The organism is Novosphingobium sp. BF6 (assembly GCF_058273105.1).
On sequence record NZ_CM177775.1, the window covers coordinates 1,671,484 to 1,893,668 of the forward strand.

The 222,185-nt window shown below is 65.0% G+C and carries 222 protein-coding genes and 2 riboswitches (2 of these 224 only partly in view); of the genes, 111 read left to right on the forward strand and 111 right to left on the reverse strand.

Translation table 11 applies throughout. The features are described from left to right. Positions 1-1,406: the 3' portion of an excinuclease ABC subunit UvrC gene (gene uvrC / locus AC4D6D_RS08230; RefSeq protein ID WP_491324899.1), read on the forward strand. 556 nt of this gene lie to the left of the window's left edge; only the last 1,406 of its 1,962 coding nucleotides appear in the window; its start codon lies off the left edge, out of view; the stop codon is at positions 1,404-1,406. Positions 1,407-1,573: 167 nt separating this feature from the next. After that, positions 1,574-4,267 (forward strand): M1 family metallopeptidase, encoded by a 2,694-nt coding sequence (locus AC4D6D_RS08235; RefSeq protein WP_491324900.1) that lies wholly within the window; start codon positions 1,574-1,576, stop codon positions 4,265-4,267. Positions 4,268-4,462: 195 nt separating this feature from the next. Here AC4D6D_RS08235 and AC4D6D_RS08240 read toward each other — a convergent pair whose 3' ends face one another. The 3 genes from AC4D6D_RS08240 to AC4D6D_RS08250 all read right to left on the reverse strand — a co-directional run bounded on the left by AC4D6D_RS08240 (position 4,463) and on the right by AC4D6D_RS08250 (position 8,680). Beyond that, positions 4,463-5,323, reverse strand: a complete 861-nt coding sequence (locus tag AC4D6D_RS08240; protein WP_491324901.1) for a transcriptional regulator — start codon at positions 5,321-5,323, stop codon at positions 4,463-4,465. Further along, complete coding sequence (locus AC4D6D_RS08245; RefSeq protein WP_491324902.1) at positions 5,320-6,468, reverse strand: GNAT family N-acetyltransferase; 1,149 nt, start codon at positions 6,466-6,468, stop codon at positions 5,320-5,322. Before AC4D6D_RS08245 ends, AC4D6D_RS08240 begins: the two co-directional genes overlap by 4 nt. 118 nt (positions 6,469-6,586) lie before the next feature. Further along, positions 6,587-8,680, reverse strand: coding sequence for a sodium-translocating pyrophosphatase (locus AC4D6D_RS08250; protein ID WP_491324903.1), 2,094 nt, complete (start codon positions 8,678-8,680; stop codon positions 6,587-6,589). Positions 8,681-9,107: 427 nt separating this feature from the next. Between AC4D6D_RS08250 and AC4D6D_RS08255 the strand changes: the two genes are divergently transcribed. Beyond that, positions 9,108-9,521 (forward strand): hypothetical protein, encoded by a 414-nt coding sequence (locus AC4D6D_RS08255; protein WP_491324904.1) that lies wholly within the window; start codon positions 9,108-9,110, stop codon positions 9,519-9,521. A gap of 55 nt (positions 9,522-9,576) precedes the next feature. Here the strand turns inward: AC4D6D_RS08255 and thiL are convergent, their stop codons facing one another. From thiL to AC4D6D_RS08280, 5 genes are all read right to left on the reverse strand, one after another. Continuing rightward, on the reverse strand, positions 9,577-10,536 hold the full coding sequence (thiL, locus tag AC4D6D_RS08260) for a thiamine-phosphate kinase (RefSeq protein ID WP_491324905.1): 960 nt from the start codon (positions 10,534-10,536) through the stop codon (positions 9,577-9,579). Positions 10,537-10,632: 96 nt separating this feature from the next. Further along, positions 10,633-11,088: a transcription antitermination factor NusB gene (nusB, locus tag AC4D6D_RS08265; RefSeq protein WP_491324906.1), complete on the reverse strand. Its 456-nt coding sequence runs from the start codon at positions 11,086-11,088 to the stop codon at positions 10,633-10,635. Next, entirely contained in the window at positions 11,085-12,374 is a 1,290-nt protein-coding gene (gene hisD, locus AC4D6D_RS08270; RefSeq protein WP_491324907.1) for a histidinol dehydrogenase, read from the reverse strand. The genes nusB and hisD overlap by 4 nt, the downstream gene beginning before the upstream one ends. After that, entirely contained in the window at positions 12,374-13,030 is a 657-nt protein-coding gene (gene hisG / locus AC4D6D_RS08275; protein WP_147219730.1) for an ATP phosphoribosyltransferase, read from the reverse strand. Before hisG ends, hisD begins: the two co-directional genes overlap by 1 nt. 61 nt (positions 13,031-13,091) lie before the next feature. Next, on the reverse strand, positions 13,092-13,364 hold the full coding sequence (locus AC4D6D_RS08280) for a BolA family protein (protein ID WP_491324908.1): 273 nt from the start codon (positions 13,362-13,364) through the stop codon (positions 13,092-13,094). A gap of 39 nt (positions 13,365-13,403) precedes the next feature. On the opposite strand from AC4D6D_RS08280, the gene AC4D6D_RS08285 reads away from it, so the two are divergent. Both AC4D6D_RS08285 and AC4D6D_RS08290 read left to right on the forward strand, forming a co-directional pair. Beyond that, positions 13,404-13,994, forward strand: a complete 591-nt coding sequence (locus AC4D6D_RS08285) for a DnaJ domain-containing protein (protein WP_147219728.1) — start codon at positions 13,404-13,406, stop codon at positions 13,992-13,994. Between the two features lie 230 nt (positions 13,995-14,224). Continuing rightward, positions 14,225-14,449: a hypothetical protein gene (locus AC4D6D_RS08290; protein ID WP_147219727.1), complete on the forward strand. Its 225-nt coding sequence runs from the start codon at positions 14,225-14,227 to the stop codon at positions 14,447-14,449. 46 nt (positions 14,450-14,495) lie between these two features. Here AC4D6D_RS08290 and AC4D6D_RS08295 read toward each other — a convergent pair whose 3' ends face one another. From AC4D6D_RS08295 to AC4D6D_RS08325, 7 genes are all read right to left on the reverse strand, one after another. Then, complete coding sequence (locus AC4D6D_RS08295) at positions 14,496-14,954, reverse strand: SRPBCC family protein (RefSeq protein WP_147219726.1); 459 nt, start codon at positions 14,952-14,954, stop codon at positions 14,496-14,498. 11 nt (positions 14,955-14,965) lie between these two features. Further along, positions 14,966-15,631, reverse strand: coding sequence for a glutathione S-transferase family protein (locus AC4D6D_RS08300; RefSeq protein WP_491324909.1), 666 nt, complete (start codon positions 15,629-15,631; stop codon positions 14,966-14,968). Continuing rightward, positions 15,628-16,116 (reverse strand): VOC family protein, encoded by a 489-nt coding sequence (locus AC4D6D_RS08305; RefSeq protein WP_491324910.1) that lies wholly within the window; start codon positions 16,114-16,116, stop codon positions 15,628-15,630. Before AC4D6D_RS08305 ends, AC4D6D_RS08300 begins: the two co-directional genes overlap by 4 nt. Then, positions 16,113-16,739: a glutathione S-transferase family protein gene (locus AC4D6D_RS08310; RefSeq protein WP_491324911.1), complete on the reverse strand. Its 627-nt coding sequence runs from the start codon at positions 16,737-16,739 to the stop codon at positions 16,113-16,115. Before AC4D6D_RS08310 ends, AC4D6D_RS08305 begins: the two co-directional genes overlap by 4 nt. Before the next feature lie 86 nt (positions 16,740-16,825). Continuing rightward, a complete protein-coding gene (locus AC4D6D_RS08315; protein WP_491324912.1) occupies positions 16,826-17,626 on the reverse strand; it encodes a VOC family protein in 801 nt (266 codons plus the stop codon). Between the two features lie 2 nt (positions 17,627-17,628). Further along, entirely contained in the window at positions 17,629-18,003 is a 375-nt protein-coding gene (locus AC4D6D_RS08320) for a DUF1428 domain-containing protein (protein ID WP_491324913.1), read from the reverse strand. A 10-nt stretch (positions 18,004-18,013) separates the two neighbouring features. Then, on the reverse strand, positions 18,014-18,679 hold the full coding sequence (locus tag AC4D6D_RS08325; protein WP_491324914.1) for a glutathione S-transferase family protein: 666 nt from the start codon (positions 18,677-18,679) through the stop codon (positions 18,014-18,016). Positions 18,680-18,786: 107 nt separating this feature from the next. On the opposite strand from AC4D6D_RS08325, the gene AC4D6D_RS08330 reads away from it, so the two are divergent. From AC4D6D_RS08330 to cobS, 3 genes are all read left to right on the forward strand, one after another. Continuing rightward, a complete protein-coding gene (locus tag AC4D6D_RS08330; RefSeq protein ID WP_491324915.1) occupies positions 18,787-19,509 on the forward strand; it encodes a winged helix-turn-helix transcriptional regulator in 723 nt (240 codons plus the stop codon). Positions 19,510-19,668: 159 nt separating this feature from the next. Further along, positions 19,669-20,118, forward strand: a complete 450-nt coding sequence (locus AC4D6D_RS08335) for a GNAT family N-acetyltransferase (RefSeq protein WP_491324916.1) — start codon at positions 19,669-19,671, stop codon at positions 20,116-20,118. Between the two features lie 109 nt (positions 20,119-20,227). Beyond that, the gene (gene cobS, locus AC4D6D_RS08340) at positions 20,228-21,220 is read left to right on the forward strand and encodes a cobaltochelatase subunit CobS (RefSeq protein ID WP_465147024.1); all 993 of its coding nucleotides are present in this window, start codon (positions 20,228-20,230) and stop codon (positions 21,218-21,220) included. 231 nt (positions 21,221-21,451) lie between these two features. Here the strand turns inward: cobS and truA are convergent, their stop codons facing one another. Continuing rightward, positions 21,452-22,198, reverse strand: a complete 747-nt coding sequence (gene truA, locus AC4D6D_RS08345) for a tRNA pseudouridine(38-40) synthase TruA (protein WP_491324917.1) — start codon at positions 22,196-22,198, stop codon at positions 21,452-21,454. Further along, positions 22,195-23,103 (reverse strand): methionyl-tRNA formyltransferase, encoded by a 909-nt coding sequence (fmt, locus tag AC4D6D_RS08350; protein ID WP_491324918.1) that lies wholly within the window; start codon positions 23,101-23,103, stop codon positions 22,195-22,197. The genes truA and fmt overlap by 4 nt, the downstream gene beginning before the upstream one ends. A gap of 60 nt (positions 23,104-23,163) precedes the next feature. On the opposite strand from fmt, the gene recR reads away from it, so the two are divergent. The 3 genes from recR (at position 23,164) to AC4D6D_RS08365 (ending at position 26,203) form a co-directional block, all read left to right on the forward strand. Continuing rightward, on the forward strand, positions 23,164-23,760 hold the full coding sequence (gene recR / locus AC4D6D_RS08355) for a recombination mediator RecR (RefSeq protein WP_147219715.1): 597 nt from the start codon (positions 23,164-23,166) through the stop codon (positions 23,758-23,760). Positions 23,761-23,978: 218 nt separating this feature from the next. After that, on the forward strand, positions 23,979-24,548 hold the full coding sequence (gene def / locus AC4D6D_RS08360; RefSeq protein ID WP_491324919.1) for a peptide deformylase: 570 nt from the start codon (positions 23,979-23,981) through the stop codon (positions 24,546-24,548). A 68-nt stretch (positions 24,549-24,616) separates the two neighbouring features. Further along, complete coding sequence (locus AC4D6D_RS08365; RefSeq protein WP_491324920.1) at positions 24,617-26,203, forward strand: DNA recombination protein RmuC; 1,587 nt, start codon at positions 24,617-24,619, stop codon at positions 26,201-26,203. A gap of 3 nt (positions 26,204-26,206) precedes the next feature. On the opposite strand, the gene AC4D6D_RS08370 is transcribed toward AC4D6D_RS08365, so the two are convergent. From AC4D6D_RS08370 to AC4D6D_RS08405, 8 genes are read right to left on the reverse strand one after another with little or no spacing between them, the layout of a single operon-like run. Next, a complete protein-coding gene (locus AC4D6D_RS08370; RefSeq protein WP_147219712.1) occupies positions 26,207-26,638 on the reverse strand; it encodes an META domain-containing protein in 432 nt (143 codons plus the stop codon). Positions 26,639-26,683: 45 nt separating this feature from the next. Next, entirely contained in the window at positions 26,684-27,517 is an 834-nt protein-coding gene (locus AC4D6D_RS08375; RefSeq protein WP_491324921.1) for a TrmH family RNA methyltransferase, read from the reverse strand. Continuing rightward, positions 27,514-27,792: an HPr family phosphocarrier protein gene (locus AC4D6D_RS08380; RefSeq protein WP_086490403.1), complete on the reverse strand. Its 279-nt coding sequence runs from the start codon at positions 27,790-27,792 to the stop codon at positions 27,514-27,516. The genes AC4D6D_RS08375 and AC4D6D_RS08380 overlap by 4 nt, the downstream gene beginning before the upstream one ends. Further along, entirely contained in the window at positions 27,789-28,196 is a 408-nt protein-coding gene (locus AC4D6D_RS08385) for a PTS sugar transporter subunit IIA (RefSeq protein ID WP_147219710.1), read from the reverse strand. Before AC4D6D_RS08385 ends, AC4D6D_RS08380 begins: the two co-directional genes overlap by 4 nt. 55 nt (positions 28,197-28,251) lie before the next feature. Then, positions 28,252-29,211 carry an RNase adapter RapZ gene (gene rapZ, locus AC4D6D_RS08390; protein ID WP_491324922.1) on the reverse strand — a complete coding sequence of 320 codons (960 nt, stop codon included), beginning with the start codon at positions 29,209-29,211 and terminating at the stop codon, positions 28,252-28,254. A gap of 56 nt (positions 29,212-29,267) precedes the next feature. After that, positions 29,268-29,702, reverse strand: coding sequence for an HPr kinase/phosphorylase (locus AC4D6D_RS08395; protein WP_491324923.1), 435 nt, complete (start codon positions 29,700-29,702; stop codon positions 29,268-29,270). After that, complete coding sequence (locus tag AC4D6D_RS08400) at positions 29,699-31,279, reverse strand: stimulus-sensing domain-containing protein (protein WP_147219708.1); 1,581 nt, start codon at positions 31,277-31,279, stop codon at positions 29,699-29,701. The genes AC4D6D_RS08395 and AC4D6D_RS08400 overlap by 4 nt, the downstream gene beginning before the upstream one ends. Next, positions 31,269-32,075, reverse strand: a complete 807-nt coding sequence (locus AC4D6D_RS08405) for a response regulator transcription factor (RefSeq protein WP_147219707.1) — start codon at positions 32,073-32,075, stop codon at positions 31,269-31,271. The genes AC4D6D_RS08400 and AC4D6D_RS08405 overlap by 11 nt, the downstream gene beginning before the upstream one ends. Before the next feature lie 256 nt (positions 32,076-32,331). Between AC4D6D_RS08405 and AC4D6D_RS08410 the strand changes: the two genes are divergently transcribed. After that, positions 32,332-33,939, forward strand: coding sequence for a phosphoenolpyruvate carboxykinase (locus tag AC4D6D_RS08410; protein WP_491324924.1), 1,608 nt, complete (start codon positions 32,332-32,334; stop codon positions 33,937-33,939). 115 nt (positions 33,940-34,054) lie between these two features. Then, on the forward strand, positions 34,055-34,408 hold the full coding sequence (locus tag AC4D6D_RS08415) for a hypothetical protein (protein ID WP_491324925.1): 354 nt from the start codon (positions 34,055-34,057) through the stop codon (positions 34,406-34,408). 51 nt (positions 34,409-34,459) lie between these two features. Here the strand turns inward: AC4D6D_RS08415 and AC4D6D_RS08420 are convergent, their stop codons facing one another. Next, entirely contained in the window at positions 34,460-36,310 is a 1,851-nt protein-coding gene (locus AC4D6D_RS08420; protein ID WP_491324926.1) for a DUF885 domain-containing protein, read from the reverse strand. 79 nt (positions 36,311-36,389) lie between these two features. Between AC4D6D_RS08420 and AC4D6D_RS08425 the strand changes: the two genes are divergently transcribed. Beyond that, positions 36,390-36,602: a hypothetical protein gene (locus tag AC4D6D_RS08425; RefSeq protein ID WP_491324927.1), complete on the forward strand. Its 213-nt coding sequence runs from the start codon at positions 36,390-36,392 to the stop codon at positions 36,600-36,602. Between the two features lie 37 nt (positions 36,603-36,639). Here the strand turns inward: AC4D6D_RS08425 and AC4D6D_RS08430 are convergent, their stop codons facing one another. Next, a complete protein-coding gene (locus tag AC4D6D_RS08430; protein WP_147219702.1) occupies positions 36,640-37,296 on the reverse strand; it encodes an alpha/beta hydrolase in 657 nt (218 codons plus the stop codon). 130 nt (positions 37,297-37,426) lie between these two features. Between AC4D6D_RS08430 and AC4D6D_RS08435 the strand changes: the two genes are divergently transcribed. The 3 genes from AC4D6D_RS08435 to AC4D6D_RS08445 are packed head-to-tail and all read left to right on the forward strand — an operon-like array spanning position 37,427 to position 39,892. Next, complete coding sequence (locus AC4D6D_RS08435; protein WP_491324928.1) at positions 37,427-38,482, forward strand: cysteine desulfurase family protein; 1,056 nt, start codon at positions 37,427-37,429, stop codon at positions 38,480-38,482. Continuing rightward, entirely contained in the window at positions 38,479-39,558 is a 1,080-nt protein-coding gene (locus AC4D6D_RS08440) for a cysteine desulfurase family protein (RefSeq protein WP_491324929.1), read from the forward strand. Before AC4D6D_RS08435 ends, AC4D6D_RS08440 begins: the two co-directional genes overlap by 4 nt. A 1-nt stretch (position 39,559) precedes the next feature. Continuing rightward, complete coding sequence (locus tag AC4D6D_RS08445; protein WP_147219699.1) at positions 39,560-39,892, forward strand: 2Fe-2S iron-sulfur cluster-binding protein; 333 nt, start codon at positions 39,560-39,562, stop codon at positions 39,890-39,892. A 40-nt stretch (positions 39,893-39,932) separates the two neighbouring features. Here AC4D6D_RS08445 and AC4D6D_RS08450 read toward each other — a convergent pair whose 3' ends face one another. Beyond that, positions 39,933-40,820, reverse strand: a complete 888-nt coding sequence (locus AC4D6D_RS08450) for a DUF4349 domain-containing protein (protein WP_491324930.1) — start codon at positions 40,818-40,820, stop codon at positions 39,933-39,935. Between the two features lie 116 nt (positions 40,821-40,936). On the opposite strand from AC4D6D_RS08450, the gene parC reads away from it, so the two are divergent. Next, entirely contained in the window at positions 40,937-43,243 is a 2,307-nt protein-coding gene (gene parC, locus AC4D6D_RS08455; protein ID WP_491324931.1) for a DNA topoisomerase IV subunit A, read from the forward strand. A gap of 43 nt (positions 43,244-43,286) precedes the next feature. Here parC and AC4D6D_RS08460 read toward each other — a convergent pair whose 3' ends face one another. The 7 genes from AC4D6D_RS08460 to AC4D6D_RS08490 all read right to left on the reverse strand — a co-directional run bounded on the left by AC4D6D_RS08460 (position 43,287) and on the right by AC4D6D_RS08490 (position 48,741). After that, on the reverse strand, positions 43,287-43,943 hold the full coding sequence (locus AC4D6D_RS08460; RefSeq protein WP_147219696.1) for a TIGR02281 family clan AA aspartic protease: 657 nt from the start codon (positions 43,941-43,943) through the stop codon (positions 43,287-43,289). A gap of 43 nt (positions 43,944-43,986) precedes the next feature. Beyond that, positions 43,987-44,628, reverse strand: coding sequence for a retropepsin-like aspartic protease family protein (locus AC4D6D_RS08465; RefSeq protein ID WP_491324932.1), 642 nt, complete (start codon positions 44,626-44,628; stop codon positions 43,987-43,989). Next, positions 44,625-45,797: a CCA tRNA nucleotidyltransferase gene (locus AC4D6D_RS08470; protein WP_491324933.1), complete on the reverse strand. Its 1,173-nt coding sequence runs from the start codon at positions 45,795-45,797 to the stop codon at positions 44,625-44,627. Before AC4D6D_RS08470 ends, AC4D6D_RS08465 begins: the two co-directional genes overlap by 4 nt. Next, positions 45,790-46,383, reverse strand: coding sequence for a CoA pyrophosphatase (locus tag AC4D6D_RS08475; protein ID WP_147219693.1), 594 nt, complete (start codon positions 46,381-46,383; stop codon positions 45,790-45,792). Before AC4D6D_RS08475 ends, AC4D6D_RS08470 begins: the two co-directional genes overlap by 8 nt. Further along, positions 46,380-46,928: a DUF1285 domain-containing protein gene (locus AC4D6D_RS08480; RefSeq protein ID WP_491324934.1), complete on the reverse strand. Its 549-nt coding sequence runs from the start codon at positions 46,926-46,928 to the stop codon at positions 46,380-46,382. Before AC4D6D_RS08480 ends, AC4D6D_RS08475 begins: the two co-directional genes overlap by 4 nt. A gap of 48 nt (positions 46,929-46,976) precedes the next feature. Further along, entirely contained in the window at positions 46,977-47,495 is a 519-nt protein-coding gene (locus AC4D6D_RS08485) for a GNAT family N-acetyltransferase (protein WP_491324935.1), read from the reverse strand. A gap of 64 nt (positions 47,496-47,559) precedes the next feature. Continuing rightward, positions 47,560-48,741, reverse strand: coding sequence for a PQQ-dependent sugar dehydrogenase (locus AC4D6D_RS08490; RefSeq protein ID WP_491324936.1), 1,182 nt, complete (start codon positions 48,739-48,741; stop codon positions 47,560-47,562). Between AC4D6D_RS08490 and rnhB the strand changes: the two genes are divergently transcribed. The 4 genes from rnhB (at position 48,740) to folP (ending at position 53,088) form a co-directional block, all read left to right on the forward strand. Further along, positions 48,740-49,372: a ribonuclease HII gene (gene rnhB / locus AC4D6D_RS08495; protein ID WP_491324937.1), complete on the forward strand. Its 633-nt coding sequence runs from the start codon at positions 48,740-48,742 to the stop codon at positions 49,370-49,372. The genes AC4D6D_RS08490 and rnhB overlap by 2 nt on opposite strands. Continuing rightward, a complete protein-coding gene (locus AC4D6D_RS08500) occupies positions 49,369-50,283 on the forward strand; it encodes an oxidoreductase (protein WP_147219688.1) in 915 nt (304 codons plus the stop codon). The genes rnhB and AC4D6D_RS08500 overlap by 4 nt, the downstream gene beginning before the upstream one ends. A gap of 327 nt (positions 50,284-50,610) precedes the next feature. Then, entirely contained in the window at positions 50,611-51,744 is a 1,134-nt protein-coding gene (locus AC4D6D_RS08505) for a site-specific DNA-methyltransferase (RefSeq protein WP_491324938.1), read from the forward strand. 234 nt (positions 51,745-51,978) lie between these two features. Then, the gene (gene folP / locus AC4D6D_RS08510; RefSeq protein ID WP_491324939.1) at positions 51,979-53,088 is read left to right on the forward strand and encodes a dihydropteroate synthase; all 1,110 of its coding nucleotides are present in this window, start codon (positions 51,979-51,981) and stop codon (positions 53,086-53,088) included. Positions 53,089-53,096: 8 nt separating this feature from the next. On the opposite strand, the gene AC4D6D_RS08515 is transcribed toward folP, so the two are convergent. Beyond that, positions 53,097-53,840: an SDR family NAD(P)-dependent oxidoreductase gene (locus AC4D6D_RS08515; RefSeq protein ID WP_491324940.1), complete on the reverse strand. Its 744-nt coding sequence runs from the start codon at positions 53,838-53,840 to the stop codon at positions 53,097-53,099. 115 nt (positions 53,841-53,955) lie between these two features. After that, positions 53,956-55,380: a sigma-54-dependent transcriptional regulator gene (locus tag AC4D6D_RS08520; RefSeq protein ID WP_147219685.1), complete on the reverse strand. Its 1,425-nt coding sequence runs from the start codon at positions 55,378-55,380 to the stop codon at positions 53,956-53,958. 261 nt (positions 55,381-55,641) lie between these two features. Between AC4D6D_RS08520 and AC4D6D_RS08525 the strand changes: the two genes are divergently transcribed. From AC4D6D_RS08525 to AC4D6D_RS08580, 12 genes are all read left to right on the forward strand, one after another. After that, on the forward strand, positions 55,642-55,767 hold the full coding sequence (locus AC4D6D_RS08525; protein WP_147219684.1) for an aa3-type cytochrome c oxidase subunit IV: 126 nt from the start codon (positions 55,642-55,644) through the stop codon (positions 55,765-55,767). A 3-nt stretch (positions 55,768-55,770) separates the two neighbouring features. Next, a complete protein-coding gene (locus tag AC4D6D_RS08530) occupies positions 55,771-56,904 on the forward strand; it encodes an NAD(P) transhydrogenase subunit alpha (protein WP_491324941.1) in 1,134 nt (377 codons plus the stop codon). Positions 56,905-56,930: 26 nt separating this feature from the next. Beyond that, positions 56,931-57,248, forward strand: a complete 318-nt coding sequence (locus AC4D6D_RS08535) for a proton-translocating transhydrogenase family protein (RefSeq protein ID WP_147219683.1) — start codon at positions 56,931-56,933, stop codon at positions 57,246-57,248. After that, positions 57,248-58,660, forward strand: a complete 1,413-nt coding sequence (locus tag AC4D6D_RS08540) for an NAD(P)(+) transhydrogenase (Re/Si-specific) subunit beta (protein WP_491324942.1) — start codon at positions 57,248-57,250, stop codon at positions 58,658-58,660. The genes AC4D6D_RS08535 and AC4D6D_RS08540 overlap by 1 nt, the downstream gene beginning before the upstream one ends. A 25-nt stretch (positions 58,661-58,685) precedes the next feature. Next, positions 58,686-59,003 (forward strand): hypothetical protein, encoded by a 318-nt coding sequence (locus AC4D6D_RS08545; RefSeq protein ID WP_491324943.1) that lies wholly within the window; start codon positions 58,686-58,688, stop codon positions 59,001-59,003. Positions 59,004-59,061: 58 nt separating this feature from the next. After that, positions 59,062-60,234 (forward strand): deoxyguanosinetriphosphate triphosphohydrolase, encoded by a 1,173-nt coding sequence (locus AC4D6D_RS08550; protein ID WP_491324944.1) that lies wholly within the window; start codon positions 59,062-59,064, stop codon positions 60,232-60,234. Beyond that, positions 60,227-60,919 (forward strand): NAD(P)H-binding protein, encoded by a 693-nt coding sequence (locus AC4D6D_RS08555; RefSeq protein WP_491324945.1) that lies wholly within the window; start codon positions 60,227-60,229, stop codon positions 60,917-60,919. The genes AC4D6D_RS08550 and AC4D6D_RS08555 overlap by 8 nt, the downstream gene beginning before the upstream one ends. A gap of 91 nt (positions 60,920-61,010) precedes the next feature. After that, a riboswitch (glycine riboswitch) is annotated at positions 61,011-61,114 on the forward strand. Between the two features lies 1 nt (position 61,115). Continuing rightward, a riboswitch (glycine riboswitch) is annotated at positions 61,116-61,234 on the forward strand. Positions 61,235-61,268: 34 nt separating this feature from the next. Further along, entirely contained in the window at positions 61,269-62,417 is a 1,149-nt protein-coding gene (gene gcvT, locus AC4D6D_RS08560; protein ID WP_491324946.1) for a glycine cleavage system aminomethyltransferase GcvT, read from the forward strand. Positions 62,418-62,429: 12 nt separating this feature from the next. Then, positions 62,430-62,801 carry a glycine cleavage system protein GcvH gene (gcvH, locus tag AC4D6D_RS08565; protein ID WP_491324947.1) on the forward strand — a complete coding sequence of 124 codons (372 nt, stop codon included), beginning with the start codon at positions 62,430-62,432 and terminating at the stop codon, positions 62,799-62,801. A gap of 159 nt (positions 62,802-62,960) precedes the next feature. Further along, on the forward strand, positions 62,961-64,319 hold the full coding sequence (gcvPA, locus tag AC4D6D_RS08570) for an aminomethyl-transferring glycine dehydrogenase subunit GcvPA (RefSeq protein ID WP_491324948.1): 1,359 nt from the start codon (positions 62,961-62,963) through the stop codon (positions 64,317-64,319). Beyond that, a complete protein-coding gene (gene gcvPB, locus AC4D6D_RS08575) occupies positions 64,316-65,917 on the forward strand; it encodes an aminomethyl-transferring glycine dehydrogenase subunit GcvPB (protein WP_491324949.1) in 1,602 nt (533 codons plus the stop codon). Before gcvPA ends, gcvPB begins: the two co-directional genes overlap by 4 nt. 58 nt (positions 65,918-65,975) lie before the next feature. After that, a complete protein-coding gene (locus AC4D6D_RS08580; protein WP_491324950.1) occupies positions 65,976-66,437 on the forward strand; it encodes a CcdC protein domain-containing protein in 462 nt (153 codons plus the stop codon). A gap of 92 nt (positions 66,438-66,529) precedes the next feature. Here AC4D6D_RS08580 and AC4D6D_RS08585 read toward each other — a convergent pair whose 3' ends face one another. From AC4D6D_RS08585 to AC4D6D_RS08595, 3 genes are all read right to left on the reverse strand, one after another. Further along, positions 66,530-66,658, reverse strand: coding sequence for a hypothetical protein (locus tag AC4D6D_RS08585; protein ID WP_491324951.1), 129 nt, complete (start codon positions 66,656-66,658; stop codon positions 66,530-66,532). Positions 66,659-66,804: 146 nt separating this feature from the next. After that, positions 66,805-66,936, reverse strand: coding sequence for an entericidin A/B family lipoprotein (locus AC4D6D_RS08590; protein WP_147219672.1), 132 nt, complete (start codon positions 66,934-66,936; stop codon positions 66,805-66,807). A gap of 65 nt (positions 66,937-67,001) precedes the next feature. After that, on the reverse strand, positions 67,002-67,991 hold the full coding sequence (locus AC4D6D_RS08595) for a DMT family transporter (RefSeq protein WP_491324952.1): 990 nt from the start codon (positions 67,989-67,991) through the stop codon (positions 67,002-67,004). A 44-nt stretch (positions 67,992-68,035) separates the two neighbouring features. Here AC4D6D_RS08595 and AC4D6D_RS08600 point away from each other — a divergent pair, with 44 nt between their 5' ends. Continuing rightward, the gene (locus AC4D6D_RS08600) at positions 68,036-68,242 is read left to right on the forward strand and encodes a hypothetical protein (protein WP_147219671.1); all 207 of its coding nucleotides are present in this window, start codon (positions 68,036-68,038) and stop codon (positions 68,240-68,242) included. Between the two features lie 7 nt (positions 68,243-68,249). On the opposite strand, the gene AC4D6D_RS08605 is transcribed toward AC4D6D_RS08600, so the two are convergent. Beyond that, positions 68,250-69,746: a TadA family conjugal transfer-associated ATPase gene (locus AC4D6D_RS08605; RefSeq protein WP_491324953.1), complete on the reverse strand. Its 1,497-nt coding sequence runs from the start codon at positions 69,744-69,746 to the stop codon at positions 68,250-68,252. A 121-nt stretch (positions 69,747-69,867) separates the two neighbouring features. Between AC4D6D_RS08605 and AC4D6D_RS08610 the strand changes: the two genes are divergently transcribed. Further along, a complete protein-coding gene (locus AC4D6D_RS08610) occupies positions 69,868-70,158 on the forward strand; it encodes an HNH endonuclease (RefSeq protein WP_491324954.1) in 291 nt (96 codons plus the stop codon). A gap of 69 nt (positions 70,159-70,227) precedes the next feature. Here AC4D6D_RS08610 and AC4D6D_RS08615 read toward each other — a convergent pair whose 3' ends face one another. The 5 genes from AC4D6D_RS08615 to AC4D6D_RS08635 form a co-directional block, all read right to left on the reverse strand. Further along, a complete protein-coding gene (locus AC4D6D_RS08615) occupies positions 70,228-70,482 on the reverse strand; it encodes an ATP synthase F1 subunit epsilon (protein ID WP_147219668.1) in 255 nt (84 codons plus the stop codon). A 20-nt stretch (positions 70,483-70,502) separates the two neighbouring features. After that, the gene (gene atpD / locus AC4D6D_RS08620) at positions 70,503-71,960 is read right to left on the reverse strand and encodes a F0F1 ATP synthase subunit beta (protein WP_491324955.1); all 1,458 of its coding nucleotides are present in this window, start codon (positions 71,958-71,960) and stop codon (positions 70,503-70,505) included. A gap of 24 nt (positions 71,961-71,984) precedes the next feature. Beyond that, positions 71,985-72,866, reverse strand: coding sequence for a F0F1 ATP synthase subunit gamma (locus AC4D6D_RS08625; RefSeq protein WP_147219666.1), 882 nt, complete (start codon positions 72,864-72,866; stop codon positions 71,985-71,987). 100 nt (positions 72,867-72,966) lie between these two features. Further along, the gene (gene atpA / locus AC4D6D_RS08630) at positions 72,967-74,496 is read right to left on the reverse strand and encodes a F0F1 ATP synthase subunit alpha (RefSeq protein ID WP_147219665.1); all 1,530 of its coding nucleotides are present in this window, start codon (positions 74,494-74,496) and stop codon (positions 72,967-72,969) included. A gap of 13 nt (positions 74,497-74,509) precedes the next feature. Beyond that, a complete protein-coding gene (locus tag AC4D6D_RS08635) occupies positions 74,510-75,064 on the reverse strand; it encodes a F0F1 ATP synthase subunit delta (protein WP_491324956.1) in 555 nt (184 codons plus the stop codon). A 333-nt stretch (positions 75,065-75,397) separates the two neighbouring features. On the opposite strand from AC4D6D_RS08635, the gene ada reads away from it, so the two are divergent. After that, positions 75,398-76,441, forward strand: a complete 1,044-nt coding sequence (ada, locus tag AC4D6D_RS08640) for a bifunctional DNA-binding transcriptional regulator/O6-methylguanine-DNA methyltransferase Ada (protein ID WP_491327225.1) — start codon at positions 75,398-75,400, stop codon at positions 76,439-76,441. A gap of 1 nt (position 76,442) precedes the next feature. On the opposite strand, the gene AC4D6D_RS08645 is transcribed toward ada, so the two are convergent. Continuing rightward, positions 76,443-78,608, reverse strand: a complete 2,166-nt coding sequence (locus tag AC4D6D_RS08645) for a primosomal protein N' (protein WP_491324957.1) — start codon at positions 78,606-78,608, stop codon at positions 76,443-76,445. Positions 78,609-78,689: 81 nt separating this feature from the next. Between AC4D6D_RS08645 and AC4D6D_RS08650 the strand changes: the two genes are divergently transcribed. From AC4D6D_RS08650 to AC4D6D_RS08670, 5 genes are all read left to right on the forward strand, one after another. Beyond that, entirely contained in the window at positions 78,690-79,385 is a 696-nt protein-coding gene (locus tag AC4D6D_RS08650; RefSeq protein WP_491324958.1) for a DUF4197 domain-containing protein, read from the forward strand. Between the two features lie 101 nt (positions 79,386-79,486). Then, on the forward strand, positions 79,487-80,137 hold the full coding sequence (gene fsa, locus AC4D6D_RS08655) for a fructose-6-phosphate aldolase (protein ID WP_132263009.1): 651 nt from the start codon (positions 79,487-79,489) through the stop codon (positions 80,135-80,137). 93 nt (positions 80,138-80,230) lie between these two features. Then, positions 80,231-82,045: a cobaltochelatase subunit CobT gene (gene cobT, locus AC4D6D_RS08660; RefSeq protein ID WP_491324959.1), complete on the forward strand. Its 1,815-nt coding sequence runs from the start codon at positions 80,231-80,233 to the stop codon at positions 82,043-82,045. An 81-nt stretch (positions 82,046-82,126) separates the two neighbouring features. Beyond that, positions 82,127-83,602 carry a cysteine--tRNA ligase gene (gene cysS / locus AC4D6D_RS08665; RefSeq protein WP_491324960.1) on the forward strand — a complete coding sequence of 492 codons (1,476 nt, stop codon included), beginning with the start codon at positions 82,127-82,129 and terminating at the stop codon, positions 83,600-83,602. Positions 83,603-83,722: 120 nt separating this feature from the next. Beyond that, positions 83,723-84,661 (forward strand): D-2-hydroxyacid dehydrogenase, encoded by a 939-nt coding sequence (locus tag AC4D6D_RS08670; RefSeq protein WP_491324961.1) that lies wholly within the window; start codon positions 83,723-83,725, stop codon positions 84,659-84,661. 42 nt (positions 84,662-84,703) lie between these two features. Here the strand turns inward: AC4D6D_RS08670 and AC4D6D_RS08675 are convergent, their stop codons facing one another. Beyond that, positions 84,704-85,099, reverse strand: coding sequence for a hypothetical protein (locus tag AC4D6D_RS08675; RefSeq protein WP_491324962.1), 396 nt, complete (start codon positions 85,097-85,099; stop codon positions 84,704-84,706). After that, positions 85,089-85,277, reverse strand: coding sequence for a hypothetical protein (locus AC4D6D_RS08680; protein ID WP_147219659.1), 189 nt, complete (start codon positions 85,275-85,277; stop codon positions 85,089-85,091). Before AC4D6D_RS08680 ends, AC4D6D_RS08675 begins: the two co-directional genes overlap by 11 nt. 103 nt (positions 85,278-85,380) lie before the next feature. On the opposite strand from AC4D6D_RS08680, the gene AC4D6D_RS08685 reads away from it, so the two are divergent. Both AC4D6D_RS08685 and AC4D6D_RS08690 read left to right on the forward strand, forming a co-directional pair. Continuing rightward, the gene (locus tag AC4D6D_RS08685) at positions 85,381-86,049 is read left to right on the forward strand and encodes a S24 family peptidase (RefSeq protein WP_491324963.1); all 669 of its coding nucleotides are present in this window, start codon (positions 85,381-85,383) and stop codon (positions 86,047-86,049) included. 52 nt (positions 86,050-86,101) lie between these two features. Beyond that, the gene (locus AC4D6D_RS08690) at positions 86,102-86,785 is read left to right on the forward strand and encodes an MBL fold metallo-hydrolase (RefSeq protein ID WP_147219657.1); all 684 of its coding nucleotides are present in this window, start codon (positions 86,102-86,104) and stop codon (positions 86,783-86,785) included. 61 nt (positions 86,786-86,846) lie between these two features. On the opposite strand, the gene AC4D6D_RS08695 is transcribed toward AC4D6D_RS08690, so the two are convergent. Beyond that, positions 86,847-87,239: an MAPEG family protein gene (locus AC4D6D_RS08695; protein ID WP_491324964.1), complete on the reverse strand. Its 393-nt coding sequence runs from the start codon at positions 87,237-87,239 to the stop codon at positions 86,847-86,849. 161 nt (positions 87,240-87,400) lie between these two features. Here AC4D6D_RS08695 and rpmF point away from each other — a divergent pair, with 161 nt between their 5' ends. From rpmF to AC4D6D_RS08720, 5 genes are all read left to right on the forward strand, one after another. Then, on the forward strand, positions 87,401-87,580 hold the full coding sequence (gene rpmF / locus AC4D6D_RS08700) for a 50S ribosomal protein L32 (RefSeq protein ID WP_013833797.1): 180 nt from the start codon (positions 87,401-87,403) through the stop codon (positions 87,578-87,580). Positions 87,581-87,607: 27 nt separating this feature from the next. After that, on the forward strand, positions 87,608-88,669 hold the full coding sequence (gene plsX / locus AC4D6D_RS08705; protein ID WP_491324965.1) for a phosphate acyltransferase PlsX: 1,062 nt from the start codon (positions 87,608-87,610) through the stop codon (positions 88,667-88,669). Next, positions 88,669-89,637 (forward strand): beta-ketoacyl-ACP synthase III, encoded by a 969-nt coding sequence (locus AC4D6D_RS08710; protein ID WP_491324966.1) that lies wholly within the window; start codon positions 88,669-88,671, stop codon positions 89,635-89,637. The genes plsX and AC4D6D_RS08710 overlap by 1 nt, the downstream gene beginning before the upstream one ends. A 114-nt stretch (positions 89,638-89,751) precedes the next feature. Further along, positions 89,752-90,045 carry an integration host factor subunit alpha gene (locus tag AC4D6D_RS08715; RefSeq protein WP_147219653.1) on the forward strand — a complete coding sequence of 98 codons (294 nt, stop codon included), beginning with the start codon at positions 89,752-89,754 and terminating at the stop codon, positions 90,043-90,045. 41 nt (positions 90,046-90,086) lie between these two features. Next, a complete protein-coding gene (locus AC4D6D_RS08720; protein WP_491324967.1) occupies positions 90,087-90,467 on the forward strand; it encodes a MerR family transcriptional regulator in 381 nt (126 codons plus the stop codon). An 18-nt stretch (positions 90,468-90,485) separates the two neighbouring features. Here the strand turns inward: AC4D6D_RS08720 and AC4D6D_RS08725 are convergent, their stop codons facing one another. Then, positions 90,486-91,031: a SixA phosphatase family protein gene (locus AC4D6D_RS08725; RefSeq protein WP_147219651.1), complete on the reverse strand. Its 546-nt coding sequence runs from the start codon at positions 91,029-91,031 to the stop codon at positions 90,486-90,488. A gap of 125 nt (positions 91,032-91,156) precedes the next feature. Beyond that, positions 91,157-93,898: an ATP-dependent DNA helicase gene (locus tag AC4D6D_RS08730; protein WP_491324968.1), complete on the reverse strand. Its 2,742-nt coding sequence runs from the start codon at positions 93,896-93,898 to the stop codon at positions 91,157-91,159. A gap of 325 nt (positions 93,899-94,223) precedes the next feature. Between AC4D6D_RS08730 and AC4D6D_RS08735 the strand changes: the two genes are divergently transcribed. From AC4D6D_RS08735 to AC4D6D_RS08750, 4 genes are all read left to right on the forward strand, one after another. Continuing rightward, positions 94,224-94,823 (forward strand): PadR family transcriptional regulator, encoded by a 600-nt coding sequence (locus AC4D6D_RS08735; RefSeq protein WP_491324969.1) that lies wholly within the window; start codon positions 94,224-94,226, stop codon positions 94,821-94,823. Continuing rightward, positions 94,820-95,113, forward strand: coding sequence for a DUF2218 domain-containing protein (locus tag AC4D6D_RS08740; RefSeq protein ID WP_491324970.1), 294 nt, complete (start codon positions 94,820-94,822; stop codon positions 95,111-95,113). The genes AC4D6D_RS08735 and AC4D6D_RS08740 overlap by 4 nt, the downstream gene beginning before the upstream one ends. A gap of 242 nt (positions 95,114-95,355) precedes the next feature. Next, entirely contained in the window at positions 95,356-96,960 is a 1,605-nt protein-coding gene (locus AC4D6D_RS08745) for a lysine--tRNA ligase (RefSeq protein WP_491324971.1), read from the forward strand. Between the two features lie 26 nt (positions 96,961-96,986). After that, positions 96,987-97,517: a DUF1003 domain-containing protein gene (locus tag AC4D6D_RS08750; protein WP_491324972.1), complete on the forward strand. Its 531-nt coding sequence runs from the start codon at positions 96,987-96,989 to the stop codon at positions 97,515-97,517. 17 nt (positions 97,518-97,534) lie between these two features. Here the strand turns inward: AC4D6D_RS08750 and AC4D6D_RS08755 are convergent, their stop codons facing one another. The 3 genes from AC4D6D_RS08755 to ettA all read right to left on the reverse strand — a co-directional run bounded on the left by AC4D6D_RS08755 (position 97,535) and on the right by ettA (position 101,296). Beyond that, positions 97,535-98,197, reverse strand: coding sequence for a prolyl hydroxylase family protein (locus AC4D6D_RS08755; protein ID WP_491324973.1), 663 nt, complete (start codon positions 98,195-98,197; stop codon positions 97,535-97,537). Between the two features lie 126 nt (positions 98,198-98,323). Then, on the reverse strand, positions 98,324-99,430 hold the full coding sequence (locus AC4D6D_RS08760; RefSeq protein WP_491324974.1) for an RcnB family protein: 1,107 nt from the start codon (positions 99,428-99,430) through the stop codon (positions 98,324-98,326). A 192-nt stretch (positions 99,431-99,622) separates the two neighbouring features. Continuing rightward, entirely contained in the window at positions 99,623-101,296 is a 1,674-nt protein-coding gene (ettA, locus tag AC4D6D_RS08765) for an energy-dependent translational throttle protein EttA (protein WP_147220493.1), read from the reverse strand. 257 nt (positions 101,297-101,553) lie between these two features. Here ettA and AC4D6D_RS08770 point away from each other — a divergent pair, with 257 nt between their 5' ends. Together AC4D6D_RS08770 and AC4D6D_RS08775 are read left to right on the forward strand one after the other, a co-directional pair. Further along, positions 101,554-102,012, forward strand: a complete 459-nt coding sequence (locus AC4D6D_RS08770; protein WP_491324975.1) for a GNAT family N-acetyltransferase — start codon at positions 101,554-101,556, stop codon at positions 102,010-102,012. Between the two features lie 66 nt (positions 102,013-102,078). Further along, positions 102,079-103,467, forward strand: coding sequence for a M28 family peptidase (locus AC4D6D_RS08775; protein ID WP_491324976.1), 1,389 nt, complete (start codon positions 102,079-102,081; stop codon positions 103,465-103,467). A gap of 188 nt (positions 103,468-103,655) precedes the next feature. Here AC4D6D_RS08775 and AC4D6D_RS08780 read toward each other — a convergent pair whose 3' ends face one another. Beyond that, positions 103,656-104,537, reverse strand: a complete 882-nt coding sequence (locus tag AC4D6D_RS08780) for an HpcH/HpaI aldolase/citrate lyase family protein (RefSeq protein ID WP_491324977.1) — start codon at positions 104,535-104,537, stop codon at positions 103,656-103,658. A gap of 416 nt (positions 104,538-104,953) precedes the next feature. Beyond that, positions 104,954-105,616, reverse strand: coding sequence for a TetR/AcrR family transcriptional regulator (locus AC4D6D_RS08785; RefSeq protein ID WP_491324978.1), 663 nt, complete (start codon positions 105,614-105,616; stop codon positions 104,954-104,956). Positions 105,617-105,749: 133 nt separating this feature from the next. Between AC4D6D_RS08785 and AC4D6D_RS08790 the strand changes: the two genes are divergently transcribed. The 7 genes from AC4D6D_RS08790 (at position 105,750) to AC4D6D_RS08820 (ending at position 113,093) form a co-directional block, all read left to right on the forward strand. After that, entirely contained in the window at positions 105,750-107,099 is a 1,350-nt protein-coding gene (locus tag AC4D6D_RS08790; protein ID WP_491324979.1) for a hypothetical protein, read from the forward strand. 35 nt (positions 107,100-107,134) lie between these two features. Beyond that, complete coding sequence (locus AC4D6D_RS08795) at positions 107,135-108,514, forward strand: acyl-CoA reductase (RefSeq protein WP_491324980.1); 1,380 nt, start codon at positions 107,135-107,137, stop codon at positions 108,512-108,514. A 129-nt stretch (positions 108,515-108,643) separates the two neighbouring features. Next, positions 108,644-108,874, forward strand: coding sequence for a lipoyl domain-containing protein (locus AC4D6D_RS08800; protein WP_147220500.1), 231 nt, complete (start codon positions 108,644-108,646; stop codon positions 108,872-108,874). Positions 108,875-108,951: 77 nt separating this feature from the next. Beyond that, positions 108,952-109,494 carry a peroxiredoxin gene (locus AC4D6D_RS08805; RefSeq protein ID WP_491324981.1) on the forward strand — a complete coding sequence of 181 codons (543 nt, stop codon included), beginning with the start codon at positions 108,952-108,954 and terminating at the stop codon, positions 109,492-109,494. Positions 109,495-109,654: 160 nt separating this feature from the next. Continuing rightward, positions 109,655-110,782, forward strand: coding sequence for a peptide chain release factor 2 (prfB, locus tag AC4D6D_RS08810; RefSeq protein ID WP_491324982.1), 1,128 nt, complete (start codon positions 109,655-109,657; stop codon positions 110,780-110,782). Positions 110,783-110,885: 103 nt separating this feature from the next. After that, positions 110,886-111,611 (forward strand): class I SAM-dependent methyltransferase, encoded by a 726-nt coding sequence (locus AC4D6D_RS08815; RefSeq protein ID WP_491324983.1) that lies wholly within the window; start codon positions 110,886-110,888, stop codon positions 111,609-111,611. 75 nt (positions 111,612-111,686) lie between these two features. Then, the gene (locus AC4D6D_RS08820) at positions 111,687-113,093 is read left to right on the forward strand and encodes an NAD(P)H-dependent flavin oxidoreductase (protein ID WP_491324984.1); all 1,407 of its coding nucleotides are present in this window, start codon (positions 111,687-111,689) and stop codon (positions 113,091-113,093) included. 74 nt (positions 113,094-113,167) lie between these two features. On the opposite strand, the gene AC4D6D_RS08825 is transcribed toward AC4D6D_RS08820, so the two are convergent. The 9 genes from AC4D6D_RS08825 to miaA all read right to left on the reverse strand — a co-directional run bounded on the left by AC4D6D_RS08825 (position 113,168) and on the right by miaA (position 122,659). Next, complete coding sequence (locus AC4D6D_RS08825) at positions 113,168-114,031, reverse strand: GGDEF domain-containing protein (RefSeq protein WP_491324985.1); 864 nt, start codon at positions 114,029-114,031, stop codon at positions 113,168-113,170. A 203-nt stretch (positions 114,032-114,234) separates the two neighbouring features. Next, positions 114,235-115,911 (reverse strand): 2-isopropylmalate synthase, encoded by a 1,677-nt coding sequence (gene leuA / locus AC4D6D_RS08830; RefSeq protein ID WP_491324986.1) that lies wholly within the window; start codon positions 115,909-115,911, stop codon positions 114,235-114,237. A gap of 257 nt (positions 115,912-116,168) precedes the next feature. Then, positions 116,169-116,798 carry a TMEM175 family protein gene (locus tag AC4D6D_RS08835; protein ID WP_491324987.1) on the reverse strand — a complete coding sequence of 210 codons (630 nt, stop codon included), beginning with the start codon at positions 116,796-116,798 and terminating at the stop codon, positions 116,169-116,171. A 75-nt stretch (positions 116,799-116,873) separates the two neighbouring features. Next, complete coding sequence (locus tag AC4D6D_RS08840) at positions 116,874-117,197, reverse strand: I78 family peptidase inhibitor (protein ID WP_491324988.1); 324 nt, start codon at positions 117,195-117,197, stop codon at positions 116,874-116,876. A 74-nt stretch (positions 117,198-117,271) separates the two neighbouring features. Beyond that, positions 117,272-117,919 carry a YceI family protein gene (locus AC4D6D_RS08845; RefSeq protein WP_147220509.1) on the reverse strand — a complete coding sequence of 216 codons (648 nt, stop codon included), beginning with the start codon at positions 117,917-117,919 and terminating at the stop codon, positions 117,272-117,274. A 110-nt stretch (positions 117,920-118,029) separates the two neighbouring features. Further along, the gene (gene ilvC, locus AC4D6D_RS08850) at positions 118,030-119,049 is read right to left on the reverse strand and encodes a ketol-acid reductoisomerase (RefSeq protein ID WP_147220510.1); all 1,020 of its coding nucleotides are present in this window, start codon (positions 119,047-119,049) and stop codon (positions 118,030-118,032) included. A 105-nt stretch (positions 119,050-119,154) separates the two neighbouring features. Next, the gene (gene ilvN, locus AC4D6D_RS08855) at positions 119,155-119,673 is read right to left on the reverse strand and encodes an acetolactate synthase small subunit (RefSeq protein WP_054441698.1); all 519 of its coding nucleotides are present in this window, start codon (positions 119,671-119,673) and stop codon (positions 119,155-119,157) included. A gap of 31 nt (positions 119,674-119,704) precedes the next feature. Next, positions 119,705-121,447, reverse strand: a complete 1,743-nt coding sequence (ilvB, locus tag AC4D6D_RS08860) for a biosynthetic-type acetolactate synthase large subunit (RefSeq protein WP_491324989.1) — start codon at positions 121,445-121,447, stop codon at positions 119,705-119,707. Positions 121,448-121,666: 219 nt separating this feature from the next. Further along, a complete protein-coding gene (miaA, locus tag AC4D6D_RS08865) occupies positions 121,667-122,659 on the reverse strand; it encodes a tRNA (adenosine(37)-N6)-dimethylallyltransferase MiaA (RefSeq protein ID WP_491324990.1) in 993 nt (330 codons plus the stop codon). Here miaA and serB point away from each other — a divergent pair. Together serB and AC4D6D_RS08875 are read left to right on the forward strand one after the other, a co-directional pair. Continuing rightward, entirely contained in the window at positions 122,652-123,536 is an 885-nt protein-coding gene (gene serB, locus AC4D6D_RS08870) for a phosphoserine phosphatase SerB (RefSeq protein WP_491324991.1), read from the forward strand. The genes miaA and serB overlap by 8 nt on opposite strands. A 14-nt stretch (positions 123,537-123,550) precedes the next feature. Continuing rightward, a complete protein-coding gene (locus AC4D6D_RS08875) occupies positions 123,551-124,207 on the forward strand; it encodes a DUF1345 domain-containing protein (RefSeq protein ID WP_491324992.1) in 657 nt (218 codons plus the stop codon). Positions 124,208-124,273: 66 nt separating this feature from the next. On the opposite strand, the gene purL is transcribed toward AC4D6D_RS08875, so the two are convergent. Continuing rightward, complete coding sequence (purL, locus tag AC4D6D_RS08880; protein WP_491324993.1) at positions 124,274-126,445, reverse strand: phosphoribosylformylglycinamidine synthase subunit PurL; 2,172 nt, start codon at positions 126,443-126,445, stop codon at positions 124,274-124,276. A 139-nt stretch (positions 126,446-126,584) separates the two neighbouring features. Here purL and AC4D6D_RS08885 point away from each other — a divergent pair, with 139 nt between their 5' ends. The 9 genes from AC4D6D_RS08885 (at position 126,585) to tgt (ending at position 134,147) form a co-directional block, all read left to right on the forward strand. Beyond that, positions 126,585-126,848, forward strand: a complete 264-nt coding sequence (locus AC4D6D_RS08885; RefSeq protein ID WP_491324994.1) for an exodeoxyribonuclease VII small subunit — start codon at positions 126,585-126,587, stop codon at positions 126,846-126,848. A 3-nt stretch (positions 126,849-126,851) separates the two neighbouring features. Beyond that, positions 126,852-127,760, forward strand: coding sequence for a farnesyl diphosphate synthase (locus tag AC4D6D_RS08890; protein WP_147220517.1), 909 nt, complete (start codon positions 126,852-126,854; stop codon positions 127,758-127,760). Next, positions 127,760-128,278 carry a pantetheine-phosphate adenylyltransferase gene (coaD, locus tag AC4D6D_RS08895; RefSeq protein WP_147220518.1) on the forward strand — a complete coding sequence of 173 codons (519 nt, stop codon included), beginning with the start codon at positions 127,760-127,762 and terminating at the stop codon, positions 128,276-128,278. Before AC4D6D_RS08890 ends, coaD begins: the two co-directional genes overlap by 1 nt. Before the next feature lie 100 nt (positions 128,279-128,378). Further along, on the forward strand, positions 128,379-129,065 hold the full coding sequence (locus tag AC4D6D_RS08900; protein WP_147220519.1) for a peptidylprolyl isomerase: 687 nt from the start codon (positions 128,379-128,381) through the stop codon (positions 129,063-129,065). Between the two features lie 52 nt (positions 129,066-129,117). Beyond that, positions 129,118-130,152 carry a tRNA preQ1(34) S-adenosylmethionine ribosyltransferase-isomerase QueA gene (queA, locus tag AC4D6D_RS08905; protein ID WP_491324995.1) on the forward strand — a complete coding sequence of 345 codons (1,035 nt, stop codon included), beginning with the start codon at positions 129,118-129,120 and terminating at the stop codon, positions 130,150-130,152. A gap of 42 nt (positions 130,153-130,194) precedes the next feature. Continuing rightward, positions 130,195-131,130 carry an ABC transporter ATP-binding protein gene (locus AC4D6D_RS08910; protein WP_147220521.1) on the forward strand — a complete coding sequence of 312 codons (936 nt, stop codon included), beginning with the start codon at positions 130,195-130,197 and terminating at the stop codon, positions 131,128-131,130. Further along, positions 131,127-131,900: an ABC transporter permease gene (locus tag AC4D6D_RS08915; protein WP_147220522.1), complete on the forward strand. Its 774-nt coding sequence runs from the start codon at positions 131,127-131,129 to the stop codon at positions 131,898-131,900. Before AC4D6D_RS08910 ends, AC4D6D_RS08915 begins: the two co-directional genes overlap by 4 nt. Positions 131,901-131,917: 17 nt before the next feature. Further along, positions 131,918-132,991, forward strand: a complete 1,074-nt coding sequence (locus tag AC4D6D_RS08920) for a DUF481 domain-containing protein (RefSeq protein ID WP_491324996.1) — start codon at positions 131,918-131,920, stop codon at positions 132,989-132,991. Between the two features lie 19 nt (positions 132,992-133,010). Further along, positions 133,011-134,147 (forward strand): tRNA guanosine(34) transglycosylase Tgt, encoded by a 1,137-nt coding sequence (tgt, locus tag AC4D6D_RS08925; RefSeq protein WP_491324997.1) that lies wholly within the window; start codon positions 133,011-133,013, stop codon positions 134,145-134,147. A gap of 76 nt (positions 134,148-134,223) precedes the next feature. Here the strand turns inward: tgt and AC4D6D_RS08930 are convergent, their stop codons facing one another. The 7 genes from AC4D6D_RS08930 to rpiB all read right to left on the reverse strand — a co-directional run bounded on the left by AC4D6D_RS08930 (position 134,224) and on the right by rpiB (position 138,643). Next, positions 134,224-134,448, reverse strand: a complete 225-nt coding sequence (locus AC4D6D_RS08930) for a hypothetical protein (RefSeq protein ID WP_491324998.1) — start codon at positions 134,446-134,448, stop codon at positions 134,224-134,226. Positions 134,449-134,567: 119 nt separating this feature from the next. Further along, positions 134,568-135,182 carry a 30S ribosomal protein S4 gene (gene rpsD / locus AC4D6D_RS08935; protein ID WP_086490306.1) on the reverse strand — a complete coding sequence of 205 codons (615 nt, stop codon included), beginning with the start codon at positions 135,180-135,182 and terminating at the stop codon, positions 134,568-134,570. A gap of 210 nt (positions 135,183-135,392) precedes the next feature. Continuing rightward, positions 135,393-136,133 (reverse strand): RNA methyltransferase, encoded by a 741-nt coding sequence (locus AC4D6D_RS08940; RefSeq protein ID WP_491324999.1) that lies wholly within the window; start codon positions 136,131-136,133, stop codon positions 135,393-135,395. Further along, a complete protein-coding gene (gene nrdR / locus AC4D6D_RS08945; RefSeq protein WP_147220525.1) occupies positions 136,126-136,614 on the reverse strand; it encodes a transcriptional regulator NrdR in 489 nt (162 codons plus the stop codon). The genes AC4D6D_RS08940 and nrdR overlap by 8 nt, the downstream gene beginning before the upstream one ends. A gap of 32 nt (positions 136,615-136,646) precedes the next feature. Next, positions 136,647-136,871, reverse strand: coding sequence for a hypothetical protein (locus tag AC4D6D_RS08950; protein WP_491325000.1), 225 nt, complete (start codon positions 136,869-136,871; stop codon positions 136,647-136,649). Positions 136,872-136,889: 18 nt separating this feature from the next. Then, the gene (gene glyA / locus AC4D6D_RS08955; protein WP_147220527.1) at positions 136,890-138,188 is read right to left on the reverse strand and encodes a serine hydroxymethyltransferase; all 1,299 of its coding nucleotides are present in this window, start codon (positions 138,186-138,188) and stop codon (positions 136,890-136,892) included. Positions 138,189-138,205: 17 nt separating this feature from the next. Beyond that, entirely contained in the window at positions 138,206-138,643 is a 438-nt protein-coding gene (gene rpiB / locus AC4D6D_RS08960; RefSeq protein WP_147220528.1) for a ribose 5-phosphate isomerase B, read from the reverse strand. A gap of 265 nt (positions 138,644-138,908) precedes the next feature. Between rpiB and AC4D6D_RS08965 the strand changes: the two genes are divergently transcribed. Both AC4D6D_RS08965 and AC4D6D_RS08970 read left to right on the forward strand, forming a co-directional pair. Further along, positions 138,909-140,621: a M20/M25/M40 family metallo-hydrolase gene (locus tag AC4D6D_RS08965; protein ID WP_147220529.1), complete on the forward strand. Its 1,713-nt coding sequence runs from the start codon at positions 138,909-138,911 to the stop codon at positions 140,619-140,621. Positions 140,622-140,721: 100 nt separating this feature from the next. Beyond that, positions 140,722-140,964, forward strand: a complete 243-nt coding sequence (locus tag AC4D6D_RS08970; RefSeq protein ID WP_491325001.1) for a hypothetical protein — start codon at positions 140,722-140,724, stop codon at positions 140,962-140,964. Between the two features lie 51 nt (positions 140,965-141,015). Here the strand turns inward: AC4D6D_RS08970 and rpoD are convergent, their stop codons facing one another. Genes rpoD through AC4D6D_RS08985 form a run of 3 tightly spaced genes read right to left on the reverse strand, consistent with a single transcriptional unit; the run spans position 141,016 to position 145,441 of the window. Beyond that, the gene (gene rpoD, locus AC4D6D_RS08975) at positions 141,016-143,037 is read right to left on the reverse strand and encodes an RNA polymerase sigma factor RpoD (RefSeq protein WP_491325002.1); all 2,022 of its coding nucleotides are present in this window, start codon (positions 143,035-143,037) and stop codon (positions 141,016-141,018) included. A 40-nt stretch (positions 143,038-143,077) separates the two neighbouring features. After that, positions 143,078-144,961, reverse strand: coding sequence for a DNA primase (dnaG, locus tag AC4D6D_RS08980; protein WP_491325003.1), 1,884 nt, complete (start codon positions 144,959-144,961; stop codon positions 143,078-143,080). 27 nt (positions 144,962-144,988) lie between these two features. After that, positions 144,989-145,441, reverse strand: a complete 453-nt coding sequence (locus tag AC4D6D_RS08985; RefSeq protein ID WP_491325004.1) for a GatB/YqeY domain-containing protein — start codon at positions 145,439-145,441, stop codon at positions 144,989-144,991. 163 nt (positions 145,442-145,604) lie between these two features. Between AC4D6D_RS08985 and carA the strand changes: the two genes are divergently transcribed. The 4 genes from carA to greA all read left to right on the forward strand — a co-directional run bounded on the left by carA (position 145,605) and on the right by greA (position 151,292). Next, the gene (gene carA / locus AC4D6D_RS08990; protein ID WP_491325005.1) at positions 145,605-146,771 is read left to right on the forward strand and encodes a glutamine-hydrolyzing carbamoyl-phosphate synthase small subunit; all 1,167 of its coding nucleotides are present in this window, start codon (positions 145,605-145,607) and stop codon (positions 146,769-146,771) included. Between the two features lie 166 nt (positions 146,772-146,937). Then, positions 146,938-147,315, forward strand: a complete 378-nt coding sequence (locus tag AC4D6D_RS08995; RefSeq protein WP_491325006.1) for a hypothetical protein — start codon at positions 146,938-146,940, stop codon at positions 147,313-147,315. 47 nt (positions 147,316-147,362) lie between these two features. Beyond that, a complete protein-coding gene (carB, locus tag AC4D6D_RS09000) occupies positions 147,363-150,686 on the forward strand; it encodes a carbamoyl-phosphate synthase large subunit (protein ID WP_491325007.1) in 3,324 nt (1,107 codons plus the stop codon). 129 nt (positions 150,687-150,815) lie between these two features. After that, the gene (greA, locus tag AC4D6D_RS09005) at positions 150,816-151,292 is read left to right on the forward strand and encodes a transcription elongation factor GreA (RefSeq protein WP_147220537.1); all 477 of its coding nucleotides are present in this window, start codon (positions 150,816-150,818) and stop codon (positions 151,290-151,292) included. Between the two features lie 85 nt (positions 151,293-151,377). Here the strand turns inward: greA and AC4D6D_RS09010 are convergent, their stop codons facing one another. The 5 genes from AC4D6D_RS09010 to AC4D6D_RS09030 form a co-directional block, all read right to left on the reverse strand. Continuing rightward, complete coding sequence (locus tag AC4D6D_RS09010) at positions 151,378-151,599, reverse strand: DUF4170 domain-containing protein (protein WP_147220538.1); 222 nt, start codon at positions 151,597-151,599, stop codon at positions 151,378-151,380. Positions 151,600-151,728: 129 nt separating this feature from the next. Continuing rightward, entirely contained in the window at positions 151,729-152,322 is a 594-nt protein-coding gene (locus AC4D6D_RS09015; RefSeq protein WP_491325008.1) for a hypothetical protein, read from the reverse strand. Further along, positions 152,309-152,629: a hypothetical protein gene (locus AC4D6D_RS09020; RefSeq protein WP_147220539.1), complete on the reverse strand. Its 321-nt coding sequence runs from the start codon at positions 152,627-152,629 to the stop codon at positions 152,309-152,311. Before AC4D6D_RS09020 ends, AC4D6D_RS09015 begins: the two co-directional genes overlap by 14 nt. Continuing rightward, positions 152,626-152,952, reverse strand: a complete 327-nt coding sequence (locus AC4D6D_RS09025) for a phage holin family protein (protein WP_491325009.1) — start codon at positions 152,950-152,952, stop codon at positions 152,626-152,628. The genes AC4D6D_RS09020 and AC4D6D_RS09025 overlap by 4 nt, the downstream gene beginning before the upstream one ends. An 81-nt stretch (positions 152,953-153,033) precedes the next feature. Beyond that, positions 153,034-153,546 carry a hypothetical protein gene (locus AC4D6D_RS09030; protein WP_147220541.1) on the reverse strand — a complete coding sequence of 171 codons (513 nt, stop codon included), beginning with the start codon at positions 153,544-153,546 and terminating at the stop codon, positions 153,034-153,036. Positions 153,547-153,746: 200 nt separating this feature from the next. Between AC4D6D_RS09030 and eno the strand changes: the two genes are divergently transcribed. Further along, positions 153,747-155,033: a phosphopyruvate hydratase gene (eno, locus tag AC4D6D_RS09035; protein ID WP_491325010.1), complete on the forward strand. Its 1,287-nt coding sequence runs from the start codon at positions 153,747-153,749 to the stop codon at positions 155,031-155,033. Between the two features lie 153 nt (positions 155,034-155,186). Here eno and AC4D6D_RS09040 read toward each other — a convergent pair whose 3' ends face one another. From AC4D6D_RS09040 to AC4D6D_RS09050, 3 genes are all read right to left on the reverse strand, one after another. Next, complete coding sequence (locus AC4D6D_RS09040) at positions 155,187-155,753, reverse strand: MarR family transcriptional regulator (protein WP_491327226.1); 567 nt, start codon at positions 155,751-155,753, stop codon at positions 155,187-155,189. Positions 155,754-155,954: 201 nt separating this feature from the next. Continuing rightward, a complete protein-coding gene (locus AC4D6D_RS09045) occupies positions 155,955-156,101 on the reverse strand; it encodes a hypothetical protein (RefSeq protein ID WP_186830103.1) in 147 nt (48 codons plus the stop codon). A gap of 332 nt (positions 156,102-156,433) precedes the next feature. Beyond that, entirely contained in the window at positions 156,434-156,961 is a 528-nt protein-coding gene (locus AC4D6D_RS09050) for a GNAT family N-acetyltransferase (RefSeq protein ID WP_491325011.1), read from the reverse strand. 310 nt (positions 156,962-157,271) lie between these two features. On the opposite strand from AC4D6D_RS09050, the gene AC4D6D_RS09055 reads away from it, so the two are divergent. From AC4D6D_RS09055 to AC4D6D_RS09090, 8 genes are all read left to right on the forward strand, one after another. Beyond that, positions 157,272-158,750, forward strand: a complete 1,479-nt coding sequence (locus tag AC4D6D_RS09055; RefSeq protein ID WP_491325012.1) for a TolC family protein — start codon at positions 157,272-157,274, stop codon at positions 158,748-158,750. Continuing rightward, a complete protein-coding gene (locus AC4D6D_RS09060; RefSeq protein WP_491325013.1) occupies positions 158,747-159,757 on the forward strand; it encodes an HlyD family secretion protein in 1,011 nt (336 codons plus the stop codon). The genes AC4D6D_RS09055 and AC4D6D_RS09060 overlap by 4 nt, the downstream gene beginning before the upstream one ends. Next, on the forward strand, positions 159,754-160,899 hold the full coding sequence (locus AC4D6D_RS09065) for an ABC transporter permease (protein ID WP_491325014.1): 1,146 nt from the start codon (positions 159,754-159,756) through the stop codon (positions 160,897-160,899). The genes AC4D6D_RS09060 and AC4D6D_RS09065 overlap by 4 nt, the downstream gene beginning before the upstream one ends. Continuing rightward, positions 160,896-162,005 (forward strand): ABC transporter permease, encoded by a 1,110-nt coding sequence (locus tag AC4D6D_RS09070; protein ID WP_491325015.1) that lies wholly within the window; start codon positions 160,896-160,898, stop codon positions 162,003-162,005. The genes AC4D6D_RS09065 and AC4D6D_RS09070 overlap by 4 nt, the downstream gene beginning before the upstream one ends. Positions 162,006-162,096: 91 nt before the next feature. After that, the gene (locus AC4D6D_RS09075) at positions 162,097-164,379 is read left to right on the forward strand and encodes a TonB-dependent receptor (protein WP_491325016.1); all 2,283 of its coding nucleotides are present in this window, start codon (positions 162,097-162,099) and stop codon (positions 164,377-164,379) included. 24 nt (positions 164,380-164,403) lie between these two features. Beyond that, the gene (locus AC4D6D_RS09080; RefSeq protein ID WP_491325017.1) at positions 164,404-166,038 is read left to right on the forward strand and encodes an alkaline phosphatase D family protein; all 1,635 of its coding nucleotides are present in this window, start codon (positions 164,404-164,406) and stop codon (positions 166,036-166,038) included. A gap of 166 nt (positions 166,039-166,204) precedes the next feature. Continuing rightward, a complete protein-coding gene (gene acpA, locus AC4D6D_RS09085; protein WP_491325018.1) occupies positions 166,205-167,884 on the forward strand; it encodes an acid phosphatase in 1,680 nt (559 codons plus the stop codon). A gap of 120 nt (positions 167,885-168,004) precedes the next feature. Then, positions 168,005-169,414, forward strand: a complete 1,410-nt coding sequence (locus AC4D6D_RS09090; protein WP_491325019.1) for a M20/M25/M40 family metallo-hydrolase — start codon at positions 168,005-168,007, stop codon at positions 169,412-169,414. Positions 169,415-169,438: 24 nt separating this feature from the next. Here AC4D6D_RS09090 and AC4D6D_RS09095 read toward each other — a convergent pair whose 3' ends face one another. The 4 genes from AC4D6D_RS09095 to ggt all read right to left on the reverse strand — a co-directional run bounded on the left by AC4D6D_RS09095 (position 169,439) and on the right by ggt (position 175,513). Then, positions 169,439-170,518 (reverse strand): acyltransferase family protein, encoded by a 1,080-nt coding sequence (locus tag AC4D6D_RS09095; protein ID WP_491325020.1) that lies wholly within the window; start codon positions 170,516-170,518, stop codon positions 169,439-169,441. 192 nt (positions 170,519-170,710) lie between these two features. After that, the gene (locus tag AC4D6D_RS09100; RefSeq protein WP_491325021.1) at positions 170,711-172,327 is read right to left on the reverse strand and encodes a phytoene desaturase family protein; all 1,617 of its coding nucleotides are present in this window, start codon (positions 172,325-172,327) and stop codon (positions 170,711-170,713) included. 21 nt (positions 172,328-172,348) lie between these two features. Then, the gene (locus AC4D6D_RS09105) at positions 172,349-173,671 is read right to left on the reverse strand and encodes an amino acid permease (RefSeq protein WP_491325022.1); all 1,323 of its coding nucleotides are present in this window, start codon (positions 173,669-173,671) and stop codon (positions 172,349-172,351) included. Between the two features lie 93 nt (positions 173,672-173,764). Next, positions 173,765-175,513 carry a gamma-glutamyltransferase gene (ggt, locus tag AC4D6D_RS09110; protein WP_491325023.1) on the reverse strand — a complete coding sequence of 583 codons (1,749 nt, stop codon included), beginning with the start codon at positions 175,511-175,513 and terminating at the stop codon, positions 173,765-173,767. 123 nt (positions 175,514-175,636) lie between these two features. Between ggt and AC4D6D_RS09115 the strand changes: the two genes are divergently transcribed. From AC4D6D_RS09115 to AC4D6D_RS09140, 6 genes are all read left to right on the forward strand, one after another. Next, positions 175,637-175,774, forward strand: coding sequence for a hypothetical protein (locus AC4D6D_RS09115; protein ID WP_491325024.1), 138 nt, complete (start codon positions 175,637-175,639; stop codon positions 175,772-175,774). Between the two features lie 184 nt (positions 175,775-175,958). Further along, on the forward strand, positions 175,959-176,411 hold the full coding sequence (locus tag AC4D6D_RS09120) for a MarR family transcriptional regulator (RefSeq protein WP_147220557.1): 453 nt from the start codon (positions 175,959-175,961) through the stop codon (positions 176,409-176,411). Continuing rightward, complete coding sequence (locus AC4D6D_RS09125; protein ID WP_147220558.1) at positions 176,408-178,471, forward strand: FUSC family protein; 2,064 nt, start codon at positions 176,408-176,410, stop codon at positions 178,469-178,471. The genes AC4D6D_RS09120 and AC4D6D_RS09125 overlap by 4 nt, the downstream gene beginning before the upstream one ends. Further along, positions 178,468-178,683, forward strand: a complete 216-nt coding sequence (locus AC4D6D_RS09130; protein ID WP_147220559.1) for a DUF1656 domain-containing protein — start codon at positions 178,468-178,470, stop codon at positions 178,681-178,683. Before AC4D6D_RS09125 ends, AC4D6D_RS09130 begins: the two co-directional genes overlap by 4 nt. Continuing rightward, the gene (locus tag AC4D6D_RS09135; RefSeq protein ID WP_491325025.1) at positions 178,680-179,600 is read left to right on the forward strand and encodes an efflux RND transporter periplasmic adaptor subunit; all 921 of its coding nucleotides are present in this window, start codon (positions 178,680-178,682) and stop codon (positions 179,598-179,600) included. The genes AC4D6D_RS09130 and AC4D6D_RS09135 overlap by 4 nt, the downstream gene beginning before the upstream one ends. Then, complete coding sequence (locus AC4D6D_RS09140; protein ID WP_491327227.1) at positions 179,600-181,015, forward strand: efflux transporter outer membrane subunit; 1,416 nt, start codon at positions 179,600-179,602, stop codon at positions 181,013-181,015. Before AC4D6D_RS09135 ends, AC4D6D_RS09140 begins: the two co-directional genes overlap by 1 nt. Before the next feature lie 14 nt (positions 181,016-181,029). Here AC4D6D_RS09140 and AC4D6D_RS09145 read toward each other — a convergent pair whose 3' ends face one another. From AC4D6D_RS09145 to AC4D6D_RS09160, 4 genes are all read right to left on the reverse strand, one after another. Then, positions 181,030-182,181, reverse strand: a complete 1,152-nt coding sequence (locus AC4D6D_RS09145) for a glycosyltransferase (protein ID WP_491325026.1) — start codon at positions 182,179-182,181, stop codon at positions 181,030-181,032. Then, positions 182,178-183,104, reverse strand: a complete 927-nt coding sequence (locus AC4D6D_RS09150) for a hypothetical protein (RefSeq protein WP_491325027.1) — start codon at positions 183,102-183,104, stop codon at positions 182,178-182,180. Before AC4D6D_RS09150 ends, AC4D6D_RS09145 begins: the two co-directional genes overlap by 4 nt. 26 nt (positions 183,105-183,130) lie before the next feature. After that, on the reverse strand, positions 183,131-184,321 hold the full coding sequence (locus tag AC4D6D_RS09155) for a glycosyltransferase (protein ID WP_491325028.1): 1,191 nt from the start codon (positions 184,319-184,321) through the stop codon (positions 183,131-183,133). A 129-nt stretch (positions 184,322-184,450) separates the two neighbouring features. Then, a complete protein-coding gene (locus tag AC4D6D_RS09160; RefSeq protein WP_491325029.1) occupies positions 184,451-185,209 on the reverse strand; it encodes a DUF2334 domain-containing protein in 759 nt (252 codons plus the stop codon). A gap of 54 nt (positions 185,210-185,263) precedes the next feature. On the opposite strand from AC4D6D_RS09160, the gene AC4D6D_RS09165 reads away from it, so the two are divergent. Both AC4D6D_RS09165 and AC4D6D_RS09170 read left to right on the forward strand, forming a co-directional pair. Further along, positions 185,264-185,503 carry a hypothetical protein gene (locus tag AC4D6D_RS09165; protein WP_491325030.1) on the forward strand — a complete coding sequence of 80 codons (240 nt, stop codon included), beginning with the start codon at positions 185,264-185,266 and terminating at the stop codon, positions 185,501-185,503. Then, on the forward strand, positions 185,500-187,296 hold the full coding sequence (locus AC4D6D_RS09170; RefSeq protein ID WP_491325031.1) for a DEAD/DEAH box helicase: 1,797 nt from the start codon (positions 185,500-185,502) through the stop codon (positions 187,294-187,296). The genes AC4D6D_RS09165 and AC4D6D_RS09170 overlap by 4 nt, the downstream gene beginning before the upstream one ends. A 251-nt stretch (positions 187,297-187,547) precedes the next feature. Here AC4D6D_RS09170 and AC4D6D_RS09175 read toward each other — a convergent pair whose 3' ends face one another. After that, a complete protein-coding gene (locus AC4D6D_RS09175) occupies positions 187,548-188,006 on the reverse strand; it encodes a GreA/GreB family elongation factor (RefSeq protein ID WP_491325032.1) in 459 nt (152 codons plus the stop codon). Then, positions 188,003-189,883, reverse strand: coding sequence for an ATP-binding cassette domain-containing protein (locus AC4D6D_RS09180; protein WP_491325033.1), 1,881 nt, complete (start codon positions 189,881-189,883; stop codon positions 188,003-188,005). Before AC4D6D_RS09180 ends, AC4D6D_RS09175 begins: the two co-directional genes overlap by 4 nt. A 227-nt stretch (positions 189,884-190,110) precedes the next feature. Between AC4D6D_RS09180 and AC4D6D_RS09185 the strand changes: the two genes are divergently transcribed. The 5 genes from AC4D6D_RS09185 to AC4D6D_RS09205 all read left to right on the forward strand — a co-directional run bounded on the left by AC4D6D_RS09185 (position 190,111) and on the right by AC4D6D_RS09205 (position 194,427). Then, the gene (locus tag AC4D6D_RS09185; protein WP_147220567.1) at positions 190,111-190,437 is read left to right on the forward strand and encodes a septum formation initiator; all 327 of its coding nucleotides are present in this window, start codon (positions 190,111-190,113) and stop codon (positions 190,435-190,437) included. 196 nt (positions 190,438-190,633) lie between these two features. Continuing rightward, positions 190,634-191,719 carry a pyruvate dehydrogenase (acetyl-transferring) E1 component subunit alpha gene (pdhA, locus tag AC4D6D_RS09190; protein WP_147220568.1) on the forward strand — a complete coding sequence of 362 codons (1,086 nt, stop codon included), beginning with the start codon at positions 190,634-190,636 and terminating at the stop codon, positions 191,717-191,719. Beyond that, positions 191,719-193,080 carry a pyruvate dehydrogenase complex E1 component subunit beta gene (locus AC4D6D_RS09195; protein WP_491325034.1) on the forward strand — a complete coding sequence of 454 codons (1,362 nt, stop codon included), beginning with the start codon at positions 191,719-191,721 and terminating at the stop codon, positions 193,078-193,080. The genes pdhA and AC4D6D_RS09195 overlap by 1 nt, the downstream gene beginning before the upstream one ends. 117 nt (positions 193,081-193,197) lie before the next feature. Further along, positions 193,198-193,878, forward strand: a complete 681-nt coding sequence (locus tag AC4D6D_RS09200; RefSeq protein ID WP_491325035.1) for a hypothetical protein — start codon at positions 193,198-193,200, stop codon at positions 193,876-193,878. A gap of 81 nt (positions 193,879-193,959) precedes the next feature. After that, positions 193,960-194,427, forward strand: a complete 468-nt coding sequence (locus tag AC4D6D_RS09205; RefSeq protein ID WP_147220571.1) for an EF-hand domain-containing protein — start codon at positions 193,960-193,962, stop codon at positions 194,425-194,427. A 10-nt stretch (positions 194,428-194,437) separates the two neighbouring features. Here the strand turns inward: AC4D6D_RS09205 and trmFO are convergent, their stop codons facing one another. From trmFO to gyrA, 3 genes are read right to left on the reverse strand one after another with little or no spacing between them, the layout of a single operon-like run. After that, positions 194,438-195,787 (reverse strand): methylenetetrahydrofolate--tRNA-(uracil(54)-C(5))-methyltransferase (FADH(2)-oxidizing) TrmFO, encoded by a 1,350-nt coding sequence (gene trmFO, locus AC4D6D_RS09210; protein ID WP_491325036.1) that lies wholly within the window; start codon positions 195,785-195,787, stop codon positions 194,438-194,440. A 51-nt stretch (positions 195,788-195,838) separates the two neighbouring features. Continuing rightward, the gene (locus AC4D6D_RS09215; protein ID WP_491325037.1) at positions 195,839-196,186 is read right to left on the reverse strand and encodes a DUF952 domain-containing protein; all 348 of its coding nucleotides are present in this window, start codon (positions 196,184-196,186) and stop codon (positions 195,839-195,841) included. After that, positions 196,183-198,963 (reverse strand): DNA gyrase subunit A, encoded by a 2,781-nt coding sequence (gene gyrA, locus AC4D6D_RS09220; RefSeq protein WP_491325038.1) that lies wholly within the window; start codon positions 198,961-198,963, stop codon positions 196,183-196,185. The genes AC4D6D_RS09215 and gyrA overlap by 4 nt, the downstream gene beginning before the upstream one ends. Before the next feature lie 329 nt (positions 198,964-199,292). Between gyrA and AC4D6D_RS09225 the strand changes: the two genes are divergently transcribed. Continuing rightward, positions 199,293-200,642: a hypothetical protein gene (locus tag AC4D6D_RS09225; protein ID WP_491325039.1), complete on the forward strand. Its 1,350-nt coding sequence runs from the start codon at positions 199,293-199,295 to the stop codon at positions 200,640-200,642. Positions 200,643-200,719: 77 nt separating this feature from the next. Here AC4D6D_RS09225 and AC4D6D_RS09230 read toward each other — a convergent pair whose 3' ends face one another. Beyond that, entirely contained in the window at positions 200,720-201,388 is a 669-nt protein-coding gene (locus tag AC4D6D_RS09230) for a carbonic anhydrase (RefSeq protein WP_491325040.1), read from the reverse strand. A gap of 84 nt (positions 201,389-201,472) precedes the next feature. Here AC4D6D_RS09230 and lipA point away from each other — a divergent pair, with 84 nt between their 5' ends. Together lipA and AC4D6D_RS09240 are read left to right on the forward strand one after the other, a co-directional pair. Next, positions 201,473-202,417: a lipoyl synthase gene (gene lipA / locus AC4D6D_RS09235; protein ID WP_147220577.1), complete on the forward strand. Its 945-nt coding sequence runs from the start codon at positions 201,473-201,475 to the stop codon at positions 202,415-202,417. Positions 202,418-202,420: 3 nt separating this feature from the next. Then, positions 202,421-202,861 (forward strand): type II toxin-antitoxin system RatA family toxin, encoded by a 441-nt coding sequence (locus tag AC4D6D_RS09240; protein WP_147220578.1) that lies wholly within the window; start codon positions 202,421-202,423, stop codon positions 202,859-202,861. A gap of 45 nt (positions 202,862-202,906) precedes the next feature. Here AC4D6D_RS09240 and AC4D6D_RS09245 read toward each other — a convergent pair whose 3' ends face one another. The 3 genes from AC4D6D_RS09245 to AC4D6D_RS09255 are packed head-to-tail and all read right to left on the reverse strand — an operon-like array spanning position 202,907 to position 205,173. Then, on the reverse strand, positions 202,907-203,431 hold the full coding sequence (locus AC4D6D_RS09245; protein WP_147220579.1) for a CinA family protein: 525 nt from the start codon (positions 203,429-203,431) through the stop codon (positions 202,907-202,909). A gap of 1 nt (position 203,432) precedes the next feature. After that, positions 203,433-203,978 carry a hypothetical protein gene (locus AC4D6D_RS09250; RefSeq protein WP_491325041.1) on the reverse strand — a complete coding sequence of 182 codons (546 nt, stop codon included), beginning with the start codon at positions 203,976-203,978 and terminating at the stop codon, positions 203,433-203,435. 10 nt (positions 203,979-203,988) lie between these two features. After that, positions 203,989-205,173 carry a bifunctional 2-C-methyl-D-erythritol 4-phosphate cytidylyltransferase/2-C-methyl-D-erythritol 2,4-cyclodiphosphate synthase gene (locus AC4D6D_RS09255; protein WP_491325042.1) on the reverse strand — a complete coding sequence of 395 codons (1,185 nt, stop codon included), beginning with the start codon at positions 205,171-205,173 and terminating at the stop codon, positions 203,989-203,991. Between the two features lie 100 nt (positions 205,174-205,273). Between AC4D6D_RS09255 and dusB the strand changes: the two genes are divergently transcribed. The 7 genes from dusB to hflX all read left to right on the forward strand — a co-directional run bounded on the left by dusB (position 205,274) and on the right by hflX (position 214,768). Continuing rightward, the gene (gene dusB / locus AC4D6D_RS09260; RefSeq protein WP_491325043.1) at positions 205,274-206,311 is read left to right on the forward strand and encodes a tRNA dihydrouridine synthase DusB; all 1,038 of its coding nucleotides are present in this window, start codon (positions 205,274-205,276) and stop codon (positions 206,309-206,311) included. Further along, a complete protein-coding gene (locus AC4D6D_RS09265) occupies positions 206,308-207,435 on the forward strand; it encodes a two-component system sensor histidine kinase NtrB (protein WP_491325044.1) in 1,128 nt (375 codons plus the stop codon). The genes dusB and AC4D6D_RS09265 overlap by 4 nt, the downstream gene beginning before the upstream one ends. Then, positions 207,432-208,841, forward strand: a complete 1,410-nt coding sequence (locus AC4D6D_RS09270) for a sigma-54-dependent transcriptional regulator (protein ID WP_491325045.1) — start codon at positions 207,432-207,434, stop codon at positions 208,839-208,841. Before AC4D6D_RS09265 ends, AC4D6D_RS09270 begins: the two co-directional genes overlap by 4 nt. Before the next feature lie 111 nt (positions 208,842-208,952). After that, complete coding sequence (locus tag AC4D6D_RS09275) at positions 208,953-211,127, forward strand: sensor histidine kinase (protein ID WP_491327228.1); 2,175 nt, start codon at positions 208,953-208,955, stop codon at positions 211,125-211,127. 58 nt (positions 211,128-211,185) lie between these two features. After that, positions 211,186-212,583 (forward strand): nitrogen assimilation response regulator NtrX, encoded by a 1,398-nt coding sequence (gene ntrX / locus AC4D6D_RS09280; protein ID WP_491325046.1) that lies wholly within the window; start codon positions 211,186-211,188, stop codon positions 212,581-212,583. Between the two features lie 214 nt (positions 212,584-212,797). Next, the gene (hfq, locus tag AC4D6D_RS09285) at positions 212,798-213,406 is read left to right on the forward strand and encodes an RNA chaperone Hfq (protein WP_147220585.1); all 609 of its coding nucleotides are present in this window, start codon (positions 212,798-212,800) and stop codon (positions 213,404-213,406) included. A 21-nt stretch (positions 213,407-213,427) separates the two neighbouring features. Beyond that, positions 213,428-214,768: a GTPase HflX gene (gene hflX / locus AC4D6D_RS09290; RefSeq protein WP_491325047.1), complete on the forward strand. Its 1,341-nt coding sequence runs from the start codon at positions 213,428-213,430 to the stop codon at positions 214,766-214,768. On the opposite strand, the gene mazG is transcribed toward hflX, so the two are convergent. The 9 genes from mazG to AC4D6D_RS09335 all read right to left on the reverse strand — a co-directional run. Then, positions 214,745-215,533, reverse strand: coding sequence for a nucleoside triphosphate pyrophosphohydrolase (gene mazG, locus AC4D6D_RS09295; protein WP_491325048.1), 789 nt, complete (start codon positions 215,531-215,533; stop codon positions 214,745-214,747). The two genes, hflX and mazG, sit on opposite strands and share 24 nt — an antisense overlap. 51 nt (positions 215,534-215,584) lie before the next feature. Next, positions 215,585-215,770, reverse strand: coding sequence for a hypothetical protein (locus AC4D6D_RS09300; protein WP_147220587.1), 186 nt, complete (start codon positions 215,768-215,770; stop codon positions 215,585-215,587). Then, on the reverse strand, positions 215,767-216,546 hold the full coding sequence (locus AC4D6D_RS09305) for an MBL fold metallo-hydrolase (RefSeq protein ID WP_147220588.1): 780 nt from the start codon (positions 216,544-216,546) through the stop codon (positions 215,767-215,769). The genes AC4D6D_RS09300 and AC4D6D_RS09305 overlap by 4 nt, the downstream gene beginning before the upstream one ends. Next, complete coding sequence (locus tag AC4D6D_RS09310) at positions 216,543-217,319, reverse strand: TatD family hydrolase (protein ID WP_491325049.1); 777 nt, start codon at positions 217,317-217,319, stop codon at positions 216,543-216,545. The genes AC4D6D_RS09305 and AC4D6D_RS09310 overlap by 4 nt, the downstream gene beginning before the upstream one ends. Beyond that, positions 217,319-218,878 (reverse strand): methionine--tRNA ligase, encoded by a 1,560-nt coding sequence (gene metG / locus AC4D6D_RS09315; protein ID WP_491325050.1) that lies wholly within the window; start codon positions 218,876-218,878, stop codon positions 217,319-217,321. The genes AC4D6D_RS09310 and metG overlap by 1 nt, the downstream gene beginning before the upstream one ends. Before the next feature lie 28 nt (positions 218,879-218,906). Continuing rightward, positions 218,907-219,881: a DNA polymerase III delta subunit-related protein gene (locus tag AC4D6D_RS09320; RefSeq protein WP_491325051.1), complete on the reverse strand. Its 975-nt coding sequence runs from the start codon at positions 219,879-219,881 to the stop codon at positions 218,907-218,909. Beyond that, positions 219,878-220,507, reverse strand: coding sequence for a dTMP kinase (gene tmk / locus AC4D6D_RS09325; RefSeq protein ID WP_491325052.1), 630 nt, complete (start codon positions 220,505-220,507; stop codon positions 219,878-219,880). Before tmk ends, AC4D6D_RS09320 begins: the two co-directional genes overlap by 4 nt. Continuing rightward, positions 220,504-221,664 carry a D-alanyl-D-alanine carboxypeptidase family protein gene (locus AC4D6D_RS09330; protein WP_491325053.1) on the reverse strand — a complete coding sequence of 387 codons (1,161 nt, stop codon included), beginning with the start codon at positions 221,662-221,664 and terminating at the stop codon, positions 220,504-220,506. Before AC4D6D_RS09330 ends, tmk begins: the two co-directional genes overlap by 4 nt. A gap of 73 nt (positions 221,665-221,737) precedes the next feature. After that, positions 221,738-222,185, reverse strand: partial view of an SPOR domain-containing protein gene (locus AC4D6D_RS09335; protein WP_491325054.1) — the 3' end only. 506 nt of this gene lie beyond the right edge of the window; 448 of the gene's 954 nt are visible here — the last part of the coding sequence; its start codon lies off the right edge, out of view; it ends in the stop codon at positions 221,738-221,740.

Sequence of the window (222,185 nt, forward strand, 5' to 3'; positions counted from 1 at the left end):
CGTTGCAGAAGCTGTTCCTGCTGCGGTCCTGCACCGACAGTTTCTTTGCACGGCGCGACCGGCCCTGCCTGCTCTACCAGATCAAGCGCTGCTCGGCGCCCTGCGTCGGGCGGATCGACGAGGCGGGCTACGGCGAACTGGTGAAGGAAGCCAAGGACTTCCTCGGCGGCAAGTCCGGCGCGGTGCAGAAGAAGATCGAGAGCCAGATGGCCGAAGCCGCCGAAGCGTTGGACTTCGAGCGCGCGGCGATGCTGCGCGACCGTCTGCGCGCGGCGACTTTCATCCAGGGCAGCCAGGCGATCAACGCCGAGGGCATGGACAGCGCCGACATCTTCGCGATGGCTTGCAAGAACGGCCAGATTGGCGTGCAGGCCTTCTTCATTCGCGGCGGGCAGAACTGGGGCCACCGCGCCTTCTTCCCGACCCATACCGAGGGTCTGTCCGAGGAAGAGGTGTTCCAGAGCTTTCTTGCCCAGTTCTATGAGGAAGTGCCGCCTTCGCGCACGATCCTGGTCGACCGCGAACTGCCCGAGGCCGAACTCATGGCCGAGGCTTTCCGCGAACTGGCAGGCGGCAAAGTCGAGATTTCGGTGCCCCAGCGCGGCAGCCGTCGCCGCCTGATGGATCAGGCCGTGCGCAATGCCGTGGAGGCGCTCGACCGCCGTATGGCCGAGCGCGGATCGCAGGCCAAGATCTGGCGCGAGATGGCGGAATTCCTCGAACTGCCGGACCTGCCGCAGCGCGTGGAAGTCTACGACAACTCGCACATTCAGGGCAGCAAGGCGGTCGGCGCGATGGTGGTGGCGGGGCCGGAGGGTTTCCTCACCAGCCAGTACCGCAAGTTCAACATCCGCGAGGCGCAGAGCAACGACGACTTCGCGATGATGCGCGAAGTCATGACCCGCCGTTTCGGTCGGGTGCAGGAGGAAGACCCGGAACGCGAGGGCGGCACCTGGCCGGACTTGGTGCTGATCGACGGTGGCAAGGGCCAGATGAGCGCGGTGAAGGACGCGTTGGAAGAACTCGGCATCGAGGACGTGAACCTGATCGCCATCGCCAAGGGGCCGAACCACGGCCGCGAGGGGCGCGAGGTGTTCCACTTCCCCGATGGGCGCGAGAAGATGCTGCCGGTCAATTCACCGCTGCTGTTCCATCTCCAGCGGTTGCGCGACGAGGTTCACCGCTTCGTCATCGGCGCGCACCGGGCCAAGCGCAGCCGGGCGATTACCGCCAGCCCGCTCGACGAGATCCCCGGCATCGGCCCGGCCCGCAAGCGCGCGCTGCTGCTGCATTTCGGCACCGCGGGGAAAGTGCGTGCGGCGAGCCTTGCGGACCTCCAGCGCGCGCCCGGCGTGAGTGCGGCGGTGGCGCAGACGATTTACGACTTCTACCATCCGAACGGTTGACCGCTTCCATACGAACAGCCGACTCCCATCGACGAACGACATGGGCGATGCGTGACACTGCGTGACCCTTGGCGCTAGGAATCGCGCATCCGCTTGCGCGCGCGACAATCCTCGCGACCATCACGTGCATCAGCCACAAAGCCGATTTCCCGGAGCTTCTGCCTCTCATGCGATCTTCCCTGCGTAACCTTGCCACGGCCGGTGCCGTGATTGCCTTTGCCGTTTCCGCGGCCTTCTCCTCGCAAGCCTTCGCCGCATCCGTGCCGCCCGCCGCCTCGGGTGCGCCGGTGCCGCTGGCCGAGACCGTGCCGAGCGACCTGCCGCGAAACGCCCGTCCCACGCACTACCGCATCGAAGTCGCCCCCGATGCCGAGAAGCTGACCTTCACCGGCCAGGTCTCGATCGACCTCATGGTGTTCACCGCGAGCGACTCGCTGACCCTGAACGGCAACGGCCTCGCCGTCTCCGCCGCGAAGCTGGTCGCCGAGAACGGCACGCAGATTGTGCTTCAGACCAGTGCCGACGAAAAGGCGCAGACCCTGCGCTTCGCCGCCGGAAAGGCCATCGCACCGGGCAAGTACCGCCTCGACGTGACGTATGCGGGCAAGATCGGCACGCAGCCCTCGGGCCTCTTCGCACTCGACTATCCCGACCGTCGCACCGGCAAGGACGTGCGCGGCATCTTCACCCAGTTCGAGGCGCCCGACGCCCGCCGCTTCGTCCCCAGCTTCGACGAACCCAGCTACAAGGCGACCTTCGACCTCACCGCCGTCGTCCCGGCCGACCGCATGGCGGTGAGCAACATGCCGGTGAAGGGCCAGGAAGTGCTCCCCGGCGGCCTCAAGCGCGTGACGTTCGCGACGACGCCGAAGATGAGTTCCTATCTGCTGTTCTTCGGCATGGGCGACTTCGAGCGCAGCGCCATGAAGGCCGCGGACGGCGTGGAAGTGGGCATCGTCTCGCCCACCGGCAGCGGCGCGAAGGCGGACTATGCCCGCGACGGCCTCGCCCAGATCCTGCCGTGGTTCGATGACTACTTCGGCGTGAAGTTCCCGCTGCCCAAGCTCGACAACATGGCCGCCCCCGGCTCGTCGCAGTTCTTCGGCGCGATGGAGAACTGGGGCGCGATCATGACCTTCGAGCGTATCCTGCTGCTCGATCCCGCCGTGACCAGCCCCTCGGGCAAGCAGAGCATCTACAGCGTCCAGGCCCACGAAACCGCGCATCAGTGGTTCGGCGATCTGGTGACGATGGCCTGGTGGGACGACATCTGGCTGAACGAAGGTTTTGCCAGCTGGATGGCCGACAAGGTCACCGATCACTTCAATCCCGATTGGAACTGGAAGCTGAACGGCATCGACGGCCGCGAAGGCGCCATGGCGCTCGACGCGCTGCCGACCACGCATCCGGTGGTGCAGAAGGTCCGCACCGTTTCCGAGATGGAACAGGCCTTCGATTCGATCACCTACCAGAAGGGGCAGGCGGTCATCTCGATGCTGGAGGACTACGTGAGCGCCGATACCTGGCGCGCGGGCATGCAGACCTACATGCGCAACCACGCCTACTCCAACACCAGCAGCCGCGACCTTTGGGCGGCGATGGAATCGGCGGGCGGCAAGGACGTGGACCTCATCGCCGAGTCCTTCACCCATACACCGGGCGTGCCGCTGCTGCGCGTAAACGTCTCGGCCTGCGCGGGCGGCAAGACCCGCCTCGACCTGACGCAGGACGCCTTCTCGCTCGATCCCTCGGCGCGAGGCGGAGAGAAGCCGACCTGGCCGATGCCGCTGCTGATCCGCGCCGGTAACGGCGAGCCGACGCGCCACCTGATGACCGGCCGGACCGAGAGCCTGACCGTCGACAGCTGCGATGCCGTGCTCGTGAACGCGGGTCAGCTCGGCTATTACCGCACGCTCTACAACGGCAAGGCGCTCGATGCGCTGATCTCCACTTTCGGCTCGCTTGCGTCGATCGACCAGTACGGGTTGCTGCGCGACAATCTCTCGCTGTCGCTGGCCGGTTATCAGGACATGTCGGCGGGCCTGCGCCTGCTGGCCTCGGTCCCCGGTACGACCGACGCGACGCTGGCAGGCAAGGTCGTCGGCCAGTGGGAAGGCGTCTACGGCCTGCTCGACGACGCCAAGGTCAAGGACAAGCTCGCCGCACGCATCTCGAAGACCTGGACGCCGCGCCTCGACAAGCTCGGCTTCGATCCGGTGGCGGGCGAACCGCTGACCGACACCAAGCTGCGCGCGCAGCTGATCGACACCCTCGGTTCCATCGGCGACAAGCGCGTCGTAGCCGAAGCGCGCCGCCGCCTCCAGGGCCTCGCCGCCGATCCCAAGTCGCTCGACGGCCCGCTCAAGGCGACCTGGCTTGGCGTCGCCGCGACCAACGCCACCCGCGCCGACTGGGACCTGCTGCGCCAGCAGGCCGCCAAGGCAGGCAGCTTCGTCGAACGCCAGCTCTACTACACCGACCTCGGCATGGCGCGCGACGAGGCGATCGCCAAGGATGCCCTCGCGCTCGCCATTTCCGGCACGCCGGACGCGACGAGCGCGTCGCAGATCATCGCCACGGTGGGCCGCGCGCACCCGGAAATGACCTTCGATTTCGTCCGCGAACATCAGGCGGCGATCGACGGGCTGATCGAACACTCGGGCCGCGCGCGCTTCTTCGCCCGCATCGTCGCGTCGAGCACGAACCCGGAGATGGTCGGCAAGATCGAGGCCTATGCCGCGACGCTTCCGGCCGACGAGGCGAAGCCGGTCGTGCAGGCTTTGACCGGACTGAAGGAACGTCTGGCCAATCGTCCGCGGCAGCGGGTCGAGGTGGCGGCTTGGGTCAAGAAGGCCAAGTAATGGAAGAGGAAGATTCCGGGGGATGATCCCCCGGACCCTCGGAATGTCGTCGTTGCGCACAACCTATCCGGTGCGCGCTCCTTGCGGCGCAGCCAATAAGTCTCCCGACGCAGCCATGAGCGCACAACGGATTTGGTCCGCGTGACCTGGACGGTAATTGGGGTGCAGGGGGGCTATGCTCCCCTGCTTCTCTTTTTACTTCCTGAACCTGCGAAGCACCCGCCAGGCCAAAGCCTTGCCCCGGTTCCGCGCAGGCCATCGCCCGGTCCGGCGCGGCGTCAGTCCAAGCCCCCGAAGCCACCCGTTGAACGCCCGCGCGTCCGCCTCGGCGAAGCTCCATTCCGAGCGCCAGGTGATCGACAGCGAAACCGAGGGCGCGGTGCCGTTGCGCACGAAGTGCGGCGCCATGACCGGCACGTAGACGGCCTCCTCCGGCGAGAGCGCGAATTCGGTCCCGCCGGGGAGCATGTCGTCGCGCCACTTGAGTTCGCGGCCGCCGCCGGTGTGATAGGTTTCGTGCACCAGGTCCGGCGCGAAGCGGGGATCGCCGGCGGGGAACTGGGTCATGACCTTGGTGCCGCGCAGTTGCAGCAGGATATTGTGCTCGGGGTCGAAGTGGTAGGGCGTGACGCCGCCTGCGGATGTGACGAAGGCGAAGGCCTGAAGCTTCATCATCCGGCCGGTCTTTGCTTCGATGGCGGGGCGCAGTTCGGCGAGGAGTTCTTCGAGCAGGCGGGCGTAGTCCGGGTGCTGTTCGATGTTCTTGACGACGGCCCAGGAGTTGGTCGTCTCGATCTCGCGGATGGTGCGGCCGATGGGAATGCCGGTGGGCGCGGGCTTGCCGTCGACGCCGAGGGGCTGGTTGCCGAAATTGTACTCGACCGAGGCGGCGGGCAGCGATTCCGCGAGGGCGGCCAGCGCTTCCAGCGCCATCAGCGGGTGATCGCCGAGGGCGTGGGTCAGCTTGTGCGGCACTTCGGGGTAGTTTGCGGCGAAGCGGGCGCGGGTTTCCTCGGGGAAGACGACGGTGCTTGCCGTTTTAGAGAACAGGTTCACGGGCGCTCTCCTGCGGGGCTGCGCGCGATCTCGGCGCGGACGAAGTGGCGGAACAGGCGGCGGCGGACAGGGCCGCCGATGGCGATGGAGAGGCGCGCCATGGTGCGGCGTTCGCGCCAGAGGTGGTCGATCATCGGATGATCGGCGGCGGCGCAGCTGTCGGTCCAGTCGATGTCCGACCGTTCGAGAATGCGGAGGTTTTCGCGCTGGAGCAGGACGCCGGGGGAGAAGCGGGAATAGTCCTCGTCGAAGGCGGTCTTGAAGGAATAGGCGCCCGGCGGGGTGAGGAAGCTGGCGAGCATGGCGATCGGGCGGCCGTCCAGCATGAGGGCGAGGCGTTCGAGGCGGCCGCGCTCGGCCGCGCCTTGCAGGCTGTCGCGGAAGAGGCTGTCGGTGGCGGTGTGGTTTGCGAGCGCGGAACCGGCCTTGCCTTTCCAGCCGGAGGCTTCGAGCGCGAGAAAGGCGTCGCACCATGCGGCCAGATCGTCCGCGTCGGTGCGCCGCTCTACTGCGAGCGTTCCGATTTCTGCAAGGCGGCTGACCTGACGGCGCAGTTCCTTGCGCTTCTTGCCGGAAAGCGAGGCTTCTAGATAGGCATCCGGTGCGAGGTCCGAGGCGAGCAGGGCGCGGTCTTCACGCAGGACCACTTCGGCGTGGCGGTGCTCATCCGTCAGCACTTGCGAAAGCGCGGCATGGAGCGGGCCTTCGAGCGGGATGCCGCGCAAGTGCAGGAACAGCGCCCGGCCTGCCGTGTCGTCCGCCCAGTCCAGCACTGCGCGCCAGAACAGGTCCTCCGCGCCGCGCCGGACCAGCGGAGCGCCGCAGAAACAGTTGTTGTGGAGCCAGCTTGCGAGGTTCGGCACCGGCCAGCGATAGTAGCGCGGGCTGCGCAGGATCGGCAGCAGTCCGGCAAGCTGTCCGCCCATTTCGAAGCGCAGGATCATGACGGCTTTGGTCCGCGGCAGGTGGCGCAGCGACGGCAGGAGATACCAGCTCTCGAAGAAGGGATTGGGTTCGCTGGCTTCGAGGGCGAGGCGGTCCCAGGCTGGAACTTCGGTTTCCAGCGTTCGCCATGGCACGCAGCGCAGCGACGGGGCCGCCGAGGCGGTCTCTTCGCGAACCGAATGGGCCTCTGGGTCGAACATGGTCTCGCCTGCTTATCCTCGGGGCGGTCTAGCGCATCGCTCTCAAGGAAGTGCTAACGCGGGCATGGAAAAGCCCCTGCGGATCGCTCCACCGGGGCCTTCTCTCGATTAGTTATGCTCAACCCGCCGCCAGCGCCGCCAGCAGCAGCAGGGCGACGATATTGGTGATCTTGATCATCGGGTTTACCGCAGGCCCGGCGGTGTCCTTGTAGGGATCGCCGACCGTATCGCCGGTCACGGCGGCCTTGTGGGCTTCCGAACCCTTGCCGCCGTGGTGACCGTCCTCGATGTACTTCTTGGCATTGTCCCAGGCGCCGCCACCCGAGGTCATCGAGAGCGCCACGAACAGCCCGCCCACGATCACGCCCAGCAGCAGGGCGCCGAGCGCCGCGAAGCCGTTTTCCGTGCCCGCGACGGCAGAGATGGCGAAGTAGACCACGATCGGCGCCAGCACCGGCAGCAGCGAGGGGATGATCATTTCCTTGATCGCGGCCTTGGTCACGAGGTCCACGGTCCGCGCGTAGTCGGGCTTGGACTCGTAGGTCATGATGCCGGGATTGGCCTTGAACTGCTCGCGCACGTCCTTGACCACGTCGCCCGCCGCGCGGCCCACGGCGGTCATGCCCATGGCCCCGAACAGGTAGGGCAGTAGCGCGCCGAGCAGCAGGCCGACGATGACGTAGGGGTTCTCCAGACTGAAATTGACGTTTAGGTCAGGGAAGAACTCCTTGAGGTCGGTGGTATAGGCGGCAAAGAGGACCAGCGCGGCAAGTCCGGCCGAGCCGATGGCATAGCCCTTGGTCACGGCCTTTGTGGTGTTCCCCACGGCATCGAGCGCGTCGGTCTTTTCGCGCACGGCGTCGTCGAGACCGGCCATTTCGGCGATGCCGCCCGCGTTGTCGGTGACCGGGCCATAGGCGTCGAGTGCGACGACCATGCCCGCCAGCGCCAGCATCGCGGTGGCCGCATAGGCGATGCCGAGCAGTCCGGCGAGCTGGTAGGCCACGATGATGCCCGCCACGATCACCAGCGTCGGCAGCGCCGTGGCCTCGAGGCTGATCGCGAGGCCCTGAATCACATTGGTGCCGTGGCCGGTTTCCGAGGCCTTGGCAATCGAGCGCACCGGGCGATAGCCGGTGCCGGTGTAATACTCGGTAATCCAGATGATGAGGCCGGTGATGACGAGGCCGAGCAGCGCGCAGTAGAACAGCGTACGGCCGGTGAAGCCGGTTTCGCCGATCGCCGCGTTGATGCCGCCGAGGGCATAGTCGATCGCCCACCAGATCGCCGGGATCGACAGCACCGCCGTGACGAGGAAGCCCTTGTACATGGCCCCCATGATGTTCTGCGAACTGCCTAGCCGCACGAAATAGGTGCCGACGATCGAGGTGACGATGCAGACGCCGCCGATCAGCAGCGGCAGCGCCATCAGGCCGGAGAAATTGTCGATGCCCTTCATGAGCAGGGCGGTGAGCACCATCGTTGCGCCGACGGTGACGACATACGTCTCGAACAGGTCGGCGGCCATGCCGGCGCAGTCGCCCACGTTGTCGCCCACGTTGTCGGCGATGACGGCAGGGTTGCGCGGGTCGTCCTCGGGAATGCCCGCCTCGACCTTGCCGACGAGGTCGGCGCCGACGTCGGCCGCCTTGGTGAAGATGCCGCCGCCGAGGCGCGCGAAGATCGAGATCAGCGAGGCGCCGAAGGCGAGGGCGGTAAGGCCCTGAACCACCGTGCGGTCCTCTCCGCCGACGTCATGCCCGCCGGGGCCGGTCAGATACCAGTAGAACACCGCGATGGCGAGCAGCGCCAGCCCCGCCACCAGCATGCCGGTGATGGCGCCCGCGCGGAAAGCCAGTGTCAGGCCCTGTTGCAGGCCGGTCTGCGCGGCGGCGGCGGTGCGCACGTTCGAGCGGACCGAGATGTTCATGCCGATGAACCCGGCGACGCCCGACAGGATCGCGCCGATGACGAAGCCGATGGCCGAGACCGTCCCCAGCGTGACGACGATGATGAGCGCCACGACGATGCCGACTATGGCGATCGTGGAATACTGGCGCTTGAGGTAGGCCTGCGCGCCTTCCTGAATGGCGGCGGCGATTTCCTGCATCTTTTCGTTGCCGGCCGGAGAGCCGAGCACTTGGCGGCTGGTGACGAAGCCATAGAGAATGGCCAGAAGCCCCAGGACAATTGCGATCGTGACTGGATTCACAAAACGCCCCCTTTTTCCCAACGATGTATCGACGGGTTCTCCCGCTCTGAAGGTAAAGGGCTATAGACAAGCGCGATTACTGGCAAGCGACTTCGTTTGCGGGCGATTTTTCGGGATGAGGGAGGGGCGGTCGGTGTCGAGCAGTTCGATCACGCCCTTCCTCGTCATCCTGAACTTGTTTCAGGATCCATGGTGCCGGAAGCCCGGTTACTATGTTCACCAACCGAGGGCGCAGCTTGCTGTACTACGCTCTGGTTTCAGCGGCGCGATGGATCCTGAAACAAGTTCAGGATGACGGTAGGAGATGCAGGGTGCAACCGTTGCTTCGTATCGGTATCGCTTGTGGGCGTACGGGTGATCGGGCATCGACAATGCTATGATACTGGAAGACCGGCTTCATGAAACAATAGTTGCTGTTGGGTCAGTCATGGCCGACGCTCACGAGCCTTGGTGGATTATTTCCGGTGCCGCTGCGGCGATCTACGGTGCACATCCAATCACAGTTTCAGATGTGGATGTTCTGGTGAGCGCCGGTGACGCCCTGCGCATATTTCCTCGGCTCGGCATCGAACGGGCCGCACCTTCGGACCATCCGCGTTTCCGCTCCGAAATATTTGGTCAGTGGACCAAGTCTGCGTTGATTGTGGAGTTCATGGCAAACTTCAAATTATGCGAACCAGACGGTGTTTGGCGTCTCGTGAGGCCAACAACGCGCCGCCAGATGACGGTGGGGGACACGATGGTTTACGTTCCGGAGCTGTTGGAGCTTCGCGATATGTTTCGGAAGTTCGGTCGCGCCAAGGATCGGGTTCGCATCGAACTACTCAATCAGCTTCGGTAAGTATCTCGCATGGGTGTCGGATTTCATGCATGGCAACGCCCAGAACACCGCGCCCTCAGTGCTGATACCCCAGCCTCTCCGGCAGCGGGACCGGCGCGCCGTTCCATTCCAGCGCGATGCCGCTGCCGTCCGTCACCGTGCCGATGGCATGGACGCGGGTGCCGAGCGCCTTGGCGGCGGCGCGTATGTAGGCGCTGTTCACGGGCGGAGCGGTGAACAGCAGGACGTAGTCGTCACCCGCCGTCATGGCCGAGATCCGCTTGTCGAGATTGTCGCCCAGCGTGGCGACGAAAGCGCGGGAGAGCGGGACATCCTCGGCGTCAATGACGACCGCGACGCCGCTGGCCTCGGCCATGCGACGGGCATCAACGAGAAGGCCGTCGGACACGTCCATCATCGCCGTCGTCAGCGGGGCCAATGCAACGCCCAGCGCCGGTTCCGGCATCGGGCGGCGGTAGCGGTCGGTCAGCCAGGCGGCCTGTGGAGTCTGTACCTTGCTGCCCGAAGTGAGCAGTTCGAGGCCGAGGCCGGAATCGCCCAGAGTGCCGCTCACCCAGATGAGATCGCCGCTCTGGGCGCCGCTGCGCGAGGGCACCGGGCAGTCCTCGGGGCCGCGGCCCAGTGCCGTCAGCGAGAAGCTGCGCGCCGAGCCTTGCGGCATGCGCACGGTATCGCCGCCGAGCAGCGGCAGGTGGAAATGACGGCAGGCCAGTTCCGTTCCGGCGAGGAAGGCGCGGTCCCACTCATCGTCGCCGAGCGCGTGCGACTTGAGGCAGCCGAGCGGCTCGGCGCCCTTGGCAGCAAGGTCCGAGGCATTCACGGCGACGAGCTTCCAGGCGACGTCCTCGGCCGGATCGTCAGGCAGGAAGTGGACGCCCTCGACAAGGGTGTCCATCGTCAACACCAGCTTCTCGCCGCCAAGTTCGAGCACGGCGGCATCGTCCGCAAGACCCCGTGCGGCGGGGCTTACGGCAATGGCGCGCAAGGCGTCGATGAAGGCGAATTCGCGGGTCATGACGTGACAATGGGCCCCGCGGGGCCCATTGTCGAGATCACGCGTGCGCGGTCATGCCGCGCACAATAGGTGCAGCAATTCCGGGGGTGCAGCAATTCAGCGGACGTCTTTCGCCACGGCGTCGAGCACGCCATTGACGAACTTCGCCTCGCGCGCGTCGAAGAAGGCGTGGGCGACGTCGAGATATTCGCCGATCGCCGCGCCCGTCGGCACGTCGGCGCGGGCGAGCAGTTCGTAGACACCGGCGCGCAGGATCTGCAGCATGGTCTTGTCGAGACGGGCGAGCGACCAGCCCTCGGCCAGCTTGGCGGAGAGCAGTTCGTCGATCTCGTCGCGACGGGCGATCACGCCCTTCACCACGTCGTCGAAGAAGGCGACTTCGGCCTTGGCGTACTGGTCCTCGTCGATTTCCGCGCCGAGCCGATGGCGGTGGAATTCGTCGAGCAGGATGGCCTGCGCCGTGCCTTCCATCTCGAACTGGTAGAGGGCCTGAACGGCGGCGAGGCGCGCGGCGGAGCGGGCCTGCTTGGAATTGGGCTTGGAATTGCTCATCGGGAAAGTCTCACGGAAATGGAGCGCGCGTGCGCGGGAAGCCCTTCGGCATCGGCAAGGGCAACGGCGGCGGGGCCGATGGCCTCAAGCGCCGCCTGGTCGAGCTGGATGAAGCTGGTGCGCTTCATGAAATCGAGCACGGAAAGCCCCGAGGCGAACCGCGCGCGCCGCCCGGTGGGCAGCACGTGGTTGGGTCCGGCGACGTAATCGCCGACCGCTTCGGGGGTCATGCGGCCGAGGAACACCGATCCGGCGTGGCGGATCTGGCGGAACAGGCTTTCGGGATCGTCGGTGGCGATCTCGACGTGCTCGGCGGCGAGGGCATCGGCCAGCGCCGGGGCCTCGTCGAAGCTGTCGACGACGACGATCACGCCGTAGTCGTTCCACGACTGGCGCGCGGTCGCCTCGGTAGCGAGGGCGGAGAGTTCGATCTCCACCGCCTCGGCCACGGCCTCGGCATAGGCGGCATCGTCGGTGATGAGGATCGACTGCGAAGTGGGGTCATGCTCGGCCTGGCTGAGGAGGTCGGCGGCGATGTGGCGGGGATCGTTCTTCGCGTCGGCGATCACCAGGATTTCGCTGGGCCCTGCCACCATGTCGATGCCGACGACGCCGTAGAGCTGGCGCTTGGCTTCGGCCACCCAGGCATTGCCGGGGCCGGTCACGACATCGACGGCGGCGATCCGCTCGGTGCCATAGGCCAGCGCGCCCACGGCATGGGCGCCGCCCACGCGCCAGACTTCATCGACACCGGCAAGGTGCGCGGCGGCGAGGACGAGCGTATTGACTTCGCCCTTGGGGGTTGGCGTGACGACGACCAGTCGCTCGACGCCTGCGACCTTGGCGGGGATCGCGTTCATCAGCATCGACGAGGGATAGGCCGCGCGGCCGCCCGGCACATAGAGCCCGGCGGCATCGACCGCGCGCCACACCGCGCCGAGGCGCACGCCCGCTGCATCGGTATAGTCGCGGTTCTCGGGAAGCTGGGCGGCGTGATAGGCGCGGATGCGCTCCGCTGCGAGTTCTAGGGCGCTCCGGAGTTCGGGCGTCAGCGCCTCGAAGGCGGCGCGGCAGGTCTCGGCGTCGATGCGCCAGCCGGTCTGGTCGAGATCGTGGCCGTCGAAGCGGGCGGTGTAGTCGGCGAGGGCGGCGTCACCCCGCTCACGCACGGCGGCGAGGATATCGGCCACGTCGCGCGCAACATCCGTCGCGCTCTCGCGGCGGTCGGCGACGACACGCTGGAAGGCCTCGGCAAACCCGGCGTCCTTGCTGGAAAGGCGCTGCATCAGGCGGCGGCTTTCCGTTCGGCCACCAGGGCGCGGAAGGCATCGACCAGCGCGGCGACGCGATCGTCGGTCTTCAGCGCGGCGCGGTTGACGATCAGGCGCGCGGAGATGTCGAGAATGCGGCTCGTTTCGACGAGGCCATTTTCCTTGAGGGTGCGCCCCGTGGAGACGAGATCGACGATGCGGCTCGACAGGCCAAGCGAAGGCGCCAGTTCCATCGCCCCGTTCAGCTTCACCACTTCGGCCTGCACGCCCAGCTTCTCGTAGTGCTTGCGCGTGAGGTTCGGATACTTGCTGGCGACCCGCAAGTGCGAGGGCAGGGCGCCGCCCACTTCGCCTTCGCGCTCGGCGACCGACAGGCGGCAATGGCCGATATCGAGGTCGACCGGGGCGTAGAGGTCGGGATAGGCGAACTCTTCCACCACGTCCGAGCCGACGATGCCCACTTGCGCCGCGCCATGCGCCACGAACGTCGCCACATCGAATGCGCGCACGCGGATCAGGCGCATGTCGCTGTTCTCGCACGCAAAAGAGAGCGCGCGGGACTTCTTGTCGTGGAACTCCGCCTCGGGCACCACGCCTGCACGCGCCATCAGCGGCAGCGCTTCGTCGAGGATTCTGCCCTTGGGCACGGCGAATGTCAGGGTTGTCGGCATGGTGCGCGCATTTAGGCTGGCATTGCTGAAAGGGCAACCGGGATAAGAATCCCGGTCTCGATCACTCTCCGGGGGCGCGGGCCTTGATGGCGATGGCGTGGACGCGCTGGCCGGGAATATCGCCAAGCGCGGCATTGACGAGGCGCTGGCGCTGGAGGCGCGAAACGCCTGCGAAGGCAGCGCTTTCGATTTCGATGGTGAAGTGCGATTCGCCGGTGCCGTCATCGCCCATATGGCCCGCGTGACTGGCGGAATCGTTGATGACATCAAGGCGGGTGGGGGCGAAGGCGGCTTCGAGAAGCCGCTGCATTTCCTGTGCGATCGGTCCGGTCATGGCTTCCATTTAGGCGCTCGATCCCCCATCTGGAAGCCGGTGAGACATTCTAGATTTCATGGCAGGGTCGAATCCGGTGGTCGCGTGTGCAACTGGCCGGGGTGCGAGGAGGCGGGCGAGTTCCGCGCGCCGGGCGCGCGCCTGCCCGGTTTCGACGGCCCGGGCGACTACCGCTGGTTCTGCCTCGATCACATCCGCGAGTTCAATGCGGGATACGATTATTTCGACGGGATGAGCGCGGAGGAAATCTTCCGCGCACAGTCCCCGCTCCACGGCTGGGAGGCGCAGAGCCGCGCGTTCCGCCCCGATGCGGGCGTGGACGGCACTCCGCGCTGGGCCGATTTCGCCGACCCGCTGGAGGCGATCAGCGGCCGCGCGAAAGCGCATATGCGGCAGCGGCAGGCCGACATGAAGCCGGATAACGCTCGCTTCAATCCCGAGGAGCGCCGCGCGCTCGGCGTGCTGGGTCTCGATGACAACATCGACAGCAAGGCGCTGCGGCTGCGCTATACGCGGCTGCTGCGCCAGTATCACCCCGATCACAACGGCGGCGACCACAGCCGGGCCTCACGCCTGCAGGGTGTGGTGGAGGCCTATCAGCTTCTGCGTAAATCGTCTGCGCTAGCCTGAAAAGAAAAAGGAAAGTCGGTTTCGTCGTTAGCGACCTATCGGATGGATAGTTTTAAGATTCTGTTGCAAATTTTATTTTCGACACCATCTTATGCCGATCGGGAAATATTCGCGCTGTAGGCAGATTTCCGACAGAGAGTCATCGTGCTCCCGCTTACGCAGTGGAGCCATGCCATGACACTTGCACGCTTTTCCATCGTATCTTTCCGCATCGAAGGGGGCGCAGGACAATGAGCCGCGCCATCAACTTTACGCTTCCTCAGGACGAAGTGCTCGCCGCTTGCGAGAAATTTTCCGTGACGGTCAGTGCCATAGAAGCGCTGCCTTCCGGGGGGACGCACCTGGTATGCGTTCGGGAGGAAGGTGCGGATGAGATGCGTCTGCGGTTGAAGACGCATATCCTCGCTGGTGTCGTCCGCCGTTTCCCTTTCTACCGCGCGAGAGGCCCCTGGTAAGTCGCTGGAGCGAATTCGCGAGATGTAAGAGACTGGGTGGCCGGGTTCAGACTTTCTCGTTCTCGCAGATTTCCGCGAGTTGGTCGGCGCAGGCGCCCCAGCCGTCTGCGAAGCCCATCTCTTCGTGCATCTTGCGATCTTCCTCGCGCCAGTGGCGGGCGCTGGCGGTGTAGCGGGTGCCATCGCCTTCGGGAGCTATCTCCCAGATGCCGATCATGAAGGGACCCGCAGGCTGGAAGTCGCCGGTGACTGCATCCGTGGTCACGAAGCGGCGGCCTTCGTCGTAGGCCAAGTAAATGCCGTTCTGCGGCGCGACTTCGCCGTCGGGGCCGTACATCGTCATCCGGCAGACGCCGCCGGGGCGGCGGTCCTGTTCGTCGATCTCGACGCGCCAGGGGCGGGGGCACCACCAGTCTTCCTGCCGGTTGACCATGACGTCCCAGACTTGCTCGGCCGGGGCGGCGATGTAGCGGGTGATCGAGAGTTCGTTATCCGTATCGCTCATGCAGTCTCTCCTCAATCGCGGTCAGGTGCGCCGAGCGGGAAGTAGGAACGGAAGGGCCGGGCATCCTCGACGCAGCGCGCGACCGGCGGCAGGGCCAGCAGATGGGCTCGCCACGCGCGCAGGCGCGGGCGGTCCTCGGGGATCGGGTGGACCCAGTCGGCATAGAACAGCGAGGGCGCCGCCGCGCACTCGATCAGCGAGATCTGGTCCATCTGCGGATAGAACCGGAGCCAGCCTTCCAGCCAGGCATAGACCCGGTCGAGCTGAGTCCGTGCCTCCGCGCAGCGGGTCTGGTCGGGATCGGCGGCATCGCGGATATATTCGTTCACCACGATCTGCATCACGTTCATGACGTAGTTGTCGAAGACCCGGTCGAGCATGCGGACGGCCGTCGCCGCGTCTGGATCCTCAGGGATCAGCATGCCCGGCGAGACATGGTGCCGGTCGAGGTACTCGATGATCGAGGTCGCCTCGAACAGCAGGCTCTCGCCGTCGCGCATGACGGGGAACTTGCCGAGCGGCCCGGCCATCTGCACGACTTCGGCGTGGTCCGGATGGTCCTGGTCGAGGATCCGGAACGCGAAAGGCACATCATAGGCGTAGAGCGGGATCAGCGCCTTCCAGGTGTAGGATGAGAAAGGATGGCCGAAGAGTTCGAGGCTTGGCTCCGGGGTCATGCAGGGGTTCCGGCAACTGCGGCCTCGATCGCGGCGATGTCGATCTTGCGCATCGTCATCATCGCTTCCATGCCCCGCTTCGCCGCCGCGCGGTCGGGGTTGGTAAGGGAATCACTGAGCGCCTTGGGAGTGATCTGCCAGGAAAGGCCCCACTTGTCCTTGCACCAACCGCACATGCTTTCCGCGCCGCCGTTGCCGACGATAGCGTTCCAGTAGCGGTCGGTCTCTTCCTGGGTCATGGTCTCGACCTGGAAGGAGAAAGCCTCGGAATGGTGGAATGTCGGTCCGCCGTTGAGGCCGATGCATTCGATGCCCATGACCGTGAACTCCACGGTGATCACATCACCCGCCTTGCCGTCCGGGTAATCGGTGGGCGACTGGACGACGCGGGTGACACGAGTATCGGGAAAGACCGAAGCGTAGAAGTTCGCCGCTTCCTCGGCGGCGCCGTCGTACCAGAGGCAGACGCGGTTTTTCGCGCTCATTTCTTCATCTCCCCGATCAGGGTGTTGTCCACCGCCTTGGCGGCCTTGTAGGCCTCGCGTTCCTGAAGCCGTTCGGCATAGGCGACGAAGGCCGGGCGCGGGGGCATCGTGCCGAACGTCAGGCCCCAATCCACCGCACTGCCGACGTAGACGTCGGCCATCGTGAAGCGATCGCCGCAGACGTACTTCGCCTGCTCGAAATGGCTCTCCAGCGTGTTCATCGTGCGCTCGAAGCTGCCCCAGCCGGCCATCATCTCCTGCTCGGGCAGGGGTTCGCACTTGAAATGGCGCGAGGTGATCGCCTGTTCGACCGGACCGGAAGCGAAAAAGGTCCAGCGGTAATAGTCGGCCATCTCGTTGTCGCCCGGCAGCAGGCCCGCCTCGGGGTGCATTTCGGCAAGATAGAGGCAGATCGCCGCGGCCTCGGTGACGGTGCGGTCGCCACCCTCGGCGTGGTGGACGATCGTGGGCACTTTGCCCATGGGGTTCACGGCGAGGAACGTGGAGGGTTTGTCCTTCCAGTCGATCAGCACCTGCCGGTAGTCGGCCCCGACCTCGTGGAGCGCCCAGCGGGCGATCTGACCGCGCGACATCGGATTGGTGTAGAAGGTGTAGTCGGCCATGATCCCTGCTCCATCGTCCTGTCTTGTTGTAGAACAATCCTAGAACATTGCTCCGCCGTCAATGGCCCCTTTTATCCTGTCGCGTCTCAGTCGCCTTTGGCGCCGACGAGGCCGAAACCGGCGCCTTGGGGGTCGAGCGCGACGACGATCCAGTCGCCGCCGGGAACCTCGTGCGGACCCATCAGCACCTGGCCGCCGTTCGACTCGATGGCCGTCTTCGCCGCGGCGATGGAGGGCACGCCGAAGTAGAACATCCAGACCGAGGGCTGGCTTTCCTCCTGCCGCTGCATGATCGCGCCGAGGGTCTTCCCGTGATGGCCGATAAAGCAGTAGTCGCCCATTTCCCCCATCGACATCTTCTCGTCGAAGGTGAAGCCGAAGTGCTTGCCGTAGAAGGCCATGGATCCGGCCTGATCGGGGCTGGCCAGCTCGTTCCAGCGTACATGCTGGTTCTCGGACACGGAAAAGACGTCGCTGAAGGCATCCGGCTGGTCGGCGGGCGGGATCGGCTTCATCAGGTAGATCGGCACGCCTTGTGGGTCCGCGACCATGGCGATGCGGCCGACGGGGAGGTCCATCGTGGGCATCTGCACTTTGCCGCCCTCGGAGGTGATCGCCTCCACTTCGGCATCGACATCCTCGACGTAGAGATAAGGGAGCCAGATCGGCCGGGCGCCGCCGTCGGCCATCTCTTCTGTAATCTGCATCGCGCCTCCCGCCATGCCGCCATCGTCGCGGACGATCATGCGGTAGTCGAGACCGCCGGCGTCGGGATCGGCATGGGTGGCGATCGTCCAGCCAACGACCTCGCGGTAGAAGGCCGCCGCACCCGCGATGTCGCTGGTGAGAAGTTCGTACCAGATGAAGCTGCCGACAGGGTTACCCATGGTCACGCGCCTCCCAGTTCGACGACGGAATCGAAACCACCGTAGATCATGCGCTTGCCGTCGAAGGGCGGCGGGTTCGTCGCGGGATCGAAGCGCGGGTCGTTCTTCATGAGTTCCATGAGCAGACCCATCTGCCGGTCGCGGGTCTCCTTGTCCGGCCATTCGATCCAGCTGAAGCAGACCGTCTCGTCCTCGTTGGCCTCCACCGAGCGGAAGAAGTCGGTCTGCTTGCCGTGCTGGAGATCGTCGCCCCAGCATTCGACGACGCGGGTGGCGCCGTATTCGAGGAAGTATTCGTCCATCTCGCGCGCGTGGGCGATGAACTTGTCCTTGTTGGCAAGCGGTACGGCAAGCACGAAACCATCGACGTAGGGCATGGCTGTTCTCCTAGTTGGCGGGAGAGGCGTAGCTTTCGAGTTGTTCGGCAAGGGCGTGGCGGAAGGCCGGGCGGCTTTCCCCGCGCGCCTTGTAGGCGGCGAGCTTCGGATAGCTGTCGAGAATCTGCGTGTGATCGAGGATGCGCAGCACCGTGACCATCACGATATCGGCGATGGAGAACTGTCCGGCGAGCCAGTCCTTGTCGCCCAGCGCTGCCTCGGTACTGGCGAGGCGCAATTCCAGTAATCGCAGCGCGCTAGGCCGGGCCTGCGCCGCCCAGGGCTTGCCCGCATGGAAGAAGTCGAGAGCGCCGATCTGGGCGACGAACGGCTCCACACTGTTCAGCGCCGCGAAGAGCCAGGTAATCGCCTGCCAGCGGGCCTTGGGTTCCTGCGGCAGCAGCCGGCCATCCTGCTCGCCGAGATAGAGCAGGATGGCGCCGCTTTCGAACAGGCGCTGCTCGCCGTCGTCGAAGGCGGGGACTTGCCCGAAGGGCTGCCATTCCAGGTAGGCATCAGGGCGCGGGTGATAGACGTCGAGCTCCTCGACCCGGTAGTCGCGCCCCACTTCCTCATGCGCCCAGCGCAGGCGCAGATCGCGGACCTGGCCGCGCACGGGCGGGGGGACATCGGCATAGGCCGTGAAGACCGGTCGCGCTGTTTCGCTGCGGGGCATCGGCACTCTCCGGGGTTCAGGTTCGCTTCGAGGCGATTCGTTATTGCCGGAGGGTGCGCATTCAGGTTACAAAAAGCAACCATGAAGTTTAAAAGAGAAACTGCATCGTGGCGAAGCGGACGCCATCTGCGATGAATGCGCCTGCGGTGAATACCGGACCGGACGGAGCCGCTCATGGCCGCTGGTATCGCGACGCCTGCGGCGCGGCTTTCGCCATGGAACTGGTGGGCGAGCGCTGGACCTTGCCGATCCTGCGCGAGATGATGCTCGGCCCGCGCCGTTTCAACGGCCTTCGCGCCGCCCTGCCGGGCCTTAGCGCCAAAGTGCTGACGGAGCGGCTGGGGAGCCTCGAAGCCAGCGGCATCGTCCGCCGCGTTACCCTGCCGCCGCCCGCTTCGGTGCAGGCCTATGCCTTGACCGAATGGGGGCTGGCGCTGGAGCCGGTCATGCAGGAGCTTGGCCGCTGGGCGGTGCGCTCGCCGGGGCACGATCCGATGCTGCCGCTGACGCCGGTGGCTTTCATGCTCTCGCTGCGGACGATGCTCGTGCCGGAGCGGATCGGCGATCTGGCGCTGCGCGTGCTGTTCGAAGTGGGGCAGGCGCGGTTCGTGGGCGCGCTAGGGGAGGGGGATTTGCGGATCAAGCCTGCCGGGGAAGACGTGCCTCTACCGGATCTGCGCTTTTCGGCGGAGACGGCCACCGATTATCTGCCGGTGTTCTACGGCAAGCGTTCAGTGGAGGAGGCGGGAGGGAGGCTTACCGTTGCAGGAAACGAGGCGCTCGCTGCGAGGTTTATCGATCTGTTCGCCTTGCCGGGGAAGCTTGGTTGAGGAGTGGTGGCAAGCACACGGGGACGTTGACATATCTTTCGTACCGCAGGCTATTGTTCGCTCTTTATTTCGCGTGTTGGCATGGGGTGGATAGCTCTTGCGGGATTGCCGACCTGCAGCTTCGCAGCGAATTAGGAAGGCCGTGACCGGAGTTATCGAATGTCCGATGTTCGCCTCGCTGTGCAGTCCGATCTGAGCGGTCTTTTGAATTTGTTCGAAGCTTCGGAGGTTAGCCAGTTCGCTCAACCTATGGAGCGAGCAAGGCAGGTTTGGGATCGTACGTTAGAGAGCGAGAGCAGCTTTATGTTCGTCGCGGAGGTCGGCGGAACTATTGCAGCTACGTGCATGCTCATCACTGCCCCAAACCTGTTAAGGCAGGGCCGTTCGCACGGCTTTCTCGAGAACGTCATGACGCATCCCAATTATCGGGGGCGGGGCCTTGGAAAAGCTGTCGTATCGAAGGCGATCAATCATGCGTGGGCGGTAGATTGCCATCATGTTCTCATGCAGAGCGGTCGCGCTGATCCCAAGGTACATAGATTCTATGAGCAGATCGGGTTTAAACCGGGTTTGCGGGTTGGGTATGTTGTCACGCGCGCGCCGGAGTAAATGGCCGTCTTGTCGGCGGTGCAGACTGTCAGCTTTCCTCCCGCCACATTCCCGATAAACCGCAAAGCCTGTTGCGGTGCAGCGCCCGCTTGTCTACGCGGGTGCAACGATGACTGAGACCGAGACCATGAAAGCCGAGAATCGTGACGCCACCGTGCTGGCTGCTCCCGACATCGAACTCGACGTGCGCGAGACCTTCGGAATCGATATCGACTGGAAGGTGCCTGCCTTCTCCGTCGCCGACGAGCGCGTTCCCGACCTCGACGAGACTTATGTGTTCGATCCGGACACCACGCTCGCGATCCTGGCGGGCTTTGCCTACAACCGCCGCGTCATGGTGCAGGGCTATCACGGCACCGGCAAGTCGACCCACATCGAACAGGTCGCCGCGCGCCTCAAGTGGCCGTGCATCCGTATCAACCTCGATGCGCACATCAGCCGTATCGACCTGATCGGCCGCGATGCCATCGTCCTGCGCGACGGTCTACAGGTCACCGAATTCCGCGAAGGCCTGCTGCCCTGGGCGCTCCAGCACCCTGTTGCGCTGGTGTTCGACGAATATGACGCAGGCCGTCCGGACGTGATGTTCGTGATCCAGCGCATCCTCGAAACCGAGGGCAAGCTGACCCTGCTCGACCAGAACCGCGTGATCCGCCCGGACCGCAATTTCCGCCTCTTTGCCACCGCCAATACGGTCGGCCTCGGCGACACTTCGGGTCTCTACCACGGCACCCAGCAGATCAACCAGGGCCAGATGGACCGCTGGAACCTGGTGGTCGGCCTCAACTACCTGCCCGAGCCGGTCGAGACCGACATCGTCTCGAAGAAGGTGCCGCAGGTGGACGCCGCGACGATCTCGCAGATGGTCAAGGTGGCGGACTTCACCCGCCAGGGCTTCATGAACGGCGATATCTCGACCGTGATGAGCCCGCGTACCGTCATCACCTGGGCGCAGAACTCCGCGATCTTCAAGGACGTGGGCTTCGCCTTCCGCCTTTCGTTCCTCAACAAGTGCGACGAGACCGAGCGGGTGATGGTCGCCGAATACTACCAACGCGTGTTCGGCAACGACCTGCCGGAAAGCGTCGTCGGCAAGGCCTGAGGTCTGCCGCGATAGAGAACAGGGAAGGGGAGGCCGCGGCCTCCCCTTTTTTGTGCCGAAGCGGGGGCGATTTTCCTACAGACAGGCGGTGCTGTAGGATGGCGCCATGCTCTCCACGGCCTTTCATTTCGCTATTGTCCGCTACAAGGTGACAGGTCCGGCCGGGAGCGACTTTTTCGCTCAGGACCGTGTCAACTGTGTCAACCAAAGTGTCGCCTTGTGCAGGCGCGGTCAGTCTCCGGGATAGGTCGCCTTCACGAAGTAAAGCCCGTCCGGCGGCGAATTGAGGCCCAGCGCCTGACGGTTGCGGGCTTCCAGCGCCTCGGCGACCTGCCGGACCTCCCAGCGTCCCATGCCGACGAGCGCAAGGCAGCCGACCATCGAGCGGACCTGATGGTGCAGGAAACTGCGGGCCTCGGCCTCGATCAGCACCATCTCGCCCTCGCGCCGGACGTCGAGGCGGTCGAGCGTCTTGAGCGGACTTTGCGACTGGCAATGGGCTGAGCGGAACGTGGTGAAGTCGTGCAGGCCCACGAGGATCTGCGCGGCGCGGTGCATGGCCGCCTCGTCGAGCGGCTTGGGCACCTGCCAAGCCTTGCCGCGCTCCAGCGTGAGCGGCGCGCGGCGGTTGGCGATGCGGTAGATGTAGGAGCGGCCGATGCACGAGAAGCGCGCATGCCAGTCGTCCGGCACCACCTCGCAGCCGACCACCGCGATCGGATGGGGGCGCAGGCGGGCGTTCAACCCTTCGGTGAACTGGAACGGTGTGAACGGCTTGGCGATGTCGATGTGCACTTTCATGCCGAGCGCGTGGACGCCCGCATCGGTGCGCCCGGCGGCGTGCATGCCCGTGGTCTCGCCGGTAAGGGCGAAGACGGCTTCCTCGACACTCTGCTGCACCGAAGGGCCGTGCGCCTGGCGCTGGAGACCCATGTAGGGCGCGCCGTCGAACTCGAGAGTGAGTGCGAAGCGGGTCAAGCGAGCCTCGTTCCGGCGGGAACGGCCCGGCCGCGCAGCAGGTCGGCCGTGTCCATGGCAGGCTTGCCCGCGCGCTGGATGCGGGTGACACGCAGCGCGCCTTCGCCGCAGGCCACGGTCAGCGAATCGTCGAGCGTGACGCCGGGTTCGCCGGCGCCCTCCACGACATCGGCGGCGAGGACCTTGTACCGCTCACCGTCCAGTTCGAAGAAGGCACCCGGCGCGGGCATGAAGGCGCGCACCTGCCGTTCGACCTGCTCGGCGGGGAGCGTGAAGTCGAGCCGGGCCTCGGCTTTGTCGATCTTCTTCGCATAAGTAACGCCGTCTTCCGGCTGGCCGACGGCGCGGTGCACGGCAAAGTCGCGCAAGGTGCCGACCATGAGCTGCGCGCCTCTTTCGGCGAGTTCCGAGGTCAGTTCACCGGCGGTCTTGCGCTCGATGGTGGTGCGCAGGGTGGCCAGCATCGGCCCGGTGTCGAGCCCTGCCTCCATCTGCATGATGGTCACGCCGGTGGTCGGATCGCCCGCGAGGATCGCCCGCTGGATCGGCGCGGCTCCGCGCCAGCGCGGCAGGATCGAGGCATGGATGTTGAGGCACCCGAGGCGCGGCGCGTCGAGCACCGCCTGCGGCAGCAGCAGGCCATAAGCCGCAACCACGGCGATATCGGCGCGGAGCGCGGCGAATTTCTCCTGTTCCTCCGCACCCCTGAGCGAAACCGGGTGGCGGACCTCGATCCCGCGCGCCTCGGCTTCCTTGTGGACGGGCGAGGGGGTCAGTTCCTTGCCGCGGCGTCCGCCGGGGCGCGGCGGCTGGCTGTAGACGGCGACGACCTCGTGCCCGGCCTCGACCAGCGCGACGAGGGCGGGCACCGCGAAATCGGGCGTACCCATGAAGACGATGCGCATGGTGTGGGGAATTCTCCGAAGGTCTTTCTCAAAAGCTCCGGAGGCCCTATCTCCGCCGCCATGGCATCGCAAGAGATCGAGACGCTTACCGCCGCGCTGTCGCGCCTTCCCGGCCTCGGCCCCCGTTCCGCGCGCCGGGCGGTGCTTTGGCTCATCAAGCGGCGGGAGACCTCGCTGGTGCAACTGGTCGATGCCCTTGCGGCGGTGCGCGAAACGCTCGTCGAGTGCCGGACCTGCGGCAATATCGATACCGCCGACCCTTGCGGCATCTGCACCGATGCGCGCCGCGACGCGCGATCGCTCTGCGTGGTAGAGGAAGTGGCGGACCTCTGGGCGCTCGACCGCGCGCGGCTGTTCAACGGTCGCTACCATGTTCTCGGCGGGCGTCTTTCCGCGCTCGACGGCGTGCGGCCGGAAGATCTGGCGATCGACAGTCTACTGCGCCGCGTGGAGGAAGGCGGCATCGACGAGGTGGTGCTCGCGATGAACGCCACGCTCGAAGGTCAGACCACGGCACACTATATTGCCGAGCGTCTCGAAGGACTTCCAGTGCGCATCACCCAGCTCGCCCACGGCCTCCCGGTAGGCGGCGAACTCGACTATCTGGACGAGGGAACGCTGGCCCAGGCCATCCGTGCGAGGCGGCCGGTGGCCTAGGAGCCCGTTTGGAAATCCGCCAAGGGCGGATTTTGCGGCACCGGCCCTCGCCCCCACCCGACCTCCCATCAGGATACACTCGTGGGAGGTCGGGTGGGGGCGAGGGCCGGTGCCGCTGACGAAAATGCCCTCCTCGGGCATTTTCCAAACCGACTCTCGATCACTGTCATCGAAGCGTCCATCTTGCGAGAATCGGCCATCGCGCTTATTTGCGAGGCATGGCTATCCGTGAAATCCTCGAAGTTCCCGATCCGCGTCTCAAGCAGGTTTCGGTCCCCGTCGAAAAGTTCGACGACGAGCTGAAGACGCTCGTCGAAGACATGTTCGAAACCATGTACAATGCGCCGGGCATTGGCCTCGCCGCGGTCCAGGTCGGCGTGCCGCTGCGCGTGCTGGTGATCGATCTCCAGCCGGACGACGAGGATGCCGAGCCGGAAGTGTGCACGTCGCACGGCGGGCACCATCACACCCATCAGCCGACGAAGCGGGAACCCCGGATCTTCATCAATCCGGAAATCCTCGATCCTTCCGAAGACCATACGGTCTATCAGGAAGGCTGCCTCTCGGTTCCCGAGATCTACGCCGACGTCGAGCGCCCCTCGCGCATCCGCGCGCGCTGGCAGGACCTCGACGGCACCGTGCATGAAGAGAACATGGAGGGCCTGATGGCCACCTGCCTCCAGCACGAGATGGACCATCTCGAAGGCATTCTCTTCATCGATCACCTTTCGCGCCTGAAGCGCCAGATGGCGCTCAAGAAGCTCGACAAGCTGCGCAAGGCGGCCTGATTTCGCTGAATGGGGAAAAGCCGGCCTGAGGACTGGCGTTCCCTGAATGTTCTGGCTATGCTGCCGGAATGGAAATCGCTGTCGTCGCCATTCTCGCGCTCGTTGTCGGTCTTGGGGCCGGCTGGTTCTTCGGTTCCAGACCGGCCGCCGACTGGCGAAACCGCCACGAAACCCGCGATCGCGAGGCGCGTGAACTCGACGAGAAGTTCCGCGCCGTGATTCGCGATCTCGCCTCGGCCAGCGAACGGGCCAGCCGGGCGGACGAACTTTCCGATGCTCTCGAACGCACTCGCGTGGAGCACAGCCAGGCAATGGATATCGCCCGGCGCAGCCATGGCGAAGCGGTCGAACGCTTGCGCGGCGAATATGACGCGGTGCTCGAACGCACACGCGGTGACCTCACCCAGACGCTTGAAACCACACGCGCCGAACACGCGGTTCTCGTCGATGCCTTGCGCCGCGAGCAGCGCGAACTCGCGTCCGAATTGGCGACTTTGCGCGAGAAATCGGCCAATTTCGACGAGCAGAAGCGTTTGCTGATCGAAGCGCAGGAAGCGCTGCGCAAGGAATTCGAGAATGCCGGGGCCAAGGTTCTGGCAGGCGCGCAGGAAGCCTTCCTGAGCCGCGCCGGTGCGCGTTTCGAAGAGAGCGAGAAGGCCAATGCCGAGCGTATCCGCACGCTTCTCGCTCCCGTCGGGGAGCGCCTCAAGAGCTATGAGGAGCAGGTCGCCACGCTCGAAAAGCAGCGTACCGATGCCTTTGCGACGCTGACCGGCCAGCTCGTCGAACTGAGCGCAGGGCAGGAGCGCGTGCGTACCGAAGCCGCGCGGCTCAGCAATTCGCTGCGCAATGCGCCCAAGGCACGCGGTCGCTGGGGTGAGCAGCAACTCAAGAACGTGCTCGAACAGTGCGGCCTCACCGAACATACAGATTTCGAGACCGAGCACTCGATCGAGACCGAGGACGGGCGCCTGCGCCCCGATGCGATCGTGCGCGTTCCCGGTAACAAGCAGCTGGTGATCGACGCCAAGGTCTCGCTCAACGCCTATCAGGATGCCTTCGAGGCCGATGACGAGACCGTGCGCAACGCCTTCCTCGACCAGCACGCAGCCTCGATGCGCAATCACATCCAGACCCTTGGCAACAAGTCCTACCAGAGCCAGTTCGAAAATGCGCCGGACTACGTGCTGATGTTTGTGCCCGGCGAGCACTTCATCGCCGCCGCGCTCGACCACGATTCCAGCCTGTGGGACTATGCCTTCGAGCGGCGAGTGTTGCTGGCCAGCCCGACCAACCTCGTCGCCATCTGCCGTACTATCGCGCAAGTCTGGCAGCAGGAGGGCCTTGCCAAGGAAGCGCGCGAGATCGGCAAGCTGGGCAGCGATCTCTATGACAGCCTTGCCAAGACGCAGGACGATCTCGGTAAAGTCGGCGTGCACCTCGGCCGCGCGGTCAATAGTTTCAACGACTTCGCTCGCACATACGAGGGTAACGTGATGAGCCGCGCGCGCCGTCTTACCGAAAAGCACATCAAGATCGGCAAGCGCGAGATTTCCGACGAAGTGGCGCAAGTCGAATCGGTGCCGCGCTTTGGCGCCGAGCCAGGTGCTGCCGCTTTGCCGGATGCGGGAGCGCTATCCGAAGTGGCGGAGTAGGCCTCAGCTACCGTCGGCGGTTCGCGTCGGGCGTTCCATCGGGCCGCCTTCGCGGACGAGTTCGGCGGTATGGCCGCTCGATTGCAGGATCATGTGGTTGCCGTCGATGGCGAAGCGCGGCGTAGCGACGAGCAGTGCGTTCACCGCCTTTTCCTGATCCCAGGCGGGAACCGTGCAGGTCATCTCGGTGAGGGCGAGGGGGCCTGCGATCAGGCGTTCGGCATCGATGCGCCAGGGACCATCCATGCGGTTGCAACCGACCTGGACGCCCACCTTACTGCCCTCGAACGTCAGGCGGGCATCGGCAGAGTCCGGCCTTTGACCGTCGATCAGGGCAAATCGCCAGGTCGTGCGGGCTAGCGGTGAATCCTCACCCTGAACGGAGCAGGCGGCGAGGGGCGGGAGAAGGCAAAGGGCAAGCAGAGAAGAACGCATGATCCGGGCACTCTACACGTCGCGGATGATGCCCGGATGAACGCGCTATTCAGTTTCGCCCTCAAGGTGGGCAAGTGCCTCGTAAGCAAGTACCGCACCCGCGACGGCGGCGTTCAGGCTGTCCGCCCGGCCGCGCATCGGGATGGTGACTCGCAAGTCGCAGGCTTCCTCGTAGGCCTGGGGCAGGCCCTGCGATTCGTTGCCGACCATCAGGAAGCACGGCGCCGCATAAGGCGCGCGGCGATAGTCGGTGGGATCGCGCAGCGAGGCGGCCACCAGCTGACCGTCTCCGGCGCGCAGCCAGTCCTGGAACTCGTCCCAGCGGGCGATGGCGATCTTCTGGGTGAAGATCGCCCCCATGCTGGCGCGAACGGCTTCGACTGAGAAGGGATCGGCGCAATCGTCGAGCAGAATCAGTCCGCCCGCACCGACCGCATCGCCGGTCCGCAGCATCGTGCCGAGATTGCCGGGATCGCGCAGCGCCTGCGCCACCAGCCAGATCGGCGCGGCGGAGCGGTCGAGATTGGCGATCCGCGTGTCGAATTCGGCGAAGACGCCCGCGACGGCTTGTGGGTTGTCCTTGCCGGTGACTTTGGCGAGGATTTCCTCGTCCATCTCGACGATCTCGCCGCCTGCGGCGGCGACCGCTTCCTCAAGAGCATCCAGCAGGGGATGCGGATCGCGGCCGATCGCCATGACCAGCATTTCCGGCACGATGCCGCATTCGCGGGCATCGGTCAGCAAACGCAGGCCCTCGGCGAGGAAGCGCTGTTCCCGCTTGCGGTGCTTCTTCTCACGCAAGGAGCGGAGGAACTTGACCAGCGGGTTCGAGAATCCGGTAATGGTGCGGCGATAGGCCGCGCGGTCGGCAAAAGTCATTCTTCGCCGAAACCGTCACGCACGAGCGTTGCCAGGACCGAGAGCGCGTCCTGCGCGCCTTCGCCCTTGCAGGCGATCTCGATGCTGTCGCCCTTGGCGGCGCCGAGCATCATCAGGCCGAGAATGGAATTGCCTGCCGCCTCGGTGCCGTCCTTGCCGACCGTGACGAGCACGGATTCCGGCAGTTCGGCGACATGGTTGACGAACTTGGCGCTGGCGCGGGCGTGGAGACCGCGCTTGTTCACGATGAGGACGGTTTCGCGGAAATCGCTCATGCGGCGTCCTGCCCCAGATATTCGCTGGCGATCGTGATGTAGTTGCGCCCGGCATCGCGCGCGGCGGCGGCGGCTTCGCGCACCGACATGCAGGCGCGTGCCTTGGCGAGGCGAATCAGCATCGGCAGGTTGATCCCTGCGATCACTTCCACGCGGCCTGCTTCCATCAGCGAGATCGCGAGGTTGGAGGGCGTGCCGCCGAACAGGTCGGTGAGAATGATGACGCCTTCGCCGCTGTCGACGGCGGTGATGGCCTCGGCGATCTCGCTGCGGCGACGCTCCATGTCGTCGTTGGGACCGATGCAGACGGTTGCGACCGCCGACTGGTCTCCGACGACGTGCTCCATCGCGTGTACGAATTCCTCGGCGAGATTGCCGTGAGTGACCAGGATCATGCCGATCATGCTGGGGTTTGGCTCCGAATTTCCTGCGAATGCGACCGGGTTATATAATCTTCTTTCACGCTACCGAACCCCTTCGAGAATTTCCCCCCTCGAGAAGATCAGCAGCCCGCGAGCCCAGGTTGCGATGCAACAATGTGGGCGAAAATCCCGCTTCGCGCAAGGCCGCTGCCATCTGCTCGGCGGTAAAAACGGAGCGGTGTCGCCCTCCGGTACAGCCGAAAGCGACATGAACATAGGCCTTGCCTTGCGCGCGATAACGCGGAAGTAGGAGCAGGAGCAGGTCGCGAATCCGCGCAAATGCTTCGTCGAAGGCCGGATCCTTGCGGATATAGTCGCCCACCGGGGCGTCTTGTCCGGTCATCGGGCGCAGCTCGGAATCCCAATGCGGGTTGTCCACGAAGCGCATGTCGAACACGAAATCCGCGAGCGGCGGCATCCCGCGCGAGAAGCCGAAGCTGGAGATCGTGATCGTCAGGTCTTCCGGCTCTTCCGTGGCAAAGCGTTCGCGAATCGCGCGTTGCAGGTCGTTAGACGTGAATTCGGTGGTTTCGACGAGAATGTCGGCCCAGCGGCGCAGCGGCGCCAGCAACTCGCGTTCGGCGCGGATGCCGCTGTCCACCGGCGCATCGGCGGCGAGGACGTGGCGGCGGCGGGTCTCGTTGAAGCGGCGTTCCAGTTCCTTGCTCGAACAGTCGAGGAACAGCGTCGTGACTTCGAGGTCCTCGCGCTCGCCCAGCGCCTTGACCTGGGCGATGACCCGTTCCGGATTGAACCCGCGCGTGCGGCAGTCGAAGCCGATCGCCAACGGCGACGGGTCGTCGGAGGGCTGGCCCTCGATCATGCGTTCCAGCAGGCGGACCGGGAAATTATCGATGATTTCCCAGCCGAGGTCCTCCAGCACTCGCAGCGCCGTGGTCTTGCCGGCGCCGAGCATGCCGGTCACCAGCAGCACTTTCTGTCGCTGGGCCGGGGCGGGCGCGGGTTGCGCGTCTTCGAGGGGGAGGTCGTCCTGCATCCGGGGCTGTTTGCGCCCGGTTGCCGGGAAAGAAAAGAGGCGTTCTTACAGGTTTGTCACCCGGTGAGGCCATAATGCAACAACGCTAACTCCACCTTCAGCGCCAGGGGTTCGGCGCGGGGTGTGAGGCGCAGGGCGGGCAGTGTCACGCCCCCGATCTCCACGCTGTCGGCGGTCTCGATGAAGCGCGGTGCTTCGCTGTCCAGCGTAACGACCAGCGAGACCGGGGCCTCCTCTCGCCACGGGAAGGGCAGGATACCAAGGTTGCGGACTTCGATCAGCCCGCGCGTGTTCGGATGGGGCTGTACCAGAAGCCGCCCTTCGGACGCGCGAAGCAGCACGCCGTCGTCCCCGACAAGCTCGGCGCCGCGATCGATCAGGGCGAGCGCCAGGCTGGATTTGCCCGTGCCCGAGGGTCCCTCGATCAGCACCGCCCGTCCCTTGATGGCAATGCAGGTGGCTTGCCGGGCGAAAGGCGCCACGACCGTCATTCCCCTTGCCACGCCGGGAGCGAGATCAGCAGCCGTGCGCCCGGAGCACCGTCGGTACGGTCGGTCGCGCGCAGCTTGCCGTAGTGGGCCTCGACGATGGTGCGGGCGATCGCGAGGCCGAGACCGGAGTGTTTGCCGAACTCTTCGCTGGCGGGCCGCAGCGAATGGAAGCGCTCGAAGATTCGTTCGCGCGCGGCTTCGGGAATGCCGGGGCCATGATCGGAAACGGAGAGGGTGATCCGCCCTTCGCTGCGCCCGACAGCGACTTCGATGGGCGTGCCTTCCGGTGAGAAGGAGATCGCGTTGTCGAGCAGGTTCTGGAGCACGCGCTCCAGTCGCGGTGCGTCGCCGGGGACGAAGAGGTCGCCGTCGGCCTCGCGGATGACCCGGATCGGGCAGGCGCCGTTGACACTGCGCTGCTCGCGTTCGGTGACGAGTGCGCGCACCAGCCGCAGCATGTCCACCGGCTCGAAGGTCGTGCGGCTGAGTTCGGCATCGATGCGGCTGGCGTCGGCGATCTCGGTCACGAGGAAGTCGATCCGCCGCACATCGTCCTTGGCGATGCCGAGAAGCTGGCGTCGCAAGCCAGGATCGTCGACGCGGTCGAGGTTTTCGAGAGCGCTGCGCAGGCTGGTCAGGGGATTTTTCAGCTCGTGGGCGACATCGGCGGCGAAGCTCTCCACCGCGTCGATGCGCTGGCGCAGGGCGCCGCTCATGTCCGAGATCGCGCGGGCGAGCAGGCCGATCTCGTCGCGCCGGTCGGGCAGGCGCGGCACCACGACACTGCGGTCGCGGCCGAGGCGCACGCGCACGGCAGCGCGGACCAGCTTGCGCAGCGGTTCGACGATGGTGCGGGCGAGGAACAGCGAAAGCAGGATCGAGACGGTCAGCGCGGCGCCGACGATGATGGCGAGCGTCTGGCGCGCCATGCGCACGTTCTCGGTGATGTCGCGGGCATTGCGGGTGACGAGCAAGGCCTCGCCGCGCTTGCCGACCGGGGTTGCGGCGATGATGACCGGCGTGCGGTCCGGCGCGGCCTTGTGGCTGACTTCGGTGCGGCCGCTGGCCAGCGCGGCGGCCACTTCAGGCCAGGCCGCGGCACCGGCGCCCGGAGCGTCGCGATAGTCGGCGACCGGCGGCGAGCCGAGCACCCAGTCCATGGCCTTGTCGAGCGCGCGGGCGGCGTCCTGAAGCCACGGTTCGGTGGCGGGGTCGATGAGCCGGTAGGACGGCTTCGCCAGCGCGAAACTGTCGGCGACGAGCTTGCCGCTGCGGTCGAACAGGCGCAGGCGCAGGGCCTGACCGGAGCCGATCCGGGCGATCAGGTCGCGGCGGTCCTCGCCATTCTCTTCGGCCAGGGTGATGGCGACGACTTCGGCTTCCGAGCGGGCGAGGCGGAAGCGTTCGCCCAGCAGTTCGCGTCGGTAGGAATCGATGTAGAACAGGCTTCCCGCCATCAGGGCCAGCGCGATCACGTTCACCGCGAGGATGCGCGCCGTCAGCGAGACGCGCCAGGACAGGCCGAGCCGGACGAGCAGCGAGGCCTTCCGGCGCTTGCGCGCGTGATTAGGAGCCATCGGTGTAGGAATAGCCGGCACCATAAAGCGTATCGATGGCGGAGAAGTCGGGATCGATCGCGCGGAACTTGCGGCGCAGGCGCTTGATGTGGCTGTCGATCGTGCGGTCGTCGACGTAGACGTCCTCGCTGTAGGCAGCGTCCATCAACTGGTTGCGGCTCTTCACCACGCCGGGGCGCAGGGCGAGTGCCTCAAGGATCAGGAATTCGGTGACCGTCAGCGAGACCGGCGCGCCGTCCCAGGCCACCTGATGACGCGCGGGGTCGAGGCTGAGGCGCCCGCGCACCACCGGGTCCGGCAGGTTTTCCTGCACGCTCTCCTCGCTGCTCGCCTTCGCCAGTTCGCTGCGGCGCAGGATGGCGCGGATGCGGGCAACGAGCAGGCGCTGGCTGAACGGCTTGGTGATGTAGTCGTCCGCGCCCATGGCAAGGCCGAGCGCCTCGTCCGGCTCTTCGTCCTTCGAGGTCAGGAAGATTACCGGCAGGCTCGACTGTTCGCGCAGCGCCTGGAGCAGGTGCAGCCCGTCCATGCGCGGCATCTTGATATCGAAGATGGCGAGGTCCGGCGGGTTCTCCATCAGGGCCTTCAGCGCGGTCTCGCCGTCGGTGTAGAGGCGGGTCGCAAAGCCTTCGGCCTGGAGACCGATGGAGACCGTGGTGAGGATGTTGCGGTCGTCGTCCACCAGCGCGATGGACTGCTGGCGGGCCGGGGCCGAGACAGGTGCGGGTGCGATCTCTTCGGAAGAGGCAGCCAAGGGTGCGGGGGCTGGCGTGGAAGATGCCGTGGGGTCTGCCATGGGACTGCGCTGCGTTCCTTGCGATGCAACCGGGCGACCGTGACTAGCCTTTGCCGTGGCGAGCGTCCACGCCTTTGCGGCTCGTCCTGAAATTGCCTCGGAATGGGCGAAGAGCATTCGTCCTACCTCGCTCGCTCCATTTCTTTTTGCGAAAATTTGACCGACAACGGCAGCGGGCGAACAATCGCCGACCGATTCTCGGGCAAAAATGTCGGGGCGTGCCCGGTTCCCGCCGGACCCGCCTTAAATGGAGGAGATGACATTGGCCGCTACCCTTAACTATCCGCTCGCCAGTCAAGGCATAGAAACCGGGGCGAAGATCCTGGCCAACCTGGGCACCGCGCCCCTGGTCGAGCAGGCCATCCGGAACGGCGAGGGCGTGCTGGCCGCGGACGGCCCGTTCGTCGTGGCCACCGGCAAGCACACCGGGCGTTCCGCCAAGGACAAGTTCATCGTCAAGGACGCCGAGACCGAGGATACGGTCTGGTGGGGCAAGACCAACGTGCCGATGACGCCGGAGCACTTCGCCGCGCTGAAGGAGGATTTCCTCGCCGCGCTCGGCGGAAAGGACCAGCTCTACGTGGCCGACCTGTTCGGCGGCTCGCAGCCGGAACACCGCGTCAACGTGCGCGTTATCAACGAGTTCGCCTGGCACAACCTGTTCATCCGCACCCTGCTGGTGCGTCCGAGCGAGGCCGAGCTGGCCGGGTTCGTGCCGGAATATACCATCATCGACCTGCCGAGCTTCCGTGCCGATCCCGAGCGCCACGGCTCGCGCACGGAGACGGTGATCGCGGTTAACTTCACCGAAAAGCTGATCCTGATCGGCGGCACCGCCTATGCGGGCGAGATGAAGAAGTCGGTCTTCGGCATCCTCAACTACCTGCTGCCGACCAAGGGCGTGATGCCGATGCACTGCTCGGCCAACATCGGTCCCGAGGGCGACACCGCCGTGTTCTTCGGGCTTTCCGGCACCGGCAAGACCACGCTTTCGGCCGATGCCTCGCGCACGCTGATCGGTGACGACGAGCATGGCTGGTCCGACACGGCCGTGTTCAACTTCGAAGGCGGTTGCTACGCCAAGATGATCCGCCTCTCGCCCGAGGCCGAGCCGGAAATCTTCGCCACGACCAAGCGCTTCGGCACCGTGCTCGAAAACGTGGTGATCGATCCCGAGACCCGCCAGATCGACCTCGACGACAACTCGCTGGCGGAAAACAGCCGCGGTTCCTACCCGATCGACTTCATTCCGAACTGCTCGGAGAAGAACCTCGGCCCGGTTCCGCAGAACATCATCTTCCTCACCGCCGACGCTTACGGGGTGCTGCCGCCGATCGCGCGTCTGACGCCCGATCAGGCGATGTATCACTTCCTCTCGGGCTACACCGCGCGCGTCGCGGGCACCGAGATCGGCGTGACCGAACCGGAAGCGACGTTCTCGACCTGCTTCGGCGCGCCGTTCATGCCGCGTCACCCCTCGGTCTACGGCAACCTGCTCAAGGAGCGGATCGCCAAGGGCGGCGTGAAGTGCTGGCTGGTCAACACCGGCTGGTCGGGCGGCATGGCGACGATGGAAGGCATCAAGCGGATGCCGATCAAGGCCACCCGCGCGCTGCTGAATGCCGCGCTCGACGGCAGCCTCAATGACGCCGAGTTCAAGGAAGATCCGAACTTCGGCTTCGAGGTTCCGGTGGCGGTTCCGGGCGTCGACGCCAAGCTGCTCAATCCGCGCGGTGCCTGGGCCGACGGCGCCGAGTACGACAAGACCGCGCAGACTCTGGTGAAGCAGTTCATCGACAACTTCACCCAGTTCGAAGCCCATGTCGACGAAGGCGTCCGCAAGGCGGCTCCTGTCGCGGCATGATCTCTCGCTGAACGGCGCGCAATAGCAACGGGGCCTCGGAACTTGCGTTTCGAGGCCCTTGTTTTGTCATCCAGACCGTGCATCTTCCTGTTTCCCTCTCTCCAGGAGAAAGACCATGGGACTTTTCGACGGTATCCTTGGACAAGTCAGCGAACACGCCGATGTAGCGAACCTCGCCTCGAAGCTCGGCATCGAGCCGGCGCAGGCGGAAAAGGCGATCGCCGCGCTGGGCCTCGCCCATCAGGAAGAGGGTGACACGGCGCTGCTGGCGGCGGAGAAGACCGGTCTCGGCGTCGGCACGATCCAGCAGATCATCTCGGCGATCGGCGGCGAAGGCTCGCTCGGCCAGTTTGCCAGCCTCGTGGGCAGCGATCCCTCGAAGTTCACCGCCTTTCTCGATAAGGACGGCGATGGCAGCGTGATCGACGACCTTACCGATATGGCCAAGGGCTTCTTCGGCAAGAAGTAAGCGGGAAAGCGCCGTCCCGAACGTGATCCGGCACGGCGCTTTTCATTCCGATCAGCCGGCCTTGCCGGTGGCGATGTAGCTGTCGATGTTCTTCGCCAGCACGTCGAGCGGCACGTTGCCGCCGTCGACCACGGCCTGATCGAAATCGCGCAAGTCATAGCGCGCTCCGAGGGCGGCCTGAGCGCGGCTGCGCTGGCGGTTGATCTCGGAGTGACCCATCTTGTAGCCGCAGGCCTGGCCCGGCCACGAGCAGTAGCGGTCCACTTCGTTGACGACTTCCTCGCGCTTGTTGCCGTTCTGCTCCATGAAGAAGCGCACGGCCTGCTCGCGGCTCCAGCCCTTGGAATGGAGGCCGGTATCGACGACCATGCGACAGGCGCGGAAGGCGATCGACTGGAGATAGCCGAGCTGGCCGACCGGATCCTCGGCATAGGCGCCGAGTTCGTCGGCCAGTTGCTCGCCGTAGAGCGCCCAGCCTTCCGAATAGGCGTTGAACGCCAGGATCGAGCGGATCAGCGGCAGGCGGTTGGCATATTCGCCCTGCCAGACGTGGCCGGGGATCGCCTCGTGATGGACCAGCGTGGGCAGGTCGTACTTGCGGTGCAGGTCGGTGGTGCGCAAGTTAATCCACATCTTGCCCGGGACCGAACCGTCGATCGAACCGGCGCCGCCGTAAGCGGTCGGCGCGCCGGGTTCCTCGGCCAGCGGCAGGCGGCGGACTTCGACATTGCCCTTCACCGGATCGCGGAAGGCGCGCGGCATCTGGGCGCGGATCCAGTCGACGCGCTGGCGGATGAAAGCCATGATCTCGGCGCGGCCGGGGTCGCCTTCGGGGAACATGAAGCGCTTGTCGGTGCCGAGCGCGGTCATGCGTTCGCCGACGGTGCCGGTGGTGTAGCCGAGCTTCTTGAGGATCGGATCCATGCGGGCATGGAGCGCCGCCAGTTCCTCAAGGCCGCGCTTGTGGATTTCCTCGGCGGGCACCGGGGTGGTGGTGCTGGCGCGCAAGGCCCAGGCGTAGAATTCGGCGCCGTGAGGACGCTCGCGCATGCCCGGATCGCCCTTGGCGAGGCCGCGCTGGCGCTTGAGTTCGGCGAGCTGGCGTTCCAGCGCGGGCACGACCTTGGCAGAAACGATGCCCTTGGCGCGGCCTTCCCAATCGCCGGGAATCGTCTTGGTGCGGCCGGTCAGCGAGGAGACGAGACCGCCGCCGTTGTTGCGCGCGTCCTCGATCGTGCTGGTCATCTGGGCGATGGCGCGGTCGAGCAGGAAGTCCGGCGGGACGAGTCCCTGGTCGGTGGCCTTGCGGATGCGCTCCAGCTCACCGTCGAGCTGCCCGCCGAACTGCGAGAGACGCGACACATAGGCCTCGGCATCCTCGGCGGTCTTCACCGGATGGTCGGCGTCGAGGAACTTGGGGGTGTCGAGATAGGCGCCGACGTTCTGGATCACCACGTAAGGCGTGTTGCGCCAGCCGCCCACGGCGACGTCGCCGTAAGGCTGGGCGAAGCCGTCGAGCGAGGTCTTGTAGGCGCTGCGCACGACGGCGAGGCTGGTCTGCGTCGCATGGTCGAGGCCGCTGGCCGGGAAAGCCTCGACGCGGGCGAGGTCCTCGCGCAGGGTTCTGGCGACTGCGGCGCGGCCTGCGAAGGAGCGGTCCTCCGACTTGGCACGCAGCGCGGCATGGGCACCGATATCGATGCCGAGGCTGGTCGCGTTCTCGGGGTTGTGGTCCAGCAGGCGCCATGCGATCGAATCGAGCAGGGTGGCGGCGTCCTGCTGGTTCGAAGCCGTAGCGGCGCGCGCCAAGCCGGGCAGGGCGATGCCTGCGGTCCCGGCGGCGAGAAGCTGGAGGGTGGTGCGCCGCGAGAGGGAAGCGGCCGTGATGTCAGGGTTCTTCATGGCGGCGAAATCTGGCGCCGCCGCCTGTCCCTGTCAAACCCGCTCGCGCCGGGCGAGGGCCTGCGTTAGGGGATAAGCCATGGATATTGCCCTCTCGCTCATGACCCTGACCATCGCCGCGCTCGTACTGGGGGCGATCGCGCTCTGGCGACGGGGCGGCAGTCGCAAGCAAGCGGGTCTGATGCTGGTCCTGGCGGCGGTGCTCATCGCCAATGTCGCGATCTGGACGATGCCGAACTCGGAAGGCGAGTCGCTGGTGAGGGCGGCGGATACGAAAAAGGCGCCGGAGTAGTCCTCCCGCGCCTTTTCGGTTCGACAGTGCTACCCGCTTACTTGATCGGGCAATCCGGCGCGAGGCGCATGTCGAGGTAATTGTCCACCGAGCGCATCAGGTCGTCCATCTCGTTCTCGAAGAAATGGTTCGCGCGCGGGATTTCGTCGTGGTGGATGGTGATGTGCTTCTGCGTGCGCAGCTTGTCGACGAGCTTCTGCGTGGCGACCGGGGTAGCGACCGTATCGCCCGCGCCCTGGATCAGGATGCCCGAGGCCGGGCAGGGCGCGAGGAACGAGAAGTCGTACATGTTGGCGGGCGGCGCCACCGAGATGAAGCCGCGGATCTCGGGGCGGCGCATCAGCAGCTGCATGCCGATCAGCGCGCCGAACGAGTAGCCGGCGATCCAGGTGGTCGAGGCCTCGGGGTGGATCGACTGCACCCAGTCGAGCGCGGCTGCCGCGTCGGACAGTTCGCCCACGCCGTTATCGAAGCTGCCCTGGCTGCGGCCGACGCCGCGGAAGTTGAAGCGCAGGGTGGCGAAGCCGCGCGCCACGAAGGTCTTGTAGAGATGCTGGGTGATGCGGTCGTTCATCGTCCCGCCGGCCTGTGGATGCGGGTGAAGGATCATCGCCACGGGCGCGCGCGGGCGCGGAGCGGGCTGGAAGCGGCCTTCGAGGCGGCCTTCGGGGCCGGGGAAGATGACTGCGGGCATGAGTTTCGCGAACCTGACCTGTTGAAACTCCCGCAAGAACGGCAGCGATTTGCTCGCCAGCCATCGCGGGAGTGGAAAAACGGAAGATCGCTATATAGAAACCTTCGCTCCGAAAACAACTTTTCAAGCGATGTCAGCCTCACAGATCTATCTCGACCACGCGGCGACCACGCCGCTCCTGCCTCAGGCGCGCGAGGCTTGGCTGGAAGGGGCTACGCTCTGGGCCAATCCCTCCAGTCCGCACAAGCAGGGCCGCGCCGCCCGCGCGGCGCTGGAAGACGCGCGCGAGCGGGTGAAGAAAGCGCTCGGCTGGCAGGGTGAAGTGATTTTTACCTCCGGGGCCAGCGAGGCTCTGGCGATAGGTCTCGGCCGTGCCAAGGCGGAGCGGCGGCTGGTCTCGGCCGTGGAGCACGATGCCGTGTTCCGCGCGGCACCAGATGCGCAGGAAATGCCGGTGCGGGAAGGAGAGGTCGATCCCGAAGCCTTGGCCGCTGCGCTGGCAGAAGGCGGGCGGGCCGTGGTCGCAGCCCAGTCGATCAATTCGGAAACCGGTACGGTCGTGCTGCCCTATGCGCATAACCCGTTGATCGAGCAGGTTCGCGCGGCGGGCGGGCTGGTCCTGGCGGACTGTTCGCAATCGGCGGATAAGTCGCCGCTTCCCGAGGCGGATATGGTGGTGCTCTCGGCGCACAAGCTGGGCGGCCCGATCGGCATCGGCGCACTGCTGGTGAAGGACTGGGCCATGCTGGAACCGAGCGGCGGGCAGGAACGCGGCTATCGCGCAGGAACCGAAAACCTGCCCGGTGCGCTCGGTTTTGCAGCGGCGCTGGAAGCGGGCGGCATCGAGAGCTGGGCGACGACGGCGGAGCAGCGCTACGACTTCAGGAACGCGCTGTCACGGCATGGCGAGGTGATCCAGCCGGGCGTGCAATGCTCGCATATCTTTGCGGTGGCTGCGCCGCGACTGGCGGCGACGGCGATGCTGATCCGCATGGACGCCGCCGGATTTGCGATTTCGGCGGGGAGCGCCTGTTCCTCCGGTACGCTCAAGCAGAGCCGGGTGCTCAAGGGCTTCGGCATCGACGAGGACCTGGCCCGCCGCACCGTCCGGGTCAGCATCGGTTGGGATACCACGCCGGAGCACTTGGACGCCTTCGCCGAAGCCTGGGCGCAAGTGAACGCATGATCTACCTCGACTATCAGGCGACGACTCCGCTGGCCCCCGAAGCGCGCGAGGCGATGCTGCCCTGGCTGGGTGGACCGGAAGCCATGGGTTTCGCTAACCCGCATAGCCGGCATCGTCCGGGCCGCGCGGCCGCCGCCATCGTCGAAGTCGCGCGCGAGCAGGTCGCCGCGCTTCTGCCGCCCGGCGGGCGGGTGATCTTCACCTCCGGCGCGACCGAAGCGATCAATCTCGCCCTGGCGGGCAGCGGCAGGAAGCGGCTTGCCGTTTCCGCCATCGAACATGCCGCAGTTCTGGATACTGCACGGGCGATCGATCCGGCGCTCTCCCTTCTGCCGGTGGACGACGAAGGGTTGGTCGATCCTGCCAAGCCGATTTCCGATAGAATCGGCCTCGTTGCGGTCATGCAGGTCAACAATGAGATCGGCACGATCCAGCCGGTCGAGTCTCTTGCGGAAAGTGCCCATGCGGCGGGCGCGCTGTTTCTCTGCGATGCCGTGCAGGGCGCAGGCAAGCTGGCGGCGCCTGCCGGAGCCGATCTGATCGCGGTTTCGGCGCACAAGCTCTACGGTCCGAAAGGCATCGGTGCGCTTTGGGTGCGCGACGGGCTGGAACTTACGCCGATGATCCATGGTGGCGGGCAGGAGCAGGGGCTGCGTTCGGGAACGCTCAGCCCTGCGCTTTGCGCCGGGTTCGGCGCTGCCGCTTCGCTTGCGATGTCGCGCATGGAGCAGGATTCCGCCCACGTCGAGGCGCTGTGGCGTGCCGCGCGGGAAGTGCTGTCGCGCTGGACGCTCAACGGTTCGGCCGAGCAGCGCTGGCACGGGAATCTCAATCTGCGGCTGCCGGGCCTCGACGTGGCGCGGCTCATGTCGGATCTCAGGAACATAGCCTTTTCCGCCGGTTCCGCCTGCGCCAGCGGGTCGGGACGACCGAGTCATGTGCTCAAGGCGATCGGACTTGCCGATTCCGATGCCAAAGCCTCTATCCGTCTGGGATTCGGGCGATATAGTGACCTCGGGGAGCTGAAGGATGCCTGCGAACACATAGAAGCCGCAGCGGCGGTGCAGGGAGTCTGAGTTGCTGAACGTGAGGTTTTTGACCGCGGAAGGAAAACTCGTCGTGGCAGAGGCCGAGACGGGAGATGTCCTTCTACGCGTGGCGCAGGGCGCCGGAATGCCGCTGGAAGGCACGTGCGAGGGCCAGATGGCCTGCTCGACCTGCCATGTGATCGTCTCGCCCGACTGGTTCGACCGGCTGGAACCCGCCTCGATGGACGAGGAGGACATGCTCGACCTCGCCGCCGGGGTGGCGCGGACCAGCCGCCTGTCCTGCCAGATCGAGCTGAGCGACGATCTCGATGGACTGGAAGTGCGCATCCCCGGCGTTTCGCGGGACATGCAGATCGGCTGAATCTCGTCCCGGATTGCGGCCGGGACGAGATCTGTGCCGCTCAGGCCTCAGGTCCCTGGGGCGGCTGTTCCTTGCGGCGGCGATAGAGTTTCACCGCCTGATGAATACCCATTCCGACCAGCCCCAGCGGGACGAGGACGGTGGCTACCATGATCAGGAAGCCGATGATGAAGCCCAGCACGCTTCCGACATTGCCCAGTGCGCTGCGGATCGGCCCGATGAAGCCGCCGCTCGACGGCGTTCCGGCTTCGTAGGAGAGGTTGATCCGGCTGTAATCGACGCGGCCCTGCATTTCCGCAAGCCAGCCTTTCGCCTCGTCGATCTCCTGATTGACCTGCGCGACGCCGCGTTCGGCCTCGACCAGTTCGGCGACGGTGCCCTTGCGGCTGGCGAGCACTTCCATCAGCCGGTCGCGCAGCACGGTGCGGGCGCGCAGGCGTGCCTCGGTATCGACGATCTGTTTCGAGAGGTCCTCGCCCGAGATCGAACTGGAGATTTCCTCGCCTTTCGCCGCGCCTGCGATCTGGCCGAGCTGGGTCCCGAAGGCGCGGGCGCGAGGCGCTGCGACGGCCAGCGACAGCGAGCCCGAGGCGTAGTCGCCTTCGCCGCCGCTCTGTTTCATGTCGAGAATCTGGCAGACTTGCGGCCCCTGCTTCTCGCAGAGATCGGCCTGCTTGCGTTGCACATCCGGAATGGCGGCGGCGCTCAGGCGATAGCCGTATTCGTACATATAGGCGATCTTCGGTGCATTGACCGCGCTCACGGCAATCGGATTGCCCTTGCCGTCCTGACCGTCTGCGGGCGCTTCTTCCTTGATATCGACTTCGGTCGTTTTGCCGCTGCCACCTTCGAGCGTGACTTGGGTCGGATTTTCGCTTCCGCAACCAGCCAGCGCCAGAATGGTGATGGCCATGAATGTCTTGCGCATCGTTTCCCCCTTGGATGGCACAGTGATTCGGGCGCTGACGCTATCCGAGCGGCAAGCTATGGAAAACGCTGAAAAGCGGCTTTGGCACAGCGAGGCGCGCTGCTAGGGTCCCGGCCATGGTGACCACGACCGACGAAGACTCAGATCCGTTCGACGCCATCGTCGATGCGCCTTTCGATGCCGCGCTGTCCGAGCGCTATCTCGTCTATGCGCTGTCCACGATCACGGCCCGCTCGCTGCCGGACTTGCGCGACGGGATGAAGCCGGTGCACCGCCGCCTGCTCTGGGCGATGCGGCAGCTCAAGCTGGATCCCGCCAGCGCCTACAAGAAGTCGGCCCGCGTCGTCGGCGACGTCATCGGTAAGTACCACCCGCATGGCGACGCCTCGGTCTACGATGCGATGGTGCGCCTCGCACAGGACTTCTCGCTGCGCTATCCGCTGGTTCAGGGGCAGGGCAACTTCGGCAATATCGACGGCGATAATGCGGCGGCCTATCGCTATACCGAAGCGCGCCTGACGCGCACCGCGATCCACCTCATGGCGGGGCTGGACGAAGGCACCGTCGATTTCGTTCCCACCTACAACGGCGAAGAGAGCGAGCCGGAAATCTTCCCCGGCATCTTCCCGAACCTGCTGGCGAACGGCTCCACCGGTATCGCCGTGGGCATGGCCACCTCGATCCCCAGCCACAACGTCGCCGAGATCATCGACGCGACGATGATGCTGATCGACAATCCCCATGCCGAGCACGACCAGCTCATGCAGGTCTTCCACGGCCCGGACTTTGCGACCGGCGGTCTCGTGGTCGACAGTCCCGAGGCGATCAGCCATGCCTATGCCACCGGCAAGGGCGCCTTCCGCGTGCGCGGGCGCTTCTCTACCGGCCGAATTGAAACGGGGGATGCGGCAGGTCTTTGGGAAGAAACCGGCGTCGAGAAGCTGGGCAGCGGCCAGTGGCAGCTCGTCATTTCCGAGATTCCCTACATGCTGGCCAAGGGCAAGCTGATCGAGCAGGTCGCCGCGCTTATTGCAGACCGCAAGCTGCCTATCCTCGAAGACATCCGCGACGAAAGCGACGAGCAGATCCGCATCGTCTTCGTACCCAAGAGCCGCAACGTCGATCCCGAGATGCTCAAGGAGAGCCTCTACAAGCTCACCGATCTGGAAAGCCGTTTCTCGCTCAACCTCAACGTGCTGGATTCACACCGCACGCCGGGGGTTCTGGGGCTGAAGCTGCTGCTGTCCGAATGGGTCTACAGCCAGATCGACATCCTGCTGCGCCGTACCCGGCACCGGCTGGAGAAGATCGCCTCGCGGCTGGAACTGGTCGCGGGCTACATCATCGCCTACCTCAACCTCGACCGGATCATCGAGATCATCCGCACCGAGGATGAGCCCAAGCCGGTGATGATGGCCGAGTTCGGACTGACCGACCGCCAGGCCGAAGCCATCCTCAACATGCGCCTGCGCAGCTTGCGCAAGCTGGAGGAAATGGAGCTTCGCAAGGAGCACGAGGAACTGCTGAAGGAGCAGGAGGAGCTCAACAAGCTGCTCGAAAGCCCGGCCCGCCAGCGCACCCGCCTCAAGCGCGATCTCACCAATCTGCGCAAGGACTATGCCGAGGACACCGAACTCGGCCGCCGCCGCACCACGATCGCGCAGGCGACGCCGACGGTCGAATTCTCGATGGACGCGATGATCGAGAAGGAGCCGGTGACGGTGATCCTCTCGGCACGCGGCTGGATTCGTGCGGCAAAGGGACATGTCGCTCTCGACGGCGACTTCAAGTTCAAGGAAGGCGACGGCCCGGCCTTCGCGTTCCATGCGCAGACCACCGACAAGATCCTGATCGCAGCGGACAACGGGCGTTTCTACACGCTCGGTGCCGACAAGCTGCCGGGCGCGCGCGGTTTCGGCGAGCCGATCCGCACCATGGTCGATATCGATGCCGAGGCGCATATCGTCGCGGCGCTGCCCTACCGGCCCAAGGCGCAACTGCTGCTCGCCTCGAACGTGGGGCGCGGCTTCGCGGCCGAAGCGGACGAACTGCTGGCGGAAACCCGCAAGGGCCGCGCGGTCATGTCCACCAAGCCGGGTGTGCAGCTTGCTTTCGTGCGCGAGATTCCCGCTGAGCACGATCACGTCGCGGTCGTCGGCGACAACCGCAAGCTGGTGATCTTCAGCCTTGAGGAACTGCCGGTCATGGCCAAGGGGCAGGGCGTCACGCTCCAGCGCTACCGTGACGGCGGGCTGTCGGACATCATCACGCTCAAGCTGGAGGACGGCCTCTCGTGGACCATGGGCGGCGATACCGGTCGCACGCGGACCGAGAAGGACATGGTCATGTGGAAGGTCGCGCGCGGCGCGGCAGGCCGTCTGCCGCCGGTCGGGTTCCCGCGGGATAACAAGTTTCAAGGGTAACGCGAAGCGTTACCCGCCGTCCCGGACTTGATCGTCTAGAGGTTCACGTTGCCGGTTGCGGATGATGCGGAACGAGGATCAGCGTCCGGCCTTCGACCCGCCAGCTCGCCAGCCTCGACAGCAGGTTCATGCCGATGACGTTCTGGTCTTCCAGTCCCGGCGCCACCACCACGTCGAGCTGACGGGCGACGACGCTACCGAAGCGCAATTCGTCCACCGTGCCGAGTTCTGCCGCGACGGTGCCGTTGGCGGTGCGCATGGCGATGTTCTGGCGCAGCGGCTGGGCGCGGACTTCGGCGGCATTGGCAAGGCGGGGCGAGATCGCGGTCAGCGTCGCGCCGGTGTCGACGAGGAAATCGCCCTCGACGCCGTTGATCGTGGCGTGGACCCAGAAATGGCCGTCCGGCTTCATCGGCACGCGGGTCTCGCCGCCGCTGACGCTCTGGCGCGAGAGGCCAAGTTCCGGGAGTTCAAGTCCGGGCAGGGCAAAGTCAGTGCCGCTGGTGAGGCGCGTCGCCTGCGCCACCGTCAGCAGCAGCGCGGCGACGAGGCCGAGATTGCCGAGGCCCCGAATGAAGCCGCCGAACAGCGGCAAGGGGCCACGCAGCAAGCCGCCCAGCACGGTGACGAAGATCGCTGCCAGTGCGAGCGTCAGCAGCGGTTGGCTCGCCAGGAAAGACAGGAGTTCGGGAAAGTCCATCAGCGGCCCATAACAGGAACACCCTGTCGGAATGCTGACCGGATCACGGTTTCGGTGCGGCGCGCGGTACGAGGATCAGGCGGTTGTTCTCGACCCGCCAGCTCGCCAGTTGCGAGAGCAGGTTCATGCCGATGACGTTGGTTTCGACTTCGCTGTCCGGGCCGATCGCTACCGGCAGGCCGCGGGCCTCGATCGAGCCGAAATCGAGCGTGCTCGCCGTGGCCATCCGCGCGACGATAGTGCCGTTCGCGGTATCCAGCATGACGCCCTGATCGTTCGGATCGGGCTGGAGACCGGCGCGGGCCGCGACCGACTTCGACACACCGGTATACGTCGCGCCGGTATCGACGAGGAAGTCTACCGCCTCGCCATTGAGGCTGGCCTGCACCCAATAGTGCCCGTCGGCGCGTAAAGGGATCACTGTCTCGCTGCCCTCGATCGAAGGCGGCCGCGTCTCGTCCAGCCAGAGCGCGGCTTCCGAGCGGGTATTGTGGAGCGCGATCTGCGTCACCGTCAGCAGCAGCGCGGCGACGAGGCCGAGGTTCGACAGGTTCCGCAGGGTCTGGCCAAGGCGTGGACGGCGCTGGGCCAGCATTCCCGCCGCCACGGCGACGAGAATGGCCAGGATGGTCAGCGCGAGCAGCGGCTTTTCGTAGAGAAGGCTGCCCAGTTCGCCGAGGTTCATGAGTTCTGGCCGGCCAGCTCGGCGTCGAGGAGCGCGGAGACGCGGGCTTCATCCGGGAAGCCTTCGGCGACCCAGCGGTCCTCGACCCGGCGCAGCAGGCGGGCGACTTCCGGTCCGGCGCCGACCCCGCGCGCGACGATCTGTCCGCCCTTGAGCGGGAAGGTCGGGGCCTGCCAATCGGAGAGGGGCGAGGCATCGGCTCCGGCGATCAGCACGCGGTCCAGCGCGCTCTCGGTGCCGAGGCGGTAAGCGAGGGCACGGGGTTCTCCGGCCTCGTCGGTGCGGGCCGCGGCGGCAGCCAGGCGCTTCTTCTGCGCGCCCGAAAGACGGAAACGCGAGGCGACCTGTTCGGCCAGCGGTACTTGCGCGGGTAGCAGCGCGGAGAGGCGGCGGATCGCATCTGGTGCGATTCCCTGCGCCTGTTCCGCCGCGACGAGGGCGGCGAGTGCTTCCGGGGCGGCCTCGGGCAGGATCACTGCCAGCACGCCGAGTTCGGCCATGCGGGCGACCGTCGGCGCCGGATCGGGCAGGCCGAGCAGGTTCATCATCTCCATGCCGACCCGCTCGCGCGACAGGCCCTTGAGCGTGGGGGCGAGTTCCGCGCAGGCGCTTTCGGCCTCCGCGTCGGCAGGGACCGTGCCGAAGCGGGCCTGGAAACGGAAGTAGCGCAGGATGCGCAAGTGATCCTCGCGGATGCGCTGCCGGGCGTCGCCGATGAAGCGTACATTCCGGGCGGCGAGGTCGGCGAGGCCGCCGAACCAGTCGAAGATCTCGCCCGTGACCGGATCGGCGTAGAGCGCGTTGATCGTGAAGTCGCGCCGCGCCGCATCCTCGCGCCACTCGGTGGCGAAGGCGACGGTGGCGCGGCGGCCGTCGGTGGAGACGTCATGGCGCAAGGTGGTAATCTCGACCGGCCCGCCGGGCAGTACCGCCGTGACCGTGCCGTGCTCGATGCCGGTGGGAACGTGGCGGATCTGTGCGGCCCAGAGGCGCTGCATGACTTCCTCGGGCAGTAGCGAGGTCGCCATGTCGATGTCCTTGACCGGCTGGCCGAGCAGGGTGTCGCGCACCGCACCGCCGACGTAGCGGGCCTTGTCATGGCCGAGCGCGGCGACCAGCGCGGCAAGGTCGTCGCGGGCCATCCAGTCGGCGGTCAGTTTCTCAGTCATTCCAGTTCAGCCTGCGGGCAAGGTTGTGAAGGATGGCGCCGGTGACGCCCCAGATGCGGTGGTCGTGCCAGTTGATCTCGACGAAGGCATGGCGCGCGCCTTCGGCCTCGATCCATTTCGTCTTCTGGTTGGCCGGGTCGAGCACGAATTCGACCGGGGCCTCGAACCACTGCGCCACTTCGGCGGGGTTCGGGACGATCGGCAGATCGGGCGGGATCACGCCGATCACCGGGGTAATCTCGTAGCCGCTGCCGGTGCGGTAGAGGTCGCCTGTGCCGATTACCTGCACGTCGCGGGGACGGATGCCGAGTTCCTCATGGGCTTCCCGCAAGGCGCCTTCGACGGCGGTCTCGCCAGGGTCGAGGCGGCCGCCGGGGAAGGCGATCTGGCCGGGATGGGCGCGCATCGTCGAGGGGCGGTGCAGCAGGAGCATGCCGGGACGCGGACGCTCGGTCAGGGTGATGAGCACGGCGGCGGGCTTGAAAGTCTCGATCCGGTGGATGCGCGGGTCAATCCAGAGTTCGCCGGGCGCGTCCTGCTGCCCAGCGGCAAAGCGGCGGGAGACATCCTCGAACAGGGTGCTCATACCGGGATCAGCCCGAAGCGCGCGCCCTGGCTGGAGACCGTGAGGTCGTCCCCGCCCGCGAGTGCGATCTCGACGAGCTGGCCGTAAGTGCTGCGGTTGAGGCGGGCCTCGGTGCCGTTACGGACGCCGAGATAGATCGCGGGCGTTTCCGGATCGCCCTCGCTGCGGATCGGGTGGTCCGGCCCGGCGATGACGAATTCGTCGGTGTTGAGCCGGAGCACCAGCGTATCGCCGTCCTGCCGCACGTCGACGGCAATGAACGGAGCGTCCTCGACCGCGATCGAGAGCTTTTCGACCGGGGTGACGAGCCAGTGCTGGCCGTCCTCGTCCCGCAGCAGCAGCGAAGCGAAAGCGCGGACCATCGCAGGGCGGCGAATCTCGCCGCCCTGATGGAACCATCGACCGTCGGCTCGTATCGTCATCTCGCTGTCGCCGACATGCTGCGGCGACCATTTGGAGACGGGCGGCAGCCTGCGGGCCGCGACCAGCTCGGCCACCTGGGCAAGCGAGAGAGCGTTCAGATCGGGCGGCGGTTCATAAGGCATGGTTTCCCGATGCCAGATAGGGCGCTGTGCGCCAAGGGCAACAACCGATCAGCGCAGCCAGGGACCTAGCATGCCTTTGCGCGGGAGCACGGCGGGGTTCTCGCAGCGGACGAGCAGGCGGTGCCGCTCGAACGGGCCGGGGAGGTTCCAGCCCTGCGTCCACTCGTTGCTATAGCCCCAGAAGCGGCCGTAATACTCGGGATCGCCGACCATGACCTGCGGCAACGGCGCGCGCGAGTCGATTCCCGCCATCGTCGCCGACATCAGCGCCTGACCATAGCCCTGGCCTTGATGACCGGGCATCACCGCGACCGGGCCGACCATGATCATCGGATGGGCGCGGCCTTCCGGATCGTTGAGGGCGACCGGCCAGCACTGGATCGTGCCGACCAGCATCTCGTCGGCATCGAGCGCGGCGAAGCTGAGACCGGGCAGCCAGTCCACGCCCTCGCGCACTTTGTAGGCGGTGCGCTTGTGTCGCTCGGGTTCGAACGCGCTGTCGAGCAGAGCCTCGACGAGAACGGGATCGACATTGTCGAGCGGAATGAGGGTGGCAGCTTCGGACATGGCGCGCGCCACTAGGTGTGGCGCGCGCATTTGTCGATTCAATTCGGATTCCGTCAATGACCGATCAGGACTTCGGCGTCAGTTTCAGCAGGTGTCCCGAAGCGTCTGCCGGACCGTCTTCCAGGAGCCAGATCGTGCCGTCGGCGCCTTGCTCGATCTCGCGGATGCGGTTTTCGAGCGGGTAGCGGGCTTCCTCCACCGCCTTCTCGCCGTCGATCCGGACGCGGACCACGCCGGGCACGGTGAAGGAGGCGATCAGCACCTGGCCTTTCCACTGCGGGAACAGGGCGCCCGAGTAGAAGATGAAGTCGCCCGGCGCGATCACCGGATTCCAGCTGATCGCCGGGGCGGCGAGGTCGGGGCGCGTGGAATTCCGGGGGATCGGCTTGCCGTCGTAGTGGTCGCCGTCCGAGACCAGCGGCCAGCCGTAGTTCTGCCCTGGCTTCACGAGGTTCAACTCGTCACCGCCCGCCGGGCCGTGTTCGAGGTCCCAGAGCCGCCCCTGCGCATCGAAGGCAAGACCGAGCACGTTGCGGTGGCCGTAGGACCATATCTGGCTGGTCGGTGCAGGCTTGTCGGCCCAGGGGTTGCCGGGTGCGGGCATGCCGTCGGGCAGGAGGCGCACGATCTTGCCGAGATTGGTGCCGAGGTCCTGCGCGGGCGTGAACTTCTGCCGCTCGCCGGAACTGACGTAGAGGTACTTGCCATCAGGCGAGAAGGCGAGGCGGTGCGAATAGTGGCCCTGTCCGGTGACTTTGGGCACCTGTCGCCAGATCACCGAGAGGCCCTGGATCGCACAGGTCGTCGGCTGCGGGCAGGAGAGGGTGCCCTTGCCGACCGCCGCGCCGCGCGTGTCACCCTGACCCGCTTCGGCCCAGCTCAGGTAGATTACCCGGCCGTCGAGCGTGGCACCGCTCTGGTCCGGCGAGAAGATCACGTCGCCAAGGCCGCCCTGGCCGCCGTAATCGACCTTGGGCGCGCCCGAGACGGTGCCTGGAGTGCCGTCTGCAAGGCGCAGCTTGATCGTGCCCTTCTTCTCGGTGACGATCATCGCGCCGGTCGTCTTGTCGATCGCCATGGCCCAGGGCTCGTCGAAGCTGGCGACCTGTTCCACCTTGAACGGCGTTTCGTCTGAGGATGCGGCGGAGGCCTTGTCCCCGGTGGCTGCGGCGCCGCAGCTTGCCAGCACGAGGGCGACGGGCGATACCGCCGCAAGGAACGATCTGGAGATAATCGGCTTCGTCATGTCGGTCGCACCCCTGAATGAATCTGGCTTCCCTCTCACGAACCGCCTCGTCATCGGTGTCGATGAGGCGGGGCGAGGGCCTCTGGCCGGTCCGGTTGTGGCGGGCGCGGTGGTGCTGTGCAAGCCCCGGCCGTCCGGGCTGGACGATTCCAAGAAGCTTTCGGGCAAGCGCCGTGCCGAACTGGAAGCCGCGATCAAGCGCCGCTGCCGCTGGGCCGTGGGCGTGGTGGATGTGGAGGAGATCGACCGCATCAACATCTTCGGCGCGACGATGCTGGCGATGACCCGCGCCGTCGCCGCACTCTGCGACCAGCTTGGACATGACCCGCACGAGGTCCTGATCGACGGCAACATGACGCCGATGAACCGCACCGCCGAGTGGCGCTGGCAGGCGCGTGCCATCGTCGGCGGCGACGCGATCGAGCCTTGCATCTCCGCCGCCTCGATCATCGCCAAGGAACACCGCGACCGCCTGATGCGCGAACTGGCCGAGGCCCATCCGCACTATGGGTGGGAGCGCAATGCCGGTTACGGCACCGCGCAACATCTGGCGGCGCTGCGCCTGCATGGACCCACCCCGCACCATCGCCGTAGTTTTGCACCGGTCGCGCAGCTGGAGATGGCGCTTTGACGGGCTTCACCGCGGCCTCGGTCGCCGGGCAGGCGGGGAAGTGCTTTCTCGTCACCGGTGCCAATACCGGGATCGGCTACGAGACGACCCGCGTGCTGGCGGCGCGCGGTGCGCGCGTGCTCATGGCCTGCCGTAGCGAGGACAAGGCGCGGCTTGCGATGGAGCACATCCGCATGGAGGTGCCCGGCGCCAATCTCGCCTTCGTGCCCCTCGACCAGGCCGATCTGTTCAGCGTCCGCGAATGTGCCGAGCAAGTCGCGCGGGACGAGCCGCGTCTCGACGTGCTGGTGAACAATGCGGGCGTCATGGTGCCGCCGCTCGAACGCACGGTGCAGGGGCATGAGTTGCAGTTCGGTGTGAACCACCTCGCGCCTTTCGCGTTGACCGGGCTGCTCCTGCCCAAACTGGCCGAGACGCCGGGTGCGCGCGTCGTCATCACCGCCAGCCTTGCGCATATGCGCGGACGGATCGATTGGGACGATCTCGATGCGCGGCGCAGCTACCGGGCGCGCCAACGCTACGGCGACAGCAAGCTGGCCAACCTGCTCCACCTGCTGGAACTGGATCGCCGCCTGCGCGCCGCCGGTTCGCCGGTGCGCGCCTTGGCCTGCCATCCCGGCATCGCCGCGACCGAACTCGGCCGTCATTCGCTGGGGTTCCGGCTGCTCTTCCCCCTGGCCGGCGTGGTGCTCAACAGCGCCGAGGACGGTGCCTGGCCGACGCTCCAGGCGGCTACCAACGCAGGTGCGCAGCCCGGCGAGTACTACGGCCCGCAGCGCTTCTTCGGCATGTCCGGTCCTTCCGGCATTGCCCGACGCAATGCTGCGGCCCGCGATACGGCGGCGGCGCGCAGGCTCTGGGAATTCAGCGTGCAGATGACGGGTATCGATTGCGGCCTTGCAGGGCTCTGAAGCGTGCTGCGAATACCGGTTTGAATCTTTCCGCGGTAACGTTTGGCAGAGAAGATTCAGTCGGTCCAGACTTGGCGTTTCAGGGGCTCCCGACAAGGCTCTGAAATGCCGACCATCGGGAAATTTTTTGCGGTGAGTCCCGGGAGTCACAACCCCCATATCTTGAGTCTCCCGAGTCGATACTGACTCGACATCTTGTGCCGGATTCGTTTTGTTCCGTTTGCTGAACACTTGAATCACTAGGGAATCCCACGAGTCGCGGGTTGACGCTGAGTCCGGAAAGACTCACTAGGGCGTCAATCCACAGTTCAATTTCCCGGAGCAAACATGGGCCAGATACTCGTCAAGCAGAAGATCCGCGCAGCCGCGCCGGCGCCTACGCCGAAGGAACTTCTGCCGCTTGGCCAGATCATTCCGGGCGACTGCATCGAAGCGATGCGCTCGATCCCCGATGCCAGCGTCGACATGGTCTTCGCCGATCCGCCCTACAACCTCCAGCTTGGCGGCGACCTCGCCCGTCCGGACGGCAGCCACGTCGATGCCGTCACCAACGACTGGGACAAGTTTTCCAGCTTCGCCGCCTACGACCAGTTCACCCGCGACTGGCTGACCGAAGCGCGCCGCGTGCTCAAGCCCGAGGGTTCGCTGTGGGTGATCGGTTCTTACCACAATGTCTTCCGTCTCGGCGCGATCATGCAGGACATGGGGTTCTGGATCCTCAACGACATCATCTGGCGCAAGGCCAACCCGATGCCGAACTTCAAGGGGACCCGTTTCACCAATGCGCATGAGACCCTGATCTGGGCCTCGATGGGCGAGAAGTCGAAGTACACCTTCAACTACCGCGCCATGAAGACGCTCAACGACGAACTGCAGATGCGTTCGGACTGGGTCCTGCCGATCTGCAACGGTTCGGAGCGCCTGAAGAAGGGCGGCCGCAAGGTCCACCCGACGCAGAAGCCGGAAGCGCTGCTCTACCGTGTGATGCTGGCCACCACCAATGCGGGCGACGTCGTGCTCGACCCGTTCTTCGGCACCGGCACCACCGGCGCCGTCGCCAAGCGCCTCGGCCGCGAGTGGATCGGCTGCGAGCGTGAGGGCGACTACCGCGAAGCCGCGCTGGAACGCATCGAGATGGCCCTGCCGCTTGACGAGCGCGCGCTCAAGACCATGCAGTCGAAGCGCAGTGCCCCCAAGGTCGCCTTCGGCACCCTGATCGAGACCGGCTGGATCAAGCCCGGTACGAAGCTGACGGACAAGAAGGGCCGCTTCGAGGCCGTCGTCCGCGCCGACGGTTCGCTCGCCTGCGGCAATGCCAACGGTTCGATCCACGGCCTCGGCAAGGAATTGCAGGACGCGCCCTCGTGCAACGGCTGGACCTTCTGGCACCTGGAGCACGAAGGCAAGATCAAGCCGATCGACGCGATCCGCCAGCTCTATATCCTTGCCACGGAGCCGTGAGGTAGGGGCGTAGCCTTCTCGGGCCATCGTGAGCGTAACGAAGAAACCCCGGAGCGGCTTTTGTCGCTCTGGGGTTTCTTCGTTGGTTTCGCCTCTTCGCGGATATCCGAGGGTTGAACACAGGGCTGAGTTTGAGAGGTGTGCCGGTTTGCGAGGCGCGCGTTTAGCCAGAGGTAATCGCGCGCCTCGCAAAACCTGTTCTGCATGGCCAGCGCCCACGCTATGGGGCCTGTCATGACCCGCACCGTTTACATCCGTCCGACCGCCTTTGCCGACAGCCCCCAGAGCGAGGATGGCGAAGCGATCCGCCTGGGCGGTTCGATGGCCTGGGCCAGCCGGTTCGCGCTGATCGTGCGGGAGAACGGCAAGGTTCTCTCCCGCCGCCGGTTCGGGGCCGGAGAGGCCGCGGAGGCCCTGGCGACGCTTCCTGCCGATCTTGGCGCCGAGGCAGAACTCCAGTGGTCCAACTTGCGCAAGGTCCATGCACCGCTCGTCTGCGGCGCGCGCACGATTCGGCTGGAGCAGCCGCAGATCGCCGGCATCCTCAACATCACGCCCGACAGTTTCTCCGACGGCGGCAAGTTCCTCGATGACGCGCAGATCGCCTCGGACCATGCCGCCGCGATGCTGGAGGCGGGTGCGGCGATGATCGACATCGGCGGCGAGTCCACCCGGCCCGGCGCAGCAGCGGTATGGGAAGGCGACGAGCTCGCCCGCGTGGTGCCGATGGTCGAGCGGCTGGCGGCCATGGGCGCGGCGATCAGCGTCGACACGCGCCGTCCGGCGGTGATGGAGGCCACGCTGAAGGCGGGCGCGCACATCATCAACGACGTTTCCGCCTTGCGCCACGATCCGCGCAGTCTGGAATTCGCGGCGGCCTCGGGCGCGCCGGTGGTGCTGATGCATGCGCCGGGTGACGGCGAGGACCTTCATTCGAACGGCGACTACGACGATGTCGTGCTCGACGTGTTCGACTGGCTGCGCGCATGTCGCGACACCGCCGTGGTCGCGGGGATCGCCCCGGAGAACATCCTGCTCGATCCCGGCGTCGGCTTCGGCAAGACGCTGACCGAGAACCTCCAGCTGATGAACGGGCTGGCGCTGTTCCATGCGCTTGGCCAACCGCTTTTCGTGGGTGCGAGCCGCAAGCGCATGATCGGCGCCCTGTCGAACGAGGCACCGGCGCACCAGCGGCTCGGCGGTTCGGTCACGCTGGCGCTCAAGGCGATGGAGGCGGGCTCGCACGTCATCCGTGTCCACGACGTGGTGGAGACGGTTCAGGCCGCCCGCGTCTGGCGGGGGCTGCGCGATGCGGCGCTCACCGACCTCGCGCAGCTTCCCTGAAAGTTCGGTCAGACTGCCAGGTAGCCGCCGTCGACCGGATAGTACGAGCCGGTCACGAAGGACGCGCGCTCGGATAGCAGGAAGGCCGTGACCGAGGCGATTTCCTCGGGGCTGGCCAGCCGGTTCAGCGCGTGCTTGGCGGCAAGTCCGGCCCGCTCCTCGGCCGTCATGGTCTTTTCCAGCGCAGGCGTGGAAACGAAGCCGGGGCCGACGGCATTCACGCGCACACCTGCATCCGCATAGTCGAGCGCGGCCACCTTGGTCATGCCGACCAGGGCATGCTTTGCCGTGACGTAAGCGGCGGAACCGGACCATCCCACGGCGCCGAGGATCGATGCCATGTTGACGATTGCGCCGCCGCCGCGCTCGACCATGGCGGGGATCTGGTATTTCATCGCATAGAACACGCTGTTGAGATCGACATCGAGCACGCGCGACCAGGAATCGAGCGGGATTTCCGCCAGCTTCATCGAAGGCGCGCCGATCCCGGCATTGTTCACGGCGAAGTCCAGCCGGTCGAACATGCCGAGCGTGAAGGCGACCAGCGCCTCGTTCGCAGCCGGATCGGCGACGTCGAGACGGAATACCGCCGTGCGCTCGGCGCCAAGTTCCTGCGACAGGGCACGAGCGGCTTCCTCTTCGAAATCGGCGATCACGACGCGCCCGCCGAGGTTCACCAGTTCGCGTGCTACCGCCGCGCCGATTCCCGAGGCCGCGCCTGTAACAATGCCTGCCTTGTCCTTGAAATCCATGATTTTCATCTCCTGCTGCGGGCTTAACGGCGAGGCTCGCAGGAGGTTCTCGATTGTCGGGTGACTTGTTTGCAAGGTCCGCCGCGCGAAACGGAAGCTTCACTTCGGTGCGCGATCAGGCGGCGTTGTCGATGCCGAGTTCGCTCAGCTTGCGATAGAGCGTCGAGCGGCCGATGCCGAGCCGTCGCGCCACTTCGGTCATGCGGCCGCGATAGAGGCCGATGGCGAGGCGGATGACGTCGGCCTCGATCTCGTCGAGTGGACGGAGGTTTCCGTCCGCCGTATAGAGCATGACGCCCGCGCTTTCCTGCATCGGATTGCCGGTGCTGACCGTCAGGCCGGAGCCGAGAATGTTGAGCAGCTGCGGGAAGTCTTCAGCCGTCAGCGCATCGCCGTCGCAGAATACCGCCGCACGGAACAGCACGGCCTGAAGCTGACGGACGTTGCCCGGCCAGTCGTAGGCGGAGAGCAGCGAGAGGGCGCCGTCGGTGATCCCCAGTTCGCGCAGGCCCGGCTGCTCGCCGATGCGGGCGAGGAAGAAGCGGGCGAGGGCGGGAATGTCGCCGATGCGTTCGCGCAGCGGCGGCAGGCTGACTTTGGTCGGCGACAGCGCTTCCAGCAGTTCGGGCAGGAAATGGCCTTCGCTGACGAGGTCCTGCAAGGGCAGGTTGCTGGCGGCGATCAGGCGGGCATCGATGCGGAACGAATGGCGCGCACCGATCGGCCGGACGTCGCTCTTGCGGATCGATTCCAGCAGGCGCTCCTGCACCGAGAGCGGCAGTCGGTCGATCTCGTCGAGCGCGAGCGTGGCGCCGTCGCAGTGCTGGAGCGCGCCGATCTGCCGGTCGAACGCGCCGGGGAAGGCGCCTTTTTCATGGCCGAACAGCGTGGATTCGATGGAGTTGGCGGGAAGGCCGCCGACATTGACGATCCGCAGCGGCGATTTCGAACGCGGGCTGGCCGCGTGCATCGCCCGGATCAGCATTTCCTTGCCCGAGCCGGTGTCGCCTTCGATCAGCACCGGACCGTGCCCGCGCGCCGCCTTGGCAGCGACGGCCAGCGCCTTGCGGAAGTTCGGTGCGGCCCCGATCATCGATTCGAAATCGGGGTTGGAGGGCATCTTCTCGGTCAGCGGTGCCAGTTCGTCGCGCGGGGCCTCGCGGGTGGTGGCGGAGCGCAGCGCGTGCATCAGCCGGTCCGGCGCGACCGGCTTGACCAGATAGTCGGTTGCGCCCGCGCGCATGGCTTCCACTGCGAGCAGCGGCGAGGTGCTCGCGGTCAACATGAGAATCGGCAGCGCCGGGCGGCGGGATTTCAGCTCCGCGATCAGCGCGCAGGCGTCGTCTCCGGGTACCCACTGGTCGAGGATGATCGCCGAAAGCTGCATGCCCTGCCGGGTGCCGAGGGTGGCGATCGCGGTCTCGGAATCGCGGGCGATGACCGTGCGCCAGCCTTCCCGCGCCGCCAGCGCGGAGATCAGGCGGCTCTGGGCCGGCTCGTCATCGATGAGCATGAGGAGGCGCTGTTCCTGGTCCGCCATAATTCGCCCGCCCGTATCGCCTCCTTGGTGTCGCCTAGCGCATCTAGAAGAAACCGGTAAAGACCAAATTAAGGCTCCGGTCGGTTCACCGCAAACATCGGAACTCTATTTGAAAATTCGCCTTTGGCAAATCCAGCGATGTTTGCGCCGGATTGCATCCGACCTGGATCAAGTGACAGGGCGCTTGGCTCTTGATGCGGAAGCCTTCCTGCGGTTAAGTATCCTCCACAATAGAAATAATGAGCAGGGGATACCGTTTTCATGGCTTCAGGCAACGATATCAAGACCGCTACCGAGACCTACAACGGCTTCGTCAAGGTTACGGCCTGGAGCACCGGGATCATCATTCTCATCGTCGCTTTCGTCGTCAGCCTGATCGCCGCGTAGGCCGTGGCAACAGGTGCGCGGATCGCCGTTCTTCGTGAGCGAGCATCCGGAGAGACGCGGGTTTCGGCCACGCCGGAAACCGTCCGCAAGCTGATCGGCCTCGGCGCGCAACTGGCGGTCGAGAGCGGGGCGGGGCTGAGTGCCAGCATCGCCGATGCGGACTATCTCGCAGCGGGCGCCGAAGTCGGTTCGGCGGAGCAGGTGCTGACCGGGGCCGATATCGTCTTCGGCATTCAGGGACCGGACCCTGCGCTGCTCGAATCGGTTCGGCCGGGGGCCTGGATCGTCGCGGGCCTCGATCCTTTCGGCCAGCGGGCGCGGATCGACGGATACGCGGCGGCGGGGCTGGAAGCCCTGGCGATGGAGTTCATGCCGCGCATCACCCGCGCGCAGTCGATGGACATCCTCTCCTCGCAATCCAATCTGGCCGGTTACAAGGCCGTGCTGGTCGCCGCCAATATCTATGGCCGCGCCTTTCCGATGATGATGACCGCCGCCGGCACCGTCAGCGCGGCCAAGGCTTTCGTCATGGGCGTGGGCGTCGCCGGATTGCAGGCGATCGCGACGGCTCGCCGCCTCGGCGCGCAAGTCTCGGCCACGGACGTGCGCTCGGCGACGAAGGAACAGATTCTTTCGCTCGGGGCCAAGCCGATCTTCGTCGAGAATGTCGCCGGGATCGAGGGCGAAGGCTCGGGCGGCTACGCCACGGAAATGAGCGAGGAATACCGCCGCGCGCAGGCTGAACTGGTCTCCAGCCATCTTGCCAGGCAGGATATCGTCATCACGACGGCGCTGATTCCAGGCCGGGCCGCACCGCGCCTGATCTCCGACGCCCAGATCGCGACGATGAAACCCGGTAGCGTGATCTTCGATCTCGCCGCGCCGCAAGGCGGCAATGTCGAGGGCTGCGTGGCGGACGAAGTGGTGGAGCGCCACGGCGTCAGGATCGTCGGCTACTCCAACACGCCCGCGCTCCTGCCTGCGGACGCTTCGGCGCTGTTCGCGCGCAACCTGTTCAATTTGCTCTCGGCATTCTGGGACAAGGAACAGGGCAGGCCCGTCCTCGACGAGGAAATCGGCAATGCCATCCGCCTGACTCAGGGCGGGAAAGTGGTTCACGAGCGGCTGCTCGCCTGAAGAGCGCATAGAAGGGAAGAGGGCTCATGGACTTCATCTCCATCCTGTCGATCTTCGTACTGGCCTGCTTCGTGGGCTACTACGTCGTCTGGTCGGTGACGCCGGCGCTGCACACGCCGCTGATGGCGGTCACCAATGCGATTTCCTCGGTCATCGTCGTCGGCGCGCTGGTCGCCAGCGCGGCTCAGGGATCGCCGCTGGCCAAGTGGCTGGGACTGGGCGCTGTGGTGCTCGCCAGCGTCAATATCTTCGGCGGCTTCGCCGTCACCGAGCGGATGCTGGCGATGTACAAGAAGAAGGAAAAGCCGGCGCCCAAGGCCGCCGATAACGGAGGCACGCGCTGATGGAGGTTCATGCCGTGAACCCATGGGTCGCCGGAGCCTATCTGGTGGCTGGTGTCTGCTTCATCCTAGCCTTGCGCGGATTGTCATCACCGGCCACGAGCCGACGCGGCAACCGCTACGGCATGATCGGGATGGGCATCGCCGTCGCGACGACGTTGGTGACGCACGAGATCGCCAGCCTGCCCGAAATCCTCTTGGCCATCGCGATCGGCGGCGGTTTCGGCTTCGTGATCGCCCGGCGCATCCAGATGACAGCGATGCCGCAGCTCGTTGCCGCGTTCCACTCGCTCGTGGGCCTGGCGGCAGTGCTGGTCGGGATTGCCGCCTATTACAACCCGGCGGCTTTCGGCATTCTCGACGCGAGCGGGCTGGATATCCTCAAGGGCAGCCGGATCGAGATGGGGCTGGGCGTCGCGATCGGCGCCGTGACGTTCTCCGGCTCGGTGATTGCCTTCGCCAAGCTCAACGGCAACATGAGCGGCGCGCCGATCCTGCTTCCCGCCCGCCATGTCATCAATCTCGGCGCGCTGCTGGCGATCATCGTGCTCGTCAGCCTGTTTCACTGGAACACGCCCGCGCTGTTCTGGGCGATCGTGCTCCTGAGTTTCGCCATCGGTTTCCTGCTGATCATCCCTATCGGCGGCGCGGACATGCCGGTGGTCGTCTCGATGCTTAATTCCTATTCGGGCTGGGCGGCGGCGGCGATGGGCTTCACGCTGCACAATACGGCGATGATCATTACCGGGGCGCTGGTCGGTTCCTCGGGCGCGATCCTGAGCTACATCATGTGCCGGGCGATGAACCGCAGCTTCCTGTCGGTGATCGCGGGCGGTTTCGGGGCTGAAGCGGGAGCGGGCGGCGCCGCTGCTGCAACCGACCGGCCGTGGAAGCGCGGTTCGGCCGAGGACGCGGCGTTCCTGATGAAGGAGGCGGAGAACGTCATCATCATCCCCGGCTACGGCATGGCCGTGGCCCAGGCCCAGCATGTCCTGCGCGAGATGGCGGACCAGCTCAAGGCCCACGGCGTCGGCGTCAAGTATGCGATCCACCCGGTTGCAGGCCGCATGCCGGGGCACATGAACGTGCTGCTGGCCGAAGCGAACGTGCCTTACGATGAAGTCTTCGAACTGGAGGACATCAACGGCGAATTCGCCCAGTGCGACGTCGCCTTCATCATCGGCGCCAACGACGTGGTGAACCCCGCGGCCAAGACCGACAAGAGTTCCCCGATCTACGGCATGCCGGTCTTCGACGTGGAGAAGGCCAAGACGATCTTCTTCATCAAGCGCTCGATGGGCGGGCAGGGCTATGCCGGGGTCGACAACGACGTGTTCTACATGGACCAGACGATGATGCTCCTCGCCGATGCAAAGAAGATGGTCGAGGATATCGTGAAAGCGCTAGCGGACTGACGTGGCGGCCTTATAGGGCCGCCCCATGTTGCGCATATTCAAGCGAATCCTGCTGCTCGTCGGTCTTATCGTCGTGCTCGTGCTGGGCGTCCATCTCTATGCCGGGTGGCGCTTGCGCACGGCGCTGGTGGAGGCGGGTATATCGGACCGGGTCGCCACCTGCATGACGAAGCGCATGGTCAAGCGGCTCAGCCTGCCGCAATTGATGAAGCTCCAGAATCTTGAAGGCGATAAGCCGACGCTCGGTGCCTGGGTGAGGGCGGTGAAGCAGGTCGACGACAGCAAGGTCATTCTCGTCACCACGTCGTCGGCGGCCTTGTGCAGGACGGGGCTTGCTCGCTAGTAGGGCGCCGAGAGCCATCCTTCTTTCGGGCCAGCCTGCTTTCGGGAAAGACACCAGCTTGACCCCTGAACCTACCCTTGCACCTTACGCTTCCGATCCGGCCCGTTCGCGCGGCCGCGAGTTCTCCGTGGACGCGGGCCTGCCGCGCGGCCAGCGCAGCCCCTATCAGCGCGACCGCGACCGGATCGTCCATTCGATCGCCTTCCGCCGCCTGCGTTACAAGACCCAGGTCTTCATCGCGCCGGACGGCGATCACTACCGCGTGCGCCTGACGCACAGCCTGGAAGTGGCGCAAGTCGCCCGCGTGATTGCCCGCATCCTCCGTCTCGACGAGGACCTGACCGAAGCGCTCGCCCTCGCGCACGATATCGGCCATCCGCCTTTCGGTCATGCTGGCGAGGACGCGCTCGATGCCGCGCTGCACAAGGCAGGCGGATTCGACCACAACGCCAATTGCCTGCGCACCCTGATGCGGATCGAAAGCCCCTATTGCGAGCATGACGGGCTGAACCTGACCTGGGAGACGCTGGAAGGTCTCGCCAAGCACAACGGCCCGGTCGGCGAGCCGAACTGGGCGCTGGCCGAACTCGACGCGGCCTATGGGCTGGAACTGGGCACTTACGCTTCGCTCGAAGCGCAAGTTGCGGCGCTGTCGGACGACATCGCCTACGACAACCACGACATCGACGACGGCCTGCGTGCGGGCTTCCTCGATCTCGATGAACTGCTGGCTCATCCTTTCATCGTCCCGCGCTGGGCCGAGGTCGAGCGTCGCTATCCCGGTGTGCCGCGCGATCGCCAGCTCGCGGAGCTGATCCGCAGCCAGATCGGCTTCATGGTCAACGACTTGCTGGACGAAACCAAGAAGCGTCTGATCGGCATCGAGAGCGTGGATCAGGTTCGCGCCGCCGGCCGCCAGCTCGTCGCCTTCTCGCCCGAAGTCGAGGAAGGCGAGCGCCAGTTCAAGCGCTTCATGTACGAGAAGCTCTATTACCACCCCGAACAGCTTGAGACCGCCCGCCGCGCCCGCGCGCTGCTGGCGGAACTCTATTCGGCCTACTCGCAGGAGCCGGTGCTGATGGAGGAGAGCTGGATCGACGGACTGCCGCGCCATGAACCCGCGCGCAGCCGCCATATCGCGGATTACATCGCGGGCATGACCGACCGCTACGCCATCTCGTGCCACGCCCAGATCTACGGCAGCACCCCTGAAGGGTTGCGGAATGTCTGACACCATTGCGGCGGGGAAGCGGATCTGCCTCGTCGGTGCCAGCGGTCTTGTCGGTTCGGCGGTGATCGAGGAAAGCATCGGCCGCACCGATCTGCGCATCATCGGCGTGGCGCGGCGCGAAGTGGCGTTGCCGAAAGGCGCGCGGCTGGAAATTCTCCTCGGCGATAGGGCGCAATGGCCGGTTCTGATCGAAGCCGCCCATGCCGACGTGCTTGTCAGCGCCCTCGGCACGACCCGCAAGGCGGCAGGCAGCGACGAGGCCTTTCGCGCGGTCGATCACGATCTCGTGTTGGAGACCGCCAGGGCGGCGCGTCTGGCCGGGATCGAACGCATGATCCTGGTTTCCTCGGTGGGTGCCGATCCCGAGAGCGGCAATCTCTACTTGCGTACCAAGGGCGAAGTGGAAAACGCGCTCGGCGACCTCGGTTTTGCCCGTCTCGATATCCTTCGGCCGGGTCTGCTCCGCGGAAAACGGGAGGAAGACCGGCCGCTTGAACGAGCGGGGCAGGTGGTTGCGCCGCTGGCGGACATTCTGGTGTTTCATGCAAGGTTGCGCCGGTTCCGCTCGATTGCCGCCGTCCGTCTGGCGCAAGTGATCCTGACGCTTTCGGGAGAGACAGCGCCTGGCCGGTTCGTCCATGAACACGATTCCATGGTGGAAATCCTGCGCGGCGCAAGATTCTGAGGCGATATTCCGGCCAGTCGTGGAAATTGTGATGCAGTGCAGCGTGATGGCGTTGACTTGCACGCGGCGCTCCAGCAATTGACTAAACATCGCTGACAGCGCGGGAGAGACCTGCTGATTCGCCTATGCGAAGATGCAGGCGCCGAAGGAGCAACCGCCCCGGAATCTCTCAGGCAAAAGGACCGCGCAGCGTCGATAGCGAGACTCTGGAAAGTGTCTTGTCCTTCGCGACAAGGCCGCCGACGGTGTAACTTCGGTTTGTCCCGCAAGGGCTGCTGAGGGAAGCTCTCAGGTTTCCGTGACAGAGGGGGCACCTGGAATGGTGTGCCGAACTGTGCGGAGTCATGTCTTGAGCGAATACCCGATTTCCGATTCCGATCAGGAACCCGAAGAACTGGCCCCGATGCTGCTGCCGCTGGATAGCTGGCACCGCGATCACGGCGGACGCATGGTCGAATTCGCCGGTTACATGATGCCCGTCCAGTACGAAGGCATCATGGCCGAGCACCTCTGGACGCGCGAAAGCGCTGGCCTGTTCGACGTCAGCCACATGGGCCAGCTGCTCGTGACCGGCGAAGAGGGCGCGCAGACCGATGTCGAGCCCGCGCTGGAAGCCGCGCTGCCGATCGACCTTTCGACCCTGAAGCTGGGCGCCGTGCGCTATTCGCTGCTGCTGGACGAGAACGGCGGCATTCTGGACGACCTGATGGTCTCGCGCTGGCCGGGCGGTTTCTACCTCGTCGTCAACGGCGCCACCAAGTGGGACGATATCGGCACACTGCGCGAATATCTGCCGGACGACATCACGCTGAACCACCTCGACGACCGTGCGCTGCTGGCGCTCCAGGGGCCCAAGGCGGTCGATGCATTGGAGCGCGTGGCACCGGGCGTCGCCGCGCTGACCTTCATGAAGGGCGGCCGCTTCACGCTGGGCAGCGTCGACGTCTGGATCAGCCGTTCGGGTTACACCGGCGAGGACGGTTTCGAAATCTCGATCCCCGGCGAGTCCGCTGCCGCAGTGGCGGACCTGCTGCTGGCCCAGCCCGAAGTGAAGCCGATCGGCCTTGGCGCGCGCGATTCGCTGCGCCTTGAAGCCGGCCTGCCGCTCTATGGCCACGACATGGACCCGGAACGCGGCCCGGTCGAAGCGGGCCTTGCTTTCGGCATCAACAAGCGCCGCCGTCTTGAAGGCGGCTTCCCCGGTGCCGAGCGTGTCCAGCGCGACTTTGCCGAGGGCACTGAACAGAAGCGTATCGGCCTGAAGCTCGATGGCCGTCAGGCCGCGCGCGAAGGTGCCAAGGTTTTCCATGGCGAACAGGAAGTTGGCGTGGTGACCTCGGGCGGTTTCTCGCCCTCGCTCCAGCACCCCATCGCCATGGCCTATGTCGACGCGACGTTTGGCCAAGACGGCACCGTTCTTTCCATCGAAATGCGGGGCAAGAAGCTCGACGCCACAGTCGCAGCCATGCCCTTCGTCCCCAACCGCTATCACCGCTGAGGAACTCTACCCATGACCCGTTATTTCTCGCAGGAACACGAGTGGATCGAAATCGAGGGTGACCTCGGCACCGTGGGCATCACCGATTACGCACAGGGCCAGCTGGGCGACATCACCTTCGTCGACCTGCCGGAAGCCGGTGCCGCGTTCGGCAAGGGTGACTCCGTCGCCGTGGTGGACTCGGTGAAGGCCGCTTCGGACGTCTATACCCCGGTTTCGGGCACCATCGCCGAAGCCAACGGCGCGCTGACCGATGAGCCCGAGCTGGTCAACACCCAGGCCGAAACCGGCGGCTGGCTGTTCCGCGTTACTCTGTCGGATGCTTCGGAGCTGGAAGCGCTGATGGATGAAGCGGCTTACAAGGAATATGTCGAAAGCCTCTGACGTCCAGTCCTCCCCGGAACGGGGAGGGGGACCGTCCGAAGGACGGTGGAGGGGACTTCCCCCCAGGCCCAGCACTTGTGCCAGGCCGAGAATCCCCTCCGTCAGCCTTTTCAGGCTGCCACCTCCCCCACGGGGGAGGATAATGAAGCAGGAAACCCCATGCGCTACCTTCCCCTGACTCCGGCCGACCGTGCCGAGATGCTCGGCGTCATCGGCGCCGCCAGCGTCGATGATCTCTTCGTCGATGTGCCCGTCGAAGCCCGCCTTTCCGGCCCGATCGCAGGCCTGCCTGCTCACGCCAGCGAAATGGCGGTGGAGCGGCACATGTCCGCGCTTGCGGCCAAGAACCTCTCGGCCGGGACGGCGCCCTTCTTCATCGGCGCGGGTGCCTATCGCCACCACGTTCCGGCTTCGGTCGATCACCTGATCCAGCGCGGCGAGTTCCTGACCGCCTATACGCCCTACCAGCCGGAAATCGCGCAGGGTACGCTGCAGGTGCTGTTCGAGTTCCAGACACAGGTCGCGCGCCTGTTCGGCACCGATATCGCCAACGCCTCCATGTACGACGGTTCGACCGCGTGCTGGGAAGCCATCCTGATGGCCAGCCGCATCACCCGCAAGGACCGCGCGGTGCTGTCCAGCGGCCTGCACCCGCACTACGCCGAAGTGGTGCGCACGATGGCCAAGTTCACCGAAGACGACATCGTCTCGCTGAAGGCCGAACTGGTGCCGCAGGCCGATGACGCCGCCGTGATCGCCGCGATCGACGACAAGACCTCCTGCGTCGTCGTCCAGTATCCCGACGTGATGGGCCGCATCCCCGATCTGGCCGCGATTGCCGATGCCGCGCATGCCAAGGGCGCGCTGCTGATTGCCGTCGTCACCGAGCCGGTTGCGCTGGGCATGATCGAGGCGCCGGGCGCGCTGGGTGCCGACATCGTCGTGGGCGAAGGCCAGTCGATCGGCGTGGGCCTGCAGTTCGGCGGCCCGTACCTGGGCCTGTTCGGCTGCCGCGAGAAGTTCGTGCGCCAGATGCCGGGCCGTCTCTGCGGCCAGACCGTGGACGCCGAAGGCAAGCGTGGCTTCGTGCTGACGCTCTCCACGCGTGAACAGCACATCCGCCGCGAGAAGGCGACCAGCAATATCTGCACGAATTCAGGGCTTTGCGCGCTGGCTTTCAGCATTCACCTGACCCTGCTGGGCGGTGAAGGCCTGGCCCAGCTTGCCGCCGTGAACCACGACAAGGCGCAGGCGCTGATCGAGCGTCTGGCCAAGGTGCCGGGCGTGAAGGTGCTGAACGACGCCTACTTCAACGAGGCGACCTTGGTGCTGCCGCGCGACGCCCGCGAAGTCGTGCGCGAACTGGCCGACCGAAAGGTGCTGGGCGGCGTCTCGCTCGGCCGCCTGTTCCCCGAGGACAGCGATCTGCATAACGGCCTGCTGGTGACGGCGACCGAGACCGTGACCGACGAGGATATCGAAACCTTTGCCCGTGAGCTTGAAGGAGTGCTGGTATGAACGCGGTAAACGCAAGCGGCTGGCGCCCGAGCATGGGTGAAACCGGTGAGGGCACGACCTTCAAGACCGCCTCGGGCGACTATGGCCTGATGCTGGAGGAAGCGCTCAGCTTCGAACTCGGCTCCTCGGCCAAGTGCGGCGTCGATCTCGATACGCCCAGCCGTCCGGCTGCTGCGGGTCTCTCGAAGTTCCTGCGCAAGGCGGCTCCTGCTCTGCCGGGCCTGACCGAGCCGGAAACCGTGCGCCACTACACCCGCCTGTCGCGCCAGAACTACGCGATCGACCTCGGGCCGTTCCCGCTCGGTTCGTGCACGATGAAGCACAACCCGCGCCTGAACGAGAAGATGGCCCGCCTGCCGGGCTTTGCCGACGTTCACCCGCTCCAGCCGCAGAAGACGGTCGAGGGCGCGCTGGAAGTGATCGAGCAGCTGGCCGACTGGCTGATCACGCTGACCGGCATGGCTTCGGTAGCGATGAGCCCGAAGGCCGGTGCGCATGGCGAGCTCTGCGGCCTGCTCTGCATCCGCGCCGCCCTCGATGCGCGCGGCGAGAAGCGCGACGTGGTGCTGGTGCCGGAAAGTGCCCACGGCACCAACCCGGCGACCGCCGCTTTCGCAGGCTTCAAGGTGCAGTCGATCCCGGCGACGCCGGAAGGCCGCGTCGATGTCGAGGCGCTCAAGGCCAAGCTCGGTCCGAACGTGGCTGGCGTGATGATCACCAATCCCAACACCTGCGGCCTGTTCGAGCCGGAGATGAAGGCGATCGGCGACGCGGTCCATGCGGCGGGCGGCTACGTCTACTGCGACGGCGCCAACTTCAACGCCATCGTCGGCAAGGTGCGCCCGGGTGACCTGGGCGTCGATGCCATGCACATCAACCTGCACAAGACCTTCTCCACCCCGCACGGCGGTGGCGGCCCCGGTGCCGGTCCGGTCGTGCTGTCCGAAGCGCTGGCGCCCTTCGCGCCGCTGCCCTTCGTCAGCCGCGGTGAAGATGGTCGCGTGCATCTCGTCGAAGAGGAAAACGCGGGCGAGGGCCATGCGCAGGCCTTCGGCCGCATGGTCGCCTTCCACGGCCAGATGGGCATGTTCACCCGCGCGCTGACCTACATCCTCAGCCACGGTGCGGACGGCCTGCGCCAGGTTGCCGAGGATGCGGTGCTCAACGCCAACTACGTCCTGCGTTCGTGCGAGGATCTGCTGCCCGCTCCCTTCGCCAAGAGCGGCCCGTGCATGCACGAGGCGCTGTTCAGCGATGCCGGTCTGGCCGAGGGCTTCTCCACGCTGGACATCGCCAAGGGCCTGATCGACGAGGGCTTCCACCCGATGACGGTCTATTTCCCGCTGGTGGTGAAGGGCGCGATGCTGGTCGAGCCGACCGAGACCGAAAGCAAGGCCGGGCTCGACCGCTTCATCGGTTCGCTGCGCAGCCTAGCCCAGCGCGCGAAGGACGGTGACCAGAGCCTGCACAGCGCGCCGCACTTCGCACCGCGTCGCCGGCTTGACGAAACGCTCGCGGCGCGTAAGCCAGTGCTCGTGTGGCAGGGCACTCCGGGTGAGCCGGGAACGCCCTCGCTGAGCGAATTCGGGGGTAGCTGAGCTTATGGGGGGAAACGGATACGCGGCCTGGCTGCCGTTGCTGATATTTGCCGGGATCATGGCCTGGCGCTTTCGCAGCCTTGAAAAGGCCCGGCCGCTCCGTCTCCCCCTGCTCTGGATCGCGCCGGTGATCGTTAGTGCGGCGGTCAGCCTCGCGCTTTACGGAATGCCGCCCAGTCTCTTGGGCTGGAGCGCGCTGGCGGCCGGTTTTGCCATCGGCGCTGGCATCGGCATGCAGCGCTCGCGTCTTATGCGGCTCCACGTCGAGGGCGAGGGGGCCGACGCGCGGGTAATGATGCGTCAGTCGCCTCTGGCGCTACTGCTGCTGCTCGCGGTCTTTGCCGCGCGGCGGATGATCCTGCCGGGCGGCATGGCCATGGGCGCCGCGCACCCGGCTGCGAACGCGCTCATCATGACCGATGCCATGCTGGGCTTCGTGCTGGGCATGGTCGTCGTGAGCCGCCTGATTCTCTGGCAGCGGGCGCGAGGGATGGTGGCCGCGCATATCACCGACAGCTGAAACCTCGGCAGCGACGTTTCTTGAAGAAAAAGCGGCGCGAAACGGAGTTCCGTTTCGCGCCGCTTTTGTCTTGAGCGGGCGCCGACGTTTCGTCAGGTCGCGCGATCGACTGCGTTCGCCGCCGATTCGATGTCCTGGCCAACGCCGCGAACGGTATTGCAGGCCGCTGCAGCGAGCATGAGGCCCGAGACTGCGAGCGCCAGAACCGCTTTCCTGATCATGTCTGCATTACCCTTCCAGAGACGCTCGAAACGAGCGCGTCCAGCCGTCGCTAATCCATTCGGAAATCGAGGGGAAGGGGGCTATGTTCACAACATGCCATGCCGATGCGCCATTACGTCGCATCGGCATGGCATGCGCTTTCTCGTTACTTGATGGCGTCTTCGCCAGCCTGACCGACCGACTGGACGTCCTTTCCGGCGCCCTTGACGGTATTGCAGGCCGATGCCGAAACGACGATGCTGCCAACCACGAGGGCGAGAACGAGTTTCTTGACCATTGTCGGACTCCTTATTCACGCGGGTTCCCGGCATTTCATGCGGGAGCGAAGGGAGCAACTCGCAGTCAGGCGCGCGGTTCCCGCATCATGTTCGGTGCGGCGGGAACGGTTTCTTCCGCAGCGCTTTCGTCGAGCGCTGAAGTGGGCGAAATCCGTTTCGACAAGTGGTGTTCGCGCCAGGTGATGATAAGTCCGGCGGCGATGATGAGCGGCGCGCCGAGCCATGTCGAGGCGGGCGGAAGGTGGCCGAAGATCGTGTAGCCATAGGCCGTCGCCCAGATCAGCGCGGTATAGTCCATGACCACGACGGTGGCGACCGCGCCGTAGCGCAGCGCGGCGGTGATGAGTAGCTGCGCGAGCGTCCCGGCCAGACCTACGGCAACGAGCAGCAGCCAGATATGAGGCTCATGCCGCAGGCCGTAAAACGGCAGGAGGACCGCGGCGAATAGCGAACCGAACAGCGCGAACCAGAACACACAGGCGATCGGTGCCTCGGTTCGGGCGAGGTCGCGAATCTGGAAACTGACCATGGCGATGATCACCCCCGCGCCCAGTCCGGCGGCAAGACCGGCGACGGGAAGCGCTCCGCTCTTACCGCCGATCAGGTCGACGGGCTGGGTGATGATGAGGACGCCGACGAAGCCCAGCACGACCGCCAGCCAGCGCCATGGTCCAACCCGGTCGCGCAGGACCAGAGCGGTGATCAGCACGGCGAAGAGCGGGGCGGTGAAGCCCAGCGTGGTCCCCACCGAAAGCGGCAGCAGCATTGCCGCCGTCACGTTGCAGACAAGACCCAGCGTGCCCGAAGTCGCGCGGAAGGCATGCGAGGAGAGGCGCCGCGTCCTGAGCAGTCCGATATGGCCCGTCGCCAGCAGCCAGCCGGCAATGAGCGGTACGGCCATGGCCTGCCGCCAGAACACCATCTCGGGCACGGAGACGCCGCGCTGGCCTGCCAGTTTGATGAGCATGAACATCGTCGAGAGCATGACCATCGCCGCCAGCCGCAAGGCGATGGCGAACAGGGGGCGATCTCGATGACTTGGGGCGGCGCTCACCGCTCGGGCTTTAACTTCGATGCGGAAGGAGGCAAGGGCGGTTCATGAACGATTCCGATAAGATCATGGCCGCTGTTGGCAGCCTGGCGGCACTCGTGGCTGTCGTGGCCTGGATCGGCGACCGCCGCCGCATGAAGCGCCGTGACCTCGACAGCGTGGGCTTCATGCCGTGGACGTCGGTGTTCTTCTTCGCGCTGATGGCGGCGGTATTGCTGCTCGGTGTCGTCGGCAAGGATCTCTTCAAGGGCTAGGAGGCCCTCAAAGGCAGGCTTCGAGATAGGCCTGGTCGAAACCGAACTGACGCGCCTTTTCCAGCGTGTAGGGGCGCAGGCCGGAACTGCGAAATTCGCCGATGATCTTGCCGTCGTCGGTCTCGTCCAGATACTCGAACTTGAACAGTTCCTGGGTGACGATCACGTCGCCTTCCATGCCGATCACTTCGGTGATGTTGGTGGTGCGGCGCGAACCGTCGCGCAGGCGCTTCACCTGTACGATGATGTCGACCGACTCGGCGATCTGGCGGCTGATGGCTTCCTTGGGGATCTTGATGTCGCCCATCAGGATCATGTTCTCCATACGGCCGAGGCACTCGCGCGGGCTGTTGGCGTGGAGCGTGCACATCGAACCGTCGTGGCCGGTGTTCATCGCGGCGAGCAGGTCGAAGCACTCCGCGCCGCGGATTTCGCCGAGGATGATGCGGTCGGGACGCATACGCAGCGCGTTCTTCACGAGATCGCCGATGGTGATCGCGCCCTGGCCTTCGAGGTTCGGCGGGCGCGTTTCGAGCGGCAGCCAGTGCGGCTGCTGGAGGCGGAGTTCGGCGGCGTCCTCGATGGTCAGCACGCGCTCGCCGGGATCGATCATCTTCGACATCGCATTGAGCATCGTCGTCTTGCCCGAGCCGGTACCGCCTGAGATGACGATGTTCATGCGGCAGGCCCCGGCGATCTTCAGCGCGGTGGCCATCTTCTCGCTCATCGAACCGAAGTCCTTGAGCATGTCGATGGTGATCGGCTTCTCGGAGAACTTGCGGATCGAGATGGCGGTGCCGCGCAGGCTGAGCGGCGGCACGATCACGTTGACGCGGCTGCCGTCCTTGAGGCGGGCGTCGGCCAGCGGCGTGGTTTGGTCGACGCGGCGGCCGACCTGGTTGACGATGCGCTGGGCGATCTGGAACAAGTGCTGCTCATCGCGGAACTTGGTGGGGGCGAGCTGGAGCTTGCCCTTCTTCTCGATGTAGGTCTGGTTCGGGCCGTTGACCATGATATCCGACACGTCGGGATCGTTCAGCAATTCCTCCAACGGACCGAAGCCGAGCAACTCGTCGATCAGCACTTTCTCCAGCGCGAACTGTTCGCGGCGGTTGAAGGTGATCTTCAGCTCGGCGAGGACTTCCATGATGATCGGGCGGAATTCCTCGGACAGTTCGTCCTTGGTCAGCGTCGCGGCGGCCTCGGGGTCGACGCGCTCCAGCAGGCGCGGCAGGACCTGTTCCTTGATCTTGTGGATCGAGGCTTCGAAGCCGCTCTGCTCGGACTGGTTTTCGTGCACGGCATTGGCACGGTCGGCGAGGCGCGACATGGCATCCTCGCGCGCGTTCTGCGGCCCGGTGCGCTCGGGGGGGGGAGGGAAGGGATCGGCCGAAAGTGGAGCGGCTGCTTCCGCGCCTACCTTCAGTGGCTTGGCCACGCCGAACGCGGGCCGGGCGCCTTGGCCCAGGCCGCCCATGCCGCCGCGTCGCCCGAATGCAGTCATCTCGTTATCAACCTTTTCAGCGCCGGGCTTTCAGCCCTTGGCGATGCACCCGTGATAGGCGCAGGATTAAGGTTGAAACTTTGATAACTTCCTAATGCTGAGGTGTGGCGGTGAGGAAGGAATGGTGTCGGTGACGAATGGCGAGGCTGGGCAATGCTGGCTTTGCGGGCGGCCGCTCGGCCGCAAGGTCGAGTGGCATCACCCCGTTCCGAAAAGCCGGGGCGGGCGCGAGGTCGTGCCGCTTCATCCGATCTGCCACCGCATGATCCATGCGACTTTCAGCAATGCCGAACTGGTGCGGATGCCTGCGGCGGCGGGGGCCTTGCTGGAGAAGAACGAAATCCGGCGTTTCGTGCACTGGGTGGCGAGCAAGCCGCCGGACTTTCATGCGCCGACAGCTCGAAGAAAGTGAAGGGCGCAAACGAAAAGGGCGCCGCCGGATGTTCCGGCGACGCCCTTTCGAACGCGATCTACGCGTGGGTCAGCCGACGTGCTCGGCGAGCACGGTCAGGCCCTTGTCACCCACTTCGGCAAAACCGCCGGTGATGCGGATCTCTTCCGGGGCGGCGCCTTCGGTCTTGTAGACCTTGAGCGCGCCGTCGGCGATCGTCGACATGAAGGGCGCATGGCCCTCCAGCACGCCGAACTCGCCTTCGGTGCCGGGGACGACCACCATGTGGACGTCCTCCGAGCGGACGAGCTTCGCCGGCGTGACGAGTTCGAAGTGCAGAGCCATAGTCGTTTCCTTCCGGTCGATCAGGCGTCGGCAGCCAGCTTCTTGGCCTTCTCGACCGCTTCGTCGATGCCGCCGACCATGTAGAAGGCTGCTTCGGGAAGGTGGTCGTACTCGCCTTCGACGACGGCCTTGAACGACTTCACGGTGTCTTCGAGCTGGACGAACTTGCCCGAGATGCCGGTAAAGACTTCCGCGACGTGGAACGGCTGCGACAGGAACTTCTGGATCTTGCGGGCGCGGGCGACGGTGAGCTTATCTTCTTCCGAAAGCTCGTCCATGCCCAGGATCGCGATGATGTCCTGAAGCGACTTGTACTTCTGCAGGGTTTCCTGAACCTTGCGAGCAGTCTCGTAGTGCTCGGCACCGACGACGCGGGGCTCGAGAACGCGCGAGGTCGAGTCAAGCGGGTCGACGGCCGGGTAAATGCCCAGTTCCGAGATGGCGCGGTTCAGCGTGGTCGTTGCGTCCAGGTGGGCGAACGAAGCGGCGGGTGCCGGGTCGGTAAGGTCGTCCGCGGGGACGTAGATCGCCTGGACCGAGGTGATCGAACCCTTGGTGGTCGAGGTGATGCGTTCCTGCAGCTGGCCCATGTCGGTGGCGAGGGTCGGCTGATAGCCCACGGCCGAAGGAATACGGCCGAGCAGAGCCGACACTTCCGCGCCCGCCTGGGTGAAGCGGAAGATGTTGTCGACGAAGAACAGGACGTCCTGACCTTCCTGGTCGCGGAAGTATTCGGCCATGGTCAGGCCCGAGAGAGCGACGCGAGCGCGGGCGCCCGGCGGTTCGTTCATCTGGCCGAACACGAGGGCAACCTTCGAACCGTCCGAGGTGGCGTTGCCTTCGGCGTCCTTGGCGATAACGCCGGCGTCGAGGAACTCGTGGTAGAGGTCGTTGCCTTCACGGGTACGTTCACCGACGCCCGCGAAGACCGAGACGCCGCCGTGGCCCTTGGCGATGTTGTTGATCAGTTCCTGGATGAGAACCGTCTTGCCCACGCCGGCGCCGCCGAACAGGCCGATCTTGCCGCCCTTGGCGTAAGGGGCGAGAAGGTCGATGACCTTGATGCCGGTGACCAGGATCGAGGCTTCGGTCGACTGGTCGATGAAGGCCGGGGCTTCGGCGTGGATCGGGGCGAACATGTCCGAACCGACGGGACCACGCTCGTCGATCGGATCGCCGACGACGTTCATGATGCGGCCGAGGGTCTTCGGGCCGACAGGGACCGAGATCTGCTTGCCGGTGTTGGCGACGGGCTGACCACGGGTCAGGCCATCGGTGCCGTCCATGGCGATGGTGCGGACGGTGTTCTCACCGAGGTGCTGCGCGACTTCGAGAACCAGCTTCTGGCCGTTGTTCTCGGTCTCGAGGGCGGTGAGGATCGCCGGCAGTTCACCTTCGAAGGTGACGTCGACGACGGCGCCGATGATCTGGCTGATCTTGCCAGTGGCGGTCAGGTTTAGCACGGGTGCGGTGGCCATTTTGGTTTCCTTGCCTGCGGTTACTTACAGCGCTTCCGCGCCAGCAATGATTTCAACGAGTTCAGTCGTAATCGCGGCCTGACGGCTGCGGTTGTACTGGATGGTCAGCTTCTTGATCAGGTCGCCCGCGTTGCGCGTCGCGTTGTCCATCGCGGTCATCGACGCACCCTGTTCGGAGGCGGCGTTTTCCAGGAGGGCACCGAAGAGCTGCGTCCGCAGATAGCGCGGCAGCAGAGCGGCGAGGATTTCTTCCTCTTCCGGCTCGTATTCGGTCACGGCGTCGGCACCCGCGGTGGCCGCGACGGCCTTCGGCGCGGGAACGGGGATGATCTGCTGGTCGGTCGGTTCCTGAAGCAGCGCCGAGCGGAACTTCGAGTAGAACAGATGCGCGACGTCGAACTTGCCGTCCTCGTAGAGGGCGACCAGTTCGTTGGCGACGCGTTCCGCTTCGTCGAAGCCGGGGTCACGCACGTCGGTGGTGTCGAACATGTGCGCGATCTGCTTCGGGAACTCGCGGCGCAGCGGCGCGCGGCCCTTGCGACCGACGAGGTAGAACAGGACGGTCTTGCCCTGTGCTTCCAGTTCCTTCGCCTTGAGGCGCGCGGCCTTGACGATGTTCGAGTTGAACGCGCCGCACAGACCCTTGTCCGAGTTGGCGACGACGAGCAGGTGCACCTTGTCGCTACCGGTGCCGGCGAGCAGCTTGGGGCTGTTTTCGCTGACGGTGATCTTGCTCGCGAGCGAGCCCATCACTTCGGCGAGGCGGGCAGCGTAGGGACGCGCGGATTCCGCGGCGGCCTGCGCCTTGCGCAGCTTGGCCGCAGCGACCATCTGCTTGGCCTTGGTGATCTTCTGGGTCGACTTGACCGAGTTGATGCGGCCTTTGAGTTCCTTGAGCGAAGCCACTCAATTTTCTCCATTGGTCATCCCAGCGAAAGCTGGGACCGTTGGCAACCAAGCAAAGCCTGGCCGAGAACTGCCCCGGCTTGCACCGGGGCGGCCCAGATCAGGCGAACTGCTTGGCGAAAGCGTCGAGCGCGGCCTTGGTCTTGCTCTTGGCTTCGTCGCCGAAGTCCTTGGTCGTGCGGATCAGCGCGAGGACGTCGGCATGCTGTTCGTGCATGAAGTCGAGCATTTCGGCTTCGTATTCGGTGACCTTAGCAACCGGCAGGTTGTCGAGGTAGCCGTTGGTGCCGGCGAAGATCGACACGGTCTGCTCTTCGAACTTCAGCGGCGAGAACTGCTTCTGCTTGAGCAGCTCGGTCAGGCGCGCACCGCGGTTGAGGAGCTTCTGGGTCGAGGCGTCGAGGTCCGAACCGAACTGGGCGAAGGCCGCCATTTCGCGGTACTGCGCCAGCTCCAGCTTGATCGAGCCGGCAACCTTCTTCATCGCCTTGGTCTGGGCCGAGCCGCCGACGCGCGACACCGAAAGACCGACGTTGATGGCCGGACGGATGCCCTGGTAGAACAGGCCGGTTTCAAGGAAGATCTGGCCGTCGGTGATCGAGATCACGTTGGTCGGAATGTAGGCCGACACGTCGCCCGCCTGGGTTTCGATGATCGGCAGCGCGGTGAGCGAGCCGTTACCGTTCTCGTCGTTCATCTTCGCAGCGCGCTCAAGCAGGCGGCTGTGGAGATAGAACACGTCGCCCGGATAGGCTTCGCGGCCCGGAGGACGACGCAGCAGCAGCGACATCTGACGGTAGGCGACGGCCTGCTTCGAAAGGTCGTCGTAGACGATCACGGCGTGCATCGCGTTGTCGCGGAAGAACTCGCCCATCGCGGCGCCGGTGTAGGGCGCGAGGTACTGCAGCGGAGCGGGCTCCGAAGCGGTGGCGGCGATGACGATGGAGTATTCCATCGCGCCGTTTTCTTCGAGCTGACGCACGATCTGCGCCACGGTCGAGCGCTTCTGGCCGACGGCGACGTAGATGCAGTAGAGCTTCTTGGACTCGTCGTCGCCTGCGTTCGCTTCCTTCTGGTTGATGAAGGTGTCGATGGCGACGGCGGTCTTGCCGGTCTGACGGTCACCGATGATCAGCTCGCGCTGGCCGCGGCCCACGGGAACGAGCGCGTCGATCGCCTTGAGGCCGGTCTGCACGGGTTCGTGCACCGACTTGCGCGGGATGATACCGGGAGCCTTGGCTTCGACGCGGGCGCGCTTTTCAGCGACGATCGGGCCCTTGCCGTCGATCGGGTTGCCGAGAGCGTCCACCACGCGGCCCAGCAGGCCCTTGCCGACGGGAACGTCGACGATGGTGTTGGTGCGCTTGACGCTGTCGCCTTCCTTGATCTCGGCGTCGGAGCCGAAGATCACGACGCCGACGTTGTCGGCTTCGAGGTTGAGCGCCATGCCCTGCACGCCGTTGGCGAACTCGACCATTTCGCCGGCCTGGACCTTGTCGAGGCCGTGGATGCGGGCGATGCCGTCACCGACCGACAGAACCGAGCCGACTTCGGAAACCTGGGCTTCGGTGCCGAAGCTGGCGATCTGGTCCTTGATGACCTTCGAGATTTCTGCTGCGCGGATATCCATTGTTCTGCCTTTCTTAGCCCTTCATGGCCTGGGCGAGCGAATTGAGACGAGTGCGGATCGAGCTGTCGATACGCTTGGACCCGATGGTCACGACGAGGCCGCCGAGCAGGTCGGGGTCGACGCTGGTCCTGACCTTGACCTTGCGGCCCTCGCGCAGTTCCAGCTTCTGGCGCAGTTCCTCGACCTGCTGGTCGGTCAGCGCGTGAGCGGACGTGACTTCGGCGGTCGATTCGCCGCGCTGGGCGGCAGCGATCGAAGCGAAGGCGCGAATGATCTCGGGCAGGGCGGCCAGACGGCGGTTGCCCGCCAGAACGCCCAGGAAGTTCTTGGTCAGCGGCGCGAGGCCGAGGACGTCGGAAACGGCGTCGATAGCCGCACCGGCAGCCTTGCGGCTGATTTCGGGGTTGCGAATCAGCTCGGCCAGATCGGCGCTTTCGCTGATGGCGAGGGCGATCTTGTCGAGGTCGGATTCGACCGTCGTTACGATGCCGTTCTCGCTGGCAAGATCAAACAGCGCCGAAGCGTAGCGTCCTTGCAAGCTGGCCTTGATGCCGCCGGAATTCTCCACGCGTGTCCTATCCTTACATCGGGTGGGCTGGGACACTTTGGGGCGCACGACAATGACGTGCCCCCCGGCCCGCAGACGGGGCGCGCATAGCGACGATAGTGTCATGATGCAAGCTGTGGGAGACGCTCCGGCGACAAGGCGAGGGAAAGCGCTTTAAAAGCAAGGGCCGGGAAGTATCGCCCACGCAGCCGTTGCAAGGTCATGACAAAGGATTGAACGGAGTTTGCCATGACGTATCGAATCAGCGACCGGGCCGTTTCTTCAGGGACCGTCCATGCGATATGTTTCGTCGAGAAACTGTCGGGCAGCCCGAGCGGCGGGCAATGGAGAAATATGGTGAGCGGTAACGGGAACGCGGTGAGCGACGAGCGCGCCTGGCAGGCGGTCGAGGCGCGCGATCGCACGTTCGACGGGCGCTTCGTCACCGGCGTGCTGACCACGGGGATCTATTGTCGCCCGTCTTGCGCGGCGCGGCACCCCCGGCGTGAAAACGTGCGCTTCTTTGCGGACGCGGGCGCGGCGGAGCGGTTCGGCCTGCGCGCCTGCCTGCGCTGCCGACCGAACGACGTTTCGCGCGACGAGGAAGCCGTGGGCACGGCGCTGCGGATGCTGGATGCCGGCGAGGAGAAGGCGCCGGGTCTGGCCGAGCTGGCCGAGGCGGTCGGCTACAGTCCCACCCATTTTCAACGTGTGTTCAAGCGCGCGGTCGGCCTTTCACCTTCGGAATACCTGCGGGCGCGGCGCGTCGAGCGGGCGGGGGACGCGATGAGCGGCGGTGCCAGCGTGACCGAGGCGATCTACGAGGCCGGGTTCGGCGCGAGTTCGCGGTTCTACGAGGCCAGCGAAGGCAGGCTGGGCATGACACCGTCCGCCTGGCGCGATGGCGGGCGCGGGGTGACGATCCACTGGACGGTCGTAGCGACGAGCCTCGGGCAGATGCTGGTCGCGGCGACGGAGAAGGGCGTCTGCCGCCTCTCTTTCGAGGAAGGACTCGAGGAACTGGCCGCGCGGTTTCCTCAAGCGGACCTGATAGAGGGCGGCGAGGCGTTCGAGCGCCTGCTGGAAAGCGTCGTGGCGGCGGTCGAGCAGCCGGGGCAGTCGCGGGCGATCCCGCTCGATGTACAGGGCACGGCCTTTCAGGAGGCCGTCTGGCGCGAGTTGCAGCGCATTCCTCCCGGCGAGACCCGCAGTTATGCCCAGATCGCGGCGGCAGTCGGCAAGCCGGGCGCGGTGCGCGCGGCGGGCTCGGCCAACGGCGCAAACAACGTGGCAGTGCTGATTCCCTGCCACCGGGTGGTCCGTTCAGACGGTACCATCGGCGGCTACGCCTATGGCGAGGCGATCAAGCGGGAACTGCTGAAGCGCGAGCAGGGATAGCTCACACGAACGAATAAGGGTCGATGTCTATGTGCACCCGCACCCCGCGTGGGAACCGCAGCGGTTCCAGCCACTCCCGCAGCATCTTCTGCAATTCCGCCGAGCGCCGCGCATTGATGAGCAGGCGGAACCGGTGGCGTCCGCGCAGCAGCGAGAGCGGGGCGGGAGCCGGGCCGAGCACCAGCATGTCCGGATGGTTGGGCGCGGTGCCGCCGATGGCGCGGGCGGCGGCCTTGGCTTCGGCCTGATCTTCCGAGGAGACGATGATCGCCGCCCAGCGCCCGAAAGGCGGGGCATTGGCATCGCGCCTGGCCTCGATTTCGGCGGCATAGAAGGCATCGCGGTCTCCGGCGGCGAGCGCCGAGATCACCGAGGCTTCCGGATGCCGCGTCTGGATCAGCACTTCGCCGGGCTTCTCGCCGCGTCCGGCACGACCTGCCACCTGCGCGACCTGCTGATAGGTCCGCTCCGCCGCGCGCAAATCCCCGCCCTCGAGACCGAGATCCGCATCGACCACGCCCACGAGCGTCAGGTCGGGGAAGTGATAGCCCTTGGTGACGAGTTGGGTGCCGACGATCACGTCGATCGCCTTGCCTTCGGCCTTGGCGACGAATTCGCCGACCGCCTCGGCGGTGTTCATGGTGTCCGACGTGACGAGGGCGACGCGGGCCTCGGGCAGGATTTCGGCCACTTCGTCGGCAATCCGCTCGACGCCGGGGCCGCAGGCGACGAGGCAATCGCCGGTGCCGCATTCGGGGCAGGCCTCGGGTACCGGCACTTCATGGCCGCAGTGATGGCAGGCGAGGCGCTGCGAGAAGCGGTGCTCGACCAGCCAGGCCGTGCAGTTCGGGCACTGGAAGCGGTAGCCGCAGTGGCGGCAGAGCGTCAGCGGCGCATAGCCCCGGCGGTTGAGGAACAGCAGCGACTGTTCGCCGCGCGCCAGCCGTGCCTTCATCTCCTCGACGAGGCGCGGGGCGAGCCACTTGCCGCGCTCGGGGGCTTCCTGACGCAAGTCGAGGATCTTGATGTCGGGCAATTGCGCGCCGCCGAAGCGGGAGGGCAGATCAATCTTTCGATAGACCCCGGCTTCGGCAAGCTGCATCGATTCCAGCGCCGGGGTGGCGCTCGCCAGCACGACCGGGATCGCTTCGAACTTGGCGCGCATCACTGCCACGTCGCGGGCATTGTAGCGCACGCCGTCGTCCTGCTTGAACGAGATTTCGTGGGCCTCGTCGACGACGATCAGGCCGAGGCTCGCGTAAGGCAGGAACAGCGCCGAGCGGGCGCCGACCACCACTTGCGCCTCGCCCGCCCCGATCGCGCGCCAGGCGCGGCGACGCTCGCTGGACTTGAGCGAGGAGTGCCAGAGAATCGGCGGCACGCCGAAACGATGCTCGAAACGGCGCAGGAAGTTTTCGGTGAGCGCGATCTCGGGCAGCAACACGAGGACCTGCCGTCCTAGCCTAAGGGCCTCGGCCACGGCTTCGAAATAGGTCTCGGTCTTGCCCGAGCCGGTCACGCCGTCGAGCAGGAAGGGCGCGAACTTGTGGGCTTTTACCGCCTCCACGAAGATGTCGGCAGCGGCCTGCTGGCCTTCCGAAAGCGTGGGCTGGGCGTGCTCGGGCCGGGCAGGGGGATAGCGGCGGTCGAGATCGACGACGACCGGCTCCAGCAATCCGGCGCCGACCATCCCGCGCAGCACGCCTTCCGAGACCGAGGCCAGCTCGGCCAATTCCTTGATCGAGGCCTGTTCGCCCTGGAGTGCGTCGAGCGCGGCCGCACGCTGCGGGGTGAGGCGAGCGGGTTCCTGTCCGGTCAGGCGATACTCGGTGGTCGTGCCGCCGCCGCGCAGCGCCGCCATGCTGCCGAGCGCCATGCGCGCCACCGAGGACAGCGAGGCGCAGTAGTAGTCGGCGGTCCATTCGATCAGGCGGCGCAGGCGCTCGGGCAAGGGCGGGACTGGCAGTGCTTCCAGCAGTGGGCGCAGCTTGGATTCCGGCACGTCCTGCGCGCTCAGGCGATCGGGTTCCCAAACGATGCCCAGCACTTGCCGGGGGCCGAGCGGCGCAATCACAACGGAGCCGAATTCTATCGCCATGCCCTCAGGGACGCGGTAGTCGAGGACGCCAAGTGCGGCGTTGAAGACGAGGATTCGGACGCGTTTCATGTGGGTTGCATATAGGCACTGCTGCCTGGGGGCGTGAAGGAGTTGATGATGGTGAACTGGGGAACAGGGGATAATTCGGCAGTGGCGGCTGAGAATATGGGTGCGGATTGGAGCCGTCGCGGCGTTCTCATGGGCCTGCTCGCCACCGGGGTAATGATGCTTCCTGGCTGCTCCACGCTCGCCGGTTCGGGTTCTTCGGCCAGTGCGGATCCTGTCCGCCGCCTCATGCGCACCTCCTCCGAACGCGCCTTTGCGTGGCTCGGTCAGCCGGAGGGCTTCTGGACCAGCCCGGTCGCGCGTATCCCTATGCCGGTGCTGTTCGGGCGTCCGGGCAAGACCACCACCGGCGTCCTCAAGTCGAAGGCCTTCCGCGACAAACTCCAGTACCAGCTCAACCTCTTCGCCACGCCCGGCGCGCGCGCGGCGGGGCCGCTGGTGCTCAAGACCGTCCAGAGCGTGGCGATTCCCGATCCGGCCGAAGTGCTGACCGGGGGCAATACCGCGGCGACCACGCTGCTGCGACGCGCGATGGGCCCGGCGCTCGTCAACGCCATGATCCCCGAGATCGAGCGCGCCATCAGCGAGGCGCAGGACACCACGCTCAATCAGGCGATCGCCGCGCTCAAGGGCGTGACGGTGCAGGACACCGCCCATGCCCTCGCGCTCGATGCCGACAACGGCATCTGGTACGAGATCGGCGCGGCCGAGGCGGCGATCCGTCAGGACCCGGCGGAAACCGGCGACACGGTGCTGATCGGCGCGCTCAGGAAGGCCTGATTCGGCAGGGTAGCGGGAACGGGCGTGCTTCCCTATAGGGAGCGCCAGAATCGGCGGGCACCGAATGCCCGTCGGCAGCCCCGCACCACAGGAACCGCGCCATGAAGTTCTTCGTCGACACCGCCGACACCAACGACATCGCCGATCTCGCCGCCACCGGCCTGCTCGACGGCGTCACCACCAACCCCTCGCTGATCGCCAAGTCCGGCCGCGACTTCCTCGAAGTCACCAAGGAAATCTGCGGCCTCGTCGATGGCCCGGTCAGCGCCGAAGTCGTCGCGCTCGATCATGAAGGCATGATGCGCGAGGCTGAAATCCTCCGCAAGATCGCCGACAACGTCTGCATCAAGGTGCCGCTCACCATCGACGGCCTCAAGACCTGCAAGAAGCTGACCTCGGACGGCACGCTCGTCAACGTCACGCTCTGCTTCTCGGCCAATCAGGCCCTGCTCGCCGCCAAGGCTGGTGCCAGCTTCGTCTCGCCCTTCGTCGGCCGTCACGACGACAACGGCTTTGACGGCATGGATCTGATCCGCGACATCCGCCTGATCTATGACAACTACGCCTTCGAGACCGAGATCCTCGCCGCCTCGATCCGCCACCCCGTCCACGTCCTCGAATGCGCACGCATCGGCGCCGACGTCGCGACGATGCCGCCAGCGGTCATCAAGAACCTCGTGAAGCATGTCCTGACCGACAAGGGCATCGAAGGCTTCATGGCCGACTGGGCCAAGACCGGCCAGTCGCTCTGATAGAGATTGAGCCTTGCTTTCGGGATGACACCGGAAGCGAGGCTCGCTCATCCCGGCTTGCACCGGGCGGGCTAAGCCGCCATTGAGCGTGCCATGTCCGAAGAAACTCCCGTCGATCGCTTCAAGCTGGCCCTGACCGGCGCCTCGCGCGCCATTGCGCAGGACGCCGAAGTCGAGGTCAACTGGACCGCCGACGCTCCCAGCTCCACGGGCCAGACCTTCCGCGTGCCGATGCCCGGCCGCTCGATTCCGCAAGCGGCGGCCATGCAGGCGCGCGGCTATGCGGACAGCTTCGCGCTCCGCCTGAAGCACCACAACGACAAGCTGCACATGCGCAACGCCCCGGCCGATCCTTCGGCGCGGGCCTGCTACGACGCGGTCGAGACGGTGCGCTACGAGGCGCTCGGCGCCAACAGCTACGACGGGATGCGCGCGAACCTCGACGCTTCGCTGGAGGCGCGCATTGCCAGCGATCCGATCACCCGCGCGGACAGCCCCGACGGCGTGCCGATCCCGACCGCTCTGGCACTCCTGCTGCGCGAGCGTCTGACCGGCCAGCCCGTTCCCGAAACCGCCCAGTTCGGCGTCGACATGGTGCGGCGCTGGATCGAATCGAAGGCGAGCGACGATTTCGAGGCGCTCGCCGGTTCCCTCGAAGACCAGAAGGCCTTCCAGAAGCTCTCGCTCGACATGCTCATGCACCTGGAGATGACCCAGGCCGAAAAGATCGAGCAGCCGCCTGAAGAGTCCGAGGACATGGACGGCGACGACGAGACCGAGGAAGACGAGACCGGCGACGAGAGCGGCAAGGAGGAGCAATCCACCGAAATGGCCGCGGAACCTTCCAGCGGTCAGGACGAAGGCGAAAGCGAGGCCGAGGGCGAGAACTCGGACGAGATGGAAGACGGCGAAGAGGGCCAGGAAGGCGAGGAGGGCATGATGCCCGTCCGCCCGAACCGCCCCTGGACCGACATTCCCGACAGTTTCGACTACAAGGTCTTCACCGAGGCCTATGACGAGACCGTGGTTGCGTCAGAGCTTTGCGACGACGAAGAGCTGACCCGCCTGCGCGCCTATCTGGATGCGCAGCTCAAGGGGCTTCAGGGCGTCGTCACGCGGCTTGCCAACCGGCTCCAGCGCCGTCTCATGGCGCAGCAGAACCGCTCGTGGGACTTCGATCAGGAAGAAGGGCTGCTCGATGCGGCGAGGCTCGCCCGCGTGGTCGTTTCTCCCGGCCAGTCGCTGTCCTACAAGGTCGAGCGCGACGTGGAGTTCAAGGACACCGTCGTCACCCTGCTGCTCGACAATTCCGGATCGATGCGCGGCCGCCCGATCTCGATCGCGGCGATCAGCGCCGACGTGCTCGCCCGCACGCTGGAGCGCTGCGGCGTGAAGGTCGAGATCCTCGGCTTCACCACCCGCGCGTGGAAGGGTGGGCAGAGCCGCGAGTCCTGGCTGGCCGGCGGACGCCCACAACATCCCGGCCGTCTCAATGACTTGCGCCACATTATTTACAAGAAGGCTGATGAGCCGTGGCGCCGGGCACGCAAGAACCTCGGCCTGATGATGCGCGAAGGTCTGCTCAAGGAAAACATCGACGGCGAGGCGCTGCTCTGGGCACACAACCGTATGCTTGCCCGCCCCGAGGACCGGCGGATCATGATGGTGATCTCCGACGGCGCGCCGGTGGACGATTCGACGCTCTCGGTGAATTCGGCGGGTTATCTGGAAGCGCATCTGCGCCGGGTGATCGAATGGATCGAGGCGAAGTCGCCTGTCCAGCTCGTGGCGATCGGCATCGGTCATGACGTGACCCGCTACTACCGCCGCGCCGTGACGATCATGGACGCCGAGCAACTCGGCGGCACGATGATCGAGCAGCTTGCAGGGCTTTTCGAGGAAGAGTGATCGCTTTCGAGGGCTGGTGAACCGCCGGGCGCGTCGCTGATGGCTTGACTGCGCCCGGCTCCTGCCTAATTGCCCTGCGTCATGACCGAGACGCAAAGCATCCCGACGAACTTGGCGCTGTTCAACAGCCTGACCCGCCAGCTGGAGCCGTTCCAGCCCGTTCACGCCGGTGAGGCGCGGGTCTACAGCTGCGGGCCGACGGTCTACAATTACCCCCACATCGGCAATATGCGCGCCTATGTCTTCGCGGACATTCTCGGCCGGACGCTGAGCCACAAGGGCTACAGGCTCACCCACGTCATCAACATCACCGACGTCGGGCACCTGACCGACGACGCCGACGCAGGCGAGGACAAGATGGAGAAGATGGCGCGGACCCAGTCCCAGTCCATCTGGGACATCGCCGAACATTACACCCAGGCCTATTGGGCCGACATCAAGGCACTGAATATCCGTCAGCCGGCCAAGTGGTCGATCGCGACAGACTATGTGCCGCAGATGATAGAATTTGCCGAGAAGATCGCTCCAAGCCATTGCTATGAATTGGAAAGTGGTCTCTACTTCGACGTTTCCACCGTCGCCGACTATGGCCGCCTCGCACGCGCCGTGACCGATGAGGGCGAGGGCCGGATCGAGGCCGTCGAAGGCAAGCGCAATGCCGCCGACTTTGCCATCTGGCGCAAGACGCCTGGAGGCGAGAAGCGTCAGATGGAATGGGATTCGCCTTGGGGGCGGGGTGCTCCGGGCTGGCATCTCGAATGCTCGGTCATGTCCGGCGACCTGCTCGGATTCCCGTTCGACATCCATACCGGCGGCATCGATCACCGCGAGATCCATCACCCCAACGAGATCGCCCAGAACCAGGCGTTCTGCTGCAAGCCCGAAGATTCCTGCGGCCTCGACGTGGCCGCAAATTCCGGGGCCAAAGTATGGATGCACAACAATTTTCTGGTCGAACGCTCCGGCAAGATGAGCAAGTCGTCAGGCGAGTTCCTGCGGCTGCAACTCTTGATCGACAAGGGCTATCACCCGCTCGGCTACCGCATGATGTGCCTTCAGGCGCATTACCGCTCGGAACTTGAGTTCTCGTGGGAAGGCCTTGCCGCCGCGCTGGTGCGCCTCAAGCGCATGATTATCGTGGTGGAACGGCTCGGTGATGTGGAGGCGGGCGATGCCGGTCATCCCAAGCTCGCGCCCATGCTCGAAACTTTCGAGAAGGCGATCGGGGACGACCTCAACACCGCCGTCGCGCTGACCGCGCTGGAAGAGGTGCTGGCGGCCAAGAAGGTCGATCCCGCCGCCAAGCGCGCGGTTATCGAACGCATGGATGCCGTGCTCGGCCTCGACCTGTTCGGCACGAGCCGCGCCGACTTGCGCCTCCGTCCCAAGAGTGCCGCGATAACCGAAGCAGAGATCGAGGACGTGCTCGCCCGCCGCAAGGCTGCGCGTGCCGAGAAGGACTTCGCTACATCGGATGCCTTGCGCGACGAACTTGCCGTCAAGGGCGTCGAGGCGATGGACGGCGATCCGCTCGGTTGGGAATGGAAGCTCGGCTGACGGTGTGAGCGGAGCGGAAGCGCTCTTGCATTAAGCGCAGCTTCGAGAGTCTTGCAAAGCCGATGGGCTGTCCCGATCACGGGCAAAAGCCCTGAAACGGGGCGGCTGTCGGAGTTCGCCATGACCATCGCCGTTATTAACGCCAAGTCGCGTACCCTGCTGGAAGGGCACCTGCCCGAGGGCATCGAGCCGCTCTGGTACGAGGGTGGCGAGCAGCTTCTCGAACTGGCGCCGCGCGCCGAGATCGCCTGGCTGGATCCAGTGGCACCGGCTCTGGCTGCCGAGTTCATCGCTGCGGCTGACAATCTGCGCTGGTATACGGCGCTCTCTTCGGGCGTTGATTGGCTTCCCCTCTCGCTCATCGCGGAGCGCGGCATTCAACTGACCAACGGTTCGGGCATTCATGCCCAGTCGGTGGCGGAATATGTCCTGATGGGGATGCTTGCGGTCGCGAAGGGCTGGCGCGAGGTTGTGCGGGCACAGGATCGGCATGAGTGGCTGGCGCAGCCTCCGGGCAAGCGCGAACTTCTCGGTTCGAAAGTGCTGGTCGTCGGCGCAGGGGAGATCGGCGGGCGGATCGCGGAAATCCTGCGGGCGTTCGGTGCCGAAGTGACCGGCGTACGCCGCCGTCCGGGGCCGGGCGATCTCGGTTCGGACGACTGGCGCGGTCAGCTCGGCCGCTTCGACTGGGTGATCGCGATCGTTCCGTCCACCCCCGAGACCCAGCGCATGTTCGGCGAGGCGGAGTTTGCGGCGATGAAGCCGGGGGCGATCTTCCTCAACTTCGCGCGGGGGACGGTGATCGAGCAGGATGCATTGCTGGCGGCCATCGATTCGGGCCATCTTGGCGGCGCCTTCCTCGATGTGACCGAGCCGGAACCGCTGCCTGCGGATCATCCGCTATGGTCTCGCGAGAATGTCCATATCTCGATGCATCTGGCGGGGCGTGCGCAGGACAGCCTGTTCGAGCGGGGGGCAGCGCGCTTTCTTGCCAATCTGGAGCATTTCGTGCGCGGCGAGCCGTTGGAGCACCGCGTCGATCTTTCGCAAGGCTATTGAACGAAAAGGCAGGGCTTTTGCCCTGCCTTTTCTACTTGCCGATCAGCACTCTTCCAGCAGCAGCAGTTCGAGTTCCAGCCTGAGGCAGGGCGGCGGTCCGGCCTGGTGATCGGCCTCGGAGACGGATGCATCCGCAACCAGTTGGCGGGGAATGGCGAACTCGTGCTCGGGCAGGGCTTCGATCAGGCGTTCGCCGTCGGCAATGGCATCCTTGTCGGTGAAGGCGAGGGCGATGCTATGGCGAGACCCGGAGAATGTCGCGCTGTTCCAGGGGCGTTCCGCATGGCGCAGGAATTCGGCGCGCGGACCGGCGAGTTTCAGGATTTCCGCCAGAAGCAGCAGCCAGGGTCCTCGTGAAAAAGTCCCCTGACAGGCGTCGCCCACGGCCTTTCGAGCCGACTGGAGCATCGAGCGGTCGTGGGCAAAGTTAACGTGCATGTAGGCTCTCCAGGTAAGTCGTCATGAAAAGTCGGATGCGGGAGGCGGTTGGCGCGCGGGGACTGCGTCCGCCGCGCAGATCGCCGACGAATCGCGGGTCCTGCGCGGCGAGGCGGCCGAACTTCGTCCACGGCATCCCGGTCAGGCGCAGGAAGCGCTCTATCTGGAGTAGAAGCATGGGACGCGTGGCTCCGGCGGCGAGGGAATCGCGATTTGTGTTCTTACTATGTTCTCATTGCGTAGGGCTTGTCTAGGAAATTTCCTACGAGTAAGGTTACAAGATGGAAAACGCCGAAATCCGTCGTCGCCTGCTGGAACTCGCCGAGGAACGCGGCGCGAGCCTTTCTTCACTTTCTAGAATGATTGGAAAGAATACAACGTATCTTCAGCAATTCATTAGAAAAGGTAGTCCGAAGAAGCTGGAAGAAGGCGATCGCGGAATGTTGGCGCGGTTTTTCGGAGTCGACGAATCGGAATTCGGGAAAGTGGCGGAATTCGGCGTGTCGAAGGAAAAATCCTATGATCTCGGTCGTAATTCCTACGCGGGCGACTGGGTGGACGTTCCGCGTCTGGCGGTGGGGGCCTCCGCGGGACCGGGAGCCTTGCCGGACGGTGAGGAAGTGTTCGGAACGATCCGGTTTTCGCCGCGATGGCTCCGTTCCATGGGACTGCGACCGGAAATGCTCTCGGCCATCGTTGTCAGCGGCGATTCGATGGAGCCGGTGTTGCGCGACGGCGACGAAATTCTGGTCGACCGGGACTGGCGTCCGCTGCGCGACGGTATCCATGTCGTCCGGCTCGACGATACGGTTCTCGTGAAGCGCCTGGAATCCGGGCGAGCAGGGCGGATTGCGCTGCTCAGCGACAATCCGGCCTATCGCCCGATCGAATGCGCGCTCGAAGAAATCGAGGTGATCGGGAGGGTCGTCTGGAAGGGCGGGCGAATCTGACCGACTAGGGGCAAGGTTGCATTCCTCCCGGCTTCCCGCCATTTCCGGAAGCATGAGCGAAAACCCAGAGCAGCAGCCGATGCGCGTCGGCATCATTCCCGTTACGCCGCTTCAGCAGAACTGCTCGCTGATATGGTGCACCAAGACCATGCGCGGCGCTTTCGTCGATCCGGGCGGGGACTTGCCGAAGCTGCGCCAGGCGCTGGAGAAGACCGGCGTGACGCTGGAGAAGATCCTCGTGACACACGGGCATCTCGATCACTGTGGAATGGCCGGCATCTTCGCGAAAGAGATGGGCGTTCCTATCGAAGGCCCGCAGGAAGAAGACCGTTTCTGGATCGCCCAGCTCAACGACGACGGCCCGCGCTGGAACATGGAGGCGCATACTTTCGAGCCGAACCGCTGGCTGGAGGATGGCGACAAGGTGACGGTGGGCGAACTGGAGCTCGATGTCGTCCATTGCCCGGGACACACGCCGGGCCATGTCGTATTCCACCACGCGCCCAGCAAGTTCGCGATGGTGGGGGACGTGCTGTTCCAGGGCGGCATCGGCCGCTGGGATTTTCCGCGCGGCAATCTGGAGGATCTCGTCGATTCGATCACCGGCAAGCTCTGGCCGCTGGGTGACGATGTGACGTTCGTGCCTGGACACGGGCCGATAAGCACGTTCGGGGACGAGCGGCGGACGAATCCCTATGTCGGCGATGCGGCGCTGGAACGGGGACTTCCTGCCTGAGTCGCTGCGCTGCAGTGCTATAAGGAAAGGGCGGTGCCGTCAGCGCCGCCCTTTTCGATTCTCAGAACCGTCCAAGCGCGATCAGCACGGCCACTGCGGCGAGACCGAGCAGGGTGAGTACGGTAAGGAGGACGCCGACGATCCGCAGCGGATTGGGCCTGTCGATGTCCATGCCGAAGGCATGGGCGACGCGACCGAGCATGAACAGCGAGCCGGCAATCGCCAGCCATGCGCCGCCTTTACCGGTCATCTCGATGGCTCCGGCCAGGATCAGCACGAAAGGCGTGCTTTCGACGAAATTGAGCTGGGCGCGCATACGGCGCGACAGCAGGTCGTGTCCGCCGTCCCCGAACAGCACTTTTTCTTTCATGCGGATCTGGGCGATCCGTACTATATGCCAAAAGGTGATTACGCCCGCCGCCGCCGCGAGGCACAAAGTTGTCTGTAGAATCATGGATCGATTTCCCCCTGGGTGAATTTCGCTTTCATGCGGCGCAGAGGAACGGGTTGCAACTCGTGCGAAATGGGTTATAGGCGCGCCTTCGCAAGCCGCCGGTCCGCGAATACGGTTTCCGGCGGCCTTTTTGACATTCAATTCCAGGAACAGGTGCCGAAATGGCTGTCCCTAAAAGAAAGACCACCCCCTCCCGCCGTGGCATGCGTCGTAGCCACGACGCGCTGAAGGTCGAGGCTTTCCACGAGTGCCCGAACTGCGGCGAGCTGAAGCGCCCCCACAACCTCTGCAACGCTTGCGGCCACTACAACGGTCGTGAGATCGTCGCGGTCGAAATCTAAGACCAAGACGATTTTCGGAGGTTGCCCATGAGTCTGCCGCGTATCGCTATCGATGCGATGGGCGGCGACGAGGGCGTGCGCGTCATGATTGAAGGCGCTGCTCTCGCGCGCCGTCGTCACGATCGCTTCAAGTTCCTGCTGGTCGGTGATGAGCCGCGGATCAAGGCCGCGCTCGAGAACCATCCGAATCTCAGGGCAAGTTCCGAGATCCTGCATACTGATGGCGTCATCAGTGGCGAGGACAAGCCCAGTCAGGCCTTGCGCCGGGCCAAGGGCACCTCGATGGGACGCGCTATCGAGGCGGTGAAGGCGGGTGACGCCGGAGCCGCCGTCAGTGCCGGCAATACCGGCGCGCTGATGGCGATTTCCAAGCTTGCGCTGCGCACGATGCCCGGCATCGATCGCCCGGCGCTGGCCGCTCTGCTGCCGACGCTGGAAGATCATGACCTCGTCATGCTCGACCTCGGTGCCAATGCCGAGTGCGATGCGCGCAATCTCGTGCAGTTCGCGATCATGGGCGCTGCCTATGCCCGCGTCGCTACGGGGCGCGATCAGCCGCGCGTCCGCTTGCTTAATATCGGTACCGAGGAAACCAAGGGCACCGAGGACCTGCGTGAAGCAGCGGCAATGCTCAAGGCATCGGCCGCCGATCTGTCGATCTCCTTCGACGGGTTCACGGAGGCTGACAAGCTCGGCCGCGGCGATATGGATGTCGTTGTCACCGACGGTTTTTCCGGCAACGTCGCGCTCAAGGCCGTGGAAGGCACTGCCCGTTTCGTGGCTGACCTGCTGCGGCGCGGTTTCAGCAGTTCCCTTCGCTCGAAGATCGGATTCCTGATCTCGAAACCGGCGACCGAGCTGCTCAAGTACCATCTCGATCCCAATAATCATAACGGCGCGGTTTTCCTGGGCCTCAACGGCATCGTGGTGAAGAGCCATGGCGGTGCGAATGCCGCCGGCGTCGCCAATGCCGTGGCGGTTACCGCCCGCCTCCTGGAGGAAAACGTGACCGAGCGGATCTCTGCCGACCTCGCCCGCCTAGGCGGGACGTCTCTGCGCAAGCCCCGCGTCCAGCAAGAGAGCGCCTGATGCTTCGTTCGGTTCTCGTCGGCACGGGCTCTGCCTTGCCGCGTCGTTCGGTCAGCAATGCCGAACTGGCCGAGAAAGTCGATACCAGCGACGAGTGGATCGTCGAGCGTACCGGCATCTCCAATCGTTATATCGCCGCGCCGGACGAGACGACGTCCAGCCTGGCGACCGATGCCGCGCGCAAGGCGATCGAGGCTGCCGGTTTCGAGGCTTCGTCGATCGACCTGATCGTGCTGGCGACTGCCACGCCGGACCAGACTTTCCCGGCCACGGCCACGATCGTCCAGAACAATCTCGGCTGCCGGGGTTGCATCGCTTTCGACGTGGCAGCGGTTTGCTCCGGCTTCCTCTATGCGGTCGGTGTTGCCGATTCGATGCTGCGTTCCGGCATGGCCAAGCGCGCACTGGTGATCGGTTCGGAAACGTTCAGCCGTATTCTCGACTGGGAAGATCGGACCACGTGCGTTCTGTTCGGCGACGGGGCCGGTGCGATCGTGCTCGAAGCGCAGGAACAGGGCGAGGAAGCGCCGCGCGGTGTGCTTGCCACGCGCCTCCATGCCGACGGCGCGCATAACCAGCTACTCTACGTCGACGGCGGCCCATCCACAACCGGGACGGTCGGCAAGCTGCGCATGAAGGGCCGCGAAGTCTTCCGCCACGCGGTCGTCAACCTGGCCGACGTTCTCAAGGAAGTGCTTGAGAAAACGGGACATTCGCCCGAGGATATCGACTGGCTGGTGCCCCATCAGGCCAATGCCCGCATCCTCGATGCGACCGCGCGCAAGCTCAATCTGCCTGCCGAAAAGGTTGTGATGACCGTTGGCCAGCATGCCAATACCTCAGCCGCCTCGGTGCCGCTGGCGCTCGATCAGGCCGTCCGGGATGGACGCATTCTCGAGGGCGACCTCGTGGTGCTGGAAGCGATGGGCGGCGGCTTTACCTGGGGTGCCAGCGTTATCCGCATCTGATTTTCGCCCCATTGCGGAACATCGGCGAAACACTTGCCGGGAACCATTGCTTTTCCCACATATTTTCATAATATTGTTGGAAGGGGGGTTGTCGCAGGAGGGGATGCGGGACTTATGCGCTCCACGGACACGTTGACCAGGGCGGAAATCGCTGAAGCCATCCACAGGAAGCTCGGTCTGTCCAGATCCGAGTCGCTTGCGATGGTGGAAACTATATTGCAGCATATGTCTGACGCCCTCGCAGAGGGGGAGAACGTCAAGATTTCGGGATTCGGAACTTTCCTTCTTCGCGACAAAGGCGAGCGGGTCGGCCGAAATCCGAAAACCGGCGTGGAAGTGCCTATCACTCCGCGCAGGGTCATGACGTTTCGGGCCAGCCAGATGCTGAAGGATCGCATTACCGGCTGATCCGGATTCGGCATCAAGTCGGTAATACGGAGAATTCAGGAATGACGGATTCCATCTTCAACGATGGGAAGGCGCCGGACGCGCTTCGCACGATTGGTGAAGTGACGAAGGCGCTCGGCATTCGCCAGCATGTGCTGCGTTATTGGGAAGAGCAGTTTCCTGCGCTTCAGCCAATCAAACGCAGCGGCAACCGTCGCTATTACCGGCCTGAAGATGTCGCGCTGATCGCGGGCATCGACAGGCTGGTCAATCGCGAGGGCTATACCTTGCGCGGTGCACGCATGGCGCTGGAAGGCAACGAGCCGACTGCGATCGTCGTCGCCAGTGTCGCTGAACCCGCGCCTGCGGTTCTGCCGGATTTCGTGGAACAGCAATTGCGGCGGATTCGCGGGCGACTGGCCGACGCGCTCGCGGAGGCCTGATTCGAAACCGGCGCGATTTCAGTCGAGAGGCGTAGGCCCCAGTTCGGGGTCGAGGTCGCGCGGGCGCTTCAGATGGACGAGGCGGCCGCCGTTCTCGGCGATCTGGTCCCAGGATTCGATGTCGAGTTCGATCACCGCATAAGCGGCGGTCGGGAACTTCTCCTCCACCATGTCGCGCATGGGGCTGCTGCCGTCGTCGGGCACGAGATCGAAGATCAGGTCTTCGAGGCCGGGATTGTGGCCCACCAGCATGATCGAGCGCGGATCGCCGGACTGTTCGCGCAGCAGATCGAGCAAGGTGGCCGAACTTGCGAGATAGATCCGCCGGTCCCAGGTGACGGGCGGCATTTCGCCCGCGGCCTCTCCGGCCAGTTCCAACGTCTGGGTGACGCGGACGGCGGGCGAGGCGAGCACGCGCTTCCAGCCCATTGCATGATCGCGGATATGCAGCCCCATCAAGGCCGCGCCCTTGCGTCCGCGCTTGTTGAGCGGGCGGTCGAAGTCCCGCAGGCGGGCATCGTGCCAGTCGGACTTGGCGTGGCGGAAGATTCCAAGCGTTTTCATGCAAGCCCTTAGAGCATTTTCTAATCGGGTGGAATCACCCGATGATTCGGAAAATGCGACAAATCAAAAGTCTAGAGCAGTTGATCCGATGCAATCGGATCGGAAACCGCTCTAAGTGGCGATACTCAGGCGTCCGGCGCGAGCGGCGAAGCCGATGACTGTGCTGTCGCGCCCGGTCTTTCACCTTCCCCTGAACCATTCCAGGCGACGCGATGCAAGGCCTCCTCCAGCGAAATGCGAAGAACCGGGGTTCCGGCGGGAAAGGCGCTGAGCAGGCGCGACGGGAATGCCGAGGACAGCACCACGAAATGGCCGCGATCGCCCTTGCTGCGGATCAGACGCCCGAAAGCCTGCGCCAGCTTGGCGCGGATCAGGCCGTCGTCATAGACCGAGCCGCCGCCGGCCACGCGCCGGGCGCGGTGGAGAATGGTCGGGCGCGGCCAGGGCACCTGCTCCATGACGACGAGGCGCAGCGATTCGCCGGGAACGTCCGCGCCGTCTCGAAGGGCGTCGGTGCCGAGAAGCGAGGCGGCGGGGTCGTCGCGGAAGATGTCGACCAGAGTGCCGGTGTCGATCGGATCGACGTGCTGGGCGTAGAGCGGCAAACCGCCGCGGGCGAGGCGGTCGGCAATGCGGCCGTAGACCGCGCGCAGGCGGCGAATGGCGGTGAACAGGCCGAGCACGCCGCCACCAGCGGCCTCGATCAGCCGTCCATAGGCGCCCGCGAGCGCCGGAATGTCGCCGCGTGGCACGTCGGTGACGATCAGCACTTCGGCCTGGTTGGCATAGTCGAAGGGGCTGAGGTGTTCGGAGAGCTTGGGCGCGACGTCGATATGGTTGACGCCGGAGCGGGCGATGGCCTTGTCCCAGCTTTCGCCGTCACGCAGCGTCGCCGAGGTCATGACAACGCCGTGGGCGGGTTCGAGCACGGTGCTGGCGAAAGGCTTCATCGGGTCCAGCCAGTGGCGATGGATGCCGACATCGTATTCGCGCGCTTCGGAGCGGTCGAGCGCCAGCCAGTCCACGAATTCCGGATCGGCGGGGCCGCCGAGGCGTCCCAGCATGGCCTCCCAGGCGAGCAGGATATCGACGCGCCAGCCCAGCGACTGGCGTGCGCCTTCGATGCGGGCACGGCCCGGCCCGTCGAGCCAGTCCGGCCCGTCCTCCAGCAGGGCTTCCAGCCTTAGTCCCAGTCGGACGAGGGGCTGGCGCAGTTCGCCCAAGGCCTCGCGGGCGGCCTCGGCCGCTTCGACGAAGGAGCCTTCGAGGCCTGCCGCTTCGGTCTCCAGTCCGTAGCCCGCTTCCTGACCGCCGCTTTCGTCGCGCGCGTAGACGGCGGCGCGCACGGCCGCGAGCAGCTCCTCGATCGGACCGGAAGGCTCGCCTTCGGTCAGGCGCTGCATCCAGCCGTCGCCGGGCAGGGCTTCGGCGGCGGCGCGGGCGGCATTGATTGCCTTGGCGCCAGCTTCGTCATAGCTGGCGACATCGGCGAGGCGAGCGGACAGGCCGCGTCGCCTGCCGCGCGAGTTCTTCTCCGGGCCGATCACCCAGCGGCGCAGTTCGATCGCCTCGGTGCCGGTGAGGGCGGCGGCGAATGTCGAATCGGCGGCATCGAAGACGTGGTGGCCTTCGTCGAAGACGATGCGGGTCGGCCGGGCGGCATGGTCGCGGCCGCGCGCGGCGTTGATCATCACCAGCGCATGGTTGCCGATCACCAGGTCTGCCCCGGCACTGGCGCGGGCGGCGCGCTCGATGAAGCATTTCCGATAGTGCGGGCAACCGGCATAGACGCATTCGCCGCGCCGGTCGGTAAGCGCCGTGATGCCGCGTTGCCGGAACAGGGTGCCGAGCCAGCCGGGCAGGTCGCCGCCTATCATGTCGCCGTCCTGCGAATAGGCGGCCCAGCGCGCTACGAGCTGTGCCATGATCGCCGGGCGTCCGGTGAACCCGCCTTGCAGGGCGTCTTCCAGATTGAGCAGGCAGAGGTAATTCTCGCGCCCCTTGCGCACGACGACGGGCGGGGTGCCGTCCGTGCGGCGTTCCGGCCAGGCGCGGCGGCTTTCCTTGCGAAGCTGGCGTTGCAGCGCCTTGGTATATGTCGAAACCCAGGTGGTGCCGCCCGAAAGTCCGCTCCAAAGCGAGGCGGGGGCGAGATAGCCCAATGTCTTGCCGATCCCGGTGCCCGCCTGCGCCAGCACGACATGCGGACGCCCTGATGACTTGCGCGGCGCGAATGCGGCGGCGGCCTCGGCGGCATAGGCCTGCTGCGAGGGGCGCTGTTCGGCGCTGCTGCCGGTCAGCTGTGCGAGGCGCTGGAGCACCTCGTCCTTTTCGAGGACGATCTGCCGGGGCTGCGGCAGTTCGGTGCTTTCCTCCCATTCCGGCAGCTTGCTGAACAGCCAGCGCTCGGCGCGCTCGGGCTTGGCGATGCGCGGGCCGAGCAGGCTGGCCCAGGGCCAGCGCATCCGCACGAGCGACTGCAGCGAGGTCCAGGCGCCTTCGCGCTCGGACCAGGTCGGGCTTTCGCAGATATCGAGCAGGGCACCCGCAGCCTCCTGGAGCAGGCGGGGCACATCGGCATCGTCTTGCGGCACGTCGAGGTCGAGCGCCTGGGCGAGGCCTTTCGGCGTCGGCACGACGAAGCGGGCCGGATGCACGAAAGCGTAGAGTTCGAGCAGATCGAGGCCGGACAGGTCCGGGTAGCCGAGGCGCGTCGCCACCAGCGGGGCGTTGAGGATCAGCAGCGGCGTATCGGCCGCCGTCGTGACCGATTCGCCCTTCGAAACCGGGCGCGTATTGCCCGATCCGTCGCGGAGCCAGGAACCGCCATGGCTGGCGTGGAGGGCAGGAATGGGCAGGGCAGCCATGGCCCCGGTCTTAGGCAAGGCGCGGACAAAAGGGAAACCCTGCAGGCTTAGCTTCCGTCGAAAACCGGTGCTTCGTTAAAAAAATACATCAAGATACATTTTAGACTCTTGTGATCGACAATTTAAGATATATCTTGATGCCATCATGAAAAGGATTGAAAACGACATGAGAGATTTCCATTCTCACCGGCGCGGTATGGACCGCGCAGAACGCGGCGCGTGTCTTCACGACCGTCGCCGTGACCATCATCGGGGCGGACATCATCGGGGCGAGCGCCGCGAGGACCACGTCCCCCACGGCATGCGCGGCCGAGGCGGATTCGGCATGGGCCGCAGTCCGTTCGCCCGCGACGATGACGGCTTCGGCGGCGGGTTTCCGGGTGGCCGGGGGCGTGGTCGCGGCGGTCGCGGCGAAGGTTTCGGCGGCGGCTCTGGTGGACCCATGGGGGGTGGACGCCGCAAGCGTCTGTTCGACCAGGCCGAACTTCAGACCCTGCTGCTCGCCCTGATCGCCGAGACTCCGCGCCATGGCTACGACCTGATCCGCGAGATCGAGAACCTGTCCGGCGGCGACTATGCGCCGAGCCCCGGCGTGGTCTATCCGGCGCTCACTTACATGGAAGAGTCCGGGCTGATCGCTCCGGCAGCCGATGCAGGCTCGCGCAAGTCCTACGAGGCGACCGAGGAAGGCCGCGCGCAGGCTCAGGCCGATGCCGACAAGGCCGAAGCGCTCAAGGCTCGTCTTTCCGCGCTTGCCGAGGCGCGCGAGAAGGTCGACCCGGCACCCGTGCGCCGCGCCATGCATGCGCTGAAGATCGCGATGTTCGACCGTCTGTCGAAGGACGGCGCCAATCGCGAGGTGATCCTCCAGATCGCCGATGCGCTCGACGAGGCGACCCGCAAGATCGAAAGGATCGAAGGATGAGCACCATCACGGCCCGCGTCGCCACGGAAAGCGGCGGCAAATACGTCCGCCAGCTCTGCAAGCACTGGAGTCACAAGCTCCAGACCGAAGTGGACGGCGATACCGGCACGGTGACGTTCCCGAACGCCGTTGCCACCATGGCGGCGGATGGCGAGGGCATCACCATCGCCATCACCGGCGAAAAGCGCGAAGATGTGGAGGGCCTGACCGACGTGGTCGCCCGCCACATCGACCGTTTCGCCTTCCGCGAGGCGCCGCTCGCTTATGATTGGCAGTGGCGGGAAGGCTGACCGGCAAGTACCTTCGGTATCCCGAAGGTCGGTCTTCCACCGGAAACGTCCGCATAGCTGTCCGCTGTCGTCTCCTTCGCGGGGACGACGGATTGGGGCGATAAGGGGGAGGATTTTCGGCGCCGGTACGATGGCCCGATCTTCATGTCCGAGCCGATCCGGTTGCGATTTCGCTACCGGCTCCATTCGGTTTCCTCGCTTCGCCCTTGCGAAATGCGCGCTTTTGGCCAAAGAGCGCTGCCATGACTGAACAAGCCCTGATCGAAGCCGCACGTGTGTCCAAGGCCTGGCCCTTCCAGGAGGCCCAGAAGCTGCTCAAGCGTTATCCGCAGGGCAAACCCGGCGGCGCGCCCGTGCTGTTCGAGACCGGCTACGGCCCCTCGGGCCTGCCGCATATCGGCACGTTCCAGGAAGTTCTGCGCACCACGCTCGTCCGCCGCGCCTATGAAGCGCTGACCGGCGGCGCGCCGACGCGCCTCGTCGCCTTCTCGGACGACATGGACGGGCTGCGCAAGGTACCTGACAATATCCCGAATTCGCAGGTGCTCGCTGCCAATCTCGGCAAGCCGCTCAGCCGTATTCCCGACCCGTTCGGCACGCATGAGAGCTTCGCGCATCATAACAATGCGATGCTGCGCGATTTCCTCGACCGTTTCGGCTTCGACTACGAGTTCGTCTCGGCCAGCGACCGCTACAATTCCGGCGAATTCGACGCAGCGCTGAAGCGCGTGCTGGAATGCAACCAGGGCATTCTCGACATCATGCTGCCGACCCTGCGCGAAGAGCGTCGCAAGACCTATTCGCCGGTGCTGCCGGTCTCGCCGACTACGGGCGTGGTGCTTCAGGTGCCGGTCGAAGTGCTCGATCCCGCCACCGGCCTCATCCGTTTCACCGACGAGGACGGTTCCGTCGTCGAGCAGTCGGCCTTCGGCGGCAAGGCCAAGCTCCAGTGGAAGGTCGACTGGGCCATGCGCTGGTATGCGCTCGGCGTCGACTACGAGATGTGCGGCAAGGACCTGACCGACTCAGTCACCCAATCGGGCAAGATCGTGCAGGTGCTGGGTGGTCGGAAGCCGGAGGGCCTGATCTACGAACTGTTCCTCGACGAGAACGGCGAGAAGATCTCCAAGTCCAAGGGCAACGGCCTGACCATCGAGCAATGGCTGACTTATGGCACGGAAGAGTCCTTGGGCTTCTACCTGTTCCGCGAGCCGAAGAGCGCCAAGCAGCTTCACGTCGGCGTGATCCCCAAGGCGGTCGATGAATACTGGCAGTTCCGCGGCAACCTTGCCGGGCAAGCGCTGGACAAGCAACTCGGCAATCCCGTGTGGCACCTGCTGCGCGCGAGCGGCGACGGTGAGGGCGCCGGCGACGCCGTGCCGGTGACATTCTCGCTGCTGCTCAACCTCGTGGGCGTGCTCGGCGCCGATGCGACTGCCGATCAGGTGTGGTCCTATCTCGGCAACTATGTAGCCGATGCCAATCCCGAGGCTCATCCGGAACTCGGCGAGATGGTCCGGGCCGCGCTGGCCACCAACCGCGACTTCATTGCGCCGACCCTCCAGCGCCGCGCGCCCAGTGCCACCGAAGCCGAAGCGCTAAAGGTGCTCGACGCCGAACTGGAGAAGGCCGGACCCGAGGCCAGTGCCGAGGAACTCCAGAACGTGGTCTACGAGATCGGCAAGAACGAGGCCTATCAGTTCGAGAGCCTGCGCGACTGGTTCAAGGCGCTCTACGAGACGCTGCTCGGCAGCCCGCAGGGGCCGCGCATGGGCAGCTTCATCGCCCTTTACGGCGTGCCCGAAACACGCAAACTGATCGCCGAGGCCCTTTCCCTGACAAATTGAGGGGCGCCCGCGAACAGAGGCTGCAGATGCACAAGAACCCCAGGACGCCCGAGGAACTTGCCGAAGAGCTGCTCGGGCGCCGGTTCGACGATCTCGACAAGGAGGACCGGGAGGTCCTCCGCCGCATCGCGACCGGAACCGTCGGCGGTCCCAATGCCGATGAACTGGCCGCGCTTCACGCCACGCGCGGGGATCGGCTGGCCGATCGGGTCGCCGCGGTAGGCGGAAGCTGGGGTTTCATCATCGCTTTCGGGCTGGTGCTGTTCGGCTGGATGCTGCTCAACAGCAGTGTCCTGCAGGCCCTGGGGATCAAGCCCTTCGATGCCTATCCCTATATCTTCCTGAACCTGATGCTCTCGATGCTGGCGGCGATCCAGGCGCCGGTCATCATGATGAGCCAGAACCGGCAGGCCGACAAGGACCGCATCACCGCGCGGCACGACTACGAGGTGAACCTGCGGACGCAGCTGGAAATCATCCGCCTGCACCGGCGGTTCGATCACCTGATGGAATATCTGGAAACACGGCGCTCTGCCGAAGACGGCGAGCAAGCCTGAAACTTCCCTAGGGCGCCTTACTTCCAGGGTCTGGCGCGGAACCACTTCGTCGCCACGTACTTGACGCCGCGCAGGACCGGACGGGCGGCATGCATCGTCAACGGGTTCGGCGAGCCGTCGGGCAGGGCGTTGTTCCAGATCAGCAGCGATCCGGCGGCGGGCACGACCTTGAGGTTGAGGTGGACGAAATCGGTGGTGCCGCCTTCCTCCACGCCGTTGAGATAGACCATCGCCGTCCAGCTGCGCTGCCCACCGTTTCGGCTTTCGCGACGCCAGTACGGGGCCTGGGTGTCGAACCAGTCCCAGTGCTCGTGATAGTATTCGCCTTGCTTGTAACGCTGGCCCTGCACGGATTCGCCGTGTCCGGCAGCGATGCCGGTCAGGGCAGTGAGCCGCTGGTCGAGCGCGCGGACGATGCCGTCGCGAGGGTCGACGTCGCCAGAAAAGCTGGTCCGGTATCCCTCCCAGTCCTGTTCCTCGACGAGGCGGGAGGGGAAGGCGACCTCGTCGATCAGGCCGATGAGATGGCGGCAATGCGCGTCGCTGAGAAAGTTGGGCGCGTTGTAGATTTCCGCGCCTTCCACCGCCAGCCGGGCCAGCGCGGGATTTTCCTTCAGGCGCTTGCGAACGCGGCTGCCCGTCCTTGCCAGAGCGTCGCAATCGGGATGGGCGGGTTTCATGGGGTCGAGACTAGCCGCCGTTCGATCGGGATCAATCTGGCCTGGCTACGAAACTGTGGGCGGTCGTTTCGCCGGATGCGAAAAGCCCCCCGGATCGGAGGATCCGGAGGGCTTTCGTACGAGCGATTACCAGAAGAAATCGTAGATCACGTCAACAACTTCACCGGAGTAGACGTCCACCAGCAGCACGTCATCGTAATAGCGGACCCAGCGATAGGGGCCGTAGACCGGGGGCAGACGGTACTGCCACGGGTCGTTGATCCAATAATTGCTGCCATAGAACATGGAACCCAGCGAGAAACCGATGCTCAGGCGGCGGTAGGAATAGTCACGATAGGGCGCGTAGTAGCCGCCGATGCGATAGATCGAGCGGTTGCGGTCGCGATAGCGCTGCCAGTCGTAGCGGTTGTCCCGGCGCCAGTCGTTGCGGTCCCAGCGACGGTTGTCGTTACCGGCCCAGCGGCGGTCGTCGTTGCGGCGATCCTTGCCCCAGGCGTTACGGTCGGGGCGGTTGTCGTTGTTGTTCCAGCGACGATCGTCGTTACGGCGGTCCCTGTTCCAGGCGCTGTCGTTTGGACGGTTGCCGTTGTTTTCCCAGCGACGATCGTCGTTCCGGCGGTCCTTGCCCCAGGCATTGCGATCGGGGCGATTGTCGTTGCCGTTCCAGCCGGGGCGGCCGTCCGGACGATTTTCGCCAGGACGGACATCGGGGCGATCCGGTCGGTCGGGGCGATTTCCCGCACTCCAGCGACGGTCGTCGTTACCGCGAGAGCCTTGCCAGCCGCCCGGAGCCCCGTTGCCCTGCCAGCGATTGCCGGCCTTCCAGCCCGGCTGGCCCTGGTTGGGGCCACGATCCGGTCGGGCCTGCTGCGCCTGTTGTGGCGGGCGGGCATTGTTCCATGAGCGGTCGGGCTGAGGCGCAGGCCGAGCCTGTTGGGCCTGTTGCCGGTCTCCGCTACTCCATGCCGACGGGCGCTGCGCGCGTTCCGCAGGCTGCGGGCGTTGGACCTCGGGACGAGCTTGAGGCGCCTGCTGTTGCGGGGCGGGGCGGTAGACGCCGCCGTTGCCGCCGCGACGTTCTCCGCCGCTGCGATCTTCACCACGCGAGCGTTCCTGACGGGGCTCGGCCATGGCAGTCGTGGGAACGGCAAGTCCGACAGCGGCAATCGCCATCGCGCCGAGAGCCGCAGCAGAAAGAAGCGACTTCGCCTTCAGTGTATGTTCCTTTTTCATTTTCCGGTCTCCAAACCGGATTTGCCGCCCGGCGATGACGGTTCATCCTGAGCCTATGTCTAGGCCAAAGGCGCTGTCGGAATGGTGAACCGAGATCGGGTCGATTGTTCAGGTTCGCTTCGCTCTGAATGAACAAAGCCGCCGTCCAGTAGCCCGGACGGCGGCTTCGCTCGTTTCATCCGATCGGAAGGATCAGCGCGTCAGCTTCTTGTAGGCCAGACGGGTCGGACGGTCGGCCGCATCGCCGAGGCGGCGGCGCTTGTCTTCTTCGTAAGCCTCGAAGTTGCCTTCGAACCATTCGACGTGGCTGTTGCCCTCGAAGGCGAGGATGTGAGTCGCCAGACGGTCGAGGAAGAAGCGGTCGTGGCTGATGACCACGGCGCAGCCCGCGAAGTTCTCGATGGCTTCTTCCAGCGCGCCCAGCGTTTCGACGTCGAGGTCGTTGGTCGGTTCGTCGAGCAGGAGGACGTTGCCACCCTCCTTGAGCATCTTGGCCATGTGCACGCGGTTGCGTTCACCGCCCGAGAGCTTGCCGACGTTCTTCTGCTGGTCGGCGCCCTTGAAGTTGAAAGCGCCGACATAGGCGCGGGTCGACATGTCGTGACCGTTGACCTTCATGTAGTCGAGTCCGTCGGAGATTTCCTCCCAGACGTTCTTCTTCGGATCGAGGTGATCGCGGCTCTGGTCCACGAAGCCGAGGTGCACGGTCGAACCGATGTCGATCGAACCTTCGTCCGGGGTTTCCTTGCCGGTGAGCATCTTGAACAGCGTGGACTTGCCGGCGCCGTTCGGGCCGATCACGCCGACGATGCCGCCCGGCGGCAGGATGAAGGACAGGTCCTCGAACAGCAGCTTGTCGCCGAACGCCTTCGAGATGCCCTTCACCTCGATGACCTTGCCGCCCAGGCGCTCGGGCACCTGGATGACGATCTGCGCCTTGCCGGGCTTGCGACCGGCCTGGGCTTCCTGAAGCTGTTCGAACTTGCGGATACGCGCCTTCGACTTGGTCTGGCGGGCGGCGGGGGTCTGCCGCATCCACTCCAGCTCGTCCTTGAGCGCCTTCTGGCGGCCGGATTCCTCGCGGTCCTCCTGCTCCATGCGCTTGGCCTTCTTCTCGAGGTAGGTCGAGTAGTTGCCTTCGTAGGGGAAGTACTTTCCGCGGTCGAGTTCGAGGATCCAGTCCACCACGTGGTCGAGGAAGTAGCGGTCGTGGGTGATCATCAGCACCGCGCCCGCGTATTCCTTCAGGTGGTTTTCCAGCCATTCGACGGATTCGGCGTCGAGGTGGTTGGTCGGTTCGTCGAGCAGCAGGATCGACGGCTTCTGGATCAGCAGGCGGGTGAGGGCCACGCGGCGCTTTTCACCGCCGGACAGGCTTTCCACCGGCCAGTCGCCCGGCGGGCAGCGCAGCGCTTCCATCGCGATTTCGAGCTGGTTGTCGAGCGTCCAACCGTCGACCGCGTCGATCTTGTCCTGCAATTCGCTCATTTCGGCGCCGAGCGCTTCGAAGTCGGCGTCTTCCTCGCCCATCTCCATGCCGATCGCATTGAAGCGCTCGACCATGTCGGCCGTCTCTCGCGCGCCGTCCTTGACGTTTTCGAGCACGGTCTTGGTCGGATCGAGTTCCGGTTCCTGCTCGAGGTAGCCGACGGTGATGTTCTCACCGGCCCAGGCTTCACCGGTGAAATCGGTGTCGATGCCGGCCATGATCTTGATCAGGGTCGACTTGCCAACGCCGTTCGGGCCGACGATGCCGATCTTGGCACCCTGATAGAACTGGAGGTTGATGTCGTTCAGCACCGGCTTCGGAGCGCCGGTGAAGGTCTTGGTCATGCCCTTCATGACGAAGGCGTATTGGGCAGCCATCGGTTTCCTCTGGAAATAGGATCTGGATCGAAAAAGTTGCCGCTCGCTCTACAGATGCCGGGGCCTGTTGCCAAGGGCAGGGGCCGGGACCGGCGAAAGTGCGGCGTTCCGGGCGCGATCGTCGCGACGTGCCGATGCGCAGGAGCCGTCCTTCAGGTGAAGCGGAATTTACAGGCTTTTCAATGCGCCTGAAGAGACTAGGTGTCGGCGCCGTCTCCCCGGTACGGACCGGGGGCAGCTCCGGCGGAAGTGATGACATGGAAATACGGCAGGACGATCCCACGGCACCTTACGTTGCGCAGTTGCTGGAGCATCACCTTCGTGAATTGCAGGACGTGATGGCGGGACATGCCTTCGCGCTTGACGCCAGCGGGCTTTCCGCGCCCGGCGTCACGTTCTGGACGGCCTGGAGCGGCGAGGCGCTGGCGGGCTTTGCGGCGCTAAAGGAACTGGATTCCCTTCATGGCGAAGTCAAATCGATGCGGGCCGCGCCTGCCGCGCGGGGAACAGGCGTAGGGCGCGCGCTGCTCGGCCATATCGTCGATGTCGCAAGGGCGAGGGGATATGCGCGCTTGAGCCTGGAAACCGGCACGGCGCCGCTCCATGTCCCGGCGATCTCGCTCTACCGCAGTAGCGGGTTCGTCTCCTGCGATGCTTTCGCCGACTACCAGCCGAGCCCGCACAACCAGTTTATGCAGCTCGATCTCACGGCCTGACCCGGCCCGCACAACAATCGGGATGGACCGGTTGGCAGGAGCGGCAGGGCGCGTTAGGCAGCTGCCATGCAACGCAGATTCTCCCGCGCGGCGCTTCTCGCCGCCTCTCCGCTCCTCGCTGCCGTTCCGTTTCTGGCGGCTCCCGCACAGGCCACGCCGACCGAAGGTTCGGGCGTCGCCTGGGAGATCGTCGAAGGCCTGACCACCGAGATCGGTGCGCGTCTCGCCGGATCGCCGGAAGAGGGTCAGGCCCGCCTTTGGGCCGAGGCCAAGCTCAATGCGCTGGGGTTCCAGAACGTCAAGATCGAGCCGTTCAAGACGCTCGTGTGGACGCGCGGCGAAGAGCGCGCGAAGCTGACCGCGCCTTATGCGCATGCCTTGGCAATCACCGCGCTCGGCATGTCGGCGCCGACGCCTGCCAAGGGCATCCAGGCCGAAATGGTCTATTTCCCGACGCTCGATGCCCTCAAGGCGGCACCGGAAGGGTCGCTAAAGGGCAAGGTCGCCTTCGTGGACCACGCCATGCGCGCGGCTCAGGACGGTTCGGGATACGGCCCTTACGGCGACGTGCGCCGCCGCGGCCCGTCGATCGCCGCGCAGAAGGGGGCTGCGGCCATAGTCATCCGCTCGGCGGGGACCGATAGCCACCGCAATCCGCATACCGGCGTCACCGTCTTCGCCAAGGACGTGGCCGCCATTCCGGCCGGTGCGGTTTCCAATCCGGATGCCGACCTGATCGCGCGCATCGCCAAGCGCGGCAAGCCGATGAAGATCGACCTGACCCTGCTCGGTAAGCCGTTCCCCGATGCGCCTTCGGGCAATGTGATCGCCGACCTGCCGGGCCGCGATCCCTCGCTGCCGAAGATCGTGCTCGCCTGCCATCTCGATTCCTGGGACCTGGCGACCGGCGCGATCGACGACGCTTCGGGCTGCGGCATCGTCACTGCTGCGGCACTGGCGGCGCAGAAGGACGGCAAGACCCTGCGCACGATCCGCGTGCTCTGGGCAGGCAACGAGGAAATGGGCGTTACCGGCGGCGGCAGCAAGGCCTATGCCGAGATGCACGGCAACGAACCCCACGCGGTGGCGATGGAAAGCGACTTCGGCGCCGACAAGGTCTGGCAATTCCGCCTGACCCTGGCCGACAGCAACAAGGCCGTGGGCGAGAAGATCAAGGCGGCGCTCTGGCCGATGGGCATCGTCCATCACGACGGCGCGGCTACCGGCGGGGCGGACGTCTCGGGTATCATCGCCAAACAGGAACTGGCGGTGGTCGACCTCGGGCAGGACGGCATGCACTACTTCGACCTGCACCACACGCCGGACGACACGCTCGACAAGGTCGATCCGGCGGCGCTCCAGCAGAACGTCGATGCCTGGACGGCGGTGCTGAAGGTCATCGCCAACGAACCCGGCGAGATTGCGCGGGTGCCCGGATCGAAGGGCGAAGGGTAAAGAAAGAGCAGGGGGCCATCGCCCCCTGCACCCCCCATACTGTCGAGGTAGCGCCCCGCACTATCCGCCGTGCGCTCATGGCGGCGCCGGGAGACATAACTGGCTGCGCCGCAGGGAGCGCACAACGAATAGCAGCGCGCAAGATAGCCATTCCGAGGGTCTGGGGGATCATCCCCCAGGACTTCCCTTTACTTCATCCCCTGAATAAGGCCGTGGACTTCGACCAGCCGCCGCGCCTGCTCCAGATGCAGCAGTTCGGTCATCTTGCCATCGACCCGGATCGCGCCCTTGCCCCGGTTCTCCGGGAGAGCGAACGCCTCGATCACCCCTTGCGCCCAGGCGAGGTCGGCCTCGCTCGGTGAGAACACGGTGTTGCAGGGTTCGATCTGTGCGGGGTGGATCAGGCTCTTGCCGTCGAAGCCGAACATCAGGCCCTGCCGCGCTTCGGCCTCGAAAACGGTGAGGTCGCGGAATTCGTTGCAGACGCCGTCGAGGATGGCGAGGCCATGGGCGCGGGCGGCGGCGACGGCCATCGCGAGGAAGGGCAGGAACGGCGTGCGGCAGGCCGTGAGCTGCGCGCGCATTTCCTTAGCGAGATCGTTGGTGCCCATGATCCAGAGCGACAGCCGCGAGGTGCGGGCCATGGCGGCGATGGCGGGCAGGTTGCCGACGCTCTCGCAAGTCTCGATCATCGTCCAGAGCTGCATCTGCGGTGCTGCATCGGAGAGCGCCGCATCGTAACGCGCGATATCCTCCGGCGAATTGACCTTGGGGACGAGCACCGCGTCGGCCCGTGAGGCGGCGATGGCGGCAAGGTCGGCGGCGCCCCATTCGGTGTCGAGACCATTGACGCGGATGGCGACCTGACGGTGGCCGAAGCCCCCCTCGGCGATGGCGGCGATGGCGGCGGTGCGGGCTTCTTCCTTGGCTTCGGGGGCGACGGCGTCTTCGAGGTCCAGCACGACCATGTCGCAGGGCAGGGTGCGCGCCTTGACGATGGCCTTGGCGTTGGAAGCGGGAAGGTAAAGCGCGCTGCGGCGGGGGCGGTTGTCATGCTCGGAGGCGGTCATGTTTGGGGTTCCTCTCGGTTGCGGGAGGCATTGCGGAGAGGAACCGGCAGGTCAAGGCTGCGGGAATGGCGGGAGGTTTTCGGCAAATAAATTGCATTACGTGTTGCGACAGCGCTGTTGGGTAGTGCAAACGTTTGAGAATTCTTGTAGCGACGCGCCGTCGTTATCGATCGTACCTCCTCCACGATCGATCGCGCGGGCCGGACATGGCCCACGTTGCGACAGCCCTTACGGGTCGCATGCCGTCCCGCGACCGCTTCACAAATAGAAGCGGCGTGGGACGGTTTTCCCGTCAGGCAGCGGGTTCGGGGCTTTTTTCCAGAATTCGCTCGCTTTCCAGAGCCTTTCTGCGCGGCTGGTCGGCGCGTTCGTCTGCTTGCGGCATCCTGTTGGTCTTTCCCGTTCGAATATGCGGTTCAGCGTGGTTCGGCGCCTTTGAGAAACAACCGCACCGCGTAGCGGACCCGGCGGTCGACATCTTGCGCAGGAAGCTCATTCCCCGAAATCAGGAAACGCACCGGGGCGCTGACGACCATGCTCATGAACACGTTTGCCGAAAGCATCGAATCGTCGATGGCGAGGCGTCCGGCGCGGGTTTCGTCTTCGAGGATTCCGGCGAGAAACCGTACCGTGGGGATTGCGGCAACCTCGTAGTAGGTCTGGAAAATATCCGGGAAGCGATAGGCCTCGGTATTGATGAGGCGTTGCAGTTTCACACCCTCCGGCGTGCCCGCGAGCCGGATGCGCAGCAGGGCTATGCGCACGAGGGTTTCTTCGAGGCTGTCCACGCGGGTCGCTTCGATCGCTGCCGGACCGGCGGCGCGGCGCTCGGTCCCCCGGCGGACGGCGGCGCGGAATAGCGAGGCCTTGTCGGGGTAACGGGCATAGACCGTACGCTTCGTCATGCTGACGTCCGCGGCGATGGCCTCGATCGTGGTGGGTTCAAAGCCCTTGTCGAGAAAATGGTCGAAGGCGCAGTCAAGCAGCTGTGCCTGGCGCGCCTGCGCCTGTTCGCGGGTCGGACGCCCGGCGCGGATGGAGGAAGTGGCGGCTGCGATCGCTGAGGCTTTCTCGGTCATGCGCCCATTCGACCCGATCGTGCTTGCGCTGCCAAGAGGATCGTGAATAATGAAACTTACAAGGTGCTATTATTCGAGTCGTCGGGATATGTCTATCCAAGTTCGGCGGAGCGAGGTTCATGGGAGAGAATCAATGGGAGATATGGCCGACAAGCTGTTGTCCTTGATAGATAGCCGGACGCGATTTGAATTCAGCGCCAATGACCTGCGCGACGCGCAGATCGCCGCGCTCGATGAGCGTTTTGAGGAGCGCAGGGACCGCATCAGGTTGCTGGGCCTGCGGGCTCGCGATGCGGGGATCGAGAAAATCGAATCCGTCTCCGACATTGTGCCGCTGCTGTTCCCGCACACGGCCTACAAGTCCTATCCCGAGAGCTTCCTGATGGAGGAGCGGTGGGACAAGCTGACCAAGTGGCTCGGCACGATCTCGGCTTATCCGATCGAAGGGCTGAATCTCGAAGGCATCGAGGATATCGATGACTGGATCGAGCGGCTGGCGGCGCTAGGCCGCTACATTTCCTGCTCCAGCGGTACCACCGGCAAGTCGGCCATGCTGATCGCTTCGCAGACGGATATGGACTGGTCTAAGATCGATACGGTCAATGTCTTTTCCTGGGGTTCGGGCGTGGTGCCGGCGCAGGATCGGGTGATCGTCGGCTGCGCGCCGGTCGCCACCGTGCCCAAGAATGCGACGATCGCGCAGGCGCAGTACGAGGCGTTTGCGGACCCGTCAGCGCCGCGCTGGCACTATCCGGTGCCGCCAATCACCGTGGGTTCGCTCACCTCGATGGTGGTCATGCGCAAGAAGATCGCCGAGGGCACTGCTCGTCCCGACGAAATCGCGGCTTTCGAGGAAACCTCCGCGGCGCGCGGCAAGGCGGTGGCCGATGCGATCCCGGCGACGGCGCAGTTCATTATCGAGAACCGCCATCGCAAGCTTCAGCTATCGGGCCTGTGGAGTGGGTTGTGGCAGGTCGCCAAGGCCGTGCGCGATGCCGGGTATGACCGTGCCGATTTCGATCCGGACAACTCGATCTATGTCGGCGGCGGACTGAAGAGAGCACAGCTTCCCGAGGATTATCAGGAGTATGTGTTCGATACTTTCAACATTCCGGAGGATCGCCACTTTCAGAATTATTCGATGCAGGAACTGAACTCGGGCATGCCCAAGTGCCGCGAGGGCGGGCGCTATCACGTGCCGCCGTGGATCGTACCGGTACTGCTCGACAAGTCGGGCGATAATGCCCTCGACCACACTTCAGGTGAAATGGAAGGTCGCGCCGCCTTCTTCGATCTCTCGCTCGACGGGCGCTGGGGCGGGGTGATTACCGGTGACAGGATTTCGCTCGACTACGGCCCCTGCAAGTGCGGAAACCACGGTCCTTCGATCCGCGACACTATCGTCCGTTACGCGGATCTGGAAGGTGACGACAAGATCGGCTGCGCCGGCACGGTCGATGCTTATGTGCGAGGTGTAGCATGAACTTTGTAACACAACGTTCTGAAACAGATGAGCTTGTGTCGGCTCCGTTCTTCCTGCGCGGCGAAGTGCTGCACGGCACCGAGGTGATCCAGAAGTCGCGCGACCTTGGCGTGACTTTCGCGACACCCAGGATACCCTTCGACCGCGCGGTGCCCCCGCGCACCGAAGTGCCGCCGCTGCTCAATGTGCCGCTGGCGGAGATTATCGACTTCCTTGTCGAGACCGGCCAGCGTCTCGTCGCGTCCGACAACGACCATATGCAGGAATGCATCGAGCGGATGTGCCGCACGCATATCCTGCCGCGCGCCGTCGTCGAGAACACCGCGCGCCATGCCGCCGCCTATCTCGACAAGCGCGTGCTCATGGCGGAAGTGGAACAGAACTTCCCCGATCCCCGCGCGCTCGATGAGTGGGTGCCGAAGCAGGACTTCACAGGCCGCAAGAGCTTCGTGCGCGCTTTTGCGCCGCGTCTTATCCATGTGCTGCCGGGCAATTCGCCGGGCGTGGCCGTGAAATCGGTGGCGCAGGGTTCGATGGTGAAGGGCATCAACCTGTTCAAGATGAGCAGTGCCGATCCCTTCACCATGGTCGCCATCCTGCGGACCATGGCGGATATCGATGCGAACCACCCGATCGTGCGTTCGATGTCGGCGGTCTACTGGCGTGGCGGCGACGAATCGACCGAACGCGTGCTCTATCGCCCGCAGTATTTCGACAAGATCGTCGCCTGGGGTGGAGGCGATGCGATAACCAATGTTATCAAATATCTGGGTCCGGGATTTCAGCTCGTTTCCTTCGATCCCAAGACCTCGATCTCGTTTGTCGGGCGCGAGGCGCTAGCGGACGCGGAGACCGTCGATCGCGTGGCGGACCTCTGTTCCACTGACGTCATGACACTGAACCAGGAAGCCTGCGTCGCCAGCCGCTTCCAGTTCGTGGAAGGCAGCGAGGCGGAAGTCGACCGCTTCTGCGAACGCCTCCACCACCACATCGCCCGCCGCGCCGCCGAAAGCGGGGACTACCGCCCGCTCGATCGCGATATGCGCGAGGCGGTCGATACGATGATGCTGATGGACGACGACTACGGCGTCTGGGGCCGGACAGACGGCAAGGGGCTGGTCATCCGCTCCGAAGAGCCGGTCGATTTCCATCCGATCAACAAGACCGCCAATGTCGTGCGCGTGGACAGCCTCGACGAAGCCGTGAGGTGGATCAATGTCGCCACCCAGACGGTCGGGTTCTACCCGTTCGACCGGATGCCCCAGTACCGCGACCGGCTGGCCGCAGGCGGGGCCCAGCGCGTGGTGCATCTGGGTGAGGCAGGGCCTGCGACGATCGGCAACCCGCACGATGCGATGTATCCGCTCCACCGCTTCGTCCACTGGATGGCCCATGAAGACGGAAAGGCCTCCTGACCCGTCATATCGCCTGCGCGGATAGCGGGGCGCGCTGCTTGCCTGCCCCGCGTCTTGCGTTAGTCAGAATGGCGATCACGGCGGCGAGGGGAATTCGCCAGGCCGACATTCTGGAGGACTGAAAGCACCATGGCCGTTGAAATCCTGCTCCCCAAGATCGGCTTCTCGATGCAAGAGGGCCAGGTGGCCGAATGGCTGATCGCGGACGGTGGGGCCGTCGCCGAAGGCGAGCCGCTGTTCTCGCTCGAAGCCGACAAGTCCACCAACGAGGTCGAGGCACCCGCTTCCGGCACCCTGCGGATCGTCGCTGCCGTTGGCGAAACTTACGAAGTGGGCACGGTGCTCGGCTACATCGACTGAACGGTAGAGGTGAGGCCCGGAAATCGGGGCGGGAAGGGGACTGGACAGTCCCTTTCCCGAGGTTCAGATTGCCGCCCATGCGCAAAATCCTGCCCGCCGCTGTAGCGGCACTCGTCCTCGCTGTTTCCGCCGGTGCCGCTCAGGCGGCCTTGCCGGTCGGCGCCAAGGCTCCCGCCTTTTCGACGCAGGGCGCCAAGGGCGGAAAGGTGATGTCCTTCGATCTCAAGGCGGCGTTGAAGAAGGGGCCGGTGGTGCTCTATTTCTACCCCAAGGCCTTCACCCAGGGGTGCACGCTGGAAGCCCACGCCTTCGCTGATGCGACCGACGATTTCGCGAAACTGGGCGCTACCGTGGTCGGCATGTCGAACGACGACCTGCCCACGCTCCAGAAGTTTTCGACCGAAGCCTGCCGCGACAAGTTCGCCGTTGCCGTGGCGACGCCTTCGGTTATCAAGGCCTACGATGTCGCCCTGAAGCGCGAAGGCGCTCCGGCGGGCATGACCGACCGCACCAGCTATGTGATCGCGCAGGACGGGCGGATCACGATGGTCCATTCCGATCTCGATTACCGCGATCATGTCAAGCTCACGCTGGAAGCGGTGAAGAAGCTCAAGCATTGAGGCTGATGGCAGGGCGGGCGGGGCGCGTTCACTTCCTGCCTTGAACAAGGCCCCCATTGGCGCGTAAGAGCGCCGTTTCCGCGCGCGGGTTTTCGCGTGTGCTTTACTTATGCCGTCGCTGCGCTATGCGCGCGCTGTCGCTTCTTGGGAGTTTCAAGTCATGCGTGCCGAAGGGCAGGCCCACATTGCGCGTATCGAGAAGGCCCTCGCGCTGGTCCGCAAGTTCCTCGACTGGGACCGCGCCCTGCGCCGGTTCGACGAGTTGAACGCACGCGTCGAAGATCCCACGCTGTGGGACAAGCCCAAGGAAGCCGAAGCGGTGATGAAGGAACGTCGCCGGTTGGAGGCTTCCATCGGTGCCGTGAACGAGATAAGCCGCGAGATGCAGGACGCCGTCGAGTTCGTCGAACTGGGCGAGATGGAAGGCGACGAGGATACCATCAACGAAGGTATCGCCGCGCTTGCCGCGCTGGCAGAGCGTGCCGACCATGACAAGGTTACGGCACTGCTCTCGGGCGAGGCAGATTCCAACGACACCTATCTTGAAGTCCACGCCGGTGCCGGCGGCACCGAGAGCCAGGACTGGGCCGAGATGCTTCAGCGCATGTACACGCGCTGGGCGGAGCGTCATGGCTACAAGGTCGAGCTGGTGGATTATCATGCCGGTGAGGCCGCGGGCATCAAGAGCTGCACCCTGCTGATCAAGGGCGAGAACGCCTATGGCTATGCCAAGACCGAGAGCGGCGTCCACCGCCTGGTCCGCATCAGCCCTTATGACAGCTCGGCGCGCCGCCACACGAGCTTCTCGTCGGTCTGGGTCTACCCGGTGATCGACGACAGCTTCGAGATCGAGATCAATCCGTCCGACCTGAAGATCGATACCTATCGCGCTTCGGGTGCAGGCGGTCAGCACGTCAACACCACGGATTCGGCAGTGCGTATCACGCACCAACCGTCCGGCATCGTCGTCGCGAGCCAGATCGACCGTTCGCAGCACAAGAACCGTGAAATCGCGATGGGCATGCTGAAGGCACGCATGTTCGAGGAAGAGATGCGCAAGCGCGAGGAAGCGGCGAGCGCGGAACACGCTTCGAAGAGCGATATCGGCTGGGGCCACCAGATCCGTTCCTACGTTCTCCAGCCCTATCAGCAGGTGAAGGACCTGCGCACCGGCGTGGTCTCCACCGCGCCGGGCGACGTGCTCGACGGCGCGCTCGATCCCTTCATGGCGGCCGCGCTTTCGCAGCGCGTGACCGGCGAGAAGGTCGAAGTGGAAGACGTCGACTGATAGTGCGAACGGCCCGACCTCGGCATGACTTTGCCAAGTGCGGGCCGAACCGCTAAAGGGCCGCATGGGCTTGTCCTTCCGCCTTTCCTGTCGCGCCGCGCTGATGGCTTCGACGCTCGTTTTCGGGCTGGCCCTTGGAGGCTGCGATCGCGAGCGGGCGGACGAATCGCGTCCCGAGAGCGTGCGGGCCTTTCCGGTGGCGGATCGTCCGGTTTCCAAGACTCCTGACGGGGCCGTGGGCACCGAAGTCCAGCGCGACAGCCTGAACGAAGCGCAAGTCGTGATGGATCTCGCCCGGATCGAGCCGGGCATGAGCGTGGCCGATCTCGGCGCTGGCGAGGGCTACTACACGGTGCGCCTGGCCCAGCGCGTCGGCACCAAGGGCCGCGTGCTGGCCGAGGATATCGACCGCGAGGCAAACGAGCGGCTGGGCAACCGCGTGATGCGCGAGGAACTGGAGAACGTCTCCATCAAGCTCGGCACGCCGGACGACCCCAAGCTGCCGGAAGCCAGCTTCGACCGTGTCTTCCTGGTCCATATGTACCACGAGGTCGCCGAGCCTTATGCCTTCCTGTGGCACTTGCGCCCTTCGCTGCGCGAGGGCGGTCGCGTGGTCGTTGTCGATGTAGACCGGGCCAGCGACAGCCACGGCATTCCGCCGCAACTGCTTTTCTGCGAATTTGCGTCCATGGGGTTTCGCCTGACGGAATTTGTCCGTAAGCCGGAGCTCCAGGGCTACTACGCACAGTTCGAGGTTGCCGGTCCAAGGCCGGAACCGGAAAACATCGTACCTTGCCGGATATCCGGCAACACCATGACGCAAAAGTAGTGCGTCAGTAGCACAGGGCGTATACAGGGCCGCTGAACCGGCGTGCCACGCGCCGGGGGAAAGACGAAAGAGAAGATGGGTTTCAAGGGTCTCAAGCCGATTGTCTATGGTGGACGCGAAGTCTGGCCGCTTGTCGAAGGCGGCAAGGGCGTTGCCGCGACCAATCACATGAGCTCGGGCGCCTGGGCGGCGGCCGGCGGCATCGGTACGGTCAGCGCCGTCAATGCCGACAGCTATGACGCCGAAGGCAAGATCGTCCCGCAAGTCTACAATGCCCTCACGCGCAAGGAGCGTCATCAGGAACTGATCGACTATGCCATCGACGGCGCGGTCGAGCAGGTCCGCCGTGCCTACGAGATTTCGAACGGCAAGGGCGCGATCAACATCAACGTCCTGTGGGAAATGGGCGGCGCCCAGACCATCCTCGAAGGCGTTCTGGACCAGACCCGCGGCATGGTCACGGGCGTGACCTGCGGCGCGGGCATGCCTTACAAGCTGTCCGAAATCGCGGCGCGGTTCAATGTGAACTACCTGCCGATCGTCAGCTCCGGCCGCGCCTTCCGCGCGCTGTGGAAGCGTGCCTATCACAAGGTTCCCGACCTGCTGGGCGCGGTGGTCTACGAGGACCCGTGGCTGGCGGGCGGTCATAACGGCCTCTCGAACGCCGAAGACCCGCTCAAGCCTGAAGATCCCTATCCCCGCGTCAAGGCGCTGCGCGACACCATGCGCGCAGAGGGCATTGCCGACAGCGTGCCGATCGTCATGGCCGGCGGCGTGTGGTTCCTGCGCGACTGGGAAAACTGGATCGACAATCCGGAACTGGGTTCGATAGCATTTCAGTACGGCACGCGCCCGCTGCTCACGCACGAAAGCCCGATTCCGCAGGCCTGGAAGGACCACTTGCGCACGCTCGAACCGGGCGACGTGCTGCTCCACCGCTTCTCGCCGACCGGCTTCTATTCCTCGGCCGTGCGCAATCCGTTCCTGCGCAACCTCGAAGCGCGTTCGGAGCGCCAGATTCCCTACTCGAAGGTCGAAGCGGGCGAGCATACCGTGCGCCTCGACGTCGGTGTGAAGGGCAAGAACTTCTGGGTTGCGCCCAAGGACCTCGACCGTGCGCGTGCATGGTCGGCGCAGGGCTTCACCGACGGCCTGCGCACGCCCGACGACACGATCATCTTCGTCAATCCGGACGAGCGTGACGAAATCCGCAAGGACCAGGCCGACTGCATGGGCTGCCTGTCGCACTGCGGCTTCTCCTCGTGGAAGGACCACGACGACTACACCACCGGCCGCCTCGCCGATCCGCGCAGCTTCTGCATCCAGAAGACGCTTCAGGACATCGCCCATGGCGGTCCGATCGACGAGAACCTGATGTTCGCGGGCCATGCCGCCTACAAGTTCAAGCAGGACCCGTTCTACTCGAACGGCTTCACCCCGACGGTGAAGGAACTGGTCGACCGCATCCTGACCGGCGATTGATCGTCTCGGTCTTGCAGGCAAACGAAAAAGGGCGGCTCTTGGGCCGCCCTTTTTCGTTCGTGAAGGAGCAAGGGCTATCGAGCCGCCTGCGGATTGTCGGCGGGAAGCACGCGACAGATGCGGTCGCGACCGGATCGCTTGGCCTTGTAGAGTGCCTCGTCCGCGAAGTGCAGGGCCGCTTCGATATCCCCGCCGCTCCAGCAGCAAAGCCCGGCGGAAAAGGTGATCGGACGCCCGTCGACCGTGCCGATCGGTTCCTCCCGCATGCGCGCGGCAATTCGGGCGAGCGTCCAGTCGGCCTCGTCCTCGATGCATTCGTGGAACAGGATCGCAAATTCCTCGCCGCCCCAGCGGGCGACCATGTCGGCGCGGCGGATTTGCGAGGAGAGGCGGTCGGCGAAAGCGCAAAGCACCCGGTCGCCTTCATCGTGGCCGAGCTTGTCGTTGACTTGCTTGAAGAAGTCGATGTCGACGATGGCGACGCAGCCGCGGCGTTGGTCGGCGGGGAGGGCGTTCAATTGCTCCAGGAAGCCGCGCCGGTTGGCGACGCCGGTCAGCGGGTCTTCCAGCGCGGCGATGCTGAGGTCTTCCATCTGTGCGCGGGTGGCGGTGGCGGCACGATGGACGCCGGCATAGAGCGTCTGGATCACGTCGCCCATTTCGGGAAGCGCGGTTCCGTCTTCGTCGCTGCGGTTGAGCGCATCGGCCAGGGCGTGGATGGGGTTGAGCAGGGCACCGATGCCGTAGAGCGCCAGCCCGGTGCCTATCACGGTCGCCAGCGTCAGCAGGACGAATTCGAACAGGGCTATCCGTCCGGTAGACAGGCCCCAGGCGCAGTAGCCCAGCAGGGGAAGGTGCGTGGCAACGAAGCAGAGGGCAAACAACCTCAGTCGCAGCGAACGCGGAAAGATGAACGACGTCGCGAGATAGAACTGCATAGGCATCCCGGTTGTTGTTGGATTTCCCGGGAAAATTGGCCGCGTCTCTAAACGGTTCCTAAATAAATACTGTTAATTTGCGTACGCAAGGTGAGCCGTGCGATGGTCATGATCGACTGTGTCACTGTGTGTTCAGTGAACATAACGAAAAAGGCGGGGATTCGAAAACCCCCGCCCCAATCGATTTAAGTTTGCCTCTCGCTTCAGGCGGCGCGCACCGTGTTGGCGGCGCTGAGCACGGCGCGGACGCTGGCCGTCGCCACGTCCTCGTCGATGCCGACACCCCAGACCACGCGGCCCTCCGGCGTTACGCATTCGACATAGGCGGCGGCGCGGGCGTCGGTGTGCTGGCCCATCGAGTGCTCGGCATAGTCGCGCACGTCGATGGTCACGCCGAAGCTCTCCGCCAGCGTGGCGGCGACCGAGGAGATCAATCCGTTGCCGCGTCCCGACACCGATTGCTCCTGGCCGTCCACGCCGATCTTGCCCGCGAAGACACGGGTGCCGTCGGCAGCCTTGGCTTCTTCCCAGTCGATCAGCTGGAAGTGCTGCGGATCGTCGATGCGATAGGCCTTGCGGAACACGTCCCAGATGTCGGCGGCCTGGAGTTCGCGGCCCAGTTCGTCGGCCAGTTCCTGGACGTGCTTTGAGAAGTGCGCCTGCATGCGCTTGGGCAGCTTGAGGCCCTGGTCCTGCTCGATGACCCAGGCGAAACCGCCCTTGCCGGACTGCGAATTGACGCGGATCACCGCCTCGTAGTCGCGGCCGAGATCGGCGGGGTCGATCGGCAGATAAGGCACGGCCCAGATCTGGTCGTTGCGCTTTTCCTGCGCGGCGAAGCCCTTCTTGATGGCGTCCTGGTGGCTGCCCGAGAAGGCGGTGAAGACCAGTTCACCGCCGTAGGGGTGACGTTCGGCGACCTTGAGCTGGTTGCAGTACTCGACCGTCTGGATCACTTCGTCGATGTCCGAGAAGTCCAGTTCCGGGTTCACGCCCTGCGTGTACATGTTCATCGCCACGGTGACGAGGCAGCAGTTGCCGGTGCGCTCGCCATTGCCGAACAGGCAGCCCTCGACGCGGTCGGCGCCCGCCATCAGGCCCAGCTCGGCGGCGGCGACGCCGGTGCCGCGGTCATTATGGGTGTGCAGCGAGATCACCGCCGATTCGCGGTTCGGCAGGTTGCGGCAGAAATACTCGATCTGGTCCGCATAGACGTTGGGCGTAGCCGCCTCGACCGTCGCGGGCAGGTTGAGGATGATCGGGTTTTCCGGCGTCGGCTGGAGAATGTCCATCACCGCCTCGCAGACCTCGATCGAGAAATCGAGTTCGGCGGTCGAGAAGGTTTCCGGCGAATATTCGAACTGCCATTTGGTGCCCGGATACCTGGCCGCCTGATCGCGCAGGATCTTGACGCCGCTGGTCGCGATGGCCTTGATCTCGTGCTTGTCCATGCCGAACACGACATTGCGCCACAGCGGCGAGACCGCGTTGTAGAGATGGACGATCGCGGCGTGAACGCCTTCCAGGCTCTCGAACGAGCGGGTGATCAGGTCTTCGCGCGACTGGGTCAGTACCTGCACCAGCACGTCTTCGGGAATGCGGTCGTTCCTGACCAGGCCGTTGATGAAATCGAACTCGGTTGCGCCCGCGCTGGGGAAGCCGACTTCGATTTCCTTGAGGCCGACCTTGACCAGCAGGTCGAAGAAGCGGTTCTTCTTTTCCGCGCCCATCGGGTCGATCAGCGCCTGGTTGCCGTCGCGCAAGTCGGTCGAGAGCCAGCGCGGCGCCTTGGTGATGACCTGCGAGGGCCACTGGCGGTTCGGCAGGTCGATCTGCGGGAAGGGGCGGTATTTGACCGAGGGGTCTTGCAGCATGGTCATGGGTAATCTCGCTCGGAAAAACTTCTTCGGTTAAAAGGCTTGCCGGTCCATATTCAGGCCGGTCTTTCCGGGTCCCCTTGAGCGCCGAGCGCGCCGCAGGACCGACGCGTCACCTCACGCCCAAGGGCGGGTAAGTCGCAGGGTAAGGCCTAGAAGAAGGTTCATTGCCGCAGCCTATGAGCATTCGCGCTATCGATGTAAAGTAAAAACGCCTCCTTCTTGCGCCGCGTGCGGCGAAGCGCGCAAGGAAATTGCCATCAGCTATCGGCGGGCGGAACCCTGTCGAGGAACAGGCGATCGAGCACGCTCCAGGGCAACATCCAGAACACCGCGACCAGTGCCGCGCAGGCGATGCCGAGCCAGGGCGACAGAAACGTCAGCGGAATGCCGAGGGAGTAGACCGCCGAAGCGGCGAGACCCTTTCGGTGCGAAGCCTTGTGATAGCGGCGGCTGGCGACGGTTCGCGTGCCGGTGGCGGCGACCCGGCCTTGCAGCAGGACATAGGCGAGGGCGGGGGTCAGCATCGTCGCCAGATAGAGCAGTGTTGCCGCACGGCTGAAGTGATGCTCGCCGAGGTAGGCGGTCGAGAACGGGATCAGCGAGAGCGTGAACAGCAGCAGCATGTTCGACCATAGCAGTCCGCTCGTCACGACCCGCGCATGGCCGAGCAGGCGGTGGTGATTGACCCAGTAGATCGCGACGTAGGCATAGCTCAGCACATAGGCGATGAAGATCGGCCAGAGCTGCCAGAGCGCCGTAAGCCCCTCGGTTACCGGGGTTTTCAGTTCCAGCACCATGATGGTGATGATGATGGCGAGCACGCCGTCGGAAAACGCCTCGACGCGGGCAAGGCCGTCCTCGCGCTCGATATCGTCAGCTTCGTTCATCCGGGGCTCCGTTACATTCCAGCAACGGTGCTTGGCGGAGCGGAGCGCCCGGATCAAGATGTCAGATGGTATGGATCAGGTGCAGGTGAAACCGGTGATCTTGCCGTCTTCGCCGACCTGGACGTTCAGGCGGTCCGGACGATAGTCCATGGTGACGGCGGTGCCGGGGCGGATCACCCGCATCGGCTTGTCACCACGCCAGGCGGTGATCTTCGCGATCACATCGTCGCTGGCGGGTTGGCCGACGTAGGACGCGAGTTGATCGGCGCCGCAGCTCGGCTCCATCGACGGTGGCGGCGGGGTTGCATCGGCCACTTTGTCACTCCCGGTGCTGGCGCAGGCCGAAAGGGCAAAGAGGGCCGTGGCCAGGGTGATAGTCGCGGTGATTCTGGTCTTCATGGCGATCTCCTTTCGGGCGGTCTCTGGACTGCGCTTATCGCGCAGTCGCCGTGAATGGTAGATTGCGCAGAGAGTTACTGCTTCTCGAAAGCGGCGTTGATGACCAAAACGGTTTCGTCCGAGACGAGCGGCACGTACTTGGACACGCCGAAGTCCGAGCGCTTGATGAGCGCGCGGCCGAGGAAGCCGATCGAATCCTTCTTGTTCATCGGGTTCTGCGCGGTGCCGAAGAAGCGGGCCATGATCGTGATCGGCTTGCTGACGCCGTGGAGGGTGAGCGTGCCGTCGATCGAAGCGGCGTCCGGCCCGCGCGGGGTGACCGAGGTGGCGACGAACGTGGCGGTCGGGAACTTGGCGGCGTCGAGCCAGTCGGCGCTGCGCAGTTCTTCGGTCAGCTTGTCGCTGGTGGTCTGGACCGAGGTGACCGGGATCGTGACGCTGAGCTTGGTGGCCGAGAGCTTGTTGGGGTCGAGTGTCAGCGAGCCGCTGGCGCCCGAGAAGGTCCCCGCGAAGGGCGAGATGCCCATGTGCGAGACGCTGAAGGTGACTTGCGTATGGGCCGGTTCGACGGCGTAAGTTCCGGCCTTGACGTCGGCGGGGGTGCCCGACCCGTGCAGCATTTCCATGCGGCCTCCGGGGCCACCCTGTCCGGGCTGGGCAGTGACGGGGGCGGCGAGAGCGGCGGCGGCTGCAAGGGCAAGAGAAATGCAGGAAGGGCGCATGATCTACTCCTGACGGCACAAGGAAAAGGCGGCGCATTTCTGCGCCGCCTTCGTTTTCCCGTCAAACGGGTATTTGGATGACCGAATTAAAATTCGGTCCGCCTCGAACTTTAGTTCTTGGCCTTGTCCACCAGCGCGTTGGCGCCGATCCAGGGCATCATGGCGCGCAGCTTGGCGCCGGTTTCCTCGATCGGGTGGCGCTTGGCGGCGATGCGCGAAGCCTTCAGTTCCGGCTGGCCGGCGCGGTTGTCGAGAACGAAGTCCTTCACGAAACGGCCCGACTGGATGTCTTCCAGAACGCGCTTCATTTCCTTCTTGGTCTCTTCGGTGATGATGCGCGGGCCGGTCTTGATGTCGCCGTATTCGGCGGTGTTCGAGATCGAGTAGCGCATGTTGGCGATGCCGCCTTCATACATCAGGTCGACGATAAGCTTCAGCTCGTGGAGGCATTCGAAGTAGGCCATTTCCGGTGCGTAACCGGCTTCCACCAGCGTTTCGAAACCGGCCTGGACCAGCGCGGTGGTGCCGCCGCAGAGCACGGCCTGCTCGCCGAACAGGTCGGTTTCGCATTCCTCGCGGAAGTTGGTTTCGATGATGCCCGAACGGCCGCCGCCAACGCCCGAGGCATAGGCCAGAGCCACGTCCTGCGCATTGCCGGTCACGTCCTGGTGGATCGCGATCAGGCAGGGCACGCCGCCGCCCTTGACGTATTCGCCGCGGACGGTGTGGCCCGGGCCCTTGGGGGCGATCAGGAACACGTCGATATCGGCGCGGGGTTCGATCAGGCCGAAGTGGACATTGAGGCCGTGGGCGAAGGCCAGCGCCGCGCCGGGCTTCAGGTTGTCATGGATGTCGGCGGCGTAGATCGCGGCCTGATGCTCGTCGGGTGCGAGGATCATGAGAACGTCGGCCCAGGCGGCGGCTTCGGCGTTGGCGAGCACCTTGAAGCCTGCGGCTTCCGCCTTCTTGGCCGAAGCCGAACCTTCGCGAAGGGCGATGGCGACGTTCTTGACGCCCGAATCGCGCAGGTTCTGCGCATGGGCGTGACCCTGGCTGCCGTAGCCGAGGATCGCGACCTTCTTCTCGGCGATCAGGTTGATGTCGCAATCGGCGTCGTAATAGACCTTCATTGTAGTACCCTTTCGACGGCCCGTTCCCTTGAGGCGGGGCCCATATTGATATGCGCCGTGCGGCGCGTTGGTCGGTTGTTTCCGGTTTCTGGCCGGAGGATGTGTCTAGGCTTCGTGCGGCCCGCGGATCATCGCGACGATGCCGGTGCGGCCCACTTCGACAAGGCCGAGGTCGCGCATCAGCTGCACGAACGTATCGATCTTGTCCGGCGCGCCGGTGAGTTCGAAGATGAAGCTACCGGTCGTCGTGTCCACCGCCTTGGCGCGGAAGATATCGGCCAGGCGCAGCGCCTCGACGCGCTTTTCGCCGAGACCGGCCACCTTGATGAGCGCCAGTTCGCGCGCCACGTGCGGGCCGACTTCGGTGAGATCCACCACCTTGTGCACCGGCACCAGGCGTTCGAGCTGGGCGTGAATCTGGTCGATCTGGCTCGGCGGTCCGTGGGTGACGATGGTGATCCGGCTCACCGCATGGTTCTCGGTGATGTCGGCCACGGTCAGGCTGTCGATGTTGTAGCCGCGTGCGGTGAACAGGCCGGCGATCTTGGCGAGAATGCCCGCCTCGTTATCGACCGTGATGGTGAGGACGTGGCGTTCCTCGGCCTCTTGCTTGATGTGCATCATGATATGTCTTTCGGATCCTGCGCGCGCGTTCTCAGACCAGAGCCTTGGCTTCGTCGTCCATCGTGCCGGCGACGGTATCGCCGTAGAGGATCATGTCCGTATGGGCCGCACCCGAGGGGATCATCGGGAAGCAGTTCGATTCCTTGGCGACGAGGCAATCGACGATGACGGGACCGTCGTAGTCGATCATCTCCTGAATGCCGGCATCGAGCTGGCTTTCGTTCTCGATGCGGATGCCCTTCCAGCCATAGGCCTCGGCCAGCTTCACGAAGTCCGGCAGGCTGTCCGAATAGGACTGCGAATAGCGGCTCTCGTAGGTCAGCTCCTGCCACTGCCGGACCATGCCCATCCACTCGTTGTTGAGGATGAAGATCTTGACCGGCAGGCGGTACTGCGTGGCGGTGCCCAGTTCCTGGATGTTCATCTGGATCGAGGCGTCGCCCGCGATGTCGATGACGAGGCTGTCCGGATTGCCGAGCTGCGCGCCGATCGCGGCGGGCAGGCCATAGCCCATCGTACCGAGACCGCCCGACGTCAGCCACTTGTTCGGGCCGAAGAAGTGGAAGTACTGCGCCGCCCACATCTGGTGCTGGCCGACCTCGGTGGAGATGACCGGGTCCTTGTCCTTCGTCAGCTCGAACAGGCGCTGCACCGCAAGCTGCGGCATGATCGCCTTGCCAGAGAGCGGGAAGTAGAGGCTGTTCTTGCCGCGCCATTCCTCGACACGGGCCTTCCACGGCGCGAGGTCCTGCGCCTTGCGGTCGCCCCAGAGCGTCAGGATCTGGTCGAGCACGGTGGCGCAGTCGCCGATGATCGGCAGGTCGACGCGGACCGTCTTGTTGATCGAGGCGCGGTCGATGTCGATGTGGATCTTGGTCGAATTCGGCGCGAAGGCGTCGAGGCGGCCGGTCACGCGGTCATCGAAACGGGCGCCGATGCAGACGATCAGGTCGGCCTGGTTCATCGCCAGGTTGGCCTCGTAGGTCCCGTGCATGCCCAGCATGCCCAGCCAGTCGGCATGGTCGGCCGGGAAGGCGCCGAGGCCCATCAGCGTCGAGGTGACGGGCGCGCCGGTCTTCGCCTGCAGCTCGCGCAGCAGCTCGGTAGCCCGCGGGCCGGAATTGATGACGCCGCCGCCGGTATAGAGCACCGGGGCCTTGGCCCTGGCGATCAGGTCGACGGCCTGCGCGATCTCGTCCGCCGTGCCTTCGGTGCGCGGGGCGTAGCGCTGGCGGCGCTGCGTCGGCGTGTCGTTCCAGACGGCGCTGGCGATCTGGACGTCCTTGGGGATGTCGATCAGCACCGGACCCGGACGGCCCGAGGTGGCGATCTGAAATGCCTCGTCGATGGTCGCGGCAAGGTCGGCCGGGTCCTTCACCAGGTAGTTATGCTTGGTGCAGTGGCGCGAAATGCCGACGGTGTCCGCTTCCTGGAACGCGTCCGAGCCGATCAGCGCGGTCGGGACCTGGCCGGTGATGATGACCAGCGGAATCGAATCCATGAAGGCGTCGGCAATGCCGGTGATGGCATTGGTTGCGCCGGGACCGGAGGTGACCAGAACGACGCCGGGCTTGCCGGTCGAACGCGCATATCCTTCGGCAGCGTGAGCCGCGCCGGCTTCGTGACGGACCAGGATGTGCCGAAGTCGCTCGTCGCCGAATAGAGCATCGTAGATCGGTAGCACGGCACCGCCGGGATAACCGAATACGAATTCGACCCCCTGCTTGACCAGGCTTTCGACCAGGATGTTCGCGCCGCTGCGCTCTTCAGTCACAACACTTTCCTTTTCCGACTCGTGGGCGTTTCCCGAGGGATGGGCTGCCCTTCGAATATTGCGCACCGATTGCGGTGCACATTACCAAAAAAACCACAGTTCGCTTCATGGCGAACTATAATGAAACCGACCCGACACGACGGGCGCCGTGCCGGGTCCTCCCTCTCCTACCCGCATACTTTCATCAGCAGGTGAGGGCGCTCTAAGGGGACGAAAATATTACGTCAACCCCATAACCTGAAATAATCTATCTCTGAGTGATTTTTCGTCGAAATATTCGAACTCAAGCCTTGTCCAATCTTGCGGCGGCTGATGGCGCAACCAGGTGAATTGACGCTTGGCGTAATTGCGGGTGGCCTGCGATCCGCGAGCGATCGCTTCCTCCAAAGTGGTTTCTCCGCGCAGCACGGCGGCAAGCTCGGGCACGCCGATCGCGCGCATCACCGACAGGTCGGGATCGAGATTGCGGGCGAGCAGCGTCTCCACTTCGGAAAGGGCGCCGCGTTCGATCATGCGTTGGAACCGCAAGTCGCAGCGGGCGTAGAGCGCCTGCCGTTCGGGCAGGAGGATGGCGGCGCGAACCGTGACATCACCGCCGATCCCGCCGCTGGTCTGCGCCTGCCAGTGGGCGATTGGAAGCCCTGTCGAGCGTACGACTTCGAGCGCACGGGCGATGCGGGTGGTGTCCGCCGGAGCGAGGCGCGCGGCGCGTTCGGGGTCCTCGATTTGCAGCGCTGCATAGGCTTCGGCGACGGGCAGGGCGCGCACCGTCTCGCGGACTGCGGGATCGATCGCCGGGACTGGAGCGATGCCGTCCAGAAGCGTACGTATATAGAGCCCGGTGCCGCCGACGAGAACGGGTACGGCGCCTTCCTCGTGGATCTGGGCAATGGTCTCGCGCGCGGCGCGGGCCCATTCAGCGGCGGAGCAGGTCTCGGTGCCGTCCCAGGCGCCGAACAGGCGGTGCTCGATCCCGCCCATGTCCTCGGGCGTGGGGCGGGCGCTGAGGACGGTCAGGTCGGCATAGACTTGCGAGCTGTCGGCATTGACCACGACCGCTCTCTGTCCCCGCCGTTCGAGTTCCTGCGCCAGCGCCACGGCACAATCGCTCTTGCCGCTGGCGGTCGGCCCTGCGATGAGCGCGAGCGGTGGCTTTTCGCGGCCGCCAGTGGAATTTTCATACGCAGCTTCAAGGGAATTCGCAGTGCTCATTGCGCGGCTGATAGCAGAACCGGACCACCTCTCGGCAAGAATCGATGCGGCGCGGGCCGAAATGCAGAAAAGCGGCGTAAGGCTGGCTTCGGCGGCGATGCTCGATTTCTGCGGCAAGACAATGCAGATCGCCTCTCCCGACGAGGATGCCGCGGCGCTGCGCAAGGCGCTGGACGACCATTTTTCGCCGACCGACGGCCTCGTCTGCGATCATGAGCCGACGATCCCCGGCCTGTTCATCTCCGACATGGATTCGACCATGATCGGGCAGGAGTGCATCGACGAACTGGGCGATTTCGCCGGTCTCAAGGACCGCATCGCCGAGATCACCGAGCGCGCCATGCAGGGCGAGCTGGACTTCGAACAGGCCCTGCGCGAGCGAGTCGGCTTGCTCAAGGGACTGTCGGTCGATGCCATCGAGGAATGCCTCGCCACCCGCATCAGGCCGATGCCGGGTGCGCTTACGCTGGTGGAGACGCTGAAGAAGTTTGGTTGTCGCACCGTGCTGGTGACGGGCGGCTTCCACCACTTCGCCGACCCTGTCGCGGCGCAGCTAGGCTTCGAGCATGTCGTCGGCAACCGGCTGGAAGTGGCGGATGGCAAGCTGACCGGCGGCCTCGCCGGGCCGATCGTCGACAGCGCGGTCAAGAAGGCGACGCTGCTCGCGGAAGTGGCGGCGCTGGGCGGCGATGTCGCCAGCCTTGCCACGGGCGACGGCGCCAACGACATTCCGATGCTGGAAGCGGCGACTTACGGTATCGCCTATCACGCCAAGCCCAAGGCCCGCGCCGCGGCCAACGGCTGGGTCGATCGGGGCGACCTTACCAGCGTGCTGCGCCTGCTCGGTATCGACGAGCAGGAATGGGTTCGCGCATAAAGGAGCGAGATGCGATGGCCGGGCGAGATTCCTTCCTGAACCGGCTGTCGCACCCGCGCTATCTTCTGTTTCTCGGGGTTCTGGCTGTCTCGCCTTGGCCGCTGCTGGCGATAATGCCAGTGGTCGAGACGGTCGTTACCGCCTTCGATCTTGCGGTCATCGTTTTCGTGCTGAGCTGCATTCCGCTGTGGCGGGACGGCAATCCCGATCTCATGCGGCGTCAGGCCAAGCGCGACGATGCGGGGCAGGTCATGCTGCTCCTGCTGACGGGGGTGATCTCCTCGATCATTCTCGCCGCTCTCGGTACGCTCGTGCTCGACAACAAGAGTCTCGTGCCGGGTGAGATCGCGCTGCTGGTGGTCACGTTGCTGGCCTGCTGGACCTTCGCCAACCTGATCTACGCCTTCCACTATGCGCGGCTATACTATTCCTCGCGCGGCGGATCGGACCATGAAGGTCTCGATTTTCCAGGCGATTGCGTGCCAGACTTCGCGGACTTCGTGAACTTCGCCTTCGTGATCGGCATGACCTGCCAGACCGCCGATATCGAGATCACCGATTCCGCCGTGCGCCGGGTTTCTACCTTCCACGGACTGTTCGCGTTTGCCTTCAACCTCGGCATTCTGGCGCTGACAGTTAACGTGCTGGCGTCGACTACCGGCGGTCACTGAATCCGAAACGAAAAAGGGCGCCCACTGGGGGCGCCCTTTAGATTTCGCTTCAGAGGGAGGAGGCGGTCAGGCCTCCATCCAGTCCTTGAAGAAAGCCTCGTTGGCTTCGCGAAGCGCGGTGACTTCGTTGCCCGCGACCTTGGTGCCCGCGACCGTGCCGATGCGGACGGCGCCGGGAAGCTCCGTTCCGGCAGGCGCGCTGACGACGTAGCGGCTCTGGTCTTCGCCGAATGCTTCCGCCGTGGTCAGTTCCACTTCGAGGTTGCAGCCAAGGCCGCTGGCAAGCGCCATCTCGGCGAGGGCGACGAGCAGGCCGCCGTCGCTGACGTCGTGGACAGCCGTCACTTTGCCGGTAGCGATCCAGTCGCGGATCGAGGCGCCGTTTTCGGCCTCGACCTTGAGGTCGACCTTGGGGGCGTCACCGGCTTCTTGCCCTGCGATCTCGCGCAGCCAGAGCGACTGACCGAGGTGGCTGCCCAGTTTGCCTTCGACTCCGCCGAGCACGAAGATTTCGTCTCCGGCGTTCTTGAAGGCCACGGTCGCCATCTTCTCGTGGTCGGCCAGCAGGCCGACGCCGCCGATCGCCGGGGTCGGCAGGATCGCCGAGCCGCCGCCGGTGGCCTTCGATTCGTTGTAGAGCGAGACGTTGCCCGAAACGATCGGATAATCGAGCGCGCGGCAGGCGTCGCCCATGCCGTTCAGGCAGCCGACGATCTGCGCCATGATCTCGGGGCGCTGCGGATTCGCGAAGTTCAGGCAGTTGGTAATGGCGAGCGGAAGGCCGCCGACCGCGCTGATGTTGCGATAGGTCTCGGCCACGGCCTGCTTGCCGCCCTCGTAGGGATCGGCATAGCAATAGCGGGGCGAGCAGTCGGTGCTGATCGCCAGCGCCTTGGGCGTATTGTGGATGCGCACCACCGCCGCGTCGCCGCCGGACTTCTGCATCGTGTCGCCGCCGACCTGGCTGTCGTACTGTTCCCAGATCCACTTGCGCGAGGCGAGGTCGACCGTGCCCATCAGCTTGAGCAGGTCGGCGCCGATGTCGGCGCTCTCTGCCACGTCGCCCATGGCGGGAACCTTGGCCCAGGCCTTGTATTCCTCAGGCGTGACGTAGGGGCGCTCGTATTCCGGCGCGTCGTCGGCGAGCGGGCCGAGCGGAATGTCGCAGACCACTTCGCCGTTGAATTCGAGGACCATATGGCCGGTGTCGGTCACTTCGCCGATCACGGCGAAGTCGAGTTCCCACTTCTTGAAGATCGCTTCGGCCATGGCTTCCTTGCCGGGCTGAAGCACCATGAGCATGCGCTCCTGGCTTTCCGAGAGCATCATCTCGTAAGGCGTCATCGCTTCTTCGCGGCAGGGCACGTTGTTCATGTTTAGGCGAATGCCGGCGCCGCCCTTGCTGGCCATTTCGACCGACGAGGAGGTGAGGCCGGCTGCGCCCATGTCCTGGATCGCGACGATGGCGTCGGTGGCCATGAGTTCGAGGCAGGCCTCGATCAGAAGCTTTTCGGTGAAGGGGTCGCCCACCTGCACGGTCGGGCGCTTTTCGTCCGAATGCTCGTCGAAATCGGCCGAGGCCATGGTGGCGCCGTGGATGCCGTCGCGGCCGGTCTTCGAGCCGACGTAGACGATGGGATTACCCAGGCCCGTGGCGGCCGAGTAGAAGATCTTGTCCGTATCGGCGACGCCCACGGTCATGGCGTTTACGAGGATGTTGCCGTCGTAGGCCTTGTGGAAGTTCGTCTCGCCGCCGACGGTGGGTACGCCCACGCAGTTGCCGTAGGAGCCGATGCCCTCGACCACGCCCTGCACAAGATGCTTCATCTTCGGATGCTCGGGGCGGCCGAAACGTAGCGCGTTCATGTTGGCGACCGGGCGGGCGCCCATGGTGAAGACGTCGCGCAGAATGCCGCCGACGCCGGTGGCCGCTCCCTGGAAAGGCTCGATGTAGCTGGGGTGGTTGTGGCTTTCCATCTTGAAGATGGCGGCTTGCCCATCGCCGATGTCGATCACGCCGGCGTTCTCGCCGGGGCCGCAGATGACCCAGGGGGCCTTCGTGGGCAGCTTCTTCAGGTGGAAGCGGCTCGACTTGTACGAGCAGTGCTCGGACCACATGACCGAGAAGATACCGAGCTCAACCAGGTTGGGCTCTCGGCCGAGCGCGTTCAGGACCCGCTCGTATTCCTCGGAATTGAGGCCGTGGGCCTCGACGACATCGGGGGTGATTTCGGACATGCGACGCGCCTTAGCGCCGAGTTGAACGCTTCGCTAGACGGAAAAGCGAGGCGATATCGAGCCGATCGTCGAGGTGGTTCGATGCGGCCCCCCGCATCCCGCCTTGACCGGCGAACGCGGGCGCTTCATTGCATGCCTCATGACTGAGAAGAGTGCCGAAATCGGCGAAATCGCCGGGATGAGTTTCGAGGATGCGCTGCGCGCTCTGGAAGACGTGGTGCGCCGTCTCGAAAGCGGCGACGTGCCGCTCGATGATTCGATCACGCTCTACGAACGCGGCGAAGTGCTGCGCCAGCACTGCCAGAAGCGGCTCGACGCCGCGCAGGCGCGGATCGAGCGCATCGTCGCCGGACCGGACGGGGTTCCGACCGGAACCCAGCCGTTCGACGCGGCGGATCGCTGATTCGTGGGTGAGGTCACCGTGACCGATCCGATCCTCTCCGAAGGCCTTGCCCGCATCGCCGAGGAGATCGACGGCGCTTTCGACGCGCTGCTGCCGGTGCCCGACGATGCCCGCGCGCGACTGGTCGAGGCGATGCGCTATGCGTCGATCGGCGGCGGCAAGCGGCTCCGGCCGCTGCTGCTGACGGCGGTAGCGGAGATGTATGGTGTCGTGCGCGAGGCGGCGATCCGCGCCGCCATCGCCATCGAATCGATTCACGTCTACTCGCTGATCCACGACGACCTGCCGTGCATGGACGACGACGCCGTGCGTCACGGCAAGCCGACCCTGCACCTCGCCTTCGACGAGGCGACGGCGGTTCTGGCGGGCGATTCGCTCCATGCCTTCGCCTTCGAGGTGCTGGGCGATCCGGCCATCAGCGCCGACCCCTTCACCCGCATCGAACTGGTTCAGGCGCTCGGCCATGCCAGCGGCGCGCAGGGCATGGCGGGCGGGCAGATGATGGACCTGGTGGCCGAGACCAGCGAGTTCGACCTCCAGACCGTCACGCGGCTCCAGCAGCTCAAGACCGGTGCGCTGCTCGGCGCGGCGGTGGAGATGGGGGCGATCCTGGGCCGCCTGCCGCCGGAAGGGCGCGCGCATCTTCGGGGCTATGCCCGCGACATCGGCCTCGCCTTCCAGATCGCCGACGATCTCATCGACCACGAAGGCGATGCTTCGGTAGCGGGCAAGGCCGTGGGCAAGGACGCCGAGGCGGGCAAGGAGACGTTCGTCTCGCTGCTCGGCCCGGACCGCGCCCGCGAACAGGCGCGCATGCTGGTGGAGCAGGCCGTCGGTCACCTCGCCCAGCACGGCAAGGAAGCCGACCTGCTGCGCGCGGTGGCGCGCTACATCATCGAGAGGGATCATTGATGAGCCTTGGGGAACGTGTTGGTGTCTATCCCGGCACTTTCGATCCGATCACGCTGGGCCACGCCGATATCATCCGGCGCGGGGCCAAGCTGGTCGATCGGCTCATCATCGGGGTGACGACGAACCCGTCGAAGAACCCGCTCTTCACCCCGGAGGAGCGCATGGCCATGGTCGAGCGCGAAGTGGCTCTGCTCGGGATCGAAAACGTGAGCGTGGTGGGTTTCAACGCGCTGCTCATGAAGTTCGCGCAGAAACAGGGTGCCAGCGTCATCATCAGGGGGCTGCGCGCCGTTGCGGACTTCGAGTACGAATACCAGATGGCGGGAATGAACCAGCAGCTCAACCCGAGCATCGAGACCGTGTTCCTGATGGCCGACGTCAGCCTCCAGCCGATCGCTTCCAAGCTGGTCAAGGAAATCGCCACGTTCGGCGGTGAGATCGCCAAGTTCGTCAGCCCCACGGTGCGCGCCGATGTCGTCGCCCGGATCGCCGAGACCGGGCTTCTCGGCGACTACTGAGAACGCCCGAGAAACGATTGCGACAAATTCATTCATTGTCACGTCAGCAGCGGGGCACTATCGCCCCTGGCCTGAGCGGCTTCCTTCCTGTGAGTATTCGATGACGTTTCGCCTGACCCTTACCGCGACGATGATCGGCCTGGCGCTGGCGGCTACGCCTGCTCTGGCCAAGAAGAAGGAAGACCCGACCCCGACCCCGCCGGTGGCGGCGCTGCCGACTTTCGTCGATCCCGACGTAACCCACCAGCCCGAGAACGTGCTGTTGCTCGATCTTTCCGACGGCGGCCGCGTGGCGATCCGTCTGATGCCGGAATGGGCGCCGCACCATGTCGAGCGGATCAAGACGCTCGCCTCGCAGGGCTTCTACAACGGCCAGATCTTCCACCGCGTGATCGACGGCTTCATGGCGCAGACCGGCGATCCGACCGGCACCGGGCAGGGCGGCTCGCAGCTTCCCGACCTGACGGCGGAATTCAACGCGATGCCGCACGTTCGCGGCACCGTGTCGATGGCGCGCACCAACGAGCCGAACAGCGCGAACAGCCAGTTCTTCATCGTGTTCTACCCGCGCTTCTCGCTGGACCGGAAGTACACCAACTTCGGCCGCGTGATCTCGGGCATGCAGTACGTCGACGCGATCCAGCGCGGCGAGCCGCCACAGAACCCGACCAAGATCGTGCAAGCCTCGCTGGCGTCCGAGAACAAGGCGCCGCCGCCGCCCGCGCCGGTCACGCCGCTTCCGACCAAGATCACCGCCGATCAGCTGACGAATTCGAAGTCGAACTGATCTTCGCGAAAAGGCGTGACGCGCAGGGAGCGCGCCTCTAGAGGGGCGCCCCATGCGCGTTGACCTTTTCGACTTCGACCTTCCGACCGAGAACATTGCCCTCCGCCCGGCGCGCCCGCGCGATTCGGCGCGGATGCTGGTGGTCCAGGGCCGCGACGAAGGCCCGCTGACCGAGCGCATTGTGCGCGATCTTCCCGGCGAACTGCGCGCCGGGGACGTCCTCGTCTTCAATGATACCCGTGTCATTCCCGCCCAGCTCGAAGGGCGGCGGGGCGAGGCCAGGATCGGCGCGACGCTCCACAAGCGCATCGACCTGCGACGCTGGCAGGCCTTCGTCCGCAATGCCAAGCGCCTGAAGGCCGGCGACCGCATCGAATTCCCCGCCGACGTCACAGCGCTCGCCGAAGAGCGCCACGAGGATGGCAGCTGGACGCTGCTGTTCGAAGGGGACGAGCCGGTCGAAGTCCTGCTGGAGCGGGCAGGGCGGATGCCGCTGCCGCCCTATATCGCGGGCAAGCGCGAGACGGACGAGCAGGACGCCAGCGATTACCAGACGATGTTCGCGCGCGAGAAGGGCGCCGTCGCCGCACCGACTGCCGCGCTGCACTTCACGCCCGAACTGATCGAGCGGCTCGACACCGCAGGCGTGAAGCGCGAGACGCTGACGCTCCATGTCGGCGCGGGCACGTTCCTGCCGGTCAAGGCGGACGAAACCGCGGACCACAAGATGCATGCCGAATGGGGCCGCATCGATGCCGAGACGGCGGACCGCCTCAACGCCGCGCGCGCGGCTGGAGGCCGGGTCATCGCGGTCGGCACCACCAGCCTGCGTCTGCTGGAAAGCGCGACCGGCGAGGACGATGTGATTCGTCCCTTCGAAGGCGATACCTCGATCTTCATCACCCCCGGCTACCGCTTCAAGGCGATCGACGGACTGATGACGAACTTCCATCTGCCCAAGTCCACGCTGTTCATGCTGGTTTCGGCCCTGATGGGGCTGGAGCGGATGCAGGAAGTCTATGCCCATGCCATAGCCGAGGGCTACCGCTTCTATTCCTACGGGGATTCCAGTCTTCTTTTGCCCTGAGGGGACTTGGAACTGTCACCGGTTTCGCGCATCACGCGGGGCATGGAACCCATTCTCGAAATCAGCGGTCTGACCAAGACTTACGCCGGGGGCTTTACGGCACTCCAGGGCGTGGACCTCACGATCAACAAGGGGGAGATCTTCGCGCTGCTCGGGCCGAACGGTGCGGGCAAGACCACGCTGATCGGCGCCGTCTGCGGGCTGGTGCGGCCGACCAGCGGCACCATGCGGGCTTTCGGCGAGGACATGACCCATAACTGGCGTGCCTTGCGTGCGCGGATCGGCCTGGTTCCGCAGGAACTGGCGACCGACATGTTCGAGACGGTCCTCCATTCCGTGAACTATTCGCGCGGCCTTTTCGGGCTTGCCCCGAACCCCGCGCGGATCGAGGAAATCCTTCGTGCGCTCAGCCTTTGGGACAAGCGCAAGGCGCAGATCCGCGCGCTCTCGGGCGGCATGAAGCGCCGCGTGCTGATCGCCAAGGCGCTCGCCCACGAACCGGACCTGCTGTTCCTCGACGAGCCCACCGCCGGCGTCGACGTCGAGCTTCGCCGTGACATGTGGGCGCAGATCGCCCAGCTTCGCGACCGCGGCACGACGATCATCCTCACCACGCACTATATCGAGGAAGCCGAGGAAATGGCCGACCGCGTCGGCATCATCCAGGCGGGCAGCATCCGTATGGTCGAGGAAACCCGCTCGCTGATGAAGCGACTGGGGCGCACCGAGGCGCATATCGGTCTCGCCACGCCGCTTGCCGTCGTTCCCGAGGTGCTGGCGGACTACAATCTCACGCTCGTCGATGGCGGGCAGGAACTGCTCTATCGCGGCGGTAACGGTGCGGGTGGCGGCAAGGCCGAGGTCGCCCGGCTGACCAAGGACCTCGCGGCGAACGGTATCGACTACACTTCGATCGACATCCGCGAATCGAGCCTCGAAGACATCTTCGTCGACCTTCTGGAAGGAGCGGCGGCATGATCGCCTTCAACGCACGCAGCGCCTGGACCATCTACAAGCGCGAAGTCCTGCGCGCCCTTCGCACCGCCATGCAGTCGATCCTGGCGCCGGTGCTGACGACGACGCTCTATTTCGTCGTGTTCGGCGCGGCGATCGGCAGCAAGATGGATTCGGGCATGGCCGGGGTGAACTATGGCGCCTTCATCGTGCCGGGCCTGCTTCTCCTTACCCTGCTCAGCGAAAGCACCTCGAACGGCAGCTTCGGCATCTACATGCCGCGCTTCACCGGCGCTATCTACGAACTGCTCTCCGCGCCTGTCGGCGTGGCCGAGACATTGATCGGTTTCGTGGGAGCTGCTGCCACCAAATCCCTGATTCTGGCCGCAATAATTCTCATAACCGCGACGTTCTTCGTGGACTACACGATCGCTCACCCATTCTATGCACTGGGGTTCATCCTGCTGGTTTCGGCGAGCTTCTCGCTCCTCGGCTTCATTCTCGGCATCTGGGCGGACAGCTTCGAAAAGCTCGGCATCGTTCCGGTGCTGTTCATCATTCCGCTCACATTCCTCGGCGGCACGTTCTACTCGATCGACCTGCTGCCCGAGCCCTGGCGCTCGGTGGCGATGGCCAATCCGGTGGTCTATCTGGTGAACGGGCTGCGCTGGTGCTTCTACGGCAGTTCCGATTTCCCGATCGGGCTGTCGCTCGGCATGACCCTGGGCTTCCTGGTCCTGTGTGTCGCGTTCATCGCCTGGATCTTCCGCACGGGCTGGCGCCTGCGCGCCTGAGTGGGTAATATCGTTTCATGACAATGCGTTTCGTTGGTTTGTTGGGTGCCTCTTCTCTGGTTGCGGCCCTTCCCGCACAGGCTCAGGTTCTCCCGTCGGACCAGTTCGACGCATTTCAGTTTCACCTCTTTCCCGGACTGGAAGTCGTGCCGGTGGATCCCGTCGAGGAACTGCCGGTGCGCCTGGTGCTGCCCGATTACGTCGCGCCGCCGCCGTTCATCGCCGCACCGGCGCCGCGCCTTCCCGACAATGTGAAGTCGATGATCGAGGCGGCGGTAAAGACCAAGGACTCGGCCGTCGTCGCCGCCGTCGTCAAGGCCGCGCTATCCACGCAGCCTTACGATAAAGATGAAATCCGCACGATGCAGCAGGCGTTCCTCGATGCGAACGCCCGCGAAATCGCGGAGAAGGCCAATGCCGAGCGCGAGCGTATCCGCCGCGCCGCACTGCTGGAGCTCTGGACCGGCAAAGTCGAACTGGGCGCTTTCCGCGCGACCGGCAACACCAGCAATTTCGGCTATACCGGCGCCGTCAAGCTCGACCGCAAGGGGCTCAACTGGCAGCATACGGTTCAGCTCAACGCGGATTACCAGAAGGATCGCGGCGTCGTTTCGCGGGAGCAATACGGCGCCAGCTACCAGCCGCGCTATACCCTGAACGACGGTCTCTTCACCTACGGCCGCATGCAATACGAGAAGGACCGCATCCAAGGGTTCCTCGACCGCTACTCGCTCTCGGGCGGTCTCGGTTACCGCGTCCTCAAGCGCGACAACGTGACGCTGTCGATGGAAATCGGCCCGGCGCTTCGTCGCACCCGCTATGTCACCGTGCCCAAGGAGACGACATGGTCGGCGCTGACTTCGATCGATTTCGACTGGCAGATGAGCCCGACGATCAAGCTGACGCAGGATGCCTCTTCCTATGTCGAGACCGGCAACAGTACCTTCACTTCGGCAACCGGCCTGGAAGCCGGCATGGCCAAGGGGCTGAAGGCGCGGATGTCCTATTCGATCGAGCACGAAACCTCGCCGCCGGACGGATCGCTGCGAACCGACACGATCTCGCGCTTCTCGCTGGTCTACGGCTTCTGAAGTCTGTAACGGGCGGGGCATGAACCCCCGTTTCGAATTCTCCATCCACGCCACCGACGGCAAGGCCCGCACCGGCACGATCAAGATGCGCCGCGGCGAGATCCGCACGCCCGCCTTCATGCCGGTCGGCACCGCCGCCACCGTGAAGGCGATGAAGCCGCAGGACGTGCGCGCCACCGGCGCCGACATCCTGCTCGGCAATACCTATCACCTGATGCTGCGTCCCGGCGCCGAGCGCGTCGCGCGGCTGGGCGGACTGCACAAGTTCATGAACTGGGACCGCCCGATCCTGACGGACAGCGGCGGCTATCAGGTCATGAGTCTGTCGGACCTTCGCAAGATCACCGAAAACGGCGTGACTTTCGCCAGCCACCTCGACGGATCGCGCCACCTGCTGACCCCTGAGCGCTCGATGGAAATCCAGCGTCTGCTCGGCTCCGATATCGTCATGTGCTTCGACGAGTGCCCGAAGATCGACCAGCCGCGCGACGTGATCGCGCGCTCGATGGAAATGTCGATGCGCTGGGCCAGGCGCAGCCGCGACGCCTTCGATGCGGGGGGCGAACATGCCGCCAACTCGGCACTGTTCGGTATCCAGCAGGGCGCGCTCGATGAAGGCCTGCGCAAAGCCTCGGCCGATGCGCTGATAGACATCGGCTTCGACGGCTACGCGATCGGCGGCCTGGCCGTGGGCGAAGGGCAGGAGGCGATGTTCTCCACGCTGGAATTCGCACCCGGCCAGCTTCCGGCGGATCGTCCGCGCTACCTCATGGGCGTCGGCAAGCCCGACGATCTCGTAGGTGCGGTGGAGCGCGGGGTGGACATGTTCGACTGTGTGCTGCCCAGCCGCTCGGGCCGCAACGGGCAGGCCTTCACCTGGAACGGCCCGCTGAACTTGCGAAATGCCCGTCATGCCGAGGACAACAACCCGCTCGACGAACGCTGCAAATGCCCGACTTGCGGCACCTACAGCCGGGCCTACCTGCATCACCTCGTGCGTTCCGGCGAAATTCTCGGAGCGATGCTGATGACCGAGCACAACATCTCGTTCTATCAGCAGCTCATGCAGGGCATGCGTGACGCGATCGCGGCAGGCACCTTCGTGCAATTCGCCGTCGATTTTCGGCGGGATTATTTCGGCGGACGAGACGGATAGGTTTCTCGTCTACCGGGAAGGTGAAATAGAAAACCCGAGAGGCGCACGTGCCCTCGGGTTTTTTCATGCCGCTACGTCAGGCCGGTTCCAGACCTTCCTGTAGGTCATCGTTAAGGGCGCCGATTTCCAGCTTGGTGCCGACGTAGGCGACGAAGCGGCCGGTTCGGGAATCCAGGAATCCTGCACCAATCTCTGCCGCGAACTGCTTCGCGGTTTCGAGGTCGGGATACCATTTGCCGGTGCGGTTTGGGGTAATGAATCGATATCGGGACATGGTGATGGTCCAATGCACAAGTTCCATGTCCGTTCCCTGACAGCTCGCACGATTTGCCGCGTTTTTCATCGCTTCGGCGCATAAATAAAAAAGGGCGGCTCCGCGTGGGAGCCGCCCTTCCTATTTCTGGTCCGAGGACCCGATACTTAGCGCGAGTAGAACTCGACGACCAGGTTCGGTTCCATCTTCACCGGGTAGGGCACTTCGTCGAGCGTCGGAACGCGAACGAAGGTCACCTTGTCGGTGCCGTCCTGAGCGACGTAGTCGGGGACTTCACGCTCGGGGAGGTTCTGGGCTTCGATGATCAGCGCCATTTCCTTGGCCTTGTTGCCCAGGCTGATGACGTCGCCGACGCGGATGCGACGCGAAGCAATGTTGCACTTCACGCCGTTCACGCGGATGTGGCCGTGCGAAACGATCTGGCGAGCCGCGAAGATGGTCGGAGCGAACTTCGAGCGGTACACGACCATGTCCAGGCGCTGTTCGAGCAGGCCGATCAGGTTCTGGCCGGTGTCGCCCTTCATGCGCGAGGCTTCCTGGTAGGTAGCCTTGAACTGCTTCTCGGTTACGTCGCCGTAGTAGCCCTTGAGCTTCTGCTTGGCGCGGAGCTGCAGACCGTAGTCAGACAGCTTGCCCTTGCGGCGCTGGCCGTGCTGGCCGGGGCCGTAGCTGCGGCGGTTGACCGAGCTCTTGGGGCGACCCCAGATGTTCTCGCCCATGCGGCGGTCGAGTTTATACTTGGCGCTTTTACGCTTCGACATAAGTCGTCTCCTTTTCTGCTGCCGCTTCCACTGTGGAGGCGGTCCATGTTGTCCCGGGGCGCACCATCCCGCCTAATATGCGGGATGCGGCCGCCGCTTCACCGGGGTGCGGGGCCGAATGGACGGACCTGTCAAGAAGGCAGGCGCCATGTGAAGGGGTGCCCCATACGGGCTCGGGGGTGAAAGTCAAGCGGATAAGCCGAAAACGGCTCAACTCCGTGGGCGACGCTCGTTTCCGAGGGCAGAGAGCACACCGCGAAGGGTGCGCACTTCGAGGTGATTCCAGCCCGGCTTCGTCAGCAGGTTGCGCAAGGTCAGCCGGTTGGCTGCCGCACGCGTTTCGGGCCAGAAATAGTTTTTTGGTTCGAGCAATTGCTCGAAGTGGCCGATAAGGCCTTCCAATTCTTCCTGCGGGGCAGGGGGGAGCAGCTCCTCGACGGTGGGCTGCGCCAGTTCGCCCGAGGCGACCACGCCCTTCGACCATTCGTAGGAACAGAGGATCACCGCCTGCGCCAGATTGAGCGAGGCGAACTCCGGATTGATCGGCACCGTCAGGATCGCGCGGGCAAGCGCGACGTCCTCGGTTTCCAGACCCGAACGCTCGGGGCCGAACACGTAAGCCGAGCGACCTTGCGCCTCATGCACTTCACGGGCCGCCTCCTCGGGCGTGACGACCGGCTTGGTGACGCCGCGCTTGCGGACGGTGGTGGCGTAGACATTGCCGCAATCGGCGACCGCCTCGGCCAGCGTCTCGAACACTTCCGCGTGCTCCAGCACCGCGTCGGCACCGGCAGCGGCGGGACCGGCCGAGGGATTGGGCCAGCCGTCGCGGGGGGCGACGAGGCGCATCTCGGTCAGGCCGAAGTTGAGCATGGCACGCGCGGCCTTGCCGATATTCTCGCCCAGCTGCGGGCGGACCAGCACGATGACCGGCTTCTTTACGTCAGTCATCGCTGCGACCTTCCATGGCGCCCGGACCCGCGACATCGCGCACCGTCCCGGCAAATTCCTCGAAATCGCGCGCTTCGTTGAAGGCGCGGTAGACCGAGGCAAAACGAATATAGGCGACCGAATCGAGCTGGCGCAGGCCTTCCATCACCATCTCGCCGATCTCGCGCGAGGAGACTTCGGATTCGCCGAGGGTTTCGACCTGCCGCTGCACGCCGGAGACGAGCTGGTCGATCTTTTCCCGCTCGATCCCGCGCTTGCGGCAGGCGAGCGTGGCCGATTTCTCGATCTTGGCGCGATCGAACGGCTCGCGGGTGTCGTCGCTCTTGACGACGGTGATCTCGCGAAGCTGGACGCGTTCGAAGGTCGTGAACCGTGCGCCGCAGCTGGAACACTGACGGCGACGACGGATCGCGGTGTTGTCCTCGGTCGGGCGGCTGTCCTTGACCTGGGAATCATCATGGGCGCAAAAAGGACAGCGCATTCAGTCGGTTACTTTCAAGACTTCAAAAACTTTCAGGGACGTACGCGCTTGTAGAACTGGTATCCCGCACCGACCGCGAGGCCGAGCGGGATCGAGACGAACGGCAGCACGAGGCCCGCGACCGCCCCGGCCGCGCCCCAGGCGAGCACCGGCTTGGTCGACGGATGGTCGAGACCATCCTGAAGCATTCCGGCCAGCTCGTGGCGGGCGTCGGAAATGAAGTCACCGGAGTCGTGGGGGCGGTTCGGGTCGGTCATGGCACTAGGGCTCCTGAATCAGTCCTCGTAGATCGGGAAACGATCGCACAGAGCCTCAACGCGCGCACGCACGTTCTGCTCCACCTGAGCGTCGCCCGCTTCGCCGCACTTGGCAAGGCCGTCGAGCACGTCGGCAACCATGTTGCCGATTTCGCGGAATTCTTCCGGGCCGAAGCCGCGGGTGGTGCCGGCGGGCGAGCCCACGCGGATGCCGCTGGTCTTCATCGGCGGCAGCGGATCGAAGGGGATGCCGTTCTTGTTGCAGGTGATGCCCGCACGCTCCAGCGCTTCGTCCGCATCCTTGCCGGTCACGCCGAGCGGCGAGAGGTCGATCAGCGCGAGGTGGGTGTCGGTGCCGCCCGAAACGATCGCGGCGCCGCGCTCCTTCAGGGTCGCAGCGAGGACCTGCGCATTCTCGATCACGCGCGCGGCGTAGTCCTTGAACTCGGGGCGCAGCGCTTCACCGAAAGCCACGGCCTTGGCGGCGACGACGTGCATCAGCGGGCCGCCCTGAAGGCCGGGGAACACCGCCGAGTTGATCTTCTTGGCCAGCGCCTCGTCATTGGTGAGGATCATGCCGCCACGCGGGCCGCGCAGCGTCTTGTGCGTGGTGGTGGTTGCGATGTGCGCGTGCGGGAAGGGCGAGGGGTGCAGACCTGCGGCCACAAGGCCGGCGAAGTGCGCCATGTCGACCTGGAACAGCGCACCCACGCTGTCGGCGATCTCGCGCATGCGCTTGAAGTCGATCACGCGCGGATAGGCCGAACCGCCGGCGATGATCAGCTTGGGCTGGTGTTCCTTGGCCAGAGCCTCGACCTCATCGTAGTCGATCAGGTGGGTGTCCTTGGTCACGCCGTACTGCACGGCCTTGAACCACTTGCCCGAAAGCGCGGCGCGGGCGCCGTGCGTGAGGTGGCCGCCGGCATCGAGGCTCATGCCCATGATGGTGTCGCCGGGCTTCACGGTCGCCAGCAGGACGGCGCCGTTGGCCTGCGCGCCCGAGTGGGGCTGCACATTGGCGAACTGGCAGTCGAACAGCTGCTTGGCGCGTTCGATGGCAAGCGTTTCGACTTCGTCCGAAGGTTCGCAGCCCTGGTAGTAGCGCTTGCCGGGGTAGCCTTCGGCGTACTTGTTGGTCAGCACCGAGCCCTGGGCTTCGAGCACGGCCTTGGAGACGATGTTTTCCGAAGCGATCAGCTCGATCTGCTTGCGCTCGCGGCCGAGTTCGTGGCCGATGGCCTTGGCGACGGCGGGGTCGCTCTGGGCAACGCCGTCAGTGAAGAAACCGGCGGAACGGATGGCGGTGTCTACAGTCATGTTCGGGTTTCTCCGTTTCAGAAGACGGGGTTGGAAAGCTTTTCGACGCGGCCCGCGTGGCGTCCGCCACCGAACTCGGCCGAAAGGAAGGCATCAAGGCAGGCCTTGGCCATGTCCTCGCCGGTCAGGCGGGCGCCCATGGCGATGACGTTGGCGTCGTTGTGCTCCCGCGCGAGCGCAGCCGAGAGCGGCTCCGAAACGAGCGCGCAGCGGCAGGCCGGATCGCGGTTCACGGCAATCGAGATGCCGATGCCCGAGCCGCAGAGCGCGACGCCGAACTGCACGGTGCCGTCGGCAACGACCGAGGCGAGCTTGTAGCCGTAGTCGGGATAATCGACGCGGTCGGCGGTCTCTGGGCCGAGATCGGCTACTTCGTGGCCGAGTTCGATGAGATATTCGCGCAGAGTCGCCTTGAGGTCGACGGCGGCGTGGTCTGAAGCAATCGCAATGCGCATGGGATCGGGCTGCCTGTCCTGATGCGGAGATTCGTTGCGCCTCCCCTTAGTCGTGAGTTCGTCTTATTGCCACCATTGTTGGCAATCGGTGGCTGCAATTGCCGGAAGTGGTCAAATTCGAAGCCTTTTTCACAGGAATGCGGGGAATTCGGCAAAGGCTCGGGCGAATGGCGCCGCATTTCCAACCGTTCCGGCAAAAGGCTGCGGGTAATTGACAGCCGGTGCTTCAAGGCGGGTGTTTCGGCATTCTATCAAGGGGTTGGCGGTGAAATCTTCGAGACACCTCATTGTTGCGCTGTTGCTGGCACTCGTTCTGGCGGTTCTCGGCACGACTCCGCCGCGCCCGGCTCCGGTCGATGCGCCGCCGGAAGCGTTCTCTGCCGCGCGGGCGATGAAGGATATCGAGCGTATCGCCCGCGCGCCGCACCCCAGTGGTTCGGCCGAGCACGCGGCCTTGCGCGGATACCTGATGCAGCGCCTCGGCGAGTTGGGCCTTACCGTACGCACGCAGGAAGGGCAGTTTCCTGCCGATGCCCGCGCGGAGCTGGACCGGCGGGGAGGCAAGGCAGCGCCGCGCGTTCCCCTGACAAATGTGCTGGGCCTGCTGCGAGGAAGTGATCCGAACCTGCCCGCCCTGGCGCTGATGGCGCATTACGACAGCGTGCCGGGTTCGCCCGCTGCCGCCGACGACGGGGCCGGGGTGGCTTCCATCCTGGAGACCCTGCGCGCGCTTTCGCTCGACCGGCAACGCAAGCGCGACGTGCTGGTGATCCTGACGGACGGCGAGGAATCGGGGCTGCTCGGTGCGCGGATGTTCTTCGCGCAGGCGCAGGAGGCAAGGCGGATCGGGGCGATCGTCAATCTCGAAACGCGTGGAGGAGGGGGCAAGGCCAACCTGTTCCAGACTTCCGCCCGCAACGGCGACGTGGCCCGCCTCTGGGCGCAGACCGCGCCGCATCCGGCGGGGACTTCGCTGGCGACCTTCATCTATAGCGTCCTGCCCAACGATACCGACCTGACGGTGGCGCTGCCACACGGCTATTCGGCATGGAACTTCGCCTTCATCGGCAGGCCGGGCCTCTATCACTCGCCTTTGGCGACGGCGGCAAACCTCGATCGCGGCTCGCTGCAGCAGATGGGCGAGCAGACGCTCGGATTGGCGCAGGCTCTGACGAAGGCGAACGACCTGCCGCGCCGTGCCCCGGATCTGGTGTTCTTCGATGTCTTCGGCCTTTTCGCGGTCCATTACGCGCCGTCGTGGGGATGGGCGATGCTGGCCGTGGCGCTTGTCGGTTATGGCCTGCTCGTGTTGCGGCGGCCGGAACCTGCTGAAATGCTGCGCGGTGCGGGGAGGATGCTGGCGCTCGTCGTCCTGACCGGAGCGCTGCTCTGGGCGCTGAACATGGCGTCCGGAGCGGATGGGCCGGTTAACTATTATGACCGTCTGGCGGCGATACCCCGGCTTCAGGTCGTTGCTCTCTGCGCCTCGCTGGCGATGACGGTGTTCCTGCTGGGGCGACGACCTCACTCGGTGTCGGGCGAAGCGGGGTTGGTCCTGCCGGTCTGGCTGGGCGCTGCCGTGTTCCAGGCTTTCGCGCCGTCGGCGGCTTATGTGCTGACGGTGCCGCTGCTGCTTGGCGGTGCAATGGCCTTGATGCGCGGGCTTGCACCAGGGCGTGAGCCGCGCGTGCTGCTCGTGATCGTCGCGGCGCTGGTGACGGGATATGCACTGCTGCTCGGCTATTCGCTGCTTCAGGCCGTGGGACCGGCGCTGCCGATGGTCTGCGTGCTTTCGTTGCTGATGGCCGTGCCGGTTCTCGTACCGCTGCGTGCACCATTACCGGTCGGCAGGGTGCGCGGTGCGGCTGGACTGCTGCTGGTTGCGGCTCTCGGCGTGGCCCTATGGGTGAGATGGGACGCGCCGGCGGCGAGCATTGCGACTTACGACCAAGTCCGGAACCTCGGCGAGAAGGGCTAGGTCCTTTTCAGGACCGGAAAATGCACCATGGGCTTGCGATAATTGCAGCTCTGGGTCAGTCTCGCCTGATCGGCGTAGACCGGTAAACGGGAGATCGGCCATGAAGCGTATCTTGCTGTCATCGTTCGCTATTGCAGGTGTGCTGGTGCTGACGGGGTGCATGGAGACGATGCCGGGACCGGATCGTCCGCACCGACCGCGCCCGGAGAAACCCGCCATGTGCACCCGCGAATATGCGCCGGTCTGCGGTGTGAAGCGGGGCAAGCGCCAGACTTTCAGCAATGCCTGCATGGCGCGGGCAAAGGGCTATGCGATAGTCGATCAGCGTCCCTGCGGACGATAGGCCAAAAAAAGCCCCGCCGAGGCGGGGCTTTTTCTTATCGGTTGGGATTCCTCACTGGTCGAGGAACGAGCGCATCTTGCGGCTGCGGCTAGGGTGCTTGAGCTTGCGCAGCGCCTTGGCCTCGATCTGGCGGATACGTTCACGCGTCACCGAGAACTGCTGGCCGACTTCTTCAAGCGTGTGGTCGGTGTTCATGCCGATGCCGAAGCGCATGCGCAGCACGCGTTCCTCACGCGGGGTGAGGCTGGCAAGGACGCGAGTGACCGTTTCCTTGAGGTTCGCCTGGATCGCCGCGTCGACCGGGATGATGGCGTTCTTGTCCTCAATGAAGTCTCCGAGGTGCGAATCTTCCTCGTCGCCGATCGGCGTTTCGAGCGAGATCGGCTCCTTGGCGATCTTCATCACCTTGCGGACCTTTTCGAGCGGCATGGACAGACGCTCGGCCATTTCCTCGGGCGTGGGCTCGCGGCCCTGCTCGTGGAGGAACTGGCGGCTGGTGCGGACCAGCTTGTTGATCGTCTCGATCATGTGGACCGGGATACGGATCGTGCGGGCCTGATCCGCGATCGAGCGCGTAATCGCCTGACGAATCCACCAGGTGGCATAAGTCGAGAACTTGTAGCCGCGACGGTACTCGAACTTGTCGACCGCCTTCATCAGGCCGATGTTGCCTTCCTGAATGAGGTCCAGGAACTGCAGGCCGCGGTTGGTGTACTTCTTGGCGATCGAGATCACCAGGCGCAGGTTCGCCTCGACCATTTCCTTCTTGGCGATGCGCGCTTCGCGCTCGCCCTTCTGGACCATGTTGACGATGCGGCGAAACTCGGGAAGCGCCATGCCGGTGGCGGCGGCGATGTCCGCGACTTCCGAACGAATGCGCTCGACCGGATCGGCTTCTGCTTCGGCGAAGGCAGCCCACTTCTTGTCCTTCCTGGACATTTCGGTGAGCCAGGTGTCGTCCAGTTCGCGGCCGACGTAAGTTTCCAGGAAGTCGGCGCGCTTGACCTTGTGACGCTCCGCCAAGCGCAGCATCTGGCCGCCCAGCGTGGTGAGGCGGCGGTTGAAGGCGTAGAGATTGTCGACGAGGTATTCGATCTTCGTTGCGTGGAACTTCACCGATTCCACTTGCGCGGTAAGGTCTTCGCGAAGCTGCTGGTACTGGTCTTCCTTGGCGGCCGGGAAATCGATGCCGAGCGCCAGCGCTTCGAGGCGTTCCGACTGGAGACGTTCGAACGCCTGGAACAGCTCGGTGATGAGCATGAATTTTTCAAGCGCTTCGGGCTTGAGGGCCGCTTCCATCTGGGCGAGGCTGAGGGTGTTGTCCTCCTCCTCTTCCTCGGTTTCGCGCTTGGGGATCGGGTTGCCGTCCTCGTCCAGTTCCTCGGAACTGTCCTCATCGGAGTCGTCCTCGTCCTTGAACGAGGGACCGGCGGTCTTTTCGCTGATCTCGCCGTCGTCGTCGCCTTCACCGTCTTCGGACAGGCTTTCGGGCGCGGGTTCCTTCGAGAGCATGGCGTCAAGATCGAGGATCTCGCGCAGTTGCATCTCGCCGTTGTTGAGCGCTTCGGACCACTGGATGATGGCGTGGAAGGTGATCGGGCTCTCGCAAAGGCCCAGGATCATCATGTCGCGGCCGGCTTCGATCCGCTTGGCGATGGCGATTTCGCCCTCGCGGCTGAGCAGTTCGACCGCGCCCATTTCGCGCAGATACATGCGCACGGGGTCGTCGGTGCGCTCGACCGTTTCCTTCTTCTTGGTCTCGACGACCATGCGCGGACCGGCATCGTCACCGTCGACTTCGTCGGTATCGGCATCTCGGTCCGAATCGCCGTCTTCCTGACCATCGGCATCTTCGTCGCTTTCGACGATGTTGACGCCCATCTCATTGAGAGCGGACGTGATGTCCTCGATCTGGTCGGACGACATGTCCTGGGGCAGCGCTTCGTTCAGCTCGTCGTAAGTAATCACGCCGCGGCGTTTGGCGCGGGCGATCAGCTTCTTGATGGAAGCCTCGTTGAGATCGATCAGCGGCGCGTCGTCGTTCTGGTCGCCGGAGTTGTCGTTCTTGCTCATTCTTCGCCGTTATCCCCGTGCATTCAACCCGATTATAACATCAGGACGAAGCCGCCTGTCTTGTCGCCATTTGCCTGAGGCGACTGTCAAATTCCAGCTTTCTCTTGAGGAGGCGTTGTTGTTCGGCAAAGGCATCTTCCGACAGTTCGCTTTCGAACCGTGCCGTCGCGCGTGCCAAAGCGGCATCCAGAACCGGACGCTCAACCAAGAGATCGACTGCCTGGGCCAAATCCTCTGCCGCCTGGTCAGCGCCTGTTTCGGTGTTCAGGAACCCGAAGCGCAATCCTGAGTATTCTGCGGTGCCGGGGATCTCCAGGCCATTGTCGACCAATATGGTGGCAAGACGATCGCTTTCAAGCGGTTCGCTTGCCTGGGAGACATCGAGCAGCAATCCAAAGCGGGGGTCGAGGTCCGGGGTTCGGGCCAGTGCTTCGGCATGGCGCCGGATCAGGGTGGGCCAGCGGATCAGCCCGGCGAGCACGGCGGCCGAGAGCGCGTCGCGAGCGCCGCCGCCGGTGGCGCGGCGCAGGCGTTCGAGCGATTCGGGCGTGGATTCGGGCTGGGGTTGCCAGCGACCGTTCTGGAACGTGCCCCGGCCACCGCGCTGTTGGCCGGAACGGAATTGTCCGCCTCCGCCCTGCTGCCAGCGGCTTTCGCGCTTGGGGAAGGCGAATTCGGAATAGCGGTCCTGCAACTCGCGGCGGTAGAGGCTGGCGATGTCCGGGTGCTGGATCGCATCGACATGGGCCATCAGCCGGGCCTTGAGACCGGCCTTGTCCTCGGGCGTGTGGAGCGGCTGGGCGTCGCGTTCGACTTCCCAGAGCACTTCGATCAGGCTCTTGGCGGCGTTCAGGACCTCTTCCATGGTCCGTGCACCGCGCTGGCTGATGAGGTCGTCGGGGTCCAGGCCCTCGGGCAGGCGGACGATCCGCAGCGAGTGGGCAGGGCGCAGCAAGGGCAGGGCGCGGGTGACGGCGCGCATGGCGGCGCGCTGGCCCGCCGCATCGCCGTCGAAGCAGAGGATCGGCATTTCGACGTGGCGCCACAGCATTTCGATCTGCTGCTCGGTCAGCGCGGTGCCGAGCGGAGCGACGCATTCGCCGATGCCTGCCGCTGCCATCGCGACCACGTCCATGTAGCCCTCGACCACCACCATCCGGCCCGACTGCCGCGCGGCGGGTGCGGCGCGGTGCAGGTTGTAGAGCGTGCGGCCCTTGTCGAAGAGGGGCGTGTCGGGAGAGTTCAGATACTTCGGCGCATCCGTCTTCTCCTTGGTGAGAATGCGTCCGCCGAAGGCGATGACCCGGCCGCGCGCATCCTCGATCGGCAGCATCAGGCGGCCACGAAAGCGGTCGTAGGGATCGCGGTTCTCGACTTCGATCCGGAGGCCCGCTTCGATCAGCTTGGCTTCGGGGTACTTGCCGAGCGCCTCCTTCATCGCCTGCCGTCCCTCCGGCGCATAGCCGAAGCCGAAGCGCTGGAGCGTGTGGGCGTCGAACCCGCGCGTCGCCAGATAGGCGCGCGCCGATTCGCCGCCGGGCGAGGAGAGGTTCTGCACGAACCAGCCTTGCGCGGCGGCCATCACGTCGTGAAGCGTATCGCGCTTTTCCGCTGCCTTGGCCGCGCGCGGATCGGGGGCGGGCACGTCCATCCCCGCTTCGGCCGCCAGTTCCTTGACTGCGTCCATGAAGGACAGGCCCTGGTGGTCGGTCATCCAGCGGATCGCATCTCCATGTGCGCCGCAGCCAAAGCAGTGATAGAAGCCCTTCTCATCGTTGACGGTGAAGCTGGGAGACTTCTCGTTGTGGAACGGGCAGCAGGCCTTGAACTCGCGCCCCGCCTTTTGCAGGCGGGTCGAGCGACCGATCAGCGCGGACAGGGTTATCCGCGTGCGAAGCTGGTCGAGCCATTGAGGGGTAAGCACGGTCCTGCCGCCCGATCGCGTGTCAGGTCAGGCCAGCGCCGCCTTTACCCAGCCCGAAGCCTTGCCCATGTCGAGTTCGGCCCCGTGGCGCGCCTTGAGCGCGGCGACGACCTTGCCCATGTCCTTCATGCTCTCGGCGCCGACTTCGGCCTTGATGGCCTCGATGATCGCCTTGGTCTCTTCCTCGGAGAGCTGCGCGGGCAGGAAGGTTTCGATCACTTCCAGCTCCGCTTTCTCTTCAGCGGCCTTCTCGGGACGGCCACCTTCCTCGAAGAGCTGGATCGATTCGCGACGCTGCTTCACCATCTTCTGGAGCACGTCGATCACCATGGCATCGTCGTCCGGAAGAGAATCGGCAGTGCGCAGTTCGATGTCGCGGTCCTTGATCTTGGCAAGGATGAGGCGAACCGCGGCGAGGCGCGGCTTGTCGCCCGCCTTCATCGCAGTGATCTGGGCGGCCTTGATCGAATCACGAAGCATTGTTTTCCTGCTGTTCTGATAGGTTTGGGAAAGTGTCGTGGCGCAAAACTAGCAAGCTGCGCGCCAAATTGCACCTGTCGCGCCTTGACGCGGTGCACAACCCTGTCTAGCGGGCGGGCCTTAGCACACATAGTCAGAAACGCCGTAAACGGAGCGACCCACCATGGCCGACGCCGCATATACGCTTGCGCCCAAACCTGAAGGGGCGACAGGCGTTCTCGTCCTGAGCGATGGACACGTGGTCTGGGGCCGCGGCTTTGGAGCCGTCGCCGAAGCAGTCGGCGAAGTCTGCTTCAACACCGCGATGACCGGATATCAGGAAGTGATGACCGATCCGTCCTATGCCGGCCAGATCGTCACTTTCACGTTCCCCCACATCGGCAACGTCGGTGTCAACGACGAGGATCTCGAATCCAAGGTCGACGGCGCTGTCGGCTGCGTCGTCCGCGAGGACGTGACGCTGCCTTCGAACTTCCGCTCTGCCGGTGAGTTCGGCGATTGGCTTGCCGCCAAGGGCAAGGTCGGTCTCGCCGGGGTCGATACCCGCGCGCTGACCCGCCGCATTCGCCTTCAGGGCGCTCCCAACGCGGTGATCGCCCATAACCCGTCGGGTGAGTTCGACATTCCGGCCCTCATCAAGAAGGCGCAGGAATGGCCGGGCCTCGAAGGCATGGACCTTGCCAAGATCGTCAGCCGCGAGATCCAGGAGGGCTGGGAAGGCTCGACCTGGGAACTCGGCCAGGGCTTCGGTGCTGCCGAGGGTGAAACGCTCCCGCACGTCGTCGCTATCGACTACGGCGCCAAGGACAACATCTTCCGCAATCTGGTGAAGGCCGGTGCGCGCGTGACGGTGGTTCCCGCCGAAACCTCGCTCGACGCCATCCTCGCGCTGGAGCCCAAGGGCGTGTTCCTCTCGAACGGCCCGGGCGATCCGGCGGCGACCGGCGCCTATGCCGTGCCCGTCATCAAGTCGCTGCTCGACCGTGACGTTCCCGTGTTCGGCATCTGCCTCGGTCACCAGATGCTCGGCCTTGCGGCCGGCGCGAAGACCTCGAAGATGCATCAGGGCCATCGCGGCGCCAACCATCCGGTGAAGCGCCTTGAAGATGGCGTCGTCGAGATCACCTCGATGAACCACGGTTTCGCGGTCGACAACCAGTCGCTGCCCGAAAACGTCGAGGAGACGCATGTCTCGCTGTTCGACGGTTCGAACTGCGGTATCGCGATCAAGGGCAAGAAGGCCTTCGGCGTGCAGTATCACCCCGAAGCCAGCCCCGGACCGCAGGACAGCTTCTACCTCTTCGAAAAATTCGTGGGCATGCTGGCCTGATGGGCGTCACGGGTCGGTTTCTTGCTGCGGCGGTAACGCCGCACCCCGCATCGGCGATCATTGCCGGTGCGGACCAGCGAGATTTCGACCCGGCATGTCGCTTTGCCTATGCTCTGGAGTTCCCGGCCTTCGTGCCGGAAACCCGTGCAAAGCAAGGTGCCATGCAATGACCGCTCTTATCGACCACATGCTCGCTTACTATATTGCCGGACTGGCTGCCGAACTCACGGTTGCGCCGCGGTTCTACCCTCACGGTGAATTGCAGCTCATCTTCGAGGACAAGGTCTCGGTGGCCGTTCGCAAGTTCGGCCCCAAGGTGCGCAAGCACGCCAAGGAAGCCGGCAAGGCCTTCATCGACCGGATGCTCGAAGCGGGCGCCTGGTCGACTTCGGAGGGCGAGTACGGCGGTTCGATGCACCAGTTTCAGGCTGACCGATACCGCGCGGTGATCCGCGAGGAGCAGGACAGCAACCCGATCATTCGCCAAGCCAAAGCCGAAGGCCCGGATTACTGGGACAAGGCGTTTGGCGAGCTGGTGGCCTAGGCCGCCAGTCCGACATACAAGACACACAGGACACCCCAGGACAGCCCATGCCCAAGCGCACAGACATCTCCTCGATCCTCGTCATCGGTGCCGGCCCGATCATCATCGGCCAGGCCTGCGAATTCGACTATTCGGGGACGCAGGCGATCAAGGCGCTCAAGGAAGAGGGCTACCGGGTCATCCTGGTGAACTCGAACCCGGCCACGATCATGACCGATCCGGACATGGCCGATGCCACCTATGTCGAGCCGATCACCCCGGAAGTGGTCGCCAAGATCATCGAGAAGGAGCGCCCGGATGCGGTGCTCCCGACGATGGGCGGCCAGACTGCGCTGAACTGCGCGCTGGCGCTGTTCAACGACGGCACGCTGGAGAAGTTCGGCGTGCAGATGATCGGCGCCGATGCCGACGCCATCGACAAGGCCGAGGATCGCCAGCGCTTCCGCGACGCGATGGACAAGATCGGCCTCAATTCGGCGCGCTCGGGCGTGGCCCACACCATGGACGAAGCGTTCGCGGTGCTGGAGCGCACCGGCCTGCCCTCGATCATCCGCCCGAGCTTCACCATGGGCGGCACCGGCGGCGGCATCGCCTACAACAAGGCCGAGTTCGAGACGATCGTCCGCTCGGGCCTCGATGCCTCTCCCACCACCGAAGTGCTGATCGAGGAATCGCTGCTCGGCTGGAAGGAGTATGAGATGGAGGTCGTGCGCGACAAGCACGACAACTGCATCATCATCTGCTCGATCGAGAACGTCGATCCGATGGGCGTCCATACGGGCGACTCCATCACTGTCGCCCCGGCGCTGACGCTGACCGACAAGGAATACCAGATCATGCGCAACGCCTCGATCGAGGTGCTGCGCGAGATCGGCGTCGAAACCGGCGGTTCCAATGTGCAGTTCGCGGTCAACCCGAAGGACGGTCGCCTGATCGTCATCGAAATGAACCCGCGCGTCTCGCGTTCGTCGGCACTGGCCTCGAAGGCCACCGGCTTCCCGATCGCGCGCGTCGCGGCGAAGCTGGCCGTGGGCTACACGCTCGACGAGATCATGAACGAGATCACCGGCGCCACCCCGGCGGCGTTCGAGCCGACCATCGACTACGTCGTCACCAAGATTCCGCGCTTCGCCTTCGAGAAGTTCAAGGGCGCCAAGAACGACCTCACCACCGCGATGAAGTCGGTCGGCGAAGTTATGGCGATCGGCCGTAACATCAAGGAATCGATGCAGAAGGCCCTGCGCGGCCTCGAAACCGGCCTTGACGGTTTCAACCGCGTGGTCGAGCTGGAAGGTGCGGGCCGCGACGTGATCACCGCCGCGCTGTCGAAGGCGACGCCGGAGCGTCTGTTGCACGTCGCGCAGGCCTTCCGCGAAGGTTTCACGGTCGACGAGATCCACGCGATCGCCCACTACGACAAGTGGTTCCTGCGCCACATCGAAGAGATCATCGCCGAAGAAGCGAACATCATGAAGCACGGCCTGCCGGTCGACGCGCAGGGTCTGCGCCGCCTTAAGGCCATGGGCTTCTCGGACAAGCGCCTTGCCACGCTCGCCGTGCGCTCGGTCGGCGTCGCGGGCGGCATGGGCGAGACCCAGGCCAAGCGCTCGGGCCTGCTGCACGATGCGCTGCTCGCCATGGCCGGTGCCACCAGCGAGGACGAAGTGCGCAAGCTGCGCACCAAGCTTGGCGTCCATCCGGTGTTCAAGCGCATCGACTCCTGCGCGGCCGAGTTCGAGGCGGTGACGCCTTACATGTACTCGACCTACGAAGCCCCGATCTTCGGTGAGCCCGAGAACGAGGCCAATCCGTCCGACCGCAAGAAGATCGTGATCCTCGGTGGCGGTCCCAACCGCATCGGCCAGGGCATCGAGTTCGACTATTGCTGCGTCCACGCCTGCTTCGCGCTCTCCGAAGCCGGCTACGAGACCATCATGGTCAACTGCAACCCCGAGACCGTCTCGACCGACTACGACACCTCGGACCGCCTCTACTTCGAGCCGCTCACCGGCGAGGACGTGCTGGAAATCCTGCGCGTCGAACAGTCGAAGGGCGAACTCGTCGGCGTCATCGTGCAGTTCGGCGGCCAGACCCCGCTGAAGCTGGCGCAGACGCTGGAAGACGCCGGTATTCCGATCCTCGGCACGTCGCCCGACGCGATCGACCTTGCCGAAGACCGCGAGCGTTTCTCGGCGCTGGTCGAGAAGCTGGGCCTCAGGCAGCCTGCCAACGGCATCGCCCGCAGCCGTGACGAAGCCGTCGCCGTCGCCAACCGCATCGGCTACCCGGTTCTCATGCGGCCCAGCTACGTGCTGGGCGGCCGCGCGATGGAAATCGTCGACAGCGAACAGCAGCTTGACGACTACATCACCACGGCCGTGCAGGTCTCCGGCGACAGCCCCGTGCTGATCGACCAGTATCTGCGCGATGCCATCGAATGCGACGTCGATGCCCTTTGCGACGGCGAACAGGTCGTCGTGGCCGGTGTCATGCAGCACATTGAGGAAGCGGGCATTCACTCGGGCGACAGCGCCTGCACCCTGCCGCCCTACAGCCTTCCGGCCGAGATCATCGCCGAAATGGAGCGTCAGGCCGAAGCATTGGCCTTCGGTCTCAGCGTGCGCGGCCTGATGAACATCCAGTTCGCGGTGAAGGACGGCGAGGTCTACCTCATCGAGGTCAACCCGCGCGCTTCGCGTACCGTGCCTTTCGTCGCCAAGGCGCTCGGCCAGCCGGTCGCCAAGATCGCCAGCCGCGTGATGGCGGGCGAAAAGCTGTCCGACTTCCCGCCGTTCAAGCGCGACCTGCCGTACATGGCGGTCAAGGAAGCGGTATTCCCGTTTGCGCGCTTCCCGGGCGTCGATCCGGTGCTGAGCCCGGAAATGAAGTCGACCGGCGAAGTCATGGGCCTCGATGCCGACTTCCCGCGCGCCTTCCTCAAGGCCCAGCTCGGCGCCAGCATGCGCCTGCCGGACAGTGGCACGGTGTTCGTCTCGGTGAAGGACAGCGACAAGGCCGTGATCCTGCCCGGCGTCCAGACGCTCGTGAAGGAAGGCTTCCGGATCGTAGCGACGGCAGGCACCCACAAGTACCTGACCGAAGCCGGGGTTCCGGTCGAACTGGTCAACAAGGTGGCGGAAGGCCGCCCGCACATCGTCGACAAGATCGTCGACGGCGAAATCGCGCTGATCTTCAACACCACCGAAGGTTGGCAGAGCCTCAAGGATTCGCAATCGATCCGCGCTTCGGCGCTGACCGGCAAGATTCCCTACTTCACCACTGCAACCGCCAGCGTGGCTGCTGCACAGGCAATTTCTGCCTTGCGCGGGACCCAACTTGAAGTGCGTTCGTTGCAGGATTATTATAGCTGAAATCGATCTAGCCTCCCCACATCGCTGCGGATCGGCCCAGTCCCCGGAAATGAACCGAGGGACGGGACAGGAAACTAGTCTCCTCCGACTGGTTTCGCGTGCGGGGAGGCAGCAGGAAGGAAGTAATTGATGGCCAGTATCGAAAAGCTCCCCATGCTCGCCGAGGGGTATGAGAAGCTGACCGCCGAGATCAAGGCGCTGCGCGAAGAGCGCCCCCGGATCGTCGATGCGATCGAGGAAGCGCGTGCGCATGGCGATCTTTCGGAAAATGCCGAGTATCACGCGGCCAAGGAACGTCAGGGCCAGGTCGAGGCGACGATCGCCGACCTCGAAGACAAGATCACGCGCGCCCAGATCGTCGATCCGGCCACGCTGTCGAGCGACAAGATCATCTTCGGCGCGACGGTGACGCTGCTCGACGAGGACGACAAGCCGGTGAAGTACCAGATCGTCGGTCCTTACGAGGCGGATGCCCGTGTCGGCCGGATCAGCTACAATTCGCCGCTCGGCAAGGCGCTGATCGGTCGCAAGATCGAGGAAGAGGTCGAAGTCACCGTTCCGGCGGGCGACAAGTTTTACCTCGTCCAGAAGATCGAGTTCATCTGAGCCGATCTTTCCGTTTCAAGGCAAAAGAAAAGGCCGGCATATCTGCCGGCCTTTTTCGTTTCCGCCGTTTTTCGGCGAAAGAAGCTCAGGCTTCCGACTGGTCGGGCTGAAGCAGGCGGTGCAGGTGCACGATCACGTACTTCATCTCGGCATCGTCGACGGTGCGCTGAGCGGACGAGCGCCATGCATCTTCAGCCGAAGCGTAATCGGGGTAGACGCCGACGAGATCGAGTTCGTTGAGATCGGCGAATTCAAGGCTGCGGGGGTCAGTGACCCGGCCGCCCATCACAAGGTGAAGCTTCTGCATGGGACCGCTTTCGTGGTGGGAAGAAAGATGCCGGTCCCATACGTTTTGACAGGTTGCAGGGCAAGAGCGGATCGCGCAGGCGATCCGCTCTCATTTATGATATTGCCTCTCAATTGCGATAGATGAAGTTCAGTGCGGCAACCGCTGGGCCAGTCCACTGACGATTCCGGCGATGCGATGCGAGCCGGAACTGCCTGTTTCGCGGGCATTCTTGCCAATTTTCTGGGCTTGATGGGCCGCTATTTCACTGACCTCGCTGGCACGCTTGGCCGATGCTCGGCCCAGGGCACTTGCAGCAGCCAGCGCTGCCATTCCGTATTTTTCAAGTCGCTCGGCAGCCAGTTCACCGCTTTTCTCGGCACGGTCAGCGATGGTGCTTGCCTGCTTTCGCGCGCCCAGGCCAAGATCGTGGACCTTCTCCGCTGCGTCCTTACCGAACAAGGCGGTTGCTGCGCCCGCAGCTTCGGCGAGATGGGCGCCCTTGGAAAGGCCCCGCGACAGAAAGCCGCGGGTCAGGCGGCGCGGCAGCAACGCGCTGACCAGCACACCTGCGGCCACTCCGCCTGCCACCACCAGCACGGGATGGCTTTTCACGAAGGCGACGACCTTTTCCGAAGGGCGCGGCTCTGCCTTCGCCGCATTGAGAGCCACCACTTGCCCGGTGTTCGCACCGCTGGCGGAAGTTTCGGGGATCTTGGGGGTGGTCGGTTTAGTCTTGCTCACCGTCGGACTCCTTCGGATGTCGGCCTGAACCGAACAGGCGTTCGATCCCGGCAATGATCGGGTTACGCAGAAGCCAAAGCACCAACGCGCTGAAGGTTCCGCCGATCGCGACGGGATGTTCCTCCACGACGGCGACCGCTTCGTCGAGCATGTCCGCGGCCTGCTCCACGGCTTCGTCGAGAATGCGCCCTGTCAGGCCGCGCACTTCGAAATCGGCCTTGAGCGCGCCGTAACGGGCGTCGAACACGGCCTTCGCGGCATCGCGGGCAACGCGATCCGCGGCGAGTTGCCGGGCAAGGGCGCTCATTCCGAATTATCCTTGCCTGAGAGCAAAGCCACCATTCGTTTCAAACGCGCCCGCGCCGAAATCGCCATGATCGCCGCGACAGCGAGCACTGCGACCGGCACGATGATCATCGCCAGCCATGGGCCGATCAGCGTGCCGAGCGCGATGACCAGTCCGAGGACCAGCGCCACCACCGCGAGCAGCAAGAGGACCACGGCGCCGATACCGAGTACCGCGATCGAGCGGGTCTCCGCTCCGACGAAAGCGGCGCGGGTCTTCTGGTAGGTCAGTTCAGCCTGCGCGAAGGTACGTGCCTCGCCTAAGAGCAGGCGCATGTCTTCCATGAGCGAAAGGTCCTCCCCCTCCGCCATGGGAGGGGGGAGGGGGGCTTGGGTGTCGAGCATCTCGATGCGAACGCTAGGCTATCAGCTGCTCTTCTTGAAAAGACGCGCGATCAGGAAGCCTGCCGCCGCCGCAAGGCCGACTGCGGCCACCGGACTGCGGCGCACGAATTCCTTCGCTTCCTCACCGAGTTCGTCGAGCGATTTCTCGTCGAGCCTGGTGGCGGTATCGGCGAGCGACTTCGAGGCCGTGCGCGCATAATCGCCGTACTTTTCGCCGGCCTTTTCGTCGATCAGTCCGGCATTGTCGTCGATCAGCTTGGAAAGGCCGACGATAGCCTGGCTGGCTTTGGCCTTGCCCTGGTTGGCGAGATCGGTGGCCTTGACCTTGGCGTCGTCGGCAAAAGCGCTGGCCTTGGCCTTGGCATCCTCGGAGCGGACTTTCGCCTCGTCCGACCATTCGCCCTTGGTCTGGCTGAACTTTTCGTGGCAGCTGTCGGCCATGGCCAGAACGCCTGCCTTCGCTTCGTCCACGGCCTTGCCGAAGTGGCTCTTCGCGTTTTCGGTGCCGTTTCCGGTGCTAGTCGTCTCGGACATTGCAGATTCCTTCCTTGCTTACCGCTGCGCCACATTCGCCGCGCCTTATTGACGCGGTGCCTAGGCGATTAGCGCCAAGAGTAACACAACTTGTCGTCGAAATGGCAACGCAACTTGTCAGGCGTAGTTCCCCTGCTAAGACGCCAGCGAGAGTGCGCTGAGGCGCCTCATGGTTCGCCTTGCAGGAGGAATAGCCTTTTATGACCGCGATTATCGATATCCACGGCCGCGAAATTCTCGACAGCCGCGGCAATCCCACTGTCGAAGTCGACGTTCTTCTCGAAGACGGCAGCTTCGGGCGTGCAGCGGTTCCCTCGGGCGCTTCGACCGGTGCGCATGAAGCCGTGGAACTGCGTGACGGCGACAAGTCGCGCTATCTCGGCAAGGGCGTGCTCAAGGCTGTCGATTCCGTCAATGGCGACATCGCCGAAGCTCTCGTCGGCCTGGATGCTGAAGACCAGCGCGACCTCGACCTCGCGATGATCGAACTCGACGGCACCGAGAACAAGAGCCGTCTGGGCGCCAACGCCATCCTCGGCGTCAGCATGGCGGCGGCCAAGGCAGCTGCGAATGCACGTGGTTTGCCGCTCTATTCCTATGTCGGCGGCGTTTCGGCGCATGTCCTGCCGGTGCCGATGATGAACATCATCAACGGCGGTGAACATGCCGACAACCCGATCGACTTCCAGGAATTCATGATCATGCCGGTCGGCGCCGATTCGATCGCCGAAGCGGTGCGCTGGGGGTCGGAAATCTTCCATACCCTGAAGAAGGGCCTGCACGAAAAGGGCCTCGCCACCGCCGTGGGTGACGAGGGCGGTTTCGCACCGAACCTCGCCAGCACCCGTGATGCGCTGGACTTCATCATGGCCTCGATCGAAAAGGCCGGTTTCAAGGCGGGTTCGGAAATCCAGCTCGCGCTCGACTGCGCATCGACCGAGTTCTTCAAGAACGGCAAGTACGAGATCAGCGGCGAGGGCCTGAGCCTCTCTCCGATCGCCTTCGCTGACTACCTGGCCGACCTGACCGACGCCTATCCGATCGTCTCGATCGAGGACGGCATGGGCGAAGACGACTTCGAGGGCTGGAAGGCGCTGACCGACAAGATCGGCCACAAGGTCCAGCTCGTCGGCGACGATCTCTTCGTGACCAATCCGAAGCGCCTGACCATGGGCATCGAGAAGGGCCTGGCCAACTCGCTGCTGGTGAAGGTCAACCAGATCGGCACTCTGACCGAGACGCTGGAAGCCGTCTCGATCGCCCAGCGCAGCGGCTATACCGCCGTGATGTCGCACCGTTCGGGTGAGACAGAGGACGCGACGATCGCGGACCTTGCCGTCGCCACCAACTGCGGCCAGATCAAGACCGGCTCGCTCGCGCGTTCGGACCGGCTCGCCAAGTACAACCAGCTCATCCGCATCGAGGAAGAACTGGGCAAGGCGGCGCGCTACGCCGGTGCTTCGGCTTTCGGCCGCCTGTCGCGCTGACATAATCGATTACAACATCAAGACCCGGTCTCCATTAGGAGGCCGGGTCTTTTGCTGTCCGGAAGAGAAGCCGGGTGGCCGGTTCCTGCCAGTAAGAACCGGCCACCCCATCGGTCCGGCATTTTTTTGCCTGATTGCCCCTTCAGGCTGTGCTTATCGAGCTGCGAGAACTTCTGGGCGGGGTTCGTCGAGCAGCACCACGGATCGGGATGCGGAGGCGAAGTATTCGAGCATCGCGGCGTAGCCTCGCGCGCTCAGTTTGACGTAGACGCGCCGGGCATCGCCGGGGTCGGCCTCACGTACGAGAAGGCTCTGCTTTTCGAGGATGGTGATCCAGCGCAAGGCGGTGGTGGACGGCACGGCAGAGCCGATACAGGCGCTCGTCACCGAAACGCGCCGCCGTTCCTTTGCGGCGATGAACAGGTCCAGCAGGATGTCCCAGGCCGGTTCGCCGAAGAGGTCTTCCGACTGGAAGATCTTGGTGCGGCGACGGCGGTCCTCGTAAGTCTGATGAGCCAGTTCCACCCAGATCGGGTGGTCCTGGCTGGCGGGAGGCCTGCCGCTTTCGCGTGTCTCCATCGGAATACCGATATCCGCGAGATTCGTGGCGACGCTTGGTCCGATTTCGAGTTCGCGGGCCATCGCGAGAAGTTCGTTGGCAATACCGATCAGGCGAATGGCCTTCGCCCGATTGCGCATCAACTGATCGCTTTTCTCCATAAACCAGTGCCGCCAGTGTTTGCCTGCAAAGCAGATCGCGGCGTCGTAACGTGACGAGGCGCAATATTGTTCGCAGGTGTTACTCCCCTTGTTCATGAACTCGAGGCTAAAACATTGCCGCTGGAGCAATTGTGCGAAACGCTAAAGAGTTCGTGAACGGAGTATTGATAATCACAGTAGGGCGGCGTCGTCTCGCGCAGGTTAATCCGGTTTGGAGCAAGTTTGCTCGATTTTGCAATGAGAGCGCAAGGACTCGATGGCGGCCTGAAGGTGAGCCGCGGCGACATAAGCGCCGATTTCCTCAAGTTCTTCCAGCTTCGTGTCGAGTTCGCCGATCAGTTGCATCATGTTTGCGTCCCTATTCACTTTATTGTTCTCCGGCAGGCGAACAAGGATTTCGCCTGGGTACGATTTGCCCTACCCCGAAAAATCCGGCCTTCGGCAATGGCGAAGCGGCGATTTGGCCTATGAATGCTCCGATTTCGAGCAATATCGGAGATGTTTGCATGATGTTAAAGGATTTTCATCGCCTCGTTTACAAGTATATTTTTATTACCCTGCTTATGGATGGCCTGTGAAATCCCCTTATCGTTCGATGCGATTTCGATAATTGGTATTTTTACTTATATTTGAATCTTTGAGAGGCTGCTCCGAACGGAAAGCGGATCATGTGTCCCCCTTCAGAGTGGGCGCACGAGCATCCTAGCCTCGGGGCCGTAACCCTTGGCCGGATCGAGCCGTCCGTCGCCGAGCAGTTCGAAGCCCTGCTTTTCCCAGAAGCCGTGCGCGTCCCCAACGGCGACCAGAACCATGCGGGACAGCCCGCGCGCCTTGGCCTCGTTCACCGCGATCCGCACAGCCTCGCCTGCGAAACCCAGCCCGCGCGTGGAAGGGCCAAGAGCGAGGTCGTGCAGGAAATAGCAGTCGAATGGTTCGGCAAGGCCGGTCATCGGCTGGTTTATCACCGGCGGGTAGTTCTGCCGACCGGGATGCGAGATGAGGTAGCCGGCGACCTTGCCGTCATCCTCTTCCAACACATGGCAGCCGGAAGGGTAATGCCGGAAGCAGGCGGCAAAGACTTCAGGGTTCTCGGGGTAGTCGAGGTGGACGAGGTCTGCCACGTGCGCCACATGAGCCGCGTCGGCTTCCCTCATTTCCCGCCAGTGCATCGTCTTGCCGTTCCTCTGGTTCGCGCCGGAGGGCGCCATCTGCTGCGCGGTTTCCCGGCCTCCATCGGCGCCCGTTCGCGCGGGCGGAGGTCGAGGTCGTCTTGCCGACCCACGGATAGCCAGAACATCACGACGAGGGCAACGACCGTGAGGTCAGCGCCATCTTTGCGGACCCGGCATCACCCAGCGGATAAGGGGTGATGCCGAAGGCTATCGAAATATTGATCAAAATTGCTTTTCGTTGAAGGGGAAACATGTAATCCGTTGCGGACCCTATCTGTGGTGAGCCATGATTGCCGGCAGCGATTTTCGGAATAGAGCTGTAATAGGCTGGGCCGGTATCATTGCGATGCTGATCGCTTGTCCGAACTCTGCTTTCACGCAGGAGCTTGGTAAAGAGGCTGTCCAGGACGAGAACACGCCTGCTGCGCTGTCTTTCGATGCCGCCCGGCAGCGGCTGGACCGCGTATCTTCCGCACTGGGCGCCGCTTCGGACGAATTGAGCGCCGCGGAATCGACCGCCCATGCGCTAAAGGCGCTGAACCGTCCGGTGGTGTCCACTTCGGTCTCGGTGATTGCCTACCAGAAGTCGCTTTCGGTCGACCTGACAGGACAGAAGGACAGCTTCAGCAATGCCGCGGGCCAATTCCTCGAAGGCCTGCCCGGAGAGTTCCCACCAGAGTTTTCCGGCATCGTGCAGCAGGTGACCGGGCGCGTGGGCGAGGCGCTTCCGGGATTGCTCTCGCAGATCCCCGACGAACTCGATTTCCGCGCGCGGCAGACGGTGATCCGGCCCAATGTCACGGCCGTCATGCCGCTCTATTCGGGCGGCGCGATCCCGGCGATCCAGCATGGGGCCGAGGCGGGCGCGGAACTGGCGCGGGCGAAGCAGGCGGGGGCGCAGGATCTGTCGCAAGTGCGGCTGGTGCAGAGCTATTTTGGCCAGCAACTGGCCGCCGCGCTGCTCGTTTCCGCCACCGGCACGCGCGATGCCTTCGACAAGCATCTCGCCAATGCCCAGGCGCTGTTCCGGGAAGGCGTGATCCCGCGTTCGCGCGTGCTGGAAATGCAGGTGGCCCGCGATGCTGCGCAGCGCGCGCTCGAACGGGCGCGCATGGAAGAGCGCAATGCTTCGGACTCATTGGCCCGCCTGCTCGATGCGAGTGGCGGCGTGACGCCGACCACGCCGCTCTTCGTGAACGGTAGCGGCCTTGAACCGCTGGACGGTTTCCTTGCCAGTGCGACTTCGCCGGGGCAGCCGCAGATGCGCGCGGCGGCAGCGGCGCGCGATCTCGCCGGTTCCGGTGTTGATCTCGCCAAGTCGCGCATGAGGCCGCAGGCCTTCGCGTTCGGGTCGTACAATTTCAACCGCGGCGATGCGATCCCGGTCGATCCGGACTGGATCGTCGGCCTCGGCCTGCGTTTCACCCTGCTGTCCAACATCGACCGTCGAGATACGCTCGATGCGGCGCGCTCGCGGCAGAGCGCGGCGGAAAATGCTGCGCGGGATATGCAGAAGACCATCGAGATCGAGACGAGCCGCGCCTACAACCTTGTCGACACCGCGCGGCGGTCCTTTCTGCTGCTGGACAGCAACATGAAAGCCGCCGAGGAGAACCTGCGCGTCCACGAAATCGGTTTTCGCGAGGGCGAGGATACCGCCAGCCAGCTTATCGATGCGCGCAACACGCTCTCGCTCGCCCAGACGCAGCGGATCGCTTCCGCCTATGAATATGTCGTCGCCCTTTCCGCCCTGCTGGCCGCCAGCAACCGGGGCGACAGCTTCCGCGACTATCTCCTCCGTCCCGACAGGATCACCGCACCATGAACGAAGTCGAGCAGGCGCCCACGGCAGCGCGCGGCAGGTTTCGTCTGCTGGTGGCGGGACTGATACTGCTGGCGATCCTGCTCCTTGTCGGCCTGTGGATCGCTGCTCGGCCTGCGCCGGACCAGTTGCAGGGCATGGTCGATGCCGACGAGGTCAATGTTGCCACCAAGGTCCTGGCACGCGTCGAGCGCCTGCTGGCCGAGGAAGGCGCGACGGTGACGGCGGGAACGGTGCTGGCGGTCCTGTCCAGCCCCGAAGTCGACGGCGGACGCCAGCAGGCACAAGGCGTGCTCGCGGGTGCCGAGGCCATGCGCAATCTTGCCGACAGCGGCGCCCGCAAGGAGGACGTGGAATCGCTGCGCGCGGTGTGGCAGGCCGCGCAGGCAGGCGCGGACCTTGCCGCTGTTACCGCGCGGCGAGCGGACAATCTCTATGCGGAAGGCGTGATCGCCGCGCAGCGCCGTGACGAGGCTCATGCCGCACGCGACGCCAGCGCCCGTCAGGCCGAGGCTGCAAAACTGCAATATCTGAAGGCGCAGTCCGGCGCGCGCGCGGAGGAAAAGGCCGCCGCACAGGCACAAGTCCAAGTCGCGAAGGGCGGCCTTTCGATTGCAGATGCGCTCGGTGCCGAGAAGACGCTGGTGGCGCCGATCGGCGGCGAAGTGGTGCGGCGGCTGGCGGAGCCGGGCGAGATCGTCGCTCCGGCGGTTCCGGTGTTCCAGATTGTCGATACGGCGCATCCCTGGGTCTCGCTGAACCTTCGTGAAGACCAGTTCAATTCTCTCCGAAAAGGTCAGGAACTCGTCGGTACCGTCCCGGCTCTGGGCAAGCGCAAGGTCCGCTTCCGCGTGACCTATATCAGCCCGCAAGGCGACTTCGCGACATGGCGGGCGACGCGGCAGTCCTCGGGCTTCGATGTGCGCAGTTTCGAGGTGAGGCTCCATCCCGCCGAACCGGTCAAGGAGCTGCGCCCCGGCATGAGCGTGCTGTTCGACTGGCCGCAATGACGCCCGCCCGCTTCGGTTTCGGACGAGCCCTGCGCCGCGAAATCGGCCATTTGCGGCGGGATCGCTGGGACTTGGCGATGCTCACGCTGTTTCCGGGGCTGGCGATCCTGATCGTCGCGGCCATGCTGATCGCGGGTGTGCCGCGCGCCTTGCCGATCGCGGTGCTGGACGAGGATAACGGCGCGCTCAGCCGCGCCATTATCCGCGCGGTGGCGGCCAGCCCGGCAGTCTCGATCGCCGAACGCCCGGAAACGATGGTCGAGGCCGAAAGGCTGGCGCGGGCCGGGCGGGTCTGGGCGATCCTGCGCCTCCCGCGCGGCGTGGGCGAAGGGCTTGAACGTGCGAGCGCCCCAGCGATCCAGATTTTCTACAATGCCTCGTTCCTGACGATCGGCGGCAGTGCGGAATCCGGCATCAGGGCAGCGGTGGACGCGGTGCTGGTCGAGCGCGGGCTGGACGCGGCGCGGGGAAGGGGGCTTCCGGCGATCCGCATCCGCCCGCCGGTCGTTCAGGCCACCGTGCTGTTCAATCCGCAGGCCAGCTTCGAGTGGTACTTGCAGGCGCTGATCCAGCCGGCCGTGCTGCACCTGCTGACCGGCTGCGTCGCGGTGATGGCCCTGGGGCGCGAGTTGCAGGGACGCTCGCTGGCGCACTGGAAGGCCGAGACCGGCGGGGGCCTTGCGGCGCTGACGGGCAAGCTCACGCCTTATGTCGCGGCGATCTCGATCTGGGGCATGGTCTGGATGATCTGGCTCGTCGGCTTTCGCGGCTGGACAATGAACGGCAGTCTTCTCCTGACCCTTGCCGCGCAGAGCCTGCTCTTCGCCGGAACCGCGGCAGTCTCAGCCCTGCTGGTAATCGCCGCGCGCAAGCCGAGCTTCGCCTTTTCGGCCACGGCGCTCTATGCGGGATCGGCGCTGGCCTATTCCGGCGGGACCTTGCCGCTGAACGGCGGTTCCGCCTTCGCGCGCGGCTGGAGCGAGGCCTTGCCTTTCACCCATTACCTGCGCTTGCAGATGGACCAGTTCCTCGGCGCGCCGGTTTCCGTTGCACTGCCGCAACTGGCAATGCTGTCGCTCTATCTGGTGGTATCGCTAGGCCTCTGCCTGCTCCTGCTGCGCCGGAAGGAGCAAGCAGCATGACGTTCGCGCAAGGCTTCGCTTCGGTCTTCAGGGCTGTGCTTTCGACGTTCGCCGTGGCCTCGATCGTCATTCTGGCGGTGGTGCTCTACGGTTTCTACTACCCGGCGCCTTACGCGCAGCAGACGGTTCGCCAGCTTCCGGTCGTGGTGGTGGACGAGGAGCACAGCGATCTGACGCGCGCGCTGGTGCGCAAGCTATCGGATCTGCGGGAAGTGCGGATCGTGGCGGAAACTGACTCGATCCACGAGGCCGAACGGCAGGTCCGCAACCGCGAGGCGGACGGCATCCTGCTGCTGCCGCGCGGCTTCACCCGCAGCCTGCTTACCGGCGCGCCGGGCGGCGGGATCGGCATCTGGGTCAACGGCACCTATCTGATCCGTGCGCGGGACATCGGCGGTGCCATCCAGTCCGCAGCGCTGGCCGTCGCGGCCGAGCGGCTGGGGCCGCTGGCGCCGCTGGCGCAGGGCCTGCATGTGCGCCCGCCTGTCGAAGTGGTTGAACGGCCGCTGTTCAATACGCGCGAAGGCTATGCCGACTACGTCTTCCCGGCCGTCTCGGCGATCATCCTGCAACAGACTTTGCTGTTCGGCACCGCCATGCTGGCGGCGGCGCAGAGGGCGAGGGTTCGCGAAGGCAAGGCCGAGCCACTCTCGCTGCCGGGCTTTCTCGGCGTATGGAGTGCGCTGGCATCGATCGGCTGTTTTGCCGCCATGTTCTATTTCGGCTGGGTATTCTGGTATCAGGACGTGCCCCGTGCCGAAAACGTGGGAGGGCTGTTCGTCGCCGTTCCGCTCTTCGCCGCTGCCGTTTCCGCGCTGGGCTTGTTGCTCGGCAGCCTTTTCGACAACGCCGAGCGCGCCTTGCAGGTGCTGATACCCACCTCGATCGTTCTATTCTTTCTGGCTGGAGCGGCATGGCCGCTGTCCTCCATGCCCGACTGGGTATCGGGCCTTGCCCATCTCTCGCCCGCGACATTCGGCGCGCAGGTCTTCGTGCGTCTCAACGAGATGGGGGCCAGTCTCGGCGAAGTCGCGTCGCAACTGGCGGGACTTGTCGGCCTGGGGCTGGTCTACGGCACCGCAGCGGCCTTGCGCCTTACGAAGTGAGCTACATAAAACCGTCACGGTAACGCCATCCAACCTTCATTTGCCGGGCGTACCCCGCCGAGCCGTAACGAACTGCTCAGGGGAAACGGCAATGAAATTCGGTACTTGCATCGCAGCTCTTCTTGCGGGAACGACTTTGGCAGGGCTTCCCGCGATAGCCCATGCCGCCGAGAAGGAAGCGGCCGAAAGCGCCGATCCGAATGCCATCATCGTCACCTCGCAGAAGATCGAACAGCGGGCGGTGGACGTTCCCATCACGCTCTCGGTCCAGACCGGCGAACGCATGCGCGAACTGGGCGTGACCGACATCGGCGAACTGTCGAACTACGTTCCGGGTCTCAATGTCCAGGTACAGAGCGCCAACAACCCCGGCTTCGTCATCCGCGGCATCACGTCCGACAGCGGCTCGGCGCAGCAGGGGCCGCGCGTGACGCTCTACTACAACGGCATCGACATCTCGCGCTCGCGCGGGGCTTATCAGGGCATCTACGATCTCGACCGGGTGGAAGTGGTCAAGGGGCCGCAGGCGACCCTGTTCGGCACGGCCGCTACGATCGGCGCGATCAGCTTCGTTTCGGCCAAGCCCGAGGCAGGCACGTCTGCTTCGCTGACGGGCGCCTACGGCAACCTTGATGCCACCCGCGTCGAAGGCTTCGTCAATGCCGGCAACGACGTGATCGCCGCCCGCATCGCCGGGCAGTGGAAGAAGCGCGATGGTTATATCGAGAACCTCGCACCGGGTCAGGAAGATCTTTACGCGCAGGACCAGCTCGGCCTGCGCGGATCGCTGCGCTACACGCCGAGCAGCGATTTCACCGCCGACCTCGTGTTCACGTACGATCGCCAGCGCAATTCCGGCACGCCGTTCCTCTCGAAGAACCTCGGCTCGACCTCGGTTGAAGGTCTTTACGACAGAGCCTATCTGGGCGGTTCGCCCGTTTCGGCCGAAGTGCTCGGTTCCGACAAGCTGGGCCTCGATCGCGATGTCTATGACGGCAACCTGACGCTGAGCTGGGACTTCGCGGACGGCTGGAACTTCACCACCGTCAACGGCTATCGTCATTTCGATGCGCTGGAAGTCTTCGACGCCGACGGCTCCGCCGCCTGGTATCTCGAATTCGCCGAGCGCGCCAAGGGCTGGCAGGCGAGCCACGAAGGCCGCTTCACGTATAGCGACGACCAGTGGCGCGCCTCGTTCGGCTGGAACTACTTCATCGAGGACTCGTACCAGTACGTCCCGATGTCGTCGGAGCTGGGCACCTACCTCCAGTGCAGCGCCAACCTGATCCCCGGCCTCGGCTGCGTTGCGGCCAACAATACCGTAACCGCAGGGCGTGCGACTTCGCTGCTGACCGGCGGGGCTTATACCGCCGTACCCTATTCGAGCTGGTACAAGAACGAAGGCCGCAACCAGTCATGGTCGATGTTCGGCGACGTGACGTGGAAGCCTGCGCCAGCGCTGGAACTGACTGCCGGTGCCCGTATCCTGATCGAGAAGCGCCGTTCCGGCTACTCGGCCTATCAGCCCGACGCTCCGGTCTACGGCCAGCCGCTGCTGCCGCTGGTCGATACCGACGGACAGACCTTCCACGCGCGCAAGTCCTACGCCGCCGTGCTGCCGCGCTTCAATGCGCTCTATCATCTGACGCCGAACCTCAACCTCTACGCGACGATCTCGGAAGGACGCCGCTCGCCGGTGGTCCAGCTCTCCGCAGCCGCCGGGCCGGTGGCCGATCTCGACCTCATCAAGTCCGAGACCGTGTGGAACTACGAGGCAGGGATCAAGGGCTCGGTCGGCATGTTCTCCGGCTCGCTGGGCGTCTATTACGACAAGTACAGAAACTTCCAGGTCTCGGTCATCGAAAACGGCCGGGCCGTTACCCGCAGTGCCGGTTCGGCCTCCAACCTCGGTGTCGAGGCGGAACTGGAAGCGCGCTTCACCGAATGGTTGAGCGCGTTCGGTAATGTCGGCTTCATTAGCGGCGGCATCGACGACAAGGCCTCCAACGGCGCCTATGCCGGAGACCAGTTCCGCCTCCAGCCCAAGTGGCAATGGGCGGCCGGGTTCAACCTCAATGTCCCTGTCAATCAGAACACCAGTGTGTTCCTGACCCCCAGCGTCACCTACCGCAGCAAGATCTACTTCGAGATCCCGAACAGCGAAGCGATCAGCCAGGTACCGGTCACGCAGGTCAATCTGCGCGGCGGCGTTTCGCTGATGGACGGCAAGTTCCAGGTCGCTGGCTATGCCCGCAACCTGACGGACAAGAAGTACCTGCTCGACGCGGGCAATACCGGCGGTTCGTTCGGCTATCCGACCTTCATCCCGGCCGAGCCGCGCACGTACGGCATCGAGATCACCGCGCGCTACTGACCCGTCATTCCGAGGAACGATACCATGACCCTGCAAATCGACCGACGCCTGCTGCTTCAGGCAGGCGCCTTCGGTCTCGCCGCGCTCTCGACGCCGGGCATCGCCCAGATTCTGACCGCGCGCGGCTTTACCCACGGCGTGGCGAGCGGCGAGCCTGCCGCCCATTCGGTGCTGCTCTGGACGCGCTATGTCGGCAGCGGCGATACGAAGCTGCGCTGCGAACTCTCGGCCGACGATAGTTTCCGCAAGGTGGCGGGCGGCGGCGAGGTCATCGCTTCGCCTGCGCACGACAATTGCGCCAAGCTGGTGGTGTCCGGGCTCGCGCCGGGCAAGTGGTACTTCTATCGTTTCATCGCGCCGGACGGCACGAAGAGCGAAGTCGGCCGCACTCGCACGCTGCCGGTGGGTGAGGTCGACCGTTTCGGCATCGGCCTGTTCTCCTGCTCGAACATGCCGTTCGGCTGGTTCAACGCCTATGCCCACGGCGCCGCGCGCGACGATCTCGACCTGATCGTCCATGTTGGCGACTACTTCTACGAGTACGAATACGGGCACTATCCGGACAATCCGATGGCCGGGCGTCCGATCGAGCCGCAGAACGAAACGGTATCGCTGGCCGATTACCGCCTGCGCTTCGCCAGCTACAGGCTCGATCCGGACCTGCGCCGCATCCACCAGCGCTTTCCGATGATCGCCCAGTGGGACGACCACGAATTCGCCAACGATAGCTGGAAAGGCGGCGCCGAGAACCATCAGCCCGAGAAGGAAGGCGAGTGGTCGGTGCGGCGTGCGGCGGCGGAGAAGGCCTATCGCGAATGGATGCCGGTGTCCGACGCGCTCTACGACAGCTTCCAGATCGGCTCGCTGGCCACGCTGTTCCGCCCCGAGACCCGCGTGAGCGAGCGCATGGAGCAGCTCGATTTCGGCGCGGTCATAGCGGGGGCGGCAAAAGGCGGTCAGGCGGAGATCGCCAAGGCCCTCGTGCAGTTCCGCGACGGGCCGTGGATGGCGGCGGACCGCACGCTGATGGGGGCGAAGCAGGAGGCCTGGCTCACCAAAGGATTGGCGGATTCCGCGAAGTCCGGCACGCGCTGGCAGGTTCTGGCGCAGCAGGTCGTCATGGGCTCGCTCAAGGCGCCGCCGCAGATGGCGGACCTCGTTCCGGCGGGCGGCGATCCCAAAGTGCGGCAGGCGCTCATGGCCATCGCCGCCGCTTCGCAAGTGGGGCTGCCGTTCAACATGGACTCGTGGGACGGCTATCCCGCCGCGCGCGAACGCCTGCTGCGCGCGGCTCGTCAGGCGGACTGCAACCTCGTGGTGCTGGCGGGCGATAGCCACAATGCCTGGGGCAGCGAGCTTTCGGTGGATGGGACGCCTGCCGGTGTCGAATATGCCGGGCATTCGGTCACTTCGCCGGGTTACGAGGAATATCTTCCCTCGGTTCTGCCCGCCGATCTGGCCAAGGCGCTGCGCGGTGCCAACCCCGGCCTCGCTTTCGCCGATACCAGCCGCCGGGGCTATGTCTCGCTGCAACTCACGCCGGAGCAGGTCCGCGGCGAGTGGCACTTTGTGGGCACGATCGCGCAGCGCACCACGGCGGGAACGACGAGCGAAGGTCTGTCGGTGAAGTGGAACGAGCGGCGCTTCGCCAAGGCCTGAAAGTTGCGGCAATGACAAAATGGGCGTCCCGGCCTTGTCGGGGCGCCCATTTTTCGTCCGGAGCGCGGGGAAGCTTTCTGGGGCATGATACAGGATATCCTAAATGGTTGACGTGCTTCCGTCGGGACAGCAAACAGCCGGAAATATATCTCCCCAAGGAAATTCCATGACCGACTCCGATCTCCCCGAACCGCAGGCCGAAAACCCGGTGGTGCGTCCGGACCGCCGCGACTTCCTCGGCGGTCTTGCCGCCGCGATCGGTGCCGCTGCCGTTGCCGGTGGTACGGTGGAGAGCGCCGAGGCGCGCCCGGCCAAGGGTTCGTCGTCGCGCCCGGTCAGCGATGCCAGGCTGCGGGAGGCGATCGATACGGTCGTGGTGATCTTCGCGGAGAACCGCAGCTTCAACAATCTCTTCGCCGATTTCCCCGGTCTCCAGCAGCCGCTGGCCGAGGTCCCGGCCGAACGCACCCGCCAGCGCGACCGCGACGGCAAGGTCATGGAGCGCCTGCCGAAGATCTGGGAAGGCCTCGTGCCTTCCAAGCAGGTTGTCGAGCATGCCGAATACCAGATCGGCCCGGACGATCTCGCGCCGATCCCGAACGGTCCCTTCGCGCTGAAGACGCCCGAGGGCGATCCGCTGCCGCACGGTCTCGTCACCCGCGATCTGGTCCATGCGTTCTATCACAACCAGATGCAGATCAACGGCGGCGCCAACGACCAGTTCGTCGCCTGGGGCGACAGCGGCGCGCTGGTCATGGGTCACTACGGCGACATGCGCGCGCAGCTTCGCATGTGGCAGATCGCGCGTGAGTTCACGCTTTGCGACAACTTCTTCATGGGCGCGTTCGGCGGTTCCTTCCTCAACCACCAGTACCTGATCGCCGCGCAGCCGCCGTTCTATCCGGATGCCGACAAGAGCCCGGCCGCCAAGCGCATCGCCAGGCTCGAAGGGAACGATCCCAAGGGCACGCGCCTGAAGGTCGATCCCAAGACCCCTGCCAGCGCGCTCGACGGCCCGGCGGTATTCGGCCCGAACACGCTCTCGCCCGACTTCTGGGCAGTCAACACGATGCTGCCGCCCTATGCGCCGACTTACGAACTCGATGCGACGAAGCCGGGCTACGCCAATGCGGAAAGCTCCCACACGCTGGTGCCGCAGCAGCACAAGACGATCGGCGATATGCTCTCGGCCAAGGGTGTGGACTGGGCCTGGTACGCGGGCGGCTGGGATGCGGCGCTGGCAGGAAACATGAACGACGCCTCGTTCCCCTCGCGGCCGAACTTCCAGCCGCACCACCAGCCGTTCAACTACTACGACCGCTTCGCCCCCGGCACCGCCGACCGCGCGAAATTCCTGCGCGACGGCGGCGAGGGCAGCACTGCGCGCACCAACAAGTTCCTGGCCGATGCCGAGGCGGGCAAGCTCCCGGCGGTCAGCTATTACAAGCCGCAGGGTAATCTCAACATGCATGCCGGTTATTCGGACATCGATGCGGGCGATCGCCATATCGCCGCCGTCATCGACGGCCTGCGCGCCAGTCCGCAGTGGGAGAAGATGCTGGTCGTCATCACCTTCGACGAGAACGGCGGCTGGTGGGATCACGTTGCGCCGCCGAAGGGTGACCGCTGGGGACCGGGTACGCGCATTCCCGCCGTCATCGTCTCGCCCCATGCGAAGAAGGGCGCGGTCGATCACACGATCTACGACACCGGCTCGATCGCCCGCTTCCTCACCCGTCGTTTCGGTCTGGAGAAGCTGGAAGGTCTGAAGATGCGTGAGGATGCCATGATCGCGGCAGGCGGCGTGGCACCGGGCGACCTGACCGGCGCGCTCGATCTGGGCTGATCCGCGCAAAACAGGTGCGCCTGCCCTGTGAATGCGACAATGTGCCGAGGCCGGAACCGATTCTTCATCGGTTCCGGCCAGTCACAAACTTCGGATCGCATTTCAGGGGGCAGAATATCCATGCGGGTCATCGCATCCACCGTCTTCACGCTCGGCGCCATTCTCGCGGCTTCGACCAGCGCTCAAGCCGCGCCCAAGGCCTATCCCGAGGCTGAAAAGAAGGTGCTGGAAGTGTCGAAGCAGGCCATCGCGCTGCGCTCGGTCGAAGGTGAAGGCAACCAGACGCAGCAGGTCGCGGAACTCTTCCGCAAGGAGCTGCTGGCGAACGGCTGGGATGCCAAGGACATCGAGATCGTTCCCCACAAGGACACCGCCTACCTCATCGCCACCTGGCCGGGCAGCGATCCCTCTCTGAAGCCGCTGGTGGTTTCCGCGCATATGGACGTGGTCGAGGCCAAGCCCGCCGACTGGGAGCGCGATCCCTTCACCCCGGCCGTCGAGAACGGCTACCTCTACGGACGCGGCGCCAGCGACACCAAATTCGAAGCGGTGCTGGCGATGGAATCGATGATCGAACTGCGCAAGCAGGGCTTCAAGCCCAAGCGCACGCTCGTCATCGCCTATTCCGGCGACGAGGAAACCTCGATGGCGACCTCGAAGCTGATCGCCGAGCGGCTGAAGAATGCCGAACTCGTGCTCAATGTCGACGGCTCGTCGGGAACCCTTTCGGAAAAGACCGGCAAGCCCGCGTTCTGGTCCTGGGGCGGGGCGGAGAAGACTTACGTCGATTACCAGATCGAAGTGACTAACCCCGGCGGCCACAGCTCCGCGCCGCGCACGGAGAATGCGATCGTTCAGCTTTCCGAGGTGCTGGAGCGGATCGGCCACTATCACTTCAAGCCAGAACTCAACGATATCACCCGCGCCTACTGGGTGGAGGCGGCGAAGCTCGAACCCGATGCCGCGCTGGCAGGCGCAATGCGCGCTTTCGCAGCCAATCCGAACGACGAGGCGGCGCTCAAGGTGCTGCGCGCCAATCCCTCGATGGTGGGCCGCACCGGCACGACTTGCGTTCCGACGATGATCTCCGGCGGCCATGCCCAGAACGCCCTGCCGCAGCGCGCCACGGCCAATATCAACTGCCGCGTCTTCCCCGGCCACACCCGCGAGGAGATCATGGCGGAACTGGAGAAAGTCGCGCAGATGCCTGCCGCGAAGTTCTCCGACGTGACCGGCGATGCCTCGACGATGTCGCCTGCCTCGCCGATGCGGCCGGACTTCGTGGCGGCGACGCGCAAGGCGGTGACGGCGGCCTGGGGGCCGATCCCGATCATCCCCTCGCAGGCCTCGGGCGCTTCGGATTCGATGTGGTATCGCGCCCTCGGCGTGCCGAGCTACAGCGCCAGCGCCTCGATGATGAAGGATTCCGACGAGTTCGCCCACGGCCTCAACGAGCGGCTGCCGCTGCTCAACGTGCGGCCAGGGATCACCTACTACCTCAGCCTCTACAAGGATCTCGCCGGTAAGTGAGGCCTTGAGACAGGAGCTGGCGGCTCAGGCGGCTGCCAGCTTCTGTCCTTTCAACCGACCGCCGCTCAGGATGCGCGCCGGTCCCGGCGCGGCGCGGCGGAGCAGGGTCGCCAGCAGGACAACCACCAGCAGCACGATCAGCGGCTGGGCGACCAGATAGACCGGATAGAGCGGCGAGCCGAGGGTGCCGAACAGCCTGCCCAGCAGCGGTCCACCCAGCCAGATCAGGATGAGGTGCGAGCAGAACAGGAAGAACGCGAAAGGCTCGATCTTGAGCAGCGGGCGTCGCACTGCGGTTCCGGCAATGCCCCAGGAAATGCGCCAGTAGGCAAGCGCTGCGGAAATGCGCACGGCGAGGTCGAGCGTCGCGGCGGGGAGGCTGATCGGGGATGCATCCACCACCAGCGTGAAGTAGAGCTGCACGGCGGTCAGCACCGCGAACGGCGCCAGTGCGACAGCCAGCGGCCAGTCGGCGATGCGGTCCGACAGGTTCTCGCGCCGGGCGATGATGCCGAGAGTGAAGAAGAACGGGATCGAGGCGCGCATGAACACCGGCGGTCCGAAGCCCGCGATCTGGCAGACCCCGGCCACCAACGCCACGGCGAGAAGCGTGCGCTTGCCGCAGCGCACGAGCAGCGGCGCCAGTAGCATGCAGAGGAACAGGTCGCGCAGGAACGGCATCTGGACGTTGATGTCCGGATTGCGGCTGGCGATGAACACTTCCTGGAAGATCCAGTCGAGCGATTGCGGGGTCGGTGCAGCGAGCCGCGTCGCGACGGCGGCGCCGGAGACCAGCAGGATGGCCAGCGCGTTCCACAGCACCATCGGCAACAGGATCGTCTTGGCCTTGCGGCCGACATGGCTCGCCCAGTCGAAGGTGCGGCTCGATCCGGCTACCAGCCAGCCGGAGATCAGGCCGAGCAGGGGCACTGCGCTGCGCCCGAAGACGTCCATCAGCACCCAGCGCAAGTTCTCCTGCGGCGTCCCGTGAGCAAGTTGCAGGTCGTAGCCGGTCAGCCCGGTCCAGGCGTGGACATAAACGACGCCGAGGATGCAGATGACCCGCGCGACCGAAATGGCATCGGACCTGCGCCGCGTGTCCATATTGAGTATTTCAGGCAAACCGTCTTCCCGTTTTTGTCGCAACCCATCGAACTGATTGTGTTTTCCGGCCGCTAAGCCGGGAACTGGGTCCGTTCGTCTACCCGTCTCAAACCAACAGGATCGGAACAGGTCTGTCTCTATTCGGCAGGACGACCCGGGGGAGGGATGAAATGGCGCGCCGGTTCGAAACCGCTAGGAAATGAACCGGCCGTAACGATTACCCCAGCGCTTGTTGTCCGCGATCACCTCATGCGCGCAGTTGTGGCCGGGCGCACCGGTCACGCCGCCGCCGGGGTGCGCGCCGGAGCCGCACATGTAGAGCCCCTTGATCGGCCCGCGATAGGCGCCGTGGCCCAGTACCGGCCGCGCCGACCACATCTGGTCGAGTGTCAGGTTGCCGTGCATGATGTCGCCGCCGACGAGGCCGAACTTGCGCTCCAGTCCCTTGGGGCTGAGCACTTGCCGACCGAGGATCGAGGCGCGGAAGCCCGGCGCATACTCTTCCACCGTATCGATCACGGTGTCCGCCGCCTTGTCTTCCTCGGCATCCCAGTCGCGGCCATCGGGAAGCTCCGGCGCGAATTGCTGGCAGAACAGGCTGGCGACATGCTGGCCCTCGGGCGCGAGGCTGTCGTCCACGGTCGAGGGGATCAGCATCTCGACGATCGGCTTCCTCGACCAGCCATGGGTCTTCGCGTCGAGGAAGGCGCGGTCCATGTAGTCGAGCGTCGGTGCGATGATGATGCCGGACTGGTGATGCTCTCCCGGTTCGGGAAGGCAGGTGAACTTCGGCAGCTCGGAAAGCGCCACGTTCATGCGGAAAGTGCCGCTGCCGGTCTTGAAGCCTTTCATGCGGCGCTGGAAATCGGGGTTCAGGTCGCCTTCCGCGATCATCTTGCCGTAAAGCAGCTTGGGGCCGACATTGGCGATCACGCGGGTGGCGGCAATTTCCTCGCCGTTTTCAAGCCGCACGCCCGCAACCTTGTCGCCATCGACGAGCACCTGATCCACCGGGCTTTCCAGGCTGATCTCCACGCCCAGCTTGCGGCAGACTTCGCCCATGATGCGGGTGATATTGCCCATGCCGCCGACCGAGTGACCCCAGGCGCCCTTCTTGCCGTTCACTTCGCCGAAGACGTGGTGCAGCAGGACGTAGGCACTGCCCGGCGTATCGGGCGAGGCATAGTTGCCAACCACCGCGTCAAAACCGAAGGCGGCCTTCACCGCCTCGCTCTCGAACCAGCCGTCCAGCAGCGACCGGGCGGACTTGGTGAAAAGGTCCAGCACATCGCGCTGCGCTTCAAGGGAAAGACCTGAAAGCTTGCGGCCCTGAAGCGCCGCGTCGATCAGCCCGCGCCAGCCGTCACCGGCGTTGGGCGGCGATTTCAGGGCGAGGTCGCGCAGCACTTCGGCCACGGTTTCCAGTGCATCGTAATAAGCGGGTAGCACTTCGGCATCGTGCGCGGAGAAGCGGCGAAACTCGGCCTGTGTGCGCTCCAGCCCGCCGCCGAGCTTGAGGTAGCCGCCATCTTCCTGCGGCAGCAGGTTGGAGATCGGCCGCTCGATCACGCGGTAGCCATGGTCGGCCAGCCGCATGTCGGCGATCACCTTGGGCTGGAGCAGACTGACGGTGTAGCTGGCCACCGAGTTGCGGAAGCCGGGGTGGAATTCCTCGGTTACCGCCGCGCCGCCGACCACATCCCGGCGCTCCAGAATGCGAACCTTCAACCCCGCGCGGGCAAGGTAGAACGCGCAGACAAGGCCGTTGTGGCCGCCGCCGATGATGACGGCATCGTATGGTTTCGTCATGGCAGGTCGTTCTCCACGCGATCAATCGACTTCGCTGCGCTTCAGCCAGAGCCAGATCGGCAGGCCCAGCACCATGAGCACGAAGCTCAGTCCGCTGGCACCGATTCCGGCGCCCCACAAGGTCCAGAGCGCATAGAGCGCGCCGATCAGCGCCGGAATGCGGGCGACGCCCAGCTTCAGCGCCGCCAGCGCGCAGGCGAGATAGAGCCAGAGCGTCGCGGAAGTGGAGAGCAGCAGCAGGTATTCGAACAGGGCCTGCATCGTCCGGCTGGCGTTCATCGCCGCGAAGAAGCTGGCGACGACGGCGGAAGTCAGCAGGGCGCGGCGGGCGGTGCCCTGCGCATCGATCTCGGCGAACCACTGCGGCAGCAGGCGGCGGGCTGCCATGTCGCGCATCATCTCGGCCTGGAGCAGGGTCCAGCCGTTGAGCGCGCCGATGCAGCTGATGACTGCGAAGACTGCGACGAGAGTGGCGACGTCCCCGTCGAGGAAGCGGGCGACGAAGGTGGCGAAAGGTGCGGCCGAGTGCGCGGCCATGTCGCTTGGCAGCAGCAGGGCGATGGCCGAGCAGACCATGAGATAGAGCACGCCGGTCAGGGCCGTGCCCCAGAGCGTGGCGCGGGCGACGTTGACTTCGGGATTGCGCACCCGTGCGGCGGCCACGCTGGCGGATTCGAAGCCGAGCAAGGCCCAGAGCGTCAGGGTCGCGGCGCCGTTGATCGCGCCGGTATGCACGAGCGAGGCGTCGAAGTCCGGAAGCTGGGCCTTGCCGCTCGACAGGACATAGACGGCCAGCACGATCACCACCAGCAGCGGGATCACCTTGAGGCCGAGGGTGACGATCTGGAATTGCCCGGCCGCGCGGGTGCCGCGCAAGTTCACCAGCGTCATCAGCCAGAGCAGCGCGATGGCGGCAAGGGCAGGGACATGCTCGCCGCGCCCGAGGAACGGCACCATGCTGGACAGATAGGAGACGGTGGCCACGGCAATCGTCACCACCGAAGTCCAGAGCGAGACGAGGTAGATCCAGCTGATGAAGAACCCGGTCCTTTGCCCGAAGGCATCGGTGACGAAACCGGTAGGCCCGCCTGCTTCCGGTCGGGCGCGGGTCAGGCGGCTCAGGACATAGGCGAGGATCAGCGCGCCGGTGATCGTGGCGAACCAGCCGATCACCCCGTTCCAGCCGAACGGGGCGAGGCTGGCGGGCAGCAGGAACACCCCGGACCCGATCATGTTGCCCATGACCAGCGCGATCGCCGCCATGAGGCCGAGGCTACCCGTGGAGGAGCGGATGCCCGTAGCCCCGGATTGTTCCCCGATCTTTACGTCGTGATCGCCCGGCATGTCTTTTCCCTGGTTGAAAGGCAGCGGCCCCTAAGGGAACTCTATGCCATTTTCAACGCAGGGAAAGATTGGAAGAGGGTATCGGGGCCGGGGTCAGAACCCGCGAGCGACGCCCTCGCGCCGGGGATCGGCACCGCCGACATACCCCTTCGGCGTGGCGATGATCGCCTGAAGACCGGATTCTTCGCCCTTGGCGGTCGAAAGCGGCATATTGCGCGCGGCAAGGCCGTCCATGATCGGCTGGGGGAATTTGTCGGCGCTATAGCTGCCGCCCTTGGCCACGAGGTTGGGCAGCGAAACCGCCTCCTGCGGCGTCATCTTCCAGTCGAGCAGGGCGACCAGAACCTTGAGGTTGTAGGCCTGGATCGCCGAACCGCCGGGCGATCCCGCCGCCGCCACGAACTTGTGCTGCGGCGTGAGGACGATCGCAGGTGCCATGCTGGAGCGAGGGCGCTTGCCGGGGCCGACGGCATTGGCAGCCTTGGCGCCGTCTTCGTCTGTAGGACTGAACGAGAAGTCGGTAAGCTGGTTGTTGAGGAAGAACCCGCCGACCATGCGGCCCGAGCCGAAGATGCTCTCGACCGTGGTGGTCATCGAGACGACATTGCCCTGAGCGTCGATGATGACGATGTGGCTGGTGCCGCCCGGCTCGTTGGTTGAGTCCGGACCGACATCGGGGGCGCCCTTTGGCATGCCGAAAGTCACCGGTCCGGCTTTTTCGCCGATTTCGGCGGCGCGGCCCTTCAGGTATTCGGGATCGAGCAGGCCTTCGAGCGGCACTTTCACGAAAGCCGGGTCGCCGACATAGCGGTCGCGGTCGGCATAGGCGAGGCGGCTGGCCTGCGCGAATTCGAACCAGGCCTTCTCGTCGGAGGCATCGCGCTTGTCGATATCGGTATGTGCGAGCACGCCAAGGGCGATTTGCAGACCGGGGCCGCCCGATGGCGCCTGCGGAGTGCAGACGAGGTAGAGGCGGTAGGGCTGGCAGAGCGCGGCACTCGAATGCGGGCGGTAGCTGGCCAGATCGGCCAGCGAGAGCGTGCTCGGGCGCGGCCCTTCGTGCACGCGGTCGACAATTTGCTGTGCGAGGGGGCCGGTCAGCAGGCCTGAGGCACCGTATTTCGCGATCCGGTCCAACGAGCGCGCATAGTCCGCGTTCTTCAGGCGGTCTCCGGCGACATAAGCCGTACCGTCGGCCTTGGTGAAGTAACGCTTCGCATCCGGTGCGGAAGCTTGCGGCGCCTTGCTTGCGATCATGCCGGCCAGGCGCGGGCTGACGATGAAGCCGTCTTCTGCCAGGAGGTGCGCTTCGCCGAAGAGTTTCGCCCAGGGCAGTTTGCCGTGATCGCGGTGGGCCATGTCGAGCATGGCGATCGCGCCGGGAACGCCGGTGGAGATGCCGCCCAGCACCGCCTCCGCGAAGGACAGGCGCTTGCCGTTTTCGTCGAGGAACAGGCGGTTCGTCGCGCCAGCCGGGGCCGTCTCGCGCCCGTCGTAGGCCGTCGTCTTCCGGGTCTTCGCGTCGTAATAGACCATGAAGGCGCCGCCGCCGAGGCCGGAGCTCTGCGGCTCGACCAGACCGAGAACCGCCTGGATCGCAACAGCGGCATCGATGGCTGAACCGCCCGTTTCGAGCACGTCCATACCGGCTTTCACCGCCAGCGGATTGGCCGCCGCGACCATGGCGTGCCGGGAGGTTGCCGATTGCTCGACGCGAGGTGGGTTCGCAACTGCGGTCCGTTCCGCAAGCGCAGTCGTTTGCGCGGCCACCGGCTGGATCGAAGCGAAGGCGGCAGCCAGCACGGAAACGGACAGGCCGAGGGCGAAGATCGGTCGGCGCAAGGATATTCTCCGGGAGACGATAGGCATTTGCAGGGACTTAGCGCCGTCGACCAGGGGGCGCCACCCGCTCGTGTCAGCCTTGTGTCTAAATCCCGGTCGTCATCCGGCGGTCGTCATAACGACATGGGAATGCATTCGCTGGTCTCGGCGCCCGATCTGATGGATACTCTTCCGGGAGGGCAGGTCAACGAAGGCGACGCCTTCGGATTCGACGGCAGCGGGCGCGATCGCGGTACAGTCGAACTCGACCCGGGCGGATAACGACTACCTGGGCGAGGGCGACGGCAAGTTCTTCAACGCCGGCGGCATCAATTCGCAGGGCTTCGAACGGCTAGCCAGCCTGCCTCCGGTGGCGGGTCTGCGTTGCAATAAACTCAACGCAAGTGTCATAATATCCAAGCTGCACCATCTTGCGCGGATTAGTTAGCACTCTAATTACCCTTGCATGCAAGATCGACAATCGAGCGAGAAGGCTCTGGCTGCAAGGCTGGGGCCGGTTTCGCGTTCATGGCAGCAACTCGCCGATTCGGCGCTTTCCTCGCTGGGGGTCTCCAACTCTTCCGGCTGGGCGCTGGTGCATCTGCTGCGCCTTGGCGACGAGGTGCGGCAGGGCGATCTCGCGCGGGTCATCAACGTGACCGAACCCTCGCTCGTCCGGACCCTCCACCTGCTGGAGGATGCCGGTCTTGTCGAGCGCCGCGCCGATGACAGTGACCGGCGCGCCAAGAACCTCTGCCTGACCGAGGAAGGCGCCGCCGCCGCGCGGCGCATCGACAAGCGATTGATCGAGTTGCGTGCAAGCCTTCTCGATGGCATTCCAACGGAAGATGTCGAGACTGTCGTGCGGGTGCTTGATGGCATCGCCGCACGCATTGCGGAAAGCGCCGCCCGGCAATGACGAAGCGTTTCGGACTGGACGCCGCGCTGTTCTCCCTGAAGGCCTATCTGGCCTCGATGCTGGCCATCTATATCGCGCTGTCGATCGGGCTGGAGCGTCCCTATTGGGCGTTTCTCACGTCCTATATCGTCGCGCAGCCGCTGGCCGGTGCGGTGGTGTCCAAGGCGATGTTCCGCGTGGTCGGTACTTTCATCGGCGCAGGCATGGCGGTGATCATCGTGCCGAACCTCGTGCAGAAGCCGGAACTGCTGGTCCTCGGCATAGGCGCCTGGCTGGCGCTCTGTGTCTTCGTCTCGTTGCTGGACCGGACGCCGCGTTCCTATGCCTTCGTGCTGGCGGGCTATACCGCCGTGCTCATCGTTCTGCCCAGCGTCGATGTGCCCGATACGATCTTCACCGTGGCGACCTTGCGCGTACAGGAGATCACTATCGGAATCCTCTGCGGCAGTTTCGTCCATGCACTGGTCCTGCCGCAGTCGGTCTCGGCATTCATGCTGCAACGCGTCTCCAATATCCTGGCGGATGCCGAGCGCTGGTCGAGCGATTCTCTGCTGCTGGAAACCGATCCGGCGATCGACAAGGAGCGCCAGCGCCTTGCGCTTGACGTGACCGAATTGCACCAGCTTTCGATCCACCTCCCATACGAGAGCACCCGGATCGCCCCGCGTATCCGCACCGTGCGCGCTTTACAGGACCAGCTTTCGCTCATCATGCCGCTCGGCGCCGCGGTTACGGATCGGATCGCGCAGCTTCGTGCTGCCGATGCCGTTTCCGAAAACGTCACCATACTGCTTGCGGATACCCGCGACTGGTTCGGGCGCCTCGATACCCTGCCGCTGGCGGAGCGCGAGGAAGCCGCCGTCGCCTTGCAGCAGCGCAGCCGCGCGCTGGAGCCGCAGGTCGGTCCGGACGCTTCCTGGAATGAACTGATCCTGCTGAGCCTGCTTTCCCGCCTGGCCGCTCTGATTGGCGCGCATCGCGATTGCCGTATTCTCGCCGAGCAACTCGGCACGCCGAGCACCCGTCCGGTCAGCCCGCGCGCGGCCGAACTGGTCGAAGGTCGGCGCGGGCGCGAACTGCACGTCGATGTCGGCGGCGCCACGCGCGGTGCCATCGGAGCCTTCCTGACCATCGTTCTCGGCTGTGCACTGTGGATCGGCTCCGGCTGGCACGAAGGCGCCACGGCGATCATGCTGGCAGGGGTCTTCACCGCGCTCTTCGCGGCGGCGCCGGACCCGCTTGCTCCCCTGCGGGCTTTCTTCATCGGCACGCTCATGGCGACGCTGATCGGGTTGCTTTACGGTTTCGTGCTCATGCCCCGGCTTGACGGGTTCGGAGAGTATGCTGCGGCCATGGCCCCGATGCTGTTCATGCTGGGAGCGCTGATCCAGTCGCCGCGCTGGGGCGGGATCGCCTTGCCGATGCTGCTCGGGCTGGGGTCGCCGGTGCTCGTTTCCGACCGTTACGTCGGCGGTTTCGCCGGTTTCGTGAACGGCGCTTTCGCCCAGCTCGTGGGGATTCTCTTTGCGATCACGGTGATCCGCCTGCTCAATTCGACCGGCACCCACGCCGCGATCCGCCGCACGGTCCGGGCGGGTTGGGCCGATATCGCCGAACGCGCCAATGCGATGCGCCCGCCCGACGTGCGCGCCTGGATCAACCGCATGCTCGACCGTATCGCAGTGCTGGCCCCGCGCCTCGCCATGGCGGGACGCTCGCCGGGCGCACCGCTCTACGACGCGCTGCGCGATCTGCGCACCGGCGTGGCGATCGGCGAACTGCGCGAACTGCGCCTCGCCATGCCGCCCGCCAAACGCGGGCCGCTGACCGAAGTTCTCCAGAAAGTGGGCGAGTATTACCGGGGCCTCGATCCCGACCGCCCCGCGCCCGCCGACCCCATCCTGCTTGAGGATATCGACATTGCGATGACCGCCGTCCTGAACGACGAAGACCCGCAGCTAAGCCGTGCGGGGGCGCTGGGGCTGGTCAGCCTGCGCCGCAATCTCTTCCCGGCCTCCACGCCCAGGCGGGACGCGCATCCGGTCGAGGTGCCGGCATGAGGGGCGAAATATCCTTCGACGGGGTCTTCCTCCCCACGCTGCTGGTCCTTGCGATCATCGCCTCGGTCATCACCCTGGTGCTGATGCGCATTGCCAATGTCATCGGTTTCTACCGCCTCTTCGCCTATCGGGCGATGGTGGACCTGTGCCTCTACATTCTCGTGCTCGGGCTTCTCGTCTGGGCCTCCCCCATGATCGGTTTCCGCCAATGAAGCGCTTTCTTGCCCGCATCGCCCCGAGCCTTGCCACCACCGTGCTCGTCGTCATCGCCGCCGTCATCGCGATCTGGCTCTGGCGCCATTACGAGGACAGCCCCTGGACCCGCGACGGACGCATCCGCGCCGATGTCGTGCGCGTCACGCCGGACATCGGCGGTCTCGTTACCTCGGTCGAGGTGAAGGACAACCAGGTGGTGAAGGCCGGAGACCTGCTCTTCGTGATCGACCGCCCGCGCTATTCGCTGGCGGTGGAACAGGCGCAGGCCGCCGTGGCCAGCGCGCAGGCGCGGCTGGGGCAGGCCCAGCGCGAGGCCAAGCGCGACCTGGCGCTGGGCGACCTCGTGGCCACCGAGACCCACGAGCAGAACGTTGCCGCCGTCGCTACCGCGCGCGCCGCGCTGGACCAGTCGCTGAGCGCGCTCGACAAGGCCAAGCTCGACCTTGCCCGCACGAACGTCCATGCCTCGGTCAACGGCACCGTCACCAACCTCGACCTGCATCCGGGCGACTACGTGGCGCCGGGCAATCAGGCGATGGCGCTGATCGACCGCGATTCCATCCGCGTCGAGGGCTATTTCGAGGAAACCAAGCTCGCAAACATCCATGTCGGCTCGCCGGTCACGGTCGTGCTGATGGGCGAGGATCGCCCGCTCAAGGGCGTGGTCGAAAGCATCGCGGCGGGCATCAACGACACTACCCGCAGCGATTCCCGCAACCTGCTGCCGAGCGTGGATGCCACCTTCACCTGGGTTCGCCTTGCCCAGCGCATCCCGGTGCGCGTGCGCCTTACCGAAGTGCCCAAGGACGTGAGCCTGATCTCCGGCCGCACCGCGACCGTGACCATCGAGCAGCCGGGTGATCGCAAGGCCGCGAAACAGCAGCAGGCGCCTGCCGTGGAGGCGACGCAGTGATCCGCCACGGAGCTTCCCTTGTCGCTCTGGCGCTGCTCGCCGGTTGCGCCACGGCCGGGCCGGACTATGCGCCGCCCGAGCACTCTGCCGCGACGACACCTGCCGCCAATGGCGCTTTCGTGTCGGGACAGGGGGCGGAATTCTCGCAGGCGGAACTGCCCGACCGCTGGTGGCGCCTCTACGACGACCCGCAACTCGACGGTCTCGTCGAGCAGGCGCTGGCGGCGAATGCGAACATTCGCGCCGCCGACGCCAACTTGCGCAAGGCCGATGCCGTCGTGCGCGAGACTGCCGGACAGAAGGCGCTGAACACCGCGCTCGGCGCCAAGGGCGATCTTGAACGCGACTATTCGACGCCGTCCGCCGGAACTACCATGCCCGGCGTACTGACCTACAACCTCGGTCTGACGCTGTCCTACCCACTCGATCTCAACGGCAAGATCAGGCGCGCGATCGAGAGCAGCCTGGCCGACCGCGAGGCCGTGGAAGCGGCGCGCGATGCCGTGCGCATCAGCGTCGCGGCGGCGACGACCAAGGCCTATGCCGACGTCTGCGCCGCGAACTATCAGATCGCGACGGTGCAGAAGGTCATCACGCTGCAACGCCAGACGCTCGATGCTACCGGCCGGCTGCAGCGCGGCGGGCGCGGGACTGCTTTCGATGTCAGCCGCGCACGCACCGCGGTCGAGAGCAGCGAGGCCAGCCTTCCGGCGTTCTACGCCAAGCGGCAGTCGGCGCTCTACCTGCTTGCGACCCTGCTGGGCAAGGCACCGGCGGAATACCCCAAGGAGGTGGAGAGCTGCACGACGCTACCCCGCCTGACGCAGCCGATGCCGATCGGCGACGGTGCCGCGCTGATCCGTCGGCGTCCCGACATCCGCCAGGCCGAACGGACGATCGCCGGGGATACCGCGCGCATCGGCGTCGCCACGGCGGACCTCTACCCGACGGTCAGCATCGGCGGCGGCCTTATCAATTCCGGCAGGCTGGAAAACTTCGGCAAGACCCATAGCTTCGGCTTCAGTCTGGGGCCGCTGCTCAGTTGGTCGTTCCCCAACCGCCCGATCGTGAAGGCGCGGATCGAGGCGGCCAATGCCCAGGTCGAGGCCGATCTGGCCCGGTTCGACCAGTCCGTGCTCGATGCCTTGCGCGGCACCGAAACGGCGCTGGAGACGTATGCGCGCGATACCGACCGGGCGGCGGCGCTCGGCAGGGCGAGTGACAGCGCGGGCCTCTCGGCGCAGCAGGCGGGCAAGCTTTTCCGCTTCGGTCGCAGCGATTTCCTGAACCTGCTGAGTGCGCAAGGCGCGCTGGCGACCGCGCAAGTCAACCACGCAGCGGCGGAAACGGCGCTGGTGGACGATCAGATCGCGGTGTTCCTCGCGCTCGGCGGCGGGTGGCAGAAAGCGGAGTAGAACAGAGAGCCCTGTCAGGCCGCCTTGCGCCGGCTGTCGAGGCAAGCGGCGTAGGCGGCGAAGAGGTCGCGGAAGTGCTCGTCCATCGTGCGGGCGCTTGCCGTTGGGCGAGGGCGTTCGCGCACCACGTCCAGGATCGCCGCCGCCGCCGCGTTGCTGTCGGCGGCGGCGTAAGTCTTTCCGGCACCGCCCGCCGCATGGTCCGCCGCACCGCCCGCGTCCGGAACGACCACGGGAATGCCGCTCGCCCGCGCCTCGGCGGCGGTCATGCAGAAAGTCTCCGCCTCGCAGCCGTGAACCAGGGCATCGGCGCTTGCCATGATCCGCGCGAAGGCCGTGCGATTGCGCTCGGGCGCGAAGAGGCGGACGTGCGGGTTTCCGGCGATATGGCGCAGGATCGCGCGTTGCTCCCGCCCTTCGCCCAGCATGACGAGGCCGATCGGCGTCTGCTGGCTGGCCAGGCCCACCGCGTCGATCACCAGCGGCCAGCGCTTCTCGGGGGCAAGCCGCCCGACGCCGAGCAGCAATGCGGCGCTTTCGGGCAGGCCGCAATCCGCGAGCAGGCGCGCCCGCAATGCCGGATCGCGATGCTTGGGCGAAAAGCAGCCCTGCTCCACGCCCATCGGGATCGTGATCGTATGCGCCACGCCGCCTGTGTCGAGGCGGCGGGCCAGATCGCTGTTCGCGCAGACGACATGGTCGAACTTGCGGCTGTGGCGGCGCAGATGCTCCCAGAACAGCGAGAACTGCCGGTCGATCGTCCGGCGCGAGAAGATGTTGCCGAGCCAGCGATAGGCATAGGCCGAAAGCGGATCGGCATGCATTACCAGACTGCGCGGTGCCGCGCCGGGCCAGTCCGCTACCAGACCCGCGCTTCGCCAAGGCGAGGTGGCTTCGACGAAATCGGGCGCTTCGGCATCGAGCGCGGCATGAAGCTGTCCAGTCTCCGCGAAATAGCCGTATTTGCGGTCGAGAGGAAAGCGGGGACTTTTGATCGTGACGATCCTGGCGCCGGGGCCGCGCTCGATCACCGCGTTCTCGTCTCCGGGGGCGAGGATGACGATCTCGTGCCCAAGCGCCGGGCCGATGCGCAGCTTCTGCTCCACATAAGTGCGCACGCCGCCGCCTTGCGGCGAGTAGAAGGCGCAGACGTCGACGATCTTCATGCGGAAGGCTCCGGCGCGGTCAGGTCCCTGATCGCGAGAAGTCCGCCGAGCAGCAGGTGCGCCGCCAGGATCAGCCCGGCCATCAGCGTCATCAGCGCGCCGATATCCCTTTCATGTCCGAGCGCCAGCACTGCGATTCCCGCGAAGAGCAGGTCCTTGTTCGGGATCAACGGCAGGCGCGACACGAGCAGACGCAGCGTCGCCAGATACAACCACCAGGATAGCGGCACTTCGGGCAGAACCAGATGCCAGAGTACGGCATTGAACAGAGTTGTCAGCGCGATGCGTCCGAGGTGGACCCGGGTGATCATCGACAGGTCGGCATGGGGGAGGGTGAAGACCCGGCGGCGGAATACCATGGCGACGGCGGAAAGCAGGACCAGCACGCCCAGCGAGAGTGCGACCATCCGCGTGTCCAGCCCGAGCCTTGTGGTGCCCATGAAAGGTGCCATGACGGCGAGCAGGGCGATGGTAACACCGTTGCCGGTCATCGCCGAGAGGATCGCCACGTCCTTGACGGCGCCGAACGGAGCAGCTTCGAGCGACACGCGGCGGCGCGCCCAGGTGTAGAAATAAGCCTCGCCCAGATAGCCGAGCAGCAATTCGTTGTAGACCTTCTTGCGCAGCAGGGCGAGCATGCCCGCGCCGGGAATGCCCCAGAGGCGACGGAAGATCAGCCATTCGCTGGCCGGGGTGACGAGGTAGCTTGCGGTGAAGGCCAGCCAGAACGCGGGATTTGCGGGAACCATGGCGGAAAGCAGCCGGACGTCCAGCCCGCCCATCTCGTGAAACACGGCGGCGATGACCGCGAGGGAGAGGGCGATCGAAAACAGGGCATTGCGACCGGGGCGCGGACCGCGATCCTGCGGGGTAAGCCGGATGGTCTGGGCATCGGGCGCAAGGGCGGCAGCGGTTTCTGTCACGAAGGTCTCCGCTCGGGGATTCGGGGTCAAAGCGATCGCTGCCAGGGGGCGTGCCGCGCCCATGCACTCAGACCCAGCCGTCGCCGCCGCTGGGCGTCGCGTTCGCGGCGGACTTGTGCCATCATCTCTAGATAGCGCTGCGAAGCGTCTTCCACTTCGTAGCGGGAAGCGATGGTGCGGGCGCGTTCGGGGTCACCGGCAAGGTTGCGGATGCGGGCGAGGCCATCGGCAAAGGCGCGCTCGTCGCCTCGCGGTACGAGCAGACCGGTGCGACCGTCTTCCACCAGGCAGTCCATGCTGACGCAGCAATCGGTCGAGAGCACGGGAAGCCCGGCGGCAAGCGCTTCGACGACGACACCCGGAAGGCCTTCGTAATCGGAACTCAACACGAAGGCATCGGCTTCGGCCATGAGCGGGTCGATGCTGGCGAGGTGCCCTGCAAGATGCACGCGATCGCCGATCCCGAGTTCTCCCGCAAGCCGCGCGATAGCGGCGCGCTCGGGGCCGTCTCCGGCGATCGTCAACCTATCGGAGGGGCGCGCCGCGCGGGCGAAGGCGCGCAGCATCATCGCATGGTTCTTCTGGGTGACGAGGCGCCCCGCCGTCAGGTAGCGGGTGCCCCAGACCGAGGCCGGGCGGCGTTCGCGCTTCGCCAGTGCCCGCAAGCGGGCGCGGAGCAGGACCGGATTGGCGATCACGTCGACCTGCTCGGCCGCAGCGCCGGTGGTCTCGCGAATTTCGCGCGCCATGGCTTCGGAAAGGCCGATCAGACGCTCGAACAGACGTCCCTGGACGCTTAGCCAGATACCGTAGCCGCTTCTCAACGGCGCGGGCATGTCGGGGCGGTTCAGGGCATTGCTCACCTTGAGCGCCATCGGCGGCGCATGGTCGCCCAGCAGCAGTTTCATCGCAGCACCCACCACGGCATAGGTGTTTCCGGGAAGGAACAGCACATCGGCCTCGTGCGCGATCAGATAGCTATAGAGGCAGTAGACCATCCACGGCGTTTCCCAGGAAGCCGTGGTGACGCGGGAGGGGATTTGCCAGTAATCCAGCGCGGGTGCACTCACGAGATGAGGGCCGCCGGAGCGTCCGAGCACGATCGTCACTTCGTGACCGGCCTGTCGCCACTGCGCTGCAAGGCCGAGCGCGACGCGCTCGACGCCGCCTGGATCGAGGCTATGGATCGGAATGACGATCCTGAGCTTGTCGTTCATGCGAACCCCCTGCGGCTCCGGTGAGAATGTCGACACGGAAAGCGCTCCTATGGGGGGCACATGTCGAGTTCGTGACTCCGGCGGGGGCGGTCATGGGCGAGACGTGAAAGTGCTTTGAAAACGTCACCGTCATGCCATGAAGTCGTACAAGTCTCGGTATTTCGACGGCCTGTGCGTGGCGGCGAAGCGCGTCAACGTGGTGTCGATGCTGGCGAGGAGCGAGGCCTTGGCGACGTCTCCGGGATGAGCGGCGATTCGTACGGTTCGCGTCACGGGCAGGACGGCCCGTGCCATCGCGGCGAAAGCCAGCGACGATGCAGTGCGCACCGCCGAGCGGCTCGCCCAGGTGATGACGGGACCGCGCGCCAGCACTCTGTCATTTCCCGCCGTCCAGACCCGCCAGTGATCTTCGGCAAGAAGCATTCCCGCGCGGCGCAGCGCCGAGCGGGCCCCTTCGCCGTAGAGCCAGGCGGGCGCCACGAAACCCGCGGTGGGAAGGCCGATCACGTCCTCGATCAGCGACTTGCCGTCCCGCATACGGGAGAAGGCGGTCCCTTCGTCGAGGCCGAGAAATTCGCCTTCTCCGGCCGTCATGTGCCGGGCCTTGAACCGGGCGGCACCCCGGTGCCGCGCTTCGTCCTTGTGATACCAGCCATGCACGAACATCTCGATGCCGGACTCCGCCCATCGACGCAGGCGCCTCTGAAATGCCCTGTCTTCCGAAAGCGGATGGCGCCCCCAATGGTTGGGCACGACCAGCATTGCGAAGCGCGGGCCGCCCAGGCGGCGTTCGAACAGGTCGGCAAGTTGGACGACCGCTCGTTCCGAGCCGGGTCCGACATCATGGATCGATGCAAGCAGGCGCTTACCGCGCATATCTTCGGTCATGGCTGGCTCCCGCGCACCTTGGCAGCGCGGGTAGGCGCGCTCCATGAAAGCCGCATGACGGTGCGGCTTTTTCGCGGCCAAGCGGCCGGGAAACGGCATCATCTTGCGACGATGCGAGCGAAAATTCGCACGCTGCGCAAGGCCATTGTTGCCTTTTGTGAAATTGGTGCGCGCCAAAGCCGAGTTTTTTGTCTATGGAGCGCGGCAAGAAGGGCCCGTTGGGTCGCATACTCCACGCCAGGCTCACCCATTACAGACCGCTTCAGCGGCACAGGACAGATTCAGAACGCATGACTTTTACCCAGCTCCCCCAACCTCTCGCCGATGCGCTGACCGCGCAGGGCTACGAGAATTTGACCCCGGTTCAGGCCGCCGTCGCCGAAGCCGAGGCGCGTGGGCGCGACCTGGTGGTTTCCGCACAGACCGGCTCCGGCAAGACCGTCGCCTTCGGCATCGCCATGAGCGACGAACTGCTGGCCGACGGTTCCATTCCTTATGCCGAGGCGCCGCTGGCCCTCGCCATTGCTCCCACGCGCGAACTGGCGCAGCAGGTCAGCCGCGAGCTTGAATGGCTCTACGGAAAGACCGGCGCGCGCATCGTCACTTGCGTCGGCGGCATGGACCCTGTGCGCGAGCGCAAGGCACTCGAACGCGGTGCGACGATCGTCGTCGGCACGCCGGGCCGCCTGCGCGACCATCTGGAGCGCGGTAAGCTCGACCTCTCGGCGCTGCGCGTGGTCGTGCTGGACGAGGCCGACGAGATGCTCGACATGGGCTTCCGCGAAGACCTTGAGGAACTGCTCGACGCCAGCCCCGAGGGCCGCCGCACGCTGCTGTTCTCGGCCACCATGCCGCGCCCGATCGAGGCGCTGGCCCGCCGTTACCAGACCGACGCGCTGCGTATCTCGACCGTGAGCGAGAATCGCGGCCACGGCGACATCACCTATCAAGCCGTAACCGTGGCTCCTGCCGACGTCGAGAACGCGGTGGTGAACCTGCTGCGCCTTCACGACGCGGAAACGGCGATCCTGTTCTGCGCCACCCGCGACAATGTGAAGCACCTGCACTCGACCCTGACCGAGCGCGGTTTCTCCGCCGTGGCGCTTTCGGGCGAGCACTCGCAGAACGAGCGCAACAATGCGCTTCAGGCGCTGCGCGACAAGCGCGCCCGCGTCTGCGTCGCCACCGACGTCGCTGCGCGCGGCATCGACCTTCCCTCGCTCACGCTCGTCGTTCACGTGGAAATCCCGCGCGATGCCGAGACGCTCCAGCACCGTTCGGGCCGCACCGGCCGCGCCGGCAAGAAGGGCACGGCCGTGCTCATCGTGCCGTTCCCGCGCCGCCGCCGCGTCGAAGGCATGCTGCGCGGTGCGCGCATCGAGGCCGAATGGATCGCCGCGCCGACCCCGGAAGTCATCCGCGCCGCCGACCGTGGCCGCCTGATGGAAAAGCTGCTCGCCCCGGTCGAGGCTGACGAGGAAGATCGCGAGATCGCTCGTGAAATCCTCGAAAAGGTGAGTGCCGAGGATCTCGCCGCCGCGCTGGTCCGCGCCCATCGTGCCGCCATGCCGCAGCCGGAAGAACTGATCGGCAACAGCCCCGAGGCCCGCGAGGCGCGCCAGCGTCCCGGCTTCGACGATGTCGTGTGGTTCACCATGGACGTTGGCCGTCAGCAGAATGCCGATCCGCGCTGGATCCTGCCGCTGTTGTGCCGCCGTGGTCACGTCACCCGCAATGCGGTCGGCCAGATCCGCATCATGGCCAACGAGACCTACTTCCAGATCCCGCGCGCGCAGGCCGAACAGTTCGTCCGTGCCGTCGAGCGCACGGCGAATGACGATAGCGGCGACGTGGAGAACACCATCCGCATCGTGCAGGCGCAGGACACGCCGCGCGAAGTGGCTCGAGAGCGTCGCCGCGAAGGCCCGCAGGGTCGCGGTCGCAAGCCGCATGGCGGCCGTGAGGAAGGCCGTGGCGGTTACGAAAGCCAGCGCTATCAGCCGCGCCCGACCGGCGGCGCGCGTCCCGAGCGCAGCGGTGGCGGCGGCAAGCCGTTCCACAAGAAGCCGAAGAAGGGCAACTGGTAAGCTCTTCAAGGCGCAAGATTAGGAGAAGGCGGGGCTTGGTTTCCCGCCTTTTTTCTTTGGGGCAGGGGGACTGCGCCGCAATCCAGGCCGCCGGTTTATTTCAAACCCATATCCGTCATCCCCGCGCAGGCGGGGATCCCGCTTCTCTTGCGGTTGACGGATAGCGGGCAGAAAGAAAGCGGGGCCCCTGCCTGCGCGGGGGCGACGATGTTTTGAGTGAGGTCAACGTGTGTTTGAGTGGCAGAGACCCCTTAAACTCTCAGGCCGAGCACCTCGATAGCCTCTTCCTGCCCGTTGAAATCGACGAAATCGCCGACTTCGGCGCCGAGCAACGCACGGGCAAGCGGCGCGGTGAAGGCGAGGGCGCCCTTGGCCGGATCGGCCTCGTCATGGCCGACGATATGCACTTCGCGCTCCTTGCCGTTCAAGGCGAAGCGCACCCGGTGCCCGAACATCGCCCGGTCACCGGAGGGGTCGGGCTGCAATTCCGCCGTCGCGAGGCGCCTCTGCCAGTAGCGCAAGTCGCGCTTGGCGGCATTGAGAGCGGTCTCGTCGGTGAGGGCGGGAATTTCAGCTTCCAACGCCGCGATGCGCGTGTCGATCAGGGCGCGGCCTGCGGCGGTGACGAGATTCGGGCCTGGCGGGATCGGCACTTCGAACTTGGGCTCGAGATGTTCCTCGTCGCCGTCGCGTCGGAAAGCGACGCTCACGCGCCGCCGCCCATATATTCGTCCATGGCCTCGCTCGCCGCGAACCATCCCAGTTCGGCCGCTTCCAGTTCCTCGGCGGCCTGCGTGCGGCGCTTGCCGATTTCGCCGATACCCAGCTTGGCGAGATCGCCCTTGACCGAGGAGGGATCGGCCAGCGCGGCGTCGAGCGCTTCGATCTGCTGCTGGATGCGCTTCATCCGCGTCTCGGTCTCGGAGACCTTCTTGCGCAGGGCCTTGAGTTCCTCGCGCGCGACGGCGCCGTTCTTGCGCGCCGGCTTGGCATCGGCCTGGGCCTTGCCGTCGGCCTTGGGCTGGTTCCGGCCGAGCACGAAGTCGATGTAGTCCTCCATCGAGCCGTCGTAGTTCTCCGCCGTGCCCTGATCGACCAGGACCAGGCGATCCGCCGCCAGTTCGACCATGTGGCGGTCGTGGCTGACGAGGATCACCGCGCCGGCAAAGTCGTTCAGCGCCTGCACCAGCGCCTCGCGCGCGTCGACGTCGAGGTGGTTCGTCGGTTCGTCGAGGATCAGCATGTGCGGCGCGTCGCGGGTCACCAGCGCAAGGGCGAGACGCGCCCGCTCGCCGCCGGAAAGCGTGCCGATCCCGGCCGTCGCGCGCGGGCCGGAGAAGCCGAAGCGGCCAAGCTGTCCGCGCACCGCGACCGGCGGCTTGTCGGCCATGGCGCGGGTCATCAGTTCGAGCGGGGTTGAATCGGCGGGTAGTTCCTCGACCTGATACTGGGTGAAGTAGCCGATGCGGATCTTGGGCGAGAAGGTGAGCGAGCCTTCCATCGGTTCAAGCTGGCGGGCAAGCAGGCGCGCCAGCGTGGTCTTGCCGTTGCCGTTGCGGCCCAGCAGGGCGATCCGGTCCTCGGGGTCGATGCGCAAGTTGAGGCGGCGCAGGATCGGCTTGTCCGCCTCGTAGCCGACGGAAGCGAGGTCGAGCGTGACCAGCGGCGGGCGCAGCTCGTCGGGGCTCGGGAAATCGAAGCTGAGCGACGAATCCTCGGCCATGGCCGCGATCGGCTGCATCCGCGCGAGCATCTTGGCGCGGGACTGAGCCTGCTTCGCCGTCGAGGCGCGGGCGGAATTTCGGGCAACATAGTCGGCCAGCTTCTTGCGCTGCGCATCCTGATTCGCGCGCGCGGCGGCAGCCTGCGCGGCACGTTCGGCGCGGATGCGCTCGAAGCTGTCGTAAGTGCCGGGGTAGAGCGTCAGCTTGCCCTGCTGGAGGTGCAGGATGTGATCGACGACATTGTTGAGCAGGTCGCGTTCGTGGCTGATGACGATCAGCGTCTTGGGATAGGTCTGGAGGAAGTTCTCAAGCCAGAGCGTGGCTTCGAGGTCGAGGTGGTTCGACGGTTCGTCGAGCAGCAGCACGTCGGGCTGCGAGAACAGCAGGCCCGCCAGCGCTACGCGCATCTTCCAGCCGCCGGAGAAGCTGTCGAGCGGGCTTGCCTGCATCGCCTCGTCGAAGCCGAGGCCGACGAGAATGCGCGCGGCGCGCGCTTCGCCGGTATAGGCGTCGATGGCGATCAGCCGGTCGTGCAGGTCGCCCAGGCGGTTCGGATCGGTGCAGGTTTCGGCCTCGGCAAGCAGGGACATCCGCTCGGCATCGGCATCGAGAACCGCCTGAAGCGCGGTCTTGTGTCCCGCAGGTGCTTCCTGCGCGATATAGCCGAGCCGGGCGCGGCGCGGCATCTCCACCGAGCCTTCGTCAGGCTCCAGTTCGCCGATGATCGCCTTTACCAGCGTGGACTTGCCCGCGCCGTTGCGGCCGATGAGGCCGACCTTGCCGTCCTTGGGAATGGTGGCGGCGGCCTGGTCGAGGATGGTGCGCCCGCCAAGGCGAACGGTAATGTCACGGATCGTCAGCATCGGGAGCGCCTAGAGGATTTTTCTCCAGGTTGGAAACATCTTCCGGGCCGCTCGTTATAGTGCACTATGTGCACCCGTGGACGCGCCGGAATGCTATCACCGAGTTATCAACATCAATATGCGTCGGATTGCGATGACAGGTTCCGTTACGGCCTGTTCCCCAGCTGGACGAATCGGTTATCGATTCCACTTGCAACGCGGAATCACTTGTGATTCTATCGATTTTCATGAGGTCTAACTCTCCCGTCATGCGTCAGGACGCCAGCCTTGCCAAGGAACGCCTGGTCCAGGGCATCGCGCTTGCGCTGCTCCTGCTGATGGGTGCCTTCGTGATTGCCGGGCCGAGCGGGTTGATCGCCTGGACCGAGAACCAGCACATGCTGGAAGAGCGTCGCACCAAGCTGGCCCAACTTCGGGTTACCCGGGACCACCTGAAGAACCGCGTGGGCCTGCTCGACCAGAATCACGTCGACCCCGATCTGGCCGGTGAATTGCTGCGCAGCAATCTCAACGTCGTGCGGCCCGACGAAATGGTGATGATGCTCGATAAGTGAGCGTGGTTCAGGCCGCATTAGTAGCCCGCCGATTCACCCCGGACGACCTCCGATTTCGATGAATTGTGGCCATTGCGTTGCGGGTTGCCATAATTTTTGTGCCTCTTACGGCAAATTTCCTTCATCGCGCTTTCGATTTCCGCTGGGCGTCCTATAAGCAGCCCGAAATCAATCGCACCAACGATGGGGAGCCCCGTTGCCCAAAGCAAAGATTGACGCCGGGTCCGGCGCCGAGCCAGCCGTAACACCGGCACAGGACGAAGACTTCGCGCTGCACAGCCTCCAGGAGGCCCTCGCGGCCGATCGGCGCTACACGCCGAACAAGGAAGAGCTTCTCAACCTCTATGAGCAGATGGTTCTCATTCGCCGCTTCGAGGAACGCGCGGGCCAGCTTTACGGCCTGGGCCTGATCGGCGGTTTCTGCCACCTCTACATCGGTCAGGAAGCCGTTGCCGTGGGCCTTCAGTCCGCGCTCGATTCCAACCGCGACTCGGTCATCACCGGCTATCGCGACCACGGCCACATGCTTGCCTACGGTATCGATCCGAAGGTGATCATGGCCGAACTGACCGGCCGCGAAGCGGGTATCTCGCGCGGCAAGGGAGGCTCGATGCACATGTTCAGCGTGGAGCATAAGTTCTACGGCGGACACGGCATCGTCGGCGCGCAGGTCTCGCTCGGCGCCGGTCTCGCCTTCGCGCACAAGTACCGCGAAGACGGCGGCGTCGCGATGGCCTACTTCGGCGACGGCGCGGCCAACCAGGGCCAGGTCTACGAGAGCTTCAACATGGCGGCTCTCTGGAAGCTGCCGATCATCTTCGTGATCGAGAACAACGGCTACGCCATGGGCACCGCCGTGAAGCGGGGTTCGGCCGAGACGCACTTCTACCGCCGCGGCACCGCGTTCCGGATCCCCGGCATGCAGGTGGACGGCATGGACGTGCTCGAAGTCCGCAAGGCTGCCGAAGTGGCGCTGGAATATGTTCGCGCAGGCAACGGTCCGGTTCTCATGGAACTGAACACCTACCGCTATCGCGGCCACTCGATGTCCGACCCTGCGAAGTATCGCAGCCGCGAGGAAGTGCAGGATGTGCGCGAGAAGCGCGATCCGATCGAGCATGTGAAGCAGGACCTCGCCGCTCTCGGCGTCGACGAAGCCGCGCTGAAGGAAATCGACAAGCGCGTTCGCGCGCAAGTCGCCGAATCGGCCGACTTCGCGGAAAACTCGCCCGAGCCGGAACCCTCTGAACTCTATACTGACGTCCTGGTGGAGCGCTACTGATGGCGATCGAACTGAAGATGCCGGCGCTCTCTCCGACGATGGAAGAGGGCAAGCTCGCCCGCTGGCTTGTGAAGGAAGGTGACGAAGTCTCGTCCGGCGATATCCTGGCCGAAATCGAGACCGACAAGGCGACGATGGAATTCGAAGCCGTCGACGAAGGCACTGTCGGCAAGATCCTCGTGGCCGAAGGCACCGAGGGCGTGAAGGTCGGCACGGTCATCGCCGTGCTCGCCGGTGAAGGCGAGGACGCTTCGGCGGTCTCGGCTTCGGCGCCGAAGGCAGAGGCTGCTCCCGCCGCCGATGCCGCTCCGGCTGCCGCTCGCCCCGAAGCGCCTGCTCCGGTGGCCAAGAAGGACCCCGAAGTTCCCTACGGCACCAACATGAAGACCTCGACCGTCCGCGAAGCCCTGCGCGACGCCATGGCCGAGGAAATGCGCCGCGACGACCGCGTCTTCGTGATGGGCGAGGAAGTGGCCGAGTATCAGGGCGCCTACAAGGTGACCCAGGGCCTGCTGGAAGAGTTCGGTGCGCAGCGCGTGATCGACACGCCGATCACCGAATACGGCTTTGCCGGTATCGGCACCGGCGCCGCCATGGGCGGCCTGCGTCCGGTGATCGAGTTCATGACGTTCAACTTCGCCATGCAGGCGATCGACCACATCATCAACTCGGCCGCCAAGACCAACTACATGTCGGGCGGCCAGATGCGCTGCCCGATCGTGTTCCGCGGCCCGAACGGCGCTGCGGCCCGCGTCGGCGCGCAGCACTCGCAGAACTACGGTCCGTGGTACGCCAACGTACCCGGCCTGGTCGTGATCGCGCCCTATGACGCTTCGGACGCCAAGGGCCTGCTCAAGGCCGCGATCCGCAGCGACGATCCGGTGGTGTTCCTCGAAAACGAACTGGTCTACGGCCGCTCGTTCGAACTGCCCGAACTCGACGATCACGTCCTGCCGATCGGCAAGGCGCGCATCATCCGGGAAGGCAAGGACGTGACCATCGTGTCCTACTCGATCGGCGTCGGCCTCGCGCTCGAAGCCGCCGAGCAGCTCGCTGGTGAAGGCATCGATGCCGAAGTCATCGACCTGCGCACGCTGCGTCCGCTTGACAAGGAAACGGTGCTGGCCAGCCTCGCCAAGACCAACCGCATGGTCGTGGCTGAGGAAGGTTTCCCGGTCTGCTCGATCGCTTCCGAGATCATCGCGATCTGCATGGAAGACGGCTTCGACAACCTCGATGCTCCGGTCGTCCGCGTCTGCAACGAGGACGTGCCGCTGCCTTACGCGGCCAACCTCGAAAAGCTCGCGCTGATCGATACGCCGCGCATCGTCGAAGCGGTCCGCAAGGTCTGCTATCGTTAAGGTGCCGGCGCTGATCTGGCGTCAGCGCTGACAAATAAGACGGCGGCGGAGCGAAAGCTTCGCCGCCGTTTTGCGTTACGCACTTGCGCAAGGGACCGCGCGGGCTAGAGAGACCTCGTGTCCGAGCCAACCGCCCCCATAAGTCGTCCCGAAGACCTGTTGCTGCCCGCGCTGCCGCAGACCATGCAGCTTGCGCTGGCCTATGCGCCTTCGCGTGCGAAACTGCCGACGCTGGCCTTGCTGGCCTTGGACCAGCGCCTTGCCGGGCTGCTCCGCCACTCGCGCGAGCCGATGATGGCGCAGATCCGTCTGGCTTGGTGGCGTGAGACGCTGGGTCGCGAGGCTGCGGAATGGCCGGAAGGTGAGCCGCTCCTAGCGGCATTGCGAAGCTGGAACGGCGGCCATTGCGCTCTGGTCGCGCTGGTCGATGGCTGGGAAGCGCTGACTGGGGAAGCGCCGCTGGCGCCGGAATCTCTGGAAGGGATGGTCGATGGCCGTGCCGCTGCTTTCGCCGGCCTCGCCGAAGCGCTGGATCGCCGGAACGAGGCCGATGCGGCGCGTGCGCTCGGTCGCCGCTGGGCACTGGCGGACCTCGCCACGAAGCTCAATCATCCCGGTGAAAGCGTTGTCGTAAAGCGGCTCGCGCAGGCCGAGCGAGGACACGCGCCGCGTGTCTCGCGGACGCTGCGACCGCTGGCGGTTCTGGAAGGGCTTGCTCGCGACAATCTGGCCAGCGGCGGGCAGGGCTCGGCGCGGACGGTGCTCAAGGCCATGCGCATCGGCCTGCTCGGGCGCTGAGTTAGCCTCGATAACAGACATGTAATTTCCCTGTTGCGCCTGCCCGAGGGGATAAGCCGCGCGAATTCAGGGAGATTGGCGATGCAGCGCTTCATTCTCGGCGGGGTTACGGCATTTGTGATGCTGACCGTCGGGCTGTTCTGGTGGCAAGGACGGGCGGAAGTGGAAAAGGCAGCGCCTTTACCGCAGGCCGTCGCTGCCGCACCCGACCCACAGGAGATGCCGAGCGCGGATCTAGGCGATTTCGAAGGTCCGGAATTGCCCGAGGCAACCGAGCAGACGCGCGAACAGCGCCGTTTCGACCGCTACGATCGGAATCGCGACGGGCGGATCACGCGCAACGAGATGTTATCCACGCGCGTCGATGCCTTTCGCAAGCTCGACAAGGACGGCAACAATCTGCTGACTTTCGAGGAATGGGCAGTGGCGACCGTCACGAAGTTTGACAACGCCGATACGAACCACGACCAGTGGCTCTCGCCCGAGGAATTCCGCAAGACCGCACCGCCTCCTGCCAAGGCGAAGCCCCGGCCGAAGTGCAGTTGCTGATGTCAGAGTATCATGCCGCGGGCGTCAGGCTTTCGAGCCAGGGTACGATTTCCTGCTTGGCGCGCTCGGTGTAGGCTTCCTTGCGCTGCTTCTTCTTCACGTCGTGGAGCGGCGGGAAGAGGCCGAAGTTGACGTTCATCGGCTGATAGCTTTCCGCCTCGGCGTCGCCGGTGATGTGCGAGAGCAGGGCGCCCAGCGCGGTGGTGCGCGGCGGGGCCTGCCAGTCGTGGCCAGCAAGCTGGGTGGCCGTCATCAGGCCCGCCATCATGCCGACCGCCGCGCTTTCGACATAGCCCTCGCAGCCGGTGATCTGCCCGGCGAAGCGCACGTGGGGCGCGGTCTTGAGGCGCAGCTGGCGGTCCAGCAAGACCGGCGAATTGATGAAGGTATTGCGGTGGAGACCGCCGAGGCGCGCGAACTCGGCATTTTCGAGGCCGGGGATCGTGCGGAACAGGCGCACCTGCTCGGCATGTTTGAGCTTGGTCTGGAAGCCGACCATGTTCCAGATCGTGCCGAGCTTGTTGTCCTGCCGCAATTGCACGACCGCATAGGCCCAGCGGCCTTTGGGGTGTTCCTCGGTCGCCCAGTGCGGATTGTCGAGCCCGACCGGCTTCATCGGACCGAAGCGCAGGGTTTCGACGCCGCGCTCGGCCATGACTTCGATCGGCATGCAGCCGTCGAAATAGGGGGTGTTCTCTTCCCAGTCCTTGAAGGCGGTCTTCTCGCCGTCGAGGAGAGCCTGATGGAAAGCGAGGTACTGCTCCTTGTCCATCGGGCAGTTGATATAGTCCTTGGTCTCGCCCTTGTCCCAGCGCGAGGCCATCCAGCACACGTCCATGTCGATGCTCTCGCGGTAGACGATGGGGGCGATGGCGTCGAAGAAGGCGAGGCTGTCGGCGCCGGTGGCGCTACCGATGCTGCCCGCCAGCGATTCCGCTGTCAGCGGGCCGGTTGCGATGATGGTGGTGCCGGTCTCGGGCAGGGTGTCGATGCGCTCGCGGACGATCTCGACATTGGGGAGCGCGGAAAGGCGGGCCTCGACTTCGGCGGAGAATACGTCGCGGTCGACGGCGAGCGCCGAGCCTGCGGGGACTTGCGCCTTGGCGGCCGCCGACATGATCAGCGAATCGCAGCGGCGCATTTCCTCATGAAGCAGGCCGACGGCGTTCTTTTCATGGTCGTCGGAACGGAAGGAGTTGGAGCAGACCAGTTCGGCGAGCCCGTCGCCCTGGTGGGCAGGGCTACGCTCGCCGGTTCCGCGCATTTCCGAAAGGCGCACGCGGAAACCGCGCCGCCCGAGCTGCCAGGCCGCTTCGCTGCCGGCGAGGCCGCCGCCGATGATATGGACGTCTTGAGTCATGGCGCCAGCGCCTAGACCTTTGCGCGCCGTCAGGGAAGGGTGCGCGGGATTTCAGGCCCCGGGGAGGACCAGCTTTCCGCCTTCATCGCGTTCGATCGGGCCATGGGCGATCACGGCGGAGAGCGGCAGGTCGGCGTAGATATGCGGGAAAAGCGCGCCGCCGCGCGAGACTTCCCACTTCACGCTGTCGCCCAGCTCGGTGAGATCGACGGCGGCGATGCCGAGACCGGTCTGTCCGGCGAAGTGCTTGTCCAGCGTCTCCTGCGCCTGCGCGGCGGTCGACATGTGGATGTAGCCGTCGGTGAGGTCGATCGGCGCGCCGGTGAACACCCCGTCGGAGAGCAGCGTTTGTAGCTGCTCTCCGGTCAGGATCTTGTAGGCGACGGCATCGGTGGTCACGCTTCGGTGTCCGGCGCTTCGCCTTCCGGCGAGCCTGCCTCCGGGGCCTGATCGGTGGCGATGGCCTCGCCCTCGGCAATCGTTTCGATCACGTCTTCCTCGGCCGGTTCGTCGAGACGCACGGCGCTGACGACGTGTTCGTTGTTCGAGACGTTAAACAGGCGCACGCCTGCCGAACCGCGACCGATCACACGCAGCGATTCGAGCGGCAGACGGATCAGCTTGGCCTGGTCGGTCACGAGCATCAGCTGGTCGGCGCGGGTGGCCGGGAAGCTGGCGACGACCGGGCCGTTACGGCCGATATTGTCGATATTGGTGATGCCCTGGCCGCCACGGCCGGTGCGGCGGTACTCGTAGGCCGAGGACAGCTTGCCGTAACCGTTGGCGCAGACCGTGAGGATGAACTGCTCCTTCTCGACGAGATAGGCCAGACGCTCGGGATCGAGCGTGCTCTCGCCGTCGCGTTCGCCCTTCCACGGGGCGAAGCGGAGGTAGGCCTCACGCTCGTCCTGGTCCTGCACGCCGACGCGGTGGAGGATCGAGAGCGAGATCACCTCGTCGTCGTCCTTGAGCGTCATGGCCTTGACGCCGGTCGAGGTGCGGCTCGCGAATTCGCGGACGAGGTCGCCCGCGAAGCGGATGGCCTTGCCCTGGCGGCTTGCCAGCAGCACGTCGTCCGACTGGTCGAGCAGGGCAACGCCGATCAGGCGATCCGTGCTGTCCTCGTCGAACTTCATCGCGAACTTGCCGTTCGAGGGGATGTTCGCGAAGGCGTCCATGGCGTTGCGGCGGACGTTGCCCTTGGCCGTCGCGAAGACGACCGAGAGCTTGCTCCATTCCTTCTCGTCCTCCGGCAGCGGCAGGACGGTCTGGATCGTCTCGTCCTTGTCCAGCGAGGGCAGGAGGTTGACGATCGGGCGGCCGCGCGTGGTCGGGCCGCCTTCGGGCAGCTTGTAGACCTTGAGGCGATAGACCTTGCCCGCGGTGGAGAAGAACAGCACCGGATTGTGCGTCGAGGTGACGAACATCGTGGTGACGACGTCCTCGTCCTTCGTCGCCATGCCCGCACGGCCCTTGCCGCCGCGCGCCTGGGCGCGGAAGGTCGAGAGCGGGGTGCGCTTGATGTAACCGTCCATGGTGACGGTGACGACCATTTCCTCACGCTCGATGAGGTCTTCGTCTTCGATGCCGTCGGCGGCGCCGGTCAGCTGCGAGACGCGCGGGGTGGCGTAGAGTTCGCGCACCGCCACCAGTTCCTCGCGCATGACGCCGTAGAGCTTCACACGGTCGGCGAGGATCGAGAGGTATTCCTCGATCGCGGCGGCCAGTTCCTTGAGCTCATCGCCGATCTCGTCGCGGCCGAGCGCCGTCAGGCGGTGCAGGCGGAGATCGAGGATGGCCTTCACCTGGATCTCGGACAGGCGATAGGTGCCGCCGTCCTGCTCGGCGCTGGGCTCGATCGCCTCGACGAGGCGGATATAGGGCGCGATGTCGCCGATCGGCCATTCCTTGGCCATCAGGCGTTGGCGGGCCGTTGCCGGGTTCGGAGCGCTGCGGATCATGACCACGACTTCGTCGAGGTTCGAGACCGCGACCACGAGGCCCAGCAAGATGTGTGCCCGGTCGCGCGCCTTGTTCAGCTCGAACTTGGTGCGGCGGGTGATGACCTCTTCGCGGAACTGGATGAAGGCCTGGAGGAAGTCCCGCAGGTTCATCACTTCGGGGCGGCCGCCCTTGATCGCCAGCATGTTGGCGGCAAAGTTCGACTGCGCCGGGGTGTTGCGCCAGATCTGGTTGAGCACGACTTCGGGCGTGGCATCGCGCTTGAGATCGACGACGACGCGAACGCCTTCGCGGTTCGATTCGTCGCGGATGTCCGAGATGCCCTCGATCCGCTTTTCCTTGGCGGCTTCGGCGATCTTCTCGACGAGGTTCGACTTGCCGACCTGATAGGGAATCGAGGTGAGCACGATCGAGCGGCGATCGCCGCGGCCTTCCTCGATCTCGTGGCGGCAGCGCATGATGATCGAGCCGCGGCCCGTCATATAGGCATTGCGGGCGCCGCCCTGGCCGAGAATCAGCGGGCCGGTCGGGAAGTCGGGCCCCGGAATGATCTGGATCAGGTCCTCGATCGTCGTGGCCGGATTGTCGATCATGGCCAGGCAGCCGTCGATCACTTCGCCGAGGTTATGCGGCGGAATGTTCGTGGCCATGCCGACCGCGATGCCGCCCGCGCCGTTGACCAGCAGGTTCGGGAAGCGCGCGGGAAGCACGGTCGGCTCGCTTTCGGAGCCGTCGTAGTTGTCAGCGAAATCGACGGTGTTCTTGTCGATATCGGCGAGAAGCTCGTTCGCGACCTTGTCGAGACGGGCTTCCGTGTAACGCATGGCGGCCGGCGGATCGGGGTCCATCGAACCAAAGTTGCCCTGACCGTCGATCAGGGGCAGTCGCATGGACCACGGCTGCGTCAGGCGGGCCAGCGCGTCGTAGATCGCGCTGTCGCCATGGGGGTGATACTTACCCATGACGTCACCGACGATGCGGCTCGATTTGCGGTATGGACGACCGGCGACGTAGCCCGCTTCCTGGCAGGCATAGAGAATGCGGCGGTGGACCGGCTTGAGGCCGTCGCGCACGTCGGGCAGGGCGCGGCTCACGATCACGCTCATCGCGTAATCGAGATAGCTCGTCTTCATCTCATCGACGATGTCGATGCGGGTGTATTCGCCTTCGGGACCGATGTGTTCGGGGCCGTTGATGTCGGTGTCGTCGCTCACGCGCTGGATCGTTCGTTGCTGCGGGACAAAGGGTGATGGATCGCCCTAGGACATGCGCGGGGGGAAAGCCACCTGAACAGGAGGGGGCGGACGAGCCTCCGTGCTTTTTTCCACACTTATGGGCCGAAGAGAGTGCATCTGCCGATATGGCGGGCTCGGGAACCCTTCAGGCTGCGGCGAATTGCATTCAATCAGCGTTAAGTGGCGTGATCCTAATTGCGCCTCTAGGTTGCCAAGCGGCCAAATCGCCGCCACACCGGCAACACCAGTTTCAGGAGGTCCACGCTTTCGGGCGGTTCTTCCCATGTCTTGATGAGGAGTTGGCCGGAATGGCTCGCAAGTTCCTGATTTCCCGTATTGCCCTGGCCGTTGCCATGACTGGCGGAATGGCAGCAGCCGTAGTGCCGACAATGGCGGTCGCCAAGGAAAAGGCGCCCGCAAAGGCGACATTCTCGAAGGAATATGCGGCGGTGGCCGCGCCGGTCGACAAGGCTATCGCCGATTCCAAGGCGAATGCGGCTGTCCAGGCCGCTTCGCAGAAGGCCCAGGCTGCAAAGACCGATGCCGAGAAGGCGGCTGCCAAGGCGGAAGTCGATGCAGCCATGGGCGGCGTTCTGGCCCAGCTCCAGACCGCCGAGGCGCAGGCTACCCAGCCTTTCGACAAGTTGAAGCAGGGTGAGATGACCCGCAACGTCGGCGTGCTGATGAACGACACGGCGATGCAGCACAAGGGCCTCGTCATGATGCTCGACAGCGGCCAGACCAGCCCGGAATCGCTCGGTCAGGTCCAGTATCTCGCCGGCGTCACCGCTTACCAGAGCGGCCAGTACGACGTCGCAGCGCGTTACCTCCAGCAGTCTTTCGACGGCGGCTATCGCGATCAGCAGAACATGATCCAGCCGCTGCTGGCCGATTCCTACAAGCGCTCGAACAATCCGCAGGCAGCGCTTGCCATGGTCCAGAAGGAGCTTGAGGCCGCGAAGGCCAACGGCACCAAGCCGAGCGAGACCTCGATCCGCAGCGCTCTTCAGGCATCCTACGACGCCAAGCAGCTCGCACCCTCTGCCGAATATGCGGCGATGCTCGCGCAGTATTATCCGAGCCCGGATTCGTGGAACATCTCGACTTCCATCGTGCGCCAGCTGGCCTCGCTTCAGAACGCGGAAAACCTCGACCTGATGCGCCTGATGTTCGCGACCGGGGCGATGAAGACCAAGGGCGACTACTTCGAATATCTCCAGAACGTCGATCCCCGCGCGTTTCCGGGCGAGGCCGTCAAGGTCATCGACCAGGGTCTCTCCAAGGGCCTGCTGACTCAGGCCGAAGTCGGTCAGGATCGCACCAATAGCGCGGGACGCGTTGCCGCGGACAAGGCGTCGCTGCCGGCTACCGAGCGTGACGCGATGAAGCCCGCCGCGACTGCGGCTTCCGTCACCGGTTCGGCCGACGTGTTCCTCAGCTACGAGCTGTATCCGCAGGCGGAAGCACTCTACAAGGTCGCGCTCGGCAAGCCGGGTGTCGATGCCAACAAGGCAAACCTGCGCCTCGGCATGGCCCAGGCCATGCAGGGTAAGGCAGCCGATGCGCAGGCGACGCTGGCCAAGGTCACCGGCACCCGTGCGCCGGTCGCCAAGCTCTGGGCGGCGTACGCGGCGACCAAGGGTACGCCGGCTTCCTGAGGCGGTTTCCCGGCGAATGAAAGAAAGGGCGGCGGGATTATCCCGCCGCCCTTTTCGTTTGCCCTTGAGGTCCGGGTTCAGCTCACCGACGCGAATTCGCCGCTTGTCTCATTCATGAGATGAAGCTGGCCGTCGGAAATCGCGAAGAAGGCGCCGCGCAGCCTGAGTTCGCCGTTCTTGACCTTGCTGCGGACGCAAGGGAAGGTCATCAGGTTGTCCAGGCTGACGCGTACCGCCGCCTGTTCCATCTGGCGCTCCGCGGGGCGGCCGGTGGTGCCGAATTCCGCCGCGACCGGGCCGCGGGCTTCGTCCAGCATCGAAATCCAGTCGGCGATGAAGCCGCCTTGGCCGGGCTCGGTGCCGCGCAGCTCCTGGGTCAGCGCGGCCTTGCAGCCGCCGCACATGCCGTGGCCCATGACCACGATTTCCTTCACCTTGAGCACCTGCACCGCAAATTCGAGCGCGGCCGAGACGCCGTGGTGGCCGGGGGTGGTCTCGAAGGGCGGGACGAGCGCGGCGACGTTGCGGACCACGAAAATCTCGCCGGGATCGACATCGAAGATCTGCGCAGGATCGACGCGGCTGTCCGAGCAGGCGACGATCATCACTTCCGGCTGCTGGCCTTCACTGAGGCGCTGCCAGCGCTCGCGATGGGGACTCCAGCCACTGCTGCGAAAGCGGCGATATCCGTCGAGAAGGGTATCGAGGACGCGTTGTTCGGGTTGCGGGGCGCGGGATTCGGTCATGGTTTGCCTCCGTTGAAACGCACGCAACCCATAGAGCGGATATTCGCACTGGCAAGCGGGCAAGCTTGCGACTATCTGGACGCCATGAACGATCTTTCCTCCGTGCCGAGCCCAGAGCAGAAGCCCGAACGTCAGCGCAAGCCCGACTGGATCCGCGTGAAGGCGCCGACCAGCAAGGGTTACGGCGAAACGCGCCAGTTGATGCGGGATCTCAAGCTCAATACGGTCTGCGAGGAAGCGGCCTGCCCGAACATCGGCGAGTGCTGGACCAAGAAGCACGCCACGGTGATGATTCTCGGCGACACCTGCACCCGCGCCTGCGCCTTCTGCAACGTGAAGACCGGGATGCCCGGCCGTGTCGATCCTTCCGAGCCGGAACATGTCGCCGAACTGGCGCTCAAGACCGGCCTCGAACATATCGTCATCACCTCGGTCGACCGCGACGATCTGCCGGACGGTGGTGCGAACCAGTTCGTGAAGGTGATCCAGGCCCTGCGCGCCGCGACACCGAACACTACGATCGAGATTCTCACGCCCGACTTCCGCGGCAAGATGCGCCGCGCCGTCGAGGCGATCGTCGAGGCGGGACCGGACGTTTACAACCACAACCTGGAGACGGTTCCCCGGCTCTATCCGACCATCCGCCCCGGCGCGCGCTACTATGCCTCGCTGCGCCTGCTGGAAGAGGTCAAGGCGCATAATCCGCTGATCTTCACCAAGTCGGGCGTCATGCTCGGCCTTGGCGAAGAGCGCCTCGAAGTGCACCAGGTCATGGACGACATGCGCTGTGCGGACATAGACTTCCTGACCATGGGTCAGTACCTGCGCCCGACCCCCAAGCACGCCGAGGTCAAGGAATTCGTCACGCCCAAGGCTTTCGACGCCTATGGTGCCATCGCCCGTGCGAAGGGTTTCCTTCAGGTCGCATCGTCGCCGCTCACGCGCTCAAGCTATCATGCGGGCAAGGACTTCGCCGAAATGCGCGCCGCGCGTGAGGCGAAGCTGGCCAAGGCTGCGCCGAAAGCCTGACGCATGCCCGGAATTCACGAGACCCAGCGGCTGCCTTACAGCGCCGAGCAGATGTTCGACCTTGTCGCGGATGTGGGCCGCTATCAGGAATTTCTTCCATGGGTGGTCGCCACCCGCGTGAAGTCGGACACCGGGACCGAAATGGTTGCGGACATGCTGGTCGGCTTCAAGGCCCTGCGCGAGAAGTTTACGTCCCGCGTCGAGAAGGTTCGTCCGCGCGAGATCAAGGTTCACTACGTAGATGGTCCGATGAAGGATCTGCACAACCATTGGACCTTCCATCCGGTGGACGCGCATAGCTGCGATATCGAATTCGACGTGCGCTTCAGCTTCCGCAATGCCCTGTTCGAGAAGCTGGCCGGGCAATATTTCGACAAGGCCTTCCGCAAGATGGTTGCAGCCTTCGAGACCCGCGCGCACGAGCTTTACGGCGAGCCGGTCTGATCGAGGATCGTCGTCCCGGATCAGGTCCGGGACGACCGCTTTCGCTTAGTTCGCGTAAGCCGGCAATTCCGTTCCCGGCAGCAGCAGCTCCAGCGCGACGACCGCCGCATGATGGCGGATTTCCGCTCGGTTGGCGCCTTCGATCAGCTTCTGTTCGGCATGGACTTCCTCCTCGCCGCGATGGGCGCGGGCGAAGACCACGGTGCCGACCGGCTTGAGATCGCTACCGCCGTCCGGACCGGCGATCCCGCTGATCGCCACGGCCACATCGGCATGGCTATGCGCGATCGCGCCTTGCGCCATGGCCCAGGCGGTCGCGGGTGAGACCGCGCCCAGCGTGTCGATGATGTCCGATGGAACGCCCAGCAGTTCCTTTTTCGATTCGTTCGAATAGGTCACGAAACCGCGATCGAGCACGGCGGAAGAGCCCGCCACTTCGGTCAGAGCGGCGCAGACGAGGCCGCCGGTGCAGCTCTCGGCCAGCGCGACCTTGCGGCCGATCGCCTTGTTCTCGGCAATCACGCGCGCGGCGAGGTCGTAAAGGTCCTGCGGGAAGAGGATGTCGGCCATGTCAGTCCTTGCAGAGCGAGAAGCCGCCGAGCTTCGTCTTTCCGGGCGCCACATCGTCGGCTTTGGAGGTGGCTTCGATCAGTAGTGCGATCAGGCTGGCGGTGTTCTCGGGCGGCAGCGGGGAAAGCAGGTCGAGCGCAAGGTCGACCTTGTCGCAGGATTTCAACGGAAGTTCCTGGGAAACAAGGCCCTCCACGGTGATATCGACGAGTGGTTGCAGCGATTCGTCGGGCAGATTGCGTGCAAACTGGCCGACCTGGGCGTCCTTGCTCTGACCCAGCTTGAGGAAGGCGGCCTTGGCCTCGGGCCAGTAGCGGGCTTTCTGCGCGGAATAGCGCGTGACCAGTTCGGCGCCGTGGCTGCGCAGGAAGGAATCGCTCGGCAGGACCTGGGCGCAGCGCTTGCTGGTGCCGGAAATGACCTGAGGCAGGGCATAGCCGAACAGCGAGCGGGCTTCGGCCTTGGTCAGGCACGACTGCTGGGCGCTGGCCACGCCGGGCACGATCGCCAGCGCGGAGGCCAGGGCCAGGGTAATAGTCTTGCGCATCGTCATCTCCTTAAAATCGTATCAGGCTGACGGCGGCCTGGCAGGCGATTCCTTCCGACCTGCCGGTGAAACCCAGCTTCTCGGTGGTGGTTGCTTTCACGCTGATGAGCGACGGGTCCACCGCGAGAATTTCCGCCAGACGCGCGCGCATGGCCTCACGGTGGGGGCCGATCTTGGGCGCCTCGCAGATGATTGTCACGTCGGCATTGCCCAGCGCGTAACCGGCTTCGGCCACCAGTTTTCCGGCATGGGCGAGAAAGCGGTCGGAGGCGGCGCCCTTCCATTGCGGATCGCTGGGAGGGAAATGCTGGCCGATATCGCCCCGGCCGACCGCGCCGAGCAAGGCATCGACGAGGGCGTGGATGGCGACGTCGGCATCGCTGTGGCCGGACAGGCCGTGGGTATGCGCGAGATGCACGCCGCAAAGCCAGAGTTCCTCGCCCTCTTCAAGCCGGTGGACATCGTAGCCGGTGCCGACCCGGATCGGCGGGGCGCCGACTGCGAAATCGGAGGCGTAAGTCAGCTTGTGCAAGGCTTCGTCTCCTTCGACGAGGGCAATCCGCAGGCCCGAGGCCTGCGCCACCTGGGCGTCGTCTCCGGCGGTGGTCGGGCCGTCCCAGGCGCGGTGGGCAGCGAGGATTTCGGGGAAGCGGAAGGCCTGCGGGGTCTGGACCCGGCGCAAGTCCTCACGGCGGGCGGGGGCGCCCATCATTTCGGCGTCATCCTCGCGCTCGGCATGGGCAAGGCTGTCCGCGACCGGCAGGACGGGGATCGCGCCGGGCTGTGCTGACAGCGCACCGAGCAAGCGGTCGATCACGGCCGAGGGGAGAACGGGGCGCGCGGCATCGTGGATCAGCACAAGATCGGGTTTGCTGCCGACCAGCACTTCCAGCCCGAGACGAACCGATTCCTGCCGTGTCGCGCCGCCGATGGTGAAGCGGACACCGGCGATGCCGGAAAGGGCCGCGTTGGCCAGATCCTCTGCGCCTTGCGGAATTACCACGAGGATCGGCGCGATTCCGGCGCGGGCGAGGGCTTCCACCGAATGGCGGATCACCGGCTTGCCGCGCCAGAGGGCGAACTGCTTGGGAAGGGGCTGTCCGGCGCGCAATCCCTTGCCCGCGGCCACCACGATGGCTGCTGTGGAGGGATGCGTGAGGGGACGCCGGGGCGTTTCTGACAGGTCTTGCGACATTGTCGTTGCCGGTAATCGCTTGCCGAGGCGAGGGCAATCCACTATGCGCTGCCTGTTTTTTAGGCACATCCTGTTTTCCAGGCATTTAACGGCACGCGCAATGAACACACTGCCCACTCCTCCGGCTTTGAAGCCGATCCAGGTCGGCCCGGTCACGATCGACTGCCCGGTCGTGCTCGCGCCGATGACCGGCGTATCGGACTTGCCGTTCCGCCGCATGGTGCGCGGATTTGGCTCGGGCCTCAACGTCACCGAGATGATCGCCAGCCCGGCGGCCATCCGCGAGACGCGCGTGTCGCTGCAGAAGGCCATGTGGGACCAGATCGAGGACCCGGTCTCGATGCAGCTCGTGGGCTGCGAGCCGGAGCAGATGGCCGAAGCCGCGAGGCTGGTGGAGGATCGCGGCGCGGCGATCATCGACATCAACATGGGTTGCCCGGTCCGCAAGGTCGTCAATGGCGACGCCGGTTCCGCGCTGATGCGAGATGTGCCGCTCGCCACCCGCCTGATCGAGGCGACGGTGAAGGCCGTGAAAGTGCCCGTCACCGTGAAGATGCGCATGGGCTGGTGCCATGACAGCCTCAACGCCCCCGAACTCGCACGCATTGCCCAGGACCTGGGCGCGCAGATGATCACCGTCCACGGCCGCACCCGCAACCAGATGTACAAGGGCTCGGCCGACTGGGCCTTCGTGCGCGGCGTGAAGGAAGCGGTCTCGATCCCGGTGATCGTCAACGGCGATATCCTCGATATCGAGGATGCCGCCACCGCGCTGGAACAGTCGGGCGCCGACGGCCTGATGATCGGGCGCGGCTCCTATGGCAGACCCTGGGCGCTCGCCAAGGTGATGCAGTGGTGGCGCGGCAACGGGCTGATGGAAGAGCCCGGTTTCGGCCAGCAGTACGAGATCATCCGCGAGCACTACGAGGACATGCTCTCGCACTACGGCCGCGATACCGGCGTGAAGATGGCGCGCAAGCACTTGGGCTGGTACATCAAGGGCATCAAGGGTTCGGCCGAATTCCGCAACCGCATCAACTTCGTCAGCGATCCCGACGAAGTGCTGCGCCTGCTCGCGGAGTTCTATGCACCCTATCGCGACCAAGGCGACGCATCGGCAGACCGTCAGGCTGCATGAGCCTCGCGCCGCACACGGCCTTGCCTGCAGCATCCCGGCTTCTCGCAAGCCTGCCGCAGGCCGTCGTGCTGCTTGAGCCGGGGCTGCGGATCGCCTCGTTGAACCCGGCGGCCGAGCAATTCTTCGGCCAGTCGCTGCGGCTGCTGGTGGGAACGTCACTTCAGGAGATCCTGACGTTTTCCGACCAGTTGCTGTTGGAGCGGCTCGACGATTACGAGACGCCGGTTTCCGCGCGCGAAGTTGTCGTCGCGCTCAAGGGCAAGGGCGCACGCCGGATCGACATCAACGTCGCGCCGGTGGCCGATACGCCGGGCTGGCAGGTCCTGACGATCCACGACAACACCGCCACCGAGGCATTGGGCGACGATTCCGGCGGTCCCGACAATGCCGTGCTGCGCGGGCCGGAAATCATGGCCCACGAGATCAAGAACCCGTTGGCGGGCATTCGCGGCGCTGCCCAGCTTCTCGCCCGCAAGGTCGAGGACAAGGACAGGGCGCTCACCGATCTTATCACACTTGAAGTCGACCGGATCGCGGGACTGATCGACCAGATGCAGACACTCAGCCGCCGCACCGCGCCGCCGGTCGAACCCTGCAACCTCCACGAGGCCGCGCGCCGGGCGCTCGACGTGATGTCTGCCGCCAATGGCGCGGCGCCCGAGCGGGTGAGGCTGGTCGAGGAATTCGACCCCTCGCTTCCCGCAGTGCTTGGCAGTCCCGATGCTCTGGTGCAGGTCATCATCAACTTGCTCGCCAATGCCTCGGAAGCCTGTGCTCGCGAGGAACAGCCGCGGGTGACGATCCGCACTCGCTTCGCCAGCGGCCTCCAGCTTCACACGACCGATTCGGGCGAGCCCGTGCGCCTGCCGGTGGAACTGCGCGTCACCGACAACGGCCCCGGCGTCGATCCGGCGATGCGCGATCACATCTTCGAGCCGTTCGTCACCACCAAGAAGTCCGGGCAGGGCCTCGGCCTGCCGCTCGTGCGCAAGCTGGTGCGGGACATGAACGGACGTATCACCCACGAACGCGACGAGGAGGGCGGCTTTACCCACTTCCGCGTCCACCTGCCGCTGGCGCGCGAGACGCGCAGCCGCCCCATCAGAAGGAGACCGGCAGCGTGAGTGTGCTGCTCGTCGAGGACGACCTCTCGATCGCCATCGTCATCACCGCCGCTCTGGAGGCCGAAGGTTTCGGCGTCATCCACTGCCAGTCGATTGCCGAGCGCGACCGGTTGCTCGAAGACGGGCCCTATCAAGCGCTCGTCACCGACGTGATGCTGCCCGACGGCGACGGGATCGAGACGATCGACCGGGTGCGGAACCTGCATCCGACCTTGCCGATCGTGATCCTCTCGGCGCAGAACACGCTCGATACGGCTGTCCGCGCTACCGATACCGGTGCCTTCGAATATTTTCCCAAGCCCTTCGACATCGACGAACTCGCCCGCACCGTCCGTCAGGCGGCGGGAGCCGGGCAGGGCGCTGCCGTCGAGGGCGAGGAACCGCTTGGCGACGGACTGCCGCTGGTTGGGCGCAGCACCGCGATGCAGACCGTGTTCCGCATGATCACGCGCGTCCTGCGCAACGACCTGACCGTGCTGATCCTCGGCGAATCGGGGACCGGCAAGGAGCTGGTGGCCGAGGCGGTGCACAATCTTGGCCATCGCCGTTCCGGGCCGTTCATTGCGGTTAACGCCGCCGCGATTCCTGCCGAACTGATCGAAAGCGAGCTGTTCGGCCACGAGAAGGGCGCCTTCACCGGCGCGGTTGCCCGCCATGTCGGCAAGTTCGAGCAGGCGGCGGGCGGCACCCTGTTCCTCGACGAGATCGGCGACATGCCGATGCAGGCCCAGACCCGGCTGCTGCGCGCGCTCCAGTCCGGCACCGTGCGCCGCGTCGGCGGGCGCGACGAGATCCGGCTCGACGTGCGCATCGTCGCGGCCACCAACAAGGACCTCGAACCCGAGATCGCCGCCGGGCGGTTCCGCGAGGATCTCTATTACCGCCTCAACGTGGTGCCGATCCACATGCCGCCGCTGCGTGACCGTCGCGACGATATCGAGGTGCTGGCCCGCCACTTCCTCCAGCATGCCGCGAACGAAGGCCTGCCGCGTCGCCAACTGACGCCGGAAGCGGCGGAACTGCTTAGCCGCCAGCCCTGGCGCGGCAATGTGCGCGAACTCAAGAATTTCATCTATCGCCTGGCCTTGCTGGCGCGCGAGGATGCGATCGATCCCGAGAGCATCCAGTCGCTGCTGGTCGCGGAAGCCCCTGTGGCGAGCGACGACGAGAGCGGGGATATCGCGCAGGCCATCGTGCGCTGGCTTGCCTTGGAGCGCCCTGCCAACGGCACGATCTATCAGGCCGCCGCTGCTGCATTCGAGCGACCGCTTTTTGCCGAGGTGCTTCGGGAGACTGGCGGCAATCAGCTCCGCGCGGCGCAGGCACTCGGGATAAATCGCAACACCTTGCGCAAGCGTCTTAGCGAACTGGCGCTCGACCCCGAGGAATTCGCCCGTCGCATATGATACGTCCTTGATGGATTTGCCCTTGCAAAGCAGCAACACTGGCGTTGTAACGGTGCAACGATGAGCGAGACACTGGTTCACAAACGCGCATGGCCGCGCTGGTGGCGGCGGATGCAGGTAGCTGCCCGCCGCGCGAACTTCTTCGCAATCATCACCGTGGTCTCGATCGTCCTGTTCCTGGCGATGACGGCGATCACCTGGATCGCCCTTAATTCACGGGACAAGGGCCAACTGCTGCCCTCGAACCTGACTGCGACGCTGCTGGTGGGCACGCTGGTCCCGGCCATGGCGATCCTCGTCCTGCTGGGCCGCCATCTCGCACTGCGGCGCGCGGCGGAGAGCATCGGCGGCACCGGGCAGATGCACGTCCGTCTGGTGTTCATCTTCTCGCTGATCGCCGCGGTGCCGACCTTGCTGGTCGTCATTTTCGCGTCCTGGCAGTTCCAGTCCGGCGTCGAATTCTGGTTCTCCGATTCGTCGCGCGGGCTTCTGGAAAACGCCAACAAGCTAGCGCGCGGATACTACGAGCAGACCCAGCGCGAAGTGGGATACGAGACGGCGGCCATGGCCAATGATACAGGCGACATGCTTGCCGAATCTCCGGTGGCCAGCAAGCGTTTCCAGCAGTTTTTCGGGGGCCAGGTCTACAGGCGCAATCTTTCCGTCGCAGCCATCATCCAGGTGGCTCAGGACGGCAGCCAGCGCATCCCGATCATCGTCGACCCGGAAGGCAAAACGGAAGACAAGCGCATAACGCCTGAAGCGCTGGAGCGCTTGACTAACGGAGAAAAGCTGGCCGTCAGTTCCACCAACGACCGCATCGTGGCGATTGCGCCGATCGACCAGGCAGCAGGCGTCTATCTCTACGCCGCGCGCAGTTCCGAACTTCTCGCGCTCAGCCAGGGCCAGCGCGCCGAGAACGCCGAAAACATCGTGCGGGCCTATGAAGTTCTGACCAATCGCGCGCGCGTGCTGCAATTGCGCTTCAACGTCGCGCTCTTCGTGGTCTCGCTGGCGCTCGTCGGCCTTGCGGTGTGGTTCGCGCTGCGCTTCGCCGACCGACAGGTCAAGCCGCTCTACGAACTGGTCGATGCCGCTCGCCGGGTCGGCAGCGGCAACTTCGCGCTGCGGATCGAGGGGCGCACCGGTGCCGACGAGATCGGCCTGCTCAACCGCGCCTTCAACCGCATGACCGCGCAGATCGAGAAGCAGACCCAAGCCCTGCTCGGTGCCAACCGGCAGCTTCACGAACGCCGCGTCTTTATCGAGGCGGTGCTGGAATCGGTGACTTCGGGTATCGTCTCGCTCGATCCCGCAGGCCGCATCCTGCTGATGAACAGCACCGCACAGAAGCTGCTGACCGACCGGGCCGAACTGCCCGAGGACATGCCGCTTGCCGATCTCGCACCGCAGCTGGCGGCGCTGATCGAGCAGGGCAGTTCGGGCGGCCTCGTCCAGTACAACCGCAATGGCGACCTGCTGACATTCGCCGTGAAGGTCACGCGCGACGTCACCGGCTTCGTCATCACTTTCGAGGATATCACCCGGCAACTGCTCGATCAGCGCACCGCCGCCTGGTCCGACGTAGCCCGCCGTATCGCGCACGAGATCAAGAACCCGCTCACGCCGATCCAGCTAGCCACCGAGCGCCTCAGCCGCCGTTATCGCAAGCAGATCGTCGACAATCCGGAACTGTTCGAGGACCTGACCCGCACGATCATTCGCCAGGTCGGAGAACTGCGCAAGATGGTGGACGAGTTCTCCTCCTTCGCACGCCTGCCCAAGCCGGTGTTCCGCCCGGAAGACCCCGTGGCGCTGACCCGGCAGGCGCTGTTCCTTCAGGAAGTGGCACGGCCGGATATCGGCTTCCGCTTCGAGAGCGACCCGGTGATCGGCGCGATCGATTGCGACCGCCACCAGTTCGGCCAGGCCATGACCAATGTGCTCAAGAACGCGGTCGAGGCAATCGAGGCCAAGGCCAAGGATGCCGAGCCGGACTATCGCGGGGCAATCGGCGTATCGGTGGAAGCGCTGGAAAGCGCCATCGTGGTGCGTATTGCCGACAACGGTATCGGCCTTTCGCAGGACCGCGAGCGCATCATCGAGCCTTACGTGACCACGCGCGAGAAAGGCACCGGCCTCGGCCTCGCCATCGTCAACAAGATCATCGAGGAACATGGCGGCGAAATGCTGTTTCTGCCCACGCCGGGCGGCGGCACCACCGTCACCATGCGCTTCGCCGCCGATCCCGTAGCCCATGCCCGCAAGCAGGAGGCCGCCGAATGACGTCGGCCCGTCGCAACCTGCTTTCCCCCTCCATCTCCCTCACCAAGAAGACAATCCCATGGCTCTCGAAATCCTGATCGTCGACGACGAGCGCGACATCCGTGAACTGGTCGCAGGCGTCCTGAGCGACGAAGGCTACGAATGCCGCACCGCCGGAGACAGCGAGGCGGCCCTCGCTGCGATCGACGCACGCCGCCCCTCGCTGGTGCTGCTGGATGTCTGGCTCCACGGCAGCCCGATGGACGGCCTGGAAGTGCTCGACGCGATCAAGGCCCGCGAGCCGGAGCTGCCGGTCATCATCTTCTCCGGCCACGGCAATATCGACACGGCTGTCGCGGCGATCAGCCGTGGCGCGGTGGATTTCATCGAGAAGCCGTTCGAGGCCGAAAAGCTGCTGCATCTCGTCGGCCGCGCGACCGAAACCGAGCGCCTGCGCCGCGAGAACGCGCAGCTTCGCCATGATTTCTCGACTGGCGAGGAATTCACCGGATCGAGCGGCGCCATCAACCAGGTGCGCGCGACACTGAAGCGCGTGGCCAATACCGGCAGTCGCCTGCTCATCACCGGCCCGGCGGGCTCGGGCAAGGAAGTCGCGGCCAGGCTGCTACACGCCTGGAGCCCGCGCGCCGGGAATGCCTTCGTCAGCGTCAATTCGGCGCGCATCACGCCCGAGCGCTTCGAGCAGGAACTGTTCGGCGAGGAAGCCGACGGCGCCCTGATCCGCCCCGGCCTGCTGGAAACGGCGGACAGCGGAACGCTCTACTTCGACGAAGTGGCGGACATGCCGCTTTCGACGCAGGCCCGTATCCTGCGGGTTCTTACCGACCAGGCCTTCGTGCGCGTGGGAGGGACCCGGCAGATCCGCGTGGACGTGCGCGTGGTTTCCTCAACCTCGCGCGACCTCGAAAAGGAAATTGCCGAACGCCGCTTCCGCGAGGATCTGTTCTATCGCCTCAACGTGGTGCCGGTGACGATCCCTGCGCTGCGCGAGCGGCGGGACGACATTCCCGCGCTGATTGACCATTTCTTCGCGCGTTATGCCAACGAGCAGGGCGTCGCGCCGCCGCAGGTCAGCACCGAGGCGATGACTGCGCTCCAGGCCTACGAATGGCCGGGCAATGTTCGCCAGCTTCGTAACGTCGTGGAGCGCACGGTCATCATGGCCCCGCGCGAGAAGCTCGCCCGGATCGAGGCCGACATGCTGCCGCCGGAAATCTTTAACAGTCGCGGCAACGGCGATGCCGGAGTCTCGGTAATGATGAGCGCGCCCTTGCGCGAAGCCCGCGAGAGCTTCGAGCGCGAGTACCTGCGGGTTCAGATCCGGCGGTTCTCCGGCAATATCTCGAAGACGGCGTCTTTCATCGGGATGGAGCGCTCGGCGCTGCACCGCAAGCTCAAGCTGCTAGGCATGGCCGACCGGCGCGAGGGGGAAATGGACGGCGAGGATCAAGTCTGAAAAGGACTGAAAATCCATATTTTTCAGATGAATGGTAATCGCTCGAGAATCCTCCTGGCGACGCTTTTCAGAGAACCTGTCACAAGAAAGCTACATTTTTAACGTTTACTGCATTGCAGCAACTGGGTAGATTCCGATTCGAGAACGGTCTCGGGAAGTTCCGATGGCCAGATCGCGGACCGCAAAGCGGCCGCCAAAAAGAAGGAGAAATGATATGGCCGGCCGTACGCTGACCGCTCGTCCGCGAACCACGACCCCCGAGGTCGAAACCGAAGCCGCACCGTCCACGCCTGCCGTGGCACCGCCGCCGATTTCCGCCGGTACTTCTTCTCCCAGCGTGTCCGCAGGGAAGGGGCAGAATCTCCAGGACCAGTTCCTGAACCTCCTGCGCAAGAACAAGACCCCCGTGACCATGTTCCTGGTCAAGGGCGTGAAGTTGCAGGGTATCGTTACCTGGTTCGATAATTTCTCGATCCTGCTGCGCCGCGACGGCCAGTCGCAGCTCGTCTACAAGCACGCGATCTCGACGATCATGCCCTCGACCCCGGTCGATGCGCGCCAGTTTTCGAGCGGTGCCGACAACGGCAAGAAGACGCGCGTCCTTCAGGACGTGTTCCTTTCCAGCATCCGCAATGCCGGCGTTCAGGTCACGATGTTCCTGATCAACGGCGTCATGCTGCAGGGCCGCGTTGCCGCCTATGACCTGTTCTGCATGCTGCTGGAACGCGAAGGCTACGTCCAGCTCGCGTACAAGCATGCCGTTTCGACAATTCAGCCCGTGACTCCGGTCGATCTTCAGGCGCATGAAGAAGCCGAAGATTGAAACACCGGAAGCTGAACTGATTTGAACGACGAACTCAAGGGCGAGGTCACGCGCGGTGCGCGTGCCCTCGTCGTCTATCCGCAAATGCGCGGCAGAGGCGACCTCGATACCGGGGCACGCCTCGAAGAGGCGAAGGGCCTCGCACTGGCGATCGGACTTGTCGTGGCGGAAGCCATGGCCATTCCCATCCGCGAACCCCGAGCCGGTACGCTTTTCGGCGAAGGCCAGATCCAGAACATCTCGGTCGCCTGCACGCTGAACGAGGCGGAGTTGATCATTGTCGACGGTTCGCTGTCGGCGATCCAGCAGCGCAATCTCGAAGAAAAGCTTAAGCGCAAGGTAATCGATCGCACCGGCCTGATCCTCGAAATCTTCGGCGAGCGCGCGGCGACCGCCGAAGGCCGTCTTCAGGTCGAACTCGCCCACCTGGACTATCAAGCCGGTCGTCTGGTGCGCAGTTGGACCCACCTCGAACGTCAGCGCGGCGGCTTCGGCTTCCTGGGCGGTCCCGGTGAAACGCAGATCGAGGCGGACCGCCGCATGATCCGCGATCGCATGGGCAAGATCCGGCGCGAGTTGGAACAAGTCCGCCGCACGCGGGGCCTCCACCGGGACCGCCGCGAGAAGGCGCCTTGGCCGATCGTGGCCCTGGTTGGCTATACCAACGCCGGAAAATCTACGCTTTTCAATTATCTGACCGGCGCAGAAGTCATGGCAGAGGATTTGCTGTTCGCAACCCTCGACCCGACCATGCGGGCGATCCGTCTACCGGCGGTTGAAAAGGCGATCCTGTCCGATACCGTAGGTTTCATTTCCGATCTTCCGACCCAGCTCGTCGCCGCTTTCCGCGCGACGCTGGAAGAAGTGAACGCTGCGGATGTGATCCTCCACGTTCGTGACATCCACAATCCTGACACGGAATCGCAGAAACGTCAGGTTCTGGAAGTTCTGGCTGACCTTGGGGTGATCGCTGGCGAAGGGGATCACGATGATGGGGAGGGCGCTGTGCCTTCGATCCCGATCATCGAGGTCTGGAACAAGTGGGATCTGCTGACCCCGACGCAGGCCGCCGACTTGCGCGACGTCATGGCGCAGCGTCCCGATGAAGTGATCGTGCCGGTTTCCGCACGGACCGGGATGGGCTGCGATTTCCTGCTCGAAACGGTCGGCGCCACGCTGACCTCCGATGCGAAAGTCTATACTTTCGTCATTCCCGCTGCCGATGGACAGCGCATCGCGTTCCTGCATGCGCGCGGCGAAGTTCTGTCGGAAGAAGATGCGGGCGAGGGGGATGAAGGCCCGCTGCTGCGTCTTCAGGTCCGACTGGCCGAGCGCGAATTAGGCCGTTTCAGCGCGCTCTGACGCTTTCACTTCCTGCCAATAGGCCTCCTGCTCGTCGAGCGGGAGGCCGTCGAACGGTTTGCCGTCCCGGTGCGCGGAGGCTTCCATGGCGCGGAATCGGCGTTCGAACTTGGCATTGGCGGCGCGCAGGGCATCCTCGGGCGCGATGCCGTTAAGGCGCACGAGGTTCACCGCCGCGAACAGCAGGTCTCCGGCCTCTTCCAGCTTTTCGGCATCGGACGCTTCGGCGAGTTCGTCCATTTCCTCGCGCACCTTGTCGGCGGCACCGCTGGGATCGGGCCAGTCGAAGCCGACGCGAGCGGCGCGTTTCTGGAGCTTTTCGGCACGCATCAGGGCGGGCAGAGAGATCGCGACTCCATCAATGGCGCTGGTTTCGCCCTTGGCGCTGCGTTCGCTGGCTTTGATTTTTTCCCAGCGCTCGGCCTGGGGGCTTCCGGTTGTGTCGTCGCCGAAGATGTGGGGGTGGCGGGTTTCCAGCTTGTTCGAAATGGCATCGGCGACATCACCGAATGCGAAGTGGCCGTCTTCCTCGGCCATGCGGGCATGGAAGACGACCTGGAGCAGCAGGTCGCCGAGTTCGTCACGCAGCGCCGCAAGATCCTCGCGCGCGATGGCATCGGCGACTTCGTAGGCTTCCTCGATCGTGTAAGGCGCGATCGTCGCGAAGTTTTGCGCAAGATCCCATTCGCAGCCCGAAACCGGGTCACGAAGACGTGCCATGATGGACAGGAGGCGGTCGAGTTGCTGGTGACAAGGTTCGTTCATATGGGTTGATAATGTATCTTATGTTAAATCATGGATGGCGAGAGGGGGCGATCATTGCCGGATCTGGAAGCCGCTAACCTGGATAACCAGCACCAGACCGACGATGATCGCGGCCCAGATCAGCGCCAGTTTGAGCTTGGTGCCCATCGGTGTGGATCGGAACCGAGAACCGCTGGTGACGAGAATGAGCGAACCGATCACGGAGATGACGGCGACGATCATTCCTGTCTGGCTCATGGTTCGATTACCATCCCGTCGAATGCGACCCGGACGTTCTCGGGCACTTCGCCGCTGAGTGTCGCATAATCCATGCTCTTGTCGAGATGCGTCAGCACGGCCTGGCCGACGCGGCAGACCTCGGTGATCTCCAGCGCCATGCCGAGGTGCGCGTGTGTCGGATGCGGTTCGCGGCGCAGGCAGTCCACTACCAGCAGATCGGCGCCGTAGCACAAGTCGATCATGCCTCGAGTAATCTCACTGAAGTCCGTCATGTAACAGACTGATTTACCGTCACAATCGAATCGGAATGCGGTTGATTCCGTCGGTCCGTGCGGCATCTGCACATGGTCGACCCGGAAGCCTTCGCAGAGCCGTAAGGTGTCGAGATTGTCGAGCGAGATCAACGTCGGATAGCCGAATTGCCCGGCGAAGACGTAGCCGAAGCGCTGGCGAAGGCGCCGCACCGTTTCCGAATTCGCAAAGCCGGGTATCGGCCCGGCGCGACCGTAGCGTAGCGGCCGAAGATCGTCGATGCCGTGGCAATGGTCGGCGTGATCGTGGGTCCAGAACACCGCGTCGATCCGGTGGATGTCGTTCGCCAGAAGCTGGGCGCGCAAGTCGGTCGAGGTATCGACGAGAATGCGGCTGCCGGCATTGCTTTCCAGCATGATCGAAACGCGGGAGCGGCGGTTTTTCGGCTCGCCCGGATCGCAAAGGCCCCAGTCCGCTCCGAATTCGCCGCCCAGGCGCGGCACGCCGGTGGAAGTGCCGCTACCGAGAATGGTGACCTTCACGCGGCGGCTTTCTTGAAAAGATTGAAGAAGTTGCGGGTTGTCGTCTCACCGAGTTGCTCGATGGAAACGCCGCGCAACTGGGCTACGAACTTTGCCGTATCGGCGGTGTAGGCGGGTTCGCAGCGCTTGCCGCGATGCGGCACCGGGGCAAGGAACGGCGAATCCGTTTCCACCAGGATGCGATCTTCCGGAATTGTCGGAACTACGTCCTGCAAGTCCTTGGCGTTCTTGAAAGTCACAATGCCGGAAATCGAGATCGAGAGGCCGAGATCGAGAACTTTCCGGCCGAAATCGGCGCTGGCGGTGAAGCAATGGATCAGCGCCGGGAAGGCGCCCTTCCCCGTCTCGTTCTCAAGGATACGGAACGTATCGTCCTCGGCATCGCGCGTGTGGATGATGAGCGGCAGGCCGGTTTCGCGCGCGACGGTGATGTGCGTGCGGAACAGGGCCTGCTGAACCTCCCGGTCCGACTTGTCGTAATAGTAGTCGAGTCCGGTTTCGCCGATGCCGATGACTTTGGGATGGCGGGTCGCTTCGAGCAGCGCCGCTTCGCCGAGATCGGCGTGCTGGTCTGCCTCATGAGGGTGAATGCCGACCGAGGCCCAGACGTCGGGATGACGGGCGGCCGTGCCGACCACCCTCTCCCACTCGCTGCGCCGCGTCGAGATGTTCAGGAATCCGCGAATGCCTGCCGCGCGGGCGCGGTCGAGGACGCCGTTCTGGTCCTCAACAAGCCCTTCGTATTCGAGGTGGCAATGCGAATCGATGAACATCAGGCGCCAGCCTCTTGCGGGAGTTCGAGGCGGGGGAACACGCCCACGGGCTTGTCCACCTTGAAGCCGGTGGCGACGAGCGCTGCGAACCAGTCCTTGTCCGCCAGCGCGGCATAGTCGCGCGCCTCGGCAGCAAGGCCCATCTGGTCGAGCAGTTTGTCGATCGAGGTCGGCACGACCGGGCGTACGGCAATGGCCAGATCGCGCACGACGCGGAACAGCATCATCAGCACGGCTTCCATGCGTTCCGGATCGGACTTGCGCAGCGCCCAGGGGGCCTGCTCGTCGACGTATTGGTTGCAGGCGAAGACAGCGCGCATCCAGGCCTCCAGGCCTTCGCTGAACGAGAGTTCGTCGAAGCTCTTGCGCAGGCCCGCGATGCCATCGGCGACGGCGGCAAGCAGAGCGGCGTCGGCTTCGGTCTCCGGAAGTACCGCCTTAACAAGGCCGTCCATGTTCTTGAAAATCATGGAAAGGCTTCGCTGCGCAAGATTGCCGAAGCTGTTCGCCAGTTCTGCGTTGGCGCGGGTGACGATTGCTTCGGCGGACCACGAGCCGTCCTGTCCGAAGGCCACTTCGCGCAGGAAGAAATAGCGCAGGGTATCGACGCCGAAGGTCTCGGCGAGGCCGATCGGGTCGGTCACGTTGCCGAGCGACTTCGATTCCTTCTGTCCGCGATTGAGCAGGAAGCCGTGGCCGAAGACCTGCTTGGGTACTGCGAGACCGGCGCTCATCAGGAAGGCGGGCCAATAGACGGTGTGGAAGCGAACGATATCCTTGCCGATCAGGTGGACGTCGGCAGGCCAGAACTTCGCGAAATCGCCGGTTTCTTCGGGGAAGCCGAGGCCGGTGATGTAGTTCGTCAGGGCGTCGACCCAGACGTACATCACGTGGTTTTCGCTACCCGGGACCTTGATCCCCCAGTCGAAGCTGGTGCGCGAGACCGAGAGGTCGCGCAGCCCGCCTTCGACGAAGCGCAGGATTTCGTTCTTGCGGGTCTCGGGACGGATGAAGTCGGCCCGATTATAGAGTTCGATCAGCTTGTCCTGATACTTGGACAGGCGGAAGAACCACGATTCCTCGACGGTCCATTCGACCGGGGTGCCCTGCGGAGACAGCTTTTCGCCATTCTCTCCGGCAACGAGTTCACCCTCGTCGTAATAGGCCTCGTCGCGGACCGAGTACCAGCCCTCGTAGCGGTCGAGATAGAGGTCGCCATTGGCTTCCATCCGGCGCCAGAGTTCCTGCGTCGCGGCATGGTGGCGCGGCTCGGTGGTGCGGATGAAAACATCGTAACCGATGTTCAGAGCGTCGCACATGTCCTTGAAGTGAGCGGACATTTCTGTGGCAAGCTGCGCGGGCGTGATACCGAGGTCGCGCGCTTTCTGGGCCATCTTCAGCCCGTGTTCGTCGGTTCCGGTCTGAAAGCGGACATCGAAGCCTTCCGCCTTCTTGAAGCGGGCAATGACGTCGGCGGCGATCGCTTCGTAAGCATGGCCGATGTGCGGCTTGCCGTTGGGGTAGCTGATCGCGGTGGTGATGTAATAGGGCTCGCCCATGCGGCGTCGCGCTTTCTTTTCAAGAGTGTTAGCGAACCGCCTCTCTAGGCATCGCCGTCGATGCCAGCAACCCGCCAATTTCCATAATCAGGAGCCCGGCGTCGAAATTGTAGGTCGGCGCTTGGGTGGACAGCTTCGTCAGCGTGCCGTGTGCTTCGATCAGCCGGATCTGGCGCGCGGGAGACGCGTGCGGCAGTTCGTTGGCGAGCGCGGTGCGGGCCAGTTCCAGCGTGGCCAGTTGCCGGTCTCTCGCCGGGCGAGCACCCATTTCCTCGGCCAGACTGCCGCGCAAGTGGTATTCGGCGTCGCCCTCGCGCAGGATCTGCATCATCAGTCGGTGGATTGCGCCGAGGTCGTGTTCCACGAAGTTCAGCGCCACGCCGGGTGAGCCGTGCGCGGCGGCAATGGCGGCCCGGCGCGTCTCGGCATCGGATTGCGGCAGGTCGCGGCGGATGACTTCGTCGAGTTCGTGTTCGTCCAATGCGGCGAAACGAAGGATGCGGCAGCGCGAGCGGATGGTCGGCAGCAGGCGTCCGGGCTGGTGGGCGAGCAGCAGGAAGTAGGTTCCCGCAGGTGGTTCCTCCAGCGCCTTGAGCAAGGCGTTGACCGCACTCTTCTCCATGTCGTCGGCCGGATCGATAATGATCGCGCGGCGATCGCCCATGGTAGGCTTGGTCACGAGGCGGCGGATCATCTCGCGGACCTGGTCGACCGAGATGTTGCGCTTGGTCTGATAGGGCTTGCCCTCGGCCTTCTTCTTCGCCTCGTCGTCGTTGGCGGGAAGATGTTCGAGGATGTGGATGTCCGGGTGCATTTCCGGATCGGGGCGCGAATCTCCCGGTGTTCGCACGAGCTGCGCGGCGGCCGTGCGCGCGAAAGCCGCCTTGCCGAGGCCCTTGCTTCCGGCCAGCAGCCACGCATGATGCATGCGTTCGGAATCGATCGCCGACAGCCATTCGTTCCAGGCGGCGCGCTGGCCGATGAACGGCAGGTCTTCGCTCATCGGATGTCGTCCAGCGCCATCAGAATTCGCGAGCAGGTTTCTTCCGGGGTGCCGTCCCCGTCGATGCGGACGAAACGCTCGGGTTCGGCATCCGCGAAGCGGGCAAAGGCCTGCGCGACGCGGTCGTGATAGGCGGCCTCGCGCCCGCCGATCAGGTCGGTGCCGTCGACGTCGCGCAAAGCGAGGCGCCTCGCCGCGACTTCGGGGGAGACTTCGATCAGCACTGTCACGTCCGGAAGCATGCCGAGACTGCCGATCCCGTGGAGCGTGCGGATGTCTTCATCCGAAAGCCCGCCGCCGCCGCCCTGATAGGCGCGGCTCGAATCGAGGAAGCGGTCGCAGATCACCCAGGCGCCGCGTTCCAGCGCGGGCCGGATCAGTCTTTCGACATGGTCCGAGCGGGCAGCGGCGAACAGCAGCGCTTCGGCGCGGGCCCCCCAGCCTTCTCCGCCGACACCATCCAGCACGAGCGCGCGGATCGCCTCGGCCCCGGCAGTGCCGCCCGGCTCGCGCGTGGTCACAACTTCGATGCCCTGCGCGCGCAAGGCTTCTGCGAGCAGGCGCAACTGGGTGGACTTGCCAGCCCCTTCCCCGCCTTCCAGCGCAATGAATCGTCCCCGGATCATGAGAAGAAGCTGATAAGCCCGTTCATCATTCTGTCCAGCGGTCCAGCGATGCCGACGTCCTTGCCAGCGTAAAGCGGGATATGGCCGGGGGCGAGGCCCTCGACCTTGATCTCCAGCTCGCCGACCTGATCGCCCTTGCGGATCGGCGCGACCAGCGGTCCCTTGTAGTGGACCGCCAGCGAGACTTTCTCGTGCCCGCCCTTGGGCAATGTGGCATGGACTTCGCGGTCGGCCACGAGCGGCACTTCGCGGGCATCGCCGCCCTGTACTTTCGCCTGGGCGACGGGCTGTCCCTGATCGAAGAGATGGCGCGCTTCCCAGGCCGAGAAGCCCCATTCGAGGAGTGCCTTGGCGGCATCGTCGCGGACCTTGGGCAGCGGCGATGCCGCCAGCATCATGACCAGACGGCGCCCTCCGCGTTCGGCGGTGCCGAGGAAGTTGTAGCCCGCCTCGCGGGTATAGCCCGTCTTGATGCCGTCCGCTCCGGGGATCACACCGACCGTGGGATCGTGGCTGCGCATGGCGACATCGCGCCACATGTAGTGCTTCACGCCCGAGAATTCATGGTAGAGCTGCGGGTGGCGGGTGATCATGGCATCGGCCAGCCTGACCATGTCGCTGGCGGTGATATAGGTGTGGCCGTCATCCATCCAGCCATTGGGCGTGTTGTAGTGGCTGCCGGTCATGCCGATCCGGTGCGCGGCGGCATTCATCATTGCAGTCCAGGCGGGGACGCTCCCTGCATAGCCCTCGGCAAGGACTACGGCCCCGTCGTTGGACGAGGCGGTCATGACGCCGTGAAGGAGGTCGCGGACGGTAGGATGATCCTTTTCCGTCAGATACATGGACGTACCTTTTGCGAACCATTCCCGTGCCGTTTCCGGGCGGACGGACATGCGGCGGTCGAGGCTGAGGCGGCCCGCGTCGATCTCCTCGAAGGCGACGAAGGCGGTCATGACCTTGGTAACAGAGGCAGGCAGGAATGGCACGTCCGGGCGGCGCTGTACGAGCACCTGTCCGGAGCCGATATCGACCAGGATGCTGACCGGCACCGGCGCGAGTTGCGGCGGCGGCGCGGGAATCGCGGCACTGGCGGCGCTGGACAGGCTGGTGGCGACGACACTCGCCGGAGCGGCGAGCAGGAGGGCAAACTTCACTAGGGATTTCAAGACGCGACTTCTCCCCGCGCGTCCAGATTGGACGCGGTGGCCTGCGCGAAACGACCCGACATCAATCCGCGCGCTGGATTCGTGCGTCGCTATACCCTGCCGCCCTGGCCTTCTCCAGCGCTGCGGCGGCTTGTGCACGGTTTGCGAAAGGACCCATCTGGACGCGCCAGAACTTGCCTGCCCGGGTTACATCTGCGCTGACCTGCTTTGCCGCCCTGCGAGCATTGGTCTCGACGGAAAAAGTGCCCACCTGCACGACTTCGCCGCTTTTCGTCACTGGTGCGCGCGTGGGAGGCTTAGGCTTTGCGATCTCGGCCGCTTCAGGCCTTGCCGAAGTTTTTGCTGCGGCAACCTGAGGCGCGGCCGCGGTCGGTTTCCGGGGCGCCGATCTCGTTGCGGGAACGAGGGGCGCCGCCGCCGGAACGGGTGCGGCTTGCGCGAGCGGCCCTTTCGGCATCGTCGGCGGTGTGGAAGGCGGCGGCAGAAGCGGCGATTGCTCGGCAAGCTTG

Excerpts from the sequence above, each read along its gene's own strand:
- AC4D6D_RS08820 (WP_491324984.1), top strand. The coding sequence starts at position 111,687 with ATGGGTTTCAAGGGTCTCAAGCCGATTGTCTATGGTGGACGCGAAGTC.
- fmt (WP_491324918.1), bottom strand. The coding sequence starts at position 23,103 with ATGCGCATCGTCTTCATGGGTACGCCCGATTTCGCGGTGCCCGCCCTC.
- AC4D6D_RS09040 (WP_491327226.1), bottom strand. The coding sequence starts at position 155,753 with ATGGAGAAAAGCGATCAGTTGATGCGCAATCGGGCGAAGGCCATTCGC.
- rnhB (WP_491324937.1), top strand. The coding sequence starts at position 48,740 with ATGTCGGTCGCACCCCTGAATGAATCTGGCTTCCCTCTCACGAACCGC.
- AC4D6D_RS09155 (WP_491325028.1), bottom strand. The coding sequence starts at position 184,321 with ATGAACGACAAGCTCAGGATCGTCATTCCGATCCATAGCCTCGATCCA.
- AC4D6D_RS09090 (WP_491325019.1), top strand. The coding sequence starts at position 168,005 with ATGCGGGTCATCGCATCCACCGTCTTCACGCTCGGCGCCATTCTCGCG.
- cobT (WP_491324959.1), top strand. The coding sequence starts at position 80,231 with ATGTCCGAAGAAACTCCCGTCGATCGCTTCAAGCTGGCCCTGACCGGC.
- AC4D6D_RS08600 (WP_147219671.1), top strand. The coding sequence starts at position 68,036 with ATGAACGATTCCGATAAGATCATGGCCGCTGTTGGCAGCCTGGCGGCA.
- AC4D6D_RS09060 (WP_491325013.1), top strand. The coding sequence starts at position 158,747 with ATGAACGAAGTCGAGCAGGCGCCCACGGCAGCGCGCGGCAGGTTTCGT.
- AC4D6D_RS08690 (WP_147219657.1), top strand. The coding sequence starts at position 86,102 with ATGAGCGAAAACCCAGAGCAGCAGCCGATGCGCGTCGGCATCATTCCC.
- AC4D6D_RS09130 (WP_147220559.1), top strand. The coding sequence starts at position 178,468 with ATGAGGGGCGAAATATCCTTCGACGGGGTCTTCCTCCCCACGCTGCTG.
- AC4D6D_RS08930 (WP_491324998.1), bottom strand. The coding sequence starts at position 134,448 with ATGGAACTTGTGCATTGGACCATCACCATGTCCCGATATCGATTCATT.
- AC4D6D_RS09195 (WP_491325034.1), top strand. The coding sequence starts at position 191,719 with ATGGCGATCGAACTGAAGATGCCGGCGCTCTCTCCGACGATGGAAGAG.
- AC4D6D_RS09275 (WP_491327228.1), top strand. The coding sequence starts at position 208,953 with ATGCAGGTAGCTGCCCGCCGCGCGAACTTCTTCGCAATCATCACCGTG.
- AC4D6D_RS08310 (WP_491324911.1), bottom strand. The coding sequence starts at position 16,739 with ATGGCCGACTACACCTTCTACACCAATCCGATGTCGCGCGGTCAGATC.
- coaD (WP_147220518.1), top strand. The coding sequence starts at position 127,760 with ATGAGCCTTGGGGAACGTGTTGGTGTCTATCCCGGCACTTTCGATCCG.
- AC4D6D_RS08615 (WP_147219668.1), bottom strand. The coding sequence starts at position 70,482 with ATGGCTCTGCACTTCGAACTCGTCACGCCGGCGAAGCTCGTCCGCTCG.
- recR (WP_147219715.1), top strand. The coding sequence starts at position 23,164 with ATGGCATCGCAAGAGATCGAGACGCTTACCGCCGCGCTGTCGCGCCTT.
- AC4D6D_RS08840 (WP_491324988.1), bottom strand. The coding sequence starts at position 117,197 with ATGAAGACCAGAATCACCGCGACTATCACCCTGGCCACGGCCCTCTTT.
- def (WP_491324919.1), top strand. The coding sequence starts at position 23,979 with ATGGCTATCCGTGAAATCCTCGAAGTTCCCGATCCGCGTCTCAAGCAG.
- AC4D6D_RS09070 (WP_491325015.1), top strand. The coding sequence starts at position 160,896 with ATGACGTTCGCGCAAGGCTTCGCTTCGGTCTTCAGGGCTGTGCTTTCG.
- AC4D6D_RS09115 (WP_491325024.1), top strand. The coding sequence starts at position 175,637 with ATGGGAATGCATTCGCTGGTCTCGGCGCCCGATCTGATGGATACTCTT.
- AC4D6D_RS08290 (WP_147219727.1), top strand. The coding sequence starts at position 14,225 with ATGAGCCGCGCCATCAACTTTACGCTTCCTCAGGACGAAGTGCTCGCC.
- AC4D6D_RS09165 (WP_491325030.1), top strand. The coding sequence starts at position 185,264 with ATGACGGTGCGGCTTTTTCGCGGCCAAGCGGCCGGGAAACGGCATCAT.
- rpmF (WP_013833797.1), top strand. The coding sequence starts at position 87,401 with ATGGCTGTCCCTAAAAGAAAGACCACCCCCTCCCGCCGTGGCATGCGT.
- AC4D6D_RS09185 (WP_147220567.1), top strand. The coding sequence starts at position 190,111 with ATGAGGTCTAACTCTCCCGTCATGCGTCAGGACGCCAGCCTTGCCAAG.
- AC4D6D_RS08440 (WP_491324929.1), top strand. The coding sequence starts at position 38,479 with ATGATCTACCTCGACTATCAGGCGACGACTCCGCTGGCCCCCGAAGCG.
- AC4D6D_RS08735 (WP_491324969.1), top strand. The coding sequence starts at position 94,224 with ATGGGCCGCAGTCCGTTCGCCCGCGACGATGACGGCTTCGGCGGCGGG.
- AC4D6D_RS08400 (WP_147219708.1), bottom strand. The coding sequence starts at position 31,279 with ATGGCTCCTAATCACGCGCGCAAGCGCCGGAAGGCCTCGCTGCTCGTC.
- ntrX (WP_491325046.1), top strand. The coding sequence starts at position 211,186 with ATGGCTCTCGAAATCCTGATCGTCGACGACGAGCGCGACATCCGTGAA.
- carB (WP_491325007.1), top strand. The coding sequence starts at position 147,363 with ATGCCCAAGCGCACAGACATCTCCTCGATCCTCGTCATCGGTGCCGGC.
- AC4D6D_RS08555 (WP_491324945.1), top strand. The coding sequence starts at position 60,227 with ATGTCTGACACCATTGCGGCGGGGAAGCGGATCTGCCTCGTCGGTGCC.
- atpD (WP_491324955.1), bottom strand. The coding sequence starts at position 71,960 with ATGGCCACCGCACCCGTGCTAAACCTGACCGCCACTGGCAAGATCAGC.
- AC4D6D_RS09145 (WP_491325026.1), bottom strand. The coding sequence starts at position 182,181 with ATGAAGATCGTCGACGTCTGCGCCTTCTACTCGCCGCAAGGCGGCGGC.
- lipA (WP_147220577.1), top strand. The coding sequence starts at position 201,473 with ATGAACGATCTTTCCTCCGTGCCGAGCCCAGAGCAGAAGCCCGAACGT.
- AC4D6D_RS08950 (WP_491325000.1), bottom strand. The coding sequence starts at position 136,871 with ATGACCGACCCGAACCGCCCCCACGACTCCGGTGACTTCATTTCCGAC.
- AC4D6D_RS09230 (WP_491325040.1), bottom strand. The coding sequence starts at position 201,388 with ATGACCGAATCCCGCGCCCCGCAACCCGAACAACGCGTCCTCGATACC.
- AC4D6D_RS09055 (WP_491325012.1), top strand. The coding sequence starts at position 157,272 with ATGCTGATCGCTTGTCCGAACTCTGCTTTCACGCAGGAGCTTGGTAAA.
- AC4D6D_RS09075 (WP_491325016.1), top strand. The coding sequence starts at position 162,097 with ATGAAATTCGGTACTTGCATCGCAGCTCTTCTTGCGGGAACGACTTTG.
- AC4D6D_RS08430 (WP_147219702.1), bottom strand. The coding sequence starts at position 37,296 with ATGCCCGCAGTCATCTTCCCCGGCCCCGAAGGCCGCCTCGAAGGCCGC.
- AC4D6D_RS08480 (WP_491324934.1), bottom strand. The coding sequence starts at position 46,928 with ATGCCTTATGAACCGCCGCCCGATCTGAACGCTCTCTCGCTTGCCCAG.
- AC4D6D_RS08775 (WP_491324976.1), top strand. The coding sequence starts at position 102,079 with ATGCAACGCAGATTCTCCCGCGCGGCGCTTCTCGCCGCCTCTCCGCTC.
- AC4D6D_RS08780 (WP_491324977.1), bottom strand. The coding sequence starts at position 104,537 with ATGACCGCCTCCGAGCATGACAACCGCCCCCGCCGCAGCGCGCTTTAC.
- AC4D6D_RS08805 (WP_491324981.1), top strand. The coding sequence starts at position 108,952 with ATGCGCAAAATCCTGCCCGCCGCTGTAGCGGCACTCGTCCTCGCTGTT.
- AC4D6D_RS08305 (WP_491324910.1), bottom strand. The coding sequence starts at position 16,116 with ATGAGCGCGAAAAACCGCGTCTGCCTCTGGTACGACGGCGCCGCCGAG.
- AC4D6D_RS09010 (WP_147220538.1), bottom strand. The coding sequence starts at position 151,599 with ATGCAGAAGCTTCACCTTGTGATGGGCGGCCGGGTCACTGACCCCCGC.
- AC4D6D_RS08255 (WP_491324904.1), top strand. The coding sequence starts at position 9,108 with ATGGCCGACGCTCACGAGCCTTGGTGGATTATTTCCGGTGCCGCTGCG.
- AC4D6D_RS08670 (WP_491324961.1), top strand. The coding sequence starts at position 83,723 with ATGACCATCGCCGTTATTAACGCCAAGTCGCGTACCCTGCTGGAAGGG.
- AC4D6D_RS09135 (WP_491325025.1), top strand. The coding sequence starts at position 178,680 with ATGAAGCGCTTTCTTGCCCGCATCGCCCCGAGCCTTGCCACCACCGTG.
- AC4D6D_RS08785 (WP_491324978.1), bottom strand. The coding sequence starts at position 105,616 with ATGACCGAGAAAGCCTCAGCGATCGCAGCCGCCACTTCCTCCATCCGC.
- AC4D6D_RS08420 (WP_491324926.1), bottom strand. The coding sequence starts at position 36,310 with ATGAAGAACCCTGACATCACGGCCGCTTCCCTCTCGCGGCGCACCACC.
- AC4D6D_RS08300 (WP_491324909.1), bottom strand. The coding sequence starts at position 15,631 with ATGACCCCGGAGCCAAGCCTCGAACTCTTCGGCCATCCTTTCTCATCC.
- AC4D6D_RS08770 (WP_491324975.1), top strand. The coding sequence starts at position 101,554 with ATGGAAATACGGCAGGACGATCCCACGGCACCTTACGTTGCGCAGTTG.
- mazG (WP_491325048.1), bottom strand. The coding sequence starts at position 215,533 with ATGAACGAACCTTGTCACCAGCAACTCGACCGCCTCCTGTCCATCATG.
- AC4D6D_RS08505 (WP_491324938.1), top strand. The coding sequence starts at position 50,611 with ATGGGCCAGATACTCGTCAAGCAGAAGATCCGCGCAGCCGCGCCGGCG.
- glyA (WP_147220527.1), bottom strand. The coding sequence starts at position 138,188 with ATGACTGTAGACACCGCCATCCGTTCCGCCGGTTTCTTCACTGACGGC.
- tgt (WP_491324997.1), top strand. The coding sequence starts at position 133,011 with ATGAACCCCCGTTTCGAATTCTCCATCCACGCCACCGACGGCAAGGCC.
- purL (WP_491324993.1), bottom strand. The coding sequence starts at position 126,445 with ATGTCCGAAATCACCCCCGATGTCGTCGAGGCCCACGGCCTCAATTCC.
- AC4D6D_RS08605 (WP_491324953.1), bottom strand. The coding sequence starts at position 69,746 with ATGACTGCATTCGGGCGACGCGGCGGCATGGGCGGCCTGGGCCAAGGC.
- AC4D6D_RS09050 (WP_491325011.1), bottom strand. The coding sequence starts at position 156,961 with ATGGCGCCCTCCGGCGCGAACCAGAGGAACGGCAAGACGATGCACTGG.
- hisD (WP_491324907.1), bottom strand. The coding sequence starts at position 12,374 with ATGCAGCGCCTTTCCAGCAAGGACGCCGGGTTTGCCGAGGCCTTCCAG.
- AC4D6D_RS08970 (WP_491325001.1), top strand. The coding sequence starts at position 140,722 with ATGAAGCGTATCTTGCTGTCATCGTTCGCTATTGCAGGTGTGCTGGTG.
- AC4D6D_RS08875 (WP_491324992.1), top strand. The coding sequence starts at position 123,551 with ATGGCCGGGCGAGATTCCTTCCTGAACCGGCTGTCGCACCCGCGCTAT.
- AC4D6D_RS08695 (WP_491324964.1), bottom strand. The coding sequence starts at position 87,239 with ATGATTCTACAGACAACTTTGTGCCTCGCGGCGGCGGCGGGCGTAATC.
- AC4D6D_RS08315 (WP_491324912.1), bottom strand. The coding sequence starts at position 17,626 with ATGGGTAACCCTGTCGGCAGCTTCATCTGGTACGAACTTCTCACCAGC.
- prfB (WP_491324982.1), top strand. The coding sequence starts at position 109,655 with ATGCGTGCCGAAGGGCAGGCCCACATTGCGCGTATCGAGAAGGCCCTC.
- ilvN (WP_054441698.1), bottom strand. The coding sequence starts at position 119,673 with ATGATGCACATCAAGCAAGAGGCCGAGGAACGCCACGTCCTCACCATC.
- AC4D6D_RS08675 (WP_491324962.1), bottom strand. The coding sequence starts at position 85,099 with ATGCACGTTAACTTTGCCCACGACCGCTCGATGCTCCAGTCGGCTCGA.
- AC4D6D_RS08940 (WP_491324999.1), bottom strand. The coding sequence starts at position 136,133 with ATGACTGACGTAAAGAAGCCGGTCATCGTGCTGGTCCGCCCGCAGCTG.
- AC4D6D_RS08365 (WP_491324920.1), top strand. The coding sequence starts at position 24,617 with ATGGAAATCGCTGTCGTCGCCATTCTCGCGCTCGTTGTCGGTCTTGGG.
- AC4D6D_RS08590 (WP_147219672.1), bottom strand. The coding sequence starts at position 66,936 with ATGGTCAAGAAACTCGTTCTCGCCCTCGTGGTTGGCAGCATCGTCGTT.
- AC4D6D_RS08540 (WP_491324942.1), top strand. The coding sequence starts at position 57,248 with ATGGAGGTTCATGCCGTGAACCCATGGGTCGCCGGAGCCTATCTGGTG.
- AC4D6D_RS08465 (WP_491324932.1), bottom strand. The coding sequence starts at position 44,628 with ATGAACCTCGGCGAACTGGGCAGCCTTCTCTACGAAAAGCCGCTGCTC.
- AC4D6D_RS09225 (WP_491325039.1), top strand. The coding sequence starts at position 199,293 with ATGGCTCGCAAGTTCCTGATTTCCCGTATTGCCCTGGCCGTTGCCATG.
- AC4D6D_RS08375 (WP_491324921.1), bottom strand. The coding sequence starts at position 27,517 with ATGACTTTTGCCGACCGCGCGGCCTATCGCCGCACCATTACCGGATTC.
- gcvPA (WP_491324948.1), top strand. The coding sequence starts at position 62,961 with ATGCGCTACCTTCCCCTGACTCCGGCCGACCGTGCCGAGATGCTCGGC.
- hfq (WP_147220585.1), top strand. The coding sequence starts at position 212,798 with ATGGCCGGCCGTACGCTGACCGCTCGTCCGCGAACCACGACCCCCGAG.
- AC4D6D_RS08370 (WP_147219712.1), bottom strand. The coding sequence starts at position 26,638 with ATGCGTTCTTCTCTGCTTGCCCTTTGCCTTCTCCCGCCCCTCGCCGCC.
- AC4D6D_RS08835 (WP_491324987.1), bottom strand. The coding sequence starts at position 116,798 with ATGAACGAAGCTGACGATATCGAGCGCGAGGACGGCCTTGCCCGCGTC.
- parC (WP_491324931.1), top strand. The coding sequence starts at position 40,937 with ATGGTGACCACGACCGACGAAGACTCAGATCCGTTCGACGCCATCGTC.
- AC4D6D_RS09205 (WP_147220571.1), top strand. The coding sequence starts at position 193,960 with ATGCAGCGCTTCATTCTCGGCGGGGTTACGGCATTTGTGATGCTGACC.
- AC4D6D_RS08520 (WP_147219685.1), bottom strand. The coding sequence starts at position 55,380 with ATGGCGGACCAGGAACAGCGCCTCCTCATGCTCATCGATGACGAGCCG.
- rapZ (WP_491324922.1), bottom strand. The coding sequence starts at position 29,211 with ATGCAGGACGACCTCCCCCTCGAAGACGCGCAACCCGCGCCCGCCCCG.
- AC4D6D_RS09170 (WP_491325031.1), top strand. The coding sequence starts at position 185,500 with ATGACTTTTACCCAGCTCCCCCAACCTCTCGCCGATGCGCTGACCGCG.
- AC4D6D_RS08920 (WP_491324996.1), top strand. The coding sequence starts at position 131,918 with ATGACAATGCGTTTCGTTGGTTTGTTGGGTGCCTCTTCTCTGGTTGCG.
- AC4D6D_RS08535 (WP_147219683.1), top strand. The coding sequence starts at position 56,931 with ATGGACTTCATCTCCATCCTGTCGATCTTCGTACTGGCCTGCTTCGTG.
- atpA (WP_147219665.1), bottom strand. The coding sequence starts at position 74,496 with ATGGATATCCGCGCAGCAGAAATCTCGAAGGTCATCAAGGACCAGATC.
- AC4D6D_RS08750 (WP_491324972.1), top strand. The coding sequence starts at position 96,987 with ATGCACAAGAACCCCAGGACGCCCGAGGAACTTGCCGAAGAGCTGCTC.
- AC4D6D_RS09300 (WP_147220587.1), bottom strand. The coding sequence starts at position 215,770 with ATGAGCCAGACAGGAATGATCGTCGCCGTCATCTCCGTGATCGGTTCG.
- AC4D6D_RS08900 (WP_147220519.1), top strand. The coding sequence starts at position 128,379 with ATGACGTTTCGCCTGACCCTTACCGCGACGATGATCGGCCTGGCGCTG.
- AC4D6D_RS08790 (WP_491324979.1), top strand. The coding sequence starts at position 105,750 with ATGGGAGATATGGCCGACAAGCTGTTGTCCTTGATAGATAGCCGGACG.
- AC4D6D_RS08460 (WP_147219696.1), bottom strand. The coding sequence starts at position 43,943 with ATGGACTTTCCCGAACTCCTGTCTTTCCTGGCGAGCCAACCGCTGCTG.
- AC4D6D_RS08910 (WP_147220521.1), top strand. The coding sequence starts at position 130,195 with ATGGAACCCATTCTCGAAATCAGCGGTCTGACCAAGACTTACGCCGGG.
- eno (WP_491325010.1), top strand. The coding sequence starts at position 153,747 with ATGACCGCGATTATCGATATCCACGGCCGCGAAATTCTCGACAGCCGC.
- AC4D6D_RS08385 (WP_147219710.1), bottom strand. The coding sequence starts at position 28,196 with ATGATCGGCATGATCCTGGTCACTCACGGCAATCTCGCCGAGGAATTC.
- AC4D6D_RS09100 (WP_491325021.1), bottom strand. The coding sequence starts at position 172,327 with ATGACGAAACCATACGATGCCGTCATCATCGGCGGCGGCCACAACGGC.
- AC4D6D_RS08845 (WP_147220509.1), bottom strand. The coding sequence starts at position 117,919 with ATGCGCCCTTCCTGCATTTCTCTTGCCCTTGCAGCCGCCGCCGCTCTC.
- rpiB (WP_147220528.1), bottom strand. The coding sequence starts at position 138,643 with ATGCGCATTGCGATTGCTTCAGACCACGCCGCCGTCGACCTCAAGGCG.
- AC4D6D_RS08435 (WP_491324928.1), top strand. The coding sequence starts at position 37,427 with ATGTCAGCCTCACAGATCTATCTCGACCACGCGGCGACCACGCCGCTC.
- AC4D6D_RS08415 (WP_491324925.1), top strand. The coding sequence starts at position 34,055 with ATGGGACTTTTCGACGGTATCCTTGGACAAGTCAGCGAACACGCCGAT.
- ettA (WP_147220493.1), bottom strand. The coding sequence starts at position 101,296 with ATGGCTGCCCAATACGCCTTCGTCATGAAGGGCATGACCAAGACCTTC.
- rpsD (WP_086490306.1), bottom strand. The coding sequence starts at position 135,182 with ATGTCGAAGCGTAAAAGCGCCAAGTATAAACTCGACCGCCGCATGGGC.
- acpA (WP_491325018.1), top strand. The coding sequence starts at position 166,205 with ATGACCGACTCCGATCTCCCCGAACCGCAGGCCGAAAACCCGGTGGTG.
- AC4D6D_RS09025 (WP_491325009.1), bottom strand. The coding sequence starts at position 152,952 with ATGGAAGACATGCGCCTGCTCTTAGGCGAGGCACGTACCTTCGCGCAG.
- AC4D6D_RS08380 (WP_086490403.1), bottom strand. The coding sequence starts at position 27,792 with ATGAGCGATTTCCGCGAAACCGTCCTCATCGTGAACAAGCGCGGTCTC.
- AC4D6D_RS09095 (WP_491325020.1), bottom strand. The coding sequence starts at position 170,518 with ATGGACACGCGGCGCAGGTCCGATGCCATTTCGGTCGCGCGGGTCATC.
- AC4D6D_RS08320 (WP_491324913.1), bottom strand. The coding sequence starts at position 18,003 with ATGCCCTACGTCGATGGTTTCGTGCTTGCCGTACCGCTTGCCAACAAG.
- AC4D6D_RS09045 (WP_186830103.1), bottom strand. The coding sequence starts at position 156,101 with ATGATGCAACTGATCGGCGAACTCGACACGAAGCTGGAAGAACTTGAG.
- AC4D6D_RS08295 (WP_147219726.1), bottom strand. The coding sequence starts at position 14,954 with ATGAGCGATACGGATAACGAACTCTCGATCACCCGCTACATCGCCGCC.
- plsX (WP_491324965.1), top strand. The coding sequence starts at position 87,608 with ATGAGTCTGCCGCGTATCGCTATCGATGCGATGGGCGGCGACGAGGGC.
- AC4D6D_RS08715 (WP_147219653.1), top strand. The coding sequence starts at position 89,752 with ATGCGCTCCACGGACACGTTGACCAGGGCGGAAATCGCTGAAGCCATC.
- AC4D6D_RS08580 (WP_491324950.1), top strand. The coding sequence starts at position 65,976 with ATGGCCTGGCGCTTTCGCAGCCTTGAAAAGGCCCGGCCGCTCCGTCTC.
- AC4D6D_RS09310 (WP_491325049.1), bottom strand. The coding sequence starts at position 217,319 with ATGTTCATCGATTCGCATTGCCACCTCGAATACGAAGGGCTTGTTGAG.
- AC4D6D_RS08800 (WP_147220500.1), top strand. The coding sequence starts at position 108,644 with ATGGCCGTTGAAATCCTGCTCCCCAAGATCGGCTTCTCGATGCAAGAG.
- AC4D6D_RS09020 (WP_147220539.1), bottom strand. The coding sequence starts at position 152,629 with ATGAGCGCCCTTGCCCGGCAACTCGCCGCGGATCGCGTTGCCCGCGAT.
- AC4D6D_RS08885 (WP_491324994.1), top strand. The coding sequence starts at position 126,585 with ATGACTGAGAAGAGTGCCGAAATCGGCGAAATCGCCGGGATGAGTTTC.
- AC4D6D_RS08760 (WP_491324974.1), bottom strand. The coding sequence starts at position 99,430 with ATGAAAAAGGAACATACACTGAAGGCGAAGTCGCTTCTTTCTGCTGCG.
- AC4D6D_RS08410 (WP_491324924.1), top strand. The coding sequence starts at position 32,332 with ATGACATTGGCCGCTACCCTTAACTATCCGCTCGCCAGTCAAGGCATA.
- AC4D6D_RS08745 (WP_491324971.1), top strand. The coding sequence starts at position 95,356 with ATGACTGAACAAGCCCTGATCGAAGCCGCACGTGTGTCCAAGGCCTGG.
- AC4D6D_RS08755 (WP_491324973.1), bottom strand. The coding sequence starts at position 98,197 with ATGAAACCCGCCCATCCCGATTGCGACGCTCTGGCAAGGACGGGCAGC.
- thiL (WP_491324905.1), bottom strand. The coding sequence starts at position 10,536 with ATGACCCGCGAATTCGCCTTCATCGACGCCTTGCGCGCCATTGCCGTA.
- AC4D6D_RS08235 (WP_491324900.1), top strand. The coding sequence starts at position 1,574 with ATGCGATCTTCCCTGCGTAACCTTGCCACGGCCGGTGCCGTGATTGCC.
- AC4D6D_RS08280 (WP_491324908.1), bottom strand. The coding sequence starts at position 13,364 with ATGACCGGACCGATCGCACAGGAAATGCAGCGGCTTCTCGAAGCCGCC.
- AC4D6D_RS08405 (WP_147219707.1), bottom strand. The coding sequence starts at position 32,075 with ATGGCAGACCCCACGGCATCTTCCACGCCAGCCCCCGCACCCTTGGCT.
- AC4D6D_RS08475 (WP_147219693.1), bottom strand. The coding sequence starts at position 46,383 with ATGAGCACCCTGTTCGAGGATGTCTCCCGCCGCTTTGCCGCTGGGCAG.
- ada (WP_491327225.1), top strand. The coding sequence starts at position 75,398 with ATGGTGAGCGGTAACGGGAACGCGGTGAGCGACGAGCGCGCCTGGCAG.
- AC4D6D_RS09180 (WP_491325033.1), bottom strand. The coding sequence starts at position 189,883 with ATGCTGACGATCCGTGACATTACCGTTCGCCTTGGCGGGCGCACCATC.
- AC4D6D_RS08450 (WP_491324930.1), bottom strand. The coding sequence starts at position 40,820 with ATGCGCAAGACATTCATGGCCATCACCATTCTGGCGCTGGCTGGTTGC.
- AC4D6D_RS08815 (WP_491324983.1), top strand. The coding sequence starts at position 110,886 with ATGGCTTCGACGCTCGTTTTCGGGCTGGCCCTTGGAGGCTGCGATCGC.
- AC4D6D_RS08915 (WP_147220522.1), top strand. The coding sequence starts at position 131,127 with ATGATCGCCTTCAACGCACGCAGCGCCTGGACCATCTACAAGCGCGAA.
- AC4D6D_RS09255 (WP_491325042.1), bottom strand. The coding sequence starts at position 205,173 with ATGTCGCAAGACCTGTCAGAAACGCCCCGGCGTCCCCTCACGCATCCC.
- AC4D6D_RS09105 (WP_491325022.1), bottom strand. The coding sequence starts at position 173,671 with ATGCCGGGCGATCACGACGTAAAGATCGGGGAACAATCCGGGGCTACG.
- AC4D6D_RS08645 (WP_491324957.1), bottom strand. The coding sequence starts at position 78,608 with ATGAAACGCGTCCGAATCCTCGTCTTCAACGCCGCACTTGGCGTCCTC.
- AC4D6D_RS08740 (WP_491324970.1), top strand. The coding sequence starts at position 94,820 with ATGAGCACCATCACGGCCCGCGTCGCCACGGAAAGCGGCGGCAAATAC.
- AC4D6D_RS09320 (WP_491325051.1), bottom strand. The coding sequence starts at position 219,881 with ATGAGCGAAGACCTGCCGTTCATCGGCCAGCGCGCCGCCTGGAACGAA.
- AC4D6D_RS09245 (WP_147220579.1), bottom strand. The coding sequence starts at position 203,431 with ATGGCCGACATCCTCTTCCCGCAGGACCTTTACGACCTCGCCGCGCGC.
- AC4D6D_RS09240 (WP_147220578.1), top strand. The coding sequence starts at position 202,421 with ATGCCCGGAATTCACGAGACCCAGCGGCTGCCTTACAGCGCCGAGCAG.
- gcvH (WP_491324947.1), top strand. The coding sequence starts at position 62,430 with ATGACCCGTTATTTCTCGCAGGAACACGAGTGGATCGAAATCGAGGGT.
- AC4D6D_RS08335 (WP_491324916.1), top strand. The coding sequence starts at position 19,669 with ATGTCCGATGTTCGCCTCGCTGTGCAGTCCGATCTGAGCGGTCTTTTG.
- AC4D6D_RS08515 (WP_491324940.1), bottom strand. The coding sequence starts at position 53,840 with ATGGATTTCAAGGACAAGGCAGGCATTGTTACAGGCGCGGCCTCGGGA.
- miaA (WP_491324990.1), bottom strand. The coding sequence starts at position 122,659 with ATGAGCACTGCGAATTCCCTTGAAGCTGCGTATGAAAATTCCACTGGC.
- AC4D6D_RS08720 (WP_491324967.1), top strand. The coding sequence starts at position 90,087 with ATGACGGATTCCATCTTCAACGATGGGAAGGCGCCGGACGCGCTTCGC.
- nusB (WP_491324906.1), bottom strand. The coding sequence starts at position 11,088 with ATGAGCAATTCCAAGCCCAATTCCAAGCAGGCCCGCTCCGCCGCGCGC.
- ilvC (WP_147220510.1), bottom strand. The coding sequence starts at position 119,049 with ATGAAGGTCTATTACGACGCCGATTGCGACATCAACCTGATCGCCGAG.
- AC4D6D_RS08325 (WP_491324914.1), bottom strand. The coding sequence starts at position 18,679 with ATGCCCCGCAGCGAAACAGCGCGACCGGTCTTCACGGCCTATGCCGAT.
- AC4D6D_RS08985 (WP_491325004.1), bottom strand. The coding sequence starts at position 145,441 with ATGCTTCGTGATTCGATCAAGGCCGCCCAGATCACTGCGATGAAGGCG.
- AC4D6D_RS09125 (WP_147220558.1), top strand. The coding sequence starts at position 176,408 with ATGACGAAGCGTTTCGGACTGGACGCCGCGCTGTTCTCCCTGAAGGCC.
- AC4D6D_RS08245 (WP_491324902.1), bottom strand. The coding sequence starts at position 6,468 with ATGTTCGACCCAGAGGCCCATTCGGTTCGCGAAGAGACCGCCTCGGCG.
- cysS (WP_491324960.1), top strand. The coding sequence starts at position 82,127 with ATGACCGAGACGCAAAGCATCCCGACGAACTTGGCGCTGTTCAACAGC.
- greA (WP_147220537.1), top strand. The coding sequence starts at position 150,816 with ATGGCCAGTATCGAAAAGCTCCCCATGCTCGCCGAGGGGTATGAGAAG.
- AC4D6D_RS08710 (WP_491324966.1), top strand. The coding sequence starts at position 88,669 with ATGCTTCGTTCGGTTCTCGTCGGCACGGGCTCTGCCTTGCCGCGTCGT.
- rpoD (WP_491325002.1), bottom strand. The coding sequence starts at position 143,037 with ATGAGCAAGAACGACAACTCCGGCGACCAGAACGACGACGCGCCGCTG.
- AC4D6D_RS08395 (WP_491324923.1), bottom strand. The coding sequence starts at position 29,702 with ATGACGGTCGTGGCGCCTTTCGCCCGGCAAGCCACCTGCATTGCCATC.
- AC4D6D_RS08470 (WP_491324933.1), bottom strand. The coding sequence starts at position 45,797 with ATGACTGAGAAACTGACCGCCGACTGGATGGCCCGCGACGACCTTGCC.
- AC4D6D_RS09065 (WP_491325014.1), top strand. The coding sequence starts at position 159,754 with ATGACGCCCGCCCGCTTCGGTTTCGGACGAGCCCTGCGCCGCGAAATC.
- folP (WP_491324939.1), top strand. The coding sequence starts at position 51,979 with ATGACCCGCACCGTTTACATCCGTCCGACCGCCTTTGCCGACAGCCCC.
- AC4D6D_RS08995 (WP_491325006.1), top strand. The coding sequence starts at position 146,938 with ATGACCGCTCTTATCGACCACATGCTCGCTTACTATATTGCCGGACTG.
- AC4D6D_RS08610 (WP_491324954.1), top strand. The coding sequence starts at position 69,868 with ATGGTGTCGGTGACGAATGGCGAGGCTGGGCAATGCTGGCTTTGCGGG.
- AC4D6D_RS08825 (WP_491324985.1), bottom strand. The coding sequence starts at position 114,031 with ATGCAGTTCTATCTCGCGACGTCGTTCATCTTTCCGCGTTCGCTGCGA.
- AC4D6D_RS08525 (WP_147219684.1), top strand. The coding sequence starts at position 55,642 with ATGGCTTCAGGCAACGATATCAAGACCGCTACCGAGACCTACAACGGC.
- AC4D6D_RS08490 (WP_491324936.1), bottom strand. The coding sequence starts at position 48,741 with ATGACGAAGCCGATTATCTCCAGATCGTTCCTTGCGGCGGTATCGCCC.
- dusB (WP_491325043.1), top strand. The coding sequence starts at position 205,274 with ATGAACACACTGCCCACTCCTCCGGCTTTGAAGCCGATCCAGGTCGGC.
- AC4D6D_RS08725 (WP_147219651.1), bottom strand. The coding sequence starts at position 91,031 with ATGAAAACGCTTGGAATCTTCCGCCACGCCAAGTCCGACTGGCACGAT.
- fsa (WP_132263009.1), top strand. The coding sequence starts at position 79,487 with ATGAAGTTCTTCGTCGACACCGCCGACACCAACGACATCGCCGATCTC.
- AC4D6D_RS08680 (WP_147219659.1), bottom strand. The coding sequence starts at position 85,277 with ATGCTTCTACTCCAGATAGAGCGCTTCCTGCGCCTGACCGGGATGCCG.
- AC4D6D_RS09160 (WP_491325029.1), bottom strand. The coding sequence starts at position 185,209 with ATGACCGAAGATATGCGCGGTAAGCGCCTGCTTGCATCGATCCATGAT.
- AC4D6D_RS09265 (WP_491325044.1), top strand. The coding sequence starts at position 206,308 with ATGAGCCTCGCGCCGCACACGGCCTTGCCTGCAGCATCCCGGCTTCTC.
- AC4D6D_RS08730 (WP_491324968.1), bottom strand. The coding sequence starts at position 93,898 with ATGGCTGCCCTGCCCATTCCTGCCCTCCACGCCAGCCATGGCGGTTCC.
- gcvPB (WP_491324949.1), top strand. The coding sequence starts at position 64,316 with ATGAACGCGGTAAACGCAAGCGGCTGGCGCCCGAGCATGGGTGAAACC.
- metG (WP_491325050.1), bottom strand. The coding sequence starts at position 218,878 with ATGGGCGAGCCCTATTACATCACCACCGCGATCAGCTACCCCAACGGC.
- AC4D6D_RS09080 (WP_491325017.1), top strand. The coding sequence starts at position 164,404 with ATGACCCTGCAAATCGACCGACGCCTGCTGCTTCAGGCAGGCGCCTTC.
- cobS (WP_465147024.1), top strand. The coding sequence starts at position 20,228 with ATGACTGAGACCGAGACCATGAAAGCCGAGAATCGTGACGCCACCGTG.
- AC4D6D_RS08585 (WP_491324951.1), bottom strand. The coding sequence starts at position 66,658 with ATGATCAGGAAAGCGGTTCTGGCGCTCGCAGTCTCGGGCCTCATGCTC.
- AC4D6D_RS09030 (WP_147220541.1), bottom strand. The coding sequence starts at position 153,546 with ATGTCCGAGACGACTAGCACCGGAAACGGCACCGAAAACGCGAAGAGC.
- trmFO (WP_491325036.1), bottom strand. The coding sequence starts at position 195,787 with ATGACTCAAGACGTCCATATCATCGGCGGCGGCCTCGCCGGCAGCGAA.
- hisG (WP_147219730.1), bottom strand. The coding sequence starts at position 13,030 with ATGCCGACAACCCTGACATTCGCCGTGCCCAAGGGCAGAATCCTCGAC.
- leuA (WP_491324986.1), bottom strand. The coding sequence starts at position 115,911 with ATGACCATGCTGCAAGACCCCTCGGTCAAATACCGCCCCTTCCCGCAG.
- AC4D6D_RS08545 (WP_491324943.1), top strand. The coding sequence starts at position 58,686 with ATGTTGCGCATATTCAAGCGAATCCTGCTGCTCGTCGGTCTTATCGTC.
- carA (WP_491325005.1), top strand. The coding sequence starts at position 145,605 with ATGGCCGACGCCGCATATACGCTTGCGCCCAAACCTGAAGGGGCGACA.
- nrdR (WP_147220525.1), bottom strand. The coding sequence starts at position 136,614 with ATGCGCTGTCCTTTTTGCGCCCATGATGATTCCCAGGTCAAGGACAGC.
- AC4D6D_RS08485 (WP_491324935.1), bottom strand. The coding sequence starts at position 47,495 with ATGTCCGAAGCTGCCACCCTCATTCCGCTCGACAATGTCGATCCCGTT.
- AC4D6D_RS09250 (WP_491325041.1), bottom strand. The coding sequence starts at position 203,978 with ATGCGCAAGACTATTACCCTGGCCCTGGCCTCCGCGCTGGCGATCGTG.
- AC4D6D_RS08685 (WP_491324963.1), top strand. The coding sequence starts at position 85,381 with ATGGAAAACGCCGAAATCCGTCGTCGCCTGCTGGAACTCGCCGAGGAA.
- queA (WP_491324995.1), top strand. The coding sequence starts at position 129,118 with ATGCGCGTTGACCTTTTCGACTTCGACCTTCCGACCGAGAACATTGCC.
- AC4D6D_RS08425 (WP_491324927.1), top strand. The coding sequence starts at position 36,390 with ATGGATATTGCCCTCTCGCTCATGACCCTGACCATCGCCGCGCTCGTA.
- AC4D6D_RS09120 (WP_147220557.1), top strand. The coding sequence starts at position 175,959 with ATGCAAGATCGACAATCGAGCGAGAAGGCTCTGGCTGCAAGGCTGGGG.
- tmk (WP_491325052.1), bottom strand. The coding sequence starts at position 220,507 with ATGATCCGGGGACGATTCATTGCGCTGGAAGGCGGGGAAGGGGCTGGC.